Source organism: Streptomyces sp. IMTB 2501 (assembly GCF_001953885.1).
In the GTDB taxonomy this organism is placed as follows: domain Bacteria; phylum Actinomycetota; class Actinomycetes; order Streptomycetales; family Streptomycetaceae; genus Streptomyces.
The window spans coordinates 56341-284748 of the sequence record NZ_MQUS01000009.1; the positions used below are offsets into that span (position 1 = coordinate 56341).

Annotated in this window: 209 protein-coding genes, 1 tRNA gene, 1 other RNA gene, 4 pseudogenes and 1 riboswitch (2 of these 216 cut by a window edge); of the genes and pseudogenes, 114 read left to right on the plus strand and 101 right to left on the minus strand. The window is 71.0% G+C overall.

All coding sequences use genetic code 11. From position 1 onward, the window contains the following. Positions 1 to 197, minus strand: the 5' portion of a protein-coding gene (locus tag AV521_RS17310) for a hypothetical protein (RefSeq protein ID WP_076089326.1). It extends 118 nt beyond the left edge of the window; the window shows 197 of its 315 coding nt (coding positions 1-197); it begins with the start codon at positions 195 to 197; its stop codon lies beyond the left edge, outside the window. 481 nt (positions 198 to 678) lie between these two features. Here AV521_RS17310 and AV521_RS17315 point away from each other — a divergent pair, with 481 nt between their 5' ends. Then, the gene (locus AV521_RS17315; protein ID WP_076089328.1) at positions 679 to 1047 is read left to right on the plus strand and encodes an arsenate reductase family protein; all 369 of its coding nucleotides are present in this window, start codon (positions 679 to 681) and stop codon (positions 1045 to 1047) included. Positions 1048 to 1166: 119 nt separating this feature from the next. Then, the gene (locus AV521_RS17320; RefSeq protein WP_076089330.1) at positions 1167 to 1877 is read left to right on the plus strand and encodes a hypothetical protein; all 711 of its coding nucleotides are present in this window, start codon (positions 1167 to 1169) and stop codon (positions 1875 to 1877) included. 3 nt (positions 1878 to 1880) lie between these two features. Here AV521_RS17320 and AV521_RS17325 read toward each other — a convergent pair whose 3' ends face one another. Continuing rightward, positions 1881 to 2774, minus strand: coding sequence for an alpha/beta fold hydrolase (locus AV521_RS17325; RefSeq protein ID WP_076089332.1), 894 nt, complete (start codon positions 2772 to 2774; stop codon positions 1881 to 1883). A 79-nt stretch (positions 2775 to 2853) separates the two neighbouring features. Between AV521_RS17325 and AV521_RS17330 the strand changes: the two genes are divergently transcribed. The 7 genes from AV521_RS17330 to AV521_RS17360 all read left to right on the plus strand — a co-directional run bounded on the left by AV521_RS17330 (position 2854) and on the right by AV521_RS17360 (position 10322). Continuing rightward, a complete protein-coding gene (locus AV521_RS17330) occupies positions 2854 to 3318 on the plus strand; it encodes a MarR family winged helix-turn-helix transcriptional regulator (protein WP_256725577.1) in 465 nt (154 codons plus the stop codon). 167 nt (positions 3319 to 3485) lie between these two features. Continuing rightward, on the plus strand, positions 3486 to 4517 hold the full coding sequence (glnII, locus tag AV521_RS17335) for a glutamine synthetase (RefSeq protein WP_076089336.1): 1032 nt from the start codon (positions 3486 to 3488) through the stop codon (positions 4515 to 4517). Positions 4518 to 4996: 479 nt separating this feature from the next. Further along, the gene (locus AV521_RS17340) at positions 4997 to 5575 is read left to right on the plus strand and encodes a winged helix-turn-helix domain-containing protein (RefSeq protein WP_076089338.1); all 579 of its coding nucleotides are present in this window, start codon (positions 4997 to 4999) and stop codon (positions 5573 to 5575) included. A 65-nt stretch (positions 5576 to 5640) separates the two neighbouring features. Further along, positions 5641 to 6693, plus strand: coding sequence for an NAD-dependent epimerase/dehydratase family protein (locus AV521_RS17345; RefSeq protein WP_179023168.1), 1053 nt, complete (start codon positions 5641 to 5643; stop codon positions 6691 to 6693). A gap of 31 nt (positions 6694 to 6724) precedes the next feature. Further along, positions 6725 to 7999 (plus strand): sensor histidine kinase, encoded by a 1275-nt coding sequence (locus AV521_RS17350; RefSeq protein ID WP_076089342.1) that lies wholly within the window; start codon positions 6725 to 6727, stop codon positions 7997 to 7999. Beyond that, the gene (locus tag AV521_RS17355; protein ID WP_076089344.1) at positions 7984 to 8637 is read left to right on the plus strand and encodes a response regulator transcription factor; all 654 of its coding nucleotides are present in this window, start codon (positions 7984 to 7986) and stop codon (positions 8635 to 8637) included. The genes AV521_RS17350 and AV521_RS17355 overlap by 16 nt, the downstream gene beginning before the upstream one ends. Positions 8638 to 8792: 155 nt before the next feature. Beyond that, positions 8793 to 10322 carry a DUF1996 domain-containing protein gene (locus tag AV521_RS17360; protein WP_076089346.1) on the plus strand — a complete coding sequence of 510 codons (1530 nt, stop codon included), beginning with the start codon at positions 8793 to 8795 and terminating at the stop codon, positions 10320 to 10322. A gap of 70 nt (positions 10323 to 10392) precedes the next feature. Here the strand turns inward: AV521_RS17360 and AV521_RS17365 are convergent, their stop codons facing one another. After that, positions 10393 to 10794, minus strand: coding sequence for a hypothetical protein (locus AV521_RS17365; RefSeq protein ID WP_179023170.1), 402 nt, complete (start codon positions 10792 to 10794; stop codon positions 10393 to 10395). A gap of 143 nt (positions 10795 to 10937) precedes the next feature. Between AV521_RS17365 and AV521_RS17370 the strand changes: the two genes are divergently transcribed. The 4 genes from AV521_RS17370 (at position 10938) to AV521_RS17385 (ending at position 15560) form a co-directional block, all read left to right on the plus strand. Further along, positions 10938 to 12857: a hypothetical protein gene (locus tag AV521_RS17370; RefSeq protein ID WP_076089350.1), complete on the plus strand. Its 1920-nt coding sequence runs from the start codon at positions 10938 to 10940 to the stop codon at positions 12855 to 12857. A gap of 76 nt (positions 12858 to 12933) precedes the next feature. Then, positions 12934 to 13812, plus strand: a complete 879-nt coding sequence (locus AV521_RS17375; protein ID WP_076089352.1) for a metal-dependent hydrolase — start codon at positions 12934 to 12936, stop codon at positions 13810 to 13812. Continuing rightward, the gene (locus tag AV521_RS17380) at positions 13812 to 14834 is read left to right on the plus strand and encodes a PDR/VanB family oxidoreductase (protein ID WP_076089354.1); all 1023 of its coding nucleotides are present in this window, start codon (positions 13812 to 13814) and stop codon (positions 14832 to 14834) included. Before AV521_RS17375 ends, AV521_RS17380 begins: the two co-directional genes overlap by 1 nt. Positions 14835 to 14870: 36 nt before the next feature. Next, positions 14871 to 15560: a TetR/AcrR family transcriptional regulator gene (locus AV521_RS17385; protein ID WP_107480939.1), complete on the plus strand. Its 690-nt coding sequence runs from the start codon at positions 14871 to 14873 to the stop codon at positions 15558 to 15560. Positions 15561 to 15566: 6 nt separating this feature from the next. On the opposite strand, the gene pulA is transcribed toward AV521_RS17385, so the two are convergent. After that, positions 15567 to 20942 (minus strand): pullulanase-type alpha-1,6-glucosidase, encoded by a 5376-nt coding sequence (gene pulA / locus AV521_RS17390; RefSeq protein WP_076089358.1) that lies wholly within the window; start codon positions 20940 to 20942, stop codon positions 15567 to 15569. Between the two features lie 197 nt (positions 20943 to 21139). On the opposite strand from pulA, the gene AV521_RS17395 reads away from it, so the two are divergent. Beyond that, positions 21140 to 23209 carry a carbohydrate-binding module family 20 domain-containing protein gene (locus tag AV521_RS17395; RefSeq protein ID WP_076089360.1) on the plus strand — a complete coding sequence of 690 codons (2070 nt, stop codon included), beginning with the start codon at positions 21140 to 21142 and terminating at the stop codon, positions 23207 to 23209. 10 nt (positions 23210 to 23219) lie between these two features. On the opposite strand, the gene AV521_RS17400 is transcribed toward AV521_RS17395, so the two are convergent. The 5 genes from AV521_RS17400 to AV521_RS17420 all read right to left on the minus strand — a co-directional run bounded on the left by AV521_RS17400 (position 23220) and on the right by AV521_RS17420 (position 29949). Then, positions 23220 to 24593, minus strand: a complete 1374-nt coding sequence (locus AV521_RS17400) for an alpha-amylase family protein (RefSeq protein WP_179023172.1) — start codon at positions 24591 to 24593, stop codon at positions 23220 to 23222. 156 nt (positions 24594 to 24749) lie between these two features. Next, positions 24750 to 26435 (minus strand): alpha-amylase family glycosyl hydrolase, encoded by a 1686-nt coding sequence (locus AV521_RS17405; protein ID WP_076089362.1) that lies wholly within the window; start codon positions 26433 to 26435, stop codon positions 24750 to 24752. A 203-nt stretch (positions 26436 to 26638) separates the two neighbouring features. Then, on the minus strand, positions 26639 to 27544 hold the full coding sequence (locus AV521_RS17410) for a sugar ABC transporter permease (RefSeq protein ID WP_076089364.1): 906 nt from the start codon (positions 27542 to 27544) through the stop codon (positions 26639 to 26641). Between the two features lie 19 nt (positions 27545 to 27563). Continuing rightward, positions 27564 to 28568: a carbohydrate ABC transporter permease gene (locus AV521_RS17415; protein ID WP_076089366.1), complete on the minus strand. Its 1005-nt coding sequence runs from the start codon at positions 28566 to 28568 to the stop codon at positions 27564 to 27566. Positions 28569 to 28674: 106 nt separating this feature from the next. After that, on the minus strand, positions 28675 to 29949 hold the full coding sequence (locus AV521_RS17420) for an extracellular solute-binding protein (RefSeq protein ID WP_076089368.1): 1275 nt from the start codon (positions 29947 to 29949) through the stop codon (positions 28675 to 28677). Positions 29950 to 30260: 311 nt separating this feature from the next. Between AV521_RS17420 and AV521_RS17425 the strand changes: the two genes are divergently transcribed. Beyond that, positions 30261 to 31295 (plus strand): LacI family DNA-binding transcriptional regulator, encoded by a 1035-nt coding sequence (locus AV521_RS17425; RefSeq protein WP_076089370.1) that lies wholly within the window; start codon positions 30261 to 30263, stop codon positions 31293 to 31295. Positions 31296 to 31363: 68 nt separating this feature from the next. Further along, positions 31364 to 32242, plus strand: a complete 879-nt coding sequence (locus tag AV521_RS17430) for a phosphatase PAP2 family protein (RefSeq protein ID WP_179023176.1) — start codon at positions 31364 to 31366, stop codon at positions 32240 to 32242. Between the two features lie 106 nt (positions 32243 to 32348). Here the strand turns inward: AV521_RS17430 and AV521_RS17435 are convergent, their stop codons facing one another. Further along, positions 32349 to 35348, minus strand: coding sequence for a bifunctional [glutamine synthetase] adenylyltransferase/[glutamine synthetase]-adenylyl-L-tyrosine phosphorylase (locus tag AV521_RS17435; RefSeq protein ID WP_076089372.1), 3000 nt, complete (start codon positions 35346 to 35348; stop codon positions 32349 to 32351). Positions 35349 to 35615: 267 nt separating this feature from the next. Here AV521_RS17435 and AV521_RS17440 point away from each other — a divergent pair, with 267 nt between their 5' ends. From AV521_RS17440 to AV521_RS17460, 5 genes are all read left to right on the plus strand, one after another. Next, positions 35616 to 36503: an alkaline phosphatase family protein gene (locus tag AV521_RS17440; protein ID WP_076089374.1), complete on the plus strand. Its 888-nt coding sequence runs from the start codon at positions 35616 to 35618 to the stop codon at positions 36501 to 36503. 1 nt (position 36504) lies between these two features. Beyond that, on the plus strand, positions 36505 to 37764 hold the full coding sequence (locus tag AV521_RS17445; RefSeq protein ID WP_179023178.1) for an MFS transporter: 1260 nt from the start codon (positions 36505 to 36507) through the stop codon (positions 37762 to 37764). Beyond that, the gene (locus AV521_RS17450) at positions 37761 to 38780 is read left to right on the plus strand and encodes a TolB-like translocation protein (RefSeq protein WP_076089376.1); all 1020 of its coding nucleotides are present in this window, start codon (positions 37761 to 37763) and stop codon (positions 38778 to 38780) included. The genes AV521_RS17445 and AV521_RS17450 overlap by 4 nt, the downstream gene beginning before the upstream one ends. A gap of 54 nt (positions 38781 to 38834) precedes the next feature. Further along, positions 38835 to 39134: a hypothetical protein gene (locus tag AV521_RS17455; protein ID WP_076089378.1), complete on the plus strand. Its 300-nt coding sequence runs from the start codon at positions 38835 to 38837 to the stop codon at positions 39132 to 39134. A gap of 180 nt (positions 39135 to 39314) precedes the next feature. Next, complete coding sequence (locus AV521_RS17460; protein WP_079249284.1) at positions 39315 to 40769, plus strand: MFS transporter; 1455 nt, start codon at positions 39315 to 39317, stop codon at positions 40767 to 40769. A gap of 379 nt (positions 40770 to 41148) precedes the next feature. On the opposite strand, the gene glnA is transcribed toward AV521_RS17460, so the two are convergent. Then, on the minus strand, positions 41149 to 42510 hold the full coding sequence (gene glnA, locus AV521_RS17465; RefSeq protein WP_023551265.1) for a type I glutamate--ammonia ligase: 1362 nt from the start codon (positions 42508 to 42510) through the stop codon (positions 41149 to 41151). A gap of 307 nt (positions 42511 to 42817) precedes the next feature. Here glnA and AV521_RS17470 point away from each other — a divergent pair, with 307 nt between their 5' ends. Beyond that, complete coding sequence (locus tag AV521_RS17470; protein WP_076089380.1) at positions 42818 to 44008, plus strand: globin domain-containing protein; 1191 nt, start codon at positions 42818 to 42820, stop codon at positions 44006 to 44008. Between the two features lie 93 nt (positions 44009 to 44101). Here the strand turns inward: AV521_RS17470 and AV521_RS17475 are convergent, their stop codons facing one another. Then, the gene (locus tag AV521_RS17475) at positions 44102 to 44545 is read right to left on the minus strand and encodes an Rrf2 family transcriptional regulator (protein WP_076089382.1); all 444 of its coding nucleotides are present in this window, start codon (positions 44543 to 44545) and stop codon (positions 44102 to 44104) included. Between the two features lie 195 nt (positions 44546 to 44740). On the opposite strand from AV521_RS17475, the gene AV521_RS17480 reads away from it, so the two are divergent. The 5 genes from AV521_RS17480 (at position 44741) to AV521_RS17500 (ending at position 50035) form a co-directional block, all read left to right on the plus strand. Further along, positions 44741 to 45415, plus strand: a complete 675-nt coding sequence (locus AV521_RS17480; RefSeq protein WP_076089384.1) for a DUF3105 domain-containing protein — start codon at positions 44741 to 44743, stop codon at positions 45413 to 45415. Then, positions 45415 to 46047, plus strand: a complete 633-nt coding sequence (locus AV521_RS17485; RefSeq protein ID WP_076089386.1) for a DUF305 domain-containing protein — start codon at positions 45415 to 45417, stop codon at positions 46045 to 46047. The genes AV521_RS17480 and AV521_RS17485 overlap by 1 nt, the downstream gene beginning before the upstream one ends. Before the next feature lie 233 nt (positions 46048 to 46280). After that, entirely contained in the window at positions 46281 to 48227 is a 1947-nt protein-coding gene (locus AV521_RS17490; RefSeq protein WP_076089388.1) for a protease pro-enzyme activation domain-containing protein, read from the plus strand. Positions 48228 to 48692: 465 nt separating this feature from the next. Beyond that, entirely contained in the window at positions 48693 to 49184 is a 492-nt protein-coding gene (locus AV521_RS17495) for a hypothetical protein (protein WP_076089390.1), read from the plus strand. A 383-nt stretch (positions 49185 to 49567) separates the two neighbouring features. Further along, entirely contained in the window at positions 49568 to 50035 is a 468-nt protein-coding gene (locus AV521_RS17500) for a hypothetical protein (RefSeq protein ID WP_256725596.1), read from the plus strand. A 2-nt stretch (positions 50036 to 50037) separates the two neighbouring features. Here AV521_RS17500 and AV521_RS17505 read toward each other — a convergent pair whose 3' ends face one another. The 4 genes from AV521_RS17505 to AV521_RS17520 form a co-directional block, all read right to left on the minus strand. Continuing rightward, entirely contained in the window at positions 50038 to 51258 is a 1221-nt protein-coding gene (locus tag AV521_RS17505) for an MFS transporter (protein WP_076089392.1), read from the minus strand. Between the two features lie 95 nt (positions 51259 to 51353). Continuing rightward, positions 51354 to 52322 carry an endonuclease/exonuclease/phosphatase family protein gene (locus AV521_RS17510; protein WP_371917045.1) on the minus strand — a complete coding sequence of 323 codons (969 nt, stop codon included), beginning with the start codon at positions 52320 to 52322 and terminating at the stop codon, positions 51354 to 51356. A gap of 270 nt (positions 52323 to 52592) precedes the next feature. Beyond that, positions 52593 to 53222: a TetR/AcrR family transcriptional regulator gene (locus tag AV521_RS17515; protein ID WP_076089394.1), complete on the minus strand. Its 630-nt coding sequence runs from the start codon at positions 53220 to 53222 to the stop codon at positions 52593 to 52595. A 77-nt stretch (positions 53223 to 53299) separates the two neighbouring features. Next, positions 53300 to 54892: an MFS transporter gene (locus tag AV521_RS17520; RefSeq protein WP_179023180.1), complete on the minus strand. Its 1593-nt coding sequence runs from the start codon at positions 54890 to 54892 to the stop codon at positions 53300 to 53302. Between the two features lie 214 nt (positions 54893 to 55106). On the opposite strand from AV521_RS17520, the gene panB reads away from it, so the two are divergent. The 3 genes from panB to AV521_RS17535 all read left to right on the plus strand — a co-directional run bounded on the left by panB (position 55107) and on the right by AV521_RS17535 (position 57969). Beyond that, the gene (panB, locus tag AV521_RS17525; protein WP_076089396.1) at positions 55107 to 55991 is read left to right on the plus strand and encodes a 3-methyl-2-oxobutanoate hydroxymethyltransferase; all 885 of its coding nucleotides are present in this window, start codon (positions 55107 to 55109) and stop codon (positions 55989 to 55991) included. Positions 55992 to 56128: 137 nt separating this feature from the next. After that, positions 56129 to 57154: an ATP-binding cassette domain-containing protein gene (locus tag AV521_RS17530; RefSeq protein ID WP_076089397.1), complete on the plus strand. Its 1026-nt coding sequence runs from the start codon at positions 56129 to 56131 to the stop codon at positions 57152 to 57154. After that, the gene (locus tag AV521_RS17535; RefSeq protein WP_076089398.1) at positions 57151 to 57969 is read left to right on the plus strand and encodes an ABC transporter permease; all 819 of its coding nucleotides are present in this window, start codon (positions 57151 to 57153) and stop codon (positions 57967 to 57969) included. Before AV521_RS17530 ends, AV521_RS17535 begins: the two co-directional genes overlap by 4 nt. Before the next feature lie 26 nt (positions 57970 to 57995). Here the strand turns inward: AV521_RS17535 and AV521_RS17540 are convergent, their stop codons facing one another. Continuing rightward, on the minus strand, positions 57996 to 61250 hold the full coding sequence (locus AV521_RS17540) for a BTAD domain-containing putative transcriptional regulator (protein WP_076089399.1): 3255 nt from the start codon (positions 61248 to 61250) through the stop codon (positions 57996 to 57998). 35 nt (positions 61251 to 61285) lie between these two features. Beyond that, positions 61286 to 61621 carry a Uma2 family endonuclease gene (locus AV521_RS17545; protein ID WP_076089400.1) on the minus strand — a complete coding sequence of 112 codons (336 nt, stop codon included), beginning with the start codon at positions 61619 to 61621 and terminating at the stop codon, positions 61286 to 61288. Between the two features lie 131 nt (positions 61622 to 61752). Between AV521_RS17545 and AV521_RS17550 the strand changes: the two genes are divergently transcribed. Beyond that, on the plus strand, positions 61753 to 62553 hold the full coding sequence (locus AV521_RS17550) for a site-2 protease family protein (protein WP_076089401.1): 801 nt from the start codon (positions 61753 to 61755) through the stop codon (positions 62551 to 62553). Here AV521_RS17550 and AV521_RS17555 read toward each other — a convergent pair. From AV521_RS17555 to AV521_RS17565, 3 genes are read right to left on the minus strand one after another with little or no spacing between them, the layout of a single operon-like run. After that, on the minus strand, positions 62543 to 62761 hold the full coding sequence (locus tag AV521_RS17555) for a hypothetical protein (RefSeq protein ID WP_107480940.1): 219 nt from the start codon (positions 62759 to 62761) through the stop codon (positions 62543 to 62545). The genes AV521_RS17550 and AV521_RS17555 overlap by 11 nt on opposite strands. A gap of 55 nt (positions 62762 to 62816) precedes the next feature. Further along, positions 62817 to 63539 carry an NADPH-dependent F420 reductase gene (gene npdG, locus AV521_RS17560; protein ID WP_076089403.1) on the minus strand — a complete coding sequence of 241 codons (723 nt, stop codon included), beginning with the start codon at positions 63537 to 63539 and terminating at the stop codon, positions 62817 to 62819. A 38-nt stretch (positions 63540 to 63577) separates the two neighbouring features. After that, positions 63578 to 64651: an exo-alpha-sialidase gene (locus tag AV521_RS17565; RefSeq protein WP_076089404.1), complete on the minus strand. Its 1074-nt coding sequence runs from the start codon at positions 64649 to 64651 to the stop codon at positions 63578 to 63580. Between the two features lie 120 nt (positions 64652 to 64771). Here AV521_RS17565 and AV521_RS17570 point away from each other — a divergent pair, with 120 nt between their 5' ends. Together AV521_RS17570 and AV521_RS17575 are read left to right on the plus strand one after the other, a co-directional pair. After that, entirely contained in the window at positions 64772 to 65368 is a 597-nt protein-coding gene (locus tag AV521_RS17570; RefSeq protein ID WP_076089405.1) for a hypothetical protein, read from the plus strand. 45 nt (positions 65369 to 65413) lie between these two features. Further along, positions 65414 to 66688, plus strand: coding sequence for an MFS transporter (locus AV521_RS17575; protein WP_076089580.1), 1275 nt, complete (start codon positions 65414 to 65416; stop codon positions 66686 to 66688). Here AV521_RS17575 and AV521_RS17580 read toward each other — a convergent pair whose 3' ends face one another. Beyond that, positions 66689 to 66922 (minus strand): hypothetical protein, encoded by a 234-nt coding sequence (locus AV521_RS17580; protein WP_023551242.1) that lies wholly within the window; start codon positions 66920 to 66922, stop codon positions 66689 to 66691. Positions 66923 to 66980: 58 nt separating this feature from the next. On the opposite strand from AV521_RS17580, the gene map reads away from it, so the two are divergent. Both map and AV521_RS17590 read left to right on the plus strand, forming a co-directional pair. Then, positions 66981 to 67838, plus strand: a complete 858-nt coding sequence (gene map / locus AV521_RS17585; protein ID WP_076089406.1) for a type I methionyl aminopeptidase — start codon at positions 66981 to 66983, stop codon at positions 67836 to 67838. A 110-nt stretch (positions 67839 to 67948) separates the two neighbouring features. After that, positions 67949 to 68596: a heme oxygenase (biliverdin-producing) gene (locus AV521_RS17590; RefSeq protein WP_076089407.1), complete on the plus strand. Its 648-nt coding sequence runs from the start codon at positions 67949 to 67951 to the stop codon at positions 68594 to 68596. A gap of 10 nt (positions 68597 to 68606) precedes the next feature. Here AV521_RS17590 and AV521_RS17595 read toward each other — a convergent pair whose 3' ends face one another. Next, the gene (locus AV521_RS17595) at positions 68607 to 69251 is read right to left on the minus strand and encodes a PhzF family phenazine biosynthesis protein (RefSeq protein ID WP_076089408.1); all 645 of its coding nucleotides are present in this window, start codon (positions 69249 to 69251) and stop codon (positions 68607 to 68609) included. Further along, positions 69244 to 70140, minus strand: a complete 897-nt coding sequence (locus AV521_RS17600) for a hypothetical protein (protein ID WP_076089581.1) — start codon at positions 70138 to 70140, stop codon at positions 69244 to 69246. Before AV521_RS17600 ends, AV521_RS17595 begins: the two co-directional genes overlap by 8 nt. A gap of 29 nt (positions 70141 to 70169) precedes the next feature. Between AV521_RS17600 and AV521_RS50850 the strand changes: the two are divergent. After that, positions 70170 to 70340, plus strand: a pseudogene (locus AV521_RS50850) (iron transporter); the annotation flags it as partial. Next, the gene (locus tag AV521_RS17610) at positions 70300 to 71319 is read left to right on the plus strand and encodes a hypothetical protein (protein WP_076089409.1); all 1020 of its coding nucleotides are present in this window, start codon (positions 70300 to 70302) and stop codon (positions 71317 to 71319) included. The pseudogene AV521_RS50850 and the gene AV521_RS17610, both read left to right, overlap by 41 nt. A gap of 12 nt (positions 71320 to 71331) precedes the next feature. On the opposite strand, the gene AV521_RS17615 is transcribed toward AV521_RS17610, so the two are convergent. From AV521_RS17615 to AV521_RS17635, 5 genes are all read right to left on the minus strand, one after another. Beyond that, positions 71332 to 72066, minus strand: a complete 735-nt coding sequence (locus tag AV521_RS17615) for a bifunctional DNA primase/polymerase (RefSeq protein ID WP_076089410.1) — start codon at positions 72064 to 72066, stop codon at positions 71332 to 71334. 127 nt (positions 72067 to 72193) lie between these two features. After that, the gene (locus AV521_RS17620) at positions 72194 to 72808 is read right to left on the minus strand and encodes a TetR/AcrR family transcriptional regulator (RefSeq protein ID WP_076089411.1); all 615 of its coding nucleotides are present in this window, start codon (positions 72806 to 72808) and stop codon (positions 72194 to 72196) included. A 26-nt stretch (positions 72809 to 72834) separates the two neighbouring features. Further along, positions 72835 to 73830 (minus strand): small ribosomal subunit Rsm22 family protein, encoded by a 996-nt coding sequence (locus AV521_RS17625; protein WP_076089412.1) that lies wholly within the window; start codon positions 73828 to 73830, stop codon positions 72835 to 72837. Positions 73831 to 73868: 38 nt separating this feature from the next. After that, positions 73869 to 75050 (minus strand): serine hydrolase, encoded by a 1182-nt coding sequence (locus AV521_RS17630; RefSeq protein ID WP_179023182.1) that lies wholly within the window; start codon positions 75048 to 75050, stop codon positions 73869 to 73871. Further along, complete coding sequence (locus AV521_RS17635) at positions 74990 to 76255, minus strand: multidrug effflux MFS transporter (protein WP_256725597.1); 1266 nt, start codon at positions 76253 to 76255, stop codon at positions 74990 to 74992. Before AV521_RS17635 ends, AV521_RS17630 begins: the two co-directional genes overlap by 61 nt. A 377-nt stretch (positions 76256 to 76632) precedes the next feature. Between AV521_RS17635 and AV521_RS17645 the strand changes: the two genes are divergently transcribed. Further along, positions 76633 to 77391: an SDR family oxidoreductase gene (locus AV521_RS17645; protein WP_076089415.1), complete on the plus strand. Its 759-nt coding sequence runs from the start codon at positions 76633 to 76635 to the stop codon at positions 77389 to 77391. Between the two features lie 301 nt (positions 77392 to 77692). Here AV521_RS17645 and AV521_RS17650 read toward each other — a convergent pair whose 3' ends face one another. Continuing rightward, a complete protein-coding gene (locus tag AV521_RS17650; protein ID WP_179023184.1) occupies positions 77693 to 78907 on the minus strand; it encodes a D-alanyl-D-alanine carboxypeptidase family protein in 1215 nt (404 codons plus the stop codon). 320 nt (positions 78908 to 79227) lie between these two features. On the opposite strand from AV521_RS17650, the pseudogene AV521_RS50855 reads away from it, so the two are divergent. Then, positions 79228 to 79341, plus strand: a pseudogene (locus AV521_RS50855) (ABC transporter ATP-binding protein); the annotation flags it as partial. A 152-nt stretch (positions 79342 to 79493) separates the two neighbouring features. On the opposite strand, the gene AV521_RS17655 reads toward AV521_RS50855, so the two are convergent. Both AV521_RS17655 and AV521_RS17660 read right to left on the minus strand, forming a co-directional pair. Next, positions 79494 to 80489 (minus strand): aldo/keto reductase, encoded by a 996-nt coding sequence (locus AV521_RS17655; RefSeq protein ID WP_256725578.1) that lies wholly within the window; start codon positions 80487 to 80489, stop codon positions 79494 to 79496. A gap of 72 nt (positions 80490 to 80561) precedes the next feature. Further along, positions 80562 to 80888 (minus strand): hypothetical protein, encoded by a 327-nt coding sequence (locus AV521_RS17660; RefSeq protein ID WP_076089418.1) that lies wholly within the window; start codon positions 80886 to 80888, stop codon positions 80562 to 80564. Between the two features lie 131 nt (positions 80889 to 81019). On the opposite strand from AV521_RS17660, the gene AV521_RS17665 reads away from it, so the two are divergent. After that, entirely contained in the window at positions 81020 to 81574 is a 555-nt protein-coding gene (locus AV521_RS17665) for a DoxX family protein (protein WP_076089583.1), read from the plus strand. 328 nt (positions 81575 to 81902) lie between these two features. Here the strand turns inward: AV521_RS17665 and AV521_RS17670 are convergent, their stop codons facing one another. The 6 genes from AV521_RS17670 to AV521_RS17695 form a co-directional block, all read right to left on the minus strand. After that, positions 81903 to 82466 (minus strand): hypothetical protein, encoded by a 564-nt coding sequence (locus AV521_RS17670; protein ID WP_256725579.1) that lies wholly within the window; start codon positions 82464 to 82466, stop codon positions 81903 to 81905. 469 nt (positions 82467 to 82935) lie between these two features. Continuing rightward, entirely contained in the window at positions 82936 to 83586 is a 651-nt protein-coding gene (locus AV521_RS17675; RefSeq protein WP_076089420.1) for a VWA domain-containing protein, read from the minus strand. Positions 83587 to 83600: 14 nt separating this feature from the next. After that, entirely contained in the window at positions 83601 to 84749 is a 1149-nt protein-coding gene (locus AV521_RS17680; protein ID WP_076089421.1) for a hypothetical protein, read from the minus strand. After that, positions 84746 to 85948 (minus strand): protein phosphatase 2C domain-containing protein, encoded by a 1203-nt coding sequence (locus AV521_RS17685; RefSeq protein ID WP_076089422.1) that lies wholly within the window; start codon positions 85946 to 85948, stop codon positions 84746 to 84748. Before AV521_RS17685 ends, AV521_RS17680 begins: the two co-directional genes overlap by 4 nt. Beyond that, on the minus strand, positions 85945 to 86361 hold the full coding sequence (locus tag AV521_RS17690) for a hypothetical protein (protein WP_076089423.1): 417 nt from the start codon (positions 86359 to 86361) through the stop codon (positions 85945 to 85947). The genes AV521_RS17685 and AV521_RS17690 overlap by 4 nt, the downstream gene beginning before the upstream one ends. Before the next feature lie 9 nt (positions 86362 to 86370). After that, positions 86371 to 87114: a hypothetical protein gene (locus tag AV521_RS17695; RefSeq protein WP_076089424.1), complete on the minus strand. Its 744-nt coding sequence runs from the start codon at positions 87112 to 87114 to the stop codon at positions 86371 to 86373. 173 nt (positions 87115 to 87287) lie between these two features. Here AV521_RS17695 and AV521_RS17700 point away from each other — a divergent pair, with 173 nt between their 5' ends. From AV521_RS17700 to AV521_RS17710, 3 genes are all read left to right on the plus strand, one after another. Continuing rightward, on the plus strand, positions 87288 to 88046 hold the full coding sequence (locus AV521_RS17700; RefSeq protein ID WP_256725580.1) for a Crp/Fnr family transcriptional regulator: 759 nt from the start codon (positions 87288 to 87290) through the stop codon (positions 88044 to 88046). Positions 88047 to 88144: 98 nt separating this feature from the next. Beyond that, the gene (locus AV521_RS17705) at positions 88145 to 90682 is read left to right on the plus strand and encodes an AAA family ATPase (protein ID WP_076089426.1); all 2538 of its coding nucleotides are present in this window, start codon (positions 88145 to 88147) and stop codon (positions 90680 to 90682) included. A 32-nt stretch (positions 90683 to 90714) separates the two neighbouring features. Then, the gene (locus AV521_RS17710; RefSeq protein WP_076089427.1) at positions 90715 to 90936 is read left to right on the plus strand and encodes a hypothetical protein; all 222 of its coding nucleotides are present in this window, start codon (positions 90715 to 90717) and stop codon (positions 90934 to 90936) included. Positions 90937 to 90991: 55 nt separating this feature from the next. Here the strand turns inward: AV521_RS17710 and AV521_RS17715 are convergent, their stop codons facing one another. After that, positions 90992 to 91786 carry an FHA domain-containing protein gene (locus AV521_RS17715; RefSeq protein WP_256725581.1) on the minus strand — a complete coding sequence of 265 codons (795 nt, stop codon included), beginning with the start codon at positions 91784 to 91786 and terminating at the stop codon, positions 90992 to 90994. A 205-nt stretch (positions 91787 to 91991) separates the two neighbouring features. Between AV521_RS17715 and AV521_RS17720 the strand changes: the two genes are divergently transcribed. Together AV521_RS17720 and AV521_RS17725 are read left to right on the plus strand one after the other, a co-directional pair. After that, positions 91992 to 93611: a serine/threonine-protein kinase gene (locus AV521_RS17720; RefSeq protein ID WP_076089429.1), complete on the plus strand. Its 1620-nt coding sequence runs from the start codon at positions 91992 to 91994 to the stop codon at positions 93609 to 93611. A 324-nt stretch (positions 93612 to 93935) separates the two neighbouring features. Then, the gene (locus AV521_RS17725; RefSeq protein ID WP_143658617.1) at positions 93936 to 94157 is read left to right on the plus strand and encodes a hypothetical protein; all 222 of its coding nucleotides are present in this window, start codon (positions 93936 to 93938) and stop codon (positions 94155 to 94157) included. On the opposite strand, the gene AV521_RS17730 is transcribed toward AV521_RS17725, so the two are convergent. From AV521_RS17730 to AV521_RS17760, 6 genes and pseudogenes are all read right to left on the minus strand, one after another. Further along, positions 94147 to 95901: a hypothetical protein gene (locus tag AV521_RS17730; protein WP_143658618.1), complete on the minus strand. Its 1755-nt coding sequence runs from the start codon at positions 95899 to 95901 to the stop codon at positions 94147 to 94149. The genes AV521_RS17725 and AV521_RS17730 overlap by 11 nt on opposite strands. A gap of 744 nt (positions 95902 to 96645) precedes the next feature. Then, the gene (locus AV521_RS17735; RefSeq protein WP_076089432.1) at positions 96646 to 96918 is read right to left on the minus strand and encodes a hypothetical protein; all 273 of its coding nucleotides are present in this window, start codon (positions 96916 to 96918) and stop codon (positions 96646 to 96648) included. A 164-nt stretch (positions 96919 to 97082) separates the two neighbouring features. Then, positions 97083 to 97486: RNase P RNA component class A (gene rnpB / locus AV521_RS17740), an RNA gene on the minus strand. A gap of 118 nt (positions 97487 to 97604) precedes the next feature. Further along, a pseudogene (locus AV521_RS52700) lies at positions 97605 to 98384 on the minus strand (DMT family transporter); the annotation flags it as partial. Between the two features lie 22 nt (positions 98385 to 98406). Next, on the minus strand, positions 98407 to 99228 hold the full coding sequence (locus AV521_RS17755) for an AraC family transcriptional regulator (protein WP_076089433.1): 822 nt from the start codon (positions 99226 to 99228) through the stop codon (positions 98407 to 98409). A 287-nt stretch (positions 99229 to 99515) separates the two neighbouring features. After that, a complete protein-coding gene (locus AV521_RS17760; RefSeq protein ID WP_076089434.1) occupies positions 99516 to 100130 on the minus strand; it encodes a TetR/AcrR family transcriptional regulator in 615 nt (204 codons plus the stop codon). Between the two features lie 47 nt (positions 100131 to 100177). Here AV521_RS17760 and AV521_RS17765 point away from each other — a divergent pair, with 47 nt between their 5' ends. Genes AV521_RS17765 through AV521_RS17775 form a run of 3 tightly spaced genes read left to right on the plus strand, consistent with a single transcriptional unit; the run spans position 100178 to position 103110 of the window. Further along, entirely contained in the window at positions 100178 to 101758 is a 1581-nt protein-coding gene (locus tag AV521_RS17765; protein ID WP_256725583.1) for an FAD-dependent monooxygenase, read from the plus strand. Positions 101759 to 101791: 33 nt separating this feature from the next. After that, positions 101792 to 102538 carry a MerR family transcriptional regulator gene (locus AV521_RS17770; RefSeq protein ID WP_076089435.1) on the plus strand — a complete coding sequence of 249 codons (747 nt, stop codon included), beginning with the start codon at positions 101792 to 101794 and terminating at the stop codon, positions 102536 to 102538. 5 nt (positions 102539 to 102543) lie between these two features. Further along, positions 102544 to 103110, plus strand: coding sequence for a hypothetical protein (locus tag AV521_RS17775; RefSeq protein ID WP_076089436.1), 567 nt, complete (start codon positions 102544 to 102546; stop codon positions 103108 to 103110). Here the strand turns inward: AV521_RS17775 and AV521_RS17780 are convergent. After that, on the minus strand, positions 103097 to 104530 hold the full coding sequence (locus tag AV521_RS17780) for an RNB domain-containing ribonuclease (RefSeq protein WP_076089437.1): 1434 nt from the start codon (positions 104528 to 104530) through the stop codon (positions 103097 to 103099). The genes AV521_RS17775 and AV521_RS17780 overlap by 14 nt on opposite strands. Before the next feature lie 203 nt (positions 104531 to 104733). On the opposite strand from AV521_RS17780, the gene yaaA reads away from it, so the two are divergent. After that, entirely contained in the window at positions 104734 to 105516 is a 783-nt protein-coding gene (gene yaaA / locus AV521_RS17785) for a peroxide stress protein YaaA (protein WP_076089438.1), read from the plus strand. A gap of 75 nt (positions 105517 to 105591) precedes the next feature. Further along, positions 105592 to 106260: a bifunctional 4-hydroxy-2-oxoglutarate aldolase/2-dehydro-3-deoxy-phosphogluconate aldolase gene (gene eda / locus AV521_RS17790; protein WP_076089439.1), complete on the plus strand. Its 669-nt coding sequence runs from the start codon at positions 105592 to 105594 to the stop codon at positions 106258 to 106260. A gap of 19 nt (positions 106261 to 106279) precedes the next feature. On the opposite strand, the gene AV521_RS17795 is transcribed toward eda, so the two are convergent. From AV521_RS17795 to AV521_RS17805, 3 genes are read right to left on the minus strand one after another with little or no spacing between them, the layout of a single operon-like run. Next, entirely contained in the window at positions 106280 to 107476 is a 1197-nt protein-coding gene (locus tag AV521_RS17795; protein WP_076089440.1) for a bifunctional RNase H/acid phosphatase, read from the minus strand. A 16-nt stretch (positions 107477 to 107492) separates the two neighbouring features. Beyond that, a complete protein-coding gene (locus AV521_RS17800; protein WP_076089586.1) occupies positions 107493 to 108236 on the minus strand; it encodes a zinc ribbon domain-containing protein in 744 nt (247 codons plus the stop codon). Further along, positions 108233 to 109084 carry a Nif3-like dinuclear metal center hexameric protein gene (locus AV521_RS17805; RefSeq protein ID WP_076089585.1) on the minus strand — a complete coding sequence of 284 codons (852 nt, stop codon included), beginning with the start codon at positions 109082 to 109084 and terminating at the stop codon, positions 108233 to 108235. Before AV521_RS17805 ends, AV521_RS17800 begins: the two co-directional genes overlap by 4 nt. Before the next feature lie 189 nt (positions 109085 to 109273). On the opposite strand from AV521_RS17805, the gene AV521_RS17810 reads away from it, so the two are divergent. Then, positions 109274 to 110632, plus strand: coding sequence for a hypothetical protein (locus tag AV521_RS17810; RefSeq protein ID WP_076089441.1), 1359 nt, complete (start codon positions 109274 to 109276; stop codon positions 110630 to 110632). 308 nt (positions 110633 to 110940) lie between these two features. On the opposite strand, the gene AV521_RS17815 is transcribed toward AV521_RS17810, so the two are convergent. The 3 genes from AV521_RS17815 to AV521_RS17825 are packed head-to-tail and all read right to left on the minus strand — an operon-like array spanning position 110941 to position 113874. Next, the gene (locus AV521_RS17815; protein WP_076089442.1) at positions 110941 to 111882 is read right to left on the minus strand and encodes a 3-oxoacyl-ACP reductase; all 942 of its coding nucleotides are present in this window, start codon (positions 111880 to 111882) and stop codon (positions 110941 to 110943) included. A gap of 10 nt (positions 111883 to 111892) precedes the next feature. Then, positions 111893 to 112969, minus strand: coding sequence for a Zn-dependent alcohol dehydrogenase (locus AV521_RS17820; RefSeq protein WP_076089443.1), 1077 nt, complete (start codon positions 112967 to 112969; stop codon positions 111893 to 111895). Between the two features lie 29 nt (positions 112970 to 112998). Further along, a complete protein-coding gene (locus AV521_RS17825; RefSeq protein ID WP_076089444.1) occupies positions 112999 to 113874 on the minus strand; it encodes a MaoC/PaaZ C-terminal domain-containing protein in 876 nt (291 codons plus the stop codon). Between the two features lie 325 nt (positions 113875 to 114199). On the opposite strand from AV521_RS17825, the gene AV521_RS17830 reads away from it, so the two are divergent. Then, the gene (locus tag AV521_RS17830; protein WP_076089445.1) at positions 114200 to 115471 is read left to right on the plus strand and encodes a sensor histidine kinase; all 1272 of its coding nucleotides are present in this window, start codon (positions 114200 to 114202) and stop codon (positions 115469 to 115471) included. Here the strand turns inward: AV521_RS17830 and AV521_RS17835 are convergent. Next, on the minus strand, positions 115449 to 117047 hold the full coding sequence (locus AV521_RS17835; RefSeq protein WP_076089446.1) for an alpha-L-arabinofuranosidase B: 1599 nt from the start codon (positions 117045 to 117047) through the stop codon (positions 115449 to 115451). The two genes, AV521_RS17830 and AV521_RS17835, sit on opposite strands and share 23 nt — an antisense overlap. Positions 117048 to 117350: 303 nt before the next feature. On the opposite strand from AV521_RS17835, the gene AV521_RS17840 reads away from it, so the two are divergent. After that, entirely contained in the window at positions 117351 to 117992 is a 642-nt protein-coding gene (locus AV521_RS17840; protein WP_107480942.1) for a response regulator transcription factor, read from the plus strand. A gap of 224 nt (positions 117993 to 118216) precedes the next feature. On the opposite strand, the pseudogene AV521_RS50865 reads toward AV521_RS17840, so the two are convergent. The 3 genes and pseudogenes from AV521_RS50865 to AV521_RS17855 form a co-directional block, all read right to left on the minus strand. Further along, positions 118217 to 118444, minus strand: a pseudogene (locus AV521_RS50865) (SigE family RNA polymerase sigma factor); the annotation flags it as partial. A 52-nt stretch (positions 118445 to 118496) separates the two neighbouring features. Next, positions 118497 to 119978: an MFS transporter gene (locus AV521_RS17850; RefSeq protein WP_076089447.1), complete on the minus strand. Its 1482-nt coding sequence runs from the start codon at positions 119976 to 119978 to the stop codon at positions 118497 to 118499. A gap of 63 nt (positions 119979 to 120041) precedes the next feature. Continuing rightward, on the minus strand, positions 120042 to 121229 hold the full coding sequence (locus AV521_RS17855) for a lipid-transfer protein (protein WP_076089448.1): 1188 nt from the start codon (positions 121227 to 121229) through the stop codon (positions 120042 to 120044). Positions 121230 to 121392: 163 nt separating this feature from the next. Here AV521_RS17855 and AV521_RS17860 point away from each other — a divergent pair, with 163 nt between their 5' ends. The 5 genes from AV521_RS17860 to AV521_RS17880 all read left to right on the plus strand — a co-directional run bounded on the left by AV521_RS17860 (position 121393) and on the right by AV521_RS17880 (position 126911). Further along, on the plus strand, positions 121393 to 123144 hold the full coding sequence (locus tag AV521_RS17860; RefSeq protein WP_076089449.1) for an MFS transporter: 1752 nt from the start codon (positions 121393 to 121395) through the stop codon (positions 123142 to 123144). 155 nt (positions 123145 to 123299) lie between these two features. Further along, positions 123300 to 123953, plus strand: coding sequence for a class I SAM-dependent methyltransferase (locus AV521_RS17865; protein ID WP_076089450.1), 654 nt, complete (start codon positions 123300 to 123302; stop codon positions 123951 to 123953). Between the two features lie 22 nt (positions 123954 to 123975). Beyond that, complete coding sequence (locus tag AV521_RS17870) at positions 123976 to 124911, plus strand: N-acetylmuramoyl-L-alanine amidase (RefSeq protein WP_179023186.1); 936 nt, start codon at positions 123976 to 123978, stop codon at positions 124909 to 124911. Between the two features lie 116 nt (positions 124912 to 125027). Continuing rightward, positions 125028 to 125795, plus strand: coding sequence for a hypothetical protein (locus AV521_RS17875; protein WP_076089451.1), 768 nt, complete (start codon positions 125028 to 125030; stop codon positions 125793 to 125795). A gap of 105 nt (positions 125796 to 125900) precedes the next feature. Then, on the plus strand, positions 125901 to 126911 hold the full coding sequence (locus AV521_RS17880) for an LLM class F420-dependent oxidoreductase (RefSeq protein ID WP_076089452.1): 1011 nt from the start codon (positions 125901 to 125903) through the stop codon (positions 126909 to 126911). Here the strand turns inward: AV521_RS17880 and AV521_RS17885 are convergent. Continuing rightward, positions 126908 to 127480 carry a hypothetical protein gene (locus AV521_RS17885; RefSeq protein WP_076089453.1) on the minus strand — a complete coding sequence of 191 codons (573 nt, stop codon included), beginning with the start codon at positions 127478 to 127480 and terminating at the stop codon, positions 126908 to 126910. The two genes, AV521_RS17880 and AV521_RS17885, sit on opposite strands and share 4 nt — an antisense overlap. Before the next feature lie 142 nt (positions 127481 to 127622). Between AV521_RS17885 and AV521_RS17890 the strand changes: the two genes are divergently transcribed. After that, positions 127623 to 127919: a hypothetical protein gene (locus AV521_RS17890; protein ID WP_076089454.1), complete on the plus strand. Its 297-nt coding sequence runs from the start codon at positions 127623 to 127625 to the stop codon at positions 127917 to 127919. Between the two features lie 12 nt (positions 127920 to 127931). On the opposite strand, the gene AV521_RS17895 is transcribed toward AV521_RS17890, so the two are convergent. From AV521_RS17895 to AV521_RS17905, 3 genes are read right to left on the minus strand one after another with little or no spacing between them, the layout of a single operon-like run. Then, a complete protein-coding gene (locus tag AV521_RS17895) occupies positions 127932 to 129002 on the minus strand; it encodes a prenyltransferase (RefSeq protein ID WP_076089455.1) in 1071 nt (356 codons plus the stop codon). Continuing rightward, positions 128999 to 129745, minus strand: coding sequence for a class I SAM-dependent methyltransferase (locus tag AV521_RS17900; protein WP_076089456.1), 747 nt, complete (start codon positions 129743 to 129745; stop codon positions 128999 to 129001). Before AV521_RS17900 ends, AV521_RS17895 begins: the two co-directional genes overlap by 4 nt. After that, positions 129739 to 131199: a glycosyltransferase family 4 protein gene (locus tag AV521_RS17905; RefSeq protein WP_076089457.1), complete on the minus strand. Its 1461-nt coding sequence runs from the start codon at positions 131197 to 131199 to the stop codon at positions 129739 to 129741. The genes AV521_RS17900 and AV521_RS17905 overlap by 7 nt, the downstream gene beginning before the upstream one ends. A gap of 220 nt (positions 131200 to 131419) precedes the next feature. Here AV521_RS17905 and AV521_RS17910 point away from each other — a divergent pair, with 220 nt between their 5' ends. After that, positions 131420 to 132055, plus strand: coding sequence for a TetR family transcriptional regulator (locus AV521_RS17910; protein ID WP_076089458.1), 636 nt, complete (start codon positions 131420 to 131422; stop codon positions 132053 to 132055). An 11-nt stretch (positions 132056 to 132066) separates the two neighbouring features. Here the strand turns inward: AV521_RS17910 and AV521_RS50870 are convergent, their stop codons facing one another. Further along, positions 132067 to 132483, minus strand: a complete 417-nt coding sequence (locus AV521_RS50870) for a helix-turn-helix domain-containing protein (protein ID WP_256725585.1) — start codon at positions 132481 to 132483, stop codon at positions 132067 to 132069. A 166-nt stretch (positions 132484 to 132649) separates the two neighbouring features. Here AV521_RS50870 and AV521_RS50875 point away from each other — a divergent pair, with 166 nt between their 5' ends. The 4 genes from AV521_RS50875 to AV521_RS50885 all read left to right on the plus strand — a co-directional run bounded on the left by AV521_RS50875 (position 132650) and on the right by AV521_RS50885 (position 134468). Then, complete coding sequence (locus tag AV521_RS50875) at positions 132650 to 132970, plus strand: hypothetical protein (protein ID WP_256725586.1); 321 nt, start codon at positions 132650 to 132652, stop codon at positions 132968 to 132970. Between the two features lie 186 nt (positions 132971 to 133156). After that, entirely contained in the window at positions 133157 to 133540 is a 384-nt protein-coding gene (locus AV521_RS17920; protein ID WP_076089459.1) for a peptidase inhibitor family I36 protein, read from the plus strand. A gap of 1 nt (position 133541) precedes the next feature. Next, the gene (locus tag AV521_RS50880) at positions 133542 to 133802 is read left to right on the plus strand and encodes a hypothetical protein (RefSeq protein ID WP_256725587.1); all 261 of its coding nucleotides are present in this window, start codon (positions 133542 to 133544) and stop codon (positions 133800 to 133802) included. 291 nt (positions 133803 to 134093) lie between these two features. Beyond that, positions 134094 to 134468: a hypothetical protein gene (locus tag AV521_RS50885; protein WP_256725588.1), complete on the plus strand. Its 375-nt coding sequence runs from the start codon at positions 134094 to 134096 to the stop codon at positions 134466 to 134468. 31 nt (positions 134469 to 134499) lie between these two features. Here AV521_RS50885 and AV521_RS17930 read toward each other — a convergent pair whose 3' ends face one another. Then, the gene (locus AV521_RS17930; RefSeq protein WP_076089460.1) at positions 134500 to 134733 is read right to left on the minus strand and encodes a ferredoxin; all 234 of its coding nucleotides are present in this window, start codon (positions 134731 to 134733) and stop codon (positions 134500 to 134502) included. 3 nt (positions 134734 to 134736) lie between these two features. Next, positions 134737 to 136188 (minus strand): aldehyde dehydrogenase, encoded by a 1452-nt coding sequence (locus AV521_RS17935; protein WP_076089461.1) that lies wholly within the window; start codon positions 136186 to 136188, stop codon positions 134737 to 134739. A 138-nt stretch (positions 136189 to 136326) separates the two neighbouring features. On the opposite strand from AV521_RS17935, the gene AV521_RS17940 reads away from it, so the two are divergent. Further along, positions 136327 to 137352, plus strand: a complete 1026-nt coding sequence (locus AV521_RS17940; protein ID WP_076089462.1) for an MBL fold metallo-hydrolase — start codon at positions 136327 to 136329, stop codon at positions 137350 to 137352. Positions 137353 to 137407: 55 nt separating this feature from the next. Then, positions 137408 to 137860, plus strand: coding sequence for a nuclear transport factor 2 family protein (locus tag AV521_RS17945; protein WP_076089463.1), 453 nt, complete (start codon positions 137408 to 137410; stop codon positions 137858 to 137860). Positions 137861 to 137904: 44 nt separating this feature from the next. Here the strand turns inward: AV521_RS17945 and AV521_RS17950 are convergent, their stop codons facing one another. Continuing rightward, positions 137905 to 138489 (minus strand): helix-turn-helix transcriptional regulator, encoded by a 585-nt coding sequence (locus AV521_RS17950; RefSeq protein WP_076089464.1) that lies wholly within the window; start codon positions 138487 to 138489, stop codon positions 137905 to 137907. Between the two features lie 252 nt (positions 138490 to 138741). On the opposite strand from AV521_RS17950, the gene AV521_RS17955 reads away from it, so the two are divergent. From AV521_RS17955 to AV521_RS17990, 8 genes are all read left to right on the plus strand, one after another. After that, a complete protein-coding gene (locus tag AV521_RS17955) occupies positions 138742 to 139590 on the plus strand; it encodes a hypothetical protein (RefSeq protein WP_076089465.1) in 849 nt (282 codons plus the stop codon). A 71-nt stretch (positions 139591 to 139661) separates the two neighbouring features. Beyond that, positions 139662 to 139789, plus strand: a riboswitch (cobalamin riboswitch). 116 nt (positions 139790 to 139905) lie between these two features. Beyond that, positions 139906 to 141123 (plus strand): prenyltransferase/squalene oxidase repeat-containing protein, encoded by a 1218-nt coding sequence (locus tag AV521_RS17960; protein ID WP_076089466.1) that lies wholly within the window; start codon positions 139906 to 139908, stop codon positions 141121 to 141123. Then, complete coding sequence (locus tag AV521_RS17965; RefSeq protein WP_076089467.1) at positions 141120 to 141779, plus strand: SCO2322 family protein; 660 nt, start codon at positions 141120 to 141122, stop codon at positions 141777 to 141779. The genes AV521_RS17960 and AV521_RS17965 overlap by 4 nt, the downstream gene beginning before the upstream one ends. A gap of 106 nt (positions 141780 to 141885) precedes the next feature. Further along, complete coding sequence (locus tag AV521_RS17970; RefSeq protein WP_256725589.1) at positions 141886 to 142986, plus strand: energy-coupling factor transporter transmembrane protein EcfT; 1101 nt, start codon at positions 141886 to 141888, stop codon at positions 142984 to 142986. Then, a complete protein-coding gene (locus AV521_RS17975) occupies positions 142983 to 144740 on the plus strand; it encodes an ABC transporter ATP-binding protein (protein WP_076089469.1) in 1758 nt (585 codons plus the stop codon). Before AV521_RS17970 ends, AV521_RS17975 begins: the two co-directional genes overlap by 4 nt. Continuing rightward, the gene (locus AV521_RS17980) at positions 144737 to 145642 is read left to right on the plus strand and encodes an ECF transporter S component (RefSeq protein ID WP_076089470.1); all 906 of its coding nucleotides are present in this window, start codon (positions 144737 to 144739) and stop codon (positions 145640 to 145642) included. The genes AV521_RS17975 and AV521_RS17980 overlap by 4 nt, the downstream gene beginning before the upstream one ends. Positions 145643 to 145926: 284 nt before the next feature. Next, complete coding sequence (locus AV521_RS17985) at positions 145927 to 146340, plus strand: transglycosylase SLT domain-containing protein (protein WP_076089471.1); 414 nt, start codon at positions 145927 to 145929, stop codon at positions 146338 to 146340. A 278-nt stretch (positions 146341 to 146618) separates the two neighbouring features. Then, positions 146619 to 147314: a YoaK family protein gene (locus AV521_RS17990; RefSeq protein WP_076089472.1), complete on the plus strand. Its 696-nt coding sequence runs from the start codon at positions 146619 to 146621 to the stop codon at positions 147312 to 147314. A 92-nt stretch (positions 147315 to 147406) separates the two neighbouring features. Here the strand turns inward: AV521_RS17990 and AV521_RS17995 are convergent, their stop codons facing one another. Continuing rightward, the gene (locus AV521_RS17995; protein ID WP_076089473.1) at positions 147407 to 148642 is read right to left on the minus strand and encodes a cytochrome P450; all 1236 of its coding nucleotides are present in this window, start codon (positions 148640 to 148642) and stop codon (positions 147407 to 147409) included. Between the two features lie 235 nt (positions 148643 to 148877). Between AV521_RS17995 and AV521_RS18000 the strand changes: the two genes are divergently transcribed. After that, entirely contained in the window at positions 148878 to 150047 is a 1170-nt protein-coding gene (locus tag AV521_RS18000; RefSeq protein ID WP_076089474.1) for a steroid 3-ketoacyl-CoA thiolase, read from the plus strand. Here AV521_RS18000 and AV521_RS18005 read toward each other — a convergent pair. Then, positions 150031 to 152088: a bifunctional glycosyltransferase 87/phosphatase PAP2 family protein gene (locus AV521_RS18005; protein ID WP_076089475.1), complete on the minus strand. Its 2058-nt coding sequence runs from the start codon at positions 152086 to 152088 to the stop codon at positions 150031 to 150033. The genes AV521_RS18000 and AV521_RS18005 overlap by 17 nt on opposite strands. A 390-nt stretch (positions 152089 to 152478) precedes the next feature. Between AV521_RS18005 and proP the strand changes: the two genes are divergently transcribed. The 3 genes from proP to AV521_RS18020 all read left to right on the plus strand — a co-directional run bounded on the left by proP (position 152479) and on the right by AV521_RS18020 (position 155758). Continuing rightward, positions 152479 to 153864 (plus strand): glycine betaine/L-proline transporter ProP, encoded by a 1386-nt coding sequence (proP, locus tag AV521_RS18010; protein ID WP_076089476.1) that lies wholly within the window; start codon positions 152479 to 152481, stop codon positions 153862 to 153864. Between the two features lie 104 nt (positions 153865 to 153968). Beyond that, entirely contained in the window at positions 153969 to 155039 is a 1071-nt protein-coding gene (locus tag AV521_RS18015) for a DUF2330 domain-containing protein (protein ID WP_371917046.1), read from the plus strand. A 47-nt stretch (positions 155040 to 155086) separates the two neighbouring features. Then, positions 155087 to 155758, plus strand: a complete 672-nt coding sequence (locus AV521_RS18020; protein ID WP_076089478.1) for an O-methyltransferase — start codon at positions 155087 to 155089, stop codon at positions 155756 to 155758. A gap of 40 nt (positions 155759 to 155798) precedes the next feature. On the opposite strand, the gene AV521_RS18025 is transcribed toward AV521_RS18020, so the two are convergent. Next, a complete protein-coding gene (locus AV521_RS18025) occupies positions 155799 to 156191 on the minus strand; it encodes an FHA domain-containing protein (RefSeq protein WP_076089479.1) in 393 nt (130 codons plus the stop codon). 94 nt (positions 156192 to 156285) lie between these two features. Between AV521_RS18025 and AV521_RS18030 the strand changes: the two genes are divergently transcribed. After that, entirely contained in the window at positions 156286 to 156702 is a 417-nt protein-coding gene (locus tag AV521_RS18030) for a DUF1992 domain-containing protein (RefSeq protein ID WP_076089480.1), read from the plus strand. Positions 156703 to 156716: 14 nt separating this feature from the next. Here the strand turns inward: AV521_RS18030 and AV521_RS18035 are convergent, their stop codons facing one another. The 3 genes from AV521_RS18035 to AV521_RS18045 form a co-directional block, all read right to left on the minus strand. Then, a complete protein-coding gene (locus AV521_RS18035; RefSeq protein ID WP_076089481.1) occupies positions 156717 to 157139 on the minus strand; it encodes a nuclear transport factor 2 family protein in 423 nt (140 codons plus the stop codon). A gap of 50 nt (positions 157140 to 157189) precedes the next feature. Beyond that, on the minus strand, positions 157190 to 157912 hold the full coding sequence (locus tag AV521_RS18040; RefSeq protein WP_076089482.1) for a YafY family protein: 723 nt from the start codon (positions 157910 to 157912) through the stop codon (positions 157190 to 157192). A gap of 114 nt (positions 157913 to 158026) precedes the next feature. Beyond that, positions 158027 to 160093 carry an MDR family MFS transporter gene (locus AV521_RS18045; protein ID WP_076089483.1) on the minus strand — a complete coding sequence of 689 codons (2067 nt, stop codon included), beginning with the start codon at positions 160091 to 160093 and terminating at the stop codon, positions 158027 to 158029. A gap of 106 nt (positions 160094 to 160199) precedes the next feature. On the opposite strand from AV521_RS18045, the gene AV521_RS18050 reads away from it, so the two are divergent. Then, the gene (locus AV521_RS18050) at positions 160200 to 161213 is read left to right on the plus strand and encodes a peptidoglycan-binding protein (RefSeq protein WP_076089484.1); all 1014 of its coding nucleotides are present in this window, start codon (positions 160200 to 160202) and stop codon (positions 161211 to 161213) included. Positions 161214 to 161264: 51 nt separating this feature from the next. Here AV521_RS18050 and AV521_RS18055 read toward each other — a convergent pair whose 3' ends face one another. From AV521_RS18055 to AV521_RS18065, 3 genes are all read right to left on the minus strand, one after another. Then, on the minus strand, positions 161265 to 161933 hold the full coding sequence (locus tag AV521_RS18055; protein ID WP_076089485.1) for an HAD family hydrolase: 669 nt from the start codon (positions 161931 to 161933) through the stop codon (positions 161265 to 161267). Between the two features lie 216 nt (positions 161934 to 162149). Beyond that, the gene (locus AV521_RS18060; protein ID WP_076089486.1) at positions 162150 to 162731 is read right to left on the minus strand and encodes a TMEM165/GDT1 family protein; all 582 of its coding nucleotides are present in this window, start codon (positions 162729 to 162731) and stop codon (positions 162150 to 162152) included. Positions 162732 to 163065: 334 nt separating this feature from the next. Beyond that, the gene (locus AV521_RS18065; protein WP_076089487.1) at positions 163066 to 163677 is read right to left on the minus strand and encodes a DedA family protein; all 612 of its coding nucleotides are present in this window, start codon (positions 163675 to 163677) and stop codon (positions 163066 to 163068) included. Between the two features lie 272 nt (positions 163678 to 163949). Here AV521_RS18065 and AV521_RS18070 point away from each other — a divergent pair, with 272 nt between their 5' ends. Further along, positions 163950 to 164480 (plus strand): superoxide dismutase family protein, encoded by a 531-nt coding sequence (locus AV521_RS18070; protein WP_076089589.1) that lies wholly within the window; start codon positions 163950 to 163952, stop codon positions 164478 to 164480. Between the two features lie 89 nt (positions 164481 to 164569). Here the strand turns inward: AV521_RS18070 and AV521_RS18075 are convergent, their stop codons facing one another. The 3 genes from AV521_RS18075 to AV521_RS18085 form a co-directional block, all read right to left on the minus strand. After that, positions 164570 to 165025: a DoxX family protein gene (locus tag AV521_RS18075; RefSeq protein WP_076089488.1), complete on the minus strand. Its 456-nt coding sequence runs from the start codon at positions 165023 to 165025 to the stop codon at positions 164570 to 164572. 126 nt (positions 165026 to 165151) lie between these two features. After that, the gene (locus AV521_RS18080; protein WP_076089489.1) at positions 165152 to 167098 is read right to left on the minus strand and encodes an FAD/NAD(P)-binding domain-containing protein; all 1947 of its coding nucleotides are present in this window, start codon (positions 167096 to 167098) and stop codon (positions 165152 to 165154) included. 216 nt (positions 167099 to 167314) lie between these two features. Beyond that, positions 167315 to 167545, minus strand: a complete 231-nt coding sequence (locus tag AV521_RS18085; RefSeq protein ID WP_076089590.1) for a DUF2277 domain-containing protein — start codon at positions 167543 to 167545, stop codon at positions 167315 to 167317. 93 nt (positions 167546 to 167638) lie between these two features. Here AV521_RS18085 and AV521_RS18090 point away from each other — a divergent pair, with 93 nt between their 5' ends. Next, positions 167639 to 168538, plus strand: coding sequence for a ketopantoate reductase family protein (locus AV521_RS18090; RefSeq protein WP_076089490.1), 900 nt, complete (start codon positions 167639 to 167641; stop codon positions 168536 to 168538). Between the two features lie 190 nt (positions 168539 to 168728). Further along, the gene (locus AV521_RS18095) at positions 168729 to 169085 is read left to right on the plus strand and encodes a hypothetical protein (RefSeq protein ID WP_076089491.1); all 357 of its coding nucleotides are present in this window, start codon (positions 168729 to 168731) and stop codon (positions 169083 to 169085) included. A gap of 37 nt (positions 169086 to 169122) precedes the next feature. Here AV521_RS18095 and AV521_RS18100 read toward each other — a convergent pair. Next, positions 169123 to 169194 (minus strand) — tRNA-Val (locus tag AV521_RS18100). A gap of 228 nt (positions 169195 to 169422) precedes the next feature. Here AV521_RS18100 and AV521_RS18105 point away from each other — a divergent pair. The 4 genes from AV521_RS18105 to AV521_RS18120 all read left to right on the plus strand — a co-directional run bounded on the left by AV521_RS18105 (position 169423) and on the right by AV521_RS18120 (position 172537). Further along, entirely contained in the window at positions 169423 to 170193 is a 771-nt protein-coding gene (locus tag AV521_RS18105; protein WP_076089591.1) for a DUF4097 family beta strand repeat-containing protein, read from the plus strand. Between the two features lie 94 nt (positions 170194 to 170287). Further along, entirely contained in the window at positions 170288 to 171685 is a 1398-nt protein-coding gene (locus AV521_RS18110) for a hypothetical protein (protein ID WP_076089492.1), read from the plus strand. Between the two features lie 96 nt (positions 171686 to 171781). After that, entirely contained in the window at positions 171782 to 172312 is a 531-nt protein-coding gene (locus tag AV521_RS18115; protein WP_076089493.1) for a DUF4383 domain-containing protein, read from the plus strand. Between the two features lie 9 nt (positions 172313 to 172321). Beyond that, a complete protein-coding gene (locus AV521_RS18120) occupies positions 172322 to 172537 on the plus strand; it encodes a zinc ribbon domain-containing protein (protein WP_076089494.1) in 216 nt (71 codons plus the stop codon). 377 nt (positions 172538 to 172914) lie between these two features. Here the strand turns inward: AV521_RS18120 and AV521_RS18125 are convergent, their stop codons facing one another. Genes AV521_RS18125 through AV521_RS18135 form a run of 3 tightly spaced genes read right to left on the minus strand, consistent with a single transcriptional unit; the run spans position 172915 to position 177349 of the window. Then, positions 172915 to 173727, minus strand: coding sequence for an HAD family hydrolase (locus AV521_RS18125; protein ID WP_076089495.1), 813 nt, complete (start codon positions 173725 to 173727; stop codon positions 172915 to 172917). Beyond that, positions 173727 to 176183: a phosphoribosyltransferase gene (locus AV521_RS18130; RefSeq protein ID WP_076089496.1), complete on the minus strand. Its 2457-nt coding sequence runs from the start codon at positions 176181 to 176183 to the stop codon at positions 173727 to 173729. The genes AV521_RS18125 and AV521_RS18130 overlap by 1 nt, the downstream gene beginning before the upstream one ends. Next, the gene (locus AV521_RS18135) at positions 176180 to 177349 is read right to left on the minus strand and encodes an HpcH/HpaI aldolase/citrate lyase family protein (RefSeq protein ID WP_076089497.1); all 1170 of its coding nucleotides are present in this window, start codon (positions 177347 to 177349) and stop codon (positions 176180 to 176182) included. Before AV521_RS18135 ends, AV521_RS18130 begins: the two co-directional genes overlap by 4 nt. Positions 177350 to 177534: 185 nt before the next feature. On the opposite strand from AV521_RS18135, the gene AV521_RS18140 reads away from it, so the two are divergent. Next, entirely contained in the window at positions 177535 to 178254 is a 720-nt protein-coding gene (locus AV521_RS18140; protein ID WP_076089498.1) for a TerD family protein, read from the plus strand. A gap of 81 nt (positions 178255 to 178335) precedes the next feature. Here the strand turns inward: AV521_RS18140 and AV521_RS18145 are convergent, their stop codons facing one another. The 6 genes from AV521_RS18145 to AV521_RS18170 all read right to left on the minus strand — a co-directional run bounded on the left by AV521_RS18145 (position 178336) and on the right by AV521_RS18170 (position 182847). Beyond that, complete coding sequence (locus tag AV521_RS18145; RefSeq protein WP_076089499.1) at positions 178336 to 179073, minus strand: Tellurium resistance; 738 nt, start codon at positions 179071 to 179073, stop codon at positions 178336 to 178338. A gap of 89 nt (positions 179074 to 179162) precedes the next feature. Then, the gene (locus AV521_RS18150) at positions 179163 to 180302 is read right to left on the minus strand and encodes a DUF475 domain-containing protein (protein WP_076089500.1); all 1140 of its coding nucleotides are present in this window, start codon (positions 180300 to 180302) and stop codon (positions 179163 to 179165) included. A 154-nt stretch (positions 180303 to 180456) separates the two neighbouring features. Continuing rightward, entirely contained in the window at positions 180457 to 181035 is a 579-nt protein-coding gene (locus AV521_RS18155) for a TerD family protein (RefSeq protein ID WP_076089501.1), read from the minus strand. Positions 181036 to 181137: 102 nt separating this feature from the next. Then, a complete protein-coding gene (locus AV521_RS18160; RefSeq protein ID WP_023551098.1) occupies positions 181138 to 181713 on the minus strand; it encodes a TerD family protein in 576 nt (191 codons plus the stop codon). Between the two features lie 138 nt (positions 181714 to 181851). Continuing rightward, positions 181852 to 182310 (minus strand): peroxiredoxin, encoded by a 459-nt coding sequence (locus AV521_RS18165; RefSeq protein WP_076089502.1) that lies wholly within the window; start codon positions 182308 to 182310, stop codon positions 181852 to 181854. 111 nt (positions 182311 to 182421) lie between these two features. Beyond that, the gene (locus tag AV521_RS18170; protein WP_076089503.1) at positions 182422 to 182847 is read right to left on the minus strand and encodes a DUF3052 domain-containing protein; all 426 of its coding nucleotides are present in this window, start codon (positions 182845 to 182847) and stop codon (positions 182422 to 182424) included. A gap of 378 nt (positions 182848 to 183225) precedes the next feature. On the opposite strand from AV521_RS18170, the gene aceE reads away from it, so the two are divergent. Beyond that, positions 183226 to 185973: a pyruvate dehydrogenase (acetyl-transferring), homodimeric type gene (gene aceE, locus AV521_RS18180; RefSeq protein WP_076089504.1), complete on the plus strand. Its 2748-nt coding sequence runs from the start codon at positions 183226 to 183228 to the stop codon at positions 185971 to 185973. 303 nt (positions 185974 to 186276) lie between these two features. On the opposite strand, the gene AV521_RS18185 is transcribed toward aceE, so the two are convergent. Next, entirely contained in the window at positions 186277 to 187896 is a 1620-nt protein-coding gene (locus tag AV521_RS18185; RefSeq protein WP_076089505.1) for an MFS transporter, read from the minus strand. Positions 187897 to 187962: 66 nt separating this feature from the next. Here AV521_RS18185 and AV521_RS18190 point away from each other — a divergent pair, with 66 nt between their 5' ends. The 3 genes from AV521_RS18190 to AV521_RS18200 all read left to right on the plus strand — a co-directional run bounded on the left by AV521_RS18190 (position 187963) and on the right by AV521_RS18200 (position 190814). Beyond that, the gene (locus tag AV521_RS18190) at positions 187963 to 188598 is read left to right on the plus strand and encodes a TetR family transcriptional regulator (protein WP_076089506.1); all 636 of its coding nucleotides are present in this window, start codon (positions 187963 to 187965) and stop codon (positions 188596 to 188598) included. An 83-nt stretch (positions 188599 to 188681) separates the two neighbouring features. Beyond that, positions 188682 to 189899 carry an alpha/beta hydrolase gene (locus tag AV521_RS18195; protein WP_076089507.1) on the plus strand — a complete coding sequence of 406 codons (1218 nt, stop codon included), beginning with the start codon at positions 188682 to 188684 and terminating at the stop codon, positions 189897 to 189899. A 66-nt stretch (positions 189900 to 189965) separates the two neighbouring features. Further along, positions 189966 to 190814 (plus strand): DUF4429 domain-containing protein, encoded by an 849-nt coding sequence (locus AV521_RS18200; RefSeq protein ID WP_076089592.1) that lies wholly within the window; start codon positions 189966 to 189968, stop codon positions 190812 to 190814. Here AV521_RS18200 and AV521_RS18205 read toward each other — a convergent pair whose 3' ends face one another. Together AV521_RS18205 and AV521_RS18210 are read right to left on the minus strand one after the other, a co-directional pair. Further along, positions 190815 to 191831 (minus strand): aldo/keto reductase, encoded by a 1017-nt coding sequence (locus AV521_RS18205; protein WP_076089508.1) that lies wholly within the window; start codon positions 191829 to 191831, stop codon positions 190815 to 190817. Further along, a complete protein-coding gene (locus tag AV521_RS18210; RefSeq protein WP_076089593.1) occupies positions 191828 to 192292 on the minus strand; it encodes a MerR family transcriptional regulator in 465 nt (154 codons plus the stop codon). The genes AV521_RS18205 and AV521_RS18210 overlap by 4 nt, the downstream gene beginning before the upstream one ends. 97 nt (positions 192293 to 192389) lie before the next feature. Here AV521_RS18210 and AV521_RS18215 point away from each other — a divergent pair, with 97 nt between their 5' ends. Next, positions 192390 to 192866, plus strand: a complete 477-nt coding sequence (locus AV521_RS18215; protein WP_076089509.1) for a GNAT family N-acetyltransferase — start codon at positions 192390 to 192392, stop codon at positions 192864 to 192866. 19 nt (positions 192867 to 192885) lie between these two features. Next, complete coding sequence (locus AV521_RS18220; protein WP_076089510.1) at positions 192886 to 193716, plus strand: serine hydrolase; 831 nt, start codon at positions 192886 to 192888, stop codon at positions 193714 to 193716. A gap of 27 nt (positions 193717 to 193743) precedes the next feature. On the opposite strand, the gene AV521_RS18225 is transcribed toward AV521_RS18220, so the two are convergent. Beyond that, the gene (locus AV521_RS18225) at positions 193744 to 194397 is read right to left on the minus strand and encodes a pirin family protein (RefSeq protein ID WP_076089594.1); all 654 of its coding nucleotides are present in this window, start codon (positions 194395 to 194397) and stop codon (positions 193744 to 193746) included. A 96-nt stretch (positions 194398 to 194493) separates the two neighbouring features. Here AV521_RS18225 and AV521_RS18230 point away from each other — a divergent pair, with 96 nt between their 5' ends. The 5 genes from AV521_RS18230 to AV521_RS18250 all read left to right on the plus strand — a co-directional run bounded on the left by AV521_RS18230 (position 194494) and on the right by AV521_RS18250 (position 199472). Next, a complete protein-coding gene (locus tag AV521_RS18230; RefSeq protein WP_076089511.1) occupies positions 194494 to 195711 on the plus strand; it encodes a CdaR family transcriptional regulator in 1218 nt (405 codons plus the stop codon). 89 nt (positions 195712 to 195800) lie between these two features. Beyond that, positions 195801 to 196727 (plus strand): ACP S-malonyltransferase, encoded by a 927-nt coding sequence (locus AV521_RS18235; RefSeq protein WP_076089512.1) that lies wholly within the window; start codon positions 195801 to 195803, stop codon positions 196725 to 196727. A gap of 10 nt (positions 196728 to 196737) precedes the next feature. Further along, positions 196738 to 197769, plus strand: a complete 1032-nt coding sequence (locus AV521_RS18240; protein WP_076089513.1) for a ketoacyl-ACP synthase III — start codon at positions 196738 to 196740, stop codon at positions 197767 to 197769. Positions 197770 to 197866: 97 nt separating this feature from the next. Further along, entirely contained in the window at positions 197867 to 198115 is a 249-nt protein-coding gene (locus AV521_RS18245; protein ID WP_076089514.1) for an acyl carrier protein, read from the plus strand. 85 nt (positions 198116 to 198200) lie between these two features. Continuing rightward, entirely contained in the window at positions 198201 to 199472 is a 1272-nt protein-coding gene (locus AV521_RS18250) for a beta-ketoacyl synthase (RefSeq protein WP_076089515.1), read from the plus strand. 73 nt (positions 199473 to 199545) lie between these two features. On the opposite strand, the gene AV521_RS18255 is transcribed toward AV521_RS18250, so the two are convergent. Continuing rightward, positions 199546 to 200040 (minus strand): DUF3145 domain-containing protein, encoded by a 495-nt coding sequence (locus AV521_RS18255; protein ID WP_076089516.1) that lies wholly within the window; start codon positions 200038 to 200040, stop codon positions 199546 to 199548. A 265-nt stretch (positions 200041 to 200305) separates the two neighbouring features. On the opposite strand from AV521_RS18255, the gene AV521_RS18260 reads away from it, so the two are divergent. Together AV521_RS18260 and AV521_RS18265 are read left to right on the plus strand one after the other, a co-directional pair. Next, complete coding sequence (locus AV521_RS18260) at positions 200306 to 201199, plus strand: SGNH/GDSL hydrolase family protein (RefSeq protein WP_076089517.1); 894 nt, start codon at positions 200306 to 200308, stop codon at positions 201197 to 201199. Between the two features lie 26 nt (positions 201200 to 201225). Beyond that, complete coding sequence (locus AV521_RS18265) at positions 201226 to 202200, plus strand: aldose epimerase family protein (protein WP_076089518.1); 975 nt, start codon at positions 201226 to 201228, stop codon at positions 202198 to 202200. A 72-nt stretch (positions 202201 to 202272) separates the two neighbouring features. Here AV521_RS18265 and AV521_RS18270 read toward each other — a convergent pair whose 3' ends face one another. Further along, positions 202273 to 202527: a hypothetical protein gene (locus AV521_RS18270; protein WP_076089519.1), complete on the minus strand. Its 255-nt coding sequence runs from the start codon at positions 202525 to 202527 to the stop codon at positions 202273 to 202275. Between the two features lie 4 nt (positions 202528 to 202531). On the opposite strand from AV521_RS18270, the gene AV521_RS18275 reads away from it, so the two are divergent. Continuing rightward, positions 202532 to 202840, plus strand: coding sequence for a hypothetical protein (locus tag AV521_RS18275; protein ID WP_076089520.1), 309 nt, complete (start codon positions 202532 to 202534; stop codon positions 202838 to 202840). A 259-nt stretch (positions 202841 to 203099) separates the two neighbouring features. Here AV521_RS18275 and AV521_RS18280 read toward each other — a convergent pair whose 3' ends face one another. Then, entirely contained in the window at positions 203100 to 205553 is a 2454-nt protein-coding gene (locus AV521_RS18280) for a glycoside hydrolase family 3 protein (RefSeq protein ID WP_076089521.1), read from the minus strand. A 104-nt stretch (positions 205554 to 205657) separates the two neighbouring features. On the opposite strand from AV521_RS18280, the gene AV521_RS18285 reads away from it, so the two are divergent. After that, positions 205658 to 206257, plus strand: a complete 600-nt coding sequence (locus AV521_RS18285) for a TetR/AcrR family transcriptional regulator (RefSeq protein WP_076089522.1) — start codon at positions 205658 to 205660, stop codon at positions 206255 to 206257. 36 nt (positions 206258 to 206293) lie between these two features. Here AV521_RS18285 and AV521_RS18290 read toward each other — a convergent pair whose 3' ends face one another. Next, positions 206294 to 207046 carry an EI24 domain-containing protein gene (locus AV521_RS18290; protein WP_076089523.1) on the minus strand — a complete coding sequence of 251 codons (753 nt, stop codon included), beginning with the start codon at positions 207044 to 207046 and terminating at the stop codon, positions 206294 to 206296. Positions 207047 to 207066: 20 nt separating this feature from the next. Continuing rightward, positions 207067 to 207504 carry a MarR family winged helix-turn-helix transcriptional regulator gene (locus AV521_RS18295; RefSeq protein WP_076089524.1) on the minus strand — a complete coding sequence of 146 codons (438 nt, stop codon included), beginning with the start codon at positions 207502 to 207504 and terminating at the stop codon, positions 207067 to 207069. A gap of 88 nt (positions 207505 to 207592) precedes the next feature. Here AV521_RS18295 and AV521_RS18300 point away from each other — a divergent pair, with 88 nt between their 5' ends. Both AV521_RS18300 and AV521_RS18305 read left to right on the plus strand, forming a co-directional pair. Next, positions 207593 to 208621: an NADP-dependent oxidoreductase gene (locus tag AV521_RS18300; protein ID WP_076089525.1), complete on the plus strand. Its 1029-nt coding sequence runs from the start codon at positions 207593 to 207595 to the stop codon at positions 208619 to 208621. Positions 208622 to 208728: 107 nt separating this feature from the next. Further along, positions 208729 to 209148, plus strand: a complete 420-nt coding sequence (locus AV521_RS18305; protein ID WP_076089526.1) for an organic hydroperoxide resistance protein — start codon at positions 208729 to 208731, stop codon at positions 209146 to 209148. Positions 209149 to 209312: 164 nt separating this feature from the next. Here the strand turns inward: AV521_RS18305 and AV521_RS18310 are convergent, their stop codons facing one another. Both AV521_RS18310 and AV521_RS18315 read right to left on the minus strand, forming a co-directional pair. Continuing rightward, positions 209313 to 210464 (minus strand): serine hydrolase domain-containing protein, encoded by a 1152-nt coding sequence (locus AV521_RS18310; RefSeq protein ID WP_076089527.1) that lies wholly within the window; start codon positions 210462 to 210464, stop codon positions 209313 to 209315. Positions 210465 to 210655: 191 nt separating this feature from the next. Next, entirely contained in the window at positions 210656 to 211945 is a 1290-nt protein-coding gene (locus tag AV521_RS18315) for a hypothetical protein (RefSeq protein ID WP_256725591.1), read from the minus strand. Between the two features lie 339 nt (positions 211946 to 212284). Here AV521_RS18315 and AV521_RS18320 point away from each other — a divergent pair, with 339 nt between their 5' ends. The 9 genes from AV521_RS18320 (at position 212285) to AV521_RS49305 (ending at position 222962) form a co-directional block, all read left to right on the plus strand. Then, the gene (locus AV521_RS18320; RefSeq protein ID WP_076089528.1) at positions 212285 to 213448 is read left to right on the plus strand and encodes a mandelate racemase/muconate lactonizing enzyme family protein; all 1164 of its coding nucleotides are present in this window, start codon (positions 212285 to 212287) and stop codon (positions 213446 to 213448) included. Then, positions 213445 to 214449 (plus strand): zinc-binding dehydrogenase, encoded by a 1005-nt coding sequence (locus AV521_RS18325; RefSeq protein ID WP_076089529.1) that lies wholly within the window; start codon positions 213445 to 213447, stop codon positions 214447 to 214449. The genes AV521_RS18320 and AV521_RS18325 overlap by 4 nt, the downstream gene beginning before the upstream one ends. A gap of 133 nt (positions 214450 to 214582) precedes the next feature. Continuing rightward, entirely contained in the window at positions 214583 to 215551 is a 969-nt protein-coding gene (locus AV521_RS18330) for a hypothetical protein (RefSeq protein ID WP_076089530.1), read from the plus strand. Between the two features lie 35 nt (positions 215552 to 215586). Continuing rightward, positions 215587 to 216696 carry a multiple monosaccharide ABC transporter substrate-binding protein gene (gene chvE / locus AV521_RS18335; protein WP_076089531.1) on the plus strand — a complete coding sequence of 370 codons (1110 nt, stop codon included), beginning with the start codon at positions 215587 to 215589 and terminating at the stop codon, positions 216694 to 216696. Between the two features lie 55 nt (positions 216697 to 216751). After that, complete coding sequence (mmsA, locus tag AV521_RS18340; RefSeq protein WP_076089532.1) at positions 216752 to 218329, plus strand: multiple monosaccharide ABC transporter ATP-binding protein; 1578 nt, start codon at positions 216752 to 216754, stop codon at positions 218327 to 218329. Beyond that, complete coding sequence (gene mmsB, locus AV521_RS18345) at positions 218326 to 219570, plus strand: multiple monosaccharide ABC transporter permease (protein WP_076089533.1); 1245 nt, start codon at positions 218326 to 218328, stop codon at positions 219568 to 219570. The genes mmsA and mmsB overlap by 4 nt, the downstream gene beginning before the upstream one ends. A gap of 25 nt (positions 219571 to 219595) precedes the next feature. Next, complete coding sequence (locus AV521_RS18350; protein WP_076089534.1) at positions 219596 to 220768, plus strand: aldose epimerase family protein; 1173 nt, start codon at positions 219596 to 219598, stop codon at positions 220766 to 220768. 102 nt (positions 220769 to 220870) lie between these two features. Further along, positions 220871 to 222550, plus strand: coding sequence for a histidinol-phosphate transaminase (locus AV521_RS18355; protein WP_076089535.1), 1680 nt, complete (start codon positions 220871 to 220873; stop codon positions 222548 to 222550). Between the two features lie 121 nt (positions 222551 to 222671). After that, the gene (locus tag AV521_RS49305; protein ID WP_076089536.1) at positions 222672 to 222962 is read left to right on the plus strand and encodes a hypothetical protein; all 291 of its coding nucleotides are present in this window, start codon (positions 222672 to 222674) and stop codon (positions 222960 to 222962) included. On the opposite strand, the gene AV521_RS18365 is transcribed toward AV521_RS49305, so the two are convergent. The 4 genes from AV521_RS18365 to AV521_RS18380 form a co-directional block, all read right to left on the minus strand. Then, a complete protein-coding gene (locus tag AV521_RS18365; protein ID WP_179023193.1) occupies positions 222943 to 224313 on the minus strand; it encodes an NAD(P)/FAD-dependent oxidoreductase in 1371 nt (456 codons plus the stop codon). The genes AV521_RS49305 and AV521_RS18365 overlap by 20 nt on opposite strands. A gap of 121 nt (positions 224314 to 224434) precedes the next feature. Continuing rightward, positions 224435 to 225310 carry a geranyl diphosphate 2-C-methyltransferase gene (locus AV521_RS18370; RefSeq protein ID WP_256725592.1) on the minus strand — a complete coding sequence of 292 codons (876 nt, stop codon included), beginning with the start codon at positions 225308 to 225310 and terminating at the stop codon, positions 224435 to 224437. 52 nt (positions 225311 to 225362) lie between these two features. Beyond that, complete coding sequence (locus tag AV521_RS18375; RefSeq protein WP_218639354.1) at positions 225363 to 226463, minus strand: family 2 encapsulin nanocompartment cargo protein terpene cyclase; 1101 nt, start codon at positions 226461 to 226463, stop codon at positions 225363 to 225365. A gap of 908 nt (positions 226464 to 227371) precedes the next feature. Further along, on the minus strand, positions 227372 to 228408 hold the 3' portion of the coding sequence (locus tag AV521_RS18380; RefSeq protein ID WP_076089538.1) for a family 2B encapsulin nanocompartment shell protein. It continues 397 nt past the right edge of the window; only the last 1037 of its 1434 coding nucleotides appear in the window; its start codon lies off the right edge, out of view; it ends in the stop codon at positions 227372 to 227374.

The following is a 228408-nucleotide window of genomic DNA, read 5'->3' on the forward strand; positions in this document are numbered from 1 at the left end:
TAGATCCCCGAGTCGAGCAGGGCTATGGCGAGGCGCATGGCCTTCAGACGGCGGTTGTGGGTGACGTACCACTCGCGCGGGCGTCCGGCCGGCAGCGGGCGCTTTGTCACGGGCTCATAGGGCGAGTCGAACAGCACGGGGCGCTGGACGGTGGACTGGGTGGGCAGCGGTTTCGGCTTCAAGACGGCAGCGGGCACAGGCATCCTCCTGTCGTGGTCAGGGCACCGGCCGGACGGCCCGGCGATACCCTCGAACACTGCCTCCAGTCTACTGCCCCGCACTGACATCGAGGGAGTCCGCAGCGTCCGGCAAACGTCCAGGTGGAAAGGGTAATTGACGGCCTGTCACAGCAGGTTTGCATGATGCCCGTGGGGTGGCTTCGAATTCGAACAAATGGTGTCGGCAAGGGGGGTCGGCCGGGGTCTGCGTCCGTCTCCGCGGCCATGGCCCGCAACGCGCCTTTGTCCACTTTGCCGTTGCCGGTGAGAGGCAGGCGCTCCGTCCACCAGACCGTGGTCGGCCGGTGCGCCGGGGCGAGCTTCTCCGCCACGAGCGCGCATGCCTCGGCGGCGGACCGGCTTGCCGTGCCGGGCATGACCGCGGTGCAACACGGACCCGCGCACAGTGACACCCGACTCCCCCACCGGTGGGAACCGGTTCTCGCATACCGTGTGCGGCATGGAAATCTGGATCAATCCGGCCTGCTCCAAGTGCCGCAGTGCCATCAGCCTGCTCGACGCCGAGGGGGCCGAGTACACCGTCCGCCGCTATCTGGACGACGTGCCGAGCGAGGACGAGATCAGGGCCGTACTCGACCGGCTGCACCTCGAACCGTGGGACATCACCCGCACCCAGGAGACCGCGGCCAAGGAGCTGGGGCTCAAGGACTGGCCGCGGGAGGAGGGTTCCCGGGAGCGGTGGATCGCCGCGCTCGCCGAGTACCCCAAGCTCATCCAGCGGCCGATCATCACCGCCGACGACGGGACGGCCCTGGTGGCCCGCTCCGAGGAAGCGGTACGCGAGGCCCTCGCGCACAACAAGGGCTGAGCTTCGCTCAACTCTCCTGTGACGCAGGCCACTTCATCGACTCCCGCGAGCACTGAGCAACCCCGTTCGGTATCTCGTACATAGCGGCGTACGCTCCCCTACCTCTTCAGGAGGCGCGCATGTCGCGCAGGCGCACCCTCAGTACGAAGAAGAAGCTCGCGCTTCTCGTCAGTGCCGCGGCGGTGGCGGGCGGCGGGGCCTTCGCGCTGGCCACGACGTCCAACGCCGCCCAGCCGGCGAACAACGCGAAGACCCTGTCCGCCGCGGACTCGTCGACCGCCTGCCAGGGGCTCGCCACCGCCCTGGGCAACAACGAGCGGTTCATCGCCGGGCAGCAGGCGAACCCGGACGCCCAGTCGGCGGCCCGGATCGCCAACCGGCAGGCGGTCATCAAACAGATCGAGGTCCAGCAGAAGGCGGCAGGTTGCACGGTTGGGGAGTCGGCTCAGGGCTCCCAGGCCGGGCAGCAGGCGCAGGGCGGTCAGCAGGGCTCCGGTCAGCAAGGCGCCGGTCAGCAGAGCGCGCAGCCCTCGCAGTCCGCCGCCGCAGGGAACAGCGGCGGTGGCGCCGCCGCGGCCTCCGGTCAGCAGGTGTGCAAGGGCTCGACCGTCACGCTCTCCGGCGAGGCCGGCGCACCGGCCGCGTCCAGCGACCAGTTCCCGGCGGGTACGACCCTGAAGGTCACCAACCTGGACAACAACAAGTCCACGACGGTGAAGGTCACCTCGGTCTCCGGCAGCTGTGTACTCCTCAACAACGCGGCCTTCGAGCAAGTCCGGCAGCCCGGAAAGTTCCTCATCCGCCGCGCCCTGATCGAGAAGGTGGGGTGAGGCTCAGCGGCCCGACAGGAAGCTGGTGAGGCGGCCGGCCAGGGCCGCCGGTGCCGCGTGCGGCAGCGCGTGATGGGACACGTCCGGCAGTACGGCGGTCTCCACGTGCGGCAGCAGCACCGCCGCCTTGGCCACCACCTCGCGGGGGTCATGGGTCCTGCTGTTCGCCGCCACGAGCAGCAGGACCCGTGTGTCCAGGGCCCGCAGCGCGTCCGGCGCGGGGCGCGGGCCCGTCACCGGCTTCGCGGCCGGGTAACCGGCGGCCGCCTCCTGGAGGGCGAGCCAGTCGGGATCCAGGTCCTCCCCCACTCTCGGCTGCGCTCTGGCGGGAGGGACCACCATCCCGGTCTCCCACTCCAGGAAGGCGCGGATGCGGCGGGGCGTGGGCCGCAGCAGCACCGGCAGGGCACGGAGCAGATACGCCGCCTTGAACCCGGCGAAGCACTGGGTCGGGTCCAGGAGGAACAGGCGGCGCATCCGGGCCGGGGCGTGCAGGGCGTAGTGCAGGGCGATCCAGCCGCCGTACGAGTGGCCGCCCAGGTCGGCCGATGCGGCGCCCAGGCCGTCCAGAAGCACGTCCAGCCAGCGTGTCAGGTCGGCGACCGTACGGGGGTGGCGGTCGCCGGCCGGGCCGCTCAGTCCCGGGGCGCCGATCACATCGACCGCGTAGACCCGGCGGATCCGGGCCAGTTCCGCGATCTGGGCGTACCAGGAGACGGAGGTGGCTCCGCCGCCGCCCGGCAGCAGGAGCAGCGGTGGCGCGTCGCGGGGGCCGCAGGCGTTGACGCGGGTGGCGCCGAAGGGCGTGGCAACCGTCAGCGCCTCCCGCTCGGCGGGCCACTTCGCCAGGACCTTGTCGTACGCAACCCGGAAGACCTCGCCGTCGTACCCGGCCATGGGACCGCCCCCTATTATCTCGCTCAGCAAGATATTCGCTGAGCGAGATAATAGCGCCGGAGGCCCTGTGCAGCCCGAAATGGAGATCGTTCACCTGCTGCGTGCCGTCGCCGTCGAACTCGGCCTGCACAGCGCCAGGTTCGCGCAGCGGAACGGCATGCACCCGACGGACGTACGCGCGCTGATCGCGCTCATGGACGCGCGGCGGGCGGGTGAGGAGATGAGCGCCGGGCGGCTCGGGGCCGGGCTCGGACTCAACTCGGCGGGCACCACGGCCCTGCTGGACCGGCTGGAGCGTGCGGGGCATGTGCGACGGGTGCGCGGGGGGAGCGACCGGCGGAAAGTCGTCGTGGAGGTGACGGACGACGCCGTGGACCTCGGCACGTCCTTCTTCGGGCCGCTGATCGAGCGGTCGGCGGAACTGCTGCGCGGCTACGACGACCACCAGCGAGCCGCCGTCCGGGACTTCCTCGACGGGGTGCGGCAGGCCGCGGCGGAGGGCACCCATACCCCGCCCCCCGGAACCTCACAACATGAGCCGTGACACAGAACCACCAGGTAACACGGGGTTCACATACGGGCAACGGTCGAGAAATCGCCTGTTGACAGGCTGCCGGGCAGATCGACGCGGCGCCCCGGTGCCGTAGCGCCGCAGCATCCGCAGCACCCGCACCGACGTGCGCCCGACACACCCCCGAAGGAAGTGGCCCCGTGACCTTCAAGGCCGAGTACATCTGGATCGACGGCACCGCGCCGACGGCCAAGCTCCGTTCGAAGACGAAGATCATCACGGGCGCCCCGGCCGGTCTCGACGCGCTGCCGATCTGGGGCTTCGACGGCTCCTCCACCAACCAGGCCGAGGGCCATGCCTCCGACCGTGTGCTCAAGCCGGTCTTCACCTGCCCGGACCCGATCCGCGGCGGCGACGACATCCTGGTGCTGTGCGAGGTCCTCAACACGGACATGACCCCGCACACCTCCAACACCCGTGCCGCGCTGGCCGAGGTCGCCGAGCGGTTCGCCGCGCAGGAGCCGGTCTTCGGCATCGAGCAGGAGTACACCTTCTTCGACGGCGCCCGTCCGCTCGGCTTCCCCGAGGGCGGCTTCCCGGCCCCGCAGGGCGGCTACTACTGCGGTGTCGGCGCCGACGAGATCTTCGGCCGTGACATCGTCGAGGCCCACCTGGAGAACTGCCTCAAGGCGGGTCTCGGCCTCTCCGGCATCAACGCCGAGGTCATGCCCGGCCAGTGGGAGTTCCAGGTCGGCCCGCTCGCCCCGCTGGAGGTCTCCGACCAGATGTGGGTGGCCCGCTGGCTGCTGTACCGCACCGCCGAGGACTTCGGCGTCTCCGCGACCCTCGACCCGAAGCCGGTCAAGGGCGACTGGAACGGCGCGGGCGCGCACACCAACTTCTCCACCAAGGCGATGCGTGAGGGCTACGACGCGATCATCACCGCCTGCGAGTCGCTGGGCGAGGGCTCCAAGCCGCTGGACCACGTCAAGCACTACGGCGCCGGCATCGACGAGCGTCTGACGGGCCTGCACGAGACCGCCCCGTGGGACAAGTTCTCCTACGGCGTCTCCGACCGCGGTGCCTCGGTCCGTATCCCGTGGCAGGTCGAGAAGGACGGCAAGGGCTACATCGAGGACCGCCGTCCGAACGCCAACGTCGACCCGTACGTGGTGACCCGCCTGCTGGTCGACACCTGCTGCTCCGCCCTGGAGAAGGCCGGCCAGGTCTGACCCGCCTCCCGGAAGGGGGCGTCCACCGCGATGGTGGGCGCCCCCTTCCGCGTGTCGTACGGCCCGCCCGTCCGGATGCCGAGACAGGGTTCCGGACCGGTCGGCGGGCGGGAAGCCACTGATCAGGGCCTGGTGCGCGCCCGCGACGGACTCGCCACGTCAACTTCACGCCAAGGAAGCGTCCAAGCAGTGAGAGGAGGGTCCTGCCCGGCGCCGGTGTCTGCTTCAATGGGCGCATGGCCAGCTTCCAGAAGATCACCGCGACGGGTCGCCATGACCTTGAGCCCTTCTGGCCTTCCCGTCAGCACCACGACTTCGACCGGGTGTGTTGCCGCGCGACGAACGCGCGGGCCCTCTAAAGCCGTAACCCCCGGCCTTCGGCCAGCGCGAAGCGACGTACGTCCTCCGGCGCGCCCCGACCACGAATCGCGGCCGTCGCCCCGTCCGACGAACTTCTCGCGCGAAAGAGCTGACCTCTCATGGCGACCTCTCGTTCTCTCTCCTCCGCCTCCACTCTGACCACCCCCGCCCGGCACCGGCTGCGCGCCGTGGACCGGGACGAGGTGGTCGACGTCGCGGACTTCCTGCCGCCGGGCGCCACCTGGCTGCCCGCCCCGCAGCACACCCTGCCCACCCTCCCCGGACAGCCGCCGATGGTCGGCTATCTGGTGCTGGTCCCGGCCGACCAGCGGCCGCCGTTCCTGCCGGTCGCGGTACCGGACCAGCCGGAGACGGCCCCCGGCGCGGGCGCCGGCACGGGCGCCGAACCGCTGGTGCGGATCGACACCGTACGGCGCACCGCCGGCATCGACGGCCGTGAACTCGACCTCACCTACCTGGAGTTCGAGCTGCTCGCCCACCTGGTGGCGCATCCGCACCGGGTGCACACCCGCGACCAGCTGGTCACCACGGTGTGGGGCTACGGCCATGTCGGCGACGGCCGCACCGTCGACGTGCACATCGCCCGGCTGCGCCGCAAGCTGGGCGCCGAGTACCGCCACGCGATCCAGACGGTGCGCCGGGTCGGTTACAAGTACACTCCGCCGACCGGCCGCTGACCTCCCGTTCTGCCCTCGGCAGAGTCCCGTACCGCCGCGCGCCCCGAGCGGGCACGATCGCCGGCATGAGACTTCTGGTGCTGGGCGGTACGGAGTTCGTGGGACGGGCGGTCGCCGAGGCCGCGGTGGCGCGCGGCTGGGAGGTGACCGTCTTCCACCGGGGACGGCACCAACCCCCGTCCGGGGTGCGGTCGTTGCACGGTGACCGCACCGCTCCGGACGGCCTGGCCGCCCTCGCCGCCGACCCGGGCGGCTGGGACGCCGTGATCGACACCTGGTCGGCCGAGCCGCGCGCGGTGCTCGCCGCGGCACGGCTGCTGCGGGGCCGTGCCGGGCGGTACGTGTACGTCTCCAGCCGGTCGGTGTACGCCTGGCCCTGGCCCAGCGAGGGCGGGCCCGCCGAGGCCGGGGCGGTGGTGGAGGGCGCCGCCGCCGACGCGGGGCCGACGGACTACGCCCGCGACAAGCGGGGCGGCGAGCTGGCCGCCGTCGAGGCCTTCGGCGAGCGGAACTCGCTGCTGGTGCGGGCCGGGCTGATCCTCGGCCCGTACGAGAACGTGGGCCGGCTGCCCTGGTGGCTGAACCGGATCGCCCGGGGCGGCCCGGTCCTCGCCCCGGGCCCGCGTGAGCTGCCGGTGCAGTTCATCGACGCCCGCGACCTGGCCGGCTGGCTGCTCGGGGCGGTCGAGCGGTCGCTGAGCGGGCCGTACGACCTGGTCGGCCCGCCGGGGCACACCACCATGGGTGAGCTGCTCGACACCTGTGTCCGGGTCACTGGCGCCGGCGCCGAACTGCGCTGGACCGGCCCGGAGATGATACTGGCCGCCGGGATCCAGCCCTGGACCCAGCTGCCGGTGTGGGTACCGCCGGACGACGAGCTGTACGCCGCCGCCCACCGCACGGACGTCTCCCGGGCGCTGGCCACCGGCCTGGTGTGCCGGCCCGCCGCGGAGACCGTCGCCGACACCTGGCACTGGCTGACCGGGATCGGCGGCGAGCCGCCCCGACGCCCGGACCGCCCGCCCGTCGGCCTCGACCCCGAGACGGAAACGGAGGTGCTGGCCGGGGCCGGGGGTGTACCTGGCACCACCCCGGAAGAGGCGACTTCGGACGACTGACGCGTACAGGGCCGTCGGCAAGACTGGCCGCATGAACATCGACACGAAGAGAGACGGCTTCCGCACCCTGGCCGGGGAGACGCTGCTGGCCGCCGTGCGGGGACTGGTGCTGGCACTCGTGGTGCTGCCGTGCGGTGTGGCGTTTCTCGTCCTGACCCTCGTCTCCGTCGCGCTCGTCCCGCTCGGCATCGGGCTCGTCACCACTCCGGCGGTCCTCACTGGTGTACGGGCTCTCGCGGACGCCCGCAGGAGGCTCGCGGCGGAGTGGTGCGGGATCCGGATACCGGCGGTGTACCAGCCGCTCCCGAAGACCGCCGGCCCGTGGACGCGCACGGTCGCCCTGCTCCGGGACCCGCAGGTGCGGCGGGACCTGCTCTGGCTGCCGGCGGACATGACCGCGGGCTTCGTCACCGCGCTGCTGCCCGCCGTGCTGGTGTTCTTCCCGGTCGAGGGGTTCCTGCTGGCAGCCGGGCTGTGGCGGGCGTACGTGCACGGTCCGCACGACACCTACTGGTACGCCTTCGTGCCGGTGACCGGCCAGGCGAGCGCCTTCGGCGCGGCCGCGCTCGGCGCCGTGATCCTGGCCGCCGGCCGGCGCCTCACCCCGCGGCTGCTGACCACGCACTTCCAGCTCACCCGCGCCGTGCTCGGCGGCGACGCGGAACTCGCCGAGCGGGTCCGGGTGCTGACCGAGACCCGGCGGGACGCCGTGGACACCTCCGCCGCCGAACTGCGCCGCATCGAGCGGGACCTGCACGACGGGGCGCAGGCCCGGCTGGTCGCCATGGGCATGGACCTGGGCACCATCGAGATGCTGGTGGAACACGACCCGGCGCAGGCCAAGCGGCTGCTCGCCCAGGCCCGCCGGAACTCCGCCGAGGCCCTGGAGGAGCTGCGCGACCTGGTGCGCGGCATCCATCCGCCGGTCCTCGCCGAACGGGGGCTTGGCGACGCCGTACGGGCGCTGGCACTGCGGCTGCCGCTGCCGGCCGAGGTGAGCGTGGAGCTGGCGGGCCGCGCGGACGCGCCGGTCGAGTCGGCGGCCTACTTCGCGGTCAGCGAGGTGCTCACCAACGCCGTCAAGCACTCCGGCGCCGACCGGATCTGGGTCGACGTGCACCACACCGACGGGCGGCTGCGGATCACGGTCACCGACAACGGCAAGGGCGGCGCGGCGATCGGCGCCGGGTCGGGGCTCGCCGGGGTCGAGCGCCGGCTCGGTACATTCGACGGCGTCCTGGCCGTCAGCAGCCCCACCGGCGGTCCCACCCTGGTGACGATGGAGATCCCGTGCGCGTTGTCCTAGCCGAAGACCTCTTCCTGCTGCGCGACGGGCTGGTCCGGATGCTTCAGGCCTTCGGCTTCGAGATCGCCGCCGCCGTCGAGTCCGGCCCCGAACTCACCCGGGCACTGGCCGAGTCGGAGCCGGACGTGGCCGTGGTCGACGTGCGGCTACCGCCCACGCACACCGACGAGGGCCTGCAGTGCGCGCTCGCGGCCCGCAAGGCGCGGCCGGGGCTGCCGGTGCTGGTGCTCTCCCAGCACGTGGAGCAGCTGTACGCGCGCGAGCTGCTCGCGGACGGCACCGGCGGGATCGGCTATCTGCTGAAGGACCGGGTCTTCGACGCCGAGCAGTTCATCGACGCCGTACGGCGGGTCGCGGCCGGTGGTACGGCGATGGACCCGCAGGTCATCCAGCAGCTGCTTGCCCGGCGCGCGGCCGACGACCGGCCGCTCGCGGGCCTGACCCCGCGCGAGCTGGAGGTACTGGAGCTGATGGCGCAGGGCCGGTCGAACGCGGGCATCGCGGCCCAGCTGGTGGTGACGGAGCGGGCCATCGCCAAGCACACCTCCAACATCTTCGCCAAGCTGGGCCTGGAGGTGTCGGACGACGACAACCGGCGTGTCCTGGCGGTCCTCGCCCACCTCGACCGGGACCGGTGACCGGAATCGGCGTGACCTGCCAACTCCCCTGTTTCTGCGAGTAATTTGTGAGACCGGTGAACAACTCTGAGGCGGTGTCCGTATGGAAGGGCGCCGCTTCACTCCTGTCGGGCGCCCCGATGCTGCCCCGCTCGCAAGGAAGTCAGAGGAGTTCCATGGGACGCAACACACGAAAACGCCGTACGCCGCTGGCCACCAAGGCCATAGCCGCATCGGCGGCCCTAGCGCTCGGTGGGGGCGGGCTGATCTGGGCGAACTTCTATGCCTCCGCGCACGAGTCGAACAACCAGACGTGGGGAGGCAACCAGACGAAGGCCGCGACGGCGCAGGTCGCGACGATCTCATGCCCGGACGTCCAGCAGAAGCTGACCAACGTGCCCTGGCGGGCCCGCCAGGGCGTGGCGACCGAGCTGGCCAACCTCGACAAGCAGATCACCGAGGCCTACACCCGGCTCGCCTCCACCCGGGACGCGCAGTCCAAGGACCCGAGCTTCGTGCAGAACGCGATCGTCGGCCCTCTCAAGGACAAGCGGGCCGCGACGATCGACCGGATTCGCATCGACATCCAGCGGGTCGGCGGGTCGGTCAACGGCTGGCTGTCCCAGCTCGCCGCCTGTACGACCCAGACCGCCAACCAGACCACCGCCGGGGGGCAGCAGCAGAACAACGGTGGTCAACAGCAGAACAACGGCGGACAGCAGCAGAACAACGGCGGTCAGCAGCAGGGTGGCCAGCAGCAGGGCAACAACGGTGGCCAGGGCGGTGACGGCCCGGCCGCGGCGGACTTCGTGGACATCACGAAGGTCGCCCCGAACGTCCAGGGCAAGCCGCAGAATCAGCAGAACGCCTCGACCGGCACGTTCATCACGCGCTGCGGCGTGAACGCGAACCAGAACCACAACAGCGACAACGTGATCGTCGCCCCCGGTGTGACCAACGGTGCCCACCACGTGCACGACTACGTCGGCAACCAGAAGGTCAACGCGTTCTCCAGCAACCAGACGTTCCTGCAGGGCGGCACCAGCTGCCAGAACCGCAACGACCTGTCGGCGTACTACTGGCCGGTCATCCGCGAGCAGGACGGCACCCAGGAGAAGGACGCGAACGCGGACGGCGGTGGCAAGGACCTCAACGTCGGCAAGATCCTGGTCGCCCAGCAGGCGCAGATCAAGTACGTCGGCAGCCCGGCGAGCAAGGTCGTCGCGATGCCGCAGTTCCTGCGGATCATCACCGGTGACGCCAAGGCCTTCGTCAACGGCCCGGGCAACGCCAACGCGCACTGGAGCTGCACCGGCTTCGAGAACAAGGTGCAGCTGACGGACAAGTACCCGATCTGTCCGCAGGGCAGCCAGGTGGTGCGCTCGTTCGCCTTCCAGAGCTGCTGGGACGGCGTGAACATCGACAGCGCCAACCACCGCACGCACGTGGCCTTCGCCGACCCCGCGAGCGGGGTCTGCCCGAACGGCTTCAAGGCGATCCCGCAGCTGACGATGCGCCTCGTGTACAACGTGCCGCAGCCCGTCGTCCAGGCGGACGGCACGGTGAAGAACGCCTACGCGGTGGACGGCTTCCCGGAGGAGCTGCACAAGCCGATCACCGATCACGACGACTTCATCAGCGTCACGACCGGCGGTCTGGCCAACAAGATCGCGAACTGCATCAACAGCGGTCGCAGGTGCGCCTGATCACCTGACGCGGGCCACGAGACGAGGCCGGTGACGGACCCCCCTCCCGTCACCGGCCTTTCCGTGTGTTTCAGCCGCCGTGCATGGAATGGGAGGAGTGATTGGTACCCATCTCCACGTCCCCGCCCAGCGTGCCGCGCAGCGCCTTGACGACGCCGTCGTCGCCGACCGCGACCCACTTGCGGCCGACGAGGTAGTAACCGCCGTAGTCCTTCGCATCGTTGATCCACTCGCGCTGGCCGCGGTCGGTGGCGAAGGTGGCGAGGATGAACCTGCCGTCGCTGTTCGTGCAGATGGCCTGCCGGAGTTCATCGGCGTCGGTCTGCATGTTCGGCCGGCACTTCACCTCGGCGGCCAGGCTCTCCAGGCTGCCGGTCGCGGTGGCCGGGACCGCCTTGGTCTCTCCACCCGCACCGCAGCCCGCCAGCGCCAGTACGGCCGCGGTGGCCGGCAGCAGTCGTGTCACCCTCATCTGTTCCTCCGGTCCTGTGGGCCCAGCATGCCTCAGCTCCTTCGGATACGGCTCCCGGCCACCGCCTGCTCAAAGGTGACGGCCGAAAGGGCGGAATCACCCGTCCGGGGTGACCAACGTCCGGCTCGCTCGTTTTCCCGGACGTGCAGTCACAGGATGTAGCCCAGCGTCACGCCCCCGCCTCCGCCGGACAGCCCGGACCGGTCGACGTCGAGCAGGCCGAGGCCGCGCTCGTCGAGCACTATCCACGGCTGGTCCGGATCGCCTACCTGGTGCTGCCACCCGGACTCGGCCGCAGCCGCCGGGTGCTGACCGCGCACTCCCTCGCCCAGCGCTCCCTGCCCAGCGGCCGGGGGCAGCAGCCCGTGATCCCGGCGCAGGCCTCGGGCGAGGACGGCGACCCCGGGTACGCCTTCCTGCGCGAGCGCGTCCTGACCACGGCCCTGGAGGCGGCCCGGCCCCGCAAGGGCCTGCCCCGGCTCTCCCAGCTGCCGCCGCTGCTGCCCCAGGTGTGGGGCCTCAAGCTGTTCCCGCGCTCCGGCGGCGCCGACGAACTCGCCCTGGACCAGCGGCTGTCCGCCCTGTCCGGCCCGGCCCGCGCCGCCTATGTGCTGCGCGGCCTGGAGCAGCTGTCGGACGCCGAGATCCGGGACCTGCTGACGGCCGCCGGGGTCGACGACCCGGGCGGCGCGCTGGCGCAGGCCAACGGCGTGCCCACCCAGCCCGCGCTGCTGGCCTCCGCCGAGTTCGACCCCTGTCTACTGCAGGCCCGGCCCACGGATCTGATGCGCCGCCGCCAGCACTCCAAGGCCGCGCTCGCCGCCGCCGCGGCGCTCGCGGTGTGCGGGGCGCTGATCTCCCTGCCCGGCGACGGCTGGGGCCCCGACGGCGCCGCCGCGCCCGTCTACGCCGGGAACCCGGCCGCCGAGGCCGCCCTCGACCCGGCCCGGCTGATCCGGGTCACCCCCACCGCCTGGGAGTCCGCCGCCCGCACCGACTTCTCGGTGTGGCCCGCGCGCGGCCAGCTCACCGGAGACTCCGGGCTGCTGCGCCGCGCCCTCGCCGTATGGGCCCGCCCCGGCGCGACGGTCCATGTCTCGGCGACGGTCGGCACCGAGCCCGGCGGCCCGGCCGGCCCGCCCCAGCTGCTGTACGCGGGCCAGGTGGACAACGCCCGCGTGGTCGTGTTCTACGACGGTCTGCGCATCGCCCGGTACGCCGAGCCGGTCGACGGCACCCAGGGCGCGGCCCTCGACTTCGCCCGTGCCGACGGCGCGACCGGCGCCGAGGCGAGCGCGCTGGTGCTGGGCCGTTCCGACGGCAACGTGCAGTATCTGACCGCGCCCTGGGTGCAGAAGGCGGCCTCCCGGAACCTGATGAAGCCGGACTCGTCCGCAACCTCGCTGAAGGTCACCAACGGTGTCACGGCACCGCTGGCCAGCCCCGCGCTGCGCCCCGGCAACTGCACCTCCTGGACGGTGCTCCAGCTGACCGACGCCTCCGGCACCGCTGTCACCACCGACCTGGGCGAGCTGGTGCCCGCCCACCTCACCGTCGGCAGGCCCGGCTCACCCGGCGAGGTGTCCGACGCCGCAGGGCGCGCCGCCTGGGCACCGTTCGCCTGCTCGCTGGCGGCGGAGCGCTCGGTCGGGGTGCGCAGCGTCAACGCCTGGTCGTACGCCGACCAGCCGCTGCCCGACGGCAGCGGGGCGGCCGAGTGGATGTGCACCAGGGCCGAGACCTGGCGCGGCGACGGTACGGGCGCGCTCGCCCAGTTCCGCACGCCGGGCGGACGGTCGGCGGCGGTGGTCGCCAAGGGCACGGATGCGCTGTCCTGCGGGCCGCGTGATCCCCATGTGCTCGCCGGCGTGAAGTGGAAGTCCGCGTCCGGGCACTGGTACCTGCTGGCGGCGGGCGACAAGGACACGGCGTCGATCCATGCGGGGGGCGGGGTCACCGCCGCCGGACAGGGCCAGTTCCTGGTTGCCCGGGCCAAGCAGGGGGCCCGGGCCACGCTGAAGGGCACACTGGAGAACGGTCAGGCGATCAACGGGTTGCAGTAGGACGTTGCTGACATCCGTGTAAACAAGCTCTGCCACGGGGGTTCTCAGCAGGCCTACCCGCCAGTACATTGACGCCATGTCTAACACGCAGGCCCGGGTGCCGCTCAAGGCACGCAAGGTGTCCTTCTCCTGGGACGGCACGCCGCTGCACTGGGTGCCGGGGGATCCGTTCACCACGCACACCATCAACGTGCTGCACCTGCTGCTGCCCGCCGGTGAGCGATGGTTCGTGCACGTGTACAAGCAGGTGCTGCCGTACATACGCGACGAACGGCTCCGCGAGGACGTCATCGGGTTCATCGGCCAGGAGGCGATGCACTCCCAGGCCCATGACGAGGTGCTGCCACACCTGCGCGAGCAGGGCCTCGACCCGACGCCGTACACCGCGCAGGTCGACTGGTTCTTCGAGAAGCTGCTCGGTGACCGGACACTGCCGCCGGGCCGGCCGCGCCGGTGGTGGCTGATGGAGCGGGTCGCGCTCATCGCCGCGATCGAGCACTACACCGCGTTCCTCGGCAACTGGGTGCTCAACGCCGAGGAACTCGACCGGCGCGGCGCCGACCCGACCATGCTGGACCTGCTGCGCTGGCACGGCGCGGAGGAGGTCGAGCACCGCTCCGTCGCCTTCGAGCTGTTCACGCACGTCGACGGCAGCTACAGCCGACGGGTACGGACCTGGGCGACGGCCTTCTCGGCGCTGGTGTTCCTGTGGCAGCGCGGGGCGCGCTTCTTCATGGAGAACGACCCGACCCTCATCGACGGCAGGGCGAGCTTCAAGGACTTCTACGTCCGCGGCAGGCGCGGTCTGCTCCCCGGCACCGGGGACATGGTCCGGTCCATCCCCCGCTATCTGAGCCGCGGTTACCACCCCTCGCAGGAGGGCGACACCGAGCAGGCCGTCGCCTATCTGGCCTCCTCCCCCGCGGCCACGGCGGCGGAGAAGAGGGCCGCCTGATGCCCAGGCTGCGTACTGTCGCGCTCCTCGCGGGCGCCGCCCTGCTGACCCGGCAGGCCCTGCGCCGCCGTATCCAGGTCTCGCCGCTGTGGCCGATGCCCGCGCTGGAGGAGCCCATTTCGGGCCGTCCGCGCTCGCGGGCGCTGCGGCTGCTGGTGACCTCGCACGAGACCGTGGCCGACGGGGTCGTTCAGCTCCGTCTCGAAGGGCCGGACCTGCCCCGCTGGGAGCCCGGCGCGCATCTCGACCTCGTCCTGCCGTCGGGGCTCGTCCGGCAGTACTCGCTGTGCGGTGACCCCGAGGACACCTCCTCGTACACCGTCGCGACCCGGCTGGTCGAGAACGGGCGGGGCGGCTCGCGCGAGGTCCACGAGCAGGTGACGGAGGGCATGGAACTGGAGGTGCGGGGGCCCCGGAACCGTTTTCCGCTGGTCGAGGCCGAGTCGTACGTCTTCGTCGCCGGCGGGATCGGGATCACCCCACTGCTGCCGATGCTGCGGGCACTCCCGGAGAACGCCGAGTGGCGGCTGCTGTACGCGGGGCGCGACAGGGCCTCGATGCCCTTCCTGGAGGAGGTCGAGAAGCTGGGCCGCGACCAGGTGACCGTCGTGGAGGGGCGGCCGGACCTCGACGCGCTGGAGGTGAGCGAAGGGGCCACCGTCTACGCCTGCGGTCCCGAGGGGCTCATGGCGGCCGCCACGGCACGCTTCCCGGACGTCCGTCTCGAACGCTTCACGCCCCGTACGTCGTCCGAGGGCAACACGGAGTTCGAGGTCGAACTCCGGCGCAGCGGGCGGACCTTGACCGTACCGGCCGACTCCACCGTGCTGGCCGCCGTACGCCGGGAACTGCCGGACACCGCCTACTCCTGTGAGCAGGGGTTCTGCGGGACCTGTCAACAGCGGGTGCTGGAAGGGGAGATCGACCACCGGGACGAGCTGCTGACGGACGAGGAGCGCGCCGACTCGATGCTGATCTGTGTGTCGCGGTCCCGGAGCGATCGTTTGGCGCTCGACATGTGAACACCTGCGGCCGGAACCGATCGGTAAGGTGTTCGCATGAGTACCGAGGTTCGCCGCAGGATGGGCGTCGAGGAGCGGCGGCAGCAGCTGATCGGCGTCGCTCTCGACCTGTTCAGCCAGCGCTCGCCCGACGAGGTCTCCATCGATGAGATAGCGACGGCGGCAGGCATCTCACGCCCGCTGGTGTACCACTACTTCCCCGGCAAACTCAGCCTGTACGAAGCCGCGTTGAAGCGTGCCGCGCAGGATCTCGCGGACCGCTTCGCCGAGCCGCGCCAGGGCCCGCTCGGCGCCCGGCTGCTGCGCGTGATGCGCCGCTACTTCGACTTCGTGGAGGAGCACGGCCCCGGTTTCTCGGCGCTGATGCGCGGCGGACCGGCCGTGGGCTCCTCCGCGACCAACGCCCTCATCGACTCCGTGCGCCAGGCCGCCTACGAGCACATGCTGGCGCACCTCGACATCACCGCGGTCCCCCCGCGCCTGGAACTGGTCGTGCGCTCCTGGATCTCCCTCGCCGAGTCCACGGCGCTGATCTGGCTGGACGGCAGGCGTATTCCGCGCAGGGAGCTGGAGATCCAGCTGGTGCACGACTTCGCCGCGCTGGCCGCCGTCAGCGCCGCCTACGACGAGGACATGGCGGGCCTGCTGAAGAAGATGGTCAAGGACGAGCCGGCCGACGGCCACTTGGCGGACCTCGTCGGCCGGCTCATCTCCCTGGGTTTCTAGGGACGGTTACCGGTCGGACTTCTTGAACACCGCCACGGTCCGCGCCGGGACGGTGAACGTGCCGGAGTCGGAGGCGTATGCGGCGGTCCTCACCACCGGGTCGGCGCCTGCGGCCTGCACCGGATGCAGCCGGTACGGGGTCCCGGCCAGGCTGCCGATCTTCTGCTCCTGCCGCTCCGGTGTCGCGTTGAAGACGACGACCAGGTCACCGAGCCGCATGGTGATCACACCAGGCGTCTCACCCTTTCCCGAGAGCGGGAAGGACAGCTCGTCCCGCACCTGCGCGGCCGTCGAGAGCGAGAACGCCTTCTCCGTCGTACGGATCCTCAGCAGGTCCTGGTAGGCGGCCGAGGCGCCGGTGATCTGGTCGCAGCCCACCTTGACCGTGCTCAGCAGCGGCTTGGCGAACGGCCACTTGGACTGGTTGTCGGCCGCCATCGGCAGCCCACGTCCGAAGCCGTTGCCGTCGGCGCAGTTCCAGTGGATGGCGTTGAACCAGTCACCGCTGTCGAAGGAGTTGCGGTCCAGCGACTTCGAGCGCAGCAGGTCGGTGCCCGCCTGGGACAGGGCCGGCCCCTGCGAGAGCCCGGCCGTGGCCATCGCCAGGACCTGCATCCGGGCCCGGTCGGCCGCGCTGGTCCTCGCGGGCAGCTTGTAGGCCAGCGCGTCGAACAGCGACTCGTTGTCGTGCGCGTCCGCATAGGCGACGGCGTCGCCGGGCGCGTCCGCGTAACCGGCGGGCGAGCCGTTGTAGTCGATCTCGGAGCCCTTGGCCTCCTTGCCGTCGGTGTCGGTGAAGGTGAATGACTTCAGATTGCCGCTCAGACCGACCTTGATCAGGTCCTGGTAGTGCAGCAGCCGGGCCTTCTGCTCGGCCGAAGTGCCGTTGGCAGACGAGGAGTTGGGGTCGGTGTAGAGACCGGAGGCGAAACCCTGGACGCCGGGGTCGGAGTCGAAGGGACTGCCGCCGCGCACCGCGTCCCGGGCCCGGTCGGAGAAGGTGGCGATGCCGGTGCCGGCCATGTTCGCCTGCGTGGCCTGCACGAACCGGGCGTCGTTCGCGACCTCGCCGAAGTTCCAGCCCTCGCCGTACAGGATGATCTTCTTGCCGTCGACACCGTCCTTGGCGGCGGTCAGCGCGTCCAGCGCCTTCCTGACCGCCAGGATGTTGGCCTTCGGGTGATGGCCCATGAGGTCGAAGCGGAACCCGTCGACCTTGTACTCCTTCGCCCAGGTGACGATCGAGTCCACGACCAGCTTGCCCATCATGGCGTTCTCGGGCGCGGTGTTGGCACAGCAGGTGCTGTTGGCCACGCTTCCGTCGGCGAGGAGCCGCTGGTAGTAGCCGGGCACGACCTTGTCGAGCACGGAGGTGTCCGCCTGGCCGCTCGCGGCGGTGTGGTTGTAGACGACGTCCATGACGACCCGCAGGCCGTCCTGGTTGAGGGACTGGACCATCCTGCGGAACTGGACCGTACGGGCGGTGCCGTCCGGGTCGGTGGCGTACGAGCCCTCGGGGACCGTGTAGTGGTACGGGTCGTAGCCCCAGTTGTAGGCGTCCTTCGCGGCGGTCTTCGCCACGCACGCCTGCTGCTGGTCGGAGTCGGCCGGGTAGGAGGCCAGGCCGCAGTCGGGCTTCGCCTGGTCGGCCTTCTTCTCGGGGACGGTGGCGAAGTCGAAGGCGGGCAGCAGATGCACATACGACGTGCCGGCCTTGGCCAGCGCGCGCAGGTGCCTGGACCCGTCGCTGTTCTTGTCGGTGAAGGCCAGGTAGGTGCCCTGGTGATCAGCCGGGACGGTCTGGTCGGCGACCGAGAAGTCCCGGATGTGCAGCTCCTGGATCTGCGCGTCCTTCAGCGGTACGGCCCGGGGCTTGTGCAGGCCCGACCAGCCGCTCGGGGCAAGGGACCTGTCGTCCAGGTCGACGACGAGACTGCGCTCGGAGTCGGCGGCGAGGGCGACCGAGTAGGGGTCGGTGACCTTGTTGACGACCAGCTTGCGGACGCTGGGCGCCCAGACCTTCACGACGTACCGGTAGGGCTTGCCCTTCCAGGACGCGGGTCCGGTGACGGACCAGACACCCGTGGTGTCGTCGCGGTGCATGGTCTTGACAGAGCCGTCCAGCTCCAGTGAGACGCTCTGTGCCGTGGGCGCCCACACCGAGAGGGTCGGCTTGCCGTCACGGAAGACCGGCCCGAGCGCGGCCTTCGTGGCACCGGGGTAGAGGTCGTCAAGCACCCCTGCGATCTGAACCCCGGTCGCGGCCAGGACGGCGCCGTTCGCGGCCCGCTGGGAAGCGACCAGCTGGCCCGTCAGCGCGTCGCGCACCCGGTCCCGGTCGCGCGGGTCCACGGACCAGGCCGCGTAGTCCTTCAGATACGGGAACCTCGCCTTCTGGGCATCGGTGAGGGTGGTCTTCTCCAGCCGGATCCAGCGCTCGTCGTCGCTGGTCAGCGTCCCGTCCTTGACGGTGATCGAGCCGCCCGGGGAGGAGAGCAGCTGAGTGGAGGCGGCGCCGTCCACACCGTTCCAGGCGAGGGTGTTCCGGTCGATCCAGACCGCCTTGGAGGTGCTCAGATCGAGGGCGGCCGCGCTGCCCGCCGGCTGGGGCAGCAGATGCTTCTCCTGCCCGTTCAACAGCCACACCTCGTAGCCGTCGGCCTTGAGGTCCAGGGACTGGTCGGCCGGCAGATCCTTGTCGTCGCCCTTGTGGACGATGTAGCTGAGACTGGTGGCACCCGCGGTGAGCGGCACCTCGAAGACCGCGCCATACGCATCAGTCTTCACCGGCCGCAGCGGCTTCGACCAGTCGGTGGGGTTCGCGGCACCCGTCCAGACGTGCAGGCCCCAGCCGTCGTAGTTCCCGTCGGCGCGGTGGTAGTGGATGACCGCCTTGGCCGTGTCCTGCGCGGGATAGGCGGGCTTCTCCGTCAGTACGTCCGGCTTCCCCTGCTCGACCCAGACCTCCCCCGTCCTGGTGACGTCGATGCTCCGGTCGGCGGAGACGTCCTTGGTGCCGTTCTTGTCGACGACCAGGAAACCGACGTTCGAGGCACCCGGCTTGAGCTTGACGTACGCGAAGGCACCCCAGGCGTCCCGGCCGACGAAGGGATGGCCGGCCGGCCAGGTGGTCGCCTCGCCGTCGGCGAGGTCGCCCCAGGCGTACAGGCCCCAGTTGTCGTAGTCGCCGTCGGTGCGCTTGTAGTGGACGACCGCGTAGTCCCGGGAGGAGGCCGTGGGGACCTCGGGCGCGGGCGGGGTGCCACTGGTGCTGCTCGCCACGGCGCTCGCGGTGTGCCCGGCCGAGTCGACGACGACGGCCTTGTAGCGCAGGGCGGTCCCGGCGGGCACGGCCTTGCCGAGGGTCTGGGTGACCTTGTAGGGGGCGTGGTCGGCGGTGCCGAGCACCTGCCACTTGGCGTTGCCGACCTGCGCGGCGAAGACGACCCGGTCGAGCTGTCCGCCCCCGTCGGCGGCGGTGAGCTCGACCGTGCCGGTGGCTCCGGCGGCCGGGGCCTTCAGGGTGATCGCCGGCTCGGCGGCGGGCGGGGCGAGGGCGCCGGCCGCCTTGTAGACGACGGCGGATTCGGCCGGGACGGTGACGGTGACCTTGCGGTCGGCGTCGGTCTTCACCGCGTCCGTGGCGCCGTAGACGCCCCGGTACGCCATGTCGGCGGAGCCGGTCGCGAAGGTCGCCGTCCTCGCCGTGCCGGCGTTGTTGAGGGCGACGACGTACTCCTGCCCGGTCTTGGCGTCGGTGCGGGTGAACGCGTAGATCCCGGCGCCGTCGGCCGCGTACCGCTCGGTCTGGACACCGTCGGTCAGGGCCGGGTCGGCCTTGCGGAGCCTGGAGAGGCCGGCGATGTCCCGGTACAACGGGGCGCCGGTGTCGTAGGAGTCGCTGGCGTGGGTGCGGTCGGTGCCGATCTCGTCGTCTTTGAGGTAGTCGGGGACCTTGGAGGCGAACATGGTCTGGCGGGCGTCCTTGTCGCCGCCGGAGCCGGTGAAGCCCTGCTCGTCGCCGTAGTAGACGACCGGGTTGCCCCGGCTGAGGAACATCAGCTCGTTGGCGAGCTTGTCCTTCCGCAGGATCTCGGCGTCCGTCGCCCTCGGGTTGTCCTGCTGCAGGAAGTACCCGATCCGGCCCATGTCGTGGTTGCCGAGGAACGTGACCTGCTCGTACGCGTTGGCCTTGTCGGTCGTGTACTTCCAGTCGTCGCCGAAGACGCTCGCGAGCCGCTGGGCGCTGCCGCCCTGGGAGGCATAGGCGCGGGCCGCGTCCTGGAACGGGAAGTCGAGGGTGGCGTCGAGGCGGCCCTGGGTGACGTACGGGGAGGTGATGGAGGTGTCGGCGGAGTAGACCTCGCCGAACATGAAGAAGTTCTTACGGCCGTGCTGGGCGGCGTAGGTGTCGAGCGCGGTCGCCCACTGCGTCCAGAACGGCAGGTCGACGTGCTTGACGGTGTCGATCCGGAAGCCGTCGATGGCGAAGTCCTTCACCCAGCGCTCGTAGATCTGTTCCATGCCGTGGACGACCTCGGGACGCTCGGTCCACAGGTCGTCCAGGCCGGAGAAGTCGCCGTAGGTGGTGGACTCACCGGCGAACGTCGAGTCGCCCCGGTTGTGGTACATCGTCGGGTCGTTGAGCCAGGCCGGGACCTTGCTGTCGCTGGTGACCACCGGGGTGTAGGGGAAGGAGGCGCGGGAGACGGCCGGGAACTTCCTGCCGCCGTCGGCGTAGTCGGCGTCGTCGAAGGGCCTGCCGTCCTTGGTCAGGTAGGGGAAGGCGCCCTTGGAGAGGTAGCCGGAGGACTTCTCCTCGTAGTTGACCAGGTCCGCTGTGTGGTTGGTGATGACGTCGAAGAAGACCTTCATGCCCTTGGCGTGGGCCTTGGAGATGAGGGTCTTGAGGTCCTGGTTCGTCCCGAAGTGCGGGTCGACCTGAGTGAAGTCGGTGATCCAGTAGCCGTGATAGCCGGCGGACGCGTTGGCGCCCGTACCCTGCACGGGCTTGTTCTTGAAGATCGGGGCCATCCAGATGGCGGTGGTCCCCAGCCCCTTGATGTAGTCGAGCCGATTCGTCAGGCCCTTGAGGTCGCCGCCCTGGTAGAAGCCCTTGTCGGTGGGGTCGTAGCCGGTGGAGAGGCGGGAGCCGGTGAGGCCGCCCTTGTCATTGCCGGTGTCCCCGTTGGCGAAACGGTCCGGCATGACGAAGTAGAACTGCTCGCGGGTGTCGTCGTGCCGGGTGGGCTGGGCTGCGAGGGCCGCGTCCGAGGGGGGCGCGGGCGGCGCGGGTGCGGCGTGTGCCGCCAGTGGCTGGATCAGTGCGGCGGCGAGGGCTGCGGCGGTGACGGCCGCGGCCCGTCTCGCTCTGCGTATCACGCGGTAACTCCTAGCGAATGCGGCTCTCTTGGGTCCGACCCCGCGTGACCGTATCCCCAACGAAAGCTTTACAGCAAGAGTCTTGAAACTCATAGCAAGAAGTTTCAACGTCAACCTTGACGTGCCCTTCTCAACTGCCGCACGCTCACCGGTTGTTGAAATCCGATCATTCTGCAACCTCTCTTTCGGAGCCGCACATGAGCAGACACCGACCCCCGGGTGTCCTCCGCCGCACCGCGACCGCCGCGGCCGCAGGCGCCCTCGCACTGGCCGGAGCCATCGCGCTTCCCGCTCCGGCCGCACAGGCGGACACCACCGCCAAGGGCGATGTGATCGCCAACCTCTGGGAGTGGAACTGGGACTCGGTCGCCGCCGAGTGCACCAGCGTCCTCGGACCGGCCGGATACGGCGCGGTCCAGGTGGCACCGCCGGAGGAGTCTCTGAAGCAGTCGTCGTACTACTGGTGGGACGTCTACCAGCCGTACTCGTACAGCCTGAACAGCCGCTTCGGCAGCCAGGCGAAGTTCAGCGCCATGATCACCGCGTGCCACAAGGCGGGCGTGAAGGTCTACACGGACGCGGTGATCAACCACACCGCCGCGCAGACCGGCACGGGCTACGACGGCACGACGATCACCAGCAAGTACTCCACCCCCGACTGGAGCCGGACCGACTATCACGACTCCAGCGAGTGCCCGACCTCGGACCTGACCATCCAGGACTACTCGAACCTGACCCAGGTCCAGAACTGCGAACTGCTCGGCCTGCCCGACCTCAAGACCGAGTCGGACACCGTCCGCGCCGGCCTCGCGAACTACCTCAACTCCCAGCTGGCGCTGGGTGTGGACGGCTTCCGGATCGACGCGGCCAAGCACATCCCCGAGACCGACATCGCGGCGATCGAGGGCAAGCTGACGAACACCACGGCAGGCTCGGCGCCGTACGTCTTCCAGGAGATCTACCCCGGCGCGACCCCCCAGCCGAGCGACTACTACGGCACCGGTGACGTCCTGGACTTCAGCTACGCCGGCAAGATGAAGTCGGCGTTCCAGGGGAACGTGAGTGATCTGGCCTCGCTGTCGTCGTCCGGCATCCTCCCCGCCGCCGACTCGGTGTCCTTCGTGACCAACCACGACACCGAGCGCAACGGCACGGACATGTCGTACAAGGACGGCGACACCTACAAGCTCGCCAACCTCTTCCAGCTCGCCTACAAGTGGTCCACACCCACGGTGTACGCCAGCTGGGAATGGACGCAGAGCGACCAGGCCCCGCCGAACTCCTCGGGCTTCGTCACCAACACGGACTGCGCCGGCGGCGCCTGGTACTGCCTGGACCGCGACACGGCCGTGGTCGGCATGGTGGCCTGGCACAACGCGACCGACACCGCCGCGGTCTCCGACTGGCAGACCATGTCGTCCAGCGTGATCGGCTTCGGCCGCAGCGGCAAGGGCTTCTTCGCGCTGAACAACGGCACGAGCAGCGCGACCTACACGTTCACGACGGGCATGGCCGACGGCACGTACGCGAACGTCATCGACGGCGGCAGGACGACGGTGACCGTGTCGGGCGGCAGCGCGTCGATCACCGTCCCGGCGAAGAGCGCGGTCGCCTTCTACAACTCGTCCTACACCTGCACGGTCGGCTGCTCCGACGCGGGCGGCGGCTCGGGCGACACGGTGAACGCAACCTTCAACGAGTACGCGTCGACCACGTCCGGCACCAACGTGTACGTGGTCGGGTCCATCGCGGCTCTGGGCGGCTGGGACACGTCGAAGGCGATCCAGCTGTCCTCGTCCGGCTACCCGATCTGGTCGGGTGAGGTGAGCGTGCCGGTGAACACGTCGTTCACCTACAAGTTCATCAAGAAGGACAGCTCGGGCAATGTGACGTGGGAGTCGAACGCCAACAGATCAACGGCCACCACCACATCGGCCCTGTCCCTGAACAACTCCTGGAACGTGGCGGACGCGGACGCCACCGACGTCACCTTCAACGAGAACGCGACGACCGACTGGGGCACCAACGTCTACGTCACGGGCTCCGTCCCGTCCCTGGGCTCCTGGAACACGGCCGACGCCATCCCGCTCTCCTCGGCTTCGTACCCGAACTGGAGCAGGCTGGTCATCGTCCCCAAGAGCACGTCCTTCACGTACAAGTATCTGAAGAAGGACGGCTCCGGGAACGTGACCTGGGAGTCCGGGACGAACCGCTCGTACACGACGGGCAGTTCGTCGGGCTACACGACGAGCGACACCTGGAAGTAGTGCTCCCGGCTCAGCAGCTCGACTTCCCGGCGTAGATCGCGAGCGCCGTGTTCGAGCCCAAGGTGGCGGTGAACTGCCCACTGGAGTTCACCGTCACCGTCGTGTTGTTCTGGACGTTGCAGTAGGTCCCGGCGGGCAGGGACGTCTGGAAGGTCCTGTCGAGGCTGCCGGCCTCGTGGTTGATCGCCACGTAGCCCTTGCTCCCCCGCCCGAACCCGATCGCGTTGTTGCCGTCGTCCCACCAGCCGGAGACGGCCTGGCCCGTCGTCGCATTGCGGAACGCGACCATGGACTTGATCTCCGGCCAGGCGTGCTGGCACTTCCAGCCGTCCTGCCAGCAGGCGTTGACCTGGCCGTTGTTGGGCGGGCCGGCGTCCGCGTCGGACCATTCGTAGCCGGAGTTGATGTCGGGGGCGCCGTACGGCCAGGCGAGCATGAAGACATTCGCCAGGGTGTAGTTGGCGCCGTCCTTGTAGTTGAGGGTGCTGCCGTTGCGCTCGGTGTCGTGGTTGTCGACGAACACGCCGGCCACGGAGCTGCCGAGGTAGCCCCAGCCCTCGCCGAAGTTGTTCAGGTACGCCAGCTTCTCGGAGTTGAAGACGCGCTTGAGGTCGAAGGCGTAGCGGAACTCCTGGACGTCTCCGTTGCCGGTGTACTCGGAGGGCTGGACGGCCTCGTTCGCGCCGTAGATGACCTCCTGCTTCCAGTAGGCGGAAGGATTCGTCAGGCGGGACTTGATGTTCGCCAGGTCCTCCGCCGGGATGTGCTTGGCCGCGTCGATGCGGAAGCCGTCGGCGCCCAGGGAGAGCAGGTCGTTCATATAGCCGGCGATCGTCTTGCGGACGTACTCCTCGCCGGTGTCCAGGTCGGCCAGGCCGACGAGTTCGCAGTGCTGGACGTTCCAGCGGTCCTGGTAGTTGGTGACCGGCGAGGTGCAGTCGTCGAGGTCGGCGTACGAGTACAGGCCCGGGTAGTTGTACTTCGTATACGTCGAGCCGCCGGTTCCGGTGCCGCTGCCCGCCGACATGTGGTTGATGACGGTGTCGACGACGACCTTCAGACCGGCCGCGTGACAGGTGTCGATCATGTTCTTGAAGGCGGTACGGTCACCCAGCCGGCCCGCGATCTTGTACGACACCGGCTGGTACGAGGTCCACCACTGCGAGCCCTGTATGTGCTCGGCGGGCGGGGAGACCTGGACATAGCCGTAGCCGGCCGGGCCGAGGGTGCTGGTGCACTCACGGGCCACCGAGGCGTAATTCCACTCGAAGAGGACGGCGGTGACGTCCTTGGTGCCGGGCGGAGAGGCATCGGCGGTGGATGGGGTCATGACAAGGGCGGCCGCCGTGAGGGCGACCGCCCCGGAGAGGGTTCTGCGTGCCATGTGGGGGTTCCTTCGACGTTGAAGGCTTGGGGAGCCCGCTGAAGACGCTTGCTGCAATCTTTCAGCAAACTTGCGGTGACGCAGATGTTAAAGGCCCGCTGCCCTGAAAGGCAGCGGGCCGTTGTGAAGTTGATGCAAAAACTTCTCGACGGGTCGTCAGGCCGCCGTGAACCACACCGTCGTGTCGGCGGGCACCTCCGTCGCGCCGTCCCCCTCGGTCACCTCACCGCTCGCCAGCAGGACGCGGCCGTACGCCGGGGTCGTCACCGGCTCCCCCGTGGTGTTCGCCACGCACACGAACTCACCGCGGCGGAAGGTCAGGACGCCCTCGGGGGCGCGCAGCCACTGCACGGTGTCGCCCGCGCCGAGGTCGGGCTCGGCGCGGCGGGCGGCAAGGGCCGCGCGGTACAGCTCCAGGGTCGAGCCGGGGGCGCCCGTCTGCGCCTCCACGCTCAGGTCGGCCCAGGTCTCCGGCTGCGGGAGCCAGCTGCCGCCGGTGCCGAAGCCGTACGAGGAGCCCGCACGGGTCCACGGGATCGGGACGCGGCAGCCGTCGCGGAAGCCGTCCTGGCCCGCGCCGCGGAAGTACGCCGGGTCCTGGCGCACCTCGTCGGGAAGGTCCACGACGTCCGGGAGGCCCAGTTCCTCGCCCTGGTAGATGTAGGCCGAGCCGGGCAGGGCCAGCATGAGGAGGGTGGCGGCGCGGGCGCGGCGCAGGCCCAGTGCACGGTCGCCCGCCGTGCGGATCTGGGTGCCCAGGCCGGGCGGGTTGGCGAAGCGGGTGGCGTGCCGGGTGACGTCGTGGTTGGACAGGACCCAGGTGGCGGGGGCGCCGACCGGGCGCATCGCCTCCAGGGTGCAGTCGATGACCGTACGGAGTTCCTTCGCGTCCCACTCGGTGCTCAGGTACTGGAAGTTGAAGGCCTGGTGGAGTTCGTCCGGGCGGACGTAGTTGGCGGTGCGCTCGACGGTCGGGGTCCAGGCCTCGGCGACGAAAATGCGCTCGCCCGCGTACTCGTCCAGGATGTGGCGCCACTGGCGGTAGATCGCGTGGACACCGTCCTGGTCGAAGAACGGCATGGCATCGTTGCCCAGCAGTTTGAGCTGGTCGTGCGAGCCGAGGTCGGGCAGGCCGTCGGCCTTCACCAGGCCGTGGGCCACGTCGATGCGGAAACCGTCCACGCCCATGTCCAGCCAGAAGCGCAGGATCGAGCGGAACTCGTCGCCCACGGCCGGGTGTTCCCAGTTGAAGTCGGGCTGCTCGGGCGCGAAGAGGTGCAGATACCACTCGCCGGCCGTGCCGTCGGGTTCGGTGACCCGCGTCCACGCCGGGCCGCCGAAGATGGACTCCCAGTCGTTGGGCGGGAGTTCGCCGTTCTTCCCCTTACCGGGGCGGAAGTGGTAGCGCTCCCGCAGCGGGGAGCCGGGGCCCTCGGCGAGGGCGCGCTTGAACCACTCGTGCTGGTCGGAGGAGTGGTTGGGCACCAGGTCCACGATGATGCGCAGGCCGTGGTCATGGGCGTCGCGGATCAGCGCGTCGGCGTCCAGCAGGTTGCCGAACATCGGGTCGACGGCGCGGTAGTCGGCGACGTCGTAGCCGGCGTCGGCCTGCGGCGAGGCGTAGAAGGGGCTGAGCCACACGGCGTCCACGCCGAGGTCGCGCAGATACGGCAGGCGGGAGCGAACGCCTTCCAGATCACCCATGCCGTCGCCGTTGCTGTCGGCGAAGCTGCGTGGATAGACCTGGTAGATGACCGCGTCCCGCCACCAGTCGCGGCGACGGTCGGCTACGGCGGCTGCGGCGGAGTGGGGGGCCGGTGCGGCAGGGTGCTGCTGGCTCATGGCGTCCTTGATCGTTAAGGGAGTTCTGGCTGGGGCACCTCCCGGCTCGAGCGCAGCCGAGAGCTGGGGGAGGGCGCGTGGGTGGGGCGGCGGAGGCGGATCGGGGGTGTGCGAGGCGGCCGCGGTGACAGCGGGGTCGGATGGGTACCGCGGCCGCCCACCCGCGCCGGCTGAAGGGCGCGGGAGTCTCTTTTCGGGGGCCGTCAGCCCTTCGTGCCGCCCGCGGTCAGGCCGGTGACGAGGTTCTTCTGGACGAGGTAGAAGAACACCGACACGGGTATCGCGATCAGCACCGCGGTGGCGGCCATGTAGTTCCACTGGGCGTCGTGCTCGCTGACGAAGGTCTGCAGACCGACGGCGAAGGTGTACTTCGAGTCGTCCAGCATGAAGGTCGTCGCGAAGGCGACCTCGCCGACGGCGGTGATGAAGTTGTAGAAGGCGGCCACGGCCAGGCCCGGGCGGGCCAGCGGCAGGATCAGCCGGAAGAAGGTGCCGAAGGGGGTCAGTCCGTCCACGCGCCCCGCCTCGTCTATCTCGAAGGGGATGGTGTCGAAGTATCCCTTGAGCAGCCAGGCGCTGTACGGCACGGCCGTGGTGCAGTTGATGACGATCAGCGCCCAGTAGGTGTCGATGAGATCCAGTTCGCTGAAGATCTCGTACATCGGCACGATCAGGATGGCGATCGGGAAGGCCTGGGTCAGCAGCAGGACCCACATCAGCTGCTTGTAGCCGGGAAAGCGCATCCGGGAGACCGCGTAGCCGGTGGTGGCGGCGACGAAGACACCGATCAGGGTGGTGCCGCACGCCACGATCATCGTCGACTTGAACCAGTCGAAGAAGCCGGTGTGCTGCAGCACGAAGCTGTAGTTGGAGAAGGTGAGCTTGCCCAGGATCTTGCCCGGGTGCAGATAGTCGTCCTTCTCGGGGCCGAGGGACAGGAAGACCAGCCAGGCCACCGGGGCGAGCGCGATCAGGCTCGCCACGACGAGGCCGCCGTGCAGCAGGGCGGTGCCGGCCGGGCCGCGCCCGTCGCGCCGGCGGGTCCGGCGCGAGGGCTGGGTGGCGGGGGCCGCTGCGGCCGCTGTCTTCTCAAGGGTCGGGGTGCTCATGGCGGCGGCTCCTGCGGCGTCAGACGGCGAGCTGGTCATTGCGCTTCAGCCAGCGGAAGTAGAAGGAGGTGAAGACGGTGACGATCGACAGCAGCAGAACGCCGTACGCGGCGGACTGGGCGAAGTCGCGCGGCTGCTGGCCGAAGCCCAGGTAGTAGGCCCAGGTGACGAGGATCTGGGCGTCCGGGGCGCTGGTCGGGCCGAACAGCAGGAAGATGATGGCGAACTGGTTGAAGGTCCAGATGATGCCGAGGAGTACGACGGTGGAGCTGACGGACCGCAGCCCCGGCAGGGTGACGTGCCGGAAGCGCTGCCAGGCGTTCGCGCCGTCCATCTCGGCGGCCTCGTAGAGCGAGGAGTCGATGGACTGCAGGCCGCCGAGCAGCGAGAGCATCATGAACGGCACACCGCACCAGGTGTTGACCATGATGGCGGCGAACCGCTGCCAGAAGGTGTCCTCCAGCCACTGCGGCTGGGGCAGATGCAGCGTGTGCAGGACCTGGTTCATCACTCCCGAGTCGGAGAGCATGATCCGCCAGGAGAAGACGGTGACGAACGTCGGCACGGCCCAGGGCACGACCAGCAGCAGCCGGTAGAGGGTGCGTCCGCGCAGCTTCTCGTTGAGCATCAGCGCGAGGCCCAGGCCGAGCGTGTAGTGCAGGGCCACGCACGCGACCGTCCAGACGACGGTCCACAGGAAGTGCGACCAGAACCGGTCGTACGACAGCGGGCCGAACAGGATGTCCTTGTAGTTGCCGAGCCCGATGAACCTGTACGTGGCCGCGATGTGGTTGACGCCGATCGTGCGCGCCGAGTTGAGGCTGTTGGCATCCGTCAGCGTCAGGTAGACACCGCGGATCAGCGGATAGGCCACGATGACGGCGAGCACGAGGACCACCGGGGCGATCATCGCGTAGGCGTACCAGTACTTCTGGTAGCCGTTTCTGATGCGCTGCCGCAGCCCGGGCCGAGGTGCGCGGTCACCGCGGCGCTTGCCGGTCGCGCGGTCGATGGCGACTGTCATGGTTCGACACCTTCAAAACGATCAGGGGTTGGGCCGGGCACAGGGCGGTGACCGCCGGATCCTTCCCCCCCGTTGTGCACCGGGAGGATCCGACGGCCACGCGGGCTCACTTGCTGAAGTCGGGCACCAGCTTGGCGATGGCGACCTCGGCGTTGCTCAGGCCCTGGTCCAGCGGCTCCTTGCCACCGGCGATCTTCGACAGCTCGGTGTCGAGCGGAACCCACAGGGAGCTGTACTCGGGCAGTTCAGGGCGGGGCTGCGCGGCGGTCAGGACGCTCTGGAAGCCGGCGATGCCGGGGTCGGCCTTGACCTGCGCGGTGTAGGCGTCGGAGCGGGTGGGCAGGGTGGAGTTCTTCAGGGCGATGGTCTCCTGGGAGGTCGCCGAGGTCATGAACTTCACGAACTTCAGGGCCGCGTCCTGGTGGGCCTTGTCGGAGCCGGCGTAGACGGAGAGGTTGTGGCCGCCGGTCGGGGCGCCCGCCTTCCCGCCGGAGCCGGCCGGGACCACGGCGATACCGAGGTTGGACTTGTCCTTGAAGGCGCTGCCCTTGTAGATGTTCGTGATCTCCCAGGGTCCCTGGACGATCGCGGCGACCTTGCCGTTGACGAACGCGTCCTGGATGTGGGCGTAGGCGTCGGCGGTGGTGTCGGCCTTGTGCAGGCCCTGCCCGGAGAACAGGCTCAGCCAGGTGCCGTAGGCCTTCTTCGCGGCGGCCGAGTCGACGGTGATCTTCTTGGCGGTGGCGTCGACGGTGTCGGTGCCCTCGCCGTAGAGGAAGGTCTGGGCGTAGTAGGCCTGGGTGGAGCCCCAGTAGCCGTACACCTTGTCCTTGGAGTCGATCTTGGCGGCGTCGGACTTCAGCTCGTCCCAGGTCTTGGGGGCGTCGGTGATGCCGGCCTTCTTGAACAGGGCCTTGTTGTAGACGAGGGCGAGGGTGTCGGTGACCAGCGGGGCGCCGTAGGTCTTGCCCTGGTACTGGGCCTGCTTGATCAGGCTGGGCTGGAACTTGGCCTGGTCGGCGAGGGCCTCGGTGCCGTCCAGCGGCAGGAAGTAGCCCTTCTTGGCGAAGGCCGGGGTCCAGCCGACCTCGGAGCGCAGGATGTCCGGCGCGCCCTTGGAGCCGGCCGCGGTGTCGAACTTGTTCTGCGCCTGGTCGAAGGGCACGTTGACGTAGTTGACCTTGATGTTCTTGTTGGCCGCCTCGAACTGCTTGACCAGGGCCTGGTACGTCGGCGCCTCATTCGTGGCGTTGGAGGTGTCCCACCAGGTGATGGTGACCGGGCCGCCGGCCTTGCCGCTGTCACTGCTCCCGCCGCCGCAGGCCGTCGCCGCGAGGGCGAGGGACGCCACCAGCGCGGAGGCCGCTATGCCACGCCGCATGAGTTCTCCTTGAGGGTGAAAGCCCGTGTGATGCCGACTGCGCCGTCGCGGCCGCCGGGCGACCAGGAACGTAACAGCGTTGTAAGCGTTGCGAAAGACCTTGCAGAAAAAAAGTGCAAGGGAACACGATGGTTACCCTGTCGTTACCGCTCAGCGGACAGAAGACACTTGTGCAAGACTCTGCAAGCTCTTGCCGCCATCAATTTCGAGGGAGCCCGATGAGGCAGCAACCCAGGGCGGGCCGTCCGGCCGCTCGTGCACGGCGTCCCATCGGTGTGCAAGGCGGCATACGACCGGTACAGTCCAGTGCCGTGACCACACGGCTTGCCGACATCGCTGCGCAGGCGGGGGTGAGCGAAGCGACCGTCAGCCGGGTCCTCAACGGGAAGCCGGGCGTCGCCGCCACCACCCGCCAGTCCGTGCTCGCCGCGCTGGACGTCCTCGGCTACGAGCGCCCGGTGCGGCTGCGGCAGCGCAGCGAGGGCCTGGTCGGGCTGATCACGCCGGAGCTGGAGAACCCGATATTCCCGGCACTGGCCCAGGTCATCGGCCAGGCGCTCACCCGCCAGGGCTATACGCCGGTGCTCGCCACACAGACGCCGGGCGGGTCGACCGAGGACGAGCTGACCGAGATGCTCGTGGACCGCGGGGTCGCGGGGATCATCTATGTCTCCGGGCTGCACGCGGACACCACCGCCGACATGCAGCGCTATGAGCGGCTGCGGGCGCAGGGCGTGCCGTTCGTGCTGGTGGACGGGTTCTCGCCGAAGGTGCAGGCGCCGTTCATCTCCCCCGACGACCGGGCCGCGATGACGCTCGCGGTGACCCACCTGGCGTCGCTGGGGCACACCCGGATCGGGCTCGCGCTCGGGCCGAAGCGTTTCGTGCCGGTGCAGCGCAAGATCGAGGGCTTCGTGCGGGCCATGCAGGACCAGTTGGGGCTCGCCGCCGAGACGATCGAGACCGAGCTGATCCAGCACTCGCTGTACACGCTGGAGGGCGGCCAGGCAGCGGCCACGGCGCTGATCGAGCGGCGCTGTACGGCCGTGGTGTGTGCCAGCGACATGATGGCGCTCGGTGCGATAAGGGCGGCCCGGCAGCGGGGGCTGGAGGTGCCCCGGGACGTGTCGGTGGTCGGCTTCGACGACTCCCCGCTGATCGCCTTCACCGATCCGCCGCTGACCACGGTCCGCAAGCCGGTGCCGGCGATGGGGCAGGCCGCGGTGCGTACGTTGCTGGAGGAGATCGGCGGGACGCCCGCGCCGCACAGTGAGTTCGTGTTCATGCCGGAGTTGGTGGTGCGCGGTTCGACCGCTTCGGCCCCGAATGTCGTCCGTACGTCGTAGAACGTGCGGGGCGGACCCGACCTTGGGATGATCTGGCGAGGAAGGCTTTTCTGGCAGACTCTGTGCCTATGAGTGACTCGTCCGTGACAGAGCAGGAAGGTCGCGAGGAGGTGGCCGTTCCGCGGCCCGTCACGGGTGAGCACGACCGCGGTGCGCTGCCGGGTGTGCTGAGCCGGCTGCGCTCTCCGCGGCGGCCCAGGTTCTGGTTCGAGATCCTTCTGATCGCGGTGAGTTACTGGACGTACTCGCTGATCCGCAACGCGGTCCCGGAACAGAAGGCCGAGGCGCTGCGCAACGCGGACTTGATCTGGTGGATCGAGCACCATCTGGGCATCGACGTCGAGCAGTCGATCAACCACGCCCTGAACTCGGTGACTTGGTTGATCATCGGGATGAACTACTACTACGCCACACTGCACTTCATCATCACGATCGGTGTCCTGGTGTGGCTGTACCGGTGGCATCCCGGCCGCTATGCGGCGGGCCGGCTGGTGCTGTTCGCGACGACGGGTGTGGCCCTGCTCGGTTACTACCTGTTTCCGCTCGCCCCGCCCCGGCTGATGAGCGACGGGAACTTCGTGGACACGGTCATGGTGCACCACACCTGGGGCTCGATGGCCTCCGGCGACCTCAAGCACATGTCGAACCAGTACGCCGCGATGCCGTCGATGCACATCGGCTGGTCGCTGTGGTGCGGGCTGACGATCTTCGCGCTGGCGTCGGTGCCGTGGGCGCGGGTGCTGGGCCTGTTGTACCCGGCGACCACCCTGCTGGTCATCGTTGCCACCGCCAACCACTTCTGGCTGGACGCGGTGGGCGGTGTGCTGTGCCTGGCGTTCGGTTTCACGGTGGCCCGGGCGTGGTACGGCGCGCTGCCGTACCGGCTGCCGCGGGTCGTACCGGCCCGGGCGCCCGAGCCCGAGCCGGCCGCGGCGTCCTGCGTCTGAGAGGCTGCGTCACACCCCCGGCCGGGCGCCGGACGCCTGGCACGCGGGCCCCTGGACGCCGCGCGCTGATCCGGCCGGGGATGTGACACCGGCTCCAAGGGTTACGTCACGCTCCGTCACCGTAGAACAGTTCCTCCACCACCGTGCGCGCCCTACGCGTGGTGCGGCGGTACGCGTCCAGCATGTCTCCCGCGTGACCTGCGCCATAGCCCAGGTAGCGGCCCACGGCGGCCAGCTCGCGGGGCTCGGTGGGGAAGGTGTCCCCGGCCCGGCCGCGTACCAGCATCACCGCGTTGCGCACCCGGGTGGCCAGTACCCAGGCCTCGTCCAGGATCTCCGCCTCCTCGGCCGACAGCAGCCCGGCCTCGCGGGCGGCGGCCAGCGCCTCGCGGGTGCGCGTGGTGCGCAGGCCGGGGTGGTCCCAGCCGTGCCGGAGCTGGAAGAGCTGGACGGTCCACTCGACGTCGGACAGGCCGCCCGGACCCAGCTTGGTGTGCAGCTTGGGATCGGCGCCGCGCGGAAGGCGCTCGGACTCCATACGGGCCTTCAGCCGGCGGATCTCACGGACGGCGTCCTCCGTCAGGCCGTGCCGCGGATAGCGCAGCGGGTCGATCAGTGCCGTGAAGCGGCGGCCCAGGTCCTCGTCCCCGGCCACCGGTTCCGCCCGCAGCAGCGCCTGGGACTCCCAGATCAGGGACCAGCGGCGGTAGTACGCCTCGTACGCCTTCAGGGTCCGCACCAGCGGGCCCGACTTGCCCTCCGGGCGCAGGTCGGCGTCGATGAGCAGCGGCGGATCTGCGCTGGGCAACTGGAGCAGGCGGCGCATCTCGGCGACGACCTTGTTCGCGGCGGCGGCAGCCTCGTGCTCGTCCACGCCGTCCTGCGGTTCGTGTACGAAGACGACGTCCGCGTCGGAGCCGTAGCCCAGCTCGTGGCCGCCGAACCGGCCCATCCCTATCATCGCGAAGCGGGTGGGGAGCGTGTCGCCCCAGCCCTCCCGGACCACCGCGCGCAGCGTGCCCGCCAGGGTGGCGGCGGTGAGGTCGGAGACCGCCGCGCCGACCCGGTCCACCAGGGCGCCCTGGTCGGCCTCGGCGGGGTTGTTCTCCGTGCCGTAGGAGTCGACGATGTCACCGGCGGCGGTGCGGAACAGTTCGCGGCGGCGTACGCCGCGAGCCGCCGTGACCCCCTGCTCGGCGTTCTCCGCCCGGCCCACCGCGGCCAGGATCTCCTGCTCCAGCGGCGTGCGCTCGCGGGGCTCCAGACCGCCGCCGTCGCCGTCGCCCAGCAGGGCCACCGCCTCGGGGGCGCGCATGAGGAGGTCGGGGGCGAGTCGGCCCGCCGAGAGGACGCGGGCCAGGTTCTCCGCCGCGGCGCCCTCGTCGCGGAGCAGGCGCAGGTACCAGGGGGTCTTGCCGAGCGCGTCCGAGACCTTGCGGAAGTTCAGCAGGCCCGCGTCCGGGTCCGCCGAGTCGGCGAACCAGCCGAGGAGGACGGGGAGGAGGGTGCGCTGGATGGCCGCCTTGCGGGTCACGCCGGCGGCCAGGGCCTCCAGGTGGCGCAGGGCCGCTGCCGGGTCGGCGTAGCCGAGGGCGATCAGGCGTGTGCGGGCCGCTTCCAGGCTCAGGCGGGCCTCGCCGGGGGCGAGTTGGGCGACGGCGTCCAGGAGCGGGCGGTAGAAGAGCTTTTCGTGGAGTCTGCGTACGACGCCCGTGTGCCGCTTCCATTCTCGGATCAGCTCCGCCGCCGGGTCCGTGCGCAGGCCCAGGGAGCGGCCCAGGCGCCGCTGGTCCTCCTCGGCCACGGGGACCAGGTGGGTGCGGCGCAGCCGGTAGAGCTGGATGCGGTGCTCCATGCAGCGCAGGAAGCGGTACGCCTCGTCGAGGCGGGCGGCGTCCTCGCGGCCCACGTAGCCTCCGGCGGCCAGGGCCTGGAGGGCGTCCAGGGTGGTGCCGCTGCGCAGGGCGGGGTCGGTGCGGCCGTGGACCAACTGGAGGAGCTGGACGGCGAATTCGACGTCGCGGAGGCCGCCGGGGCCCAGTTTGAGTTCTCTTTCGATCTCGGACGCAGGGATGTTCTCCACGACCCTGCGGCGCATTTTCTGGACGTCCGGTACGAAGTTCTCGCGTTCCGCCGCCGTCCAGACCATGGGTTCCAGTGCGTCGACGTACGCCTGGCCCAGGTCCGCGTCGCCGGCCACCGGGCGGGCCTTGAGCAGGGCTTGGAACTCCCAGGTCTTCGCCCAGCGCTGGTAGTAGGCGAGGTGGGAGGAGAGGGTACGGACGAGGGGGCCGTTGCGGCCCTCGGGGCGGAGGTTGGCGTCCACCGGCCAGATGGAGCCCTCGACGGTCGTCTCCGAGCAGATCCGCATCAGGTGTGAGGCGAGGCGGGTGGCGGAGGTGAGTGCCTTGGCCTCGGTGATGGTGCCGGTCGCCTCCGCCACGAAGATCACGTCCACGTCGGAGACGTAGTTCAGTTCGTGGCCGCCGCACTTGCCCATCGCGATCACCGCGAGGCGGCAGGCGGCGGCGTCCTCGGGGGCGTGCGCCTGCGCTATGGCCAGGGCCGTGCGGAGGGTGGCGGTGGCGAGGTCCGCCAGTTCGGCGGCTGTCTCGGCGACGTCGGTCGTGCCGCAGACGTCCCTGGCGGCGATGGAGAGGAGGCAGCGGCGGTAGGCCACCCGCAGGGACACGGGGTCGGTGGCGCCGGCCAGGCCGCGCTCGAACTCCATGAGGCCCGGGTGCAGGTCCTGCGGCTCGTACATGACCAGGGCCTGCCAGTCCGCCGGGTGGCGGGCCAGGTGGTCGGTGAGGGCGGCGGAGGCGCCGAGGACACCCAGGAGCCGGTCACGCAGGGGTTTGGCCGCGATGAGGGTGTCCAGCAGTTCGCGGTGGGCGGTGGGGCCGTCCTGGGCCTCCAGGAGGCGGACGAGGCCGTGCAGGGCCAGGTCGGGGTCGGCGGTGGCGCCGAGGGCTTCCAGGAGGACCGGGTCGTCACGGACGGGGGCGAGTTCCGGGCCGTCCAGGAGGCGCTCAGCGGCGGAGGGGTCGGTGAAGCCGTGTCGGAGCAGACGGGTGAAGGTGCTGCTTCTGCGGCCCGGCGTCATCTCCGTGGCCTCCCCTCGGGTGTGGTCGTCCTGGCCAGAGCCTATCCGGCAGGGGGACGGGGGCTGGGGCTCCGGGGCCGGGCGCGGGTGCGTCGTGGCTTGTGACGCGCCTGCGGTGGGTGAGGGGCGGTGCCGCGGCTGGAGGCCGCCGACGGCAGCAGTTCATCCGCTCTTCACCAATTCGGTTGGGTGCCGTGAGGCGAGGGAATATTGGCGTGTGCATGCTCTGTCCGCACCGCCAGCCCCGTCCCCTACCCGGAGGTTGATGTGTCCGGCAGTTCCGTGTACCGCCGTGCCCGTACCGTCGTGGCGTCCTCAACGGCCCTCGCCGCGGCCGCGATCGGGCTGTGGACCGGGATCGGAGAAGGGTCCGCGCACGCCGCGGGCGCCGTGCCGACTCCGGATCACGTGGTCGTCGTGGTCTTCGAGAACCACGCGTACAGCCAGGTCATCGGCTCCTCCAACGCCCCGTACATCAACTCGCTGAAGTCGGGAGGTGCCAACCTGACGCAGTCGTACGCCGAGACCCACCCGAGCCAGCCGAACTACTACGCGATGTTCTCCGGCGACACCCAGGGCATCACGGACGACAGTTGTGTCACGCCCGGTTTCTCCTCGGCGCCCAACCTGGCGTCCGAGGTGACCGACGCCGGCCGCACCTGGGCCAGCTACAACGAGGACCTGCCCGGTCAGGGCGACACCTCGTGCAGCAGCGGCGACTACGCCCAGAAGCACAACCCGTGGTTCGGGTTCAGCAACGTGCCGACGTCGAGCGCCATGACGTTCGACCAGTTCCCGACGGACTACTCGACGCTGCCCCAGATGTCGTACGTGGTCCCCAACCTGTGCAGCGACATGCACGACTGCTCGGTGTCCACCGGTGACACCTGGCTGAAGAACAACCTGGGCGGCTATGCGAGTTGGGCCAAGACCCACAACAGCCTGCTCGTCGTCACCTTCGACGAGGACAACCGGCTGAGCGGGAACCGGATCCCGACCGTGCTGTACGGGCAGCCGGTCACTGCCGGGTCGTCCAGCTCGACCACGTACAACCACTACGACCTGCTGCGCACCCTGGAGGACACGCAGGGTCTGACCACGCACGCGGGCAACGCGGCCTCCGCGCAGGACATCACCGGTATCTGGGCGTCCTGACGTGTACGTAGCGGACAGCCGCGCGGGCACGCCGGCGTCCGCGGACGGTGCCGTCCGGCCAGTGGCCGGGCGGCGCCGTGCCGCGATCGCCCCGACCGTGTTCGCGCTCGGAACGGTCAGTCTGGTGACGGACGTGTCGAGCGAGATGGTCACCGCCGTGCTGCCGTTGTACCTGGTCACCGGGCTCGGCCTGTCGCCGTTGGGGTTCGGTCTGCTCGACGGGGTCTACAACGGGTTCTCGGCCCTTGTCCGGCTCGTGGGCGGGCATCTCGCCGATCGGGGCGGTGGGCGGCACAAGTGGGTCGCCGGGTTCGGGTACGGCATCTCCGCCGTGTGCAAGCCGTTGCTGCTGGTCGCTCATTCGCTGACTCCGATCGGGCTGGTTCTTGCCGCCGACCGTACGGGGAAAGGGCTGCGGACCGCTCCGCGCGATGCCCTCATCTCGTTGTCGAGTACGGCCGAGTCCCGGGGGCGTGCCTTCGGGGTGCACCGGGCCATGGACACGGCCGGGGCGCTGCTCGGGCCGCTGGTCGCCTTTCTGATCCTGCGGGCGACGGTCGACGGGTACGACGCCGTGTTCACCGTCAGCTTCTGTGTCGCGGTGGCCGGTGTCCTCGTGCTGGTGCTCTTCGTGCCGGGCGGGCGGGGTGGTGCGGTCGCGGTCGAGCGGCCCACCCTGCGGGGTGCGGTGGGCCTGTTGCGGCGGCGGGGGCTGCGGCGGATCGCCGTGTGCGCGCTGTTGCTGGGGCTTGCCACGGTGAGTGACTCGTTCGTCTATCTGCTGCTTCAGCGTCGGCTGGGTGTGCCGGACCGGTGGTTCGCCTTGCTGCCGCTCGGTACGGCCGCCTCGTTCCTGCTGCTCGCGGTGCCGCTCGGGCGGCTCGCGGACCGGGTGGGCCGGTGGGCCGTGTTCGTGGCCGGGCACGGTGCCCTGCTCGTCGCGTACACGCTGCTGCTCACGGCGTGGCGCGGATCCGCTCTGCCGTACGTCGTCCTGACCCTGCACGGCGCCTTCTACGCGGCCACCGACGGGGTGCTGATGGCGGCGGCCTCGGACGGGGTGCCGGAGGCGCTGCGCTCGTCCGGGCTGGCCCTCGTGCAGACCGGCCAGGCGCTCGCCCGGTTCGCCTGCTCACTGCTGTTCGGCGCGGCCTGGACGGTGTGGGGCGACCGGGCGGCGCTGGCGGGGGCGGCCGTGGCACTGGCCGCGTGTGCCCTGTTCTCCCTCACCCTGCGCCCGAAGGCGGCGGTGCCCGCATGACCGTACGCAACCGCATCCTGATCCTGGTCTCGGCCGTCGCCGTGCTGGCGGCGGTCGGGGTCGCGGCTGTGCTGCATGCCTCGGCCCGGGCCGACCGGCGCAACCACACCCAGGCGGGCGGTCCGCGGGTCACGCCGGGCCCGGTGACGCTGACGGGGCAGGGGTCGATGGTCTTCCGGAACATGGCGTGGGGGCCGCATCGGGACGAGGTCGTCAGCGTTCCGGCCGGCGATCCGTCGGGGCCGCGTACCGCCTCCGGCGTCAAGTGCCTGCGGTTCTACGCCGCTTCGGGGACGGGTGTGTGTCTGCAAGCGGTGCACGGGCCGGTTTCGGACACGTATCGGGCGCTGATTCTGGATGACCGGTTGCGGACCGTGCACAAGTACGACGTGCCGGGCATCCCCTCCCGCGCCCGGGTCTCCCCCACCGGGCACTTCGCCGCCTGGACGGCGTTCGTGGGCGGTGACAGCTACGCCGGTACGAACTTCTCGACGCGCGCGGCGATCGTGGACACCCGCAGTGGTGAGCTGATCCCGACGCTGGAGGACTTCAAGATCGTCAAGGACGGGCATCCGTACCGGGCTGCGGACACCAACTTCTGGGGCGTGACGTTCGCCCGCGACGACCGCACCTTCTACGCGACGCTCGCCACCCAGGGCAGCACCTATCTGGTGCGGGGCGATCTGCGGGCCCGTACCGTCACGACCCTGCACGCCGACGTCGAGTGTCCCTCGCTCTCGCCCGACGGCACGCGGATCGCCTACAAGAAGCGGGTCAAGGGCCTGCCGAAGGACGCCCCTTGGCATCTGTACGTCCTCGACCTGCGCACCCTGCGGGAGACCCCGCTGGCCGAGCGGAGGAGCGTGGACGACCAGGCGGTGTGGCGGGACGCGCGTACGGTCGTGTACGCGCTGCCGGGGAACTACGGCGCCGATCTGTACCAGGTTCCGGCCGATGGGTCGGGGGCTCCTCGGCGGATCAGTACGGCCGCCGTGTCACCGGCGTACATCGGATAGCCACACCGGTCCCGGCCGCGTGACCTGCTCCGATCCGAAGTCGTTGACCAGGCTATGAAGAAGATCACCGCTCTCGCCGCGCTCACCGCTGCCGGTCTCGGGCTCGCCGCTCCGGCCCACGCCCACGACGGCGACCACGGCCGCATCAACATCGCCGGCCGGACCCTGTCCGGCAACAAGATCTGCCAGCAGGCCCTCGGGCTGGTTCCCTTCGTCGTGCCGGGGACCAGCCAGCCGGTGTACGACGCCTGCAACAACCGCGACCACGACGGTCGTGTACAGCCCCAGCCCCAGCCCCAGCGTGGTCACGTACAGCAGTTCCAGGAGACCAACTCCGAAGCCGACGCGGGGTGACGGCCCACCGGGCCGAGGAAGGGCCGGTCTGAGGAAGGGCCGGTCTGAGGAAGGGCCGGTCTGAGGAAGGCGGGATTCCGTCCGTGCGGTGAGCTGCGGTGCCGGGACAATGGGACGCCATCCGCATCTCCGGAGCCGCACAGGACGGGCGGGCGGTGCTTCACTCGACCAGGAGAAGCCGTGCCGAACACTGCCGGGGACGAGACAGGGTCGTCGAGCCGCTCCCCCGTCCCGACCGCCGGACTCCTGGTCGCCCTGCTGGTGTACGTGGAGATCAGCAGCGGTGTCGTCCAGGGCTCCATCTCGCCGATGCTGCCCGTGCTGGGCGAGCGGCTCGGAGTCGATCCGGCCGGTCTGAACTGGGTGAACATCTGCCAGCTGCTGTCCTCGGCGGTATGCGTCCCGGCGCTGGCGCGACTCGGTGACATGTACGGACACCGGCGGCTGCTGTGGGTGACCCTGGTCTGCGTCGCCGTCGGCACCGTGCTGGTCGCCCTCGCCCCCGACTACCCCGTCCTGCTGGCCGGCCGGGCCCTCGAAGGGCTGCTGGCGGTGTGGCTGCCGCTGGAGTTCGCCATCGTCCGGGACCGGCTGCCCCGCGAGCGCGTCGCCGCCGCGATCGCCAGGCTCACCGGAGGACTGACCCTCGGTGTCTCCCTGGGCACGCTCCTCGCCGGGCTGGTGGCCCGGATCAACCCGGATCCGCGGATCGTCCTGGCGGTGCCGGCCGTGCTCACCCTGGTCTGTCTGCCGGTCGTGGGGTTCCTGGTGCCCGAATCCGTCAACCGCGCTCGGGAGCACGCGGACGTCCGGGGCGCGGTGCTGCTCACCCTCGGTCTCGGCGCACTGCTCGTCGGGCTCTCCCAGGGCGGGCGGCTGGGGTGGACGTCCCCGGCGTTCGCCGCGCTGATGACGGGGGCGGTCGTACTTCTCGGGCTGTGGGCGGTGGCGGAACTGCGGTGCGCACGGCCGATGGTGGATCTGCGGTTCACCGTGCGCCGGGACGTGCTCCCGCTCTACGCGGCGGCGGTCACGGTCGGCGCGGCTCTGTTCGGCACCCAGTCCGCGCTCGCCACGTTCACCGCCGCCGACCCGCACCTCGGATACGGCTTCGGGTACGCCACTCTCGGCGTGGCGCTGGTGACGCTGCCGGTGGGTGTCTCCCAGTTCGCCGGGGCCAACGTCTACACCTCGGCCGCCCGCCGCGCCGGCGGGCCCCGCGCGATCGCCGCGGGCTTCGGTCTCGCCGCCGTCGGCTATCTCCTGCTGACCTGGGCGCATGCCGAGGTGTGGGAGGTGGTGGCCGCCAACGTCGTCACGGGCGTCGGTGTCGGCGCCGTCATCGCGGGGCTGCCGGCGGTGCTCGTCCGCGCGGCGCCGAAGGACGACACCGGTATCGCCGGCGGGATCTACCAGGTCTCCCGCAACATCGGCGGCAGCATCGCCGGTGCCGTCTTCGCCGCGGTGCTCGCGGCGCGGACGACGGCGGGCGGGGCGGCTCCCTCGGAAGGGGCCTATCAGACGGTGTGGCTGATCTGCGGTGTCCTGCTGGTACTCGGCGGCGTTGTCGTCTTCCGGGTCCCGCGACCCGGCGCCGACGACACCGCTGGCGCCGTGGCCCGGGCCGAGGCCTGAGGCCGCAGGGTCGGCCCTGCTGGACGCCGCGACCGCGCCGGCGTGGACGGCCACCGAACTCGCCGCCGACGACGAGCAGGGGGCGCGCGTCTTGCACGCCCACAACGAACGGACGACGGCGACCGCCGCCCAGCCGGCCCCCGGGAAGGACCGGAACGACCGGTAGCGGGAGCGATCAGCCGGCGGAGGGCCGGCCGTCAGGCGCGGCAGCGCAGCATCTCCAGCCGGGGTTGGCGAAGGCGGCGAGCCGGTTCGCCTGCGTCTCCGGCAGGCCGCCGATCAGCACGGACGGCCGGATTCGCCGAGCCGGGAGCACGACCGGCCCGTTGTCCACGGGCCGGTCCGGTCCTCCTCACGGACCGAGCAGCTCCCGCCCCGCCTACAGCACCGGCAGGTTCTTCCGCAGCTCGAACGCCGTGACCTCCGAGCGGTACTCGTGCCACTCCGCCTGCTTGTTGCGCAGGAAGAAGTCGAAGACGTGCTCGCCGAGGGTCTCGGCGACCAGGTCGCTGCGTTCCATCAGGGCGAGGGCCTCGCCGAGGTTCTGCGGGAGGGGTTCGATGCCCATCGCGCGGCGCTCGGCGTCGGAGAGGGCCCAGACGTCGTCCTCGGCGCCCGGCGGGAGCTCGTAGCCCTCCTCGATGCCCTTCAGGCCGGCGGCCAGCAGGAGGGCGTAGGCCAGGTACGGGTTGGCTCCGGAGTCGATGGAGCGGACCTCGACGCGCGCGGAGCCGGTCTTGCCGGGCTTGTACATCGGGACGCGGACCAGGGCGCTGCGGTTGTTGTGGCCCCAGCAGATGTACGACGGGGCCTCGCCGCCGGCGCCCGCGGTGCGCTCGGAGCCGCCCCAGATGCGCTTGTAGGAGTTCACCCACTGGTTGGTGACCGCCGAGATCTCCGCCGCGTGCTTGAGCAGGCCCGCGATGAAGGAGCGGCCGACCTTGGAGAGCTGGTATTCCGCGCCCGACTCGTAGAACGCGTTGCGGTCGCCCTCGAAGAGGGAGAGGTGGGTGTGCATGCCGCTGCCGGGGTGCTCCGAGAAGGGCTTCGGCATGAAGGTCGCCTGGACGCCCTGCTCCAGCGCGACCTGCTTCATGACCAGGCGGAACGTCATGATGTTGTCGGCCGTCGACAGCGCGTCGGCGTAGCGGAGGTCGATCTCCTGCTGGCCCGGGGCGCCCTCGTGGTGGGAGAACTCCACCGAGATGCCCATCGACTCCAGCATGGTGATCGCCTGGCGGCGGAAGTCCATGCCGACGTTGGTGGGCGTGTGGTCGAAGTAGCCCGAGTTGTCGGCCGGGGTGGGACGGGAGCCGTCCAGCGGGCGGTCCTTCAGCAGGAAGAACTCGATCTCGGGGTGGGTGTAGAAGGTGAAGCCCAGGTCGGAGGTGCGGGCCAGGGCACGCTTCAGGACGTAGCGCGGGTCCGCGAAGGACGGGGAGCCGTCCGGCATGAGGATGTCGCAGAACATCCGGGCCGTGCCCGGGGTCTCCGCGCGCCACGGCAGGACCTGGAAGGTGGAGGGGTCCGGCTTGGCGATCATGTCGGACTCGTACACCCGGGCGAAGCCCTCGATGGCGGAGCCGTCGAAGCCGATGCCCTCGTCGAAGGCCTGCTCCAGTTCGGCGGGGGCCACGGCGACGGACTTGAGGAAGCCCAGCACGTCCGTGAACCACAGGCGTACGAACCGGATGTCGCGCTCCTCCAAGGTCCGGAGCACGAACTCCTGCTGCTTGTCCATCTTCCGCTTCCCCATCCTTGCTGGTCAGGCCGCCTTTCCCGGGTACCACCGGACGGCGGTCGGGCACCTGAGCATCACACCACAACACCATTTCGTGCGCGTTGCGGACCTTGATCGCCCGAGCGTCCTCGGCCTGAACGCCTCTCATACGGCAGGTGTACTGCTCTGTCGCCCATCTTGCCTGCTCGGACTGACATCCGTAATGGCCGAACCCATGCGACGAGTGAGCGAAACCACGTTCCTTTAATTTGCATCTCAGATGCAAGTTTTCATAGCGTGCCGCTCAGTCGAGTCGTGAGGAGTCCCGATGCTGTCCGAGCCGTCCGCAGCCACCGTCCGCGCCACCCTTCCCGCCGTCGGCGCGGCCATCGGCGAGATCACCGAGCGCTTCTACGCGCGTCTCTTCGCCGCCCACCCCGAACTGCTGCGGGACCTGTTCAACCGCGGCAACCAGGCCTCCGGCGCCCAGAAGCAGGCCCTCGCGGGCTCCATCGCCGCCTTCGCCACGCATCTGCTGGACCACCCGGACACCCGGCCCGACGCCCTCCTCGGCCGTATCGCCCACAAGCACGCCTCGCTCGGCGTCGCGCCCGGGCAGTACGCCGTCGTCCACGAGCACCTCTTCGCCGCCATCGCCGAGGTTCTCGGCGACGCCGTCACGCCCGAGGTCGCCGCCGCCTGGGACGAGGTCTACTGGCTGATGGCGAACGCGCTCATCGCCATCGAGAAGCGGCTCCACGAGGAGAGCGGCGGCCGGGGCCTGCGGGAGTGGGAGGTCGTCGAACGGGTCACGGAGACCGCGGACGTCGTCTCCCTCCGGCTGCGCCCGGCCGACGGCGGGGCGGTGCGGGACTTCCGGGCCGGCCAGTACGTCTCCGTGCGCGTGCCCCTGCCCGACGGAGCCCGGCAGATACGCCAGTACAGCCTGTCCGGGGCGCCGGGCGAGGCGGTACGGCAGTTCAGCGTCAAGCGGGTGCGGGGCGACGCCGTGACGCCCGACGGCGAGGTCTCGAACCACCTCCACGCGCGCGTGCGCGTCGGCGACCGCCTCGAACTGTCCGAACCGTACGGCGACCTGGTCCTGGACTCCGCCGGCCCGGACACGCCCCTGCTGCTCGCCTCCGCGGGCATCGGCGTGACCCCGGTGATCGCGATGTTGGCCGACCTCGCGGCGACCGGCCACCGCGGCCCGGTCACCGTCCTCCACGGCGACCGCTCCCCCGCCGACCACGCCCTGCGCACCGACCACGAGACGTACGCCGAAAAGCTCCCGGACACATCCGTCCACTTCTTCTACGAGCGAGACGCCGCCCCGGGCACCCACACCGGCCTGGTCGATCTCTCCGACGTCCCGGTACGCCCCGGCACGCACGCGTACCTGTGCGGCCCGCTCCCCTTCATGCGCGCCCTGCGCACCCGGCTGATCGAGAAGGGCACGCTCCCGGCCGACATCCACTACGAGGTCTTCGGCCCCGACCTCTGGCTGGCACAAGGCTGAGCGCCGGCACCCTGAGGGGCGAGAACCCGGGGAAACGACCAGCCCCGACGGCGCGGCAGCCGCAGGACGACAGGTCCCGGCACCCCTGGGCGCCTATACCGCCCCCGGCCCCCGAGAGATACCCAAGAGCAAAGGCCCCGTGGGCTCGGCCACGATCTCCGCGACCGTGACCGGATCCAGCGAAGCGAAGAACGCCTCCTGAGCCCGCCGCAGGGCGCCCCGCAGGCGACAGCCGGAGTTCAGGGGGCACGGGGTCGCCCCCTCGCACTCGACCACGTCACCGTCGCCCTCGAAAACCCGCACCAGCGCGCCCACCGACGCCGTACGGCCCTTCTCGGTCAGGGTGAGGCCGCCGCCGCGGCCGCGCCGGGCGTCGACGAGCCCGAGGTGCTGGAGTTCGGCGACGACCTTCGCGGCATGGGTGTAGGGCACGTCCATGTCCACCGCGACCTGGCGGGTCGTGGGCGTGGCGTCGGTGGCCACGGCCAGTCGCATCAGGACGCGCAGGGCCAGGTCGGTGGAGCGCAGGAGCCGCATACCGCGAGCGTAGGTAATACGCATCCCGGGTTCAAATTATCCCGCCGCCGTACGCCGTCACCCGCCTTCACCCTTTTTGCGCACCACCCCGGTCGTTCCTTTGCGGTGCCCTCCCTACGGAAGGCGGCCCCTCCCCTACTACGATCAGCGGGCCCCACTTCCTGTTGCCGTCTCTTTCACCCAGAAGGACACCTCATGGGTTCCGCCAAGAACAGCAGCGCGGCGCGCAAGGCGCGCATAGAGGAGATGCGCCGCGCCGAGCGGGCGCGCGAGCGCCGCAACCGCATACTCACGATCGCCGCGAGCGTGGTGGTCGTCGCCGGCCTCGTCGTCGGCGGTGTGGTCCTCGTGAACTCCCGGTCCGACGCCAAGAAGGACACCGCGAGCGACACCAAGGGCGGCTCCTCCGGTGACTCCGGGCACTGGGTCGCCGGCAAGGACGGCGTGCAGACCTGGTCCGGCAAGCTGGCGCGGACGCATGTGACGGCCAAGGTGTCGTACCCGATGCACCCGCCGGTCGGCGGCAACCACAACCCGGTCTGGGCGACCTGCAACGGCACCGTCTACACCAAGCCCCTGCAGGACGAGAACGCGGTGCACTCGCTGGAGCACGGCGCGGTCTGGGTGACGTACTCCGACAAGGCGAACAAGGCCGACATCGACGCGCTCGCGGCGAAGGTGAAGAAGACGCCGTACTCGCTGATGAGCCCGTACGCGAACCAGACGGCGCCGCTGATCCTGTCGGCGTGGGGCCACCAGGTGACGGTGAAGAGCGCGAGCGATCCGGAAGTGGACAAGTTCTTCGCGGCCTATGTGCAGGGGCAGCAGACACCCGAGCCGGGCGCCGCCTGCACCAACGGGGCGATGTAGTGAGGCGGCGGCACATCGGCTGGATCGCGGGGGCCGCGGCGGCGGTACTCGTCGCGGCCGGCGCGGTCACCTATGCGGTCGCCGAGGACTCCGGGGACGCGGGCCCGAGGACGCCGGGCGCGGAGTCGGCGGACGCCGGATTCGCGCGGGACATGGCCGTGCACCACCAGCAGGCCGTCGAGATGTCGTACATCGTGCGGGACCACACGAAGAACGAGGAAGTGCGGCGCCTCGCCTACGACATCGCGCAGACGCAGGCCAACCAGCGCGGCATGCTGCTGGGCTGGCTGGATCTGTGGGGGCTGCCGAAGGTGTCGGCGAAGCCGCCGATGGCCTGGATGGGCATGGGCGACATGCCCGAGCGCGGGGACGGCTCGCTGATGCCGGGTATGGCGACGAACACCGAGCTGAACAAGCTCCGGTCGCTGGACGGCAAGCAGGCCGAGGTCCTCTATCTGCAGCTGATGACGGACCATCACAAGGGCGGCATCCACATGGCCGAGGGCTGTGTGGCCAAGTGCACCGTCGATGTGGAGAAGCGGCTCGCGCAGGGCATGGTCGACGCGCAGCAGTCGGAGCTTCAGATGATGGCCCAGATGCTCAAGGAGCGGGGAGCGAAACCGCGTTCTTGAACAGGGGGCAACCTCATCCGTAACACAGCCGTAAGGATAAACGGCCCAAATCGCCCCAGCTGACGGTTGCTTGAGTCTCTCTTGACCTTTCCATTCCCCTGGCATGAACGGTTCATCGAAAGAGTGACCCCCATCATGTGATCCACCCGACCGGCCGAACCGCCGCGGGCCGTCGCATGGACGCATGACGTACCGACCACTACATGCATGCGAACCGCATCGCAGGGGGTTCTATGAGATCCAACCGCGCCAAACTGCGCGCCGTGAGCCTGGCAGCGACACTGCCCATGGTCGCAGGCGCGCTGGCGCTGGGCATACCCGCGGCGCACGCCGCGGACAGCCCCGCTCGTGACGCACTGAAGGGCACCAAGCCTCTCTGGGCCACGGCCAAGGCGGACAAGGGCGCGACCTCGAACAGCGCCCAGGTCAACGCCCGGGTCTACCTGGCCGGCAAGGACGCGGCCGGACTCGCCGCCTACGCCAAGGCCGTGTCCGACCCCAGCTCGCCGCTGTACGGCAAGTACCTGAGCGCCAAGAAGGCGCAGGCCCGCTTCGGGGCCACCAAGGCCCAGGTGACCGCCGTCAAGTCCTGGCTGACGTCGGCCGGTCTGAAGGTCACCGAGGTCACCCAGCACTACGTCGCCGTCTCCGGTGACGTGGCCGCCGCCGAGAAGGCGTTCGGCACCCAGCTGCACAACTACGCCAAGGGATCGGCCACTTACCGCGCCCCCGCGCAGACGGCCTCCGTGCCGGCCGGCCTGAAGGACGCCGTCCTGACCGTCACCGGCCTGGACAACGCCCCGCACATGGCGAACCACGACGACACGCTGCCGCCGCCGGACGCCGTGTTCAAGAACGCCGGGCCGTTCTCCTCGTACTACGGTTCGAAGATCGCGAGCACGCTGCCGGACGCGTACGGCCAGAAGGTCCCGTACGCGATCAAGGGCTACACCGGCAAGCAGCTGCGCGCCGCCTACGGCGCCGGCAAGTACACCGGCAAGGGCGTCCGCATCGCCATCACCGACGCCTACGCCTCGCCGACCCTCGCCTTCGACGCCGGCACGTACGCGGTGAAGAACGGCGACCAGGCCTGGAGGACCAGCCAGCTGCACCAGTCGCTGCCGGCCGCCTACACCAGGATCAGCGAGTGCAAGGCGGCCGGCTGGTACGGCGAGGAGACCCTGGACGTCGAGGCCGTGCACGCCGTCGCGCCCAACGCCGACGTCACCTACGTCGGCGCGGCCTCCTGCTACGACGACGACCTGCTGGCCTCCCTCAGCAAGGTCGTCGACAACCACCTGGCCGACATCGTCTCCAACTCCTGGGGCGACGTCGAGGCCAGCCAGACCCCGGACCTCGCGGCCGCCTACGACCAGGTCTTCCAGCTGGGCGCGGTGCAGGGCATCGGCTTCTACTTCTCCTCCGGTGACAACGGCGACGAGGTCGCCCACACCAAGACCAAGCAGGTCGACACCCCGGCCAACTCGGCATGGGTGACCGCGGTCGGCGGTACGTCGCTGGCGGTCGGCAAGGGCGACACGTACCAGTGGGAGACCGGCTGGGGCACCGAGAAGGCGACCCTGTCGGCCGACGGCAAGAGCTGGACGAACTTCCCCGGCGCCTTCACCTCGGGCGCGGGCGGCGGCACCAGCAAGACGGTCGCCGAGCCGTACTACCAGAAGGGCGTGGTCCCGGACGCGCTGGCGCAGGCCAACAGCGCCTCCGGCAACCGCGTCGTCCCGGACATCGCGGCCATCGCCGACCCGAACACCGGCTTCCTGGTCGGCCAGACCCAGACCTTCCCGGACGGATCGCAGCAGTACAGCGAGTACCGCATCGGCGGCACCTCGCTCGCCGCTCCGGTGATCGCGGCGGTCCAGGCGCTGGCCCAGGAGGCGGGCGGCGGAAACGCGATCGGCTTCGCCAACCCGACGATCTACGCCAAGTACGGCAAGAAGGGCGTCTTCCACGACGTCACGGACAACCCGACGGGCTCCGGCCTGGCGGTCGCCCGCGTGGACTTCGCCAACGGCCTGGACGCCAAGGGCGGCCTGCTGTACTCGGTCCGCAGCCTCGGCAAGGACAGCTCGCTGTCCGCGACGAAGGGCTACGACGACGTGACGGGCGTGGGCTCGCCCGCGGACGGTTACGTCCAGTCGTACGCGGCGAAGAAGCACTGAGCCGCTGACACAACTGACGCGCTGACGCGCTGAGCGGAGGGGCGTGGGGTCTTGCCGACCTCACGCCCCTTTCGCGTTCTGCGGCTTCGAAGTCCGGCCCCGCACAACGGAGTTACCGGCGGACGTCATCGACCACGTCGGCGGCTCACGGCCGCACCTGCATCGAGGTGACCGACCCCGGTCCGCGCGCCATTTAGCACGCCTCACCTCGCCACGCGTGCACCGACACGCCAGCACGAGTGGGTGAGCGGGAGTCAGGAGATCACCCTAAAGGCCTAATAGTATGTCAATCCCACATTTTCTATGGTGACTTGACCTTCTGTCGACGCGCCGATCCGGGCCAGAGATACCCCAAACGGCACCATGTCAGCAATCTTCCGATATTGCCGATATGACATCTCTAAGTACTTTTGATCTCGAGCCGGCTGACGAGCTGGCATCTGAGACACAAGACAGGAGAAAGACATGAATCTCGCCCGTACGAACATGGTGGCGGCTGCCGTAGGCGCAGCCGCAGCTCTTGTCGCGACAGGCATCACCTACGCTTCTGCCGCCTCCGACCCGGCGCCTGCCGCAGCTCCGATGGCTGCCGCCAGCGCGCCCCGGGACGGCGGCACGCAGAGCAAGGGCAACGAGGGTGGCCGCGAGGAGGAAGGCCGGGGCGGCCGGGAAGGCCGGGAAGGCCGCATCCAGATCAACGAGCGCTCCTACTCCTCCCACCCTGGCGACTGCATCACCGTCGTCAGCGGCCTGGGCGCCAAGACCCTCAACATCCGCAACGACAGCCACAAGACCGTCGAGGTGTTCCGCGGCGCGGTCTGCGACAACGGCGGTCCCATCGCCACCGTCGGACCCCACAGCGACAGCTTCGGCGTGCGCGCCTGCCCGCCCGAGGGCATCGAGGTCGAAAACGGAGTGATCGCCAGCTTCCGCGTGGTTCGCCACCACGAGGACTGATCCTGAGTCGGCTGCACGATGTGGAGCCCCGGCCCGCCGGAATCGGGCCGGGGCTCCGGTCCCGACCATTGTCCGACACCCTCGCGCCGTGCACACCCTGCCCGACCCGGACGCCAGGCACCGCAGCCCGGTGTCCCGGCAGCCGTCCTTGCCTTCACCGGCCGATCCGCCCGGTGATGTCCGCCCGAACACCTCCCGTTGGCGTATGCCCCCCGTGGCATGGCCGCCGGCCTTCTGCCGGCGTTTCCCCACGCCCGAGCGGGTGACGAAGGGCGCGAGCGGCAGTCCGGCGGCGTGCATGGCGTGATGGTCGCCGCCGGGCCGTGCACGTGCCCCGGTGGCAACATCCGTATCCGCGACACCGCGGGGTGAGCGAGGTGAGTATGCGCCTGGTGGAGGACGCGAGCGACGACACCTATGTCCTGGACATCTTCGACATCACATTGACTCCCGCATTGCCGTGGCTCGGGCACCAGGTCCGCTGGGAGATGGGCGGCCTCCTCAAGGAAGCCGTCGATCTGACCCGGGTCACCTGCAATGTGATCATGAAGTTCGGTCCGGTGAAGATGCTGGACAGGAGCTACCGGCTGCCCGATCTGCTGGCGCGCATGGGCGCGAGACTGCAGGGTGACCCGAGGCTGCCCGCCGGGCCGTGGAAGCAGGTGTGGCACCTCCGGCTTCCCGAGACGGTGCCCGTGGCCCAGCACCGGATCCGGCTGCGCGCACGGACAGGGAACGGAAAGAACTTCCTGGCCCTGGACATCCCCCTGGACTTCAGCCGCAGATTCCGCCCAACACCCGGCGGCAACGGCTCACGCGTGCTACCCGCAGGCTGGGCCCACAGCAGCTGACATCAGTGGCGCAGCGCCGCCGGCTCCTCGGGCAGGTGGGAGGCGACCAACCTCTCCCGCCCCACCGACGGGGTCCGACGCCGGTCGACGGCGTACGCCACCGCCGCCACACCAAGCCCCAGCACGGCGAGCATCGCACCCGCCAGCGCGGGCGAGGTCGTACCGAAGTGCGCCGCGAGGGCCAGTCCGCCGATCCAGGCGCCGCCGGCATTCGCCAGATTGAAGGCGGCCTGGTTGGCGGAGGAGGCCAGGGAGGGGGCTCCGGCTGCCTTCTCCATCACCATCAACTGGAGCGGCGTACCCGTGACGAACGCAGCCATACCCAGCAGGGTCACGCCCACCGCCGCACTCCACTCCGCCCGCATCAGCAGCGGGAACAGCAGCAGCACCGTACCGAGGGAGGCCAGCCCGCCGAACAGCGTCCCCCGCAGTGAGTGGTCCGCCAGGCGGCCGCCCAGCAGGTTGCCCGCCGTCGCACCGACGCCGAAGAGCGCCAGCAGCAGAGTGACGCTGCCCTCGGCGTACCCGGCGGTGCCCGTCAGCATCGGGGTCACATAGCTGTACGCCGCGAACAGCGCCCCGAAGCCCGCCACCGTCGTACCGAGGGCCAGCCACACCGGCAGGGACTTCAGCGCGGCCAGTTCGTCGCGCAGCCCTGCCGGCGCGGCGGCATGCCCCCTGTCCTGCGGGATCAGCAGGGCCAGCGAGGCGATCGCGGCCAGGCCGATCGCGCTCACGGCCAGGAACGTCGACCGCCAGCCCAGGTGCTGGCCCATCAGCGTCGCCACCGGCACGCCCGCGATGTTGGCGACGGTCAGGCCGAGGAACATCAGCGACACCGAGCGGGCCTTGCGCTCCGGCGGGACCAGCGACGTCGCCACGACCGCGCCCACGCCGAAGAAGGCGCCGTGCGGCAGGCCGCTGAGGAAGCGGGCGGCGAGCAGGGAGCCATTGCCGGGGGCGAACGCCGACAGGGCGTTGCCCGCGACGAACAGTGCCATCAGGGCGATCAGGACCGTGCGGCGGGACATACGGGCCGTGAGCGCGGCGAGCAGCGGGGCGCCGATGACGACGCCCAGCGCGTACGCCGAGACCAGGTGTCCTGCGGTGGGGATCGAGATGCGCAGGTCGTCCGCGACGTCGGGCAGCAGGCCCATCATCACGAACTCGGTCGTACCTATTCCGAAAGCGCCGACGGCCAGAGCGAGCAGGGCCAGGGGCATGAAGGGCCTGTGCCTTTCGAAGTCAGGGAGCGGAGTTCCGTGCGTTTTAAGTTCAGCAGCGGAACAAAGTCTCTCAGGCCCAGTATTCCCACCGGTTACGAGGACGTGTCCAGCTTCACACGGGCGGCCACCGGAAGGTGATCGCTGCCGGTGCGCGGCAGCGTCCAGGAGCTCTCCGGCTCCACTCCCCTGACCATGATCTGGTCGATCCGCGCCATCGGGAACGACGCCGGCCAGCTGAACCCGAAGCCACTGCCCGCCGCACCCTGCGTGGAGCGCATCTGCGAGGTGACCCCGTTGAGCGAGCGGTCGTTCATCGTGCCGTTCAGATCGCCGAGCAGGACCACCCGCTTCAGCGGCTCCTCGGCGATGGCCTCGCCGAGCGCGTCGGCGCTGGTGTCGCGCTGCCGGGCGGTGAAGCCGGCCTCCACCTTCACCCGGACCGAGGGCATGTGGGCGACGTACACCGCGACCTGCCCCTTGGGCGTCGACACGGTGGCACGCATCGCACGCTCCCAGCCCAGCTTGATGTCGACGGCCTGCACGTCGGTCATCGGGTACTTGCTCCACAGGCCGACCGTGCCGACGACCGCGTGGTGCTGGTACGTCGGCGCGAGCGCCTTCTCGTACACGGGCACCTCGCTGCCGGGGACCTCCTCCAGGGCCAGGATCTCGGCACCGGAGGAGGCCACGGAGCGGGCGGTCGCCGGGGGGTCGGGGTTCTCCGCGTTGACGTTGTGCGTCGCCACCATCAGGTCGCCGCCCGAGCCCGACTTGTCGGTGAGCAGCCCGCCGAAGAGGTTCAGCCACACGATCGCCGGGAGGAGTACGGCGATCAGCGCGGTCGCCGACTTCCGGATCAGGCCGAGCAGCAGCAGCACCGGGACGGCGAGGCCCAGCCAGGGCAGAAACGTCTCCGTCAGGCTGCCGAGGTTGCCCACCTTGTTCGAGATGTGCGAGTGCAGCAGCATCACCAGGGCGAGGAGCAGGGCCAGCACCGCGAGGACGATGCCGCGGCGCCAGATGCGTGGATCGCCACGCCATCCTGAGAAGAGCCGACGCATCAGGCGCCGAAGCCGGGATCCCGGTCGCTCGGGCCCCGAGCCGCCGTCCGCCGTCTCCGTCATGTACGCCTGCTGCGCCATACCGTCTGCCTCACTGCCTGCCGTGCACACCGTCGTTCCCCCGTGTGTTCTTCCGACCCTAGGGGATGATCGGCTCCGGACCCGCCGTCCCATGACGGCCGTACGGAAGACGAGGACGAACGGGGCGAGGCGGCGAGTTCCAGCTGCCCCAGAAACGCGGGGGGCTGTGACAAAACGCGCACATGAGTGCTACGAGGCTGTCGAGCTGACAGGCCGTAGGCCGTCCAGGACCCGGTCGACGATCTCCTCCGCCAGCCCCTCGGGCAGCTCGGCGTCGGGGCGCATGATGGCGCGCACCAGCATGGGGCCGACGAACATGTCGTTGGCCAGTTCCAGGTCGACGTCCGGCCGCAGTTCGCCGTTCTCGCGCGCCCGGCGCAGCACCTCCATGGCGAGGGCGCGACGGGGTGCGACGACGGTGGCGTGGTACTCCGACCAGATCCTGGGGCTGGACTTCATCTGCGCGTACACGTTGTGCAGGATCGCCGAGGAGCGGCTGGCGAGGCCGCGGCGGCGCAGGGACTCCAGCAGCACGACGAGGTCGTCGCGCAGACAGGTGCCGGGAAGTTCGGGGTCGGGGGGCTCCGCGGCGCGTACGACGTCGACGAACAGCTCTTCCTTGCCGCGCCAGCGGCGGTAGATGGTGGCCTTGCCGACGCCGGCCGTGCGCGCCACGCGCTCCATGGAGAGTTCGGCGAGTGGTACGCCGTCCTCCAGGAGCTTCATCACGCCTTCCAGGATGGCCCGTTCCGCGGCCTCGCTGCGGGGGCGTCCCCGCACGGGCCCGTCCGGTCGCGGCCGGCTGCCGGCAAGGCTCACGTCGATCCGTCCTCTCCCTGTGCTGCGGGCATTGTCCCGCAGCCGCCTCCTTCCCCCGTGAAAGCCCGTGCCCCGCGTCACTCCGCGGCCGAGACCAACTCCGTTTCCTGCTCGCCCTGCTGAGCGGCCGGCGCCTTGCCCGGCAGGAACAGGGCCGTCACCACGGCGCCGATCAGCGCGACGCCCACCCCGCACAGGGCGGTGACGTGCATGGCGTGCAGGAACGCGTCGTCGGCGGGGGTGACCAGGGCCTTGCCCTGCGGGCCGAGCTTGCCGGCGATGCCGAGGGTGGCCTCGATGGACTCGGCGGCCTTGTCGCGCAGGGCCGGCGGCAGCATGCCCAGCTTGCCCTCGATGCCGTTGCGGTACGAGGTGGCGAGCACCGAGCCGAGCACGGCGATGCCGAGCGCGCCGCCGACCTGGCGGAAGGTGTTGCTGAGCGCGGAGGCCGAGCCGGCCTTCTCGCGCGGCAGGGCCTGCATGATGACGACCGAGGTCGGCGTCATGATGTGCGCCATGCCGGTGCCCATCAGGAAGAAGACGACCTCAAGCAGCCAGATCGGTGTGTCGGCCTCGAAGGTGGCGAACATGGCCAGCGTCGCCGCGATCAGCACCAGGCCGGCGGTGGTGGTGGCCCGGTTGCCGAACCGGTCGACCAGCAGCCGGGCGCGCGGCGCGAAGATCAGCTGGGCGAGGGCGAGCGGCAGCATCAGCACGCCGGACTCCAGCGGCGAGTAGCCGCGCACGCTCTGGGTGTAGAAGACACCGAAGAACGTGACGCCCATCAGCGCGAAGAAGACCAGCGCGATGGCGCTCATGGCGGCCGAGAAGACCTTGTTCTTGAAGTAGGTGACGTCGAGCGACGGGTGGTCGCTGCGCCGCTCGAAGACGACGAAGCCGGTGAGGACGAGGAGACCGGCGATGATGGTCGCCAGCACCTTCGCGTCGGTGAAGTCGGCCAGCTCGCCGCCCTTGATGATGCCGTAGACCAGCAGGACGAGGCCGACGACGGACAGGACGACGCCGACGGGGTCGAGGCGGCCGGGCCTCGGGTCACGGGAGTCGGGCACCAGCACGGTCATGAGGACCAGCGCGACGATCACGATCGGCACGTTGACGAAGAAGACCGAACCCCACCAGAAGTGGTCGAGAAGGGCACCGCCGGTGATCGGCCCGATGGCGATCGCGAGGCCCACACCGCCCGCCCAGATACCGATGGCCTTCGGCTGCTCCTCGCGCTCGAAGACGTTCATCAGGACGGCGAGGGTGGCCGGCATGACAAAGGCGGCACCGAGGGCCATCAGCGCGCGGTAGGCGATCAGCTGGCCGGGCGAGCCGGACTCTGCGGCGAGGGCGGAACCGATGCCGAACACGGCGATGCCGCCGAGCAGCACCTTCTTGCGGCCGAGGCGGTCGCCGACGAGGCCGGCGGTGAACAGCAGGCCGGCGAAGACGAGGGTATAGGCGTTGATCGCCCACTCGATCTGGCCCTGGGAGGCGCCGAGGCCGGTCGGCGCGGGGCTGGAGATGGTCTTGATGGCGACGTTCAGGATCGAGTTGTCGAGCACCACGATGAGCAGGCTCAGCATCAGCACGCCGAGGATGGCCCATCGGCGCCGGTGCACCGCTTCCGGTATCCGGGAGGCAGGGGCAGGGACGGGACTTGTCATGCGTTCGAGCCTACGACCATTTCGATACGGAACGGTCTCGTATCTTACTTCTTTACCAAGGACTTACACCGCTCGCTTCCGGCCACCGCTCGCTTCCGGCCACGGACAGGGATCACAGGGGGCGCCCCTGGTCCTGACTGGCACGAGGTGCCACCATGGAACCGATCCGGGGACGCCGTCAGGGCGCCTCGAGATGACTGAAGGAGCCGTTGCCATGACGCAGCTTTCGGCTGCCCAGAACGCGCAGAGCGCGCATTCCGCATCCTCCGACGGCAGCAAGGCGCTGTACGGAGGGAAGAGCACCCGACGCATCACCGTCCGCGACATCACCCTCGCCAAGGAACGCGGCGAGAAGTGGCCCATGCTCACCGCCTACGACGCGATGACCGCGTCCGTCTTCGACGAGTCCGGGATCCCGGTGATGCTGGTCGGCGACTCGGCGGGCAACTGTCACCTCGGGTACGAGACGACCGTACCCGTCACCCTCGACGAGATGACGATGCTGTCGGCGGCCGTGGTCCGCGGCACGCGGCGCGCCCTGATCGTCGGCGACCTCCCGTTCGGCTCCTACCAGGAGGGTCCGGTGCAGGCGCTGCGCTCGGCGACCCGGCTGGTGAAGGAGGCCGGGGTCGGGGCGGTCAAGCTGGAGGGCGGCGAGCGGTCGCACGAGCAGATCCGGCTGCTGGTCGAGTCCGGCATCCCGGTCATGGCCCACATCGGGCTGACCCCGCAGTCCGTCAACGCGATGGGCTATCGCGTGCAGGGGCGCGGCGAGGAGGCGGCGCAGCAGTTGCTGCGGGACGCGAAGGCGGTCCAGGACGCGGGCGCGTTCGCGGTCGTCCTGGAACTCGTCCCGGCGGAGCTGGCGGCCGAGGTGACGCGGGTGCTGCACATCCCGACGGTCGGCATCGGTGCCGGCCCCGAGACGGACGCGCAGGTCCTGGTCTGGACGGACATGCTCGGCCTGACCTCCGGCCGGGTCCCGAAGTTCGTCAAGAAGTACGCCGACCTGCGTGAGGTCATGGGCAACGCGGCGAAGTCGTTCGCGGAGGACGTCGTCACCGGAACGTTCCCCCTGGAGGAACACTCCGTCCACTGAGCCACTGCGGCAACACCCCGGCAGCCCCGCTGATCTTCCCCCGTCAGCGGGGCTGCCCCCTTTTGCGTCCGGACGTTGTCGGTGGCTGTAGGCGGCCTGTCGGTGGTTTGTCGGTGGGCGCTGGCACTGTCTGACGCATGACGCGAATCGAACACAACCCCGTCGGCGCGAGCCACGCAGTGACGGTACGGGGACTGGTCAAGCACTACGGCGAGACCAAGGCGCTGGACGGTGTCGACCTGGACGTGCGCGAGGGCACCGTGATGGGTGTGCTCGGGCCGAACGGCGCCGGCAAGACCACCCTCGTACGGATCCTGTCCACCCTGATCACCCCGGACGCCGGACAGGCCACCGTGGCCGGCTACGACGTCGTACGGCAGCCGCGGCAGCTGCGCCGGGTGATCGGACTGACCGGACAGTACGCCTCGGTGGACGAGAAGCTGCCCGGCTGGGAGAACCTGTACATGATCGGCCGGCTGCTGGACCTGTCCCGCAAGGACGCCCGCGCCCGCGCCGACGAGCTGCTGGAGCGGTTCTCCCTCACGGACGCGGCCAAGCGGCCTGCCAGTACGTACTCCGGCGGTATGCGGCGGCGGCTGGATCTCGCCGCCTCTATGATCGGCCGCCCGGCCGTCCTCTACCTCGACGAGCCCACCACCGGGCTCGACCCCCGTACCCGTAACGAGGTCTGGGACGAGGTCAAGGCGATGGTCGGCGACGGCGTCACGGTGCTGCTGACCACCCAGTACATGGAGGAGGCCGAACAGCTCGCCTCCGAGCTGACCGTGGTCGACCGCGGCAAGGTCATCGCGAACGGCAGGATCGAGGAGCTGAAGGCCAAGGTCGGCGGCCGTACCCTCCGCGTGCGGCCCGTCGACCCGCTGCAGCTGCGCCCGCTCGCCGCCATGCTGGACGAGCTGGGCATCACCGGGCTCGCGAGCAGCACCGTGGACCCCGAGTCCGGGACGCTGCTGGTGCCGGTCCTCAGCGACGAGCAGCTGACCGCCGTGGTCGGCGCGGTCACCGCGCGCGGCATCACGATGTCCTCCATCACCACCGAACTGCCCAGCCTGGACGAGGTGTTCCTGTCCCTCACCGGCCACCGTGCCGGTGCCCCGCAGGACGCCACGCCCGCCGACGACCGCCAGGAGGTCGCCGTATGACCGCCACCGCAGCCACTCCCGTCGCCGACGTCGACGTCCGTATCCCGCTGCGCGGGCATCTGCGGCACACCGGCGCGCTCATCCGGCGCAATCTGCTGTGGATACGCCAGGACCCGGAGTCGATGTTCGACGCGCTGCTGATGCCCGTCGTCTTCACGCTGCTGTTCGTGTACGTCTTCGGCGGCTCGATCGGCCAGGCGCTGGGCGGCGGCCAGGGCCAGTACGTGCAGTACGTCATCCCCGGCATGATCGCGATGATGAGCATGACGCTCTCGCAGGGTGTCGGCACCGGATTCAGCCAGGACTTCAACAGCGGGGTCATGGACCGGTTCCGCACGCTGCCGATCGGCCGCGGATCCGTGCTGTTCGCGAAGATCGCCGTCGAGCTGGGGAGGATGCTGTTCGCGACGGTCATCCTGATGGTCGTGGCCGTCCTGGTCGGTTTCCACATCACGCACTGGACGGGCCTGTTCGCCACCGTCGGTCTGTCCGCGCTGTTCGCCTCGTCGATCATGTGGGTGTTCCTCACCCTCGGCGTGATGCTGAAGAGCGCGCAGTCCGTGCAGGGGGTGGGCTTCCTGGTCCTGTTCCCGCTGCAGTTCGGGTCCTCGATCTTCGCGCCGACCAGGTCGATGCCGGGCTGGCTGCGGCACTTCACCGACTACAACCCGCTGTCCACGCTCGCGGACGCGGCCCGCGGGCTGATGGTGGGCGGCCCGGTGGCGCACGACGTGTGGGTGACCGTGGCCTGGTCGGTGGCGATCACGGCCGTCATGGGACCGGTCGCGATCCACAAGTTCCGCACGAAGAACTGACGTTCGCCCGCCAGGAAGAGTGCGGCTCAGAGCAGGGCGGTGGCCTCCACGAGGGAGAGGCCACCGCCCTCGGCGTACGCGGCCCGGTAGACCGGCTCGTCCAGGGCCTCCCGGATCCGGGCCTCGGTCAGGTTCCGGACCTGGAGCTCGGTCCCGGAGGCGACGTGCCCGGGCGGCATCATGGCGTCGGCGGCACCCAGGCAGCGGGCGGCGTCGGCGGCGCGGCCGCCGCCGTCGACGCGGGCGAGGGCCATCGCCGCGGTGGTGAGGCAGACGGAGTACAGGTGCGGGGTGATGACCTGGGCCAGGGGGTCACCGGCGAGCCCCAGCGCCTGCGAGGTCCGGTCCAGGGCGTCCTCGGCACGGCCCTCAAGGGCGTCCAGCCAGGCCTCCTGGGTGAGGATGACCGAGTCGAAGACGACGAAGTGCGCGATGCTGAACTCCTCGCGCAGCAGCAGCAGTTGCTCACGGGCCTCCGCGATGCGCCCGGTCAGGCCGAGCTGGGCCGCGAGGAACAGCCGGGCGGCGGGCATCGCCTCGTTGTGGACGCCGTCCTGGCTCGCGATGACGTCCCGGAGCAGTCGCTCGCCGCGCTCGGCGTCGCCGCTCTCCATGAGCACGCTGCCGAGGCGGGCGCGGAGGATGGCCATCTGCCCGCGGGCACCGAGGCGTTCGGCGTGTTCGACGGCCGCCTCGTAGTCGGCCGCGGCCTCCCGGTAGGCGCCCTGGCGTTCATGGGCCTCGCCGCGGGCCGACAGTGCCTCGGCGGTGCCCCAGGCGTCACCCAGGCGGCGGAAGATCTCCAGCGCCTCATCGGCGTCGCGGGTGGCGTCGCCCGCCCAGGCGGAGCGGTTGGCGAGGGTGTTGGCGCGCATCTGCAGGGTCGCGGCCAGTTCCCACTCGAAGCCGGGGGTCTCCCGGCAGGTCCGGACACAGGCGTCCGTGACGGTCCGCAGCGCGTCCAGACCGCCGGTCAGCATCACCGCGTAGAACCACAGGATGCCGGGCGCGCGGCAGGTCTGCGGCAGCCCGGGCTGGTAGACCCGGGTGATGGCGCGCAGCTTGGCCTGCGCCTGAGCGGTCTGCCAGGAGTCCAGCTCGGTGTCCATGCAGGCGAGATGGGCCAGATGGACGCCGCGGCGGGCCTCCAGGAGGACCTCGCCGGTGTACGGGGGCGGGGTGTCGGTGCACGGCCGCCACACCGGGTGGGCGGGGCGGACCGGTTCGGCGAACGGGTCGGGGCCGAGCGCCATGACCTCCTGGCACCTGGTGCGGGTCTCGATGCGCTGGTCGCGCATCTGCCAGAACCACACCAGGGACAGCGTCAGGCACAGCGCCTCCTGCTCGTCCCCGGCGGCGACGGCGTGCCGCAGGGCGGTGCGCAGGTTCTCGTACTCCAGCTGGAACCGGTCGATGGCGGTGCGCTGTTCGGGGCCGCGCAGCAACGAGTCGGTGGTGCGGCCGAGTTCTCGGTAGTACGCGAGGTGCGCGCGCTCGGCGCCGGCGCGCCGGCCTGCCTCGTCCAGCCGTTCGCCGGCGTACTCGGCCACGGTCTCCAGCAGCCGGTAGCGCATGGCCGCATCGGCCGAAGGAGCGGCCACCACAAGGGACTTGTCCACCAGCGAGCCGAGCGCGTCCAGGGCGGCCGGGCCGCACACGGCCTCGGCGGCGGCCAGGTCGCAGCCGCCCGCGAAGACGGACAGCCGGGCGAGGACGTCCCGTTCGTCCGCGTCCAGCAGATCCCAGGACCAGTCCACGACGGCCCGCAGCGTCTGCTGGCGGGGCAGCACGGTGCGGCTGCCGGAGGTGAGCAGCCGGAAGCGGTCGTCGAGCCGGTCGGCTATCTGCCGCGGGGTCAGCATCCGCAGGCGCGCCGCGGCCAGCTCGATGGCGAGCGGCAGGCCGTCGAGTCGCCGGCAGATCTCGGCGCAGGCCCCGGGATCGTCCTCGACACGGAATCCGGGCCGGGCGGCCGCGCCGCGGTCGGCGAGCAGCCGCAGTGCGACCGGCTCGGGCAGCGGCTCCACAGGCCGCACCAACTCCCCCGGCACGCCGAGGGGTTCGCGGCTGGTGGCGAGGACGGTCAGCTCCGGGCAGCGGGCCAGCAGGCGCTCGGTGAGGTGGGCGGCCGCCTCGATGACGTGCTCGCAGTTGTCCAGGACGATCAGCATCCGGCGCCGGGCGCAGTGCTCCACGATCCGTTCGAGGGGGTCGTCGTAGCGGTCGGCGACCGCGCGTATGCTCTCGGCCCCCGCGCCGTGCAGCACGGTCTCGCGGGCGCCGATCGCGGTGAGCACGGCCTGCGGTACGGCCTCGGGGTCGTCCACGGGCGCGAGTTCGGCCAGCCACACCCCGTCCCGGGCGGTGTGCCGTACCGCGTCGGCGGCCTCCTGGGACAGCCGGGTCTTGCCGGCGCCGCCGGGCCCGAGCAGCGTGACCAGGCGGGCGGTGGTGAGATCGGCGCCGATGGCCTCGATGTCGGACTCCCGGCCGACGAAGGAGGTGAGCCGGGCGGGCAGGTTGCCGAGGACCCGGCGCTCCGGCTCCCCAGGAGCTTCTGTCAGCAACTCGGTGTGCAGGGCGCGCAGTTCGGGGCCGGGGTCGGAGCCGAGCCGGTCCGCGAGCAGCCGTCGTACGTCCTCGTAGGCGGCGAGGGCCTGGGCCGGGCGGCCGGCGCCGCGCAGGGAGCGCAGCCGCAGCGCCTGCAGCGGCTCGTCCAGCGGGTGGTCGTCGCACAGCGCGGTCAGCTCGGGCAGGGACTGCACGGCGTGGCCGAGGGCGAGGGCGGCGGTGTGCCGGGCACGCAGGGCGTCGAGCCGACGGGTCTCCCAGCGGGCCGCCTCGGCGGTGTGGTCGGGCAGGTCGGCGAGCGCGGGGCCGCGCCACAGGGCGAGCGCGTCGTCCAGGACGGCGGCGGCCTTGGCCGGGTCGCCGTCGGCGAGGGCCGCGAGGCCGTCGCCGGTCAGCCGCTCGAAACGGGTGAGGTCGACGTCGTCGGGGGCGGCGGTGAGCCGGTAGCCGCCCTCGGCGGAGGCGACGGCGTCCGCGCCGAGCGTACGGCGCAGCCGGCCGACCAGCGCCTGCAGCGCCCCGGCGGCGTCGGCGGGCGGGTCGGCGCCCCACACCTCGTCGACCAGCACGGCGGCGGGCACGGTCCGTCCGGCGCGCAGCGCGAGGACGCCCAGCAGGGCACGCAGCCGCGCCCCGCCGACCGGGACGGCCGTACCGTCGGGGCGGAGTACCTGGGTGGTGCCGAGCAGGCGATAGCGCACGGGGTCCATTGTCTCCGGGGACGGCCGTACGCCGCTTGCGGGTTTCAGATGCGCATGAACTGGTAGGCACCGTTCTCCGGCTGGGTCAGGAGCGTCCAGGTGGCTGTGCGGACGTCGACGATCAGATACGCCGGGATTCCTCGCAGCGCGTAGTGCTCAGGCTTGGTTTTGTAGTCGCGGTTCTTGTTCTCGGGCGAGACGACCTCGACGACGCCTGGCAGCCGTTCCTCGATCTGGTTGGCGATACGCCGAGCAGTCGTCGTGTGCGCGTGGGTGACCGGTACCGAAGTGAGCCCGTTCCTGGTCAGCCGGAGGCGGGCACTCCTGGGCACCTCGATCCGGCCCTGAACCAACTCGACCCAGCCCTCGGCAACCGTCATGGCCACCTCCTCAGTCGACTCGAAATCAGCGTAGGGCTCAGCAGGAACCTCTGGCCGTCCGCGGGACGTTCCCCCCACATCACCGGTACGGTCGACCCCGCCCCGCCCGACCCATGACCAGGAGCCCGCCCATGACCACCGCCACCACCCGCCGCGGCGACCGCCGGGTCAGTCCCGTGTTCCTCGGGATCCTGGCCGTGACGGCGGTGACCGGATGGGCCACCTGGACCGGGTATGCCGCCCAGCCGGGCGTGGCGATCTTCCTGTTCGTGACGGCGGCCTGGATCGTCTCCCTGTGCCTGCACGAGTACGCGCACGCGCGCACGGCCCTGCACGGCGGGGACATCACGGTGGGCGCGAAGGGCTACCTCACGCTGAACCCGCTGAAGTACACACACGCGCTGCTGAGCATCGTGCTCCCGGTGATATTCCTGATCATGGGCGGGATCGGGCTGCCCGGCGGCGCGGTGTTCATCGAGCGCGGACGGATCCGGGGCCGCTGGAAGCACAGCCTGGTCTCGGCGGCGGGGCCGCTGACGAACGTCCTGTTCGCGGCCGTGTGCACGGCGCCGTTCTGGCTGCACGCCCTTGACGGCGTGCCCGCCGACTTCCAGTACGCGCTGGCGTTCCTCGCCCTGCTGCAGGTGACGGCGTCGATCCTGAACTTCCTGCCGGTGCCCGGCCTCGACGGCTACGGCGTCATCGAGCCCTGGCTGTCGTACAAGGTGAAGCGCCAGGTGGAGCCGTTCGCGCAGTTCGGTCTGCTGTTCGTGTTCGCGCTGCTGTGGGTGCCGTCGATCAACAGCGTGTTCTTCGACCTGATCGACGCCATCCTGCGCGGCCTCGGCGTAGGAGACTTCCCGCGTTACTGCGGCCAGGAGCTGTACCGCTGGTGGCAGGGCAACCCCGAGATCTGCCGGATCAACCCGTGACGGACTTGCCCTGCGCCGCGGCGGCCCGGCCGCGCTTGACGTAGTACCAGGTCATGTTGGACGTCAGACCCGCCAGCAGCACCCAGACGATCCCCAGCCAGCTGCCCCGGGTGAAGGAGACGACGGCGGCGGCCACGGAAAGGACGCAGACGACGAGGGCGTAGAGGGCGAGTCGCCGGGTCTGGGCGGGCGGGGGAACAGGGGGCATGGGGCTCGGCTCCTTGCGGGGGACACTGCTTCGCCGACCAGTGTCCCCCATGGGGTCATACGTCCGTGACGCGGAGGCCGGCGTGTGCCTTGTAGCGGCGGTTGACCGAGATCAGGTTCGCGACCAGCGACTCCACCTGGTGGGCGTTGCGCAGCCGGCCGGCGAAGACGCCGCGCATACCGGGGATGCGCCCGGCCAGCGCCTGCACGATCTCCACGTCGGCCCGCTCCTCGCCGAGCACCATCACATCGGTGTCGATCTGCTCGGTCTCCGGGTCCTGGAGCAGGACGGCCGACAGATGGTGGAAGGCCGCGGTGACACGGGAGTCCGGCAGCAGGGCGGCGGCCTGCTCGGCGGCGCTGCCCTCCTCGGGCCTGAGGGCGTAGGCGCCCTTCTTGTCGAAGCCGAGCGGGTTGACGCAGTCCACGACGAGCTTGCCGGCCAGTGCGTCGCGCAGCGCCTTCAGGGTGTCGCCGTGGCCCTCCCAGGGTACGGCGACGATCACGATGTCGCTGCGGCGCGCGGTCTCGGCGTTGTCGGCGCCCTCGACGCCGTGACCCAGCTCCTGGGCGGCGGCCTGGGCGCGCTCGGCGGCGCGGGAGCCGATGATCACCTTCTGGCCGGCCTGGGCGAGCCGGTAGGCGAGGCCCTTGCCCTGCGGTCCGGTGCCGCCGAGCACGCCGACGACGTACCCGGAGACGTCGGGCAGGTCCCAGGGGTCCTTGGCAGGGGCCTTGCCAGGGGTCTGTGCGCTGTCGGAAGAGGTCGTAGAGGTCATGGGGGCGACTCTACGTCCGTGCCGGGCACGGCACCGGTTCAGGTGAGCCGGTGCACCGGTACCCGGCGGAAGGTGAGGGTCTCGTAGGCGCTGAAGTCGCCGGTCTCGTAGAGGAGTCCGACCGTGTCCGTATCGACGCGGACCAGGTCCGAGTAGGCGGCCGGCAGCCCGTCGACGGTGTACGCGGTGCGCCAGGTGGTGCCGCCGTCGGTGGAGGCGCGGAGCGTCATCAGGGCGCGGAAGGCGGGGTCGGCCGGGCCGGAGTAGAGGAGCAGATCGGGGTCGCGGAGTTGCAGGACGGAGGCCTGGCAGACGGGGGCGGTCAGCCCTGCCTGCGGCCTGAACGGCCTGACCAGGGTCTGCCCGCCGTCCGTCGAGTGGGCGTCGGCGCGGTTGCCGGGCGAGCGCGAGTCGTTGCGGGTGTTGAAGTAGACGCGTCCGTCGGGGAGTGCGGCGGCGGTGGTCTCGTTGACGTTGATGTAGCCGCCGGTGTTCTCGTCGACGTATCCGAGGTGCCAGCTCTCGCCCCGGTCGTCGCTGAGCAGGCAGTGGCCGCTGTGGTACTTCGCCTCGGTGCCGATGTCGCCGCCGGTGGGCGGCAGGGTGTGGTTGGCCGGGACGAGTACGCGCCCGCCGGTGAGCTGGAGGGCGTGCCCGGGGGTGGTGGCGTACCAGCGCCAGCCGGGCCGCTTCACCTGCGCGGTGATCTCCTTCGGCGCGGACCAGGACATCCCGTCGTCATCACTGTGCCGCACCCACACCCGGCGCCCGTCGGCGTCCTCGACCCGGCCGCGCAGGATGGCGTCCTCGGTGGCGGAGGCGGCGGCCCGGATGTGCACGAGCAGGATCCGGCCGGTGTCGAGGACGACGGGGGCGGGGTTGCCGGCGAGGTGGTCGCCGTTGCTCGCGGCGACCTGGAGCGGCCCCCAGCTACGGCCGCCGTCCGCGGACCGCCTGAGCACGATGTCGATCTGCCCGTGGTCGGCGGCGGAGCCGGACCGGCCCTCGCAGAAGGCGAGGAGGGTCCCGGCGCCGGTGACCACGACCGCCGGGATCCGGAAGCTGGCGTAGCCCTCCTGTCCGGCGCGGAAGGGGACGGTGACCTCGGTCATCGGGCGGCTCCTCGGGTCGTACGGGACCGGATCGTACGGGACCGGTGCTTGTCCCCGGGGCGGGCGAATTCCGGGTGAACTCCGTGTCACGAGTGACCGGTTGCGGCAGGATGCGGGCGCATGGACGCCGTACGGGTCGCGCTGCTGCGCGAAGTGCTCGCCGGGACCGAGTGGCTGGGGGCCACCCGGAGATTCGCGGGGGTGCTGCGCGGGTCGGTGGTGGCCCACGGGGGCGGGCTGCTGCTGGTGGGCACGCCGGAGTACGAACCCTGGCATCTGGCCGCGCACCTGGTGGACGAGGCGGCCTGGTCCGGCACCCCCGAGCTGGCGCCGACGCTCGTACGACATGACGCGCGCCCCTTCGACCCGCCCCACCTCGCCGTCGGACCCGGGCGGATCGCGGCGGCGCGACGCGGGGAGACCCTGCTCGTCGTGGCGCCCGAGGAGCCGGCGCCGCTGCTGGAACGTGTGCACTCGGCCCGGCGGGCCGGGGTGACGGTACTGGCCCTGGGCGCCGGCGGAGGCGAGCTGGCCGCGATGGCCCACGAGTCGCTGGCGGCGCCGGAGGGCTCGGAACTGGACCTGGACACGGTGCAGCACCTGGTCAGCGCGGGTGCGGGCGAAAACGGAAGCTCCCCGAGGGTTCGGCGGGGTTTCCGCGACCGCCTGTCGAGGCTGGCGGAAATTCTGACGGCACCGCCCCCTGCCCCCTGGTGAAAACCGGTTGCCCAGAGGTCCGGACCGGTCGAGCATTTCCCGGTGATCCGCGCTCTGCTCCCCGACCTCTCCCCCTGGCAGACCTCCGTAGATTTCCGTCGGCTCTGGAAGTCCGGGCTGATCAGCAACTTCGGCAGCTTCCTCACCCTCGTCGCGCTGCCCGTCCAGCTGAAGGACCTGACGGAGTCCACCGCGGCGGTCGGCGCGATCGGCGCCGTGGAGCTGCTCCCCCTCATCGTCTGCGGACTGTACGGCGGTGCCCTCGCCGACGCGCTGGACAAGCGGAAGCTCATCGGGTGGACGGAAGCGGGTCAGGGCCTGCTCAGCGCGGCGCTGCTGCTCAACGCCCTGCTCCCGCGGCCCACGGTCTGGCCCCTGTACGCCGTCGCCGCCCTCTCCTCCGCCCTGGGCTCGCTGCAGCGCCCGGCACTCGACTCCCTGTGGCCCCGGATCGTCGCCCACGCCGACATCCCCGCCGCGGCCTCGCTGAACTCGCTGCGCTGGACCGTCGGCGGAGTCGCCGGCCCGGCGCTCGCCGGCGTGGTCGTCGCCTACGCGGGCCTCGGCTGGGCCTACGCCGCCGACCTGCTGACCTTCGCGGTCTCCGTGGCGTACATCGTCCGGATCGCTCCCTCCCCCGCCTCCCACGAGGCCGCGAAGCCGTCGCTCGGGGCCATCGCGGAAGGCGCCCGGTACGCCTTGAGCCGCAAGGAACTCCTCGGCACCTACGTCGTCGACCTCGCGGCGATGTCCCTGGCCATGCCCCTCGCCGTACTGCCGTTCCTCGCCGACGAACTGCACGCAGACTGGTCGCTCGGGCTGATGTACGCCGCCCTCCCGGCCGGCTCCCTGCTGGTGAGCCTGACCAGCGGCTGGGCCTCCCGGATCCACCGGCACGGGCTGATGGTGGTGCTGGCGGCCACCGGATGGGGCCTCGCGGTGGCGGCGGCCGGCCTGTGCGGGAACGTGTGGCTGGTCCTGGTCCTCCTGACCGTCGGTGGCGGCTTCGACATGGTCAGCGGGATCTTCCGGGCCGCCATGTGGAACCAGACCATCCCCGACGAGCTGCGCGGCCGGCTCGCCGGGATCGAGCTGCTGTCCTACTCGGTCGGCCCGCAGCTCGGCCAGGTCCGGGCGGGTGGCCTCGCCGCCTGGGCGGGCGTGCGGACCTCCGTCGTCTCCGGCGGGCTGGCGTGCGCGGGCGCCATGGGCCTGCTCGCGCTCTGCCTGCCGCGCCTCATGACGTACGACGCCCGGACGAACGAACACGCCGTACGGATGAGGGAGCAGCGCGCCGCCACCACCCCGGCTGCCGGCTGATCACCCCTCGTCGGCGTCCCCCTGCTGAGCCTTGTCGTGCCAGCGCGGGTCGGTCTCCCATTCGAGGTTGCGCTCGCGGGCCGTCTCCATCGCGTGCTCGGCCTCCGCACGGCTGGCGTACGGCCCGAAACGGTCCTTGGCCGGGCACTCCGGCCCCTCCTCGACCTTGCCGTGCACCAGGCAGTAGTACCACTCGCCCGGCTTGCCGACGGTGCGCTTCTTGAACAGGGCCATGAACAGCTCCTCTCGCCACCGACATGTTCCCCCATGCCGGCTCGATAGACTCGCTGGCATGTCTGGCCAGTCACTGCTCGTACCGGGGGAGCTGTCCCCCACCCGTTCGGTCCCCGGAAACATCCGCCGCCCCGAGTACGTCGGCAAGCCCGCGCCGACGCCGTACACCGGGCCGGAGGTGCAGACCCCGGAGACCATCGAGGCGATGCGGACCGCCGGCCGTATCGCCGCGCAGGCGATGGCGGAGGCCGCGCGGATCATCGCGCCCGGGGTCACCACGGACCAGCTGGACAAGGTCGCCCACGCGTACATGTGCGACCACGGCGCCTACCCGTCCACGCTCGGCTACCGCGGCTTCCCCAAGTCCCTGTGCACCTCGGTCAACGAAGTCATCTGCCACGGCATCCCGGACTCGACGGTCCTCAGGGACGGCGACATCGTCAATCTGGACGTGACCGCGTACATCGGCGGGGTGCACGGCGACAACAACGCCACATACCTGGTCGGGGACGTGGACGAGGAGTCGCGGCTGCTGGTGGAGCGGACCCGTGAGTCCCTGGACCGCGCGATCAAGGCGGTCAGGCCGGGCCGGCAGATCAACGTCATCGGCCGGGTCATCGAGTCGTACGCCAAGCGCTTCGGGTACGGCGTGGTGCGTGACTTCACCGGGCACGGCATCAACTCGTCGTTCCACTCCGGCCTGATCATCCCGCACTACGACAGCCCGCACGCGACGACGGTCATGCAGCCCGGCATGACGTTCACGATCGAGCCGATGCTGACGCTGGGCACCCACGAGTACGACATGTGGGACGACGGCTGGACGGTCGTGACGAAGGACCGCAGGCGGACGGCCCAGTTCGAGCACACGCTGGTGGTGACGGAGACCGGCGCGGACATCCTGACCCTGCCGTAGCGCCGCGCTCGCCCCGGCCACGGCCGCACAGCCCGCCCTGAGCGAGGGCGGGCTTTCTCTTGTAGACTTTTACCGACATGATGTCGGCAAGATGGGCAGGAGACAGCCGCATGGACTCCTTCTCGACCCTCATCCGCACCGCGTCCCACGAGCAGCATGTGGAGGCGGAGACATCGACGTTCATGAGCGACCTGCTCGGCGGCCGGCTGGGCGTGGCCGCGTACGCGCGCTACACCGAGCAACTGTGGTTCGTGTACGAGGCCCTGGAGAGCGACACCGGGCCGCTGGCGGCGGACCCGGTGGCGGGGCCGTTCATCCGGCCCGAGCTGCTCCGGCTGACCGCGCTGGAGCGGGACCTGGCGCATCTGCGGGGTCCCGGCTGGCGGGCGGGGCTGAGCGCCCTGCCCGCGACCCGGGAGTACGCGGACCGGGTCCGCGCGTGCGCCGAGCGCTGGCCCGGCGGTTACGTCGCCCACCACTACACCCGCTACCTGGGCGATCTGTCCGGCGGCCAGATCATCCGCGACCGGGCGGAGAAGACGTGGGGCTTCGCGAGGAAGGGCGACGGCGTCCGCTTCTACGTCTTCGAGGGCGTCGCCAACCCGGCCGAGTTCAAGCGGAGTTACCGGAAGCTGCTGGACGCGATAGGCGTGGACGACCTGGAGAAGCAGCGGATCATGTCCGAGTGCAAGCGCGCGTTCGCCCTGAACACGGCCGTCTTCCGGTCCCTGGGCGAGGAGTTCCCACTGACCGCGTGATGGGTGGGTACTAGGGCTCCAGAAACACCCTCCCCCCGATCTCCACCCACCCGTGCGGTTGCGGGGCGGTCAGGATCTGGGAGCCCTTGCCCTGGGTTATGTTCAGGGCTCGGCCCAGCCGGTCGGTGAGGAGAAGGGCGGCGGCGCCGGTGGCCTCGTCCTCGTCGATGCCGTCGTTGCGGCCGGGGAAGGCGCGGGCACGGATCCGGCCGGCCGCCTCGTCCTGCCAGGCCCAGGCGTAGACCCACTCCCCCGGCGGCGGCACGTCCAGGGCGTCGACCTCGGCGGGGGTGCCGTACCGGCGCAGGGTGCGCGGCGGGGCCCACTCCGCCCGGGCCTCGATCCAGCTGAACTCGCCGTCCAGCCGGGCGCCCACCGCCCCGGCGGGCGTGACCAGTTCGGGCACGTCGAGCAGCCAGGCCGTGCCGACGCAGGGGTGTCCGGCGAAGGGCAGGCGCAGGGTGGGGGTGTAGATGTCGATCACGCCGCGCTCGGGGTCGTCCACGAACACGGTCTCGCTGAAGCCGAGTTTGGCCGCCAGCGTCTGCCGGTCGCTCCGCTCGGGCAGCACCGATCCGTCGCGGACGACACCGAGTTCGTTGCCGTAGCCGCCGTCCGGTCCGCAGAAGACGCGCAGTACGTCGTAGTCAGTCACCGGGGAATTGAAACATCGCGGCACGGGCGAGTGCGCGCCAGGCGGGGGCGCCGCCATGGAGGGGGTGGGTGGCGGTGGGCACCGCGGCGTACGGCAGTTCGGCGAGCGTGTCACCGTAGGCCCGCTGCACGGCGTCCCGTTGGCGTTCCGCTCCCGGCCCCGGGGGAAGCGCGGCGAGCCGTTCCATGTGGTACTCGTGGGCCTGGTGGATCTTTTCGGCGCCGTGCCACCGCTGGTCGGGCGCGGGCAGCCGGGTCAGCTCGACACAGTGCGGGGTCCGCCCCTCGGCCAGCGCCGCCACCGCCCGGTCGTGGCCGTCGAGGAGCAGCCACCCGTCGAGGAAGGTCACCCACCACAGCAGGACGGGTGCCAGTGTGCCCTCACGGACGAGTTTGCGGTACGCCTTGACGCGGCCGGAGTCGGGGGGCGAGAGCGGGCGCAGCGGTACGACCCCGTGCCAGCCGCCACCGCAGTACAGCCCGAGGCTGCCGCCGGGCCACTCCCGCACCAGGTCCTCCTCCCAGATGCCGGGCGGGAATCCGGTGCGCAGGGCCAGCTCCCAGCGGCCGTCGCTCAGCGGTGTCCCGGTCGTCTCCTCCAGCCGGCGTGCGTACTCGTGCGGCCAGTTGACGGACGACCGCTGCCGCGCCGTACGCAGGGGTGGCAGCGGTGAGCGGTAGCCGTCGAGGCGGTGCAGACGGAGTTCGGGACAGCAGGGCGCGCCGTCGATGACCGAGCGGCCGAGCAGCAGGGGACGCCCGGCCTGCCGCAGGAGCAGCATCCTGCCGTCGTCCGCCGTCTCGAAGCGGAGTGACGGCGGGCCAGGCCGGTCCCTGATGTCCAGCACCAGCCGGGCGGCCCCCAGCAGTTCCCTGCGCGCGTTCCCCATGCCGGTCACCCTCCCACCGCCGGGCATGCGTGTTCGACTTCCGGCCCGACCCGGCCGTCCTCCAGGTCACGGTGTGGCTGCTGTACCTGATCCCGGCACTCGCGGTGTTCTTCGCCCCGGTAGGGTTCGCCTCCGGGAAGGGGAAGGTGAAGGGACCCGATGAGCAGGTATCGCAGCCCGCGCAGGCTCCGCAGGCGTGACCGGAAGGCGCTGCTCCGCAGGCGCGGCCGGAACGCGTTCGCGGCGGCCTCGCTGACCGCGCTGTCGCTGACGGCGAGTGGGTGCGTGGTGGTGCACGGGGAGCGGGAGATGCTCCCCTCCGCCACCCGCGCCGAGGCCGCGCAGGCGGTCACCGCGTTCACGACCGCGTACAACAAGGCCGACAAGGCCTACGACAACTCCCTGGACGCGCCTTATCTCACCGGCCCGTTCGGCGACATCACCGCCGCCCGGCTGAAGGCCGGGCACACCAACAGCCCGTCCGGCAACGCGAACCACGTGCCGCTGAAGCTGTCGGACCTGAAGATCACGATCCCCAGGAAGCCCGGCTGGCCGCGCTGGTTCGTGGCCGACGCCAAGGGCAACAAGACGGGTGCCGCGCGCTGGCTGATGGTGTTCACCCGGGGCGACCTCGGTGCGCGCTGGCGGGTGGCGTATGTGACGCTCGTGGCGCCCGGCGCCGTACCGCAGTTCCGGACGGACAACGACGGCTGGGCCGAGGCGGTGCCGGCCGACTCCACCCAAGTCGCCGTCGCTCCGGGGAAGTTGAGCGAGGACTACGCGACGTACCTGAAGAAGGGCGGACCGGGTTTCGCCGACGGCCAGTACACCAGCGTCGAGCGCGCCGACCGGGCCAAGCGGGCCCGCAAGCCCGGCCTGGTCACGCAGTTCATCGACCGGCCGCTGACGAGCGGCGGCTACGCACCGCTGGCGCTGCGCACCGCGGACGGCGGCGCGCTGGTGTTCTTCACCACACACCACTACGAGAAGCAGACCGCAGCCACCGGAACCACCGTCCCGATCCCCAACAAGGACGTCCAGGCCCTGACACAGGGTGAGGTGAAACAGTCCCTGACCCTGGAACTCATGTCCGCGGAGGTCGCCCTGGACCCGGCGGGCAACGGCAGGGTGTCGGTACTGGGCCGGGTACCGGGCCTGACATCGGCGCAGGGCGAGTAGAACGCTGAGCGTCTAGTGGCGCAAGGGCCAGACCGCGCCCTCGGCGGTCGTACCGGCATACCGCCCACACGCGTCCGTGAGCACCTCCAGCAGGCTCAACGGATCCGGCAGCGCAAGCTCCGGGCCACGGCCGCTCACCCAGCGCACCCGCCGCCCGTCGTCGCCGGGCAGCCGGGCCGGCGGTACGAGCACGTACGACCCGCGGCAGTGCCAGCGCAGCCCAGGGTGCTCGTCCATGGTCTCGGGGTGGCAGTCCAGCTCACACGGCCACCACTCGTCCTCGTCCTCGGGGGTACCGCGGGTGAGGGTGAAGAACAGCATGCGGCCGTCGTCGCTCTCGGCGACCGGACCGACCTCGACCCCGCTGCCGAGCAGCCGCTCCAGCGCCTCCCGCCCGGCCTCCAGGGGCACGTCCAGGACGTCATGGGTCATACCGGTGGCGGTGATGAAGTTGGCCTGCGGCTGGTGCCGGGCCCAGCGCTCGATCTGGGCGCGGTCGGTGGTCGACTGGGTCTGCCAGGCGAACGACACCGGGTGCCGGGCCGGGGTGGGACAGCCGACGCGGTCGCAGGAACAGCGGTAGCCGGGGGCGGGGTGCGCGGCGGGGGCGAGCGGCAGGCCGGCGGCGGCAGCGGCGAGCAGCTCGGCCTCACGGCCGTCGTCGGCGGCTTCCTTCGGACGGCGTCCGAGCAGCCACTGGGAGAGTTTGCCCTGCCGGCCGGACCGGCCGCCGAACGTCGCGCTCATCTATCGCCTCGCCTCGGTGGTTGCCTCGCTGGTGTGCGGACAGCATGCCTTATCGTCCCATCTTCCTGCGCTTCGGGGGGCCGCGGGGCGGATCCGGAGGAACCGGACGAGACCCGCCTCACATGGATCAGCGGGGGATCAGGCCGTACAGGGCGTAGTCGACCAGGGTGTCCGTGTAGGCGTATGTGATCGGGGCCGTGTGCTGGAGCCAGCGCTGGGCGAGGGGTGAGACGAACAGCTCCAGGGCGATACGGGGATCGACGTCGGCCCGTACCGCCCCGGCGTCCTGCGCGGCCCGCAGCCGGTCGACGTACAGCTGGAGCTGAGGCTCCAGGAGCTTGCCGACGAACTCGCGGCCGAGCGGCTCGTTGACCACGCCCTCGGCGGCCAGGGACCGGGCGGGCACCTCGAAGCGCGGGTCGAGGAGCTGGTCCACCGTGATCCGCAGCACCGCCTTGAGGTCGGCGGCGAGGTCGCCGGTGTCCGGGATGGTGTACGGCGCCTGCCCCGCTTCCTGTGCCGCCTGCGTGGAGAGGTCGAGGAACGCCTCCAGCAGGACGTCCGCCTTGGAGGACCACCAGCGGTAGATCGTCTGCTTGCCGACCCCGGCCCGTGCGGCGATCCCCTCGACGGTGGTCTTCGGGTAACCGATCTCGCCGACCAGGGCGAGGGCGGCGGCGTAGATCGCTCTGCGGGACTTCTCGCTGCGGCGGGCGGCGTCGGGGGCCGGCTTCTTGACCATGGGGGGACGTTAACAAGCCACCGTGACTACGCGGGCGGCTCCCGCGGCGGCCACCGGTCGCCCCACTCGGCGTCCCGGGCCGCCTTGTACAGGTCGCCGTGGCGTTTGGTGACCGTCCTACGGGCCAGCCGTTCGTCGGCCTCGCACAGGTCCAGCAGCACCTGGCCCTTGCGGATCTGCGGGCGCCGGACGATGCGGGCGGGGGCCGGTTCGGCGGGCAGGCGGGTGGCGACGACGTACGAGAACTTCTCGTCCTCGTACGGCAGGGTGCCGCCCTTGACCTGGCGGTGCAGGGAGGAGCGGCTCACCCGGGCGGAGAAGTGGCACCAGTCCTTGCCGGGCTCGATGGGGCAGGCGGCGCTGTGCGGGCAGGGGGCGACGACGTGCAGGCCGGCGCGGACGAGGCGGTCGCGGGCCTCGATCACCCGGGCGTAGCCGGCCGGGGTGCCGGCCTCCACGATCACCACGGCCTGCGCGGCGGCGGCAGCGGCGTCGACGAGGGCGGCGCGGTCGGGCTCGGCGAGTTCGTTGAGGACGTACGACACCGTGACGAGATCGGCGTCGTCCAGGGTGAGGTCGGCGCCGATCCGGGCGCGCTGCCAGCGGGCGCCCCGCAGGTCCGGGTTGGCGCCGGCGATCTCCCGGCCGAGGGCGAGGGCGGGCTCGGCCCAGTCCAGCACGGTGACGCCGCGCTCGCCGGGCCAGGTCGCGGTGACGGCCCAGGTGGCGGCGCCGGTGCCACCGCCGACGTCGGTGTGGCTGCGGGGCGTCCAGTCGGGCATGGCCGCGGCGAACGCCTCCAGCGCCGCGTGGACCGCCTCGAAGGTGGCCGGCATGCGGTAGGCGGCGTAGGCGGCCACGTCGGCACGGTCGCGGAGGATCGGCGCGGCGGTGGGGGTCTGCCCGCGGTAGTTGGCGATCAGTCTTTCGACCGCTCCGGCTGCTTGCCTGGGCGGGAGTCCGGCGAGGACGTCGTCCAGGGCCGCGCGCAGGTGCTCCGCTGGGCGTACGGGGTCGTTCACCCGGTGATTCTACGGCGCAGCCCGGAGCACCGGTGAGGTCAGATCACCGCCCTGGCCAGATGCGTCGCCAGAGCCGCCCTCGGCCCGTTGTCCGGTGCCCCGCGCCGTGGATGCACCGTGTTCGCCAGCAGGATCAGGAACGTGTCCGTCCTCGGATCGAGGACGAGTGACGTGCCGGTGAAGCCCGTGTGGCCCGCCGCGCCGCTGCCCGCGAGTTCGCCCATGAACCATGGCTGGTCGACGGTGAAGCCCAGGCCGGGCGGGGTGAGGAGCAGCTCGACGAAGTCGGGGCCGAGGATGCGGGCGGGGCCGTAGGAGCCGCCGGCGAGCAGGGCGCGGCAGAAGACGGCCAGGTCGGGGGCGGTGGAGAAGAGGCCCGCATGGCCGGCCACGCCGCCCAGCGCCCAGGCGTTCTCGTCGTGGACGACGCCCCGCAGCAACCCGCGGTCCGCCTTGGCCCACGGCCGCCGCTGGTCCTCGGTGGCGGCCGCGCCGGGGCAGGGGCCGAAGGTGGTGGCCGTCATGCCGAGCGGGCGGGTGATGCCGTCCTGGACGAGGACGTCGAGGCTACGGCCGGTGAGGCGCTCCAGCACGGACTGGAGCAGGAGCATGTTCAGGTCGGAGTAGAGATACCGGCCGGGCTCGCTCGTCGGGGCCTCGGCGCGCAGCAGGGACAGGCGGGTGGCGTCGTCCGGGCAGTCGTACAGCGGGAGTTCGGGGCGCAGCCCGGAGGTGTGGGTGAGCAGCTGCCGCACGGTGATGCCGTGGGCGGCCGCGGCGTGGAAGTCGGGCAGGTAGTCGCCGACCCGGGCGTGCATGCCGAGGGTGCCGCGCTCGATCTGCTGCACGGCGGCGACGGAGGTGAACAGCTTGGTGAGGGAGGCCAGGTCGAAGGGCGTGTCGACGGTGGCCGGGACCCGGGCGGCGGGCGGCAGTTCGACACCGGTGTCGGTCTCGGGGTCGTAGCCGCAGTAGCGGACGGCGAAGCCCGCCGCCTCGGCGACGGCGATCACAGGTCCGCGGCCGGCCAGCACGACGGCGCCGGGCGCCCAGGGGCGGTCTCCGGCGGTGAGGGCGTGCACCTCGCCGACCAGGTGCCCGAGTTCCACCGGATCGAGCCCGGCCCGTTCCGGTGTGTCGGCGCGCAGTTTCGGTGCGCTCAGTTCTCGTCTCCCTCCGACCCCGCACGGGTGTTCCCCCGTGTCTTCCAGGGACGGCACATTCCCACGAAGCAGGCCGCCGCGACCAGTGCTCCCGCCAGTTGGACCACCGCCATCGGTACGGCGGTGTGCTCTCCGGCGACGCCGACGAGCGGTGAGGCGACCGCGCCGACGAGGAAGGAGGTGGTGCCGAGCAGCGCGGAGGCGGAACCGGCGGCGTGCCGGGTACGCAGCAGGGCGAGGGACTGGGCGTTGGGCAGCGTGATGCCCATGGCGGACATCAGGACGAAGAGCGCGGCGGCGACGGGGGCGAGGCCGGTCTCGCCGAGGGCGCCGGTGGACATCAGCAGCAGGGCCGTCGCGGCGAGCACGATCACCGAGAGGCCGCAGGCCAGCACCTTGTCCAGGGCGACCCGGCCGACCAGGAGCTTGCCGTTGACCTGTCCGGCGACCACCAGGCCGACCGAGTTGAGGCCGAACAGCAGGCTGAAGGTCTGCGGGGAGGCGCCGTAGATCTCCTGGATCACGAACGGGGACGCGGATATGTACGCGAACAGCGCGGCGAAGGCGAAGCCGCCGGCCAGCATGTAGCCGGTGAAGGGCAGGTCGGCGAGCAGCCCCCGCATCGCGCGCAGGGCCGTACCGGCTCCCCCGGCGTGGCGATCTGCGGGCGGCAGCGTCTCGGGCAGCCGTAGCCAGACGAGGGCGGCCAGCAGCACGCCGATCACGGTGAGGACCACGAACACGCCCCGCCAGTCCGTGACCCGCAGGATCTGCCCGCCGATCAGCGGCGCGACGATCGGCGCGACCCCGGAGATCAGCATCAGGGTGGAGAAGAAGCGGGCCATGGCCACGCCGTCGTACAGGTCGCGTACGACGGCCCGGGCGATGACGATCCCGGCCGAGCCCGCGAGACCCTGCGCCAGCCGGAAGGCGACCAGTGTCTCGACGTTCGGTGCGAGGGCGCACAGGGCGGTCGCGAGGAGGTAGACGGCGAGGCCGGCGAGGAGTGGCCGGCGGCGGCCCCAGCGGTCACTCATCGGGCCGACGACCAGCTGGCCGAGGGCCATGCCCAGCAGACACGCGGTGAGGGTGAGCTGGACGGTGGCGGCGGGCGCGTGCAGGGACCTGGTGACCTCCGGCAGGGACGGGAGATACATGTCCATGGCGAGCGGGGGTGTCGCGGTGAGGCCGCCGAGGACCAGGGTGACGAGCAGGCCGGTGCGGCGCGCCGCACCAACCTGCGCCGCGGCAGGGGTGGACATGAGCTGTGTCTTCGGTGTCGGTACCGCCGCACGCTCGTGCATGCGCCCCTCCCCTGTTCAGAAGCCCCTGTCAGGACACGACCGGCACCTATGCTCTCAGCTCGCACACACTGCCTGGGCACACATGAGCGAGGGCGGAGCAGAGGGTGCCCTGGGGGATCCTGGCGACGGGCGTCGTGCCGGCGGGCACCGCGGGCGCGCGAGAAGGAGTCGCCACCGGTGCCGCTGGAGGAGTCGCCGTCGGTGCCGCTGGAGGAGTCGCCGTCGGTGCCGCTGGAGGAGTCGCCGTCGGTGCCGCTGGAGGGCTCGCCCCCCCGTTAACCGTATGGCGGACATGGCATTCCGCATGGCGGACTCGCCGCCTACGCTGCGGTGCCATGACTGACAGGCAATCGAAGATCGCGGTGGTGACCGGCGCCGGTTCCGGTATCGGGCGGGCGGTCGCCGTGGAGCTGTTGCGGGCCGGCTGGTCGGTGGCGCTGGCCGGCCGGCGCATCGAGACGCTGGAGGCGACGGCGGCCCTGGTCCCGGAGGGCGCCGCGCTCGCCGTGCGCACGGACGTCTCCGACCCCGAGGACGTGGCGGCGCTGTTCGCGGCCACGGTGGACCGGTTCGGCCGGGTGGACCTGCTGTTCAACAACGCGGGGACCTTCGGGCCCGGCGGGGTCCCGGTCGAGGAACTGTCCTACGACGCGTGGCGGCACGTGGTGGACACCAACCTCAACGGGGCGTTCCTGTGCGCGCAGGCCGCGTACCGGCGGATGAAGGAGCAGGATCCGCAGGGCGGCCGGATCATCAACAACGGCTCCATCTCGGCGCACACACCTCGCCCGCTCTCGGTCGCCTACACCGCGACCAAGCACGCGCTGACCGGCCTCACCAAGTCGCTGTCCCTGGACGGACGGCCGTACAACATCGCGGTCGGGCAGATCGACATCGGCAACGCGGCGACCGACATGACGGCCCGGATGCAGACCGGCGCCCTACAGGCGAACGGCGAGGTGGCTCCCGAGCCGGTGATGGACGCGGCGGATGTGGCACGCACCGTGCGGCACATGGCCGAGCTGCCACTGGAGGCGAACGTGCAGTTCGCGACGGTGCTGGCGACGGCGATGCCGTACATCGGGCGGGGCTGAATCCATTTGCACAAACGGAATTTGGGCATCCGCAGCATTGCGGCCGGTCGAGCGCATATGCTCAACTCTCCTCCACAAGAGCTTCACAGTTGGAGCCTGTGGATTCCGTAGCCATACCGAGGGGGGAGGCGGCGGCCGTTCCACCGGGCCGGAGTTGGGGGTGGACCTCGCGCGGGACGCGGGGTACGCACCGGTCGGTGGAACGGCCGCCGCGCATTTCGGCCTTTTCAGGCGTGCGCTTCAGCCTTCTCAGGCGGGCGTCGCATCCGCTCGGGGCATACATTCCAGTCTTCTCAGCATCTCAGCGCCGGTGCCGTCCCCCGGGCTCCCTCGTCCCCGCCGCCTCCGCGTGCACCGTCTCCGTGTCGGCCGGCGCGGTCGCAGCGACCGCCCTGCGGCGCCGCTTCACCATCATCGCCACCCCCGCCGCCAGCAGCAGCGCCGTGACCCCCGCGCCTTCCACCACGCGTCCGGTGGACGACCCGCCGGCCGAACCGGGCGCGCCGGCCGCCGCCTGCGCCTCCTTCCCCGGCGCCCGACCCGCGCTCGCGCCGCCCTCGCTGAGCGGATCGACGAGCGTGCCCACGGCCTGCGCGGTACGCCCGTCCCCGAAGCCCCAGTCGAGCAGCGCGGCGGTCTGCTCATAGACGGCATTGCTGCCCTCGGCGGGGTGCATGACCGTCACCAGCAGGGTGCGTCCGCCCCGGGTGGCCGCGCCGGTGAAGGTGTTGCCGGCATTGCTGGTGTAGCCGTTCTTGACGCCGATCAGGCCGTCGTACGACTTCAGGCCCCACGCCCCGGTCAGCAGACGGTCGGTGTTCTGGATCTGGAAGGTCTTCTTGCCGCCGGCCGGGAAGTCGGCGGTCCGCGTGCCGCAGTAGCCACGGAAGTCGGCGTCCTTCAGGCCGTGACGGGCGAAGAGCGAGAGGTCGTACGCCGAGGAGATCTGGCCCGGGTGGTCGAAGCCGTCGGGGCTGACCACATGGGTGTCCAGGGCCTGCAGGTCCTGGGCCTTCGCCTGCATCTCGGCGACGGTCTTGGCGATGCCGCCGTTCATGTGGGAGAGGACGTGCACGGCGTCGTTGCCCGAGCGCAGGAACACGCCCTGCCACAACTGCTCGACGGTGTAGGAGAGGCCGGGCTTGATACCGACCAGGCTGGAGCCGAGCGGGATGTCGGAGACGTCGGAGTCCTTCACCGTGTACCGCTCGGTGCGGTCGAACTTCTTCAGCACCGTGTCCGCGAACAGCATCTTCAGGGTGGACGCGGGCGGAAGCCGCCGGTGCGCGTTGAACGCGGCGAGCACCTCGCCGCTCTCGCAGTCGGCGATCAGCCAGGAGCGGGCGGTGATCTTGGCGGGCAGCCCGGAGGCTCCACGCACCTGGACACCGGTACGGGCCAGCTGCTCGCCGCCGACGACCGTGGTCGCGGCGGCCTCGGTGGCCGTGGACAAGGGAAGGGCGGCGGCCGTCAGTCCGAGGACGGCACGTCGGCTGAGCCGGGAACATTCGCGCACCCGGGGACCGTACACCGCGCCCAGCAGGGGATTCCTCGAAGGAGGGCCGTACGACGCGGAATTTGCCGCGTTATGAAAATACTATGAGTTCCCCTGGTTTCCCAGGCCTCACACATCCTTTACCGAGGGCAACTGCGGGGCGGCGGCGCGGATTTCAAGGCCGCTTCGGCCTGCCAGAACTCCGGCTCCCTGCCCACCGCCTCCGACCTGGTCACGAGGGTCGGCAAGCGGCTGTCCGGCGCGGTGCTCGCCGCCGCGTTCAGCTCGGCAGCACGGGCGGGGCGGCGGACCCCGCCGACAGCCGGCGTCGAACCTCCTGTCTCACCGGCGTCACCAAGCGCTGTACGCCGGGCAAGGAGACGGTGGTGGCGCTGCGCGGCATCGACCTCACCATCGCCGACGGCGACCAGCCGGCCGTACAGGGCCTCACGGGCAACCTCGACGACATCATGGCCCCTACCAGAGGGCCTGCGGCGGGGGCACGGCCTGACGTTCGTCATGGTCACCCACGACGAGCCCTGCACCCAGCAGCAGTACGGCGGCCGACGCCACTGGTCCGCTGTGCCGATCGGGTCCTGGGTGCCGCTCACCTCCCGAGGATGTGGTCGATCTCGGCCAGCTGTCCCGGGGTGAGCGGCCCTTTCGCCATCGCTCCCGCGTTCTGCTCGGCCTGCGCGACGGACCGGAAGCCCGGGATCGGCACGGTGCGCGGGCTGCGGGCCCAGAGCCAGGCGAGGGCGCCCTGGGCGAGGGTGCGGCCACCGCTGGTGAGGACGTCGCGCAGGGCGTCGACCCGGGCCACCCACCGCGGATCGGCCCCTGAGCCGTCCCCGAACCCCTGCAGCCAGGCGGGCGGCCGGCTGCGGATGTCCCCGGCCGCCGGCGCGCCGTGCCGCTTCCCGGTGAGCAATCCCATGGCCAGCGGACTGCGATTGACGCTCGCGAGCTCCAACCGCTCGCACAGACCGAGGAGTTCGGGAGCGTCGTCCAGCACATTGAGCGCGTGCTGTACGGCCGTACAGTGCGGCCCCTGGGCGAAGACGGCGGCGCGCCCAGAGTCGTCGGTACTCCAGCCGTACGCGCGGATGAGCCCCTCCTTCACGAACTCCTCGCACAGATCGCGGAGTTCCGCGGCCCGCGCCGGATCCGCATCGGACAGATGGAACTGGTACAGATCGATGTGATCGGTGCCGAGGCGGCGCAGGGAGGCGGTGAGGGCGCGGCGGGCGTACTCCGGGGTGTCGTCGTTTCCGGTGAGGGTGCGGGTGTCCGGGTCGAAGACATTGCCCCATTTGGTGGCGAGCACGACGTCGTCCCGCCGTGTGCCTAGGGCGCGGCCGAGGACGGTCTCGCTGTGCCCGGTGCCGTAGACGTCGGCGGTGTCGAAAAAGCTGACACCGAGGTCGAGCGCACGGTGTATCGCCCGTACGGACTCCTCGTCGTCCACCTTCCCCCAGCCGAGCGGCTGCCCGTCGGCGGACTGCCACTCCCCGCCGATGGCCCAGCAGCCGAAACCGAGCGCGCTGACGCCGATGCCGCTGCGTCCCAGAGTTCTCTTCGTCGTACCCATGGACGTCGTCATGCCCATGGACGGTAGGAGTTGAAGCGCACACGAGGACAAGCCCCGCGGAGGGGAACGGGTGCCTGATCGGTGTTAAGCCTGCCCGGTCTCGAAGCGGGAGATCCGCCCGTCGTCCTCGACGGTGAAGGTCCACCGGGTGCGCATCTCGCCCCAGGTGTCGTTGCGGTAGCGGGCGAGAAGTGCCCGCCCGCCGGAGGACTCGTTGTCGACCTCCAGGTGCCCGTTGGAGGAGAAGATCTCCCGGTCGATCCAGTCGGCGAGGTCCCGGTCGGAGCCGTCGTCGGCCATGGTCGCGCCGGGCGCGAGCAGGGACATGAACCTGTCCCGGTCATGAGAGTTGACGGCGCTCACGAACGCCCGGACGGCCGGGTCGCTGAGATTGGCTGGCTTAATCGTCATGGCGCCAGGCTCACACCGCTGAGCCGGGCCCGCCACCCGAACGCTCTCCCCGACGGGCCCACGGGTGCCGAACCTGCGACGGTGGGAACACGAGCCTCGCCCCCTCTCCGCCTCTCCGTTTGGGAGTCACCGTGAGCTGCTACGACCGACGTGATCTGGGCCAGCTGCTGCTCCGGCTGGGGACCGGCGGGGTGCTGGCCGCACACGGCGCGCAGAAGCTGTTCGGCTGGTTCGGCGGGCACGGCCTGGAGGGCACGGGCCAGTTCATGGAGTCCGTCGGCTACGCGCCGGGCAAGGCGAGCGCCACTGCGGCGGGCCTCGCGGAGGCCGGCGGCGGCACGCTCCTGGCCCTGGGCCTGGCGACCCCGGCGGCGGGCGCGGCGGCGGCCGGCGCGATGGCGGGAGCGGCGGCGGTCCATCTGCCCAACGGCTTCTTCGCCCAGGCGGGCGGCTACGAGTACGCGACAACCCTGGGCCTCGCAGCCGCAGGCCTGGCCATCACCGGCCCCGGCCGCCTCTCCCTCGACCACGCCCTGGGCCATGTCTTCGACCGCGGCTGGATGGTCCCGGCGGCCCTGGGGGTGACGGCGGCGGCCACGGCCGCGGTGATCGGAGCGCGGAACTGCCGGGTACGGGCGAAGACCGAGGGAAAACAGGAGGCACTGTTCGAGGAATTCGAGGAGTAGCCACGCTGCGCTCGACACGAGGACAGCACGGAACGGGGTGGCGAGGGCGGAGCTGGTTGGCCACTTCTCTGGCGAACAGGCCCGTCCCGCTTCACCTCTTCCCTCAAGTAACGGGTGAATCCGATCGGTTCGCATATGCGTTCTGCCCCTACGATGATCGGCTGCTGATGTTCTGACGTGCTCACAGAATTGGGGGGAAGGGTGTTCCGCGAGCGAGCTCCTAGGATGTCCCTGCGACGGACCTGCGCGGCGGCCGTCGTACTTTGCACGCTGTCGGGTTGCGGAGGCAACGGCAACAGCGGGGAACACGCGAAGGCGACATGCCCTCTCACCCCACTGCGGGCTCACCTGCCGCAACCGCGACCTCGTCGCCGAACCGCGCACCCAACTCCTGCTTGGCACGAGGCAGATCACCGCTGACGCCGACCTCCACCACGCCGGCGGTGTAGCTCGCCACCGATCCGTCGCCCACGGAGACGATGGTGTACCCGGTGGTGTGCCCCAGCAACGCCGTCACACGGTTCCGGGTCGTCGCCAGTTCACTGATCGACCGCGGCGCATCTCGCTCAACGATGCGCACACCCGTGTGGAGTCGAGCGAGTGCGGCGTCGAAGGCGGGGCGCGGCTTACGGTAGACGATGACGCGATCGCCCGGATTGTCAACCACAAGTCCGGTGAAGGAATCAGGTTGAGAGGCGCCCAGACGCTGGACGGCGTCCGCCGCCGCGTCCAGCCTCTGCTGGTCGGGCGGCCCGGAGCTGTTGGACGGCGACGGAGCCGGCGGGCTCGTTCTCCTGGGCGTCGCCGGGGCCACGGCGGACTGTCGGCCACACGCCGTGGCGAGCAGAAGCGCGGTTGCGGCCAAGCCGATGGCAATCACACGTATGGGCACGTGAGCACGTGGCATCGATGTCGCCTCGCTTCATCAACAGGTGCCTTGATCGTACGCCCGCCGATAGCGACGGGGGCAGTGTCCGAGCGTTGACGAGTGAGATCAGGAACCGAACGGCCAGCAGCCCTGCCACGCTACGAGCCCATCTACAACACCAAGTTCCTCTACCTTCCGTTTGACGAACTACGGGTAGCGGTGGCCGTGGTCGTGGGCCTGGGCAGATAGGCGGGTGAGGTCGGCGATGGGCGGTCTGGCGACGGCGCCCCTGGGAGGCGGGGGCGGGCGTGGGTCGGCTCGGCGGTCGCCGCCGGGTGCGAGCCGCTTCTGCTCCCGTTCGCCGAGGGGCCGAGAAGATTGCCCGCCGTCTCGACCGCGGCGCCGCAGGTGAGCAGCGCTGCGGCCAGCGCGGTCAGTCCGACGGAGGCGCGCAGTGCCCGCGACGCCGTGGAACGTGGGTCGGCGTCCCTCATCAGTCCACGTATTCCTGGGCGACCTGGACGTACTCGAAGCCCTTGACGTCGGTGGCGATCTGCATCTGGCCGGTCTTCGACGAGGCGATCAGGGTGTTGAGCAGACCGGAGATCGCCGCGCTCAGCGCCGACTCGGTGTCCGAACCGTCGGCGATGAACAGCGCCTTGGTCGCCACCTGTTCCAGCACGTCACGCTTGGCGCCGCCGAAGCCATAGGCGATCACGTGCGGGTGACGCGGCCAGCTCCTGTCCACCAGCGTGCGGAAGGAGTTCTGCCAGTGCGCGTCGGTCGGACCGCCATCGGTCAGGAAGAAGACCGTCGGCCGCAGCACGCTGAAGTTCTGCATCCTCAGGTCGCTGACATCCTGTTCGATGCACTGCCGCACCCGGTCGAAGGTCTTGCCGTACTCCGTGCGCCCGCCGCAGATCACCTCGGGCATGGTCGGCACCTGCTCCATGTCCGACATCGGGATCACCACGTGCACGTCGGTGGAGAAGGCGATCACGCAGACTCGGGCGAACTCCGAGACGCGGGGATTTGTCGCCAGGTTGTAGTGCAGACGGGAGAGGGTCGCGTTGAGCACTGTCTCGTGCGGCTTCATCGACGAAGACGCGTCGATCACCACGTAGGTGGGCAGGCAGAGTGACATGGTGCACCTCTGAGCTAGTGGTTGGAGGCGATGACGAAGAGCAGGATCACGGCTATGACGAGCACGAGAACCCACCCGCTGTGCGGGGCGGTCGGAGGCGTCCGTGCTGCCTCGGTGGGCGTCGACCCGGAGTCCTTCACGGCCGTATCGGGGCCGGGGTGGGGCCGCGGGTTCGTGCGCGGCAGCGGAGGCAGCGCGGCGTACGTCGGACGTGGCACGGTCCTGAGATAGGGCCCGCCGTTCAGCGCCAGATGCAGCTGAGCGGCCGAGGGCCGTCGCTCGCGGTCGGTCGCGAGCAGCATGTCCAGCAGTACGTCGGAGACGGCGGGCTGGTTCTGCCAGTGAGACGCGGCGACGGTGTGGAAGGCGTGCGCGTCACGCTGGCCCGTCATGCATTTGGCGACGAGCAGTCCGAGCCGGTAGCGGTCGGTGTACTCGTCCGCGTCGGTGCCCTGCGGAGTGAGCGGGTCGGCCCAGTTCGGCTGGTGGATGTCAGGCATCCTGTTCGGCTGACAGCCGTCGACGTCGATGAGATAGACGGAACGCTGATCCGGGCTCCAGAAGGCGTTGGAGAACGACCAGTCCGAGTAGACCAGGCCCAGGCTCTCCAGGATCCCGGCGAGCTCTGTCAGTTGGCGGCAGGCGGCCAGTCTGCCCTCGAAGCCGGGGCGCGACAGTCCGATCCGCCCGATCGACTCGTCGGACTTCGCCAGCCAGTCGATCTCCACGAAACGGCGCTCGCTGAACCCTCCGCGCCGCAGCTCTGAGCGGTACTGCTCGGGCGCCATCGGGATCACGCAGCCGACGGCCGGGTTGCCGGGTTCGTGGATCCGGGCTGCGGGCCAGCACGTCCCGGCGTACAGGGCCGCACGATCCGCCTCCGGCAGCGTGCCCGGAGCCGAGATCAGCAGGTCGAGCCGATCGGCGTCCTCCGGGTGCTGGTCCTGCCGGTAGAGCTTGGCCAGCCAGCCCGGATGGTTCGTCAGCGGCTTCACGGCGACGGCCTGGCCGTTGTGTTCGGAGATCGGCTCGGCGAGTGGTCCGAGATCGCTGACGCTCACGGTCCGCGGCAACGCCCAGCCCCGCGGATCGGCCACCGGGCCGCCGTCGCTCGCACCGTCATCGGCGCCATCGGCGCCATCGATGAGATGGGGTTCCGTCATGCCCGGCCACCGTTCCACGCCACGACAGCGGTGCGGTCGTCAAGGCACTGCGGTGCGTCGAAACCGACGTCGGCGATGAACCGCGTGGCCGGCACCGGCGAGCGCCAGGCGTTCGCGAAGTACTCGTTGACGTTGCCCGCCCGGTCCGCCCACGCGTCGCCGATCCCGTCCGTGACCAGGGCGAGGGCGGCGCCGGGAGCGAGGGAGACGTAGTGGCCCCTGGCCAGTTGTGGCGTGTCGGGCAGTCGCCCGGCGACCTCGTTCGAGACGACCGCGGCCGTGCGGTCCTTGGCATCGCCGCACGAGAACAGCCACAGCGGGCCGCGCGGGTCGAGCGTCCAGGCCGAACTGTCGCCGAGCCACGCGACCCAGGCCTGCGCGACGCCGTTCGCGTCCGGTTCGGCGAGCACCGCGGTGATCAGCACGGTGGCCACGTGTGAGGTGCCGACGCCGCGTCCGGCCGCGTGCGCGGCGACCGATTCCGCGATCCGCGCATACAGCTCCTTGACATCGAGCCTGTCGAAGCCCACTGCCTCGATCTGTTCGCGCAGCAGGGTGACAGCCTGGCTGGCGGCCGTGGTGGCCCCGGCGTCGGACCAGGCCGCGCTGGACAGGCCGTCGGCCACGGCCACGATCGCGTACCGGCTGTCCCGGCTTCGCCCGATCCGGTAGGAGTCCTGCCGCGGCTCGGCGGGCCGGCCACAGCGGTGGCCGGGCCCGATGACGGAGGCCGCGCGGATGGTGAAGGCACCGACCGTGGCCTCGTCGGCAGCGATTCCGTTCTGCACCGTGCGCTCCGGCAGCAGCCAGGGGTAGCCCTGGGCACGGGCGCCGTCGCCGAAGCGGGGAACGCTCAGGTCGGTCGGCCGCTCGCGCAGGAACGGCTGAGGCCTCGCGGGCTGGGCCTGCGGAGCCGCAGGTCCGGTGACGTAGCGACAGATCGGAACCGCTGTGGCGGGCTTGGGCACCTGTTCGAGCCGGTCGCGCTGCCGGGCGAGCGTCGCGGCGGCCTCGGACCCCAGCGCGGCCGCCGTGCCGGCGACACCAACTGCCGCGAGGGCGAACACGTCCACCAGCCGGCCGTACTGCCGATGCGGCGTGCTGACCTCGATGAAGGCCCCGATGACGACGGCCACGAGCAGCATCGCCCGCCCCCGTCCGTCCATGAGGCCACCCCGCCGGCTGTTGTCCCGGCTCACGGCCGTTCCTCGGAATCGCGGGAATTCGGTCCGGAGGAAAAATGCTGAGTGCCGTGCTGCACCGCGAATACTCCACCTGAATTGGTGGCGGAATTGACCTGGATCACGATGTCCGGCATTTCCGGGGTTCGCAGCGACGCCAGGGCCATGACGTCCTGGGCGAGAGCCGGGTTCCGGTCGAGCAGCTGAGACAGAGCCTCGGTCCAGTAGCCCACGGCCACGGCGTCGACCGCCCCCCTGTCGGCGGTCGCCTGCCGGTCCAGCGCGGCGGACAGCTCCGTGCGGCGGCTACCGCGAGCCTGCGCGAGGACGCCGCTCATCAGCCTCTTCGCCTCCTGCCAGAGATCGGTGCCCATCGCGGAGACCAGAGCGGTGGCGCCGCTCGCGGCCAGCTCGGCGAGTTCCTCGTTCATCAGCGCGTATCAACCTCGGTCGTTGTGGCGGATGTACTGGTCGCCTCGGTGGACGGCGAAGACCGTGCCGTTTCCCGTGGCCTGGACGAGCTGCTCCACGGTCCGCGGCGTGGGTTCCGCAGGCGGCTCGCCGGAGCCGGAATCCCGGCCGGTCTCGACGCGGGGCCCGACGGGGCTGCCCGGATACCAGAGCCAGGCCCGCGCGGCGTACTCCTTGACCCGGACGTCGGCCGCGGTGAAGGCATCGGCTTCGAGCCCCTCGTAACCGTGCCCGACCGTCTCCTCGTAGAAGTGGTGCGAAAGGATGGCGGCCACCGGGGTGCCACTGGTACCGGCCAGGGCCGCGTGCCGCAGCGGGGCCGAGTCGAGCAGCCGGGCCAGCGCCTCGAAGGGGGCGCCGGAGACGGTGCCCTCCGGATCGAACCGGATCTCCCCCGCGTGCACCGCGGCCCGCACCCGCAGCCGGGTGTCCGGGCCGGCGTGCCGGTTGTGCTCGCGGATCCGTGAGCCCAGCTCCGGCAGCAGTGGGAACAACAGTCTGGCCTTGGGCAACGCGGCCGGGGCGACGAGCTGACAGCCGTCGCCGGTGTCGACGTACGCGAAGTCCCTTGCGTCCAGATCCGCGATGTCGAGGGCGTCGAACAGCGCGGAACGCAGAACTCTGCGGATCTCTTGCAGCCGCTGCTCGCCGCGGCCCGCGGAACCCGCGATGTCGCACGCCAGCAGGGCTCGGTATTCGTACCTCGGATTCACAATCCCTCCGCGATCACGACGGGGCCGGCAATTCGAAGATCGATTGGCCGTCTTCCCTGTTATCCGATGCCGACAGAATGATTTCCGAGATCGTAGAGGAGGGGTCCTCGGGTAGAACGGCTACTAATACGGCTTGTGCGGCTTCGGCCGAACGAGGAAGAGAGGTGTGGCCGATGAGCAACACACGGGTTCGGGGGGCCGCGGCCTACTGGCCGGCGGCCGGGCTGCTCGGCCGGGTGGACGAGGCCGACCGCGAAATCCTGCTGGGACTCGGCCACGGCGTGGTCTACCCGGCTGGTCAGATCGCCATCCGCGAGGCCGACACCTCGGACTACGCGCTGCTCCTGCTCGGTGGCACGGTGAAGGTGACCGCGCACGCGCAGGACGGCCGCGAGGCGCTGCTGGCCGTGCGGATGGCCGGGGACCTGGTCGGGGAACTCGCCGGGATCGACGGTCAGCCGCGCATCGGCACCGTGACCGCCTGTGGCAGGGTGCTGGCGCGCTACATCCTGCGCTCGGAACTGCTGGAGTGCACGAAACAGCACCCCGCCATCGGTCTTGCGCTCAGCGCGAGCGTGGTGGCCAAGCTGCGCACGGCGACCGGCCGGATCGTCGACTTCACCGGTTGCGACGTGCTCGGGCGGCTGGCCAGGATCCTGCACCACCTGGCCGTCATCTACGGTCGTCCCGGCCGGAACGAAGCCCAACTCCCGCTGTCGCAGCCGGAGATGGCCACCCTGGTCGGCGCGGCGGAGTCGTCGATCCACAAGGCCCTGCGGGCGCTGCGGGAGTCGGGCGCGGTCGTGACCGGCTACCGCAGGATCACGATCCTCGATCTGGACCACCTCGCCCGGATCGCCGTCGAGGCCGCCCCGCCGGAGGGCGTCGCGGCCGGGCCCGCCGGATCGCCGGCGATCTCGCCAAACACGTAAAAGCGCCGGGTTCGCACGACGGGGCGGCGCCAGCATGACCGAGTGCCGGGACCCGAGCGTCGGACGGGACCCGAGCGTTGGAGAGAACGGGGAAGCAGATGCCAGAGAACAACGGCGCTCCGGACGCTTCCGAGCGGATCGGGGTCGGCAACGTGTCCGGAACGGTGGTCGTAGGCAGCCACAACACCGTGACCAACCTGGGGATCACCGCCGAGTACGGTTCGAACGTCACCGTGCACGCGGGGCCGCTGCCGGATCCAGTCAGGCGCCGGCCGATCTCCCAGCTGCCGCGGTCCGCCGCCGATCCGCTGATCGGCCGCGAGCGGGATGTGCGGGCACTGCAAGAGACGATCGAGAGACGTCAGTTGGTGCAGGTCTGGGGCGCGTCCGGGGTCGGCAAGAGTGCACTGCTGCGCCACCTCGCGCGTACGATGCCGCGCGGGCCCGAGGGTGTCGCCTATATCGAAGCCGGCGGACGTACGCCTGATGACATCGCACAGGCGATATTCGACATCAGCTTCGACGCGCCGAACTACAAGCCGTCGCTGGAGGCGCTGAAGGAGCATCTGAAGACACTGCGGCTGCGGATCTACCTGGACGATGCGGGACTCGGCGAGAAGGACCTGCGCCGGCTCTTCGACATGGCCGAGCAGTCCACGTTCGTCTTCACCTCGCAGCAGTGGTCCGCGGTCGACGGCGTGCACGCGTTCCAACTCCAGGGGCTGACCACCTCGGCGGCGACGGAACTGGTGACGGCGCTGCTGAACCGCGAGCTGCGGCCCGACGAGGCGCGGACCGTGGAGGCGCTGTGCGACGCGGTGGACGGCAACCCGCTCCGGTTGCGGCGCATCGCCTTGTCGGCCGCGACCGGCCAGGGTCTGCCGGGCATCGCCGATCTCCCCGAACTGCTTCCCGCGCTGCTGAACAGGCTCCGGCCGCAGGAGCGCGACCTGCTGCATCTGCTCGGCTCACTGTCCGGCGCCGAGTTGGCCGCCCGGCATCTCAATGATCTGCTCGCTCGACCGGACACCGACGCGCTCGCCGACGGCCTGGTACGACACGGCCTGCTGCTCGCCTCGGAGACCGGCTACAGCTGTCCGCCGGACGTCGCCGAGTACGCGCTGAAGAGCCGGGCGACGGAGTTTCCCGCCGATCGGCTCTGCCAGGCGCTCACCGCGTGGGTTGAGGAGAGGGACACCGCCCCGGACGACGTCGCGGCACACTTTCAGGCCCTGGATGTCGCGGTGCTGCGAGCGGAGAGGAGCGGACACGCGCAGCTCGGCGCGGCGCTGGCCCGTGCCGCCTCACCGAAGCTGGCGCTGTCCCGGCAGTTCGACGCGTGGGGCAGCCTGCTCGGAGTCGGTTGGGCAGCGGCGAAGAGCGCGGGAGACAAGGAGGGTGAGGAGTTCTTCCTGCGCGAGGCGCGCACCCGCCGGAGGGTGATCGGCCGGGCTGCGCAGACGACGGCCCTTGTGCTTGAGGCGGACGTGCTGTGGCGGGAACTCACCGCTCTGCGAGCGCATTCGGCAGCCCATCACGTCGCCAACACCGCGACGACCACCCCGCAGCCGGTCCACGCGTTCACCCCGCCGCACGTCGCGGGCAACACCCCGGCCTTCGCGCACCCGCACGTCGCGGGCAACACGCCGGCCCTCACGCACCCGCACGTCGCGGGCAACACGCCAACCCTCACGCACCCGCACGTCGCGGGCAACACGCCGGCCCTCACGCACGCGCCCGCCCCCACGCCCGCCACTGCGGCTCCCGTGCACGTTCCCCCGCACGCTCCCGTGGCGAGGCCGGTGGTCGACTTCTCCCGTCCCGCCGGACAGCCGCACGTCGCCGCCCACGTGACCGGCGCACATTCCGCCGCACCGATACCGAAGCGGATCGACCTCTCGCAGGCGCACACCTCCGCCGCCCAGCCGGCGCACGCTGCGAGCACAACGACGACCGCGACGAGCGCAGGCTCCCACACGGCGGTCACCGCCGCCGGCGCAGCGGGTGCCAAGGGCGGAATTTCAGCACTCGCCATCGCCTGCACGATGGGCCTCGTGACCGTGCTGGGCCTCGGTGCCGCGGTCTACGCGAACGACCAGCCTGACACGTCTTCAGTCGTCGCGCCGAGCCCCGTCGGTACGCCGAGCCTGAGCGACGACACCTCGCCCACCGTCGACACCCCACCCACCGACGACACCTCGCCCACCGACGACACCTCGCCCACGGTCGATCCCGTGTGCGCGACTGTGATCCCAGCCCTGTCGCCGATGATCCCGCAGTTCAATACCGACGTCTCCGCCGTGTCCGACGCGATCGACTCGTACAACAGCGCCATGGACTCCTACAACGCGGGCGAGACATCCGCCCCTCCCGACGACAGCACGGTGGTCGCCGACGACAACACTGTCATCAGCGACCTGAACTCCATCGAGTCCACGTTGCGGCAGGCCATATCGGAAGCTCAGGACAGCTCCGTGGAAACAGACCTCAACGACATGCTGACCGCTGCTCAGCAGACAGCGAGCCAGTATCAGTCGTTCGACCCCAGTGTGGGAGGCAGCGTGCTCGACACATCGAGTCAGGTCGCGGCGATGAACTCGGCCGCACACAGTCTGCAGACCGACTGCGGCGGCTGACCTGCCCCGACATCCCTCAAGAAAGGCCGATCATGCCCACGGAATCCACACACGGGGACATCCACGCCGGGGACGTCTCCGGCACGTTCATCGTAGGCGACAACAACCGCGTGACGAGCACGACGCATGGCCCTGAGCAGCCGCAACCGCACCAGCAGAACTCCGCGGAGGACCAAGCAGCAGTCTTCGCAGTCGAACACGGCACCATGCACGTCACGTACAACGCCGAAGCCCAGCATGAGGCAGACCGCTGAGAAACACCGCGTGCCCCGGCCGACGATCGACCGGGGCACGCACCCTGCGATCCGCTCAGTCCTGGCCGGCCAGCAACTCCAGGTCCTGAGCGTTCAGTGTCGCCGTCTTCAGCAGTTCCCTGATGAGGTTGACGCTGAGCATCGAGCCGACCGGCTCGCCGACCTCTTCGCGCAGCAGTCCGCGTACGCCCCGCCGGTGCAGCCGTTCGCGCACGTCCTCGACCGCGTTCGCGACCGACTTGTAGGTCCAGGACTTGGTCGCGTAAGGCGAGGCGTTGACCAGACGGGCGGTGTCCTCCCAGGCCAGCGGGAGCGGGAAGGCGTCGTGGCCCTCCAGGTAGCGCCGGGCGAGCGCGGTGAGCACCAGCCGCTCCTGCGGGGAGAGTTCGTAGACCGTCTCGGGATCCACGGTCTCCGCACCGCTCGTGGCGCGGGGGTGCCGGTCGTCCTCGCCCACGACGCGGACCTCCACCAGGTGGGAACGCTGCTTGGACGAGTTGATCACCAGTGGGGTGTACCCGGACTCGACGATCCGCTTGTGGCCGGTGAGCATCAGCGCGCCGTCGGGCAGTTCGATCGGCAGATTGCCGGTGTTGAGCAGCCACCAGTCGCCGTCCGTGCCCGTGCAGGTGAACACGCCATGCCGACGGCTGACGGTCGGGTCGTCGACGCCGACCGGCACATGCACGTCCTCACGGTCACGTCCGAACAGCAGTGTGTACCGGCGCGGCGGCACGGCGTACCCGCCCTCCGGACCCAGTACGAAGATCGTCCCGGGCGGCGCCGAGGGCACCCTGTCGGAGGGACTGCCCGGCGGCAGCATCTGAGGTGGGAAATTTCCGTACTCCATATCACATACCTCCGGCTCGGCTCGCGCCAGTGTAGGAGCGCATTGCGAGGACCGGTCCTCCCTCCAGCTTGCGGTGCGCTGACATCAGAGATGTGCGACCTCCCGTACGGCAGGGAGGCGCGCGTCCGCTGTCAACTCGTGTTGCATGGCGTGGACTTGGTCGATAGCCTCCCCGCCGTGAACGCGAGCAGCGGGGGCACGGCCGATGATCGATAGCACGACCGCCGAACCGCTCGGCCCGGACGATCCGCAGGAGATCGGCAGCTTCAACATCATCGGCGTGCTCGGCACCGGCGGCATGGGCGAGGTCTACCTAGGGGCGTCGGACAAGGGCTACGCCGCCGTCAAGCGCGTCCGGCCGCGGCTGGTCTCCAGCGAGCGCTTCGAACGCGAGGTCGGCATCCTCTACCGTGTGCCGGTCGGAGTCGGGCCGCGGGTGCTGGCCAGCGACGGCACCGCGGAACGCCCCTGGTTCGCCACCGAGTACATCCCCGGACTCACCGTGGACGAGGCGGTCCGGCTGCGCGGCCCGCTGCCCACCGAGGCGCTGTGGCTGCTGCTGGCCGAGGCAGCCGCTCAACTGCGGGCCGTGCACGCGCTCGAGATCGTGCACCGCGATGTGAAGCCCGGCAACGTGATGCTGGTGCGCGACGGCGTGAAGCTGATCGACTTCGGCATCGCGCGCGCCGCAGACCAGGCGAGGCTCACCAGGAGCGGTGGCAGCTTCGGAACGCAGGGATTCTCGGCACCGGAACAGCAGGCCGGCGACGAAGACGTGCACGCGCCCGCGGACGTCTACGCACTCGGTGCGCTCCTGCTCTACGCGGCCTCGGGCCGCACACCCGGTGTCGTCCCTGACGTCGAGCCGCTGCGTGCCGTGGATGCCGGCCTCGCCGCCGTCATCGAGTCCTGTCTGGCCACCGCCCCCGAAGCCCGCCCCACCGCCGGCGAGATGGTAGAGGCGGCCCGCGCGCACCTGGCCGTCCCGCCCCCGACATGGCCCTCTGAGGTCATGTCACGCATCGCCTCGCGACGTGCCTTCGCCGCGACGCCGGTCGGCAAACTGGAGACCGTCCCACCGCCGGACCTGGACGCGGATCCGAAGCCGGAGACCGTACCCACGTCCCCCGCATTACCTCGCCGCCCGCGCAAACGTCTGGTCCTGCTCCCGGCCGCCGCAGTGATCGCCGTCGGCGCCGTCGCAGCGTTCCTGCTCGTCCCGTCCGCATCCCCGCAGCACCGCGCCTCGCAGTCGTCCGACAGCGCGTCGGTCCCCACCAGGCCTGTGGCCGGGACGACGCAGGCGCCCTCCGCGAGCCCAAGCCGTTCGGCCTCGTCCACCGCCAAGTCCGCTCCCTCGCCCTCGGTCCGCACGGACACGACCGTCCCGCCGCGCGCGTCCAGCCCGAGTTCGGCCTCGGGCACCGTCGCGACCGCCGCGTCCTCAGCAGCTGCCGTCAGGCCCACCTCATCGTCGATCAGCGGCATCAACGGCAGCGACGACTCGACTCAGGTCAAGGGCTCCGAGGCGGACACCGACTGGTTCGGCAACGACGCCGCCTGCTCCGCCTGGCTGGACGACAACGGCTCCGGCGAACTCGCGGGCGTGCTCAACACCTCCCTGAACCAAACCTGCGACGCCACGCTGTACCGCAGCGACGGCATCGCGTACACCTTCCATGCCTCCTGGGGCGCCGCGAAGACGAGCTTCCTCTCAGACGTCGGCGACACGATGTGGATCTGCGTCTGGAACGCGAGCAACCGATCCGACGAGCAGTGTTCCGCCCGCTTCGCCATGAACGGCCACACCCCGGTCAAGCAGTGAAGCAAACGGCACAACCGCCGCGGGAACGCCAGCGTTTGTTCGTGGAACGCGGCCGCCCTGCTCCCGCGCCTGGTGCCACCGCTGTACAGACCGCACGCGTCGCCCCGCGGTCAGCCCGCCCCCTTGCGGATACCTCATGTGCCCGGCCTACTGCGCCAACCACAACTTGTCGACCCATGACATCACGCCAGAACGGCGCCGACGGGTGGGTGAGCCGCCTCGGCGGTCGCACGGTAGGTGATCAGGAATCCGCGTGTATCGGCCGGCTGGAAGGACAAGGTCTCCGCCTCCTCCGCGGTCACCGTTCCTGTGACGGTGCTGGTGATGGATGACGCTGAAGCTGTATCCGGGGTCCGGCGGGCGGCCGTCGGGCCCGGCGTTCGTGGTGCCGGTGCAGGCGGTGGCACCCGGCGGCGACGCGGCGGTGTGTTCCACTGGTCCACCGTGGTGGCCCGGTCGCTGGGAGGGCTCGATTCCCCTGCGGTCGTCGCCCTCGCCCTGGACAACCGCGCTGTCGACGACCTGCGGCAGCCCCTCACTGCCTGACCGTGAAGTACTGCCATGCGCCCCAAGTGCTGAGGTTTCCGGTGTCCTTGCCGCTGTGGACGTACTCGGCACGCATCCGGAACCTGCTGTTGACCGCCTTGGTCAGGCTCAGCGTCGCGGAGCCGGTGCTCGTCGTGCTGAGCGTGCGGCATGAGGAGATGCTCTGTGCGTGCCAGGCGCCGCCGTAGTACCGCTGGGCCTGGAATCGCACGCACTGGCCGACCTTGTCGGGCGTGACCGTGGCGTTCAACTTGGCCGTGGCGGTGTGGTGGTAGACCCGGTAGAGGGTGCTGCCGTAGTGAGTGCTTCCGTAGTAGCCGCTCAGCGACTCGGACACCTTGGCGTGGGCCGACACGGTGCGGACGGCGGTAGCCGCGGCGTAGCGGTAGTCACCGGCGAAAGACGCGGTGAAGATCGTGCTGCCGGTGACCCTGTAGGTCGCGGTCAGGTTGCCGTGGCTGTCCACCGTGCCCGCCCTGACCAGCGTCTTCTTACCGTGGTAAGGCTCGGCGTAGATCGAGAGTGTGCGCCCGTTGTAGGTCCTGCCGAGGTGGGCCGTGACCTTTGCGGTCGCGCCGTAGGCGTATGACGACGCGTTGGTGCTGATGGACAGGGCGGTCGCGCTGCGGGAGACCTGGACCGTTGCGGAGGCTTTGGTCGCCTGGTGGGCGGAGTCACCGGCGTAGGTCACGGTGTAGGTGTTGGCTCCCCCGACCTGCGGGACGTCGGCTATGTGGAATGTGCCGTCGGCGGACAGGGGCGCATCCGGCAGCGCTACGCCGGCGGGATGGGCAAGGTCGCTCCTGACCACCTTGACGGCCTCACCGGAGGGGTAGGGAGCCGCCGACATCTGACCGGGCACGGTCAGCCGGGACGCGCGGCCGCTCTTCGCCGGGGCGGTGAGGTTGATGGTGGTCGGGGCCGGCGTCGGGAGCTGCCATGGCACGTAGAACGTGTATCCAGTCGGCTGCGTCTGGTTCCCGGCCGCGTCGACTCCGACGACGTAGAGGGTGTGGGTCCCCCAGGTCAGGGAGGCTGTCAGGGTTCCCTTGCCCTGGGCGTCGGCCGGGGCCCGGGCGGCGCCGATGCCGGGCTCCTGGTCGAAGGCGTACTCGAAGTGGTCCAAACCGCTGGCCCAGCAGTCCGGAGCCCCCGCTTCCGTGCATCCGCCGGGCAGGGGGTCACGGGAACTGAAGCTGAACGTGGTGGGCTGCCCGGCTGCCTTCGTGGGCGTTCCCGGGCTTCCTGCCGGCGGGAAGTCCGGGTTCGTGACGACCGGGGCGAGGGGCGCGCTCCCGTCAACCCGGAAGTAGCAGGGCGCGGTCGGGTTCGAGTACGCCGTCCCGTCGTACGTCGACGCGTGCCAGCCGTAGGTGTGCCCATCCGTCAGGGGCAGCGGGACATACACGGATTCGTAGGGAACCGGCACCCCGGAGACGGACCCGTCGGCCGCCTGCGAGCCGTCCACGTCCCACGCATGAACGACCCCCTGGTACGTCACCCCGTCCACCGTGGGCCGCGGTACGCCGATGGAGACGGTCATCCCCGTGGGAGGCGGATTGGTCACGGTCCGCCAGGTCGGGGTGCTGTCGCTGCCGCAGGCCGGACTGGCCGGCAATGCGGGCGTCGGCAGTGCCGGGTTGACGGGGGTCTCGTCGGCGGCCGCTGCCGCCGGAAGCGCTGCCACGATCGTGCCGGCCAGCAGAAGAGCGAGCCAGCCGCGCTGATGCACGGTTCGATTCACAGGTGTCTTCCTTCTGGGCCGTGCCCGTACGTCGGTGTCAAGTCCCTGTGCTCGTGCGGGGCAGCGCTCGGGGACCTGATCGCGCGTACGACGATTGCCAGGACGGCATGCGTCTCCCCACGCACGTGGCCGTCCGCCCCCTCGCTGCGGTACGGGACCGCAGAGCATACCGGACGCTAGCACCACCTCGGACGACTTCAGCGGCCCTTGATCAACTGTTTACCGCGTGCGGCAGCCGACTGCCGGGGTCCAGGGGGATCACATACGGTGAGGGTGCTTCCTCGACCCCAGGTGCGGCCAGTACGGCCCGCCGATTCCCGCGGGCAGCCATCGGCACGACGCGAAGACGGTGACCCCCGTTGTGGTCGTCCTTGCCCGGGGTCACCGCGCGGATGCCGACCACGGCGTCCGCGGCACCGGCTACGGCGCTGAGCCGGTCTCCCGTGTGGAGATCGGAGGCCACGACACATGACGCCGCCCATAACCCGCGACCGACCGGAAAGTGACCATGCATTACGTCACAGCTACGTCGCCGCTCCATCCATGTCTTTGATGCCCCCGGAAACAGGGCAGGGGCGCTGTCCGCCGTCGGACACAGGAACGTGTCGCGAATGGCTGGTACGGAAGGAGCCGCTGCCTCGGCCTTGGCAGGAGCTCTGCTACTCCGCCGTTCGCGTAGCCCGGCCGGCGCATCACGGGCGTAGCCATCCGCTCAAGGGATCACCTCACCACCCGCTCGGACCTTCACGGCCCTGGCGAATCCACCGACTCCGGCGGAGTTGGCCCCGGTGGATCCTCTGCTGGTGGCGCCCGCCCTGACATGTCCGGCGCCGGACTCCACGACGTGTCCGGCGGCGCAAATGGCCCTGCGTGGTTGTGCATCAGCAGCAGCATCACAGCGAAGCCGATGGCCACCACGATCAAGGCGAAGCCTACGGGGTTCCGCGGGTTGTACTCGTAGCGGTTCGTCCCCCACTCGCACCGCTTGAAGACGGGCTCATTGTCGTCGAAGCGCACGGCTACGACCGTATTGCGAGCGCTCGAAGCACCCGAACCATCAGCGCTGTCCGAGGGACTTCCGAGGGACTTTCCGACGCCTGACGCGGCAAATCACCGAAAGATCAGAAAGGGCCTCCGACGCAGGTCGGAGGCCCTCTCCCAGGCAAAGCCGCAGGTGGCGGCAGACGAGTCGGGCTGTACGCCGGGTTCTGTTCCGAGGGTCCTCGCGGAGTCCTCGGCGACGGCCATCCATCTAGGACCGGTGTTGCCACCGGCCTCGTGCGGTCTACCCGCGGACTCGGGCGGGCAGCCCTCGTGCGTCCGCGCAGGGCGCTTTTCACGGCGCCCCTTTTGACCTTGCTCCGGGTGGGGTTTACCTAGCTGCCCAGGTCACCCTGGGCACTGGTGGTCTCTTACACCACCGTTTCACCCTTACCAGGGGCCGAAGCCCCGGGCGGTTTGCTTTCTGTGGCACTGTCCCGCGGGTCACCCCGGGTGGCCGTTAGCCACCACCCTGCCCTGTGGAGCCCGGACGTTCCTCGGGAAGCCCCCTAGGGGGACTCCACGCGGCCGTCCGCCCGGCTCGTCTGCCGTGTCGACCATGGTACCGGGCGCCTGGAGCGGCGAGGACCGGCGGCCGCCGTCGCCAGGACCGAGCCCGCCAGGATCAGGGCGAATGCCGCCAGGACCGTGGGAGTCAGCCGCTCGTTCAGGAAGAGCGCGCCCGCCGCCACCGCCACCGCCGGGTTGACGTACGTGATCACCGTCGCCCGTGTCGGACCCGCCTCCTTGATCAGCTCCAGGAACGCCACGAAGGCCACCGCCGTGCAGAGCACGCCCAGGCCGGTCAGGGCCGCCAAGGCGGAGGGCGAGGGGAGGGAGGAGGGGTGGGCCAGAGCGGCCAGCGGAGCGTAGACCAGCGCCGCCAGGGTCAGGCACGCCGCCGTCAGGTGCAGGGACGGGACATCCTTGAGGCGGCGGGCGGCGATGACCGGGGCCGTCGCATAGCCCAGCACCGTCACGAACACCTCGGCCAGGGAGCGGGCGTCACCGCCGGTCAGGTGGGGGAGGGTCAGGACCGTCACACCACCCAGGCCGAGCGCGAGGCCGGTCAGACGGCGGGCTCCGAGGTGTTCCGTGTCGCCGAGGAGGCGGGCGACGATCACTCCCACGATCGGTACGCCCGCGATCAGCAGACCCGCCGTCGAGCTGGACAGGTGTCGTTCGGCGTCGGTCAGCGTCATCCAGGGGATCAGGATCTCCAGGCATGCGAAGGCCAGCATGGGGCGCCAGTGGGTGCGTATCGTCCGGGGCAGTCCGCCCTGGCGCAGAGCGAAGGGGAGCAGCAGGATCGCGCCCAGCGCGCAGCGTGTGAACACGACCACCGGCGGGGACACCTCGTCCACCGCCACTTTGATCATCAGATAGGGGACGCCCCAGATCACTCCCATGAGGGAGAACAGGAACCAGCCGCGTGCAGTCATGCGGTGAGTTTCGGCCAAGACCTCACCGGGAGTCTTGAACGCTGTTGCGGTACGCCGCCGGCGTCACGCCCAGCACCCGGCGGAACCAGCGGGTCAGGTGCGCCTGGTCGGCGAAGCCCACCAGCGTCGCCACCTCCGCCGGGCGCAGGCCCGCCTCCAGCAGTCCCCGCGCCCTGCTCACCCGGTACTGGGCGAGCCAGGCGTACGGGGGTATGCCCATGGTCGTACGGAAGGCCCGTAGGAGCTGGTAGCGGGACAGGCCCAGGTCGGCGGCGAGGCCGGCCAGCGGGGGCGGTGCCGTGAGGTCGTCGGCCAGGCGGTCGCGGACCAGCCGGGCGATCGCGCCGGCGCCGGGGATCACGTCGGACCCGGGGCGGGCCGTGGAGTGGCGGCGGGCCAGGGCCGTCAGCAGCCAGGGGAGGCGGGATTCGGCTTCGAGGGGGTCGGGGCAGGCGCTGAGTTCCGTGTGGGTGAGACGCAGGGCGGCGGCCAGCTCGGGGTCGTCGAGGAGGGGCTCACGGAAGTGCGGCAGGCCGCCGAGGGTGCCGTCGGCCAGCAGCGACGGCTCGGCGTACAGGGCGCGGTAGGCGTAGCCGTCGGTGGCGTTGCCGGGGCCGCCGGTGTGCATCTCGCCGGGGTCGAGGACGACGATGGTGCCGGGGCCGGTGCGGATGTGGCCGCCCCGGTAGTCGATGACCTCGCTGCCGCCGACGCAGACGCCGATCGTGTACTCGTCGTGGGCGTGCGGGGCGTAGGTGTGCCGGCGGAAGTTCGCCGTCAGGAGGTCCAGCGGGGGGCCTTCGTGGCCCAGCCGGGCGCGCGTCCACAGCGCCTTTTCCGCCATCCGCCCCCACCCCTTCCGGTTCCCGCTGTGGATGCAACGTCTCCAGGCCCCGCTTCCATGCCGCTTCCAGGTCGGCGTCGCCGGGAAAGTCGCCGGAAAGGTCACCGGGGAAGTCGCCGGGGAAGTCGCCGTGGATCTTCAGGATGACCGTGCCGTGGGCGAAGCCCAGACCGCGCGGGCCGGATCGGCATCCCCGGCGCACCGGCGCATCAGCGGCATCGCCGCCCGGTCGTCCGGGCCTTCGGGCCGCTCGGCGTGCCGGAGGGGCTGTCCGGTGGCGAGGAGCGTCAGCCGTCGAGGCCCGTTCGCTCCAGCGCCGCGAAGACCGCCTCCACGCGCAGCCGGTGCTCGTGCGCCACCTCGTCCACCGGGGTGCCCGCCATCAGCCGGCGTACGGAGGCGACGAAGACCGTGCGACAGGCCGCTACGACCAGTGCCGCCAGGAGGTGCGGGTCCGGCGCGGCGGTCCCGGTGAGGGCCGCGGCCAGCGCGCGCTCCACCTCCTCGGCGCCCTCGCGGGCGCGGGCGCGCAGGGCCGGTGAGTCGACGACGACCCGCCAGAAGGGGGCGAAGGTGTCCCCCACTCCGCCCAACGGGTGCCGCTCGTCCAGCAGTTGAAGGGCGAGGCGGCGCACGGCGGCGAGCGGAGACTCGCCGGCGGCCCGGTCGCGCACCGCTGCGGCGAGCAGTTCGGCGGCCTGCGGGATGCGGTCGAGGAACAGATCCTCCTTGCGCGGGAAGTAGTTGAAGACCGTCATCGCGGAGACGTCTGCCTGCCGCGCGACCTCGGCGACCGTCACCGCGTCGAAGCCGCGCTCGATGAACAGGCCCGTCGCGATGTCCGAGATCCGCTGCCGCGTGGCCAGTCTCTTGCGCTCCCTCAGCGAAGGTTCCTCATTCATGGAAAAACTATAGCCACTCAAAATTTTTAGTGACTACAGTCAGAGTTGTGACGACGACGATCGATTACGACGTGGTGGTGGCGGGCGCCGGTCCCGCAGGCCTCTTCCTCGGCTGCGAGCTGGCGCTCGGCGGAGCGCGGGTGCTGGTCGTGGAGCGGCTGACCGAGGTGGACGAGACGATCAAGGCGGGCTCGGTCAACATCCCGAGCGCCGTCGCCCTGTACCGGCGCGGACTGCTGCCCGAGCTGGCGGCGGTGTGGGAGGCGGCGCTGGAACGGATACGCGCTTTCCGGGGTGAGGACGTCGAGTCCAGGCTCCCGCCCAAGTTCGCCGGGCACTTCGCCGGGATCACGATGACCGTGGACCTGTTCGACGGCTCCGACCCGGCCTGGGCCGAGGCCGGCCCCGCCGCCGACAGCGGACTCGGCGTGCCGCAGGCCGCGCTGGAGCGGATCCTGGCCCGGCGGGCCGAGCAGCTCGGGGTGGAGGTGCGCCGGGGTGTGGAGCTGACCGGCTTCGACGCGGACGCGGACGGGGTCGCCGTACACACCGGCGGAGGAACGATTCGCGCCGGCTGGCTCGTCGGCTGCGACGGCGGCCGTAGCACCGTCCGCAAGCTCGCCGGGTTCGAATTCCCCGGCACGGACCCGGAGATCACGAGTTATCAGGCGATCGTGGAGCTGACCGGCGGCGAGCGGCTGGGCGCGGGCTGGAACACCACCGACACGGGGACGTACGTCAACGGTCCGTTCCCCGGGCGGATCCTCAGCGTGGAGTTCGACGGGCCCCCCGCCGACCTCCCCCACGCTCGGCTTCGCTCGCGCGGGGGGACCCCCATGGCGCCCATCACCGCCGAGGAACTGCAGGCCAGCCTCCGCCGGGTGTCGGGCGTGCCCGAGGTCACCATCACCAAGGTGCTCAGCGCCACCCGGTTCACCGACAACGCCCGCCAGGCCACGGACTATCGCAAGGGCCGGGTGCTGCTCGCGGGCGACGCGGCGCATGTGCACTCGCCGTTCGGCGGGCAGGGGCTCAACCTCGGTCTCGGGGACGCGATGAACCTGGGATGGAAGCTGGCCGCCGTCGTACGCGGCACGGCACCGGTGTCCCTGCTCGACACGTACACCGCCGAGCGGCATCCGATCGGTGCCTGGGTGCTCGACTGGACCCGGGCCCAGATCGCGGTGATGCGCCCGGACCGGCACGCCCGCGCCCTGCGCCGGGTGGTGACCGATCTGGCGCTGACCACGACCGGGACGACGTACCTCGTCACCAAGATCTCCGGCATCTGGCAGCGCTACGACCTGCCCGGCGACCACCCGCTGACCGGCGCGAGCGCCCCCGACCTGGCGCTGTCCGACGGTTCCCGGCTCGGCGACCGTCTGCACTCCGGCCGCGCCCTGCTGCTCGACCTCGCCGACGACCCCGAGCTGCGCCCCCGCGCCGAGGGGTACGGCGACCGGCTGGACGTCCGTACCCTCGCCTGCCCGGACCGGCCCGGCCTCAGGGCGCTGTTCGCGCGGCCGGACGGGTTCGTGGCCTGGGCGGCCGACACGGAGGACACGGACACCAAGGGGTTGCCGGAGGCCCTGGAACGCTGGCTCGGCGCGGCCGGGGCGACCGCTTGACCCTGCCGCGACGTCAACGTCTGTACTGGACCCATGCGGATCGGAGAACTCGCCGCCGCCGTCGGCGTCACGACGCGCACCGTGCGGCACTACCACCACCTGGGCCTGCTGCCCGAACCGGAGCGCCGCGCCAACGGCTACCGGCACTACACCCTCCGGCACGCCGTCGCCCTCGCCCGGATACGGCGGCTGACCGAGCTGGGGCTGGGGCTCGCCGAGGTGCGGGACATGCTCGCGGACGACGCGGGGAAGGACCTGGTCGAGGTGCTCGCCGAACTGGACGAGGACCTGGCCCGGCAGGAGGCGGAGATCCGGGAGCGGCGGCAGCGGCTGCGCGGGCTGCTGGCCGCCGGGGAGCTGCCCGCCGACGGCCCGCTGTCACCCGAACTGGCGGACCTGCTCGGCTCGTTGCCCGGCAGCGACTCCCCCATGGCGGCCAAGGACCGCGAGATCCTCGCGCTGATCGACACCGGCGCCGCCCCCGAGGACCGGGAGCGGCTGCTGGCAGCGCTGCGTGGGGCCCTGGGCGACCCGGACGTCCTGGCCCGGACCCGGGAGGCGTACGCCCTGCTCGATGTGCTGGAGAACGCCGAGCCGGACGACCCTCGTGTGGAGCGGGCCGCGCGGACGCTGGCCGGCTGCATCCCCCGGGGGCTGCCGCCCGCGTCGGACATCGGCCAGGACAACGCCGTCCTGCGCGCCCTCTACGCCGACTTCGCCCCCGCGCAGGCCGAGGTGATCCGTCGTGCGCTGGAGATCCTTGAGCGGGAGGGGAGTTGAGGAGCGTGCGGGTGTTGGGGCGGGTGGCGCGGCACGAGGGGCGGGTCTGTGTCAGTCTCGCGCTGTGGCTGGCCCGGCGCGCCCAAGGGACCGCCGGCGGGCGGGCGTTCGGCTATGCGCGCGGGCAGGGTGCGACGATGGTGGCGCTGGTCTTCGTGTGTGTGGTCGAGACGGTCGGCGTGTCCGTGCTGCTGCGCGACATGCCCACCGCGGACGATGTGCTGCTGGTGCTGGACGTCTACACCGTGCTGCTGGTCATCGGCCTGCACGCGGCCTGTGTGGTCCGCCCGCACGTGCTGACCGGGGACGCGCTGCGGGTGCGCTACGGCGCCCATGTGGACCTGCGGATCCCGCTGGACGCGATCAGCGCCGTACGCCGGGAGACCCGCAGCACGCACGAGCCCGCGCCGGGCGCACTCGATCTCGCCGTCGGCTCACAGACCTCGCTCACACTCGAACTCGCCGAGCCCGTCGTCCACTTGACGCTGCTGGGCCGCCGCAAGGACGTCAGCGTGGTGCGGCTGCACGCCGATGACCCCGGCGGTCTCGTCCAGGCACTCACGCGACCGTGAAAAGAACCTTCGACGTCCCCGGATCGGCCTGAGCGAGCCGGACCCGGAGCCGTTCACCGAGCGGGAGACGGTCGCCCTCGATGCGGCCGATGACGGCCGGGGAGATCAACTGCACGGTGCCGACGGTCGGCCGGTGTTCGTCGACATCCACCACACAGCCGTCGAAGACATCCCCTACCCGGTCCTTGAGCAGGGCCGCCTCCACGATGTCCACGCACTCGCGCTCGACCGTGCCGGCGACACGGGCGCCGTCGGCCATCCGCCGGGGCAGCGCGTCGAGCGCGTCGAGCACCCAGTCGGGCGGGGACTGGCCCGCGACAGCGGCGAGGCAGATCTCGGCGGCGTAGCGGTCGGCGAGGCGGCGCAGCGGGGCGGTGCAGTGGGTGTAGGGGGCGGCGACGGCGGCGTGCGTGGTGATCGCGGGCAGGACGCCGTCCCGGAAGACGGTGTAGCCGGCGCCGCGCAGCAGGGCGGTGCACTCCTGGAGGAAGGCCGCATGGTGGGTGTCGTGCGGGTCGAGGGTGCGGATCAGGGCCGCGTACGACATGTGGTGCGGCCAGTCGATGTGCAGGGCGACGGCGGTACGGCGCAGGCGGGCCACGGCGCCGTCGGGGGCGGCCGGGAGGGTGCGCAGGACGCCGGTGCCGTGGGCGATCATCAGGTCGGCTGCGGCCATGCCGGTGAGCAGGGACAGCTGGGCGTTCCAGCCCTCGGCGGGCAAGGGGGCCCGGTAGCCGAGGACGTAGGTGTGGTCCCGCTCGGTGATCTCCTGCTCGGGCACGTTCAGGGAGATGCCGCCGCGCTCGGCCTCCTGCCGTTCCCTGGCCTCGCCGATCTCCTTGAGCAGCGCGACCGGCTCCTCGGCGGTTCCGGCGTCGATCTGCCGCTGCACACGCGCGTAGTCGAGTTTGGCGCGGCTGCGGACCAGGGCGCGGCGCACGTCGACGGCGCCGGTCCGGCCGTCCGCGTCCAGGTCGATCGTCCACAGCGCGGCCGGGCGGACCTGGTCCGGCAGCAGGCTGGCCGCGCCCTCGCTGAGCACGGTGGGGTGCAGCGGGATCTTCTCGTCGGGGAAGTACAGGGTGTTCACCCGGCGGAGCGCCTCCGCGTCCAGGGCTCCGCCGGGTACGACGAAGGCGGCGACGTCGGCGATGGCGTACCGGACCCGGTAGCCGGTGCCCTGCCGGGACAGGTGCGTCGCCTGGTCGAGGTCGGTGGAGGCGGGAGGGTCGAGGGTGAAGAAGGGGATGTCGGTGGCGTCGTACGCCGGCAGGGCGGGGGCCTTCGCCGCGCGCTCGGCCGCCTCCTGGACCTCCGGCGGGAAGGCCCCCCGGACACCGAGCTCGGTGCGCAGCGCGGCGAGCGCGGACCGGAGCGGAGCCTCGGGGGCACCGGTCACGCGGATCTTGCGGCGGGGCATACAGCGAGCGTAGGGCCTGTCCGGCGGATCAGGCCGGAGGAAGCCGGCGGAATCTGATCAGAAGAGGTGAGCGGGGTCTGGTGCGTGCGGCTGAACGTGCCGGACCCCGTGTCTCCGGCAGGATCCGGCGGGCAGGCCCTGCGGTCGCGGCCGTGGCGGCGGCACGCCGTACGCTGTCGCGGAGGTCTACGTAAGGAGTACGTGTGCTGGTCCTGCTGCCGCCCTCGGAAGGCAAGGCGAACTCGGGCGAGGGTGCCCCGCTGAAGCTGGGGTCGCTGTCCCTGCCGGGGCTCACCGGCGCACGCGAGGCCGTCCTCACCGAGCTGGTCGAGCTGTGCTCCGGTGACGAGGAGAAGGCACGCGAGGTGCTCGGGCTGAGCGAGGGGCTGCGCGGCGAGGTCGCGAAGAACGCCGGCCTGCCGACGGCCGGCACCCGCCCCGCCGGGGAGATCTACACCGGTGTCCTCTACGACGCCCTCGGCCTGGCCACCCTGGACGCGGCGGCGCGGCGGCGCGCGGCCGGCTCGCTGCTGGTGTTCTCCGGGCTGTGGGGAGCGGTACGCGTGACGGACCGGATTCCCTCCTACCGCTGCTCGATGGGCGTGAAGCTGCCGGGGCTCGGCGCGCTGGCCGGGCACTGGCGGGCACCGATGGCCGAGGTGCTGCCCGAGGCGGCCGGGGACGGCCTGGTGCTGGATCTGCGTTCCTCGGCGTACGCGACGGCCTGGAAGCCGAAGGGCGAGGTCGCGGGGCGGACGGCGACCGTGCGGGTGCTGCACGCGCCGACGCGGAAGGTGGTCAGCCACTTCAACAAGGCGACGAAGGGGCGGATCGTACGGAGCCTGCTGTCGGAGGGTGCCGGGCCGAAGGACCCGGTCGAGCTGGTGGAGACGCTGCGGGACCTCGGATACGAGGTGGAGGCGGAGGCGCCGGGGAAGGCGGGCAAGGCGTGGTCGCTGGATGTGCTGGTGGAGGAGATTCACTGACCACGAGGACGCCACTGCGTTGCACTGTGCGCAACGGTCGTTGCGGGTAGTGCGGTAGCTGGGCACGATGAGGGCATGACCTCGCCGCTGCCCTCGTCCTCGCCTGCCTCGGTACTGGATCTCGTGGATCACGCGCCCGTCGTGCCCGTCGTGGTCGTCTCCGACGCCGCCGATGCCGTACCGCTGGCGCGGGCGCTGGTGGCGGGCGGGCTGCCGGCGATCGAGGTGACGCTCAGGACGCCTGCGGCGCTGGACGCGATCCGGGCGATCGCCGCCGAGGTGCCGCGGGCCGTGGTCGGCGCGGGCACGGTGATCACGCCGGAACAGGTCGGCGGGTGTGTGGCGGTGGGGGCGCGGTTCCTGGTCAGCCCCGGGTGGACGGACGCCCTGCTGGAGGCGATGCGCGGGTCCGGGGTGCCGTTCCTGCCCGGGGTGTCGACCACGTCGGAGGTCGTGGCGCTGCTGGAGCGCGGGCTGCGGGAGATGAAGTTCTTCCCGGCGCAGGCGGCGGGCGGTACGGCGTATCTGCGGTCGCTGGCCGGGCCGTTGCCGCAGGCTCGTTTCTGCCCCACGGGCGGGATCGTTCCGGCGAACGCGCCGGAGTATCTTTCGCTGCCCAACGTCGGCTGTGTGGGCGGCAGTTGGATGGTCCCGGCGGGCGCGGTGGCCGCCGGGGACTGGGCGCGGATCGAGGAGCTGGCGCGGGGCGCCGCGCGGCTCGGCGGGGCCCCGGAGAACGTCTGAAGAGCCGGGGCGCCGGGGTTCAGGGACGCAGGTGGGACGTGTCGTTGAAGAGCCGGACGCTCGCGTTGCCGTCCGCGTAGTACGCCACCGCCGACAGGGAGGCCGCCGAGAGTTCCATGCGGAACAGGGACTCGGGTGGGGCGCCCAGGGCGAGGCGGACGAAGGTCTTGATCGGGGTGACGTGCGTGACCAGCAGCACCGTGCGGCCCGCGTGGGCGGCGACCAGCTTGTCACGGGTGGCGGCGATCCGGGTGGCCGTCTCTGCGAAGCTCTCGCCGCCACCGGTGGGGTGGGCCTCCGGGTCGGCCAGCCAGGCGTTCAGGTCCTCGGGGTGACGGTCGCGGACCTCGCCGAAGGTGAGGCCCTCCCAGGCGCCGAAGTCCGTCTCGCGCAGGCCGTCTTCGATCGTCACGTCGAGACCGAGGCGGGTGGCGACGACGGCGGCGGTTTCGCGGGTCCGGGTGAGAGGGGAGGCGAGGATCGCCTGGATGGTGCCGCGCCTGGCGAGCGCCTCCGCGACTCGGTGGGCCTGGTCGCGGCCGGCGGTGGAGAGGGAGGGGTCGGTGCCGCCGCTGCCGGAGAAGCGCTTCTGGGGAGTGAGCGGGGTTTCGCCGTGGCGGAGGAGGACGAAGGTGGCGGGTGCGCCGAGGTCGGGGGCGGAGCTCCAGCCCGGCGTCGCACGCCGCTCCTCCTCGGGGGTGGCAGGGCGCCGCTCGCCTTGGGGTGCCGCTTTCTGTGGGACGGGCGCCGCCCCAGCGGCACGACCGCCCGCTGCCACGGCCGATTCGGACGGCGACCACTGCTCGCCCTTCGTGCCCGCGTCCATCGCCTCGTTCGCCAAGCGGTCAGCGTGTTTGTTCTGTTCGCGGGGGATCCACTCGTATGTGACCTGGTCGGGCGGGAAGACCGACCTCGACTCCGTCGCCAGGGGCTTCATGTCGGGGTGTTTGATCTTCCAGCGGCCCGACATCTGCTCGATGACCAGCTTGGAGTCCATGCGGACGTGGACCATGGCGGCCGGGTCCAGGGCGTGGGCGGCGCGCAGGCCCGCCAGCAGACCCCGGTACTCGGCCACGTTGTTGGTGGCGACGCCGATGTACTCGGCCAGCTCGGTCAGCGTCTCCCCCGTCGCCGCGTCGCTGACCACCGCGCCGTAGCCGGCCGGCCCGGGGTTGCCCCGCGAGCCGCCGTCCGCCTCGACGATGAACTCCCGCACCCCACAAGCCCCTTGTCTACAGACCCGACTCGGACGTACGCACCAGGATGCGGCGGCAGTTCTCGCAGCGGACCACGGTGTCCGGGGCCGCCGAGCGGATCTCGTTCAGCTCGGTGATGGCCAGCTCCTGCCGGCAGCCCTGGCAGGTGCGGGCGTACAGCTTGGCCGCGCCGATGCCGCCCTGCTGCTCGCGCAGCTTGTCGTAGAGCTTGAGCAGGTCGGCGGGGACCGAGGCGGCCACGACCTCGCGCTCCTTCGTCACCGTCGCCGCCTCACCGTCGATCTCCTCGAAGGCCGAGTTCCGGCGGGCGTTCGCTTCGTCGATCTTCGACTGGACCGAGGCGACCCGCTCGGTCAGTTCGTTGACCCGCTCCTGCACGGCCTCGCGGCGCTCCATGACCTCCAGGACGACGTCCTCCAGGTCGCCCTGGCGCTTGGCGAGGGAGGCGATCTCGTGCTGGAGGTTGGCCAGGTCCTTCGGCGAGGTGACCGCGCCGGAGTCCAGACGCTGCTGGTCGCGGCCGGCGCGCTGGCGCACCTGGTCCACGTCCTGCTCGGCCTTGGTCTGCTCGCGGGCGGTGTCGCTCTCCTCGGTCTGCGCGGCCACGAGCAGGTCCCGCAGCTGCGTGAGGTCCTTGTTCAGCGAGTCGACCTCGGCGTGCTCCGGCAGTGACTTCCGCTTGTGCGCGAGCTGCTGCAGGCGGACGTCGAGGGCCTGGACGTCGAGGAGTCGGATCTGGTCGGCGGGCGCGGCGTTCAGTTGGGGGCTCCTGCATGTGTCGTACTGGACGCCGCGTGGGCGGTCCAGGGGTCGGTGACCGTCTTGGAGACATGGACCCTGAGGTCCCAGCCGTGGCGGTCGGAGATCTCGTCGAGCTGGGCTGCGGCCAGCTCGCACCAGGGCCACTCGGTGGCCCAGTGCGCCGCGTCGAGCAGCGCGAGGGGGCTGTGGGCGACCGCCTCACTGGCCGGGTGGTGGCGCAGGTCGGCGGTGAGGAAGGCGTCGACACCGGCTGCCCGGACCTGGTCGAAGAGGCTGTCGCCGGAGCCGCCGCTGACCGCGACCGTGTGGACGACGGCCTCGGGGTCGCCGGCCACCCGGATGCCCTGGGCGGTGGCGGGCAGCCGCTCGGCGGCGCGCGCGGCCAGCTCGCGGACGGTCACCGGGTGGTCCAGCTCGCACACCCTGCCCAGGCCCCGGCGGCCCGCCGGGTCGGTGGGGTCCGGGACCAGGGGGCGTACGACCCTGAGGTCGAGCGCGCCCGCGAGGGCGTCGGAGACACCCGGGTCCGCGGTGTCCGCGTTGGTGTGGGCGACGTGCAGGGCGATGTCGTTCTTGATCAGGGTGTGCACGACACGGCCCTTGAAGTGGGTCGCCGCGACCGTGGTCGTGCCCCGCAGATAGAGCGGGTGGTGGGTGACCAGCAGGTCGGCGCCGAGCTTCACCGCCTCGTCGACGATGTCCTGCACGGGGTCGACGGCGAACAGGACCCGGGTGACCGCCTGGTCGGGGTCGCCCACGACCGTGCCGACCGCGTCCCAGGACTCGGCCCGCTCGGCGGGCCACAGGTCCTCCAGCGCGGCGATGACTTCAGACAGACGGGGCACGAGGGAAAGGCTACCTGGCTGGTCCGTGCGGCCGTACCGCATCCGGCCTCCCCCGGTCCCGCTCAGCACAAAGGTCCCGGTCTCCTCAGGTGAATCGCTTCTGCGCCACCCGTATGTGTGAAGCCGCCGTCGGCCGATCCCACGCCTGTGCGTGCGAAAACTAGCTTCGTCGCCGGAGGTGACCGAACGATGACGGCCTGTGCGATCGAACCCCCCTCCACCGGCGAGGACGACGGCGCGCCGGGGACGGGGTGCGCCATCACGGCAGACGGGGCCTACGCCGCCCGGCTGGTGCCGGCCGGTGACCGCTGGTTCCCGGAGCGCTGGACGCTGGACGGCCCGGAGCCGTACGCGGTGCCGCTGCCCGGCAACCAGCCGGAGGAGCCCGGTACCGAGGTGCAGCCGCTGTCCGACGGCCGGGTGCTGATCCACCGGCGGGTGGAGCGGCGGCACCTCTTCGCCCTGCTGTACCCGACCGGGCCCGGCACCGGCGAGCTGCCGCTGGGCACGGTGGAGTGCCCCGAGCCCGGCACCCGGCTCACGCTGCTGCCGCCCGCGCCGGGTGGCTCACGGGCCTATGCCCTCGCCGTCGGGCCGCGCTCCAGTGCGGTCTGGCTGGTGGCGGGCGGGCCGTTCGGGCCGGAGCGGCTCGCGGAGGTGCCGGGGCGCTGTTCGGGCGGGGTCTGGCTGGATCGCGCGGGGCGGATGCTGGCACTGGACCGGGAGCCGGCCGGCGGGCCGGTCAAGACGGTCGTGGTGGACCTGGAGCGCGCGGAGGTCTCGCCGTTGCTGCAGATCGCGGCCGGGAGCGCCGACCGGCTGCTGCTCGCAGACCCCGACAGCGGACTGCTGCTCATCTCCTCCGACGCGCCTTCGCCGGGGCAGGAACGATTGGGCTGGGGCGTGCTCGGCAGCACCCTGCCGGTGCGCTTCCCGGAGAGTCTGCGGGTGCCGGACTGCGCGGTGACGCCGTTCGCGATCCAGCCCGAGCAGGTGCTGACGCCGGAGAACTGCGCGGTGGCGCTGCGCGTCGAGGGGCCGTTCGGCAGCTGGGTGGGCATCTGGCGGCCGGCCGGCAGGCAGGTGAACTACCTTCCGGCGCCCGAGGGGTGGCTGGCCGGAGCCGGGCTGTGGACACGGGACGGGGTGCTGCGGCTGCCGTACGCCACGCAGGAGACTCCCTGCGGCGTGACGGAGCTGACGGTGCCCTCGGAGACGGGGGGGCCGGGGGCCGCGGAGAACAGGACCGCCGCGGCTCCGGGGGAAATCGGGGGGTCGGGGGGACCGGGGGAGGCGGGTCTGGAGGGTCCGGTCCGGGACGGCACGGCTGCCGGGGCGCCCGAGGCATCGTGGCAGCCGACGGAACCGGACCCTCCGGGTCCCGGGGAGCCCGTGGAGGGGACGGCCCCGGAGCATGGGGGCCTGGAAGCCCCGGATAGGGTGGAGCGGGGGACTCCGGATGGGCTGGAACCGGAGGCTCCGGAGCCGGTCGTGGCGCGTCCGGTGCCGTTGCAGCAGGCGCCTCTGGGACGTCTTGTAACGAACTAGTGCCGGTTGGCGTGTGCGCCTGGATTCGGCCGGTGGTGCGCCGGTTACACTCGCCCGGCTGTACGAAAGATCATGTGACGGGGTGAATACGTCCGATGAGCGACACCAGCACGACGGAGCAGCTGTCTGCCGACTCTTCCGAGGCTGCCGGCCACGGCCGGCACAGGGGGCCTATCGCGGCTCAGGAGAGTGAGACATCTGCGCACGGCCGGCACCGCAAGCCCGCGGCGGAGACCGCGGAGGCGGCCGCCTGACGGTCGTGACGGAAGAGGGGGCGTCCCGCGCGGGCGCCCCCTCTTCCCTTTTCCTCAGCCGCGTTTGAGCCCCAGCACCTCCGCCGCCGCGAAGGTCTCCCCCGGCGGCAGGCCCGCGTAGTGCGGGGTGAGCAGCGCGTCGAGTTCGTCGTATGTGAACGTCTCCTGCTTGCTGTCGAACTTGGCCTGCACCCGCGGCCGTTCCACGATCGCGACCATGCCGCCGTGTACGACGAGCAGCTGGCCGTTGATCCGGGCGGCGGCCGGTGCGGCCAGATAGCCGACGAGCGGGGCGACATGCTCGGGGGCCAGCGGGTCCAGGCCCTCGTCCGGCAGCTGGAAGCCGGCGAACACGTCCTCGGTCATCCGGGTCCGGGCGCGCGGGCAGATCGCGTTGGCCGTGACGCCGTACTTGGCGAGGGCGAGGGCCGTGGAGGTGGTCAGCCCGACGATGCCGCCTTTCGCGGCAGCGTAGTTGGGCTGGCCCGCGGAACCGGCGAGGAACGCCTCCGAGGAGGTGTTCACGATCCGCCCGTAGACCTTCTCCCCGCCGGCCGCCTTGGACCGCTCCCGCCAGTGTGCGGCGGCGAAGTGGGTGGTGTTGAAGTGGCCCTTGAGGTGGACGCGAATCACCGAGTCCCACTCGTCCTCGGTCATCGAGAAGACCATGCGGTCACGCAGGATGCCCGCGTTGTTGACGAGGATGTCCAGCTTGCCGAACTCGGCGATCGCCAACTGCACCAGTTCGCGGGCCTGTTGGAAGTCGGCGACGTCTCCGGTGTGGGCGACGGCTCGGCCGCCCTGGGCGCGTATCCCGGCGGCGACCTCCTCGGCGGGTGCCGCCGAGGCCTCGCCGGAGCCGTCCCGGCCAGGCTGCCCGTAGTCGTTGACGACGACGGCCGCGCCGAGCCGGGCGAGTTCCAGGGCCTCGGCCCGGCCGAGCCCGCGTCCGGCACCGGTGACGACGGCGGACAGCCCTTCAAGTGGCAGTGACATCGGCGAGACCTCAGATCTCGATGCACGTACGCAGGGCGGTCCCGGTACGCATCTGGTCCAGTGCCTCGTTGATCTCGGCCAGTTGGACCCGGTGGGTGATCAGGCCCCCCAGGTCGATGCGACCGGCCCGCCACAGGGCGATCGCGCGCTCGTAGGAGCGCAGCACATCGCCGCCGCCGTACATGGACGGCAGGATGCGCTTCTCGTCGAAGAACAGCTCGAACATGTTGAGCTGCAGGAAGTCGTCCATGGCGCCGGCGCCGACCACGACGAGGGTGCCGCCGCGCCGGGTGTTCTCGTAGGCGGTGCGGGCGGTGGCCGACCTGCCGACGACCTCGAAGACGTAGTCGAATCCCTCGCCGCCGGTGACCTGCTGCTTGGCCTCGGCCAGCTCGTCCGGTGACACCGCCTTCGTGGCACCGAACCTGAGGGCGGACTCGCGCCGGGAGGCGACCGGGTCCACGGCGACGATCTCGGCGGCGCCCTTGAGCCGCGCCCCCTGCACCGCCGAGATGCCGACGCCTCCGCAGCCGATGACGGCGACGGACGAACCGGCCTGCACATCAGCGGTGTTCAGGGCGGCGCCGAGTCCGGTGGTGACCCCGCAGCCGATCAGCGCGGCTATGTCGAAGGGCACGTCCTGCGGGATGGGCACCGCGCAGCCCGCGTCGACCACGACCTCCTCGGCGAAGGTGCCGGTGCCGGCGAAGCCGAAGACGTCACCGCCGGGGCGCCTGAAGTTCGGGGTGCCGGCGTTCATGAACCCGGCCAGGCACAGCTGGGTCTGGCCGCGTTTGCAGGCCGGACACGCGCCGCAGGCGGGCAGCCAGCAGAGGACGACCCGGTCACCCGGCTTCAACCCCCCTACGCCGTCGCCGACTTCGAGGATCTCCCCCGCGCCTTCATGCCCGGGCACGAACGGGGCGGGCTGCGGCAGCACGCCGCTCATCGCGGACAGGTCCGAGTGGCACAGCCCGGTGGCCCGCACCCGGACCCTGACCTTGCCGGGCCCGAAGCCCACCGCCTCGACGTCGTCGAGGACCTCCAGCTTTTCCTGGCCGATCTCGTGCAGTACGGCTGCGCGCATGGTGCGGCTCCCCTCAACTGCCTACTGGATCAAGAGTGTTCGACGATCGTGTCGGCGAGAACGGGCGCGTCACCGCGCTCCACCGCGCTCACGGCCACCCGGACGCTCCCCTCGCCCTGCCACATGCGGATGCGCAGGGTCTCCCCGGGGAACACGACCCCGGCGAACCGGGTGGTGTACGACCGGACCCGGTTCACGTCCCCGCCGAGCAGGGTGTCCACGACCGCCTTGAGCGTGATGCCGTAGGTGCACAGCCCGTGCAGGATCGGCCTGTCGAAGCCGGCGCGCCTCGCGAACTCGGGATCGGCGTGCAGCGGGTTCCAGTCGCCGGAGAGGCGGTAGAGGAGGGCCTGGTCCTCGCGGATCGGGCGTTCGACGGTCCGGCCGGGCTCGCCGACGGGCGGTTCGATGGGGGTGGAAGGACCACGGTCGCCGCCCCATCCGCCTTCCCCTCGTACGAAGATCTGGGCGTCGCTGGTCCACAGCGGGCCGTCGGCGTCGGCGACCTCGGTGCGCAGGACCAGGATGGCGGCCTTGCCCTTGTCGTAGACGGCGGCGAGCCGGTTGGTCGCGGTCGCCGTGCCCTCGGCCGGGATGGGGCGGTGGATCTCCAGTGTCTGCCCGCCGTGCAGGACCTTGGCGAGTTCGACCTCCACACCGGGCAGGGAGAGCCCGCTGATCACGCCCGGCGCGCCGGAGCCCGCGACGGTGGCGAAGCTCGGCAGGACATGCAGCCGGGACTCAAGGGTGTAGCGCAGTTCGTCGGGGTCCGTGGCGGGGCTGCGCCTGTCGGGATTCGTGGCCGCGCCGATGCCGAGGTGGTAGAGCTGGACGTCCTTCGTGGTCCAGGAGATGTCCCCGGTACGGGGCTCGGCCGCGAGGGCTTTGGCTGCGTCGATGGGCATAGGGCTCCTGTGGCGGTTCAAGACCCCGGCGCGGCCGTCCGCACCGTCGGCCGCACCGAGGTCGTCCTTGGGGCGGATCTAGAACGCGTTCCAGTCCAGCGCCCTAGGTATAGCCCAGCGCTCCTCAGTTGTGAAGGCTCCTGACGGGGTGTCAGGAGTGGCGGTCGGTGACATTTGTACTGCCCGAGTCCGTACATGCGCATCTGCCCGGAGCCGGGCGCGGGTGCCATCATCGTGCTGATGGCATGGCCAAAACCGTTCGGTTCGTACGCTGTGCTGTCGTACCGCCGTACGGCGGGGACCGGCTGATCGGGGGAACACGGATATGACGGCGTGGCGCAGAGTACGGAGCCAGGCACAGGTCTGGCAGGCCGAGCGGCTCGAGTGGAAGGCGGAGCACGAGCGCTTCAAGGCCGCGCGGCGGGCCGCCGGGAAGCGGGGCGAGCACCCGGACGTCGACCATCCGGGCCCGCCGCCCACCGGCTTCGCGCTGCTGCCCTGGCTGCTGATGGGGATGGGGGCCTTCTCCAACCTGCTCCAGGGCAAGACCCCGAACCCGCTGATCGGCGGCCTGGGCCTGCTGGCCTTCAACTCTCTGTACGTCTACGTCACGTTCCGCGCCTTCCACCGGGAGACGCGTGAGGCGGTCTCGACCCGGGTCGCGCTGGGTCTGATGGGCCTGGTGACCACGGGCCTGGCCCTCGGTTACGGCGGCACCTGGCTGTTCTTCTTCCCGCTGCTGGGGCTCGCGACGGGCGCGGTGCTGCGCGGCCCGTGGCTGGGCCGTACGGGTCTGCTGCTGGCCGCGTACGCGGGTGCGATCTCCGGCGTCCGCGACGGCGCAGACGCGGTGAACATCGCCTATGGCACCTTCCTCTCCAGCATGGTGACCGCCGCGATCCTCGGTCTGTCCGAGGCCGTACGGGAGCTGCGCGCCGCCCGCGAGGAGCTGGCCCGGCGTGCGGTGGAGAAGGAGCGGCTGCGTTTCTCGCGGGATCTGCACGACCTGCTGGGGCACACGCTGTCGGTGATCGTGGTGAAGTCGGAGGCGGCCCGGCGGCTGGCCGGGCGCGACATGGACGCGGCGCTGAGCCAGATCACGGACATCGAGTCGGTGGGCCGGCAGGCGCTCACCGAGATCCGGGAGGCGGTGACCGGCTACCGGGAGGGCAGCCTCGCCACCGAGCTGACCCGGGCCCGCTCGGCGCTGTCCGCGGCGAGCGTGGAGCCGGTGGTACGGCAGTCCGGTACGCCGCTGGAACCGCAGACCGAGGCACTGCTCGGCTGGGTGGTGCGCGAGGCGGTCACCAACGTGGTCCGGCACAGCGACGCGAGCCGCTGTGAGATCACCGTGGACAGCGGCACCGAGCAGGTCCGGCTGACCGTCACCGACAACGGCAGCGGCACGCCCGCGAGCCGGCCGCAGCCGGGCATCGGCGGCACGGGTCTGAAGGGGCTGACCGAACGCCTCGCGGCGGCGGGCGGCTCGCTGACGGCCGGCCCGTCGCCACGCGGCGGTTTCACGGTGACCGCCGAACTCCCGTTGCAGTCAGCGGAGTTCGCGGACGCGGTGGCTACGGCGCCCAGGGCGAGCTGACCGCCCAGCTGACGTCGTTCGTCCAGGACGTACTGCTGTCGAAGTCGTTGGACCCGCCGTCGCTCGCTATGTACAGGTTGTAGTTGTAGTGGCGCAGATATCTGGTCGGGTAGTTGTACGAGGCGAACGAGGTGCCGCTGCCGCTCTTGCCGGTCTGCGGACAGAAGGTGGCGTCGGACCGGAACTGGGTGGTGCCGTCCATGGGCTGCCGGTAGAGCTTGAAGTTGTAGTGGCGCAGGAAGTCGCCGGGGTAGTTGCGCGATTCGAAGGAGACACAGGAGCCGTCGGCGAGCCCCTTGCGGACGATCCAGGTGGCATCGTTCTTGTCCAGGCTGGAGCTGCTGGACGTGATGGCGGAGAGGACGCCGGCGCTGTTCTGGTGACGGACGTAGTCGCTGGTGCAGCAGGACGTGGTCGCGCGCAGTGAGATCTCCGAGCCGGCGCCCAGCGTGCCGGTGCTGCCGGTCGCGCCGCCGTAGCCGGCGGAGACGATGTCCGACTGGACGGCGTTGTCGGCGGCGTCGGTCGGGATGCCGGAGGTCATGACTCCCTCGAAGAAGGAGCCGATGGAGCCGTTGCTGTTGTCGCCGCCGGTGCCGAGGACGATCGCGCCCTCCTGGTGCATCGGTGAGTACCCGCTGGTGGTCGGCTCACCCCCGGAATAGGTGGTCGTGAGCCCGCCCGATTGCGCATTCCCGTATTTCAGCGCGAAATGGTTCTGGCCGTTGTTCTTGAGCAGCGCGGTCACGAAAGGCAGGGGGCCGGTTCCGGTGTTGGAGGTGTTCTTGCTGTATCCGGCATCCGACTGGAACAGCCCGTTCTCCAGGTCGGCCTGCACCCAGGGGCCCTGTCCGTAGCAGGGCGAGAACCAGCATTCGGTGCCGAAGTTGATGGCGTCCATGTGCCCGTTGCCGGTGTCCTTGTTGTTGGTCTCGGCGTTGCCGTAGTCGAAGCAGCAGGAGCCGTTGACATGGGTGCCGGACGTCACCATGTACATCCCCTCGGCGCCGCCGTTGGTGGCGACACCGGAGGTGGAGTCGTTCCGGTAGCCCATGCCGGCTGAGATCTCCAGGCCGTAGACCTGGTGGCCGCCGACGGTCACCGGGAGCGCGTCGGCGGGCGCCCCGACATCGGCCTTGCCGGCGCCGCCCGCGCCCTCGACGGTGAGGTCGTTGTGGCGCGCGGACTGGTCGTAGATCTTGGTGATGATGCAGGTCGTGCCGGAACAGAAGGAGTCCTGGGCGGCCGCGTTGGCGTATCCGCCGGCGGACAGCACACCGATGTTCGCGGTGGCCCCGTCGGAGGCTCGCTGCACCTGGTAGAGCGAGCCGCTGTACGAGGAGTACAGCGCCCGGACCAGGCTGTGCGCGGCGACGCAGGGGGTGCCCGCGGCGGCGTAGACGTCACAGGGCAGCGAACTCGCGGCGGCGGCCTGGGGCGCACCGACACCGAGGAGCAGCCCGGCGAGGGTCGCACAGACGGCGAGCACGGACAGGGCGGCGCCTCTCAGCCGCCGGGGGCGAGGGAGCCGCGGAAGCCGCAGCAGGCGTGGGAGGCGGGGAGTTTCGGGGAGCAAGGTGCACCTCGGTTCGTCTCGGGGCAGCTCACGTTCGGTATTTCGGACAGTGTTCGATCGAAATACCGAACCCATTCGACTGCAAAATTGCGGGGGGATTCCGGAAATGCAGAGGCGATTGTTTGCACGCCGCTCGCGGCCGTCAACCCCCGCTGCACCGAATCAAGCGGATTCTTTGCTGGCGGCCGGTGAACACCGGTCAACTACCGTAAGAAACCCGTCCCTTCGGGCACCAGTCAGACGATGATCACAAAACCCTCGGCGTGACCGGGCGGATCGGCCCGATGGCCGTAACCTGAGCCCATGAACGAGATGCCCCGGGACCATCGGCCCGCCAAGTCCATTCGGGTGCTGCTCGCCGAGGACCAGGGGATGATGCGCGGGGCCCTCGCGCTGCTGCTCGGCATGGAGGACGACATCGAGGTCGTCGCCCAGCTCTCCCGCGGCGACGAGATCGTCGAGGCGGCGCTGCTGCACCGGCCGGACGTGGCCCTGCTGGACATCGAACTGCCCGGCACCAGCGGCCTGGACGCGGCGGCCGAGCTGCGGGAGCAGGCGCCCGACTGCCGGGTGCTGATCCTCACCACCTTCGGCCGGCCCGGCTATCTGCGCCGGGCCATGGAGGCCGGGGCCGCCGGGTTCCTCGTCAAGGACGGGCCCGTGGAGGAACTGGCCGCGGCGATCCGGCGCGTGCTCACCGGGGAGACCGTCGTCGACCCGGCACTGGCCGCCGCCGCGCTCAGCGCCGGACCGAGCCCGCTGACGGCCCGCGAGTGCGATGTACTGAAGGCGTCCGTGGACGGCGCGACGGTCGCCGACATCGCCGGCCGGCTGCATCTGTCCGAGTCGACCGTCCGCAACTACCTCTCCTCGGCCATCGGCAAGACCGGTACCCGGAACCGGGCGGAGGCCGTACGGGAGGCGCGGCAGCAGGGGTGGCTGTGAGTCGCGTGCGCTCCTACCGGCTCACCTCCGCGTTCTGGTAAGCCGTCCCCTCCGGGGCCGTGCAGGCAAACCATTCCACCGGCGAGCCGGCCACCGCCTGGGGCCCGGCCATGGTGCTCGTGCGTCCTTCCAGCCGCACTTGACGTGCCGGGCCGTGCTGGCGACCGTACCCACCACGAGCGGCTCGGGGCCGTCGCTGTTCGGCTTGGCCAGGGGGAGAGCCCCCTGCGCGCATGCAGGTTGATCATCACGCGCCGCACATACGCCTCCGGCTCGTCGGCCGCGCCGACCTTCCGCCAGGACACATGGACCCGCTCCAGCGTCGACCGGACCAGGTCCTCGGCGGCGTGCCGCTCCCCCGTGAGGAGAAATGGCGTACGCATCAGCCGTGGCCAGCGGCCGACCATGAAGCTCTGGAACTCCTCGCTCCGAGCCTGCTTGCCATCCCCCATGGGCACCTCCCTTGCTGTCAGAAGGAGTCCATGAGCCGCCCGGACCGTTGCCTCATCCGCGCGAAGTCGCGGAATCTCTTCCTGCGGCCCGCGCCGCGGCCGTCGCCGTCGCCGCCTTCTGCCGCGGCAGCCACAGCAGCATCACCACCGCCCCGCCCAGCAGCACCGCCGTACTGGCCCGGAAGGCCAGCGCGTAGCCGTCCGTCAGTGCCTCGGGGCCGTGGCCGCTGCCCGTCCCGGCCGCCGCGACGGTCGACATCACGGCGAGGCCGAGCGAACCGCCCATCGTGCGCGAGGTGTTGACCAGCCCCGACACCACACCGGCCTCGCCCGGCGCCGCCCCCGACGTGGCCAGGGCGGCGAGCGGGGTCGCCGCCAGACCCGCGCCGAGCATCATCAGCATCCCCGGGATCATGATCGCGGTGAGATACGCCTCGTGCGCGCTCATCGTCGACTGCCAGCCGAATCCGGCCGCGGCCACCAACGTGCCCAGCGCCGCCACGGTCCGCGCGCCCGCCGTCCGCATCAGGTGCGGCGCCGCCTTGGAGCCGACGACCACGGACAGCGAGCTGGGCACCAGGGCGAGACCGGCTTCCAGGGGCGAGTAGCCGAGGACGTTCTGGGCGTAGAGCGTCATGAAGTACCACATGCAGAACATGGCCGAGCCGGACAGGAACATCGCCGCGTTCGCCGACGCGACCGAGCGCAGCCGGAGCAGGCCGAGCGGCATCAGCGGGGCCGCCGTACGCGCCTCGACCAGCAGGAACAGACCGATCAGCAGCAGACCGGCGAGCAGCGGCAGCAGCGTGGCCGGGGCCGTCCAGCCCGCCGCCTCCGTCTGCGAGATGCCGTAGGCCAGGGTCGCGAGGCCCGCCGTGACCAGCAGCGCGCCCGGCAGGTCCAGGCGCCGCCCGTCCCCGGCCCGGCTCTCGCTGAGCCACACCACCGAGCCGGCCAGCACCAGCGCGCCCACCGGCACGTTGATCAGCAGCACCCAGCGCCAGTCCAGCACGTCCACGAGGACTCCGCCGACCAGTCCGCCCGCGGCTCCGCCACCGGCGCCGACCGCGGTCCAGGTCGCTATCGCCCGCGCCCGCGCCGCCCCCTCCGGCACCGCGGACGTCAGCAGGGTCAGCGTCGAGGGCGCCAGCACGGCCGCGCCGAGCCCCTGCACGGCCCGCGCCAGCAGCAGCTGCCAGCCCTCCTGGGCGAGGCCGCCGCCCAGCGAGGCCAGTGTGAACAGGCCGAGGCCGACCAGGAACATCCGCTTGCGCCCGTACAGGTCGCCGGCCCGGCCGCCGAGCAGCATGAACCCGGCGAAGGCGATGGCGTACGCGTTCACCACCCACTGCAGACCGGACGGGGTGAGGCCGAGGCCGGTCCGCATGGACGGCAGGGCGACGTTCACCACCGACACATCGAGGACGACCAGGAACTGTCCGGCGCAGGCGAGCGCCACGACCAGCCAGGTGGGCGCGGCCGTACGGCGGGATATGTGCGGTGTGGTGTCGGCGGCTTCGAGCATGGATGTCATGCTCTCAACCCGGTTACGGTCCTTGCATCGGCATTTCGGACCAGCGGGTCTAGGCCGTACGGCCTAGACCACGCGCAGCACCGTCACCACCGCCGCCCCGCCCAGCCCGATGTTGTGCGCGAGTCCCACCCGCGCTCCCGGAACCTGCCGCTCCCCCGCCGTGCCCCGCAGCTGCCACACCAGCTCGGCCGCCTGGGCCAGCCCGGTCGCGCCCAGCGGATGCCCCTTGGAGATCAGCCCGCCCGACGGGTTCACCACCCAGCGGCCGCCGTACGTGGTCGCGCCCGACTCGACCAGCTTCCCGGACTCCCCCGTCGCGCACATGCCGAGCGCCTCGTACGTCAGCAGTTCGTTGACCGAGAAGCAGTCGTGCAGCTCGATCACGTCCACGTCCTCGATGCCGAGCCCGGCGCGCTCGTACGCCTGCCGGGCCGCCTCCCGGGACATGGGCTGCCCGACGACGTCGATGCAGGAGCCGGACGCGAAGGACTCCTCGGTGTCCGTGGTCATGGCCTGCCCGGCGATCTCGACGAGCCCGGTGAGCCCGCGCCGCGCGGCGAACCGCTGCGACACCACCACGGCCGCCGCCGCGCCGTCCGAGGTCGGCGAGCACTGCAGCTTGGTCAGCGGCCGGTGGACCGTGCGGGAGGCGAGGACGCCGGCGATGTCATACACGTCGCGGAACTGGGCGTGGGGGTTGTGCGCGGAGTGCCGGTGGTTCTTGGCGGCGACGGCGGCGAGCTGGGCCTCGGTCGTGCCGTACTTCTCCATGTGCTCGCGGGCCGCGTCGCCGAAGATCTGCGCGGTGGGCGGGGTCATCTCGAAGCCGTGCCGGGCGGCCATGACGCCGTAGTGCCGGGCGACGGGAGACGTCGAGAGGTCCCCGCCGTCCGCTCCCCCGCCCAGCGCGCCCTTCTTCATCTTCTCGAAGCCCAGCGCCAGGACGCAGTCGGCGGCGCCTCCTTCGACGAGTTGCCGGGCGAGCATCAACGCGGTCGAGCCGGTCGCGCAGTTGTTGTTGACGTTGTAGACGGGGATGCCGGTGAGGCCGAGTTCATAGGCGGCGCGCTGGCCGGCGGTGGAGGGCTGGAAGCAGTAGCCGACGGGAACCTGTTCCACGTCTGTGTAGCCGACCCCGGCGTCCGCCAGGGCCGCCTCGCCCGCTTCCCGCGCCATGTCCCAGTACTGCCATGAACGGGTCTCGGGCTTCTCGAACCTCGTCATCCCGACCCCGGCGACATAGGCCTTCATGGCGCGCAGACTAGAACGTGTTCCATCAACCCACCAGACCCTGACGGCAGATCAGAAACCCATGAGCTGGTCAAGGATTCGTTAGGGGCCCGAAGCAACGGAATAGTTGCCTGTGCATACGAGGTTTACCCAGCACTTATCACTACGGGGAGGCCTCGACTCCATGTCCCACACGACGACCGACCAGCCGCGCCGGAGGCCCGGCGGCGCCGTGGTCCCGGTGCTCGCCTTCGCCGGCATCGTGGTCGCGGTGATGCAGACACTGCTCGTGCCGGTCATCAAGGACCTGCCGCAGCTGCTGAGCACCGCCCCCAGCAACGCCACCTGGGTACTCACCTCGACCCTGCTGTCCGGCGCCGTGGCCACCCCCATCATGGGCCGCCTCGGCGACCTCTACGGCAAGCGCAGGATGCTGATCATCAGCCTCGCCGTCATGGTGGTCGGCGCCCTGGTCAGCGCACTCACCAGCCAGCTGCTCACCATGATCGTCGGCCGTACGCTGCAGGGCTTCGCCATGGGCGCGATCCCGCTCGGCATCGGCCTGATGCGCGACATGCTGCCGCGCGAGAAGCTCGGCTCGGCCATGGCTCTGATGAGCTCCTCCATAGGCGTGGGCGGCGGCCTCGCACTGCCCGCCGCCGCCCTGGTCGCGCAGCACACGAACTGGCACGCCCTCTTCTACGGCGCCGCCGGCCTCGGCGCACTCTCCATCGCCCTGACCCTCCTCGTCGTGCCCGAGTCCCCGATGCGCGCGGAGGGCTCCTTCGACCTGCTGGGCGCGATCGGCCTGTCCGGCGGTCTGGTACTGCTTCTGCTGCCCATCACCAAGGGCAGCGACTGGGGCTGGTCCTCCGGCACCACGCTCGGCCTGTTCGGCGCATCCGTCGTCGTACTCGTCCTGTGGGGCCTGTTCGAGCTGCGCGTCAAGGCGCCCCTGGTCGACCTGCGCACGACCGCCCGCCCGGCCGTCCTCTTCACCAACCTCGCGTCGATCATGGTCGGCGTCGCGTTCTACGTCGTCTCGCTCGTCCTGCCCCAGCTGCTCCAGCTGCCGAAGGCCACCGGCTACGGACTCGGCCAGTCCATGGTCGTCGCGGGTCTGTGCGTGGCCCCGCTGGGCCTCACGATGATGTTCACGGCGCCGGTGTACGCCCGGCTGTCCGCCAGGTACGGCCCGAAGGTCACCCTCATCATGGGCCTGCTGATCATCGCGCTCGGCTACGGCGGCGGCCTCGGCCTGATGCACGCGGCCTGGCAGACGATCGTCACCTCCGTGATCCTCGGCGCCGGCATCGGCCTCGCCTACTCCTCGCTGCCCGCGCTGATCGTCGGCGCGGTGCCGGCGTCGGAGACGGGCGCGGCGAACGGGCTCAACACGCTGATGCGGTCCATCGGTACGTCGGTGTCGAGCGCCGTCATCGGGATGGTGCTGGCCAACACGGCGCACAACGTGGGCGGCCTCGCGATCCCGACCATGCACGGCTTCCGGGTGTCCTTCCTGATCGCCACGGCCGCGGTCGCCGTGGGCCTGCTGCTGGCACTGTTCCTGCCGAAGGCCGGCCGCCCGGCTCAGCAGAGTCAGCACACGCAGCTCCGGGCGAGCAGCGAGGAGGATGCCGCGCTGGAGCGGGCGGAAGAGGTGCTGCGGGGGTTCCGGGGGCGGGTTCTGGGTGCCGATGGTGTTCCCGTCGCCCGGGCCAAGGTCACGCTGATCGACCGGCGGGGCCGGCAGGCGGGGGCCACCGTCTCCGGCGAGGACGGCACGTATGAACTCGCCGTTCCGGCTCAGGGGGCGTATGTGCTCGCCGCGAAGGCCTCCGGCCACGGGCCGCTTGCTTCTTCCGCGACGCATTCCGGTGAGGAGAGGGCTGTCTCTCTGGATCTTTCGTTGCCCGGGGAGATTGTGAGCGCCTAGCGCCTGGGGGGTTCTGTCCGGCTTGCGGCTTACCCGCCGTCGTGGCTGGTCGCGCAGTTCCCCGCGCCCCTTCGGATACGCACCCCCTGTCGCACAAGTGACCGGGGGTGCGGCAGCATGGGCGGCCGGACTGTTGTACGACCGGAAGGCCCTCCATGCCCGCGCACGCCCCCAAGCCCGAGATTCTGGACGCGTTCGAGGGGGCCAAGGGGTTCATGCCCTTGGCCGAGGGGCTGGCGTTGTACGGGGCCGCGGTGGAGGCCGGGCGCCTCGGGTTGCCCTTGCTGGAGGTCGGGACGTACTGCGGGCGGTCCACCGTGCTGCTCGCCGATGCCGCCCGGGCCGCCGGGGTCAGCGTGCTGACCGTGGATCATCACCGGGGGAGCGAGGAGCAGCAGCCCGGGTGGGACTACCACGATCCGGAGACCGTGGACCCTGAGATCGGGCTGATGGACACGTTGCCGGCCTTCCGCCGGACCCTGTTCAAGGCGGGCCTGGAGGAGCACGTGGTCGCGCTCGTGGGCCGTTCCCCGCAGATCGCGGCGATCTGGAACTCCCCGCTCGGTCTCGTCTTCGTCGACGGCGGCCACACCGACGAGCACGCCACCGCCGACTACGAGGGCTGGGCCCCCCATGTGGCCGAGGGCGGCCTGCTCGTCATCCATGACGTCTTCCCGGAGCCCGAGGACGAGTTCACCGGGCAGGCGCCGTACCGCGTGTACCTGCGGGCCCTTGAGTCCGGAGCGTTCACGGAGGTCTCGGTGACCGGCTCACTGCGTGTCCTCGTGCGAACGGGGGCAGGGATCTGAGGGCCCGGTTAGAGTCGCAGACGTGTCGTACGTAGGCCCGGAGTTCGAACCCGCACAGCCCCGCCGGCCCCGGCGCGGGCCGCTGACCGTGGCGCTCGCCGCGCTGGTGCCCGGCGCGCTGCTCGGCTGGATGGTGTACGAGGCGGTGGGTGGCGGTACCGGAGGCGGCTCGGATCGCACGGCCGCCACCGCCTCGCCCTCCCGCAGCGCCGCAGTGTCCTCCTCCCCCTCCCCCACGGACGACGGCAAGGCGGCGTCCGGAGCCGCGGCCGGATCCGGGTCGCTGAAGGGGAAGGTCGTCCTCATCGACCCCGGGCACAACCCGGGCAACTTCCAGCACACGGCCGAGATCAATCGCAAGGTCGACATCGGGACGAACGAGAAGGAGTGCGACACCACCGGGACGTCCACGAACGACGGTTACACCGAGGCCCGGTTCACCCTCGACGTCGCCCAGCGGCTCAGTACGCTGCTGCAGGAGCAGGGCGCCACGGTGAAGCTGACCCATGACGGCGACCGCCCGGCCTGGGGGCCGTGTGTGGACGAGCGGGCACGGATCGGGAACGACGCGCACGCGGACGCGGCGATCTCCATCCACGCCGACGGCTCCGCGGCCGGCCACCGCGGCTTCCACGTCATCCTTCCCGGATCCGTGCACGCCGGTGCCGCCGACACCCGTAAGGTCGTGGGCCCTTCGCACGACCTCGGTACACGCGTCGCGGGCACCTTCCTGCGCGACACCGGTGAGCCGCCGTCCAACTACGTCGGCGAAGGTACCGGTCTCGTCACACGTACGGACCTGGGCGGTCTCAATCTGTCAACAGTTCCCAAGGTGTTCATCGAGTGCGGCAACATGCGCGATAGCAAGGACGCGGCACTGCTGACCAACGGCGCCTGGCGGCAGAAGGCAGCGCAAGGGATCTCTGACGGAATCGTGAGTTTCCTGAGCGGGTCGTGACCGCGGGGTGGAACCGGCCGGACAGCCGGATCTTGCGGACGGTAGTGTCTACCGACGACGAGACGACTTACGAAGGACCTGAAGTGAATATCCGCTCCCTCACTCGAGGCGACGGCGTGGTGATCGGAGCAGCGGTGGTGCTGTTCATCGCGTCGTTCCTCACCTTCCAGAGCTACTCCGCCTTCGGCGCCTCCGCCAGCCGGAAAGCGTGGGACGACCTGGGCATGGGCATGGGCATCTACATGGGTGCGGTGATCGGTGCCGGCCTCATCGTCGTCAACCGCTGCCTGCCGCAGCCGCGCAAGGTGCTGGGGCTCGACCTGGGCCAGGCCGGCACCGGGTTCGGGATCCTGGCGGCCTGGTCGCTGCTGTGGTCGCTGATCGACGTCCCCGACGGGGTGAGCGCCGGCGCCGGTCTCATCCTCGGCTTCATCGCCGCCGCCGTTCTCGCGGGCGGCGCCATCGCCACCCCCCTCGTTCCGGCGCTGCAGGCCGCCCTCCTCCCGGCTCCCAAGCCCGTCGCCCCGCAGCCCTACGGCGCGCAGCCGCCCGGGAGTTACGGCTACCCGGGCGCCCAGCCGCAGCCGGGCCAGCCGTACGGTGCGCAGCCGCAGCCGGGCCAGCCGTTCGGGCAGCAGCCCGCCCCGCAGGGTGCCGCGCCGACGGCGGCGCAGCCGGCCCCGGCGGACTTCTCGCCGTTCTGGTTCGCCGTGCCGGTGACCCGCCCGCTGTTCCCGGAGGACGGCTCGCAGGCCCCGATCGCCGAACTGGCGCCGGGCACCTGGTACTTGGCCGTCGAGCAGCGCGGTGCCCAGCTCATCGCGCAGACCCAGGACGGCCGCCGGGGCGTGCTCCAGGACACCTCCGGCATCCAGCGCGGCTGAGTCCCGCACACCGCCGCACACGGCCCCTCGCCCTTCCGGGCGGGGGGCCGTTGTCGTACAGTCGCCTCCGGTCAGTGAACTGACGGAGCGTCAGGAGGCAAGGGCATGCGGCTCGGTCTGGCACTCGGGTACTGGGGACGCGGTCCGGACGCCGGTCATGTGCCGCTCGCCCAGGAGGCGGAGCGGCTCGGCTACCACTCGGTGTGGACGGCGGAGTCCTGGGGCTCGGACGCCTTCACCCCGCTGACCTGGATCGCGGCGCGGACGTCGACGATCAGACTGGGGACGGCCGTTGCCCAGATGGCCGCCCGCTCACCGGCCACCACCGCGATGCACGCGCTCACCCTGGACCACCTCTCCGGCGGGCGGATGCTGCTCGGGCTCGGCCTGTCCGGGCCGCAGGTGGTGGAGGGCTGGTACGGCCGCCCGTTCCCGAAGTCACCGCTGACCGCGACCCGGGAGTACGTGGACGTCGTACGGCAGGTGCTGCGGCGAGAGGCGCCGGTGGCGGTGGACGGGCGGTTCCATCCCCTCCCCTACCGGGGACCGGACGGCACGGGGCTCGGCAAGCCGCTGAAGTCCATCACCCATCCACTGCGGGGCGACCTGCCCGTGCTGCTCGGCGCCGAGGGGCCGAAGAACGTGGCGCAGACCGCGCGGATCGCCGACGGCTGGCTGCCGCTGTACTGGGCGCCGAGCCGGCCCGAGGTGTACGGGGAGGTGGTGCGCGAGCTGCCCGAGGGGTTCCTGGTGGCCCCGATGGCCCGGGTCAAGGTGTGCGACGACATCGCCGAGGGGCTGCTGCCGGTCAAGGCCATGCTCGGCTTCTACATCGGCGGGATGGGGCACGCGGCCCGCAACTTCCACGCCGACCTCATGGCGCGCATGGGGTACGAGAAGGCGGCCCGGCGCATCCAGGAGCTGTTCCTCGCCGGGCGGCGGGAGGAAGCCGTGCTGGCCGTGCCGGACGCCTTCGCCGACGAGATCTCACTGGTCGGCCCACGCGAACGCATCGCCGAGCGGCTGGAGTTGTGGCGCGCGGGCCCGGTGACGGACCTGCTGGCCCTGTCCCCGGACCCGCACAGCCTCAGGGTGCTGGCGGAGCTGAACTCCTAGCTGCCCTTGGCGAGTTGGGATGCGGACGGCACCTGGTCCTTGACCGGGGCGCCGGCGCTCGCGCCCGCCCCCTTGACCTTGTTGATGGCGTCGTTGAAGGAGTTGACCGCGCTGCCGTCACCCTTGCGGAGCCTGGAGGGCAGGTCCTTGAGGGCCTCGATGCCCGAACTGAGCGGCGCGAGCGCCTTGGCCAGCGTCGGGTCGCCCTTGGCGTTCCGCTCGGCCGCCTTGAGGCGGTTGTAGGTGAACGCACCGGCCAGACCGGCCTTCGCGAGGGCCGTCTTGCGACCCTTGGCGCCCTTCTTGAACGTGCCGGCCTTCCAGGGCTTCACGATCCACTGGTAGGTCGCGCCGGCCGCGAGGCCCGCGTTCGCCACGAACCGGGTCTTGGCGAACTTCTGCCGTTCGGCGGACGTGGTCGGACTGGGGGTGTCGGCGGCGGGGACGACCTGGACCGCCACGGTGTCCTTCGTACTCGGGTTCTCACTGCTGCCGCAGGCGGTGGAACCCGCGAGCAGGGCACAGGACAGTGTGAGCGCCACGCAGAGGCGCCGTATGGGTACGGCCACGGGGTCCTCCGGACGTGTCCTCCCCGAGCGGTTTGCTTCCTCCGGCAGCCTCACCCCGGGCGGCGGTGTCCGCCACTCGGGGGACGCCGTTCGGGGGACGCCGTTCGGGTTTCATCGTCCGTTTCACGGCAATCCGGCAGGTATGACCCCTCGATATCTCTCCTACGGCGCGAATCCGGCCGGGAGGGTGATCGCAGCCGCCGCCGACGTCATGGCGCTGATCATCGGCCTGTGGATCCTGCTGTTCCTGCTGGACGCGAACCGGTCCAACGCGGCGGTCCGGTTCGTCCACGACGCGGCGACCTGGCTGGCGGGCTGGGCCCAGGGCATCTTCACCTTCGACCAGGACTGGGCACGGGTGGTCGCCGACTACGGCCTGGCGGCGGTCGTGTACCTGTTCATCGGCCACGCCATCGCCAACCGCATGCACCGGTACTGAAGGCAGTGGGCCCTAGTCGCAGCAGTCGGGGTCCAGCCCCACCGGCAGGTGGTCGCCTCCGAAGACCGCGCACGTCGCCTCGTGGCCGCCCAGAGCCGCTACCGCCAGCAGCAGGGAGCCTGCCGTCCAGGTGGTGAGTTCGCGGGGCCAGACCGCGTCGTCGTCGAAGACGTAGCCCGTCCAGTACAGGCCGCTCTCCGGGTCGCGCAGGTGCTGGATGGACTGGAGGATGTCCAGGGCGCGGTCGGACTCGCCGACCGCCCACAGGGCCAGGGCCAGTTCGCTGGACTCGCCGCCGGTGACCCAGGGGTTCGGGACGACGCAGCGCACACCGACGCCGGGCACGACGAACCGGTCCCAGGACTCCTCGATGCGGGCCTTGGCCTCCTCACCGGTCAGCGCGCCGCCGAGGACCGGGTAGTACCAGTCCATCGAGTAGCGGTCCTTGTCCAGGAAGCGCTCGGGGTGCCGGCGGATCGCATGGCGCAGTCCTCCCGCCGCCAACTCCCAGTCCGGCTGCGGCTCTTCGCGCTGCTCGGCGATGGCGAGCGCACAGCGCAGCGCGTGGTGGATCGAGGAGCTGCCGGTGAGCAGGGCGTCCGCGGCGGGTGTGCCGTCGTCCTCGCGGCGCCAGCCGATCTGGCCGCCGGGCTGCTGGAGTCCGAGCACCCATTCCATGGCCGCGTAGACCGTCGGCCACATGCGGTCCAGGAAGGTGTCGTCACCGGTGGACAGATAGTGGTGCCACACGCCCACGGCTATGTAGGCGACGAAGTTGGACTCGCGGGCGCGGTCGGTGACATCGTCGTGGGCGCCGTCGGCGTAGGCGGCGTACCAGGAGCCGTCCTCGTTCTGGTGCCGGGCCAGCCAGTCGTACGCCCGCTCGGCGGCCGCGTGCTCGCCCGCCGCGTCCAGGGCCATCGCGGCCTCGGTGTGGTCCCACGGGTCCAGGTGGTGCCCGCGGAACCACGCGATCGCGCCGTCCTCCCGCTGTACGGCGAGGATGCCGTGGACGGTCGCGACGGCCTGCTCGGCGGTGAGGACCCCGGGCAGCACGAGGTGTTCCGTCCGGGGGGTGGTCACTCGGCGGCCGCCCCTTCGGTGAGGCGCGGGAGGTGCGGCTTGGTCGCGTAGACCACGAAGCTCTTGCCGATCAGCGGGTTCAGCGCCTGCTCGGCGACCCGGGTGGCGAGCGGCTTCTTCATGATGTCCCAGACCAGCAGCTTGTGGTACGCCCGCACCGGCAGCGCCTTGTCGTTGTCGACGCCGAACGCGCACTTCAGCCACCAGTACGGTGAGTGCAGCGCGTGCGCATGATGGCTGCCGTACGGTTTCAGGCCCGCCTCGCGGACCCTGGCGACCAGTTCGTCGGCCTTGTAGATGCGGATGTGGCCGCCCTCGACCTCGTGGTAGGCGTCGGACAGCGCCCAGCAGACCTTCTCCGGGCCGTAGCGCGGCACGGTGATCGCGATACGGCCGCCCGGCTTGAGCACCCGGACCATCTCGGCGAGCACGCCCTTGTCGTCGGGGATGTGCTCCATGACCTCGGAGATGATGACCACGTCGAAGGACTCGTCCGGGAAGGGGAGCGCGAGGGCGTCTCCTTCCATGGCCGTGGCGGTGGCGCCCTCCGGGGCCTCCCCGGCCTCCTTCATCGCCGCGAACCACTTGGCGACCTCGCGGATCTCCTCGCCGTTCTGGTCCAGGGCCACGACCTGGGCGCCGCGCCGGTAGCACTCGAAGGCGTGCCGGCCGGCCCCGCAGCCGAGGTCCAGGACTCGGTCGCCGGGGGCGAGCGGGAACCGGGAGAAGTCGACGGTCAGCACGTGGCCCTGCTTTCGGAAGAGACGCCTGCAACACTTGCCGGGGCCGCGGAGCGACCGGGAATCCGGGCCGCGGCGGGGGTCCCCCCGCGCGAGCCTGTTCGAGCGTGGGAGAGGCTGCTGTCCACCGCGGCGCGGCCTGGGCCCGTGGAACGGGCATCGCGGGCGATGGCCTCGCGGTACCGGGCCACCGTGCCCTCCGCGGCGCGCGCCCAGGTGAACTTCGACAGCACCCGCTCACGGCCGGCGCGGCCGAGCCGCACCCGAAGCTCCGGGTCACCGAGAAGCCGGCCGAGCCCCGCGGCCAGCGCCCCCGCGTCGCCGGGCGGTACGGCCAGGCAGGTCTCTCCGTCGCGGCCGGCGACCTCGGGGATGGCGCCGCCGGTCGTGGCGAGCAGCGGGGTGCCGGTGGCCATGGCCTCGGCGGCGGGCAGCGAGAAGCCCTCGTACAGCGAGGGCACGCAGGCGACCTCGGCCGAGCGGATGAGGTCGACCAGTTCGGCGTCGGAGATGCCCTTGACGAAGTCGACGGCGCCGGCGAGGCCGTAGCGCTCGACGGCCGCCGCGACCGGCCCCTCCTCGGGGCGCTTGCCGACGACGACGAGATGGGCGGCCGGGTGCTCGGTGCGCACCTTGGCCAGCGCCTCCACCAGGAACACCAGCCCCTTCAGCGGCACATCGGCGCTGGAGGTGGTGACGATCCGGCCCGGCACCTCGGCCACGGCCGGATTCGGCGCGAACAGATCGGTGTCGGCGCCGATGTGGACGACGTGGATACGGTCGTCGCGCACGCCGAGATGGTCGACGATCTCCTGGCGGGAGGTACCGGAGACGGTGAGCACGGAGGGCAGCCGGCGCGCGACGCGCTTCTGCATCCGAGTGAAGGCGTACCAGCGGCGCACCGAATACCGCCGCTGCCAGCCCTCGGCCGCGTCCAGCTCCAACTGCCGGTCGACGGTGATGGGATGATGGACGGTGGTGACCAGGGGGGCGCCGATGTCGCCCAACAGACCGTACCCGAGGGTCTGGTTGTCGTGCACGACGTCGAACTCGCCGCGCCTTGCGCGCAGATGACGGCGGGCGCGCAGCGAGAAGGTCAGCGGCTCCGGGAACCCGCCGGTCCACATCGTCGCGACTTCCAGGGCGTCGACCCAGTCCCGGTACTCGTCCCGTTTCGGGGTCCGGAAGGGATCGGGCTGGCGGTAGAGGTCGAGGCTGGGCAGCTCGGTGAGGGTGAGCCCGGGGTAGCCCTCGTCGAGGACGGGGTACGGCTGCGAGCCGATGACCTCGACCCGGTGTCCGAGCCGGGCCAGCTCACGCGAGAGATGCCGTACGTAGACACCCTGCCCGCCGCAGAACGGGTTCCCTTTATAGGTGAGGAGCGCGATGTCGAGCGGTCGCTCGCCGTCGGCAGCGGGGTCCTCCTGGGCACCCGCGTCCCGGGCCTCAGCGGTCACTCCGTGCCCCCTTCTGCCTGCACTGTCCCGCGAGACTACGACGGGACGCTAATCTAGAACAAGTTTCAGACTTGATCGTTCAAGAGGCTCTGAATCTACCGGCAGGTAGGGGCACTGTGAGCAGTGGATCAGGTGATTCGCGCCACGGCGCGCCGCCCTGTCATGCTGTCTGATCACGTGCCCCACAGACGCCTTCACCGACTGTCACGGAGCGGGACCCATGCCTGCGGAATCCAAGGTGGAAACCAGTACGTCCCGGCCCTCGCCGTCTCCATCGTCTCCGCTCACCGAGCGCCAGGAGGCCCGCCGCCGCCGGATCCTGCACGCGAGCGCCCAGCTGGCCAGCCGGGGCGGTTTCGACGCCGTACAGATGCGCGAGGTGGCGGAGTCCTCCCAGGTGGCCCTGGGCACCCTCTACCGCTACTTCCCCTCCAAGATCCATCTGCTGGTGGCGACGATGCAGGACCAGCTGGAACACATGCACGGCACCCTGCGCAAGAAGCCGCCCGCGGGCGAGACGGCGGCCGAGCGCGTCGCCGAGACCCTGATGCGCGCCTTCCGCGCCCTCCAGCGCGAGCCGCACCTGGCCGACGCGATGGTCCGCGCGCTGACCTTCGCCGACCGCAGTGTCTCGCCGGAGGTCGACCAGGTCTCCCGTCAGACGACCCTGATCATCCTGGACGCGATGGGCCTGGAGAACCCCACCCCCGAGCAGCTCTCGGCGGTCCGCGTCATCGAGCACACCTGGCACTCGGCCCTGATCACCTGGCTCTCCGGCCGCGCCTCCATCGCCCAGGTGAAGATCGACATCGAGACGGTGTGCAGGCTGATCGACCTGACGGAGCCCACCGCATAGCCCGGAGCCACTCAGCACCGGGGCAGGATGGCGCTGGTGATCTGACCGGGCACGAAGTCCGGGGCGTCCTGGGCCGATGCGGCCGTACGGTCGGCGCGGAAGCGGGTCGGGGTGCGGCCGGTCATCGCCTTGAACGTGCGGTCGAAGTGCGGCTGGTCGTGATAGCCGGCCTGTGCCGCCGCGTCGGCCCAGGAGGCGCCGGACTCCTTCAGCCGCAGGGCCGACTGCAGACGCAGTACCTGCGCCGCGCCCTTCGGGGTCGGCCCGGTCTGCAGCCGGAAGCGGCGTTCGAGGTGGCGGCGGCTCCAGCCGGTGCCGGCCGCGAGCGCCTCCACTCTCACCCGGCCCGCCGAGTCCCGCAGCGCACTCCAGGCCCAGTCCACCTCGGGGCTGTATGCGGGGCCCGCCGCCAACAGGGCGCGCAGCAACCGGTCGATGAGGGCGAAACTCCGGTACGGCGGCCAGGCGCTCGGCCAGCAGGGCCAGGTCGGTGCGGCCGAACGCGGACGGGCACGCCGACAGGTTCGCCCACTCGGACAGCGGCGTGCCGAACACGCGATAGGCGGCCGGCGGGGTCAGCAGCACGGTGACGCCGTGGATGCGACCGGTGTGCTCGCCGATGGCGGCCGTCGTACGCACCCCGTTGACCAGGGAGACCGCGCTGGCGGAGCGCGCGGGCTCGAACGGGTCCACGACGCGCAGCGGATCGCCGAAGCCCAGCATCACCTTCACCACCGCGTCCGGGATCATCAGGCGCCGGCGCACCCCGATCGCCCCGAAGCGGAATCCGCGGTAGCCGAGGACATGCCCGCGCAGATCCGGCGCGGCCGGGCGGACGAGCAGCTCGTGACCGGCGCAGAGAGCGCCTATGAGGTGCCTGGACATGGACCGATCCCCCGTTCGGCCGACGTGTGACACGGCAGCGATCGTAGGGCCCGGACCGTGCGGATGCGGGCCGGAACGGCCGAGTTGGCCGATATCCCGCGCTCCGGGCGCGCGAGTCGCATTCGTACAAGAATCCGGCTCGGTGCCCCCACGAGACTGGCCGCGCCGTCCACAGCCGGACGTGCTCGACCCTCCACGGAAACGGGGACAACTCGCATGGCCAGACGACTCTTCGCCGCCCTCGCCGTCGCCGCCGGCCTGGCAGCCACCACCGCGGTCGCGGCCCCGGCCGCCCAGGCCTCGGCACCCTCGGACTGTCCGTCCACCGCGCTCTGCGCCTACTGGGGAGCGAACTACACCAGCATCTCGGGCCACCCGATGGAGAAGGTCTTCCAGGACAACGACGACCTCACCATGTACCCCAACTTCTACTACTCCCAGGGTGGTTCGCTGTACAACCACGGCGCGAGCTGCAACGTGACCGTGTACACCGCCAAGTACGGCGGCGGCACCCCCTACAACCTCAACCGCGGCACCGGCTGGGCCAGCATCGGCTCCAACCTGCCGCACATCGAGTCCAACAGGTGGTGTCAGTACTGACGTGGCCGGCACCCGCCGTCTGACGAGCGCGGTGCTGCTCCTGGCGCTGGGCGTGGCCGGCTGCACCTCGGCCGGCCGCTCCCCGCCCGAGCCCACCGCTCCCCGCCCGTTCCAGGGCGTCACCTACTACGGCCCCGGCAGCCGGGCCGCGCTGCACACCACGGAGGAACACCTGGTCGCGGCCTGCATGCGCGGCAAGGGCTTCACCTACCAGCCGCAGCCGCGGCCCACCGGCCCCAACCGGCTCGACACCGACCCCTAGCTCCTGCTGACCGAAACGCAGGCCCGGCAGGACGGCTACGGCGAGACCGACGCGGTCCTGCACCCACCGCACCCGGCCGCCGCCACCGGCACCAACGCCCGCGAGGAGAACGATCCGCGGTGGAAGGCCGCCCTGCTCGGCACCGACCGGCACCGGGTCTACGTCCGTCTGCCGGGCACACTGGAGTTCTTCTACAACACCGACTCCTGCGTCTCCGCCGCCGACACCCAGCTCTATGGCCGCGACTACCAGCGGCTCTACAACACCTTCCAGGTCCTCACCGGCCGGGTCGTGAACCGGGTGACGGGCGACGCCCGGTACCGTGCCGCGATACGGCGCTGGCAGGGCTGTATGCGCGACGCCGGACAGCGGGCGCACACACTCGACGAGCCGCCCGCCGCGATCCGGAAGCAACTTCAGCGGGCCGGGACCGATCCGACCGCCCTGCACGCGGTCGCAGGCCGGGAGCTGAAGCTGGCCGGGACCGACGCCGGGTGCCAGCGCCGGGCGGGTCTGTTCGACGCGGTGGCCCAGGCCCAGCGCGACGCGGAGCGAGCGGTGCTGCGCGCGGCGGGAGCGGGGGCGGACGCGGACCTGGCGCGGCTGCGCGAGGCGCGGCAGCGGGCCATCGCCCGCGCCACCGGGTCCGCCACCCCTCCCCCGTGAACCCCACCCGCTCCTCCGGCACGAACACCGCCTACTCCTCGGGCGGGAACACCGCCTCCCCGCTCTCCAGCAGCGTGATCAGGATCGCCTCCACCGGGCAGCTCTCGGCCGCTTCCAGGACGGGTTCGGCGGCGTCGGTGTCCGGGTTCACGGGATGGGACTGGCGGGCGGAGTCGAGACGGAAGTGGTCCGGGGCGTGATGGACGCACTGGGCCGAGCCGATGCACAGTGACCGGTCCACCTCGACGTGCCAGCGGTCGCCCATGGCCTACGCTCCCGCCGGCAGGTGGATCATCTTGTGCTCCAGATACTCGCCGTATCCCTCCGGGCCGAACTCCCGCCCCAGACCGGAGTTCTTGTAGCCGCCGAACGGGCCGAGCATGTCCAGGCTGAAGGTGTTGACCGAGTAGGTGCCGGTGCGGACCTGCCGGGCGATCTCGATGCCGTGCTCGACGTCGGCCGTCCACACGCTGCCGGACAGGCCGTAGTCGGAGTCGTTGGCGATCTTCACCGCCTCGGTCTCGTCGCCGTACGGGAGCAGGCAGATGACCGGGCCGAAGATCTCCTCGCGGGCGATGCGCATGGCGTTGCCGACGTCGCCGAAGAGGGTCGGTTCGACGTACCAGCCCTGTTCCAGGCCCGCCGGACGGCCGCCGCCGGTGAGGACCTTGGCGCCCTCCTCCTGGCCGATCCGGATGTAGTCGAGGTTGCGCTGCTGCTGGCGGCGGGCGACCAGCGGGCCGACCTGGGTCGCCGGGTCCAGCGGGTCGCCGACCTTCAGCGCGCTCGCGGCCGCCGCGAAGGCGTCGGCGAACTCGTCGTAACGGGCGCGTGGGACGAGGATGCGGGTCTGGGCCACACACGCCTGCCCGTTGTTCATCCAGGCGGCCGGGACGATGCCCGACACGGCCGCCCGGAGATCCGCGTCCGGCAGCACCAGCGCCGCCGACTTGCCGCCCAGCTCCAGCGTCACGCGCGTGAGATTGCGGGCGGCGACCTCCATCACGCGCTTGCCGGCCGCGACCGAACCGGTGAAGGAGACCTTGTCGATGCCGGGGTGCCCGACCAGGTACTCGCTGACCTCGCGGTCGGCGGGGAGGACGGAGAGCACGCCCTCGGGCAGGCCCGCGTCCCGCGCGATCTCCGCCAGCAGATACGCGTCCAGCGGGGACTCCGGGGACGGCTTCAGTACGATCGTGCAGCCGGCCAGCAGCGCGGGCGCGAGCTTGGCGGCGGCGACGAACTGCGGGACGTTCCAGGGGACCACGGCCGCGACCACCCCGACCGGCTCCCGTCGGACGAGGATCGGGCCGAGGACACCGTCCCGGTGCTCCTCGTGCGTGAAGTCCCGCGCGACCCTGATCGCCGCGTCCCACACCATCATCGCGCCGAGCGCCTGGGCGAGGACGCTCCAGGAGTACGGCGAGCCGTTCTGCGAGGAGATCACCCGGGCGATCTCCTCGTGCCGCGCGGCGATGCCGTCCTTGATCCGGGTGACGACCTCGATCCGCTCCTCCAGGGTGGCCCGCGGCCACGGCCCCTCGTCGAAGGCGCGGCGCGCGACGGCCACGGCCCGGTCCACGTCCTGCCGACAGGCGTGCGGCACCCGGCCGATGACCTCCTCGGTGTGCGGGGAGATCACCTCGATGACGTCCTTGCCCAGGGAATCGGTCAACTCCCCGCCGATGAACAGCTGTCCGTGTTCCACGAGCCCGGTCATGGCCGTCCGCCTCCCACCGCACCGCAAGTGTTTCTGACGCTGTTTCAGAACTGATATCAGTTCTAGTTATCATGGGCAATGGCCGTGAGGCGGCCCGGCGGAGCCGCTGGGCGGAGGGGCGGAGGGGCGGAGGACCTGATGGTGACGACGTTCGATCACGGCGGGGGCGTACGGTCCGTGGCGGTCCCCATACCGGACAACCCACTCGGCCACACACTGGTGTACGTCGTGGACACCGACCGCGGCCCGGTGCTGGTGGACACCGGGTGGGACGATCCCGCGTCCTGGGACACGCTCGTGGCGGGGCTGACGGCCTGCGGTACGGCGGTGCCGGAGGTGTACGGCGTCGTCATCACGCACCATCACCCCGACCACCACGGCCTGTCGGCCAGGGTGCGCGAGGCCTCCGGCGCCTGGGTGGCGATGCACGCGGCCGACGCGGCGATCGTGCGCAGGGCGCGCGGGACACGGCCCGAGCGGTGGTTCACGTACATGGCCGCCAAGCTGACGGCCGCCGGAGCGCCCGAGCAGCATGTGGCACCGCTGCGCACCGCCCGTGGCCGGAGACTGCCCGGCCTCTCCCCCGCCCTCCCCGACCGGGAGATCGTCCCCGGCGAACTCCTCGACCTGCCCGGCCGCCGGCTGCGTGCGATCTGGACCCCGGGCCACACCCCCGGCCATGTCTGCCTGCACCTGGAGGAGGAGCACCCCGCCCAACTCCCCGGTCACGGCCGCCTGTTCAGCGGAGATCATCTGCTGCCTCGCATCACTCCGCACATCGGTCTGTACGAGGACCCCGACGACGCGACCGTGACCGACCCCCTCGGTGACTACCTCGACTCCCTGGAGCGGATCGGCCGGCTCGCCCCCGCCGAAGTCCTCCCCGCCCACCAGCACACCTTCACCGACGCGTCCGGCCGGGTACGGGAGCTGCTCGACCACCACGAGGAGCGGCTGGCCGGTCTGCTCGCCCTGCTCGCCGAGCCGCTCACCCCGTGGCAGCTCGCCGAGCGCATGGAGTGGAACCGCCCCTGGGCCGAGATCCCCTACGGCTCCCGGAACATCGCCGTCTCGGAGGCCGAGTCCCATCTGCGCCGCCTGGTGAAACAGGGCCTGGCGGAACCGGTGACAGGCAGCGAGCCGGTGGCGTACGTGGCGGTGTAAATCGTTCGCCTGCCGCCGGACCGCACTGCTGCACAGCCCTGTGGAACCCTTGACCATGGATCCTTTGGAGCTGCTTCTCGTCGAGCGCGCCTGTGAGCGTCTGATCGTCGGCTTCGTCCACCGGCTCGACCTCGGTGAACCGGCCTCCGTGGCCGAGCTGTTCACCGAGGACGGCCTGTGGGAATGGCCGCCACCGGGGGACGGGCGGCGGATCCAGGGCCGGGAGGCGCTGCGCACGTACTTCGGCTCCCGCCCCGCCGACCGGCTCTCCCGCCGGCTGATGTCCAACGTGCTGGTCGCGGTGGCCGGCCCGGACACGGCGAGCGCCACCTGGTACTTCTCAACGTATCGCGTCGACGGATACGAAGGGGGCGCCCCCGTCCCCGCCGGGCCGCCCGTCCAGGTCGGGCACTACGCCGACACCTTCCGCAGGGTCGACGGTACGTGGCTGATCGTCTCCCGCACCCTGCACCTGCCCTTCGGCGACGACACCCCGAAGGCCGGCTGAGTCCGCCGGCCGGCCAGGCCCCGCCGGCCGGCCGGGCCCGCCGCTCAGCAGATCTCGGTCCGTTCCGCGGAGATGATCATCTCGGCGAGGTCGGCGAGGGTGGCGAGCTGACGGGCGTTCATGTGCGGGGCGCGGGCGGCGAGCCGGACGAGGCCACTCTCGCGCAGCCGTACCAGCGGGTCGGCCTCGGCCTCCAGTTCCTGCAGCACCGGACCCAACGCCTCGTGCAGCGCCTCCGGTTCGTCGGCCGTGAAGAAGCCCGCGGGCAGCCCGAAGAAGCGGCGCAGCCGGTCGGCGTGCTCCAGGCTCGGCATGCCGCTCTTGCGCCATACACTCAGCCACTGCCGGCTGGTTCCGGCGATCCTCGCCAGCTCGTCCAGCGAGTACCGCTTGCCGTCCGGGCGGCGCCGGGTCTCCCGGATGAAGTCCAGCCGCTGGCGCACCCGCCCGGCCAGACAGGTCTCGGGTGCCCGGCCGCCGGAGAGCAGCTCGACGACGATACCGACGGGGATGCCGGTGCGATGGGACAGGTCGGCCACGTCGAGGGCCTCCGGCAGCCGGCCGGGGCGGCCGGTCAACTCGCCCAGCCTGTCCAGGACATCGGTCAGCGGGGCATAGGCGTCACTCACCGAGGTCCCCCCTGGGCGTGTCGTCCGTTCGGTGGCTGAGCTGTCGGCGAGGCTACCGGGTCATACGTCCCCCGACCAGAGTTGGCAAGGGTCCCTGCCCAAGAAGGCAGGAATCGTTGACAGTTGAAGGTGCGACGGGTCAGGATCACGACACAGAGAGCAAGATTTTCGACCCGCCCCGGGTGCCGTCTATGGGGGAGCGGCATCCGGGGCGATTCTCTGTCCCGCTTCTCCCGCGAAGGTGATGCGCCGATGCCGCAGCCCGTCCTTCTGATCGGGGCCGGCCGGGCCGCGCACGGCGGGTACCCGCTGGCCCGGATCGCCGCCGTGCGTCCGGTGGTGCTGGTCGACGCCTCGGCGCCCGGCTGGGCACGGCCGTATCTGTCCGGCCATCTCGCGGCCGACCCCGCGCGGGAGTCGGAGACGGCCGAGGCGGTGGCACGGTACGCGGCCCGGCACCCGGTCGCGGGCGTGCTCAGCTGGAGCCGGGAGCACCTGGCCGTGACGGCGCGGATCACAGGGCGGCTGGGGCTGCCGGGCCTGCCGTACGAGACGGCCGCCGCCTGCGCCGACCCGGCGGCGGCACGGGCACTGCTGGTACGGCACCGGGTGCCGCAGGCGAAACCGGACGACCCGGAGGGGCCGCTGGTGTCGGCCGAGACCGTCGTCCTGGACGACGAGGTCCGCATCGCCGCGCTCACCCGTACGACCTCGCTGCGGCACTCCGTCCACGCCCATGACGGCCTGCTGCACAACCCGTTTCTCCGGCAGACCGTGGAGCGGACGGTACGGGCGCTCGGTCTCACGCACACCGTCGCGCACGTGGGTCTCCGGCTGACCGAGCGGGGGCCCAGCGTCACCGGGGTCGCGCCGCATCTGCCGGGTGAGCTGATCCCCTGGCTGGTGGAGCGGGCGACGGGGGTGGATCTGGTCGGGGCCGCGGTGGCACTCGCGTGCGGGGCAGTGGTGGAAGTGACGCCTACGCGGCAGCGGGCTGCCGCGATCCGGTTCGCGCATGCCTCCCGGCGGGTTTCCCGGATGTACTGGGTCGTTGAGGGTGAGGATGCGTTGGAGTGCGAACGGGCGTTGGACGCGGCGTAGCGGTTTCGCCGGACACGGCCCCGCGCCCCTTCAGGCGGCTGCCGCACAGCCACTCCTCAGGGCTCTCGGGTCTGCCGGTAAAGTGGCGGGGTCGTCATCACACCCGTACGGGGAAAAGCCGGTGCAATTCCGGCGCTGACCCGCAACCGTCAACCGCCGCACGGCGGTGAGCCGGACCGCCCCGGGCGGGACGTTGACCGGCTCGTGTGCGTCGGCGGTCCGCCGTGCACGGCACCGTCGAGGTTTACGGAGCCGAGCCGCCCGGGGGGTTTCCCGTGCGCTGCCGGTTCCCCGCAGGAGAGGCAGTCGCCGACCATGAACGTCCGCCGCAGTGCCGCGGCTCTCGCCGCCGTAGGCGTGCTGGCCGCCGCCGCGCCCGCCACGGCCACCGGCCCGTCCCCGTCTCCGAAGGCCGCGCTCCCGTCGGGTCTGTACGGCACGTCCGACCCGGCCTACGACGGCGTGTGGCGGCAGTCGTTGACGCTGGTCGCCCAGCGGACCCTCGGTTACCGGCCGGCCGCGCAGGCCGTGGACTGGCTCGCCGGCCAGCAGTGCGCGAGCGGCGCTTTCGCCGCCTTCCGTGCCGACCCTGCCAAGGCCTGCGACGGCAAGGTCATGGTGGACACCAACAGCACCGCCGCCGCGGTCCAGGCCCTGCGGGCCGCCGGCGGGCACGGCGACGCCGTCGGCAAGGCGGTGACCTGGCTGAAGTCCGTGCAGAACAAGGACGGCGGCTGGGGCTACTCGCCGGGCGGGCCCAGCGACACCAACTCCACCTCCGTGGTCGTGGGCGCGCTGGCCGCGACCGGCGCCGACCCGGCGTCCGTCCGCAAGTCCGGCAGGTCCCCCTACGACCTGCTGGCCACCTGGTCCATCCCCTGCGACCAGGACGGCGGCGGCGCCCTCGCCTACCAGCCCGGCAAGAAGGGCGAGCTGGCCGCCAACGCGGACGCCACGGCGGCCGGGGTGCTCGGCGCGCTCGGCAGGGGGTTCGTCGCCGAGGCCGGGAAGGCGCCCGCGCAGGAGGCGTGTGCCAAGGCCGGTCGTCCCACTCCGGCGCAGGTGGCCGACAACGCCGGCGCCTATCTGGCGGCCGCCGTCGCCAAGAGCGGGCACCTGCGGTCCGCGCTGCCCGGCGCCAAGGACCAGCCGGACTACGGCAACACGGCGGACACGGTCGTCGCGCTCGCCGCGGACGGCCGGACCGAGCAGGCGAAGAAGGCGTACGACTGGCTGGAGAAGAACGCCGGGAACTGGGCGGCGCAGAGCGGTCCGGCGGCCTACGCACAGCTGATCCTCGCCGCCCACGCGATCGGCGCGCAGCCGGGTGACTTCGGCGGCACCAGCCTGGTCCGGTCCCTCAACGAGCTGGGCCCGGCCCCGCACATGGACTCCGCCGCGCACGGGACCGAGAAGGCCGGCACGTCCGACGGCGGCTCGAACTTCGGCATCTGGTGGTTCGTCGGCGTCTGCCTCGTCGCGGGCATCGGCGTCGGCTTCCTGCTCAGCGGCCGGAAGAAGCGGCAGCCGTGACCGCCGTCCGCCGCGCCGCGGGTGTCCTGTGCGCCGCACTGGTCCTGCTGGCCGGTGCCGGGCAGGCGCGGGCCACCGGCTACCGGTACTGGTCCTTCTGGGAGCGGACCGGCGGGCACTGGGCGTACGCCACCACGGGCCCGTCGAGCGCCCGTCCCGACGACGGCGCCGTGGAGGGTTTCCGCTTCGCGGTGAGCGCGGACTCGGCGGACGCGAGCCGGCCGCGCGGGGCGGCGGACTTCGGCACGATCTGCTCGTCCACACCGGCCAGGTCCGGTATGAAACGGGTGGCCCTGGTCCTCGACTTCGGCACACCGGCGGACGCGCCGTCCGGCGAGACACCGCCGGGCCGTCGTACGGCCTGCGCGCGCGTGTCCGACGACGCGACGACGGCCGACGCCGTGGCGGCCGTGGCCAAGCCCCTGCGCTACGACACCAACGCCCTGCTGTGTGCGATCTCCGGGTATCCGAAGGAGGGATGCGGGGAGCAGGTGGCCTCCGGCCGGAAGACCGGCTCGGACCAGAGGGGCGGCTCGGGCCAGAAGGGCGGCTCGGACAGCGGGCCTTCCCTGGGTCTGCCGATCGGCGTGGGAGTGGTCGTTCTGCTGGCGGGGGCAGCGGTGTGGCAGGCACGGCGGCGGAATGTCTCCGGTTGACCGCGGGCCGTCCGTGGCCGGTCGCTCCCCCAGGGGGTGCCTCAAGGGCCTGGGAGACTCCTCGGGAAGCGCCCGTCCCGCAGACAGCGGCACCGGGCAAGCGCCGGTGAGCGACCCCGCCCCCGTCCGGCTCCGGCGCCGCTCCACCGTTCACCCCGGTGCCTGGTGGCTCTGGGCGTTGGGTCTGGGTACGGCCGCCACCCGCACCACCAACCCCCTCCTCCTCGCCCTGCTCATATCCGCCTCCGCCTACGTCGTGGCAACGCACCGCACCCCCACCCCCACCTCCCGCGCCTACACCGCCTTCGCCAAGCTCGCCCTCGCCGTCCTCCTCATCCGCCTCCTCTTCGCGGTGGCGCTGGGCTCCCCCATCCCCGGCACCCACACCCTCCTCACCCTCCCCGAAGCCCCGCTCCCCCACTGGGCACAGGGCATCCGCCTGGGCGGAAGGATCACGGCGGAGGCGCTCGTCTTCGCCGGCTACGACGGGCTCAAGCTCGCCACCCTGCTGATCTGCGTCGGCGCGGCGAACGCGCTCGCCGGCCCCGCCCGCCTCCTGAAATCCCTGCCCGGCGCCCTGTACGAGACCGGCGTCGCCGTGGTCGTCGCGCTCACCTTCGCACCGCACCTGATCGCCGATGTCCAGCGGCTGCGGGCCGCCCGACGGCTGCGCGGCCGCCCCGACCGGGGCCTGCGCGGTCTGCTGCAGGTCGGACTGCCGGTCCTGGAGGGCGCGTTGGAGCGCTCGGTCGCCCTGGCCGCCGCGATGGAGGCCCGCGGCTACGGCCGCAGTGCGAAGGTCCCGGCCCGCGTCCGCCGTACGACGGCCGCGCTCACCCTCGGCGGTCTGCTCGGCGTGTGCGCGGGCACATACGGGCTGCTCACCGCGGAGGGCGGCACCTACGGCATCCCGCTGCTGCTGGCCGGTGTCGCCGCCGCGCTCGCGGGGCTCCGGCTCGGCGGCCGGCGTTCGCTGCGCACCCGGTACCGCCCCGACCCCTGGGACGCGCGGGCCTGGCTGGTCGCCGGTGCCGGCGTCGCCGTCGCCGCGCTGCTCACCCTGGCCGCCGCCCGCGATCCGGAAGCCCTGCATCCCGGGGTCGTCCCCCTCGTCGCCCCCACCCTCCCCCTGTGGCCCGCCGCGGCGATCCTCCTCGCCCTGCTCCCCGCCCTCGTCGTCCCCCAGGACCCCAAGGAGCCGTCGTGATCCGCTTCGAGGATGTCAGCGTGACGTACGACGGTGCGGCCGAACCCACCGTCCGGGGCATCGACTTCGAGGTGCCGGAAGGTGAACTGGTGCTGCTCGTCGGCTCGTCCGGGGTCGGCAAGTCGACCGTGCTCGGCGCGGTGAGCGGGCTGGTGCCGCACTTCACCGGCGGCACCCTGCGCGGCCGCGTCACGGTGGCCGGCCGCGACACCCGTACCCACAAACCGCGCGAACTCGCCGACGTGGTCGGCACGGTGGGGCAGGATCCGCTCGCCCACTTCGTGACGGACACGGTCGAGGACGAACTCGCCTACGGAATGGAGTCGTTGGGCCTGGCTCCGGAGGTGATGCGCCGCCGGGTCGAGGAAACCCTGGACCTGCTGGGCCTGGCGGGACTCCGGAACCGCCCGATCGCCACCCTCTCCGGCGGACAGCGGCAGCGGGTCGCGATCGGCTCGGTCCTCACCCCGCACCCTCAGGTGCTGGTCCTGGACGAGCCGACCTCGGCGCTGGACCCGGCCGCCGCGGAAGAGGTCCTGGCCGTGCTCCAGCGTCTCGTGCACGACCTCGGTACGACGGTCCTGCTGGCCGAGCACCGCCTGGAACGCGTGATCCACTACGCCGACCGGGTCGTCCTCCTCCCCGCCCCCGGCGAACCCCCGATCGTCGGCACCCCGGCCGAGGTGATGGCCGTGTCCCCGGTCTACCCCCCGGTGGTCGCCCTGGGCCGCCTGGCCGACTGGTCCCCGCCCCCCCTGACCGTCCGAGACGCCCGCCGCCAAGCCGCTGATCTGCGCAAACGCCTGGCAGCTTCGGCGCCGGCCGAGACCAGCCGCACCGCATCGGCCGCAGCCGCAGCCAGTACCGCCGGGGCGGCGCCCGTCCCGCAGCCGGCGGCACCCCGTCAGAGCGGGCAAGCGGACCCGCCCCCGCCCAGCACCCGCACACCGCACCGTTCCCTCTTCCGCCGCCGCCCCTCCCCCGCACCGAACACCCCGCAGACCCACATCGCCGAAACAGCAACCCTCTCCGTCCGCCGAGCCCGCACAGACGCCCTGCGCCACGTGGACCTGTCGGTCGCCCCCGGCGAAACCATCGCCCTCATGGGCCGCAACGGCGCAGGCAAGTCCACCCTCCTCTCCTGCCTCGTCGGACTCCTCGCCCCCACCACCGGCAGCGTCCGCGTCGGCGGAGTCGACCCCCATCGCACCGCACCCCCCGATCTCGTCCGCCGTGTCGGCCTCGTTCCGCAGGAGCCACGTGACCTGCTGTACGCCGACACGGTGGCCGACGAGTGCGCGGCGGCCGACCGGGACGCCGGTGCCGGGCCGGGCACCTGCCGGGCGCTGGTGTCGGAGCTGCTGCCGGGGATCACGGACGACACGCACCCCCGCGACCTCTCCGAGGGCCAGTGCCTGGCGCTCGCCCTGGCCGTCGTACTGACCGCTCGCCCGCCCCTCCTCCTGCTCGACGAGCCGACGCGCGGCCTGGACTACGCGGCGAAGGCCCGCCTGGTGGCCGTGTTGCGCGGGCTCGCCGCCGAGGGGCACGCGATCGTGCTGGCCACGCATGACGTGGAGCTGGCGGCGGAGATCGCGCACCGGGTCGTGCTGCTCGCCGAGGGAGAAGTGATCGCCGACGGGCCGACCGCGCAGATCGTCGTCTCCTCGCCGTCCTTCGCACCGCAGGTGACGAAGATCCTCGCCCCGCAGCAGTGGCTGACCGTGACCGAGGTCCGCGAGGCCCTCATATGAGTGCTCGGCGCCCGAGCGCCCCGCGCCCGAAAGCCCGGCTGCACGTCGTCCGGCTCGGACCCCGCTCGATCGCCGCACTCGCGCTGGTCAGCGCGGTCGGTGTGATCGCCTTCGGCTGGCCCTTCCTCGCCCCGCCCACCTCGCAGCTGAACGCGCACGCCCAGGACGCGCCCTGGCTCTTCGCCGGCCTGCTCGTCCTCCTGGTCGCGGTCGTGGCGGCGACGATCTCCGAATCGGATCTCGGCCCGAAGGCCGTGGCCATGCTGGGTGTGCTGGCCGCGACGGGGGCCGCGCTGCGGCCGGTCGGCGCGGGGACGGCCGGTATCGAGCCGATGTTCTTTCTGCTGGTGCTCAGCGGGCGGGTGCTGGGCCCCGGCTTCGGCTTCACGCTGGGCTCGGTGACGATGTTCGCGTCCGCGCTGCTCACGGGCGGCGTCGGGCCGTGGCTGCCGTTCCAGATGCTGTCGATGGGCTGGTTCACGATGGGGGCCGGGCTGCTGCCGGGCCCGGTCCGGCTGCGGGGCCGTCTCGAACTGCTCCTGCTCGCGGGCTACGGCTTCCTGGCCGCCTTCGCCTACGGCACGGTCATGAATCTGGCCGGCTGGCCCTTCATGGGCGCCGCGGCCTCGAACATCTCCTTCGACGCCCACGCCTCCGTCCCCGCCAACCTGGCCCGTTTCGTCGCCTACTGCCTGGCCACCTCGCTCGGCTGGGACCTCGGCCGGGCCGTCTGCACGGTGGTGCTGACCCTCGTCCTCGGCCCGGCAGTGCTGCGCGCGCTGCGCCGGGCCACACGGCGGGCGGCGTTCGAGACCGCGGTCACATTCGACGCCCGAGAACCCTCACCGGACGGATACGGCACCTCACCCAGCGGCACCGCGCCGGTGAAGCACCCCACATGACCCAGATCACCTACGATCCGGGGCAGTAGTAACAAATGTCCGATACGTCCATCGGTGCACCCTTGCTGACCTGCGCATTGAGACCCACGCCACAGAGGCGACCTTTCCAGGCGATCCGGCCACAACTAGTAAAAGGGGTCATTGCGGACCTACTTCGAGCCTGCTTGTCTGGACGACGTCGCCAGGCGCCACGAGCCCTCACGGGCCGCGGCGCCGACGTATACGGCCACCGCGTGTGACCCGGTCGTACGGCGACCCCCTGTCCCCGACGCAAGAGGTTCTCCGTGTCCGTCTCCTTCATCCGCCGCATCGCTTCCCCGAAGAAGGCCCTCACCGTCGCCGCCGTGGCCGCCGCCACCGCCGGTATGGCGCTCTCCGCGGCGCCCGCCCAGGCCGCCCCGGCCTCGGCCTCCTCCGCTCAGGCGATCGCGAAGAAGATGATCCCGGACGCCGCGCAGTTCAACGCGTTCAACAAGATCGTCACGCACGAGAGCGGCTGGAACCCGTCCGCCACCAACAGCTCCTCCGGCGCCTACGGCCTGGTCCAGGCCCTGCCCGCCTCGAAGATGGCCTCCGCCGGCGCCGACTGGAAGACCAACCCGGCCACCCAGATCAAGTGGGGCCTGGACTACATGAACTCCCGCTACGGCAGCCCGGTCAAGGCGTGGAGCTTCTGGCAGGCGAACGGCTGGTACTGAGCCGGCGGCTTCCCGCCATCGAGGCTCCCGCCGCTGAACCAGCGCGCGATCCGGGCCGGCGCCGCCCGGTACGGCCCACCGCGGTCGACGGCGCCCATATCGAGCAAGCGCACCCTCGCCCCCGCCGGGCGAGGGTGCGCTCGTATGTCCGGACGTGGCGCTGGGCAAGCGGCCGGCCCCCACCGGCCCGCAGCCGAACGGATTCACCGCACCGCCGTCGGGACGACCACGTGGTGGAGTTGTCCCCACCCCGTCCGTCCCGGCCCAGCGGAGGAACCATGACGACGGCACCGTCAGCGCGGGCGTCCGCCCCCGACCCGGAGACGCGCGGGCTGCGGCTGGTGCTGGTGCTGCTGATCCTGACCGTGGTGAGCGGGCTGATCGACGCCGTCAGCTATCTGGGCCTCGGCCGGGTCTTCACGGCCAACATGACCGGCAACGTGGTCGTGCTGGGCTTCGCGGCGGCCGGCGCGCCCGGCTTCTCCGTCCCGCACACAGCCACCTCGCTGGTCTGCTTCCTGCTCGGCGCGGTGGCAGGCGGCCGGGTGGCGGCCCACGCCGGATCCGGATCCCGGCGCCGGTGGACCCGGCTGACGCTCACCGCCGAGGCGGTCCTCGTCGGCGTCTCGGCGGCGGTCGCCTTCGCCTGGCCGGACACCTCCGGCACCCGCTACGCCCTGATCGCCCTGACCGCCTTCGCGATGGGCCTGCGCAACGCGACCGTCCGCAAGCTCGGCATCGCCGACCTCACCACGACCGTCCTGACCATGACCCTGACCGGCCTGGCCGCCGAGTCCCGCCTCGGCGACGCCACCGGCCACCGCTCACCGCGCCGTACGGCCTCGGTGATCGCGATGTCCGTGGGCGCCTGCCTGGGCGCGCTGCTCGTCCTCCGTCACGGCCTGGGCATCCCGCTGCTGATCGCGGCGGTGGCGTCGGGCGTACTGGCGGTGGTGGCGTCCGGCCGGGAATGAACCGTACGGCTCTCGGACCTCGGGGGAGGCAGGAACGGGGCGTTGGGGTAGGGGTGCTCCTGCCTCCCTCGGGGTGGGCCGACCCCCCGGGGTCAGCCGGTGGTGACCTGGAGTTCCTTGACGCCGTTGATCCAGGCCGAGCGGAGCCGGCGCGGGGCGTCGGCCAGCCGTAGGCCGGGCATGGCGTCGGCGATGGCGCCGAAGATCAGGTCGATCTCCAGGATCGCCAGGGACTTGCCCAGGCAGTAGTGCGGGCCGCCACCACCGAAGCCCAGGTGGGGGTTGGGGTCGCGGGTGATGTCGAAGGTGTCGGGGTCGGTGAAGACCTCGGGGTCGTGGTTGGCGGAGGCGTAGAACAGCCCGACGCGGTCGCCCTTCCTGATCGGGACGCCGGCCAGTTCGGTGTCCTGGGTGGCGGTCCGCTGGAAGGCGTTGACCGGGGTCGCCCAGCGCACGATCTCCTCGGCCGTGGTGGCCGGCCGCTCCCGCTTGAAGAGGTCCCACTGCTCGGAGTGGGTCAGGAACGCGTGCATTCCGTGGGTGATGGCGTTACGGGTCGTCTCGTTCCCGGCGACCGCAAGCATCAGTACGAAGAAGCCGAACTCGTCGGAGTTGAGGTTGCCCTCGTCCTCCGCCGCGACCAGCGTCGTCACGATGTCGTGGGCCGGGCACCGCTTGCGCTCGGCGGCCATGTTCATCGCGTAGGCGATGATCTCGGTGGCCGACTCCGCGCCGACCTCCTCGGTGATGGCGTACTCGGGATCGTCGTAGGCGATCATCTTGTTGGACCAGTCGAAGATCTTGGACCGGTCCTCCTGGGGGACGCCGATCAGCTCGGCGATGGCCTGCAACGGCAGTTCGCAGGCGACCTCGGCGACGAAGTCGAAGGCTCCGGAGCGGGTGCGGGCGGCGGAGACGATCGCCGCGGCGCGGGCCCGGAGCCGTTCCTCCAAGGCGCGGATGGAACGTGGCGTGAAGCCCCGCTGCACGATCTGCCGCACCCGCGTATGTTCCGGGGGATCCATGTTGAGCAGGATCAGGCGCTGTGCGTCGATCGCGTCGCGCTCGATGTGCTCGTTGAAGCGGATGATCGCGGTGTTGAGGGCGGAGGAGAAGAGTTCCGGGTGCGTGGAGACGTGCTTGACGTCCGCGTGCCGGGTCACGGCCCAGTAGCCGGCGTCGGCGAAGCCCGCGAGGCCGTGCGGCTGGGCGATCCAGCGGACCGGCTCGGCCCGGCGCAGCTCGGCGAACTCGGGCAAAGGCACACGGTGGTGCAGCAGGTCGGGGTCGGTGAGGTCGAACCCGTCGGGCAGCGCGGGGCAGTGCATCGGCGGCTCCCGTCGTCCATTCTGACGGTCCATCAGCGGGTGCCGTGAACGTAGTAACGGGTTCTACAAGTGGCAAGGGGTACGACGCCCCCGATCCGTGCGGAATTCGTGCAGATCGAAACTTCGGCACCTGCACGACCCTTGCGGTGATGGACATCACGTCAGCAGACTGCTGAACAGAACTAGAACGCGTACTAGTTCTGGAGGAGAGCCCTCTCGGAGAGGACCCGCACCCATGGCCGCCGAACCCGTGATCGTCGAAGCCGTCCGCACCCCGATCGGCAAGCGCGGCGGCGCGCTCGCCAATCTGCACCCCGCCTATCTTCTGGGCGAGACCTACCGTGAACTCCTCGGCCGCACCGGCATTCCCGCCGACGCGGTCGAGCAGATCGTCGGCGGCACGGTCACCCACGCCGGCGAACAGTCCATGAACCCCGCGCGCACCGCCTGGCTGACCATGGGCCTCCCTTACGAGACGGCCGCCACGACCGTCGACTGCCAGTGCGGCTCCTCCCAGCAGGCCTCGCACATGGTGGCCAACATGGTCGCGGGCGGCGTCATCGACGTCGGCATCAGCTGCGGCGTCGAGGCGATGTCCCGCGTACCGCTGGGGTCAGGGTCGAAGCACGGTCCGGGCAAGCCGTTCCCCGACGAGTGGAACGTCGACCTCCCCAACCAGTTCGAGGCGGCCGAACGCATCGCCCGGCACCGCGGGTTGACGAGGGAGGACGTCGACGCACTGGGCCTGCGCTCCCAGGAGCGGGCGGCGCTCGCCTGGGCGGAGGAGCGCTTCAAGCGCGAGACGTTCGCCGTGCAGGTGCCGACGACCGAGGAGGAGCAGTACGCCGGTCAGGGCATGTGGCGTCTGGTCGACAAGGACGAGGGCCTGCGCGACACGTCGATGGAGGCGCTGGCGGGGCTGAAACCGGTGATGCCGACGGCCGTCCATACGGCGGGCAACTCCTCACAGATCTCCGACGGCGCGTCAGCCATCATGTGGGCGTCGAAGCGGATGGCCCGCGCCCTGAAGCTGAGGCCGAGGGCAAGGATCGTCGCTCAGGCCCTGGTCGGCGCCGACCCGCACTTCCACCTCGACGGCCCGATCGACGCGACGCGCGCGGTGCTGGGCAAGGCGGGCATGTCCCTGAAGGACATCGACCTGGTCGAGATCAACGAGGCTTTCGCGTCCGTGGTGTTGAGCTGGGCCCAGGTCTTCGGACAGGACCTGGACAAGGTCAACGTGAACGGCGGTGGGATCGCCCTCGGCCACCCGGTCGGCGCGACGGGCGCCCGCCTGATCACCACCGCCCTGCACGAACTGGAGCGCGCGGACAAGGAGTTCGCCCTCATCACCATGTGCGCGGGCGGCGCGCTGGCGACCGGGACGATCATTCAGCGGCTGTAGCCCGGTTCCGGGCCGGAATCCTCGCGGGGACGGGCTCCGTGCGGTCCTGGGCCACCAGCCGCACCACCCGCGCCCGGGGGCCCTGGAACAGGTACGACAGCCCGAAGCCGGCGCTCACCACCGCCGCGCCGCCGACCGCGTCGAGCACCCAGTGGTTGCCGGTGGCGATGATGGCCGAGACGGTGAAGAGGGGGTGCAGCAGGCCGAGGGCCTTCATCCACCACTTCGGGGCGATGATCGCGATGACCACGCCGCACCACAGGGCCCAGCCGAAGTGCAGCGACGGCATCGCCGCGTACTGGTTGGTGAGCGCGGTCAGGGTGCCGTAGTCCGGCTTGGCGAAGTCCTGGACGCCGTGGACGGTGTCGATCACGCCGAGGTGGGGCATCAGCCGCGGCGGGGCCAGCGGGAAGAGCCAGAAGCCGATCAGGGCGAGGAAGGTGGCGAAGCCGAGGGAGGCACGGGCCCAGCGGTAGTCGACCGGGCGGCGCCAGCACAGGACGGCGAGGACCGTCAACGGGGCCACGAAGTGGAAGGACTCGTAGTAGAAGTCGAAGAAGCCCCGCAGCCAGCCGATCCTGATGACGGTGTGGTTGACCCAGTGCTCGATGTCGATGTGCAGGAACCGCTCGATGTCCAGCACGATGTGCCCGTGGTGCTCGGCCCGCCCACGGCCGCCGGAGACGCTGCCGCCGGTCGCGGCGAGCCGCACCTGCGAGTAGGCGGCGTAGACGACCCGGATGAGCAGCAGTTCCAGCAGCGGGTTCGGGCGGGTGAGGGTGCGGCGCAGGAAGGGAAGGACGGGGACGCACCGGAAGCGGGACGGGACCTGCGGCGCGTACTCCGCCGGAATCGGGGTCCGGTAGTAGGGGGACGTCCGGGACAGGAAGGGGACGGCCGTGGCGGCGGCCACCGCCGCCAGCAGGACAAGGTTGTCGCGCAGCGGGTACAGGGCTGGCGTGTTCGGCAGCATCATCTTCGCCGGCAGGGTGGTGACGAGGACGACGGCCACCGGCCAGACGTAGCGGTCGGAGGCCCGCCTGCCGACCCGGCCGACCAGCGCGAGGAGCACCCACAGCACCTGGTGCTGCCAGGCCGTCGGTGACACGGCGATGGCGGCACAGCCGGTGACCGCGACGGCGAGGAGCAGCTGGCCGTCGTGTGCGTAGTGGACGGCACGGCGCAGGGCGAGGGCCGCGACGGCGGCGCCGAGCACCAGGAAGAGCGCGATCTCCGGCGGACCGGTCAGGCCGAGGCGGAGCAGGGCGCCGTGCAGCGACTGGTTGCCGAGACCGTCGGCCTTGCCGCCGAGGCCCGTCCCGGCCATGTGGTGCACCCAGTACGTGTACGAGTCGTGCGGCAGCGCCGCCCAGGCGAGCGCTGTGCAGACGGCGAAGGTGCCGGCCATGCCGGCCGTGGCCCGGCGCCGGCCGGTGAACCACAGCAGCGGGGCGAAGAGCAGCATGGTCGGCTGCAGAGCCGCGGCCAGGCCTATGCACAGGCCGCTCCCACGTTCCCCGCGTACGGTGAAGCAGCCGAGCAGGACGAGCAGGACCGGGATGATGCTGGTCTGGCCGAGCCACAGGGCGTTGCGGACCGGCAGCGACAGCATCAGCAGGCTGATCGCGACCGGCGCGGCCAGCAGGGAGGTACGGCGGCCGATCGGCTGGGGCAGCGCGCGGGCGACGACGAGGCCGAGGGCGACGACCAGCAGCAGGGTGCCGAAGGTCCAGCCCCAGCCGAGGGCGGCCTGCGCGGAGCGGGTGAGGGGCTTGAGGACGAAGCCGCCGAAGGGGGTGCCGGTGAACCGGGTCGAGTCGTAGATCGAGCCGTTCACATGCAGGACACCGTGCGGGCCGACCCAGGTCTCCAGGTCGGTCAGCCGCTCGGTGCTCGGCGTGGTGAGGACGACGGTCAGCTGCCGTACCGCGAGGATCGTCGCCACGGCCCACAGGCCCAGCCGGGCGGCGCGGAGCCCTGTCTCGGTCGAGGCTCCGGGGAAGGTGTCCGCCGATCGCCCGCTGTGCTCCACGTTCGCCACGCCCCGTCGGCCTCCCGCCCCGTATGCCCCGGCGTTGTTCACGCCGAGTTCCTCTGCGAACCCTATGAGGCTCGCCCACCCCCTGGAGAGAGGACGTGGGAAACCCCCGCTTCACCTGACGTCCGTCCGTCTTTTGTCCGGAAGACGATAGTCGGCGGTGTGTGTGGTTGTGTGCCCGGGGCGCGAGAAGGATCACAGCGCGGGACCGGCTTGTCGCGCCCCGAGCGGGCAGACGTACCTGCATATGCGCCGTTTAGCTGCACTGTGCAGTTGAGTGCGCACACTCCGTAAGGGGGCGAAGTCCCCCTATGGTCGGTTTCGGCCCGTTTCCCGGCAGCGCCGCCGTACGGACCGCGCCCTGTCCCCGTCGAAAGGTAGGCGAGCCCCGTTTTGGCGACCGCCACAGCCGTCTCCCCCCGTCTGAAGACCCCGCGGACCGTACCGGCCCGCGGCGACGTCACCGTCACCGACCCCGCGCTGGTCAGGCGCGCCGTGAAGGCGGCCGCGCTCGGCAACGCGATGGAGTGGTTCGACTTCGGTGTCTACAGCTACATCGCGGTCACCCTGGGCAAGGTCTTCTTCCCGTCCGGCAACCCGACCGCGCAGCTGCTGTCGACGTTCGGAGCCTTCGCGGCGGCTTTCCTGGTCCGGCCGCTCGGTGGCATGGTCTTCGGCCCCCTGGGCGACCGCGTGGGGCGTCAGAAGGTGCTCGCCCTCACGATGATCATGATGGCGGCGGGCACGTTCGCGATCGGCCTGATCCCGTCGTACGCGTCGATCGGCGTGGGCGCGCCGCTGCTTCTGCTGGCCGCGCGGCTGGTGCAGGGCTTCTCGACCGGTGGTGAGTACGCGGGCGCGTCGACCTTCATCGCGGAGTACGCGCCGGACAAGCGCCGTGGCTTCTTCGGCAGCTGGCTGGAATTCGGCACGCTGGCGGGCTACATCGGCGGTGCGGGTCTGGTCACCCTGATGACCGCGCTGCTGTCCTCGCACGATCTGGTGGCGTGGGGCTGGCGCATCCCGTTCCTGATCGCGGGCCCCATGGGCATCATCGGCCTGTACCTGCGGATGCGGCTTGAGGAGACCCCGGCGTTCGCCGCGGAGGTGGAGAAGGCGGAGGCGTCCCGGCCGAAGGTGCGGCTGCGCGAGCTGGTGGCGGGCCAGTGGAAGGCGCTGCTGCTCTGCATGGCCCTGGTGCTGGTCTTCAACGTCACCGACTACATGCTGCTCTCGTACATGCCGAGCTATCTGACCAGTGAGCTGAAGTACGACGAGACGCACGGTCTGCTGGTCGTACTGGGCGTGATGACGCTGATGATGATCGTGCAGCCGTTCGCGGGCGCCCTGACGGACCGGATCGGCCGGCGGCCGGTGATCGCGGCGGGCTGCGCGGGCTTCCTCTTCCTGTCCGTCCCGGCGCTGCTGCTGATCCGGCAGGGCAGCCTGCTCGCCGTCGCGCTGGGCATGGGCGCGCTGGGTCTGCTGCTGGTGTGCTTCACCGCGGCGATGCCGGCCGCGCTTCCCGCGCTCTTCCCGACGCGTGTGCGTTACGGCTCTCTGTCCATCGGCTTCAACGTCTCCGTCTCCCTCTTCGGCGGCACGACTCCGCTGGTCGTCACGGCGCTGATCGGGGCTACGGGGAACATGATGATGCCCGCGTACTACATGATGGCGGCGGCTGTTGTGGGCGGGTTCGCGGTGTGGCGGATGTCCGAGTCCGCGGGGCGGCCGTTGCCGGGTTCCGCCCCGGCAGTGGAGAGCCGCCAAGCGCCGTAGGGGCGACTGTTCTCCGCCGGAACCATTGATCATGGTGGTGCCGTCTGCAGGGCTGTGAAAATGCCCGCGCCCGCATACTCACCCTGGTCCTCACCGTCCTCGGCATCCAGCTCACCTGGCTCGTCGCCCCCGCCTACGGCTGTGGATGCGGAGCGATGGTGCCGGACCCGGCGACGCGGATTTCCGTGGCCGGCGAGCAGTCCGTACTGCGCTGGGACGGGCGCCGGGAGCAGATCGTCATGCGGCTCACGGTGAACGGCGACGCGCGGCACGCCGCCTGGATCATGCCCGTCCCGGACCGCGCCACCGTCACCCTCGGCGACCCCGCGCTCTTCGACCAGCCGGCCCAAGCCGTCCAGCCCGTCCAGCCCGTCCACCGCACCCGGTATCACTTCTGGCCGAAGAACGGCGACTGGCCCTTCGACGACCACGACACGGCCGCCGGCGCCCCCGCACCCGCCGCCGGCGTCGGGGTGGTCGACCGCCGGCGGCTCGGCCCCTTCGACGTGGCCCGGCTGACCGCCACCGACCCGGCCGCCCTCGGCGACTGGCTGCACACCCACGGCTTCTCCCTGCCGGCCCGCCTGAAGACGGCCCTGCAGCCGTACGTCGACCGGCACTGGGAGTACGTGGCCGTCCGCCTCGCCCCGGACACGACCGGCACGACACTGCACGGCGCGCTGGACCCCCTCCACCTCACCTTCGCCGCCGACAGCCCCGTGTATCCGATGCGGCTGTCCCGCCTGGCGAGCACCCCGCAGTCGCTCGCCCTGTACGTCCTCGCCGCGCACCGTATGGCGACGCGCACCGCGATCGGCGGCCTCCGGCCCAGCGTGGTCTTCGCGGGCCGCGTCCACCCGCATGACGGCGCGCTCGGCAGGCTGGCCGCCGGCACGCCGTACCTGACCGCGCTCACCCAGCGGTTCCCCGAGCCGGCCCGTATCACCGGCGACCACGAGCTGGTCCGGGCCGCCGCCGACACCCCGGTCCAGCAGGTGATCTACGCGGACCGGCTGCGTGAGGTCGCCGGGATCCCGGCCTGGCTGCTCACCGTGGGCGGTGCGCTGGTGGCCGCCGTCGCCGTGATCGTCGTACGGCGACGGCGGCGGCCGGTGATTCCGCCGCCGCCCGTGCGGCCCCCGCCCCCTGTCGCCCCGTCCGCGCCCGTCGGCTGAGACGATGTCGGCGGCAAGGGCAGACACTCGGGAAAGGCAGCAGGTTCATGAACGACTCCCGGCTCTGGGACGACGTCGACGACTACTTCATCAACCAACTCGCGCCGGACGACGAGGCATTGCAGGCGGCCCTGCGGGAGAACGACGCCGCCGGGCTGCCGCACATCGCCGTCACGGCGGCACAGGGCAAGTTCCTCCAGTTGCTCGCCCAGGTGCAGGGTGCGCGGCACATCCTGGAGATCGGCACGCTCGGCGGGTACAGCACGATCTGGCTGGCCCGCGCCCTGCCCGAGGACGGCAGACTGGTGTCGCTGGAGTACGACGCCAAGCACGCCGAGGTGGCGGCCCGGAACATCGCGCGGGCCGGCCTGGACCGGATCGCGGAGGTGCGGGTGGGCCCAGCCCTGGAGTCGCTGCCCAAGCTCGCCGACGAGAACCCGGCCCCCTTCGACCTGGTGTTCATCGACGCCGACAAGGCCAACAACGCGCACTACGTGGAGTGGGCGCTGCGGCTCACCCGCACCGGCAGCGTGATCGTCCTGGACAACGTGGTACGCGGCGGCCGGGTCGCCGACGCGAGCAGCACGGAGCCCGACATCGTGGGCACGCGTGCCGCGATCGAGCTGATCGCGTCCCATCCCCGGCTGACCGGCACGGCGATCCAGACGGTCGGCAGCAAGGGCTACGACGGCTTCGCTCTGGCCCGCGTACTGGCGTGACCGGGGGCACCCGGGCCCCGGGCCCGGAGCCCGGGTGCGCTCACACCTCGTGATAGAAGCCGACGTTGACGCTGCGCGGCTCGGTGCGGTCCTGGACGACGATCTCGCCGGACCCACCGTGCGGCAGCCGTACGGTCGCGCCGTAGCCGAGGAGCTGCGCGTACTCCCCGACGACCAGCCGCACTTCGGACGACGGCTCGGGCTGGGAACCGCGCAGCCAGGTCAACTGCCAGCCGCCGTCCGGGCCGCAGAGGAACTCCAGGTGCACACGGGAGACGAACAGCCAGTCCTCCGGGGTGACCAGCCGGCACGTGGACGCGTCCCGGCCGACCCGGAGCACGGCCCCCGGCTCGCTCGGCGCATCGGCCATCGACATGCCGGCCGTGGCACCCGAGTCCGCACCCGAGACGGTGGCCATGGTGAGTTCGAGCACGCGCGTTCCCCCTGAATCATCCGGCTGTGCCGCCGGTCGGTCTGCCGCCGCATGATAAAACGCCCGGCCGGGCGCCGTCCGGCACAATGGAGTCATGACCGAGCGAAAGCCACCGGGTGTGCCGTTCGACTCGTTCGTCGACAAGCAGATCCGTGACGCGCAGAGGCGCGGTGAATTCGAGCGACTGCAGGGGGCGGGCAAGCCGCTGCCCACCGAGGTCGAATCGACCTACGACGAACTGTGGTGGATCAAACGGAAGTTGACGCGCGAGGGCCTGTCCGTCCTGCCGCCCGCCCTCGCCCTGCGCAAGGAGGCCGAGGACGCGCTGGAGGCGGCGTACGCGGCGCCCTCGGAGCGGATCGCCCGGAAGATCATCGAGGACGTCAACGTCAGGATCAAGGACATGATGTTCAAGCCGCCGCCCGGTCCCCCGCTGGGCAGGAAGCCGTACGACGTCGAGGAGGTCGTACGGGAGTGGCGGCAGCGCAGGGCCGCCGCCACCACGGAGTAGCAGGGGGTTTCCGGTCAGTCGGCGAAGCGGCGCAGGCCGGTCACCGACCAGACCGTCGCGATCCGCCCGTCCACCACCTCCAGCAGATCGATGCCGCTCTTCTGCACACCGTCCGTCCCGGTCACATACCAGCAGCAGGCGGCCCGGCCGAGGCCGGCGTCCGCCAGCGGTGTGCCGTCCACGGAGAACACCAGTCCGGGCTTCTCCTCACGGAAGTCGGAGATCATGCCGACGATCCCGGCCGGGCCGTGCACCGCGTCGGTGGCGGCCCCTCGCCCGGGCTCATTGGCGAACCGGATGCGGAAACCGGGCGCGAGGAAGGCCTCCGGGTCGCTGAAGTCGCCGTTCCACAGGGCGGTCCAGCGGTCGAAGAGGGCGATGCCGGCGGTGGTGGTGAGGGTGTGGGCGGCGGTTGCCTGCCGAGTCGTTGTCGTCATGGGGACAAGCCTCTTCCCCGTCCGCGACAACCCCCTGTCGGTGATTGCCGTCACATCACCGTGGCCGCGTCCAGGGGTACGACGTCCGAGCCGAGCGTGTCGAGGGCGGCGAGGTCGACCTCCCGTCGCGGGGCCCGCTCGTCCAGGGCCGTCGCGGCGCGGACCCGGTCCAGCCGGAACCCGCGCGGCGCGTCCCGCAGCCGGCACCAGCCGGCCAGGTACCAGTGCTCCTCACCGCCGAGAAAGCCGAGGGGTTCGACGTCCCGCGCGGTGCGCCGGCCCTCGGCGTCGGTGTACTCCAGCCGCAGCAGCCGGCCCGCCGTCAGCGCCTCCCGCAGCGCGGCGGGCACCACCGGCCCGGCGGGCCGTGCGGGGCGGGTGGCAGGCACCAACAGCCGTACCCGGTCGGCCAGTTCGCCCGCCGCCCGGCGCTCCCGCTCCGGCATGACGGCCAGCACCTTGTGCAGCGCGCTGCGCGCGTCCACCGCGAACGGCGTCCCGGCCAGGGCCTGCAGTCCGACGGCCAGCGCGGTCGCCTCGGCGGGGGTGATGGTCAGCGGCGGCAGCGTCCGCTCCCTGTCCAGCACATACCCGCCGCCGCGCCCCGGCTCGGCATGGATCGGCAGCCCGGACTGCTGCAAGGCGGCCAGGTCCCGCTCGATCGTGCGGACACTGACCTCGAAGCGCCGGGCCAGCGCACGGGCGCTGCGGGGCCGGGGCGCGGCGGCACGCAGTTCCTCGACGAGGGCGTAGAGACGGTCGGTGCGGTTCACGGACACAGTCTGCGCGAAAAACCCACGGCGGGCCGGGCCGGAACCCCCGGAGCCGAACTCACGCCTCCCGCAGGGCAGTTGCCCGTCGGGCGCCAGGGGCACGATCAGCGGCGCTTACCGCTGCACTGCCCTGTCGTGCGGGCGTTCGCGTTCGGTGCCGCAGAGTTCGCCGGTGAGGTCCTTGACGAGCCGGCTCAGGTCGGTGCAGCGGCCGGGCTGCCACCAGTCGCCGAGGAGTTCGGCGAGGGACTCCTCGCGGGCCTGGGCGAGCCGTTCGGCGACCTCGCGGCCGGAGTCGGTCAAGTACAGGTCCAGGCCCCGGCGTTCGGCGAGGCGCCGTTCCTCGACCTGGCGGGCGGCGGCGAGGACGACGTCGAGCGGGACGGGGCTGCGCTCGGCGAGCACGGCCGGCTCGACGGAGCCGTACTTGCGGATGCGCAGCAGCACCCAGCTGGCGGCGGGCAGCAGGTCGTACCCGGCCCGCTCGGTGATCTTCCGGTAGACCTCGCGGCGGCCCTCGCGGGTGCCGAGCAGGGACAGGGCCCGGCTGCACTCGTCGTAGGAGGACCTCTGGACCGGGTTGGGCGGAATGGTCTCGGAGACGTCCGGCGCGGTCACCGAGCCGCGCAGCCGGTCCTCCTTCAGGAACCAGGCCAGCAGGAAGCCGAGGAGGGCGACCGGGGCGGCGTAGAGGAAGACGTCCGTGATGGAGGACGCGTACGCGTGCAGCGCCGCGGGACGCAGCGCGGGCGGCAGGGCGGCGATGCCGCGCGGGTCGGACTTCAGGGTGTTCGCGGAGATCCCCGGAGGCAGGCTCACCCCCTTGAACGCGGCGGCCAGCTTGTCGCCGAGGCGGCCGGCGAAGACCGTACCGAAGATCGCCACGCCGAAGGAGGCGCCGATGGAGCGGAAGAAGGTCGCGCCGGAGGTGGCGACGCCCAGGTCCTCGTACGACACCGCGTTCTGCACGATGAGTATCAGGACCTGCATGACCAGGCCGAGTCCCAGGCCGAACACGAAGAAGCAGGCGCTCATCTCGGCGGTCGGGCTGTGCTCGTCGAGCCGGTGCAGCAGAAGCAGGCCGAAAGCGGTGACGGCGGTGCCGGTCACCGGGAAGACCTTCCAGCGGCCGGTGCGGCTGACGATCTGCCCGGAGGCCGTGGACGACAGCAGCAGCCCGACGACCATGGGCAGCATGTGCACGCCGGACAGGGTCGGCGAGATGCCGTGCACGACCTGCAGGAAGGTCGGCAGATAGGTCATCGCGCCGAACATGGCGAAGCCGACGATGAAGCTGATGACGGCGGCGAGGGTGAAGGTGCGGATGCCGAACAGCTTGAGCGGCAGCACCGGTTCGGCGGCGCGCCGCTCGACGGCGACGAACGCCACGGCGAGCAGCACACCCAGCACGGCCAGCCCGATGATCTGCGGCGAGCCCCAGGCCCAGGTCGTACCGCCGAGGGAGGCGACCAGGACCAGGCAGGTCGCGACGGCGGCGATCAGCAGGGTGCCGAGATAGTCGATGACATGGTGGGCGCTGCGGCGCGGGATGTGCAGGGCGGTGGCGATGACGGCGAGCGCGACGACACCGACCGGCAGGTTGATGTAGAACACCCAGCGCCAGCTCAGCTGCTCGGTGAACACCCCGCCGAGCAGCGGACCCAGCACACTGGTCGCGCCGAACACGGCCCCGAACAGCCCCTGATAGCGCCCGCGTTCGCGTGGCGGCACGATGTCGCCGACGATCGCCATGGACAGCACCAACAGCCCGCCGCCGCCCAGCCCCTGCAACGCCCGGAACCCGATCAGCTCGCCCATGTTCTGTGCCATGCCGCACAGCGCGGAACCGACGAGAAAGATCACGATCGCCGTCTGGAACAGCCTTTTCCGCCCGTACTGGTCGCCGAGCTTGCCCCACAGCGGGGTCGCGGCGGTCGAGGCCAGCAGATAGGCGGTGACCACCCAGGACAGATGCTCAAGACCGCCGAGGTCGCTCACTATCGTCGGCAGGGCGGTCGACACGATCGTCTGGTCGAGCGCGGCGAGCAGCAGCCCGAGGAGCAGGGCGCCGATCGAGACGAACACATTGCCGGAGACCTGCTCGGCGGCCTGCGCCTGCTTGTCCGCGCCGTGCGTGTCCAGGGCCATGGAGACCTCCCGGAGCTCGGGTGCACCTTCCATCGTGGTCGGTGTCACCGTTTATGGCCTGTTGAGTCCGGCGTTTCCGGGGGCGGATGCGAAGAAGTTGCGCATAGTCTCGGAAGTTCGTGAGGGGAGGGACGAACAGGTGAGTGATTCGGGAGGCCATACCTGCCCGGAGTGCGGCGCGCCGAGGGGGCCGGACCGCAGCCCGTCCTGCGACTGCGCCGAACGCGCCGCCGAGGCGCTCCGCGAGACGCGTACGGCCGAGGCGGCAGCGGCGGAGGATTTCAATCCTCTGCGGATACGACCGTATGTCGAGGTCGACGGGCCCCACCCGGACCGGCCGCCAGAGGCCCACCCGACACCGGGCATCCCCGGCACCGGCACACGGCCCGTGAGCGGAGTGTCACCCGACGCGGCGACAGGCCCGGTACCGGCGGCCGAGACCACGCTGCCGTTGCGGCTGACGGCGGGGCCGAGCACGGCCGACCTGCGGATGTTCGAGGGAGGCGGGGCGGACGGGCCCGGAGCTCGCCCCGGCCCGGTCGGTGAGCCGCCCCGCCGTCGAGCGCGTCGTACCGTCCTGCTCTCGGTCGCCGGCGCCGGTGCGGCGGTCGTGGCGGCCGCCGGGTTCGCGAGCGGGCTGTTCTCGTATCACACGCCGTCCCGGGAGCCGGCGGCCCAGGAGGTCAGGGAGAGCGTTCCGGACGTGAGCACACCGGGCTCGGCGTCGCCGACGGCCTCTCCCTCCCCCACCGTGTCCCGCCCGCCGGTACCGCCGTCGCGCTTCACGTCGACGCCCCGTCCGAGCCCCCCGTCCACGACGCCGACGGCGACGCCGACTTCACCGACCCCGACCCCGACCCCGACGCCGACCGCTTCCGCCGACACGCCCCACCCGGTCTCCCCCACGCCGGCGACGACCTCCGCCGCCGCCCCGGTGCTCCAACGCGGCGACCAAGGCCCGGAGGTGGCCGAACTCCAGTATCGGCTGTGGCAGTTGAACCTCTACGACGACCAGATCGACGGTGTCTACACCCGCTCGGTGGAGGAGGCGGTACGCACCTACCAACTGGCCCGCGGCATCCAGGGCGACACTCCGGGCGTCTACGGACGGGCGACGCGGAAGAGCCTGGAGGCGGAGACGACGAAGCCGTGAAAACAGGCGGACCGTTTCAGCCCGTCGGGGGCGGAGCCCCTACGAGGCCGGTCAGCCGATGTACAGCCGGATCGTCCCGTCCCCCGCCGCTTCGACCCGCACCTGCGTGAGGTCGGACACGGCCACATCAGGACCGTGAACCCCGGCACGAGGACCGACCCCCACCACGGCCATACCCGCGGAGCGCCCCGCCGCGATTCCGGCCCCGGAGTCCTCGAAGACCACACAGTCGGCCGGATCCACCCCCAGCTCGGCCGCGCCCTTCAGGAAGCCCTCGGGATCGGGCTTGCTCGCGCCGACCGACTCGGCGGTGATGCGCACCTGGGGCAGCGGCAGCCCGGCGGCGTTCATGCGGGCGGTGGACAGTGCGACGTCGGCGGAGGTCACCAGTGCGTGCGGCAGACCGCGCAGCGAGGCGAGGAAGGCGCTCGCCCCGGGGATCTCGACCACGCCGTCGGTGTCGGAGGTCTCCTCGGCGAGCATGCGGGCGTTGTCGGCGAGGTTCTGCTCAACCGGCCGGCCCGGGAGCAGTACGGCCATGGAGGCGTGGCCCTGCCGGCCGTGGACGACCTTCATCACCTCGTCGCCGTCCAGCCCGTGCTGCCCGGCCCAGCGGCGCCAGATGCGCTCGACGACGGCGTCCGAGTTGACGAGCGTGCCGTCCATGTCGAGAAGGAGGGCACGGGCGGTCAGGACGGTGGGCGCGGCGGTGGCCGTCATCGGCAGCTCCAGGAACGAAAAGACCCCAGGTCGGGAGGGACAAGGCGGCCCCGCCCGCCGGTCAGGGAAAACGAGCGGGAGCCACTTTGTTCCTCCACGGTACAAAACCGGGCCGCTTCCCGCCACCGTCTCCCGAAAGGGTTCACCGACCGTTCAGCTCGCCCGGCCGCAGCCGGCCACGGCCCGCCGGACCCGGCCGCCCACCGTCGGTCCGGCTCAGCCCGCCACCGCCTCGTAGAGGCTCCACACGCCCAGGCCGAGCATCAGCAGGGCCGCGACCTGGGTGATCAGCCGCAGCGGCACCCTCTTCATCAGGGCCTTTCCGCCGACGATGCCCAGGCCGGCGACGGCCCACAGGCCGAGCACCGCGCCGAGGCCGACGGAGATCGGGTCGTCATAGCGGGCGGCGAGGTTGGCGGTCATGATCTGGGTGAGATCGCCGAACTCGGCGACGAGGATGAGCATGAAGCCCGTACCGGCGACCTTCCAGAAGGACTGGTCGGCGGGCTTCTTGACGTCCTCCTCGTCCTCGTCCTTCTTCATCAGGAGCACGGCGGCGCCACCGAGGAAGAGGACACCGGTGACCGCGGAGACGATCTGCCGCGGCAGCAGGGTCAGCACGCTGCCGGCCGCGACAGCCAGCACGACATGCAGCAGGAAGGCGGCGGCGACACCCACGAAGACGTAGCTCGCGCGGTAACGGGTGCCGAGGACGAGACCGGCGAGCGCGGTCTTGTCCGGCAGTTCGGCGAGGAAGATGACGCCGAAGACGAGCGCCGTCACGGTGATGCTGATCAAGATTCCTCAATCGGTCGGGGCTGCCCCACCGAGAGTGCGTTGCGTCACGCGATGACACCTCGGCATGGCAGCACACTCGGCGTCCATGCCACGGGACATGGACGTGCACTGCTTGCCGAAGGTCTCGCTGGCGGACCTCGATGCGACTCGTGGTCCGCCTCCGGGCGCCGGCTCAGGCTGGCTGAGCAGTATGTCGACGGTCCGGCGAAGAGCTACTCCCCTTCTGCGCTCCCCATCGTAAGGGATGCCAAGGTTCAGCCGTGCTACGACCTCGTGGCCGACTCCACCGGGAAGACGGCCCCGACCGAACCACCTGGCGAACCGCTGACGGACCTCAGGAGACCGGTCGCCGCACCAGATACCCCGCCACCGCACCAGCGCCGAACAACGCGGCCAGGGAGACGGCCGTGGCGATCCATGTCGCACCGAGCCACTGCGCACCGTAGTACCCGAGGGCGACGCTGTAGGCGGCCCAGGACAGGCCCGCCAGGGCGGACCAGGGGACGAAGTCTCGGGCGCGGCGATGCGCGGCACCCGCGCAGAAGGAGACGACCGAGCGCCCGGCGGGGGCGAAGCGGGCGAGCACGACCAGCGCACCACCACCCCGGGCCAGCGCATCGCCGAGACGTTCCTGCGCGGTGGTCAGCCGCCGGGACCGGGCTATCGCCCGGTCCAGCCGCTCACCGCCCCGCCAGGCCAGCCGGTAGGCCACGAGATCACCCAGGACCGAGGCGGTCGCCGCCGAGCCGACCAGCGCCAGCAGATCCGGCACCGCGTGCGCGACCCGGCCGCCCGCCGCGCCCGTCCCCGCCGCCGCTGCCGTGCCCGCCATGATGACCAGCACGCCGCTCGGCAGCACCGGCACGAACACGTCGAGCAGAACGGACACGGCCACCGCGGCATAGATCCACGGTCCGGCGGCCAGTGACCCCAGACTCTCGAACACGACGACTCCCGTTACTCCCCCGTTGACAGCCATACAGCGTACGCCGGGGGTGTGACAGGAGAGCCCCGGGGGGCTCATTGGATTCATGGGGCTCACGACACGCATGACACTTACGGCACCCATGGGACATTACGGAGCGTTTTCACCCGAGCAGCCCATCGTGACCGGCGGAGCCGTCCCGCGTCCCGTAGCAAGGGAGAGGCAGCCTGTCCATGGACAGGAGGCCGACATCGGAACAAAACGGCGCATAAGCGCAGAAGGTGGTGCACATCATGGTCGCAGCTGTATACGCGGGCGCGCTCGCCGCAGCCCTGTTCGCGACCGGGAGCGCAAGCGCTCCCGGCGTCTCGCTGGAGACCGTCGGCGAGTTCGCCCCACCGGCCGCATCCGCGACGTCGAAGGCGGTGACGTACGACCAGAACCTGGTCCCGAAGGGCGCGTGGATCCGGGTGCGGCAGCACACCCAGAAGAACGGCGTCACCACCGTCCAGCTGCGGGTGACCGGCGTCAAGCCCGGCCATGTCTTCGGGGTCCACGTCCACCAGAAGGCCTGCGGCGCCGACCCCGCCGCCGCCGGCTCGCACTACCAGGACAAGGCCGGCATGGGTGCCGACCATGTGAACGCCTCGAACGAGGTCTGGCTGGACTTCACGTCCAACAGCCACGGCTCGGGCATGGCCACCGCCCAGCACAGCTGGGCCATCCGGAAGGGCCAGGCCGCCTCGGTGGTGATCCACAGCGAGCCCGGCACCAAGGGCAGCCGGGCGGCCTGCTTCACGGTCCCGTTCGGCGAGAACTCGTAGGCAGGACGCGCAAGCGGGAGCCGGCCGAAGGCAGGGCGAACGCAGGGCGGCGCCCTTCCCCCTTGTGACGGGGAAGGGCGCCGCACATGTCAGGCCGCTATCGGGGCCTGCCCGGTGGCCGCCTTGTCGTCCGTGGCGGTGCGGCGGACGACGAGGCGGTCGAGGCCGAAGGCGCCGGAGCCGGTGAAGACCAGCAGGAAGAACGCCCAGCAGAACAGGACCGCCGGCTCGCCACCGTTCTGGATGGGCCAGAGCGCGGCCTGCTGGTGGATGTCGAAGTAGGCGTACGCCATCGAGCCGGAGGCGATCAGCGCGGCCCCGCGGGTACCGAGGCCGAGGAGCACCAGGGCGCCTGCGACCAGCTGGATCACGGCCGCGTACCAGCCGGGCCAGGTGCCCGTCGGGATGGTGCCGCCCTGGGTGCCGGCGGCGCCGCCGAGGACGCCGAAGAGGGACGCGGCGCCGTGCACGGCGAAGAGCAGGCCTACGACGATGCGGAAGAGCCCGAGGACATAGGGCTGAGCGGAGTTGAGACGAGCGGTCATGAAGGGGTTCTCCTCTTCGGTGTCGGTCGGGCCGGCCGGGGACGTGTGATGTGCGTGGCCGGTCGTGGGGGCGGCGGTACCGAACGAGAGACCCAGGTTAGGGCTACCTAATCAGTGCTTGCAAGTTCAACATTTGGCCATACCGTCCGCTTCCGCCCGCGACTCCGCTTCGCAGACGGCCACGCGCAGGACGGCCCGCGCGACCGCGTCGGCGTCCGACAGCGTGACCGAGTCCACGCCCGGCCGGGCCCCGGCCGCCGTCACCCAGTGCACGCCCTCCGTGGGCACACCGAAGGCGAACCGCCTTGTGTGGACTGCTCCTTGACGATCTATCAGGTGATACGGCCGACGTGTCACGTCCAGCCCCCCGGTTTCGTAACCGTCCACCGTGTGCGGCCGACAGCCTCCGTCCACGAGCAGCCCGGCGAGCAACTCGTCGGCCGTACGCCGCAGATCCGGCTCCGGAAGACGTGCCTCTATGAGAGTCGTCACACGGGCGCCGGAGCCCGGCACGTCCGGCGAGGAGGCCAGCCATGCCTCCCGCTCGGCCCGCACCTGGAGGCGCGGGCCGAGTACCTCCACCACCCCCGCCTCCAGCAGAGCCGCCAGTTCCTCGATACGGCGCCGGGGCGGGCCGATGGACAGAAAGGCGTTGAGCGGTGTGTACCAGCGGTCCAGATGCGTGCGCCGGGAGGCGCCGCTCAGCCCGCCGTGGTCGACCACCAGCCGTATCTCGTTGCGCAGGTCGCGCAGCACGTCGAGGGCCGCCTTGAGCGGGCCGCGCACATTGCCCAGCGCGGCCTGCGCGGCGTCCTCGCGCAAATACCCCAGCAGCCACGCCCGCCACTCCCCCGGATCCGCGAACCCCCGCTCCCCGTACGGCCGCGACACCCGCTCCCAGCACCACCGCTCCTGAGCCCCGACCCCGAACTCGTCCAGCAGCAGCGCCTCTCGGGGATCGCCGTGGGGTACGGCGAGAAAGCCCTCGGCGAAGGCGGAGCGCCCGGCGCGGTCCATGCTCTCGGTACGCCCCGTATGCCCCGCGCTCTCGATCAGCGCGCAGTAGTAGACCGTCTCCACCTCCTTCGCGACCAACGGCCATATCTCCGCGCGGAAGTCGGGCGCGTCGCCGGAGTCGGCGCGTTTACGGAAGCCCGCGATCACCTCCGGGGTGAGCAGCAGCGGGGCGTGCCGGCCGTACGGGCCCTTGGCGTTGTCGCCACGTGCCTGGTAGGGCACCCCGCGCCGGGAGCCGGCGTACAGGCGCGGTTCCCGTCCGGAGGGCAGATAGCGCAGGGTGCCGTCCGGCCCGTCCCGGACGAACCGGCCGCCCCGGCCGCTGGTGAACAGCGCCAGGTAGTCGAAGAAGTTCAGCCCCAGCCCGCGCAGCAGCACGGCCTCGCCCGGCCGTACGGCGCCGAGCTCGACGTCGGCCGGATTGGCGGGCGGGACGTGGGTGAGGCCCGGCCGGGCGGCGTACGCGGCTTCGCGCCGCCGCTCCTCGCCCTCGGCGGTGGGCAGATGCCCCTGGACCAGCACCACCGCGGCCAGCCCGGACAGCACCCGGCCGTCGTCGAGGGTGAGCACCTGCCGGCCGTCGGCAGCGGCATCGTCGTCCAGCCGTGTCGCACGGGCCCGGTGGGTCTCGACGCGAATCTCCTCCGGCGCCTCGCGGAGGGTGCGGGCGAAGACCCACTCCAGGTAGTGGCCGTAGTGCGCACGGGTCGGATAGTCGTCCGGGCCCAGCTCGCCGTCCGCCCACTCGTACAGACTGGGTCCGGGGCGGACGGGGCCCGCGCAGTCCACGCTGTCGTCGGTGAACAGCGTCACCTGGCTCGCCACGGTGTTCATCAGCAGCTCGGCCGACTGCGTGGTCCGCCAGACCCGCCCGGGGCCGGGCGGGGCCGGGTCGATCACATGGACCGTCAGCCGGACACCGGGCGCGAGCAGCGCCGGCGCGGAGGCGCAGAGGCGTTCCAGGACGCTGGTTCCGCGCGGCCCGGCCCCGACCAGGGCGACCGAGACCGTGGGGGATGCGGAGACCGTGGGGGATTCCTGGCTCGGTGCAGACAAAGGAGGGACTCCCGGGCGTGGGGGGGGCGGGACGGCCTCCGCCGGCGTGAGCCGTAAGCGGACGGCGCGCTTCATCATGCCCCGTGCGCCCTGAGTACCTTGTTCGAGACCCGAGTTGTCCGTCATGCCGGATTGTGGGGAGTGGTGCGGGAATCGTCGGAGTGCGGGGGTGTGGCGGGGAGCCGCACATCGATACAGGCCCGCGCCCCGGGTCGGCTATCCCTCGCCCCGCACCGGGTGGCCCCGCACCTCCAGGCCCCCGAGAAGTTCGGCCGTGGCCTCGGCCACCGCGGCCACCGCACGGTCGAAGACCTCGCGGTTGTGGGCGGCGGGGGCCCGGAAGCCCGACACCTTCCGCACGTACTGCAGCGCGGCGGCGTGGATGTCCTCGTCCGTGGCCTCGTCGGGCAGCACGGGCGGACGCAGCGTCTTGATGCTCCGGCACATGCCCCCAGTCTCACGCACACCACGTCCCGGTGCGACGATCACTTCGAAGGCGGCCACCGATCCCCGGGGCCGACCGACGAAGGGAACAGCCTCATGGCGACCAAGAACACCGTGGCCGTGCTCGGCCCCGGCGGCACCGGCGGCCTCCTCGCCGCCCTGCTCTCCCGCTCCGGCCACCGTGTCATCTGCCTGGCCCGGGAAGAGACGGCCGACACCCTGCGCGGCACCGGGATCCAGGTCCGCAGCGGCCAGTTCGGCGACTTCACGGCCCCCGTCGAGGCGGCCACGGAACTGCGCGAGCCCGTGGACGCCTGCCTGATCGCCGTCAAGCACACCACCCTGGACGCCGCCCTCACCCGCGTCCCGCCCACCGCTCTCGGCGACGCCCTCGTCGTACCGCTCCTGAACGGCGTCGAACACCCCGCGGCCCTGCGCGACCGCTACCGCCCCGACCGCGTGGCGCCCGCCGTGATCCGCGTGGAGTCCACCCGTCTCGCCCCGGGCGTGATCGAGCACGGCAGCCCGTTCACGGAGATCGACCTCGCCGGCGACACCGTCTCCCGTCCCCGCCTCGATCAGCTGGCCGCACTCCTCACGTCCGCCGGCGTGACGGCCCGGATACGGGAGGACGAAACCGCGTCCCTGTGGGCCAAGATGGCGTTCCTCGCCCCCTTCGCCCTGCTCACCACCCGGTACGGCCTCCCCCTCGGCGAGGTCCGCACCCGGCACCGTACGGAACTGGAGTCCCTGGTCGCCGAGACCGCCGCCGTCAGCCGCGCCTGCGGCGCCCCCGCCGACCCGGCCCAGGCCCTAGCCCGGTACGACACCTTCCCGCCCGGGGCCAAGTCCTCCATGCAGCGCGACGCCGAGGCGGGCCGCCCGCTCGAACTCGACGCCATCGGCGGGGCGCTGCTGCGCGCGGCCGGCCGGCACGGCGTGCCGGTGCCGGTGACGGCCCGCCTGCTGGACGAACTGCGGGCCGCCGGCCACTGAGAACCCCGTCGGCCCGGTGGCCCAACAGCCACTGGGCCGGCACCGGATGCACCGCGGCGGGCCCGCCCGCGGTGATCGGCACACCGGGCGCAGTGATCGGCGACCCGTTCGACCACCCGTTTGGCTGAACCTCCCGTCAGTCCCACGAACGCGCTCGCCACCCAAAATCGAACAGGCGTAGCATTGCCGCGTGGCGACGACCTATGAATTCCCCAGTGACCTCCTCGCCGGTCAGGAGGAGCTGCATCAGGTCCGGGCCGAGCTGTCGGCTCTGCTCAAGCGACTGCCCTGGTCGGTGCAGCCGATGGACGGCTTCAGCGACGACACCGGCTGGCGCAGGGTGGAGCGGCCCGCGTCCCCGGGCTGGACGGCGGACGAACAGGCCGAGGTGGAGAAGCTGCGCCGCCGCGAGCACGAGCTGGCGGTGTTCGTCAGCACGCACCGCTTCTGGGCCGAGGTCGCGGCGGCGGACCGCATGGAGGCCCGCACCCGGCTGAAGCACGCCCAGGAGCGGCGGACCGAGGAGGAACAGCCCGGGGAGGAATGAGAAGAGCCCCCGGCCATACGGCCGGAGGCTCCATCGGTGGGCGCGGACGGTTTCGAACCGCCGACATCCTGCTTGTAAGGCAGGCGCTCTACCCCTGAGCTACGCACCCGGCATCCGGGCAGTGCGCCCAGGACGAGTCGACAGCCTACCTTGCCGGGACCGGTGCACCGCAAACCTGTAACGCCGGGCCGAGGCGTACGGGGGTTAACCCCACCCCAGGTCCGGGAGGCTGCCGGATCGGGGCGCGGATGATGATCATCTAGGGTCGGCGGAGACCGAGTTGGTCCGGCCGCCGTGACCCGGCGGACCGGTGCAGGGGGAGATCCGTATGGCCCGTATGGCCCGTTCCGTTCCAGTCCGCGCCGCCGCCATGGCCGCGGTCACCGGGGTGCTCGTCGCGGGGGTCAGCGCCTGCGGCGCCTCCGCCAGTGACGACAAGCACCCCGACCACCGGTCCTTCGCGCTGCACGGCCGCACTCTGACCGTCGACTCCGACGACTCCGCCCTGGAGGTCGTCGCCGACGGCTCCGCGAAGTCCGGCACGGTCGAGGTGACCCGGTGGTTCCAGGGGTCCGTCGTGGTCGGCGGCAGTCCGGCGGTGCGGTGGTCCTTCAAGGACGACCGGCTGGTGCTGCGCGTGCACTGCTCGGGGTTCATCGCGGACTGCTCGGCCCGGCACCGGATCGTGGTGCCGCGCGGGATCAGTGTGAAGGTCGACGACGCGGACGGCGGCGTACGGGCGCAGGGGTTCCGGGATCCGCTGAGCGTCGACACCGCGGACGGCTCCGTGCACGTCACCGACTCCAGCGGGCCGCTCGACCTGAGGTCCGCGGACGGTTCGGTGCGTGCCGACGTCTCCTCCCGCCGGGTGAAGGCGGCCACCAGCGACGGTTCCGTGGATGTGCGGCTGTCCGCGGTACCCGACCAGGTGGACGCCTCCAGCACCGACGGCGCCGTCACGGTCGCCCTGCCCGAGGGCGCGTACCGGCTGTCGGCCGGCTCCGACGACGGCGGGGTGTCGGTGTCCGTGCCCCGCGACGACAGCAGCCCGCACCGGGTCTCGGCCCATTCCGCGGACGGGAAAGTGACCGTCAGGACGGGAAAGTGACCGTGCGCAGCGCGAACTGACCGGCCCGTGTGTTCGTCTACAACGGGTGGGAGAATGACACCACCCACGGCGAACCACACCACGGGAGCGGGATGTGACGGCGACACCGGGCACGCCAGCGAAGCGGTCGTACCCGCATCCGCCGTCGACCGTGCGGCTCCGCGGCGGGTCCTCGGCTCTGCGCGACACCCTCACCCTGATGAGCCTGCCGGTACTGGCCGCGCTCGCGCTGCCCGCCGCGTTCGCCGGCGGGGGCACCCGGCGCTGGTTCGGCGGCCGGGCGGAGAGCCAGCGGGCCGAGGCACAGGCCGCGAAGGACGCCGCGGCGGCCGCGTTCTACGAACTGGACACCGCCCAGCGGGACCTCAGGATCTCCATCGAGACCATCACGGCCGTGGACGACTCCCCCGCCGCCCGGCGTGCCGCCACCGACTTCGAGGCGCTCGGCCGGCGCATCGACGAGGTCAGCCAGCGCTACATCCAGGCCGTCGACGCCCATGATCTCGACCGGGACGACCTGGAGGCCGCGGCGGCCTCCCGGGCGCGCTCGGAGCTGACATCCGCCAAGGACGAGCTGATCCGGGTCAAGCAGGACCTGGACCGGTTCGGCGGTTCACTCGGGCCGTTGCTCGGCAAGGCCGAGACCCAGCTGGCCCGGCTGGCACCCGCCGTGGAGCGGGCCCGGCAGGCGCTGCTGGGCGCCAGCAACGCCCTGGACGCCGTACGGGAGAAGGGGCTGCGGGCCGATGACCTGGCCGGCCGGCTCGCCGCGCTGTCCCCCGAGCTGACCAGGCTGAACCAGGGCGCCGGGCAGCACGGGGTGCAGCAGACGGTGGAGCGGGCCGAGCGGGTGCAGCGGGAGGCCGGGGCGATCCGGGCCGAGGCCGAGCGGCTGCCGGAGAAGGCCGCCGAGATCGATCACCGGCTGGTCAGCCTGCGCACCCGGGCCCAGGCGCTGACCACCCGGGCCGGGCAGGTGGACCCGGTGCTGAGCGAGCTGCGACGCCGGTTCGCGGCCGCCTGCTGGCAGGACCTGCAGCAGGTGCCCGAGCAGGCCGCGGAGAACGTACGACAGGCCGAGCTGAAGCTCCGCGATGCGCAGGCGGCCCGGGACGCCCAGCGCTGGCCGGACGCGACGTCACTGCTGTCGACGGTGCGGGCCCTGCTGAACACCACCGACGAGGCCGTGTCGGCCGCCGGCGACCGGCTGGCCCGGCTGAACGCCGTACAGAAGGATCCGCAGGCCGAGATCGAGCGCACCCGGTTCGCGATCCGGGACGCCCAGCGGCTTGCCATGACGGGCCGTACGACGCCGGATCCCCGGCATGCGCGGCCGCTGGACGACGCGGTGGCCCGCTTGGAGCGGGCGATCGGGGCATTGGAGGTCGGGCGGCATCCCGACTATTGGCATTTCCTGACCGAGACGGAGGCCGTCCGGCAGGTGGCGGGGCGTGTGGTGGCCCAGATTCGTGAGGAGCGCGGGGGGCACTGAGGGGGTGTCGCCGTAGCGGTGTGTGTTGCCGCGTGAGTCGGGCAGGCGGATATTGGGTGGACGGATGGCCTCCGCTAGCGCCCGAGGGAGGCGGCCATGGCCACACACGCAGCGCACACGCCGCGACGGCGGATCGAGTTCGACAGGCACCTGCCCGTCGACCACCGGCTGAACACGGTCTACCGGATCGGCGCGGGTCTGATCGGCGCGTTCCTCGTCGCCTTCGGCGTCCTGGGTCTGCTCAACCACATCGGCTTCTTCAGCACCGGTGGTGCGACGGCCGCGGGGCTGAACACCAACGGCGCGCTCAGCGTGCTCTCGATCTGCATCGGGGCGATCCTGCTGATCGGCATGGTGATCGGCGGGAACGTCGCTTCGACGCTGAACATGGTGCTCGGCGTGCTGTTCCTGCTGAACGGCTTCCTGTTCCTCGGTCTGCTCGACACCGCGCACAATTTCCTGGCGTTCAAGATCCAGAACGTGCTGTTCAGCTTTGTCGTGGGCCTGCTGCTGATGACCTTCGGCATGTACGGCCGGGTCGGCTCGACCCTGCCGCACGACAACCCGTACTGGCGGGCCCGCCATCCCGATGCGGTCGAGCGGGAGCGTCCTGCGGACGGCGGCTAGTCTGTGCCCATGCCTCGCTACGAGTACCGCTGCCGGACCTGCGGCGACACGTTCGAACTGAGCCGGCCGATGGCGGAGTCCGCCGCCCCTGCGGATTGCCCTGCCGGGCATGGCGACACGGTGAAGCTGTTGTCCACCGTCGCGGTGGGCGGTTCGGCCGCCAAGCCGTCCACCCCCGCGGGTGGCGGCGGGGGCGGTTGTTGCGGTGGAGGGTGTTGCGGCTGAGCCGGGCGGTACGTTGCCGACCGCGGCCCGTCGCAGCTGGACACACAGTTCCCCGCGCCCCCACTCCCTGTCGTCAAACTCCCGCCGTCCGCCCGAAGGACGGGCCCAGCGGGGGTGCCCCGCGCGAGCGGGGGTGTCGCCGCTGAGCCGCGCGGTACGTTGCCGGCCGCGGCCCGTCGCAGCTGGACACACAGTTCCCCGCGCCCCCAGGCCCAGACGTCGAACTCCCGTCGTCCGCCCGGAGGGCAGGCCCGGCGGGGGCGAAGCCCGGCGTCGGTGATCGACGGCAACGCGGCAGATCTGCGTGCCGGACGCCGCCGGGCTGGGGGTGCCTCCCCGCCCTCAAAGCAGTGGGGCAGGGAGTTGGACGACAGGGCCTAGGCCTGCTGCCGTGCCGCCCGTAGAAACTCCCGTACGATCCGCTCCCCCGCCAGTACCCCCCGCTCCGGAAGCGCGTTGATCTCCGGTGCGGTCCAGCCCGTGTCGGCCAGTTCGCCATGTCCCGGGCGCCAGCCCCGGTCGGCGGCGAGGAGCAGGTCGGCGTCGAGCAGGGAATCCCCGGCGGCCAGCGTCAGCTCGGCGCCGGTACGGCGGGCGACCTCCCGTACCGCCGCGCTCTTGGTGAGCGGCTGCGGGACGGCGTAGATCTTGCGGCCCTGGAGCGAGACGGTCCAGCCGCGGTTCTCCGCCCACACCGCCAGCTCCTTCACCCAGTCCTCGGGCAGCAGCTCGCGCTCGACCACGAGATAGGCGAACAGGTCCTCGGCGACCCGGTGCTTGCGCACCCAGACGGGGTCGGCGGAGCGCTGCAGATGGTCGCGGACCTCCGCCAGCGGCGCGCACTCGTCGGCGAGCCGCGCCTGCACACCCGCGTGCCAGTCGGCGTCGGTGACCCCGTCGACCAGCAGATGGCCGCCGTTGGCGCAGATCGCGTACTTCGGGGGCGGTCCGGGCAGGTTGATCCGCTGGTACTGCTTGCGCGTCCGGGTCGTCGTCGGCACGAAGACGGCCGTGTCACCGAGGTCGGTCAGCAGCTGGGCCGCCGTCTCGGTCATGTAGGAGAGCGGCTTGGCCTCGTGCACCTCCACGCACAGCAGCCGGGGCGCCCGAGCGTCCGGCATGGTCAGCGCGAGGGCCGCCGAGGAGTAGATGAGCGTACGGTCGAGGTCGCTCGCCACCAGCACCGGCATCAGACGTTCACCGCCCTGCCGTCCGCGCCCGTGGCACCCCGCGTGTACTGGGGGTGGATCAACCCGACGCAGCTGTACGGCAGTTCGCCGACCTCCTCGACCGGGACCCCACGCTGTTCGGCGAGCAGGCGGACGTGGTCCAGATCGGCCCCGGCCCCCTTTCGGGCCAGGATCTTCCAGGGCACCCGGCGCAGCAGCACCCGGGTGGTCTCGCCGACGCCGGGCTTGACGAGGTTCACGTCATGGATGCCGTACTCCTCGCTGATCCGCTCGACGGCTCGCCAGCCTGCCCAGGTCGGGGTGCGGTCCTCGGCCATCAGCTCCTTCACCGCCTCGTCGACGGTGCCGGCGACCTCGGAGAAGCACGCGGAGACGGCGTCGAGGAAGGCCACGGAGACATCGGCGCCGGCGAGTTCCCGGTAGAACTTCGCGCCGTGGAAGTCGTCCGGGCCGACCAGGTCGGCGCGCAGGACCGTACGCGAAATCAGGCCGGAGACGGTCGAGTTGAGGCAGGCGGAGGGGATGAGGAAGTCCTCGCGGGTGCCGTAGGTGCGCACGCAGGAGCCCGGGTCGGCGAGTACGGCGATCTCCGGGTCGAAGCCGCTGATGCCCTCTGCCTTCTCGAACTCCTCGACGGCCTGGGCGAGTTCGCGGGTGATGGCACCCTTGCCGGTCCAGCCGTCGACGAAGACCACGTCCTGGGGGTCGTGATGGGCGGCGAGCCAGCGCAGCGCGCCCGCATCGATACCGCGGCCGCGCACGATCGACACGGCGTAGTGCGGCAGGTCGAGGCCGTGCCGGAACCGGGCCCAGCGGCGCATCAGGATGCCGACCGGGGTGCCCGCGCGGGCGAGCGAGACCAGCACCGGGCGCGGTGACCGCTCGGCGATGACGGCCTCGGTCACCACGCCGACCGCCTGGGCGAGCCGCGCGGTGGAGGCGTCGAGGGCCGTGTGGAACAGCTCCTGGTACTGCTCGCTCGGCTGGTACTCCACCGGCAGCGACTCGGCGTAGTGCGCACCGCCGCTCTGGATGGCCTCCTCCCGCTCCTCGGTCGGCGCCTCCAGCGTGACGTCGGAGAGGTCCTGGAGCAGCCAGCCGACCTCCTCGGGCGCGTACGAGGAGAATGCGGGGCCACGGAGGGGCTCGGGCAGCATGGCCGGCCTTTCGGGAGCGTGCGGAACGTACGACGGGACGACCGCGAGCAGGACGTGCGGGGTGTGGGCGGCGAGGCGGGCCAGCAGGCCGTCGGGGGCGTGCAGGGCCGGGGTGTCGGCGACGGAGTCGACCACCGCCACGACGGCGTCGAAGCCACCGCCCGCCACGTTGTAGGCGTAGCGCTCGCCGGGGCCGTCCGCCGGGTCGTCATGGGCGGGGAAGACCATACGGGTGCGGATCGCGTAGCCGGGGTCGTCCACCGCGAGGACGGGCGAACGGGTGGTGGTGGAGAACCGCACCTCGGCGTCGGCGACCTGCTCCAGCTCGTGTGCGAGCCGCAGCGGGGCGTACATCAGCTCCTCGAAGCCGAGGACGAGCACGCGCCGGGCGCCGGGGGGCAGCGCGTCGCGTATCCGGCCGGCCATGGCGGGCAGCGCGGCTTCGAGACGGGCGCGGTGAGCGGGCGTGAAGCCGTGGCGCCCGCCGTCGGGAAGGCCGACCGGCCAGTGCAGGTCGAGCGACGGCACCCCAGTGGCGCGGGGAACTGCGCGAGCGACCACGACGGACCCGCACCCGGCGGACTCATGGTGCGCCACCAGTTGCTGCCCCTTCTCCAGCACATCCGACGGAAGCCGTACGACTCCGGACGCGGCAGCGATCAGATCCACCCGCGCCCCGATCTCCGTGGCGAACCGTTCCATCCGAGCCGCGTCCTCGGGCGAGCGCATGTCGACCAGGGCGACCACCACATATCGCCCCCGCGGATACCGCTCGTGCAGGGCACGAATGGTGTTGAGCACGGTGTTGCCGGTGGAGAACTCATCGTCGACCAGGACCAGCGGCCCCTGGCCTGACAACAGCTCTGGATCCTCCGGCAGCAGCAAGTGAGACGTGGCGTGGGAATGCGACTCCTCGAAGCCGCCTGCACGGGCCACCCCGGCCACCGGCCGCCGCGTGGAGTGCAGATACGGCGCTGTACCGACGCCGTCGGCCACCGCGTGGCCCAGTCCGGTCGCGGTCTCCGCATAGCCCAGGACCACGGCGCCGGCGGCCTCCGCCTCGCCGAGCAGCGCAAAGACCCGTCGGCCCAGGCGGTAGCCGTAGTCGTAGACGACCGCCGGCGACTGCGGCACATGCTTGCCGAGGACGTTCGACACCAGCAGATGGGCCCGCTTGGGATTGCGCCGCAGGGCGAGCCCCAGCAGGGCCGGCAGGCCGTCGTCTCCCATGAGTTCGACGCCGAGCCGCTCGGCGACCCAACTGCCGGACCAGACCTCGTCGTTCACCGCGTTCTTCATACGTTCCTTATTCCGGCAGCGAGCAGTTCCACGAAGCCCACGTCCTCGTGGGCGACGCCGAAGACCTCGGCGCGCAGCAGAGTGCGCTCGGCCCAGGCGCGGTGCGGCTTCACCTCGTTCATCTTGTTCGTGTAGGCCGACCGGAGTACGCCCCCGCCGCCGCGTTCGGGCCGCAGGATGTCCTGGGCGTCGCTGTACTCCTCGTGGCTGACCACGGACAGTGCGTGGACGGGCAGCGCGTGGGAGGGGTGGATGCAGGTCTTGCCGAGCAGGCCGTTGGCCTGGTCGAGGGAGATCTCCCGCAGCAGTCCGTCCATGGCGTGCTCGATCAGCTTCTCGCGCAGCTCCACGGCCTGTACCTCCAGGAACGGGCTCTGCCTCAGCTGCGGCTTGAACATGCGCTCGGAGACCCGGAAGTACTCCCACACCGGGCCGGTCACGGTGAATCCGGTGCCGTCGGCCCGGCCCAGCATGTTCACGACGTCGGCGATCACGGAGGCGACGATCTGGACGTCGTAGGCGGTCATGTCCGGGGCGCGGCGCAGGCCGTAGGAGGAGCAGAAATCGGTCACGCCCAGGCGGAGCGCCAGCACCCGGTCGCGGTATTTGTCGACGGCGCGGGCGATGCCTTCCAGGGTGTCCACGCGGGACTCGCGATACAGCAGCTCCGGGGACTCCAGGACGGGCATGGCGAACAGCCGGCGGCCGCTCTCGGCCTCGGCTGCCGTCAGGGCCTCCAGGAAGGGGATGCCGCGTTCCTCGGTGAACTTCGGCAGTACGAATCCGGACAGCAGCCGTATGGACGGGCCGAGGCGGCGGGCGAGGTCGGGGATCTGCTCGGGGGCGCGGACACGGATGAACAGCAGCGGCGGCTCGGCTCCGGGCCGGGCGGCCAGATCGGCGAAGTGCCGGACGAGGTTCTCCTCGCCGGCCACGACGTCCGCGTCGTCGATCGAGTCCTCCAGGCACAGCACCATCGAGACCACGCCGTTCCCGGCCTGTTTGACGATGTCGTCGGCAAGCCGCGGCCGGGTGGCCGGGCTGTACAGGGTGGCGCCGAGGGCGGCGGCGAGCAGCCGGGCCGGAGAGTCGGCGCTGAACGCGCCGGGCTCCCGGTGGAAGAGGCGCTGCCGCACCTCGGGGGCGATGTGCCCGAAATGACGCATAGGACTCCCTCAAGAGTGCGAGCCGAGTCTGTGTTCGGTAAAAGGTGGCCGGTAATAGTACGTAGGGACCCATGTCGGGGGTTCCCTGGGGGCATGAATTTCTGGTAACTCGCCCGTGCAGGCAGCGCCGTGGGACACCACCCCCCGCATTGTCGTGGCCAAGACCGAGCAGGCAGGATGACCGCATGACGCACGCGATGCTGAAGGGGTCGAACGTCCCGCTGGAGGCCGAAACGGTCCGCGCCGAGCTGCGCTGGACGCCCGGACAGGGCGTCCCGGACGTGGATGTCTCGGCGCTGCTGCTGGGCCCCGACGGCCGTGTGCGCTCCGACGAGGACTTCGTCTTCTACAACCAGCCCCGGCACCCCACCGGCAAGGTGTGGCGGCTCGGCAAGAAGCGCATCACCGAGGGGCTGACCGACACGATCCAGTCGGATCTGCCGGGTGTCGAGCCGGACGTCGGCCGGATCCTGCTGGTCGCGTCGGCGGACGGGGTCACCTTCGACCAGGTGCCGGCGCTGTGCCTCCGGCTGTACGACGCCTCGGTCGCCGACGGGGAGCCGCTGGCCCGGTTCGAGATCAAGCCGGAGACGGGCGCGGAGACCGCGCTGATCTGCGGTGAGCTGTACCGGCGCGGAGAGGTCTGGAAGTTCCGGGCACTCGGCGAGGGCTACTCCAACGGGCTGAAGGGCCTCGCGACGGACTTCGGTATCTCGGTGGACGAGTCGGATGTGGAGGAGTCGCTGCCTGCGACCGTGCCTCAGCAGCCGCCGGCCTACGGCTATCCGCAGCCGACGTCGGCTCCGCCGGCGTACGGGTATCCGCAGCCTCAGCCGGTCCCGGTGGGGCCGGCGGATCCGAACTTCCGGCTGCCTCCGCAGGGGCCACAGTTCATCGGGCGGTGAGCGGAGCTACCCGGGGACGCGGGGCTGCGTCGATATGCGGCTCCGCCGCGTGGGCGCGGGAAACCGCGGCGCACCCGCGGCTCAGCGCTCCGCCTTCGTCTTGTAGCCCCTGCCCCACTGCAGCCCCCACCCGTACAACCGGTCCAGCTCCCCCTGGAACCCGTACACGAACTTCACCTCGCGGCGGACGACCAGCTCGCCCTTCACGTTCTCGATCATGACGACCGCGCAGGAGCGGGCCTGGGGGTGGCGTTCGTCGAGGCCTATCTCGATGCGGGGGCCGTTGCTGGGGTACAGCGTGACGATGGCGTGGGTACGGTCGAAGGCCGGGGTCTGGTCGTAGATGTAGACGAAGACCAGCAGACGTTTGATGGCGTCGAGGTGGTCGAGGTTGACGTACATCGTCTCGCCGGACGCCGAGCCGAACCGGTCGTCGCCGCTGAGTTTGATGTACGGCGGGGCGTTGACGTCGCCGAGGAGGTTGCCGAGCGGCTGGACGACGCCCTTCGTGCCGTCGGTCAGTTCGTACAGGCAGCCGAGGTCGAGGTCGACGTTGACCATGCTCTGGCCGTGGCCGAGCACCTCCGGCGGCTTGAGGGCCCTGAAGGGGTGCCGGAAGAGGCTGGTGCGCTGGTTCGCGTCGAAGTCGGAGGTGCGCATCCGCCAGGTCAGATTGACGCGCAGATGGCCGGTGGCCGCGCCCTGTTTGGTGAGCGACACCGTGTGGTGCCGCCCGTTGAGCTGGATGGAGCCGGTCGCGGCCTCGCCCGAGTCGAAGTCGGAGAGCCGCGCGCCCAGCAGTCCGTCGAAGAAACCCATTCCCGCCCCCTGGTCACTCTGGTGAACGCCGTTCGGGCGGCCGACCGTGTCGGCCGCCCCGCTCAGAGCGTTCCTCACCGGCCGGGGCGTCACACCCCGGAGGACACCTCGGCCTTCTCGTCGCTGCCCTCGCCGGCGGCCGCCAGTACGCGGTTGCGGCGGACGGAGGACCAGAAGGACCAGGCGATCAGGACGACGCCGACGAGGCCGGTGATGACCTCGTTGATCTCGTACTGGATGGTGACCATGAGGATCACGGCCAGGGCGCCGATGGCGTAGTGGGCGCCGTGCTCCAGGAAGACGTAGTCGTCGAGGGTGCCCTGGCGGACCAGGTAGACCGTGAGGGAGCGGACGTACATCGCGCCGATGCCGAGGCCGAGGGCCATCATCACGATGTCGTTGGTGATGGCGAAGGCGCCGATCACGCCGTCGAAGGAGAAGGACGCGTCCAGGACCTCCAGGTAGAGGAACATGAAGAACGCGGCCTGGCCGGCCAGCAGCACCGCCGACTTCTTCTTGCCGGTGCGGGCGGCCTCTTCCTCCTCCTCGTGCTCGCGCTCCTCCTCTTCCTCCAGCCGGTCCTCGAAGTAGCCGGACAGACCGCCGACGATCATGTATGTGATCAGGCCTGCGATGCCGGCGATCAGGACCGTCTGCGCCTTGTCGGCGTGGGCGCCGCCGTGCTGGTGGGCCTGGGTGGCGAAGGTGAAGGAGGTGATCAGCAGGACGATCAGGGACACACAGACCGACAGCATGTCGATCTTGCCGAGCTTGGCCAGCGGCCGCTCCAGCCACTGCAGCCACTGGATGTCCCGGTCCTCGAAGATGAAGTCCAGGAAGATCATCAGCAGGAACATGCCGCCGAAGGCGGCGATCGCCGGGTGGGCGTCGGTGACCAGCTGCTGGTAACGGTCCTTGTCGGCGAGGGCCAGGTGGACCGCGTCGTACGGGCTCAGCTTGGCGGTGATGGCCACGATGACGACCGGGAACACCAGCCGCATACCGAAGACCGCGATGAGGACGCCGACCGTGAGGAAGATCTTCTGCCAGAAGGCGTTCATCTTCTTCAGGATCCCGGCGTTGACCACCGCGTTGTCGAACGACAGCGAGATTTCGAGGACGGCGAGGATCGCCACGACGCCGAAGGCCTCCCACCCCCCGTAGAAGACCGCGGCGACCAGGCCGAGCGCGGTCACCGCGAACGACCAGCCGAAGGTTTTCAGAAGCACTGGCTACCCAATCTTGAAGGTACGGGTTTCCCCCGCGCCGTACTCGGCTTTGCTAAACGTTGACCCCGAGTCTAGAGGGGCGCCGCACCGGCCGTACCGTCCAGGGCAACTCTCACCGAAAAGCCACAGCACAGGCCCTGGGAGACGCCTTCGGCTACGAGACGTTCACCCCGAAGTCCAGGGCGATGCCGCGCAGACCCGAGGCGTACCCCTGGCCCACGGCCCGGAACTTCCACTCTCCCTGGTAGCGGTAGAGCTCACCGAAGATCATGGCGGTCTCGGTGGAGGCGTCCTCGCTCAGGTCGTAGCGGGCCAGTTCCTGGCCGTCGGCCTGGTTCACGACCCGGATGAAGGCGTTGGAGACCTGGCCGAAAGTCTGGCCTCGCTCGTCCGCCATATGGATCGAGACCGGGAAGACGACCTTCTCGCACTGCGCCGGCACCTTGGTGAGGTCCACCAGAATCGATTCGTCGTCGCCCTCGCCCTCACCGGTGAGGTTGTCACCGGTGTGCTCGACCGAGCCGTCGGGGCTCTTGAGCTGGTTGTAGAAGACGAACCACTCGTCGCCCATGACGCGGTTGCCCGCGCCGCACAGCAGCGCGCTGGCGTCGAGGTCGAAGGGGGCACCGGTCGTGGAACGCGCGTCCCAGCCGAGCCCGATCATGACGTTCGTGAGGTTCGGTGCGGCCTTGGAGAGGGAGACATTGCCTCCCTTGGCGAGCGTGACGCCCATGATGCTGGTCCTCCCCTAGTGGTGCTTTCCCTGGTTTTCCTGCACGTCCGGCGCCGCCCGTAAACGGTGCGGCGCCGGACGAGATGTGCGGAGTGTCGTACGTCAGACGTTGACGCCGAAGTCCTGCGCGATGCCGCGCAGACCGGAGGCGTAGCCCTGGCCGATGGCGCGGAACTTCCACTCCGCCCCGTGCCGGTACAGCTCGCCGAAGACCATGGCGGTCTCGGTGGAGGCGTCCTCGCTCAGGTCGTAGCGGGCGATCTCCTGGCCGCCGGCCTGGTTCACCACGCGGATGTAGGCGTTGCGGACCTGGCCGAAGGACTGCTGGCGGTTCTCGGCGTCGTAGATCGACACCGGGAAGACGATCTTCTCGATGTCGGCCGGGACACCGGCGAGGTTGACCTTGATCACCTCGTCGTCTCCCTCGCCCTCACCGGTGAGGTTGTCACCGGTGTGCTCGACCGAGCCCTCGGGGCTCTTGAGGTTGTTGAAGAAGACGAAGTGCTGGTCGCTCGCGACCTTGCCGGAGTTGTTCAGCAGCAGCGCGCTGGCGTCGAGGTCGAAGTCACTGCCGGTCGTGGTGCGGGCGTCCCAGCCCAGACCGACGAGGACCGCGGTCAGACCCGGGGCCTCCTTCGTCAGCGATACGTTGCCGCCCTTGCTGAGGCTGACTCCCACGAGTCCTCCATGTGGTGTCCAGGGGCGGGGAGCCCCGTCGTGCTTCGGATATGGGATCAACGTGCCGATCCTAGTGACGGGTTCCCGCCCCCCGCAGACCCTGGACTCGATGGACCACAGGTGTCGGCCACGGTCGGCCTACAGGGTGTCGAGCGCCTTCACGTACTCGCTCAGGTCGCGCGCGTCCGGCAGGCCGTTGACCACGGTCCACCGCACGACGCCTTCCCTGTCGATGATGAAGGTGCCCCGGACGGCGCATCCCTTGTCCTCGTCGAAGACGCCGTACGCGCGCGAGACGTTGCCATGCGGCCAGAAGTCGCTGAGCAGCGGGTACTCCAGAGCCTCCTGCTCGGCGAAGACACGCAGGGTGTGGATGGAGTCGTTGGAGACGGCGAGCAGCTGGGTGTCGTCGTTGACGAACTTCGGCAGGTTGTCGCGCAGCTCGCACAGCTCGCCGGTGCACACACCGGTGAAGGCGAACGGATAGAAGAGGAGGACCACGTTCTTGTCGCCGTGGAGGTCCGAGAGCTTCACGGTGCGGCCGTGGTTGTCCTTGAGCTCGAAGTCAGGGGCCTTGTCGCCGACCTGGATCGCCATCGGGATGTCTCCCTTTCGGTGGGCTGTTCGGAGGAGAACAGCCTACGGCGACGGGGGCGGCGGTCACCCGGAGGGACCGCCGCCCCCGCTCCGCTCACCTGTGGGAGACAGTCAGCGCTTGCCGGCCTTCGGGGTCGACAGCCGGCTGCCGTTCCAGTCCTTGCCCACGTTGACGCTCTTGGTCTGCGACAGACCGGCCGTCTGCGCCGCGTCACTGATGTCGCTGGGCTCGATGTAGCCGTCCCGGCCGGTCTTCGGCGTCAGGAGGAGGATCTGGCCGCCCTCTTCGAGGTAGCCGATGGCGTCGACCAGCGCATCGGTCAGGTCGCCGTCGTCGTCGCGGAACCACAGCAACACGGCGTCGGCCACGTCGTCGTAGTCCTCGTCCACCAGCTCCTGGCCGATGGTCTCCTCGATGGACTCGCGGAGATCCTGGTCCACGTCGTCGTCGTAGCCGATCTCCTGGACCACCTGGCTGGGCTGGAACCCCAGCCTGACGGCCAGGTTCGTCTCCGCGTGGTCCGCGGTCGCGCTCACGGTCTGCCTCCTGATCATGTCTTTGGGTAAAACTCAGCCACGCGCGTGCGCGCGTTGCTTGGCCGTAGTCCACACGGGCGGGACGGATCGCGCAAGTACCCGGCCGTTCGGACCGCCGAAACGGTGACGATCCCGGCCTTGTCACCGCAACTCCTGGCACCGTATCCCGATTCAGCGTGACCCACATTGCACACATCTGCCTGTTTTGATCCACCTCTCGAACACCTTTGCCAAACGCGTCACACCCCGGGCGTATCGTTGCGTTTTGACCGACAGAGATGACGTACGCCGCCCCGAGGTAGACGATGGGGAGCGGTGTAGGCAGGTGCGGGAAAGAAGAAACAGCAGAAAACGGCCCTCTGACAGGTAAGGAACAGCGTGGCTTCCGGATCCGATCGCAATCCGATCATCATTGGCGGCCTTCCGAGTCAGGTTCCTGACTTCGACCCCGAAGAGACCCAGGAGTGGCTCGACTCACTCGACGCCGCCGTGGACGAGCGCGGCCGGGAACGGGCCCGCTACCTCATGCTCCGACTGATCGAGCGGGCCCGCGAGCGGCGCGTGTCCGTGCCCGAGATGCGCAGCACGGACTACGTCAACACGATCGCCACCAAGGACGAGCCGTTCTTCCCGGGCAACGAGGAGATCGAGCGCAAGATCCTCAACGCGACCCGCTGGAACGCGGCCGTGATGGTCTCGCGCGCCCAGCGTCCCGGCATCGGCGTCGGCGGCCACATCGCCACCTTCGCCTCCTCGGCCTCCCTGTACGACGTCGGCTTCAACCACTTCTTCCGCGGCAAGGACGAGGGCGACGGCGGCGACCAGGTCTTCTTCCAGGGCCACGCCTCGCCGGGCATCTACGCACGCGCGTACCTGCTCGACCGGCTCACCGAGAACCAGCTCGACGGCTTCCGCCAGGAGAAGTCGAAGTACCCCGACGGCCTGTCCAGCTACCCGCACCCGCGCTCCATGCCGGACTTCTGGGAGTTCCCGACGGTCTCCATGGGCCTCGGCCCGCTCGGCGCGATCTTCCAGGCGCGGATGAACCGCTACATGGCGGCGCGCGACATCGCCGACACCTCCAAGTCGCACGTATGGGCGTTCCTCGGCGACGGCGAGATGGACGAGCCGGAGTCGCTCGGCCAGCTGTCCATCGCGGCCCGGGAGGGCCTGGACAACCTGACCTTCGTGGTCAACTGCAACCTGCAGCGCCTGGACGGCCCGGTGCGCGGCAACGGGAAGATCATCCAGGAGCTGGAGTCGGTCTTCCGGGGCGCCGGCTGGAACGTGATCAAGCTGGTCTGGGACCGCACCTGGGACCCGCTGCTCGCGCAGGACCGCGACGGCGTGCTGGTCAACAAGATGAACACGACTCCGGACGGCCAGTTCCAGACGTACGCCACGGAGTCCGGCGCGTACATCCGCGAGCACTTCTTCGGTGACGACCACCGGCTGCGCGCGATGGTCGAGAACATGACCGACGACCAGATCCTGCACCTGGGCCGCGGCGGTCACGACCACCGCAAGATCTACGCGGCGTTCAAGGCGGCCAAGGAGCACAAGGGCCAGCCGACGGTCATCCTGGCCAAGACGATCAAGGGCTGGACGCTGGGCCCCAACTTCGAGGGCCGCAACGCCACGCACCAGATGAAGAAGCTGACGGTCGACGACCTCAAGCGCTTCCGGGACCGCCTGCACCTGCCGATCACGGACCGGCAGCTGGAGTCCGGCCCGCCGCCGTACTACCACCCGGGCCGGGACACCGACGAGATCCAGTACATGCACGACATGCGCAAGCAGTGCGGCGGGTACGTCCCGACGCGCGTCGTGCGCTCCAAGCCGCTCGCACTGCCCGACGACAAGACGTACGCGAGCGTGAAGAAGGGCTCGGGCCAGCAGTCCATCGCCACGACGATGGCGTTCGTCCGGCTGCTGAAGGACCTCATGCGGGACAAGGAGATCGGCCGGCGGTTCGTACTGATCGCGCCGGACGAGTACCGCACGTTCGGCATGGACTCCTTCTTCCCGAGCGCGAAGATCTACAACCCGCTCGGCCAGCAGTACGAGGCGGTGGACCGGGACCTGCTCCTCGCCTACAAGGAGTCGCCGACCGGCCAGATGCTGCACGACGGCATCTCCGAGGCGGGCTGCACGGCCTCCCTGATCGCGGCGGGCTCCGCCTACGCCACGCACGGCGAGCCGCTGATCCCGGTGTACGTCTTCTACTCGATGTTCGGATTCCAGCGCACCGGTGACCAGTTCTGGCAGATGGCCGACCAGCTGGCGCGCGGTTTCGTCCTGGGCGCGACCGCCGGCCGCACCACCCTGACCGGTGAGGGGCTGCAGCACGCGGACGGCCACTCGCAGCTGCTCGCCTCGACCAACCCGGCGTGCGTGGCCTACGACCCGGCGTACTCGTACGAGATCGCGCACATCGTGCAGGACGGCCTGCGCCGCATGTACGGCGCCGACGCGGACCATCCCCATGGCGAGGACGTCTTCTACTACCTGACCGTCTACAACGAGCCCATCCAGCATCCGGCCGAGCCGGAGAACGTGGACGTCGAGGGCATCCTCAAGGGCGTCCACAAGCTGAGCGAGGGCCAGGCGGGCTCGATCCCGGCGCAGATCATGGCGTCGGGTGTGGCGGTCCCATGGGCGCTGGAGGCGCAGCGGATCCTCGCCGAGGACTGGAACGTGCGCGCCGGCGTCTGGTCGGCCACCTCCTGGAACGAGCTGCGCCGCGAGGCGGTCGCGTGCGAGGAGCACAACCTGCTGCATCCGGAGGAGGAGCAGCGGGTGCCGTATGTGACGCGGAAGCTCAGCGGTTCCGAGGGTCCGTTCGTGGCCGTGTCCGACTGGATGCGGTCGGTTCCGGACCAGATCGCGCGGTGGGTGCCGGGGACGTACCAGTCACTCGGCGCGGACGGCTTCGGCTTCGCCGACACGCGGGGGGCGGCGCGCCGCTTCTTCCACATCGACGCGCAGTCGATCGTCGTCGCGGTGCTGACCGAACTGGCCCGGGAGGGCAAGATCGACCGGTCCGCGCTGAAGCAGGCCATCGACCGGTACCAGCTGCTGGACGTCTCGGCGGCGCATCCGGGAGCGGCGGGCGGAGACGCCTAGGCGGCAACCGGGGTGGTGGTACGGGCCCATCGCCGAGTGCGGGTGAGCGGGCGGCTTGTCGCCACGACGGATCCGCACCCGGCAACGGCGAGCAACCCCCCACCCCCGTTGCCGAAACCGCCAAAGCGCCGCAGGCCGGCGCGCACAGCCCCCTCCGCTGCGCGCGCCGCGGCCCGGCCGTCCTCCCATGCCCTGCGGAGGAGTTGACCCACTGTGACCTGCGGCGCGCGCCCGGTGCGAGGGATCTTTAGCGAAGTCACCCTGATAGGCGAAATCCGCCGAAGAACCCGGGCGGAGCCGGACTCACATATGGCCCACGCCCGCACCCTGCTCCGCGTTCGCGCCCCGCTTGGTGAGCAGTGCGACGAGGACGGCGACCGCCGCCACGCCCGCCGCGACCAGGGAGGCGAGGCTCATGCCGGAGACGAAGGTGTGATGGGCGACCTCGGTGATCTTCGCGGCGACCTGCTGCGACACCCCCTTCGGCACCGGCGCCACACCGACCTGCACCGCCTCGGACGCCTTGTGCAGCTGATCCGGGGTCAGCTGTGGCAGCCCGGCGCCCCTCCAGTTGCCCGCCAGATCGCTGTCGACCTTGGAAGCCATCACGGCACCCAGCACCGCCGTACCGAGGCTGCCGCCGATCTGCATGGCCGCCTGCTGGAGACCGCCGGCCACACCGGACAGCTCCATGGGGGCGTTGCCGACGATGACCTCGGTGGCGCCGACCATGACCGGCGCCAGGCCGAGGCCGAGCAGGGCGAACCAGATGGACATGGCACCGCTGCCGGTGTCGGCCTTGAGCGTCGACATGCCGTACATGGCGACGGCGGTCGCGGCCATGCCGCCGGCCAGCGGGATGCGCGGGCCGAGCTTGGTGATCGCGGCGCCGGCGAGCGGCGAGCCGACGATCATCATGCCGGTGAGCGGCAGCAGGTGCAGGCCCGCGTCGATCGGGCTCATGCCGTGCACGTTCTGCAGGTAGAACGTCACGAAGAACAGTCCGCCCATGAACGCGATGGCCATGAGGACCATCAGTACGACGCCGGCGGAGAGGGGTATCGAGCGGAAGAGGCCGAGCGGGATCAGCGGCTCCTTCACCCTCGTCTCCCAGAACGAGAACACCGCGAAGAGCACCACGGACGCGGCGATGAAGAGCCACGTCCTGCCGTCGCCCCAGCCCCACGTCGGGGCCTTGATGAGCGCCCACACCAGGCAGAACATCGCGCCCGAGAGCAGCGCGATGCCGAGGATGTCGAAGGAGCGCGGCGCGTTCTCCGCACGGTGGTCGAGCAGGATCAGCACACCCAGGACCAGGGCGAGCGCGCCGACCGGCACGTTGATGAAGAACACCGACTGCCAGTTGACGTGCTCGACGAGGACACCGCCGAGGATCGGGCCGCCCGCGGTGGACGCGCCGATCACCATGCCCCAGATGCCGATGGCCATGTTGAGCTTCTCGGCCGGGAAGGTGGCCCGCAGCAGACCGAGCGCGGCCGGCATCAGGAGCGCGCCGAACAGTCCCTGGCACACGCGGAAGGTGACGACCGCGGCGATGCTGTGCGACAGGCCGATGGCGCCCGAGGCGGCGGCGAAGCCGGTGACGCCGATGAGGAAGGTCTGCCGGTGGCCGAAGCGGTCACCGAGCTTGCCCGCGGTGATCAGGGAGACCGCGAGGGCGAGGAAGTAGCCGTTGGTGATCCACTGCACCTGGGCGAAGGTGGCCCCCAGGTCCTTCTGGATGGCCGGGTTGGCGATGGCCACGATGGTGCCGTCGAGGGCCACCATCATGACGCCCACGGCCACGGTGATGAGCGTGAGCCAGGGATGGCCGCGCAGCCCCGCGGCCGGAGGCGACCCGAGCGAGGCTTCCGGTACTGCGTCCCCCGGCCCCGTCGCGTCGATCGTGGTCTGACTAGTCATACGTTCGAGGCTAGTGACAGCCTCTGACAATTGACAAAGGATTTCATCAGTCAGTTACTGACACATATGGAAACACTGCGCGAACGCAAGAAGCAGCGCACTCGGGAGGGACTGCTACGGGCCGCTCTGGAGCTGTTCACGACCCGGGGATACGAGCACACCACCGTCGACGAGATCGCCGAGGCCGTCGACATCTCACAGCGCACCTTCTTCCGTTACTTCGCCGGCAAGGAGGACGTGGCCTTCGCGGTGCAGGCCATGGCGGAGGAGCACTTCGTGGCCGCCGTACGGGCGCGGCCCGCGCACGAGGCGCCGATGGAGGCGCTGCGGCAGGCGGTCCTGGAGGGCTGGGACGCGATCCGCGGGACCGTGGAGTCGGCCGTCCCGGTCGAGCTGTATCTGCGCATGTACCGGACGATCGAGTCGACGCCCGCGCTGCTCGCCGCCCATCTGCGCCGCTCGGCGGCCACGGAGGAGACGATCGCCCGTCTGCTGGCCGAGCGCGAGGGCGTGGACGTGGACGCCGACCCGCGGCCGCGACTCGCCGTGGCCGTGTTCGGCGGGGTGATAAGGGTCACTGAACGACAGTGGTGCACGGGCGACGACTTCAGCCTGGAGGCCATCCGTCAACTCACCGCGTCCCACCTCGATCAGGTGGGTTCGGCACTCACCGGGAACTGGCGCTGCGACCGAGATCGTTGACGGTGCGTTCGAAGATCCACGAAACGTGATCCCCATCACTCGGTTACCCCGAGACCCTCTCGTTCTCCTAGTGTGTCCTCCCAGTGACTTCCTTCGACACCTCCCCGCAACTGAACGTCTGGCGCGCACTGCTGGCGCTGGCCGTGGTGTTCGTGATGCTCGCGACCACCGGCTGGACCGCCCTGCGCATCCACCGGGAGTCGACCGCCCTGCAGGCCTCGCTCGCCAAGTGGCGGCACGGCAGCATCCACGGCCTCCATCTGCCGGACCCCGAGGCCGCACCGGCCCGGCTCAGCCGTTTCTTCGCCACCCTCGGCCCCGAGGACCAGAGCCGTCTCGCCCACCGCTACCCGCTCGCGGTGGGCAACATGAACGGGGCGCCCGTCGACCTGCGCTACCGCGCCAACCACATCGCGCTGGACCAGGCCCGCAAGGTCGAGAAGAAACGCATGCACGACACCCGCCTCAGCACGGCCGGGCACCAGGACGCGGGCCGTCTCATGCACCGCTACGAGTCCCTGCTGACCCCCGACCGGCAGATCCTGGCCTTCGACCCCGAGGGCTCGGGCCGTATCGCGGAGGTGTTCGGGGACCTGAACAAGGCCGAGCGGATCTCGGTCGTCGTCCCCGGCGTCGACACCGATCTGCTCACCTTCCAGAAGACCTACCGCCCGTACACCGCCCCGGTCGGCATGGCCAAGGCGCTGTACGCGGCGGAGCGCGCGCAGAGCCCCTCGACCCGGACGGCCGTGATCGCCTGGGCCGACTACACCGCCCCCGACGGCCTCGGCGTGGACGCGGCCACCGGACTGCGCGCCGAGGAGGGCGCCGTACGGCTGAACGCCCTGCTGGGCGGCCTGCCCGGCCGGGCCCCGGTGGCGATGGTCTGCCACAGCTACGGCTCGGTGGTCTGCGGAGTAGCCGCGCACACCCTGCCCCGCCGTGTGACCGACATAGCGGTGGCCGCGAGCCCCGGCATGCGGGTCTCCAACGCCTCCCACCTGGACACCAGGGCCCGGGTGTGGGCCATGCGGGACGCGACCGACTGGATCCAGGACGTGCCGTATCTGGAGCTCGGCGGGCTCGGGCACGGCGCCGATCCGGTGTCCTCGGGGTACGGCGCGCGCGTGCTGTCCGCCCGGGACGCTCAGGGCCACGCCGGCTACTTCCAGCCGGGCACGGACAGTCTGCGCAACCTCGCCGACATCGGCATCGGGGCGTACGACGCGGTGACGTGCGCGCATGAGAACAACGCGTGCCGGACCGGTCTGTCTGACGCGTCTATGGCCGGACGCGCGTAGAAACAGCAGGAAGTGCGGTCTGCGCGGGTGGCGACGGAGGAGGACGTGCCGCATACGATGAGCCGCATGGGTGACGTACTGGCGGGTTTTCATGCCGTCTGGGAGTTCGAGTCCGACTCCGTGCTCATCCGTTACGAACGGGGGATTCGAACACCGAAGTTGTTCCAGGCGCTGGGGGAGAGGCGCGTCCCGCTGTCCGCGGTCGAGGGCGTGACGCTCGAACCGGGCAAGCGCGGCACCGTCGTCCTGCGGTTGCTGCCGCGCGCCGGCGCCGATCCGCTGATGGAGGCGGCGGACGGGCAGCTGAAGGAGGGCTCCGATCCGTACCGTCTGGTGCTGCCTGCCGAGCGGGAGTCGCTCGCCGAGTACTACGCGGACGAGCTGAAGGGGCTGTTGACCGAGTCGGGGCCCGCCGACCGCCATCTGGTGGCCGCGCCCGAGGCGCCGCTGCACTTCAAGGCGTACGACGGCAAGGCGAGCTTCGACGGTACGGCCGTGCAGTTCCGCTGGTCCTGGACGGGCGCGTCCTCGGCCAAGTGGAAAGCCGGTGACCAGAGCTTCTCCGTCGCCGATCTCAGCGGGGTGCAGTGGCGGTCGCCGGAGGTGTTCGAGGGGCATCTGCGGCTGATCAGGCGCTCGGCCGACTCGACGGCGGCCGTGCAGGCCGACCAGGATCCGGCGGCGGTGGTGTTCGGGCTGGGGTACGGGCCGGTGCACGAGTCGTTGCCGTTCGCCGCGGCGGTTCTTGCGACCGTACGCACTCGGGGGCCGGTACCCGCGGTACCGGCCCCGTCACGGAGGGACCCCGCCGACATCGCCGAACGGATCCGGCATCTCGGGGAGTTGCATCAGGCCGGGCTGGTCACCGACGAGGAGTTCTCCTCCAAGAAGGCCGAGCTGCTGGCGGAGCTGTAGTCACTCCCTGCCCGCAGAGGTGAAGGCCATGTCCGCGTAGCGCTCGCCTGCCACCTTGGCCGCGATGGGCTCCAGTTGGGCGAGTTCCTCGGCGGTGAGGGTGAGGGCGGTCGCCGCCACGTTCTCCGCCACGCGGCCCGGCTTGCGGGTGCCCGGGATCGGGACGACCGGGAGGGTGTCGGTCGTGGCGCGCTGGTGCACCCAGGCCAGGGCGATCTGGCCGGGGGTGGCGTCGTGGGCCGCGGCGATCGTGCGCAGGGGCGCCAGGAGGGCCGCGTTGGCGTCCGCGTTGGCACCGGTGAAGCGGGGCTGACCGCGGCGGAAGTCGTCGGCGGTGAGCTCCTGTTCGGCGTGGGTGAAGGAGCCGGTGAGGAAGCCGCGGCCGAGCGGCGAGTACGGCACCAGGGCGACGCCCAGGTCACGCGCGGCCGGTACGACCTTCGCCTCGATGTCCCGGCTGAACAGGGACCACTCCGACTGCACGGCCGCGATCGGGTGCACGGCGTGCGCGGCGCGCAGCTCGCCGGCGGTGACCTCGCTCAGCCCGAGGTGCTTGACCTTGCCCTCGCGGACCAGCTCCGCCATCGTGCCGACGGTGTCCTCGACGGGGACGCGCACATCGCGGCGGTGCATGTAGTAGAGGTCGATCACCTCGACGTCGAGCCGGCGCAGGCTGGCCTCCACGGCCTCGCGGATGTACGGCGCGTCGTTGCGGATGATCCGCCGGGTCGGGTCGTCCTTCGGGATCGACAGGGCGAACTTGGTGGCGATGACCACCTCGTCCCGGTGGGCCTTGAAGAAGGGGGACAGGAACCGCTCGTTGTCCCCGTCGCCGTAGGCGTCCGCCGTGTCGTACAGCGTCACGCCCAGTTCCAGCGCCCGCTCCAGCGCGGCGCGCGCCTGGCCGGCGTCCGTGGGGCCGTACGCGAAGCTCATGCCCATGCAGCCGAGGCCCTGTACGCCGACCTCCGGTCCGCCCTCGCCGAGCCGTACCGTCGGAATCCTGGCGTCGGTCATCGCGTGGTCCCCTCCATCGCGTAGTAACTGATCTTCCGGTCGAGCACGGCCAGCGTGTCCCGCAGTTCGGCGATCCTGTTCAGGACGTCCCGGCGGGTCGACTCCAGCAGGGCCTGCCGCTCCGAGTAGGTGCTCTCGCCCTCCCGGACCAGCTCCGCGTACCGGACCATGTCCGCCACCGGCATGCCGGTCAGCCGCAGCTTGGTCACGAAGTCCAGCCAGTCCAGGTCCTGGTTGCTGTAGCGCCGCTGACCGGTGTGCGAGCGGTCGACGTGCGGCATCAGGCCGATCCGCTCGTACCAGCGCAGGGTGTGCGCGGTCAGACCGGTGAACGCGACGACCTCGCTGATCGTGTAGCGGTCCTGGCCCTCGGGTCGTGGATGGCGCCTGGGCGGGGCGGAGCAGATGTCGGCGGGGGCCGTTCGTTCGGTGTCCGCTGGCGTGGTCTGCATCACCGTCATGACCTCCACGCTATGACCTTGGAGTGCACTCCAAGCAAGCGGATCCGGTAAGAAATCCGCAGGACGCGGGCCCGGGGGCGGGGTTAGCGTGCCGGGCATGAGTCTTGCGCGGCGGGCCCTGCCCGAGGATGCCGGTGAAGTGCTGCGTCTGCGGCAGATCATGATCGACGCGCTGTGGGGCGCGGGCGATGGCGGTCCGACCGACTGGCATTCCGAGTCCCTGCCGACACTGCGTGAGCGGCTCGGCGCGGCCGACGGGGGCTTCGCGGCCTTCGTCGTGGACCATCCGGACCGGCCGGGGGCACTGGCCGCGCTGGCGGTCGGGACGCTGGAGTACCGGATCGGGAAGGCCGGCAATCCGCACGGGCGGGTCGGGCATGTGTTCAGCGTGGCGACCGACCCGGACGCCCGGCGGCGCGGGTACGCGCGCGCGTGCATGGAGGAGCTGCTGGGCTGGTTCCGGGAGCGGGGCGCGGGGCACGTGCTGCTCAACGCCTCCCCGGAGGCCGAACCGCTGTACGCCTCGCTCGGCTTCACGCGCGATCCCGACCCGTCGATGCGGTTGCCGCTGTGAGCCGCATAGGCTCGGCACCATGTCGTTGAACAGCCTGACGAGCTTGGCGTCGATCGAGAACTGGCCCGTCCCCACCGCCGCGGCGGGCGTCGTACGTGCGGACGGGACCGTCCTCGGGACGCACGGACCCGTCGGGCACCGTTTTCCGCTCGCCTCGGTCACCAAGCCGCTGGCGGCCTACGCGGCACTCGTCGCGTACGAGGAGGGCGCGATCGAGCTGGACGAGCCGGCCGGGCCGCCCGGGGCGACCGTCCGCCACCTCCTCGCGCACACCTCCGGGCTGGCCTTCGACGAACACCGGGTGACGGCTCCGCCCGGGGAGCGGCGGCTGTACTCCAACGCCGGGTTCGAGCAGCTCGGCGACCACATCGCCAAGGCCACGGACATTCCCTTCGCGGAGTATCTGCGGCAGGCGGTGCTGGAGCCGCTGGGGATGACGTCCACGTCGCTGGCGGGCTCCCCGGCGAAGGACGGCGTGTCCACGGTGACCGATCTGCTGCGGTTCGCGGCGGAGGTGCAGATGCCGCGGCTGCTGGATCCGCGGACGGTCGCGGAGGCGATGAGCGTGCAGTACCCGGGGACGAAGGGGGTGCTGCCGGGGTACGGGCACCAGAGCCCCAACGACTGGGGGCTGGGGTTCGAGATCCGCGACTCCAAGTCACCGCACTGGACGGGTGGTTCGTCTTCCCCTCGTACCTTCGGTCACTTCGGGCAGTCCGGTACGTTCCTGTGGATCGATCCGGAGGCGGGGGTGGCCGGGGTCGCGCTGACGGACCGGGCGTTCGGACCCTGGGCGATCGAGGCGTGGCCGGTCTTCACGGACGCGGTGCTGGCGGAGCTGCGCGGCTGAGGCCGGCCGCGGCCGGGCGGGGGCGGGTTACGCCCCCATCTCCCACATGAGCAGTTCCGCCGGCGTCTCCCCCACCGCCTCCCACCCCTGCGGGTCCGTAAGACGGGCCGCATCACCTGGTCCGAGGGTCTCCCCCGCCAGCGCGACCTCGCCCCGGACCACGTGGACGTACACGTGCGCCGCGTCCGGTACCGCCGTGCGCTCCCCGGCCACCAGGCGGCGAACGTGGAGCATCGCGCCCGCTGCCGGTACCGCGTACGGCGTGGAGTCGGCGATGCCGGGAACGATCTCGTACGACGGCACCCCGCCGGGGTCCCGTGGGGCCAGCCACATCTGGACGAAGGTGAGCGGCGACGACCCGTCGTTGCGTTCCACGTGGCGGACGCCCGCCGCCGAACTGAGGCGCTGGACGTCGCCGGGGCGCACTCTTGTCTCATGGCCGGTGGAGTCTCGGTGGGTCAGCTCGCCCTCGACCACCCATGTGACGATCTCGGTGTGGCTGTGCGGGTGTTCGCCGAAACCGGCGCCGGGCGCGAGCCGCTCCTCGTTGCAGGCGATCACCGCGCCGAAGCGCAGGTTGTCGGGGTCGTAGTGCGGGCCGAAGGAGAAGGCATGCCAGGACTCGATTCCGGCCTCGGGGTCGCCCCCGGGGTAGCGCTCACCGGCGCGCCGTACGTCCATCACGCGCACCACGGTAGACCCGTGGAACACCGCGCGGTCCCCTCACCCCTGACCCGGCGGCGCACGTCGGCGTCCGGATAAGGCAGTCTTGTCCCCGTGCCCGAACCCGAATCCCGCAGCAGCGAGCCGCACGCCGTTCACCACGCACACGACGTCCACCCGCACTCCGCGACCCTGAAGCGGCTGGAGAAGTCCTCCGGGTCCCTCGCCGCGCAGGCCATCGCGCGCATGGACGAGACGCTGTCGTGGTACCGGGCCATGCCCCCGGAGAACCGGTCCTGGATCGGGCTCGTGGCCCAGGCGGGCATCGCGGCCTTCACCGAGTGGTTCCGGCACCCGGACGCCCCGCAGGCGATCTCCACCGACGTGTTCGGGACCGCGCCGCGCGAGCTGACCCGGGCCATCACGCTGCGGCAGACCGTGGAGATGGTGCGGACCACCATCGAGGTCATGGAGTCCGCCATCGACGAGGTGGCGGCGCCGGGGGACGAGGGCGTGCTGCGTGAGGCGCTGCTCGTCTACGCCCGGGAGATCGCCTTCGCCACCGCGCAGGTGTATGCCCAGGCCGCCGAGGCACGCGGTGCCTGGGACGCCCGGCTGGAGTCGCTCGTCGTGAACGCCGTACTGAGCGGGGAGGCGGACGAAGGGGCCGTCAGCCGGGCCGCGGCGCTCGGCTGGAATTCGCCCGAGCATGTGTGTGTCGTGCTCGGGACCGCGCCCGACGGGGACAGTGAGCTGACCGTCGAGGCCATCCGGCGGGCCTCCCGGCATGCCAAGCTGCAGGTGCTCACCGGTGTGCTCGGGGACCGGCTCGTCGTCATCGCGGGGGGCAGTTCCAATCCGCTCGCCGTCGCCAAGTCGCTGATCGGGCCCTTTGCCGCCGGGCCGGTGGTCGCGGGGCCCGTCGTACCGGATCTGCTGGCCGCCACGCGGTCCGCGCAGGCCGCCGCCGCGGGTCTGAAGGCGTGTTCCGCCTGGCAGGACGCGCCGCGGCCGGTGCTGGCGGACGATCTGCTGCCGGAGCGCGCGATCGCGGGCGATCCGAGCGCCCGCGAGCAACTGGTGGAGGAGATCTACAGACCACTGGAGGAGGCGGGCTCGGCGCTCCTGGAGACCCTGAGTGTCTACCTTGAGCAGGCGAGCAGCCTGGAAGGCGCCGCCCGGATGCTCTTCGTTCACCCGAACACCGTGCGCTACCGGCTCCGACGTGTGACTGACGTCACCGGCTGGTCGCCATCGGATGTACGATCCGCGTTCACACTGCGGATCGCGCTCATCCTGGGGCGTCTGGCCGACGGCGAGGCCCCGGCATAGGGTTTTGTCGGGGGCCTACAAAAGCCCTTCGTGTTCTTCGTCCCTGTCCTCACGGGCGGCCGTGGCCGTCCCCAAGAGAGAGTGTGAGAGTGCTCGTACTCGTCGCTCCCGGCCAGGGCGCCCAGACGCCCGGCTTCCTGACCCCCTGGCTGGATCTGCCCGGTGTCCAGGACCGTCTGCGTGACTGGTCCGCCGCCCTCGATCTGGACCTGCTGCACTACGGCACGAACGCCGACGCGGACGAGATCCGTGACACCGCGATCGCCCAGCCGCTGCTGGTCGCCGCCGGTCTTCTGTCCGGCGCGGCACTCGGTGACATCTCCGGGATCGCGCCGGCCGCGGTCGCCGGTCACAGCGTCGGCGAGATCACCGCCGCCGCCTTCGCGGGCGTCCTGGACGACGAGGACGCCCTCCGCCTGGTCCGCAGGCGCGGGCTGGCGATGGCCGACGCCGCCGCGATCACCGAGACGGGCATGTCGGCGCTGCTGGGCGGCGACCGCGAGACCTCCGTGGCGCATCTGGAGAAGCTGGGCCTGACCCCGGCGAACATCAACGGCGCGGGCCAGATCGTCGCCGCGGGCACGCTGGAGCAGCTCGCCGCGCTGAACGAGGACAAACCCGAGGGCGTCCGCAAGGTCGTCGCGCTGAAGGTCGCCGGCGCCTTCCACACCCGCCACATGGCTCCCGCCGTCGAGACGCTGGCCAAGGCCGCCGCGGAGCTGACGCCCGCCGACCCCACGGTCCGTTACATCTCCAACCGGGACGGCCAGGCCGTCGCGACCGGCGCCGAGGTCCTGGAGCGGCTGGTCGGCCAGGTCGCCAACCCGGTGCGCTGGGACCTGTGCATGGAGACGTTCAAGGAGCTGGGCGTCACCGCGCTCATCGAGGTGTGCCCGGGCGGCACGCTGACCGGCCTGGCCAAGCGGGCGCTGCCCGGCGTCAAGACGCTGGCCCTGAAGACCCCCGACGATCTCGACGCGGCCCGTGAGCTCATCTCCGAGCACGCAGGTTCCTAAGGAGCCGTACATGGCGAAGATCAAGCCCAGCAAGGGCGCCCCGTATGCGCGCCTCCTCGGCGTCGGCGGCTACCGGCCGACCCGGGTGGTGCCCAACGAGGTGATCCTCGAGAAGATCGACTCGTCCGACGAGTGGATCCGCTCGCGCTCCGGCATCGAGACCCGGCACTGGGCCGGTCCCGAGGAGACCGTGGCCGCGATGGCGATCGAGGCCTCCGGCAAGGCGATCGCCGACGCCGGCATCGACGCCGAGCAGATCGGCGCGGTCGTCGTCTCGACCGTCTCGCACTTCAGCCAGACCCCGGCCATCGCCACCGAGATCGCCGACAAGCTGGGCACCGACAAGGCCGCCGCCTTCGACATCTCGGCCGGCTGCGCGGGCTTCGGCTACGGCCTCACCCTCGCCAAGGGCATGGTGGTGGAAGGTTCCGCCGAGTACGTGCTCGTGATCGGCGTGGAGCGGCTCAGCGACCTGACCGACCTGGAGGACCGGGCCACGGCCTTCCTGTTCGGCGACGGCGCCGGCGCGGTCATCGTCGGTCCCTCGCAGGAGCCGGCCATCGGCCCGACCGTGTGGGGCTCCGAGGGCGACAAGGCCGAGACGATCAAGCAGACCGTCCCCTGGGACCGGTTCCGGATCGGCGACCTCGGCGCGCTGCCCGTGGACAGCGAGGGCAACATCAAGTTCCCCGCCATCACGCAGGAAGGCCAGGCGGTGTTCCGCTGGGCCGTGTACGAGATGGCGAAGGTCGCCCAGCAGGCGCTGGACGCGGCCGGGATCAGCCCGGAGGAGCTCGACGTCTTCATCCCGCACCAGGCCAATGCGCGGATCATCGACTCGATGGTGAAGACTCTCAAACTGCCGGAGCATGTCACGGTCGCCCGGGACATCCGCACCACCGGCAACACCTCGGCCGCCTCGATTCCGCTCGCGATGGAGCGGCTCCTGGCGACCGGGGAGGCGAAGAGCGGTGACACCGCTCTTCTCATCGGGTTCGGGGCGGGTCTCGTCTTCGCCGCCACGGTCGTTACCCTCCCCTAGGCACTCCGTGCCGGATCTTGTGATCGGGCACGGCAGCAATCGCCACAAACCGTTTGAACATCGAGTACATCGAAGAAATCGAAGAAGGAGCGCCAACATGGCCGCCACTCAGGAAGAGATCGTCAAGGGTCTCGCCGAGATCGTGAACGAGATCGCTGGCATCCCGGTTGAGGACGTCCAGTTGGACAAGTCCTTCACCGACGACCTGGACGTCGACTCGCTGTCCATGGTCGAGGTCGTCGTCGCCGCCGAGGAGCGCTTCGACGTGAAGATCCCGGACGAGGACGTCAAGAACCTCAAGACCGTGGGCGACGCGACCAAGTACATCCTCGACCACCAGGCCTGAGCCATCCCTTAGGCCCCAGGCTGCAAGGCCCCGCCACCCGGCGGTGGCGCCGTAGAATCCCGTATCCGTTGGAGAAAGAATTCCCGTGAGCCCGACCAATCGCACCGTGGTCGTCACCGGTATCGGCGCAACCACACCGCTGGGTGGCGACGCAGCCTCGACCTGGGAGGCTCTGATCGCCGGCAAGTCCGGTGTCAAGCCTCTGGAGCAGGAGTGGGCGGCCGATCAGGCCGTCCGTATCGCGGCCCCGATCGCCGTGGAGCCCACCGAGGTCATCCCGCGGCCGCAGGCTCGCAGGCTGGACCGTTCGGCGCAGTTCGCGCTGATCGCCGCTCAGGAGGCCTGGAAGGACGCGGGCTTCACCGACAAGGCCGGAGAGGACGGCAACGTCGACCCGGACCGGCTCGGCGCCGTCATCGCCTCCGGCATCGGCGGTGTGACGACCCTGCTCGACCAGTACGACGTGCTCAAGGAGAAGGGCGTCCGCCGCGTCTCCCCGCACACCGTCCCCATGCTGATGCCGAACGGCCCCTCGGCCAACGTGGGCCTGCTCGTGGGCGCCCGCGCGGGCGTGCACACGCCGGTCTCCGCGTGCGCCTCCGGTGCCGAGGCCATCGGCTACGCCATCGAGATGATCCGCACCGGCCGCGCCGACGTCGTCGTCGCCGGCGGTACGGAGGCCGCCATCCACCCGCTGCCGATCGCCGCGTTCGGCAACATGATGGCGATGTCCAAGAACAACGAGAACCCGCAGGGTGCCTCGCGTCCCTACGACGTCGACCGCGACGGCTTCGTCCTCGGCGAGGGTGCGGGCGTGATCGTCCTGGAGTCCGCCGAGCACGCGGCCGGGCGCGGTGCGCGCGTCTACGCCGAGGCGGTCGGGCAGGGCGTCTCCGCCGACAGCCACGACATCGTGCAGCCGGAGCCCGAGGGCCGCGGCATCTCGCACGCGCTGCAGAACCTGATGGACAACAACGACCTGGACCCGGCCGAGATCGTGCACGTCAACGCGCACGCCACGTCGACGCCGGCCGGTGACATCGCCGAGCTGAAGGCGCTGCGGAAGGTGTTCGGCGACGACGCGGACCACATGGCGGTCTCCGCGACCAAGTCGATGACCGGTCACCTCCTCGGTGGCGCCGGCGGCGTGGAGTCGGTCGCGACCGTACTCGCGCTGTACCACCGGGTGGCGCCGCCGACGATCAACCTCGACAACATCGACCCCGAGGCGGAGGCCAACGCCGACGTCGTCCGGGGCGAGGCCCGGAAGCTGCCCGTCGAGGGCCGCATCGCCGCGCTGAACGACTCGTTCGGGTTCGGCGGGCACAACGTGGTGCTGGCGTTCCGCACCGTCTGAGAACGTGCATGAGGGCCCCTGCCGACCGGCGGGGGCCCTTTCTCGTACCCGGACGCGCAAAGGCTACGGAACCTCACACCACCTGGTGCAGCCAGCGGACCGGCGCGCCCTCGCCCGCGTACCTGAAGGGCTCCAGTTCGTCGTCCCACGGCTTGCCCAGGAGCTTGGCGATCTCCGCTTCCAGGTCGGTCTCCTCGCGCTGAGCGCGGGTCAGGGCCGCGCGCAGGCGGTCCTCGGGGATCAGGATGTCGCCGTGGATGCCAGTGACGGCGTGGAAGATGCCGAGGTCGGGGGTGCAGCTGTAGCGCTCGCCCTCGGCGGTCGGGCAGGGCTCGGCGGTGACCTCGAAGCGCAGGAGATGCCAACCGCGCAGCGCGGAGGCCAGCTTGGAAGCCGTGCCGACCTGGCCCTGCCAGGAGAACTCGGAGCGCCAGGTGCCGGGGGCCGCGGGCTGCCGGATCCAGTCGAGGCTGACGCGCGTGCCGAGCACCCCGGCGACGGCCCACTCGACGTGCGGGCACAGCGCGCGCGGCGCGGAGTGCACGTACAGAACTCCACGTGTCGTCACCGGAACCTCCGGGCAGAGCGGGACATCTTGCGGACGGGCTGGCGGCTGTGGCGCGACGGCCGCGTTGATGGCGAGGCTACCCTGCGGCGGTGCAAGGAGTGTGACGTACCGTCGGTCCCGCTGCCAGGAAACCTTCGCCATTCACCCAGGGGGACGCTTGTACGGGGGTGGTCCGTTCCAAGGCGCCCGGTCGGGAACCCTCGCACGTTGTTATGGGAGGAAGCACCCGGAACACCGGATTCGACGACGAGGGGATCACCAGGGGATGCGGAAGCGAAGCAGCCGTGGGCGAGCCGCTCTCGCCGTCGTGGCGGCCGCGGTGCTGGGCGTGGCCGGCTGCGACGCCGGGGACGGGGGCTCTCCCGCGTCCAAGGGCGCCAAGGATCGCGCCTCCAGACCCGTGCCGCTGTGGAACCGCAGCCCGGCCTCGATCGCCGCGGTCGGCGACTCCATCACGCGCGGCTTCGACGCGTGCACGGTGCTGTCGGACTGCCCCGAGGTGTCATGGGCGACGGGCAGTGACGCGAAGGTCGACAGCCTGGCGGTGCGGCTGCTCGGGGTGGCGGGCGCGGCGGAGCGCAGCTGGAACTACGCGGAGACCGGCGCCCGGGTGGCGGACCTGCCGGAGCAGATGTCCCAGGCGGCGGCCCGCGACCCGGAGTTGGTGACGGTGATGGTGGGCGCGAACGACGCCTGCCGGTCCTCGGCGCGGGCGATGACCTCGGTGGCCGACTTCCGAGCGGACTTCGAGGAGGCGCTGCGCACCCTGCGTGCGGCCCGGCCGAAGACGCAGGTGTACGTGGCGAGCGTGCCGAACCTGAAGCGGCTGTGGTCCGAGGGGCGGACCAATCCGCTGGGCAAGCAGGTGTGGAAGCTCGGCATCTGCCCGTCGATGCTGTCCGACGCGGACGATCTGACCAGCGCGGCCGTGGTGCGCCGGGACCGGGTGCAGCAGCGGGTGATGGAGTACAACAAGGTGCTGAAGGAGGTCTGCGCCAAGGACCGCCGCTGCCGCTTCGACGGAGGCGCGGTCTACGACTACAGCTTCGGCACGGACCAGCTCAGCCACTGGGACTGGTTCCATCCCAGCAAGGACGGCCAGGCCCGGCTCGCGGCCATCGCATACCGGACGATCACCGCGGCCAATCCGGTTGCCTAGGACACCGGTCGCCTACTGTTTTCCACATGAGCGAACTTTTCGGCACACTATCCGACGGCACCGAGGTTCATCGCTGGACGCTGCAGCGCGCCGGGACGCGGGTGGAGGTCCTGACGTACGGCGGGATCGTGCGGTCGGTGCGGGTGCCGGACCGGGAGGGCCGGACGGCCGACGTGGTGCTGGGCTTCGCCGGCCTGGACGGCTATCTCGCGCACCCGGAGCCGTACTTCGGCGCCCTGGTCGGCCGGTACGCCAACCGGATCGCGCACGCCCGCTTCCCGCTGGACGGCGCGGTCTACGCCCTGGAGCCGAACAGCGGCCCGAACTCCCTGCACGGCGGCGGGCGCGGTTTCGACAAGCGGGTGTGGGCGGCGCAGCCCGCCGGGCAGTACGGGGTGCGGCTGCGCCGGGTGAGCCCGCACGGGGAGGAGGGCTTCCCGGGCCGGGTCGAGGTGTCGGCGACGTACTCGCTGGATGCGTCCGGAGCGCTGCGGATCGCGTACGAGGCGGTCACGGACGCGCCGACGGTGATCAGCCTCACCAACCACAGCTACTTCAACCTGGCCGGCTCGGGCCATGCGGGCGGGCACGAACTGCGGCTCGCCGCCTCCCGTTTCACCCCGGTCGACGCGGATCTGATTCCGACGGGGGTCCTGGCGGACGTGAGCGGCTCCCGGTTCGACTTCCGCACCTCGCGCAAGGTCGGCTCGGGCTACGACCACAACTTCGTCCTGGACAAGGGCGTCACCGCCGCCCCGCAGGAGGTCGCCGAACTGCACGACCCGGCCTGCGGACGAACCCTGACGGTGTCGACGACCGAGCCGGGCCTCCAGCTCTACACGGCCGAGCATCTCGGCGAGCCGTTCGCGCCGGGCGACGGCATCGCCCTGGAGACCCAGCACTTCCCGGACTCACCGAACCGGCCCGAGTTCCCGGGCACGGTGCTGCGTCCGAGCGCGGTGTTCCGATCGGAGACGGTGTACGCCTTCTCGACGCGCTGAGCTGCGGCACCCCAAGGGCCGTGGGGAACCGCGCGACCAGCCACGACGGCGCCGCAGACGAACGACGGCCTGTCACGGCCCAAGCTGAGCACCGCGCATCCGCTTGGCCGCCTTGCCCGGCAGAGACCGGCTCCGGCCGACCTTGGCGCCGGCCGGGATCACCTGGAGCAGCTGCGGGATGGTGGTCGCGGCGGCCAGGGCCATGCCGAAGGGCAGCGCCGCGGCGGTCATCAGCGCACCGAAGCCGAAGGAGTCGCCGTACGCGCCCCAGCCGGTGCCCTTGTGGAGCAGATGACCGGTGGCGGCGAGGGACAGCAGGACCAGCACGCCGTTGAGACAGGCGGCCTGCGTGGCCGCCTTGCGGGCACCGGGCAGATGGGCGGCCGGGGAGCGCCGCGACGAATCCGAGGGGCTTCTGCGTGATGCCGTAGTGGACGCCGCCGAAGGTGAGCGGGATGCCGAGGACCATGCCGTAGGCCATGGGCTTGGACTTGGCCTGGATCTTCAGCACCAGATCGCGCTGGTCCGGCGTGAGCCGGGGGTCCAGCCGCATCCGGCCCTCCCCGACGTGCTGGGCGGACTGCTGCGGAGGACAGGGCTGTTGCGGCGGATACGGCTGCTGAGGGGCGTGGGCTGCTGAGGGGCGTGGGCTGTTGCGGAGCATACGGCTGCTGCCCGTACGGTCCCGCGGGCGGCTGCTGGGACCCGTAAGGGCCCGGCCGTGGCGGCCCGTACGGACCCGGCTGTCGCGGCCGGCCTGGATACACGCTGTCTCTCCCCCGTACCCGGTCTCTCCGGTAGCCGCGGGCCGGGAGTCCGCCATACGGCTCGGTGGCCATGAGCCCCGGTCCAGGGGTCAGGTCCCGGACCGGGGCTGCTCGTGGGGGACTTGTCCCGGATCAGACGTTAATAGGCGCGCTGAGCCTGCGGTCCGCGATCGAGCGTCCGGCGGCGATCTCGTACGAACCCTTCACAAACGCCCACGCCTTCGCCTTCTCGTCCCAGATCTCGAAGGCCCGGCGCGGCAGGGCGACGGTCACCTCGGCACTCTCGCCGGGAGCGGCCTCGGCGGAGGCGAAGCCGGCCAGCAGCCGGGCCGGGCGCTCGGGGTCGGGCTCGGCCGGGGAGACATAGACCTGGACGACCTCGCGGCCCGGCCGCGCACCGGTGTTGCGCAGGCGGATCCGCGCGGTGGTGCCGTCGGCCTGCAGTGCCTCGTAGGTCCAGTCGGTGTAGCCGAGGCCGTGGCCGAAGGGGTACGCCGGGGTGCGGCCGGCCTTCTCCCAAGCGCGGTAACCGATGAACACACCCTCGGTGTACGGCAGTTCACCGTCCGTCGGGGTGACCTTGGTGACCGGCGCGTCGGCGAGGGAGCCCCAGGTGGTGGGGAGCCGGCCGCCGGGCTCGTGGGCGCCGGTGAGGACGTCGGCGAGGGCGGCGCCGCCCTCCTGACCGGGGAACCAGCCGAGCAGGACGGCGGCCACGTCCTCGCGCCAGGGCAGTTCCACCGGAGAGCCGGAGTTGACGACCACGACCGTGTTGCGGTTGGCGGCTGCGACCGCGCGGACCAGGTCGTCCTGGCGGCCGGGGAGCCTCAGGTCCGTACGGTCGAAGCCCTCGGACTCGACGCGGTCGGTGGTGGCGACCATCACGACGGCCGTGTCGGCGTTGCGCGCCGCCTCGACGGCCTCGGCGATCAGCTCGTCGGGGTCGCGCCGCGGGGCGGAGTGGGCGAGCGCGAAGGTGATGACCTTCATGGGGATGCCCTCGGGGAGCCGGACGACATGGGTGAGGGAGACGTCGACCGGTTCGCCCGCGGTGAGTTCGGTCTGGGCGCGGGGTACGGGGGCGCCGAAGAACGCCTCGAAGGGGTCGTCCTTGTCGGAGCGCTGGACGTCGTCGTAGTACGTCGCCCCGTCGACGGTGAGGGTGAAGGCGCCCATGCCCTTGATGCCGAAGGTGTGCGGGCCGGACTCGCGGGGGGTGAAGGTGCCGGTCAGCTCGACGGTGTGGAGGGTGTGGTGTGCGACGCCGTCGGGAAGGTCCGAACCCATCCACTGGATCAGGCCGCCCGGGGCGGACCGGGTGCCGATGACGGTGCCGTGGGCGTCCCGGCAGACCGCCTTGAGCGTGAACCCCCGGTCGGCGACGGCGAGTTCGGTGGCCGGGTCGGCGCCGACGGCGTAGGTGAGAGTGCCTTCGGGGAGGGCGGCGGTGAGGCCGTCCAGTGGGGAGACGACGCGGGCCGGGAAGACGGTGGCGGAGCCGCCGCCGAGGACGCGGGCGTCGCGGGCGGCGGCGCCGATCAGCGCCACCGTGCCGTTCGGCCGCAGCGGCAGGACGGCATGCCCGTTGACGCTCTCGTTGCGGACGAGGACGAAGGAGCGGCGGGCGATCTCACGGGCGAGGGCCTCGCCGTCGACGGGCGCGGGCGGTTCGGCTACGACGGGTTCGGCGCCGTCGAGGATCCCGACGCGGGCGGCGAGCCGCAGCACACGTCGTACGGCGGCGTCGACGGTGGCCTCGGCGACCTCGCCGTCCCGGACGGCCTGTGCGAGGGCTTCGCCGTAGACGGTCCGCGGGCCGGGCATGGCCACGTCCAGGCCGCCGTTTGCGGCACCGACCGTGTCCCGGGCGGCCATCCAGTCGGAGACGTTGAAGCCGTCGAAGCCCCATTCGCCGCGCAGGACTTCGTTGACGAGGTGGTGGTGCTCGGTCATCGTCGTGCCGTTGACCGTGTTGTAGGCGGTCATGATGCCCCAGGGGCGGGCGTTCTCGACGATGGCCTCGAAGGGGGCCAGATACAGCTCGCGCAGGGCGCGTTCGGAGACCAGGTTGTTCACGGTGAAGCGGTCGGTCTCGGCGTCGTTGGCGACGAAGTGCTTGACGGTGGTGCCGACTCCGCCGGACTGGACGCCACTGACATAGCCGCTGCCGATCGCCCCGGTCAGATACGGGTCCTCGCTGTAGCACTCGAAGTGCCGGCCGCCGAGCGGGGAGCGGTGCAGGTTGACCGTCGGCGCGAGCAGCACGTGGACGCCCTTGCGCCGGGCCTCCTGGGCGAGCAGCACGCCTGCCCGGCGGGCGAGTTCGGGGTCCCAGGTGGCGGCGAGCGCGGTGGGCGAGGGCAGGGCGACGGAGGGGTCGTCCGCGGTCCAGCGCACGCCGCGGACGCCGATCGGGCCGTCGGACATCACGAGCGGCTTGAGGCCGATCTCGGGCAGGGCGGGCAGGATCCACATGTCGTGCCCGGCCAGCAGCCGCGCCTTGGTGTCCAGGTCGAGCGTGCCGAGAGCGGCCTCGACGGCCGCCTCGCGGGCCGTGTCGGCCGGGGTGGGCCGGGATCCCGCCATCGCAGTGCCTCCTCGTTGCAGTCCGTGCAGGTGCCTCCATCGTGCAACGGTCGCCTGTAGAGCGGTAGGTTTCGTTAGCTTGTCGTTATATTTCACCGATCTGCATGCCGTACGGTGGCGCCATGAACGCGAGGGTCAGGAGCGGGGAGCGGCGGGCGGAGATCGTCGGGGCCGCACTCGAGGTGATCGCCGAGCGTGGTTACCGGGGGGCGAGCCTGGCCGCGGTCGCCGAGCGCGTCGGTCTCACCCAGCAGGGGCTGCTGCACTACTTCCCCACCAAGGACGCGCTGCTGGTGGCCGTGTTGCAGGAGCGGGACCGGTGGGACGCGGTGCCGGACACGCGGTGGCGGATGGATCTGCTGGCCTCGCTGGTGGAGTACAACGCGATGCGGCCGGCGATCATCCAGACCTTCTCGGCGCTGCTCGGGGAGAGCGTGACGGAGGATCATCCGGCGCGGAACTACTTCACCGAACGGTACGCCCGCGTCCGCGAGTCCATGGCGACGGTGCTGCGCGCCGAGTACGGCGACCGCCTGCCGAACGGCCTGACACCGGAGCGGACAGCTCCGCTGCTTGTGGCTGTCATGGACGGCTTGCAGTACCAGTGGCTCCTGGATCCCGAGGCCGTCGACATGCCTGGTGCGTTCCGGGACTTCCTACGGCTGCTGGGCGAGCCGGTGGCCGACGGCACCGCGGCTCCCTGACCCGCGGCCGGCGAACCGCCCGCACCCGGGCGCCGCCTACTCGCGCTCCTCTCCCAGCAGTTCGCGAGTGAGCAGCGTCGCGCCCGCCACCGCGCCCGGCATCAAGAACACCGCCACGAACGGGATCAGGAAGGCCAGGCCGAGGGGGGTGCCGAAGCCCCAGATCAGGCGTTTGCGGGTGCGGAGGAGGGTGAGGCGGGCGTGCAGTTCGACGCCGCGGCGCTGGAGGGCGACGGCCGTCAGTTCCTCGGCGAGGAAGAAGCCGGTGACGAAGAACCCGAGCACGGGGACGACGGTCTGGCCGACGAAGGGCAGGAAGCCGAGGGCGAAGAGCAGCACGCCCCACAACATGGCCCGCACCAGGACGCGCAGACTGTCCCGGGCCGAGATCCACAGGTCGCGCCAGAGCGGCAACGAGGACTGCGGGGCGGTGCCGTCGGGCGAGACGTCGGCGTCGACCTTCTCCGACAGGTGCTCGTAGAAGAGCTGGCCGACCAGCAGGGTGACCGCCGTGAACGTCAGGACCGACAGCAGCAGGCCCAGGACGAAGAGGACAGCCGTCAGAAAGCCGCGGAACAGGCCCTGCCAGGGGCTGGACCAGTCGTCCGCGAACGGTGTCGCCCAGGTGACCGCGTCTTCGCCCCACACCGCGAGCACGACCAGCGCCGCCGTGTAGAGGACCAGGGTGATCAGCCCGGGCAGCAGCCCGAAGCCGTACTGACGGCCGTGCCGGGCCATCCAGCGCTGGCCCTCCAGCAGACAGCGGAATCCCACCCCAAGATCACCCATGGGGAAAAATTTACCGATGCTCAGCCGGCCAGCATACGGCGCAGCAGATCACGCAGGGAACTGCGCTCCTCCGCCGAGAGGCCGGCGAGCGGCTCGCGGGCGAAATGGAGGCCTTCGCGCAGGTCACGGGCGACGCTCAGGCCCTCCTCGGTGGCGGCGGCCACCTTCACCCGGCGGTCCGCCGGATCGGGACGGCGCTCGACCAGCCCTCGGGACTCCAGCCGGTCCACTATCCCGGTGACGTTCGACGGCTCGCACTTCAGCTTCTGCGCCAGCTTCCGCATCGGCAGCGGCTCCACCGAGAGCAGGCTGAGCAGCCGGGCCTGCGGTCCGGTCAGCGCGTGCTCGCCCGCCGCCTCCTCGTAGTCCGCGTAGAAGCGGGCCACTACGTCCCCGATGAGTTCGACGACCTCCATGGTGAGGGCGTCGGGACGGTGGGTCTTCGGTGGTGTGGCCATACCCGCCAGGATACCCGCTTACTTGACATCATGAAATATTGAAGCGCATGGTTGTTTCAGGTTCTGAAGTAATAGGAAAGGCGTCGCCATGATCAACCGCGAGTGGCACCTGCTCAGCCGCCCCGTCGGCTGGCCCAAGCCCGAGGACTTCGCCCTCGTCGAGACCCCGGTCCCGACCCCCGGTGAGGGCCAGGTGCTGGTGCGCAACAAGTACCTCTCCGTCGACCCGTACATGCGCGGCCGCATGAGCGCCGCGAAGTCGTACACCGCCCCCTTCGAACTGGGCAAGGTCATGCAGGGCGGCGCGGTCGGCGAGGTGATCGAGTCCAACGCCGAGGGCATCGAGGTCGGCGACCACGTCCTGCACTTCTTCGGCTGGCGCGAGTACGCGGCCATGGACGCGAAGCACGCCGTCAAGGTGGGCCCGACGGCCGGACCGGCCGTGAAGGCGGAGACGCAGGACGTGCCGCTGTCGGCATTCCTCGGCGTCCTCGGCATGACCGGCCTGACCGCCTACGCCGGCCTGCTGCGCACCGCCTCCTTCAAGGAGGGCGACATCGTGTTCGTCTCCGGCGCCGCGGGCGCCGTGGGCAGCGAGGTCGGCCAGCTCGCCAAGCTGCTGGGCGCCTCGCGGGTCATCGGCTCGGCCGGCTCCGACGAGAAGGTCAAGCTGCTCGTCGAGGAGTACGGCTTCGACGCCGCGTTCAACTACAAGAACGGCCCGGTCGCCGAGCAGCTGCGCGCCGCCGCGCCCGACGGCATCGACGTCTACTTCGACAACGTCGGCGGGGACCATCTGGAGGCGGCCATCGGGTCGCTCCGCGAGGGTGGCCGTATCGCCGTCTGCGGCATGATCTCGGTCTACAACAACACCGAGCCCGCACCCGGCCCGAGGAACCTCGCCCGGCTGATCCAGACCCGGGGCCGCATCGAGGGCTTCCTGGTCGGTGACCACTACGACCTGCAGCCGGAGTTCGTCCAGAAGGTCGCGCCCTGGGTCGCCTCGGGCGAGCTGAAGTACCGCGAGACCGTCGTCGAGGGCATCGAGAACAACCTGGAGGCGTTCCTCGGGGTCCTGCGCGGCGACAACATCGGGAAGATGATCGTCAAGCTCTGAGGCCCCGGCCGGTCTTCCCCGTTGTTTCCGGCATGCGGTAACTTCTTTCCGAAATCCGTCGTCGATCGTGGGCGCGAGTCGCGGCGGACCGAGGAGGAAGAAACCGCATGCCCATCACGCAGTCCGATGTCCTGTACACCGCCGTCGCCACCGCCGAGAACGGCCGTGACGGCCGGGTCGCCACGGATGACGGCCGACTCGACGTCGTAGTCAACCCGCCGAAGGAGATGGGCGGCAGCGGGGCCGGGACCAACCCGGAGCAGCTGTTCGCCGCCGGGTACTCCGCCTGCTTCCAGGGGGCGCTGGGGGTCGTCGCCCGGCAGGAGGGAGCCGACATCTCCGGCTCCACCGTTACCGCGAAGGTCGGTATCGGCAAGAACGAGGACGGGTTCGGGATCATCGTGGAGATCTCGGCGAGCATTCCGAACGTTTCCGCCGAGCTGGCTCGGGAGCTGGTCGAGAAGGCGCACCAGGTGTGCCCGTACTCGAAGGCGACGCGTGGAAACATCACCGTGACGCTGGTCTGACGAGCCTCGTTTCTGACTACGGAGGCCGCACCCTTGGACGTGGGGTGCGGTCTCTTTTCAGCGGGGTGCGTGTGCCGGGTGCGGTGTGTTTTCGGGCGCGGGTTGTGGTGGGTTGCCCGCGCTCACGCGGCGGTAGGCGCATATCAAACACAGCCCCGCGCCCCTCAGGCTGTCATCGCCGCCCGGTGTACCACGCGCACGAACCCGTCGTTCTCCGGTGCCGCTCCACCCGGGAAGGCCATCCGGCGGCGGGTGTAGCCGTAGGCCAGGCCGCTGCGGGGGTCGGCGAAGGCCTGGGAGCCGCCTGCGCCGCTGTGGCCGAAGGCGCCGGCACCCAGGACCGGGTGCCACATGTCCGCGGTCGCCTGGAAGCCCAGGCCGTACGACTTGTGGGCGCGGGCCACCAGGTCGTAGCCCACGGAGTGGATCTGGCCCACCTCGGCCACCGTGTCCGGCTTCAGCAGGGGCGGCCGCTCGTCCAGTTCGCTGATCGCCGCCGCGTACATCGTCGCGAGCCCCCGTGCGGAGGCGACGCCGCCCGCCGATGCCGGGCCCTTGGCGCGTACGAGGCGGGAGTTGACGTAGTCCGCCAACGTGCCCGGCTCCGGGACGTGGGTGTTGAAGGCGATCGAGCCCAGGGTGTGCGGGCCGGTCGGCTGGGCGGCCAGCAGGGCCTGCTGCTCCGGGGTCGGGAGCATCGGCTGCACCGAGCGGAAGCGGGAGTCCTCGGACTCGGGCAGCCCGAGGAAGAAGTCCGTCCCGTACGGCGCGCGCACCCGCTCCTCGTAGACCTCCTGGAGCGTGTGGCCCGTGGCCCGGCGCACCACCTCGCCGGTGAGCGCGCCGATGACCAGCGCGTGGTAGCCGAAGGCCGTTCCCGGGCGCCAGAACGGCTTCTGGTCGGCGAGCCGTTCGGCCATCGCGCGGTCGTCGGCCATCTCCTCGGCGGAGAACCCGGCGTCGATCCCGACGAGGCCCGCCCGGTGTGCCAGCAGATCCCGGAGGGTCACCGCGCCCTTGCCCTCGGTGGCGAACTCGGGCCAGTAGTACGTCACTTTGCGGTCCAGCTCCAGCGTGCCGTCCTGCACCAGGAGCGCGACCACCAGGTGCGCGGCTCCCTTGGTGGACGAGAACACGCCGTACAGCGAGTCCGCCTCCGTGCCAGCCCACAGGTCGACGACCCGCCGCCCGCGCACATAGGCGCACAACTGGCCCTCGTAGTCGTCGCGTTCCCCGGCCACGAAGGCGGCGAACTCCTCGCGCACCGTCTCGAAGCCCTCGGCGACCGTGCCGTGGACGGTGATCTGCTGCGTCATCCGCTCTCCTCAACTGAGCCGCTGCTCGCTGCTCCCCCTCAGCACAACGCCCGTTCCCGCTTCGGACGTTCCCGAGACCGGTACGGCGCGATGTACCTGTTCGACTCAACCACCGCGAGGGCTCCGGGGTGTCATCGCTGCCCCGGATGGCGGATGGCGCGGGGTGGCGCGCGGACGGCGCACGGCAGGGCTCAGGCGCACCACCAGAGGAACCGGGTGCAGGTCTTCGTGGGAGAGGGCGTCGGGGCCGGAGCGGATGTCGTCGGGGCGCTGGACGGGGTGGGGGCCGGACGGGACGTGGGCGGGGTCACCGGGGCCTTGGAGGCGGTGCCGGAGCCCGTCGTTGCGGCCTGCCGCGTGGTGCCGGTGTCCTTGGCGGCGGGCGACTTGGCGTGCTTGTCCTTCGGGGACTTGGCGGCGGAGGCCGAGGCGTCCGGGGAGACGGAGGCGCCCAGGTTCGCGCCGGAGGCGTCGGAGGCCGGGTCGGCCGTCGCACCGGGAGACGCGGAGGACGCGGCGCCGTCGGCCGCGGTGCCCCCCGATGTGCCCGGCTGTCCGCTGGAGAAGGGCGAGAAGGGTGCGTCCGTGCCGAGTTCGGCGAGGCTGAGGCCGCTCGCGGCCAGTATGAAGCCCGCGGTGAGCACGACGGTACGACGGCGCCTGCGCCGGTGCGCGGCGGCCTTGCGGTCGCGGCGGCTGGCGTCGGCGTCGGCGGGGCCGACGGTGACGGCGCCACGCCCCCTGCGCCGGGCCGCGCGGCCACCCGGCTCGGGATCACCCGCGGACCCAGCCGCGGATTCCGGGTCACCGTGCGGCTCCGCTTCCTCCCCCGCGGCCCCGGCCGACGCGTACCGCTCTCCCGCGGCCTCGGCCGACCCGTACTGCGCTCCCCCGCTCCCGACCGACCCGTACTGCTCTTCCCCGGTCCCGGCGGACCCGTACCGCCCTCCCGCGGCCCCGGCCGACGCGTACTGATCGTCCGCGGCCTCGACCGGCGCGTAGTGCTTTCCCGCGGCCTCGGCCGACCCGTACTGTGCTCCCGCGGCCTCGGCCGACCCGTACTGTGCTCCCCCGGCCCCGGCCGACCCGTACCGCTCTCCCGCGCTCCCGGCGGACCCGTACTGTGCTCCTGCGGCGTCGGCCGACCCGTACTGTGCTCCTGCGGCCCCGGTGGACCCGTACCGCTCTCCCGCGCTCCCGGCCGACCCGTACTGCTCTTCCCCGGCCCCGGCGGACCCGTACCGCTCTCCCTCGGCCCCGGCCGACCCGTACTGATCGTCCACGCTCCCGGCCGACCCGTACCGCTCTTCCCCGGCCCCGGCCGACCCGTACCGCTCTCCCTCGGCCCCGGCCGACCCGTACTGATCGTCCGCGGTCTCGGTGGGCTCGTAGCGCTCTTCCGTGGTCTCGCTGCGCGCGTGCTGCTGGGGAATGCGATAGCCGTGGGTGTCGTACGCCTGAGGCGGGTACCCCTGGGGCATGCCGTGGCCCGGTGCCTCACCCGTGCCCGCGTAGGCGTGCGCGACCGGCGCTTCCGCGGCGGAGCGCGCCGGAGTCCCGCACCCGGGGCAGGTCAGGGCGCCATTGAGGTGCCGTTGGCACGGGTGACAGTAGTCCATGACGCCGGAAGACTAGATTCCCCATGGGTCAGGTTCCTAGGCACCTCTGTGAAGGTTTCGTAGAGCAGCGAAATTATTCTCGAAAGGCTTGTCGAAACCGTTACCTGTTCGACCCATTGACACCCCGACCGCCCCGTCCTTACTGTCACGCCAGCATTTCGAACGTGTGACGAAATCTCGAACAGCTGAGGGGCAACCACCGTGCGCATCACCGGAATCAGCACACACGTGGTCGGCACACCGTGGCGCAACCTGACCTATGTCCAGGTGCACACCGACGAGGGGCTCACGGGAGTCGGCGAGACCCGGATGCTCGGTCACACCGACGCGCTGATCGGGTATTTGCGGGAGGCCGAGCCCCATCACATTCTGGGTTCCGACCCGTTCGCCGTCGAGGATCTCGTCCGCCGGATGAAGTACGGCGACTACGGCCGGGCCGGTGAGATCGTCATGTCCGGTATCGCGGTCGTCGAGATGGCCTGCTGGGACATCAAGGGCAAGGCGCTGGGCGTGCCGGTGTGGCAGTTGCTCGGCGGCAAGGTGACGGACAGGGTCAAGGCGTACGCCAACGGGTGGTACACGACCGAGCGAACGCCGGAGGCCTATCACAAGGCCGCGCAGGGGGTTGTGGAGCGCGGATACCGGGCGCTGAAGATCGACCCGTTCGGCACCGGGCACTTCGAACTCGACCACAAGGAGACCCTGTACGCCGTCTCGCTCATCGAGGCCGTACGGGACGCGATCGGCCCGGACGCCGAGCTGATGCTGGAGATGCACGGCCGCTTCTCCCCCGCCACCGCCGTCCGGCTGGCGAAGGAGATGGCGCCCTTCAAGCCCGCCTGGCTGGAGGAGCCGGTCCCGCCGGAGAACCTGAAGGCGCTGGAGAAGGTGGCCGCCAAGGTGGACATCCCGGTGGCCACGGGTGAGCGGATCCACGACCGGATCGAGTTCCGCGAGCTGTTCGACAGCCAGGCCGCGGACATCCTCCAGCCCGATGTCGGGCACATCGGCGGCATCTGGGAGACCCGGAAGCTCGCCGCCACCGCCGAGACGCACTACATGCTGGTCGCCCCGCACAACGTCGGCGGGCCCGTGCTCACCGCAGCCTCCCTCCAAGTCGGCTTCACCACACCGAACTTCAAGATCCTGGAGCACTTCAACGACTTCGCGGACGCGGAGATCAAGAAGGTGGTGAAGGGCGCGCCGCAGGTCGACCCGGAGGACGGGTGCTTCCATCTGTCCCACGCGCCCGGACTCGGGGTCGAGCTGGACGTCGACGCGGCCGCCGAGTTCCCGCAGCAGCAGGCCCGGTTCGACCTGTGGGCCGAGGGCTGGGAGCAGCGCAAGCCCAAGGAGACCAAGTGAGCGGCGCCGTCGTCGTCGAGGCCCCGGGCCGGCACCGGCTCGCCGGGCACACGCCCCGCGAGCCCGGCCCGGGCGAGGCGCTGGTGGCCGTGCACGCGGTCGGCATCTGCGGCAGCGACCGCGAGGTGTACCAGGGCAACCGGCCCGAGGGGTACGTCCGTTATCCGCTGACGCCGGGCCACGAGTGGTCGGGAACGGTCGCACAGGTGGGCCCGGGTGTCCCGGCGTCCCTCGTCGGCCGCAAGGTGGTCGGCGAGGGCTTCCGCAACTGCCAGGTGTGCGACCGCTGTCACGCGGGCGAGACCACGCTGTGCACGGCCGGGTACGAGGAGACCGGGTTCACCCAGCCGGGTGCCATGGCCGGCACGCTCACGCTGCCGGCCCGGCTGCTGCACGTCCTGCCGGACGACGCCGACCTCACCGCCGCCGCCCTGCTGGAGCCGGCCGCCTGTATCGCGGCCGCGGCGCTCAAGGCGAACGCCCTGCCGGGCGAGCGGGTCGCGGTGGTCGGCACGGGCACACTCGGGATGTTCGCCGCGCAGTTCCTGAAGGCCGTCTCACCGGCGGAGCTGCTCGTCGTGGGCACCCGGGGCGACCGGGAGGCGCTGTCCCGGCGGTTCGGGGCGAGCGACTTCCGGCTCAAGGACCAGACCCTCCCGGACGACTTCGACGTCGTGATCGAGACCGCCGGGTCCGCGTCCGCCGCGCGCACCGCCGCCTCCCTGCTCAGGCGCGGCGGACGCCTGGTCCTCACCGGTATCCCGGCGCCGGGCGCGGACGGGCTCGACCCGACCGATCTCGTCGTACGACAGCTGGAGGTGCACACCGTCTTCGGGGCTCCGCCGGCCGCCTGGGCGCACACCGTGCGGGTGTTCGGCGCCGGGCTGCTGGACCCGCTGCCGCTGGTCACGCACGAGCTGCCGCTGACCGAGTTCCCGCAGGCCATCGAGCTGGTGGGGGCCGGTGATCCGAAGGTGGGCAAGGTGCTGCTCCGCCCGTAGCCGTACGCCGGCCGGGGCGTGACCTGACGGCGCCCCGGCCGGCGTACCCCAGAGCTCTCCGGCGCACCTCCCGCGCTTTTTCGCACCCAGAGCCGCGAACCTTGTCCGAAATACCGAACACGAAGGACAGCTTGTGACCGACGCTTCCGCTCCGGCAGCCCGCAGGCCCGGCGAGCAGGCGCTCGCCGCTCTCGGCCTGGCCGCGCCCGCCCTCGACCCCGTCGACGCCTCCCCGCACGGCTTCCCGGGCGGCGGACGCTGGCGCACCGAGATCCCCTCGTGCGAGGGTCCCGAAGCGCTGGCGGTCGTCCTGAAGGAGGCCTCGCGCCTCGATGTGCCGATCCACCGGATCAGCCAGGGCAGCGGCGTGTGGATGCTCACCGACGCCGAGATCACCGAGATGGTAGAGGCGACGGGCGCACGCGACATCGAACTCTGCCTGTTCACCGGCCCGCGCGGCACCTGGGACATCGGCGGCTCGGTGCGCTCCGACTCGCGGGGGGCCGGACTGCGCGCACGGGGCCACGACGCCGTCGCCGGGTGCGTCGAAGACGCCGTACGGGCCACCGAGTTGGGCGTCAGGTGTCTGCTGGTCGCCGACGAGGGCGTGCTGTGGACGCTGCACCGGGCGCGGGAGAACGGCATCATCCCGGCCGACACCACACTGAAGGTCTCGGCGCTCATCGGCCCCGTCAACCCGGCGTCGTACGCCGTCTTCGAACGGCTCGGCGCCGACTCGGTCAACGTGCCCAGCGATCTGACGCTGGATCACCTCACCGAGATCCGCCGGGTTTCGGCGGCTCCCATGGACATGTACATCGAGGCCCCCGACGATCTCGGCGGCTATGTGCGGATGTACGAGGTCGCCGAGCTGATCCGGCGCGGCGCCCCGCTGTATCTGAAGTTCGGTCTGTCCAAGGCGCCCGGTATCTACCCGTGGGGCACCCATCTGCGGGACGTGACCCTGGACACCGCCCGGGAGCGGGTGCGGCGCGGCCGGCTCGCCCTGGACCTGCTCGCCCGGCACGGCGCGGACGGCGACATGGCGCCGCTCGGCTCGCGGCTGCCCGGACCGCTGAACCGCTTCCCCATCACCGAGTGACCTCTCAACGCCGAGAAGAACAAGGACGTATCACCATGCGCAACCGCAGAGCCGCACTCGCCGCGATAGCCGGAGCCGCCTCGCTCGCCCTCACCCTGACCGCCTGCGGTCAGAGCGGCTCGGGCGGCAGCAAGGAGAAGACCGGCGACGTCAAGGGCGCCACCATCGGCATCGCGATGCCGACCAAGTCCTCCGAGCGCTGGATCAACGACGGCAACAACGTCGTCAAGGACCTCCAGGCGCAGGGCTACAAGACCAAGCTGGTCTACGGCGAGGACGACCCGAGCACCCAGGTCTCGCAGATCGAGAACCTGATCACCCAGGGCGTCAAGGGCCTGATCGTCGCGGCCATCGACAACAAGTCCCTGAACAACGTCCTCCAGGAGGCCCACCAGGCCAACATCCCGGTCATCGCCTACGACCGGCTGATCCTCGGGACGAAGAACGTCGACTACTACGCCTCGTTCGACAACGAGAAGGTCGGCACCCTCCAGGGCACCTACATCGTGCACAAGCTCGGTCTGGACAGCGGCAAGAAGGGCCCGTTCAACATCGAGCTGTTCGCCGGGTCGAACGACGACAACAACACCCAGTACTTCTTCGACGGCGCCATGAAGGTGCTCCAGCCGTACATCGACAAGAAGCAGCTGGTGGTCAGGTCCGGCCAGACCAAGCTCAACCAGGTCACCACCCTGCGCTGGGACGGCACCACCGCCCAGCACCGCATGGAGGACATCCTCACCTCCGCCTACAAGAGCGGCCGGGTCGACGCGGTGCTCTCGCCGTACGACGGCATCTCCATCGGCATCCTGTCCGCGCTGAAGTCGGACGGCTACGGCTCGGGCAGCAACCCGCTGCCCGTCATCACCGGCCAGGACGCCGAACTCGCCTCGGTGAAGTCGATCATCGCCGGCCAGCAGACGCAGACCGTCTACAAGGACACCCGCAAGCTGGCCACGGTCGCCTCGACCATGGTCGACGACGCCCTCCACGGCAAGCAGCCGCAGGTCAACGACACCAAGACCTACACCAACGGCGCCAAGGTCGTCCCCGCCTACCTGCTCCAGCCGGTGAGCGTGGACAAGACCAACTACGAGGACGTCCTGGTCAAGGGCGGTTACTACACCGAGTCCCAGCTCAAGTGATCCCGCCCATCTGCCCTGGGCCGAACTGACCCCACATTGATTGGAAGGCACGACCATGGCGGGACCCGTCCTGGAAATGCGCTCGATCGTCAAGACCTTTCCCGGTGTCAAAGCGCTGTCGGACGTCACACTGACCGTCCGCCAGGGCGAGGTCCACGCCATCTGCGGGGAGAACGGCGCCGGAAAGTCCACGCTGATGAAGGTGCTCTCCGGCGTCCATCCGCACGGCAGTTACGAAGGCGAGATCCTCTTCGAGGGAGAGGTCTGCCAGTTCAAGGACATCCGGGCGAGCGAGCAGCGCGGCATCGTCATCATCCACCAGGAGCTGGCGCTGGTGCCGTTCCTCTCCATCGCGGAGAACATCTTCCTCGGCAACGAACACGCCACGCGCGGCTTCATCAACTGGAACGACACCCTCAGGCACGGCACCGAACTGCTGCGCCGGGTAGGCCTCGACGAGCACCCGGAAACCCGCGTCGCCGACATCGGCGTGGGCAAGCAGCAGCTCGTGGAGATCGCCAAGGCCCTGTCGAAGAGGGTGAAGCTGCTCATCCTCGACGAGCCGACGGCGGCCCTGAACGACGAGGACAGCGGCAAACTCCTCGACCTGATCCTGGAGCTGAAGAACCAGGGCATCACCTCGATCATCATCTCGCACAAACTCAACGAGATCCGCCGGGTCGCCGACTCGGTGACGATCATCCGCGACGGGCAGTCGATCGAGACGCTCGACGTGAAGGCGCCGGAGACCACCGAGGACCGGATCATCAGCGGCATGGTGGGCCGCGACCTCGACCACCGCTTCCCCGAGCGCACCCCGCACGAGCCGGAGGCGGGCACGGCCCCCGCGCTGGAGATCCGCAACTGGACCGTCCACCACCCCATCGACCAGCAGCGCAAGGTAGTTGACGATGTGTCGATCAGCGTCCGCCGGGGCGAGATCGTCGGCATCGCGGGCCTGATGGGCGCCGGCCGCACCGAACTCGCGATGAGCGTCTTCGGCCGCACCTATGGCAAGTACGCGGGCGGCACGGTCCTCAAGGACGGCACGGAGATCCGTACGAAGTCCGTCGCCGAGGCGGTGGAGCACGGCATCGCGTACGTCACCGAGGACCGCAAGCACTACGGCCTGAACCTCATCGACACCATCAACCGGAACATCTCGCTGACCGCGCTGAAGAAGGTCGCGAGGCGGGGCGTGGTGGACGAGCAGGCGGAGCGGCAGGTCTCCGAGGGCTTCCGTACGTCGATGAACATCAAGGCGCCGACGGTCTTCGAGCCGGTGGGCAAGCTGTCCGGCGGCAACCAGCAGAAGGTCGTCCTCAGCAAGTGGATCTTCGCTGGTCCGGACGTGCTGATCCTGGACGAGCCCACGCGCGGCATCGACGTGGGCGCCAAGTACGAGATCTACACGGTCATCGACCAGCTGGCCGCCCAGGGCAAGGCGGTCGTCTTCATCTCCTCCGAGCTGCCGGAGCTGCTCGGCATGTGCGACCGCATCTACACGATGGCCGCCGGACGGCTGACCGGTGAGGTGTCGCGGGCCGAGGCCACGCAGGAAGTGCTGATGCGCCATATGACGAAAGACAAGGCGCCGACGGACAACGCAAAGGACGAAGAGGTAACGCGATGAGCACGGACGTCACCGACAAGAGCCCGGCGGCCGCGCCCCCGGGCAAGGGCGGATCGGCCGCCGGCGAGGGCCTGTTGCAGCTGGTGCTCGGCGGCCTGCGCCGCAACATGCGCCAGTACGGCATGCTGATCGCGCTCGGGCTGATCGTCGTCCTCTTCCAGTTCTGGACCAGTGGCGATCTGCTGCTGCCGCGCAACGTCTCCAACCTGGTGCTGCAGAACAGCTACATCCTGATCCTCGCGATCGGCATGATGCTGGTGATCATCGCCGGGCACATCGACCTGTCGGTCGGCTCGATCACGGCGTTCGTGGGCGCGTTCGCGGCCGTGCTGACGGTGCAGCACGGCATGGCGTGGCCCGTCGCCCTGGTGCTGTGCCTGCTGGTGGGTGCGGTGGCGGGCGCCGTGCAGGGCTTCCTGATCGCGTATCTCGGGATACCGTCGTTCATCGTCACCCTGGCGGGCATGCTGCTCTTCCGCGGCCTCACCGAGATCCTGCTCAAGGGCCAGACCCTGGGCCCGTTCCCGGACGGCCTGCAGAAGCTGGGCAACGGCTTCCTGCCCGAGGTCGGCCCGAACACCAACTACCACAACCTCACCCTGGTCCTCGGCATCGTGCTGATCGCCGCCGTGGTGTGGCAGGAGGTACGCGACCGGCGCCGTCAGCGGGAGTTCTCCCTCGACGTGGTGCCCGTGAAGCTGTTCCTGCTCAAGCTCGTCGCCCTGGTCGCCGCGATCCTCGTCCTCACGATGCTGCTGGCCAGCTACGACGGCGCGCCGATCGTCCTGATCATCCTCGGCGTCCTGGTGTACGGCTACGGCTACGTCATGCGCAACTCGGTCTTCGGCCGTCACATCTACGCCATCGGCGGCAATCTGCCGGCGGCCAAGCTGTCCGGGGTCAAGGACAGGCGCATCACCTTCCAGGTGTTCCTGAACATGGGCGTGCTCGCGGCCCTGGCGGGTCTGGTGGTCGCCGCCCGCCTGAACGCGGCATCGCCGAAGGCGGGCGACGGATTCGAACTGGAGGCCATCGCCTCCTCGTTCATCGGTGGTGCCTCCATGAGCGGCGGTGTCGGCACCGTCCTCGGCGCCATCATCGGCGGTCTCGTCCTCGGCGTGCTCAACAACGGCATGAACCTCCTCAGCGTCGGCACCGACTGGCAGCAGGTCATCAAGGGCCTCGCCCTGTTGGCGGCGGTCGGGTTCGACGTGTGGAACAAGCGCAAGTCCGGTTCGTGAGGGTCCAGACAAGGGAGCCGTACGCATGGAACTGAACAGACGCACGGTCATCGCGGGAGCCGCGGCCGCCGGCCTGGCCGCCACCACGCTCGGCACGGCGACATCGGCCGCCGCCGCGCCGGGCGCCCGGGCCGCCTCGGGAAGGAAGCCGGTGAAGGAGTACTTCGGCACGCTCGCCGACGGCACGAAGGTGTACCGCTGGTCGCTGGAGAACGGCGGCACGCGGATGAAAGTCCTCTCCTACGGCGGCATCATCCAGTCCCTGGAGATACCGGACCGGCACGGCCGGTACGCGAACGTCTCGCTGGGCTACGACAACCTCGCCGCGTATGTCGCAGGGACCACGTTCTTCGGCGCCACCATCGGCCGATACGGAAACCGCATCGCCAAGGGGCAGTTCACACTCGACGGCAAGAAGTACCAGCTGTCCGTCAACGACGGCGTGAACAGCCTGCACGGCGGCAAGCAGGGCTTCAACACCAAGGTGTGGGACATCGAGCCGTTCACCTCCGGCTCCGACGTCGGACTGCACCTGTACTACACGAGCGTCGACGGCGAGATGGGCTACCCCGGCACGCTGCGGACGAAGGTGACCTTCACCCTCACCCGGCACGGCGACTGGCGCATCGACTACGAGGCCACCACCGACAAGCCGACGGTCGTCAATCTCACCAACCACACGTACTACAACCTCGCGGGCGAGGGCAGCGGCAGCATCTACGACCACGAACTCTGGCTGGCCGCAGGGCGGTTCACCCCGACCGACTCGGGTCTGATCCCCACGGGTGAGCTGGCGAAGGTCAAGGGCACCCCCTTCGACTTCACCCACCGCAAGCCGATCGGCCGGGACATCCGCACCGGACACCCGCAGCTGGTCACGGCCAAGGGCTACGACCACAACTTCGTGCTCGACAAGGGCGTGACCGCGGGGCCCGAGCACGTGGTGACGCTGCGCGACCCCGGCTCCTGCCGCACCCTGAAGATCTTCACCGACCAGCCGGGGGTGCAGTTCTACTCGGGCAACTTCCTCGACGGCACCCTCGTCGGGCCGTCCGGCCACACCTACCGGCAGGGCGACGGACTGGCTCTGGAGACCCAGCACTTCCCGGACTCGCCGAACGAGCCGTCGTTCCCCTCCACCGTGCTGCGGCCGGGCCAGACATACCGGACGACCACGATCCACCGGTTCGAGGCGTGAACCCACTTCTGTTTCTCCTGAGTTGAACGGGACCACTCGCGTCTCCGTACTGAAGGGCGGCCCGTGCTCCCCCGCACGGGCCACCCTGAACGGAGGTCCCCTTTGGCCGGCAACGTCACCTCGTTGTTCCGCGGCACCGACGCGCACAGCCCCTCGATGGCGGCGCTGGCGCGAGAGGGCGGAGACGGGGCCGGCCCGGTGGACTTCTGCGTCCCGTGCAATCCGTACTTCCCCACCCCGGCCATGTACGACGAACTGTCGGCCCGGCTGTGCGAGATCCTCACGTACTACCCGAGCAGCGCCGACACCGTCACCGGTGAGCTGTGCTCCCTGCTCCAGCTGCCGCCGCAGTGCGTGGCGATGGGCAACGGGTCCACCGAACTGATCACCTGGATCGACCACCTGCTGGTCCGCGAGTCCCTGGCGGTGCCGGTCCCCACCTTCGGCCGCTGGACCGACCAGCCGATGGAGACGGGCAAGCGGGTCGACATGTTCCCGCTCCAGGAGGCGAGCGGATTCGCCCTGGACCTCGCCCAGTACGCCGAGTTCATCCGGCGGCGCGGCACCCGCGTGGCGGTGCTCTGCAACCCGAACAATCCCGACGGCGGCTATCTGCGCAAGCAGTCGGTGGTGCAGTTCATGGACGCGATGGCGGACCTGGACCTGGTGATCGTGGACGAGTCCTTCCTGGAGTTCGCCGACGCGGAGGTCGACCCGAGCGTCGTCCAGGAGGCCATGCTCCGCCCGAACGTCATCGTCCTGCGCAGCCTCGGCAAGAACTTCGGCCTGCACGGCATCCGCTTCGGCTACCTGGTGGCGAACCCGGCGCTCGCGGGCAGGGTCCGCTCGATGCTCCCGAAGTGGAACCTCAACTCCTTCGCCGAACACGTGGTGTTCATGCTGCGCGACCACGGCGCGGAGTACGCACAGAGCCTCCAGCAGATCCGCCGTGACCGCCTGGAGATGACCAGCCACCTCTCCGCACTCCCCGGGCTCACCGTCTACCCCTCCCAGGGGAACTTCCTCTTCGTACGGCTGCCCGTCGGGGCCGAGGGCACGGTGGTCCGGGACCGGATGCTCACCGAGCACCGGATCCTGGTCCGCGAGTGCGGCAACAAGATCGGTTCCTCCAGCCGCTTCCTGAGACTCGTGGTGCGCCCCCAGGTCGACGTGCGTCGCCTGGTGTCCGGCCTGGAACAGGTGCTCTACGGGTCCAGGAGGGGAGCCGCCGTACCCGAGCTGGGCACCGGGACCAGCTACAGCTCGGGTACGGCGGCGGTGGACCGGCTGATGAGCCAGACCAACGGAGGCGGCGTACCGGGCCTGGCCGCACAGGCCGAGGCCATGACCGCCGCTCCCGCTCCGGCCGCCGGCACCGGCATGCCGCTCCCCGCCGCCGTACCCCCACCCGGCGCCGGGATGCCGATGCCGGCGGCAGCCCAGCCCCTGCCTGCGGCGCCCCAGCCGGCCCCGGTACAGCAGCCGATGGCGCCGGTGCCGGTCCCCCAGCCGGTCCCGGCTCCCCTGCCGACGCCCACGCCCCTGCCCGCACCCACCCCCGTACCCGCCCCGATGCCGGTACCGGTGCCGGCCCCGGCCGCCGCGTTCGCCCCCACTCCCCCCGGCGTCCCGGCACGCGGCGGCATGACGGCGGCCCAGGTGCGCGGTATGACCGCGCCCGCGACCCCGGTCCCCGCCACAGGCCTGTCCCCGGCCCCGGCCACGGGCTGGCCGAACGCCCAGAGCTGGCCGAACGCGGCGGGGATGGACCAGGCGGGCTAGCGGGTCTCGCCGCTGGTACGCCACCGGCCAACCCGTCGACCGGTTCAGCAGGTTGACGCCCGGCTCCGGGGTGCCGTTGTCGTTGGCGTCGTAGTAGTGGTGGACGATCAGGTCGCCGTCGGTGTCGTTCATCAGGTACTTGCCGCCGTGGTACGAGATGTCCGGCGCCCAGGCCTCGGTCGCGTACGACGCCCACCAGCCCGGCTTGACGGTGAAGGCGTCGGATCCGGCGGTGAAGGCGATACGGTCGGTGGACGTGCCCGGGTTGGGGTACGCGGACGCGCCGCTCGGGGCGAGGGCGAGCAGGAGCGCGGCGGGGACGAGTCAACAGCCCTCGCAACAACTCGCCTGTCTCACAGGCGAGTTGTGCGAGTCCGCTGCCCGGCCCCACGTCACGTACGCGGGCGTGTGACCGTCAGGACCTTCAGGGCCACCAAGGGGTGGAACAGGGCGGCCGGTGAGGTCACCATGTTGACCACGCGTACGAACCTCGCCCAGACCCCGGCGTCCTTCACCGCCACGTGGAACAGACGCGTGTTGTACCAGTGGGCGAAGCGCGCGGCGATCGGCTGGCCGTCCGGGGTCCACATCAGGTCCGAGTTGGTGGACAGCGTCCATGGGCTCAGTACCAGACGGCCCACCTTCTTCTGGAAACCCCTGGCGAGGCCGTCCAGCCGCCCGGAAGCGCTGTGCCGCTTCAGCATGCCCTGCAGCAGCTCCGCCTCCATCGCCGCCACCGTCAGACCCTGGCCGTAGACGGGATTGAAGACGCAGACGGCGTCGCCGACGGCGATCAGGCGGTCCGGCCAGTCCTTGACGGTGTGGTAGAGCCGCCACTGGTTGTCGGCGTTGGTGTAGCGCCGGGTGGGCTCCTGGGCGGTGCGCCGGCCGATCTGCTCGGCGAGGCGCGGGTTCTGCAGGCTCTCGGCGAACGCCAGATATCCCTCGTCGTCGGTCGGCGGCTGGTCCTGGAACCCGAACAGCGAGCAGGTCCAGCGGTTGCGCTCCACGGCGAGCAGGACTCCGGCCCGGGGCACGCTGGGGGCGAACAGCATCTGGTAGGCGACGTAGTAGTCCGGGTGGCCGGGCTGACTCGCGTGCGGCCGGTCGAAGTTCATCGACGTGTAGGTGACCTTCGCCTTCACGGTCCGTTTGGGCGGCACCGTGATCCCCGTCGCGCCCAGCCAGTCGGTCAGGGAGCTGGTCCGTCCGGAGGCGTCGACGACCAGATCGGCGACCAGCTCGAAGGGCTCCGCGGCCACGGGGTCAGAGGCGTCCGTGTGCTGCGACCGGCATGTCACGCCGGTCACCCGGCCCGAGGAGTCCCGGGTCAGGCCCATGCACTGGGTGGACGGCACCAGTGTGACCTGGGGAAGCGCGAGCACCTTGCGGCGCAGGCGGCGTTCCAGTTCGTCACGCGTGAAGGTCTGGATGCGCACGCCCGTGCGCCGCCGTGGCGCGAGTCCGACGGGCAGCAGGAAGTCGATGCCCTCTCCGTAGTCGAACACCGGCGCTCCCGCCGCGCGCAACTCGTCGCGCAGTCCAGGGAACAGCCGCTCCAGGATCTGCCCGCCCCTGGCGAGCATCGCGTGCGCGTGGTAGCCCTGCGGGGCGCCCGGATGGACTCCGGTGTCCTCGTCCACGGCATCCCGTTCCACCAGGATGACCTCGCGGAAGAAGTCGGCCAGTACGCGTGCGGTCACCAGGCCCGCATAGCTGCCGCCGACGACAACGGCCTTGGCCCAAGGGCGATCTGTTCTCATGTCGTCTCCCATCCAACAAAGTCAACGGCACCACCGAGAGCCCCGGTACGGGGCTCGGGAAGCACCCGGGGAGCGCGTGCAGGCCCACGATCATGTGTCCATGGGCCCGCACGCCGTAACGTCAGATCCGGTCGGCCGCGATGAGCAGGTAGTGGAAGCTGCCCTCCTTGTAGGCGGTGAGGAACGGGTCCTCGATGCCGGTGGCCACCGAGGACTTGGCGCGCAGCTCCCAGTAGGGGATCGTGTCCGGGGTCAGGTCCACCACCTGCATCGGCACGAGGTTGTTCGCGGCGAGAGCCCTGAAGTACTCGCTGCGCGGGTGGATGTTGCAGGTGTAGTGCTCGTCGATCCGGCTGACGGCCTTGGAGCGCATACCGGTGACGTCGTTGGAGCAGCCGGTGATGCAGACATAGCGTCCGCCGTACTCCAGCAGGCGCGAGAACTCGGCGAATAGTTCGAACAGGTCGACGTACATCGTGGTCTCGTTGGTCCAGATCGCCCGGCGGGATCCGGTCTCCAGACGGGTGTCGAGCATGTTGCGGAAGTGGAAGCGGACCTTGTCGGTCACGCCGCGCTGCCGTGCCTGCTCGTTGGCGAAGTCGATCTGCTGCTCGGAGATGCTGACGCCGTCCACGTGGCAGCCGAAGCGGGCGTTGGCCATGAAGCTGGTGCCACCGCGACCGGAACCGGCGTCCAGCAGCCGGTCGTCCGGGGTGATGTCGCCGAGGTGGTCGAGGAGCACCTCGGCCTGTGCCGACTCCAGGCGGTGCATCTCCTCGATGATGCGCTGGTCGCGGGTCTCGGGCGGGCCGGCGAGGACCGAGGGGTCCCATTCGCCGAGGCCGTAGTGGTGGTGGTAGAGGCCGTCGACCTCGCCGAGCTTGATGTTGACCGGGTCCTTCTCCTTGTTCCAGTACTCCGCGACCGACTTCTGGTAGTCGGTGCGCAGGACATCGCGCATGGCGATGCTTTCCATCTGGGTGGAGATCTTGGACATGGGGGTGGTTCCTTACTCAGGGGTGGGGGATGCGCGGGGGACGCGCGCGGGGTCAGGCGGCGTTCGCGGCGGTGTGGTAACGGCCGCTGGTGGCGTGCCATTCGCGGCTGCCGCCGACCCAGGCCCAGGTACTGGCCAGGAAGCGGCGTAGTTCCGGGGAGCCGGTCTGGGCGAGCGCGGCCGCCTCGGCCTCGAAGGTGAGCATCAGCTCGTTGTGGATGTCGACGGTGCGGTCGACGGCCTCTTCCGGCGAGCAGCCGTCCTCGGTGGCGATCAGCCGGGGCAGGCTGAAGTCCGCCGGGTCCTCCTTGGCCATGGAGTAGAGGTCGTTGACGATCACGCTGGCGGTGCCCGCCAGGGTGAACGCGCGCCGTACGCGCAGATCGGAGAACTCGCCGTACGGGATCTCGTAACCGGCGATCGCGTCGACGAGCACCATGCACGGGATGAAGCTGTTCTCGTGCCGGTGCATCAGGTACTCCCACACCGGCGGGCGGTGGCCGGCGGCTTGCCAGTAGCCCTCCTGGCCGTAGGCGACGAACATGATGCCCAGCTCGTGGCGGAGCCGACGCACCTGTGAGGTGGTCGCGTACGAGTGCAGATTGCGCAGGCTGTCCCGAAGGGCCCGCGCGACCGGGTCCGCCCGGACGACCTCCTCCAGCTGGGAGGCGTAGCCGAGCGGGAGGTTCGCCTGGTCGATCACCGAGTGGGCGATGGCAAGCCGCTGGCCGAGTTGCTCGGGCCGGGCCTCCTCGGTCTCGCCGTCCACGTAGTGGTCGTCCACGGCCCATTCCGACAGCGCACACTTGGCCGCCGCCAGCAGCCGGTCCGGATCGTCGGACTCGGGGTGGGCCAGCATCATCAGCCGGCCGAAGTCGGCCCGGCGGATCTTGTCCAGCTGGCCCGGGTAGATCCCCATCTCCTCGGCCCACTCCACAAGACGCTCGGTGACGACCTGACCGAGGGCGGGGTCGTCCCGCACGGCGGGCGGGCAGTACAGCCGGGGCCCGGGATCGAACACCGCCGACGCCGACGCCGACGCCTGCCGGCGGGGCTCGGCGACGGTGGTGCGCAGGGGCGCCGCCGATGCGCCACGGCCGGTGCGGCCGAGAGCTACCGCCGAGCTGCCCGGCCCGGTGGGCCCTGACGGCAACCTGACCGGGGACGGAGCCGCAGCCGCCGACGGATCCACAACCTCCCCGGCCACCGACACACCCGGCCCAGTAGGCCCTGACCACAGCCCGACCCGAGACAGAGCCACGTCCGCCGCCGACTGCCCCGCCTCCAACGGATCCACAACCTCCCCGGCCACCGACGCACCCAGCCCGGTGCGGCCGAGAGCTGCCGCCGAGTTGCCCGGCCCGGTGGGTCCCGACGGCAGCCCGACCGGGGGCGGAGCCGCAGCCGCCGGTGACCGCGGCTCCGCCAACTGCCCCACCTCCGGCGGAAGCACAGCCGCATCGGCCACCGACGCACCCAGCCCAGCGGGACCCGACCGCAGCCCGACCAGAGGCGGAACCCCGGCCGCCAACTGCCCCACCTCCGGCGGATTCACAGCCGCATCGGCCACCGACGCACCCAGCCCAGCGGGACCCGACCGCAGCCCGACCAGACGCGGAACCCCGGCCGCCAACTGCCCCACCTCCGGCGGATTCACAGCCGCGTCGGCCGTCGGCGTGCCCAGCACGGTGGGGCCGGTGCCCGTGCTGGACGCGTCCCCCGGTGGATGCACGGACGCCGGCGGATTCCCTGTGGACGCTGCCCCGTGACCGACCCCCGCCGGACGCACCACCGTCGGCAGTGGCAGCCGGAGTCCACCGGTGTGGGTCCTGCCGTGCCCCGTTGGTGCGCGGTGTGGGGTGGCCGTCGCTCCGAGGGGGACGTGGGCCGCCGACGTGCCCGGCCCGGTGGGGCCCGATGGCAGGCATGGGTCGCCGGACCCGGGCCCGGTCGGCGGGCGGGCCGGCGGTGACGACCCGGCTGACAGCAGGGCCCGTACCAGGCCCGCCGTGTCGTGGGCCGCGGCGGGTGCCGCGACCCGGGAGATCAACGACACCGCCGTCAGCTCCCGTTCGTGCGGGCGATCTCGACGTTCTCCAGGACGCCGAGGGCGTCGGGCACCAGGACGGCCGCCGAGTAGTAGGTGCTGACCAGGTAGGAGATGACCGCCTGCTCGTTGATGCCCATGAAGCGGACGTTCAGGCCGGGCTCGACCTCGTCCGGGATGCCGGTCTGGTAGAGGCCGATGACGCCCTGGTCCTCCTCGCCGGTACGCATGGCGATGATCGAGGACGTGCCCTGCTCGGTGATCGGGATCTTGCTGCACGGCAGCAGCGGCACCCCGCGCCAGGCGGGCAGGTGGTTGCCGTTCATTTCGATGCCGCCGAAGTAGAGGCCCCGCTTGTTGCACTGCCGGCCGAACGCGGCGATCGCCTTGGGGTGGGCGAGGAAACACCGGGTCTTGCGCCGCATGCTGAGCAGCTCGTCCATGTCGTCCGGGGTCGGCGGGCCCGAGAAGGTGGAGATCCGCTGGTCGAAGTCGGCGTTGTTCAGCAGGCCGAACTCCTCGTTGTTGATCAGCTCGAACTCCTGCCGCTCACGCAGCGCCTCGATGGTCAGCCGCAACTGCTGCTGCGTCTGGTTCATCGGCTCGTTGAAGAGGTCGGCGACCCGGCTGTGCACCCGCAGCACCGTCTGCGCCACGCTCAACTCGTATTCGCGTGGCTTGAGTTCGTAGTCGGCGAAGGTTTGCGACAGTGTTTCCTCGCCCACGTGTCCCGAACTGAGCGCGATCTCCGCCTCGCCCGACTTGCTCAGCTTGCGGTGCCCGTTGGAGGTGAGCAGCTGCACATGCCTGCGCAGCGCCTCGTACCGGTCGGCGACCGTCTTGTACGCGCTCATGGGCAGCGCGAGAACCGTGGTGGCGGTCGCCGCGCGGGCCGTGAAGTCCCACTTCTTGGTCTGCCCGGACATCACCCGGCCGCCGAAGGTGTCCCCGTCGGCCAGCAGTCCGATCACGGCCTCGTCGCCGTAGGGGCCCTCGCCGATCTTCTCGACCTTGCCGTGCGCGATCAGGTACACGTGGTCGGCCTTGCGGC

Coding starts and splice junctions, on each gene's coding strand:
- AV521_RS17330 (WP_256725577.1), top strand. CDS start 2,854: ATGGAGATCGTTCACCTGCTGCGTGCCGTCGCCGTCGAACTCGGCCTG.
- AV521_RS17675 (WP_076089420.1), bottom strand. CDS start 83,586: ATGTCACTCTGCCTGCCCACCTACGTGGTGATCGACGCGTCTTCGTCG.
- AV521_RS17780 (WP_076089437.1), bottom strand. CDS start 104,530: ATGCCCCGCCGCAAGATCCGCGTGACCGGTGCCCCCGAGGCTCCGCTC.
- AV521_RS17590 (WP_076089407.1), top strand. CDS start 67,949: ATGGACTCCTTCTCGACCCTCATCCGCACCGCGTCCCACGAGCAGCAT.
- AV521_RS17475 (WP_076089382.1), bottom strand. CDS start 44,545: ATGCGGCTCCTGCGCTCCACCGACCTGGCCCTGCGCGTCCTGATGCGA.
- mmsA (WP_076089532.1), top strand. CDS start 216,752: ATGGCGGGACCCGTCCTGGAAATGCGCTCGATCGTCAAGACCTTTCCC.
- glnA (WP_023551265.1), bottom strand. CDS start 42,510: ATGGACAAGCAGCAGGAGTTCGTGCTCCGGACCTTGGAGGAGCGCGAC.
- AV521_RS18070 (WP_076089589.1), top strand. CDS start 163,950: ATGGTCGCAGCTGTATACGCGGGCGCGCTCGCCGCAGCCCTGTTCGCG.
- AV521_RS17380 (WP_076089354.1), top strand. CDS start 13,812: ATGCCCAGGCTGCGTACTGTCGCGCTCCTCGCGGGCGCCGCCCTGCTG.
- AV521_RS17935 (WP_076089461.1), bottom strand. CDS start 136,188: ATGACCGGGCTCGTGGAACACGGACAGCTGTTCATCGGCGGGGAGTTG.
- AV521_RS18055 (WP_076089485.1), bottom strand. CDS start 161,933: ATGACGGCCACCGCCGCGCCCACCGTCCTGACCGCCCGTGCCCTCCTT.
- AV521_RS18000 (WP_076089474.1), top strand. CDS start 148,878: ATGGCCGCCGAACCCGTGATCGTCGAAGCCGTCCGCACCCCGATCGGC.
- AV521_RS17940 (WP_076089462.1), top strand. CDS start 136,327: ATGGTGACGACGTTCGATCACGGCGGGGGCGTACGGTCCGTGGCGGTC.
- AV521_RS17615 (WP_076089410.1), bottom strand. CDS start 72,066: ATGAGCGCGACGTTCGGCGGCCGGTCCGGCCGGCAGGGCAAACTCTCC.
- AV521_RS18365 (WP_179023193.1), bottom strand. CDS start 224,313: ATGAGAACAGATCGCCCTTGGGCCAAGGCCGTTGTCGTCGGCGGCAGC.
- AV521_RS17810 (WP_076089441.1), top strand. CDS start 109,274: ATGACGGCCTGTGCGATCGAACCCCCCTCCACCGGCGAGGACGACGGC.
- mmsB (WP_076089533.1), top strand. CDS start 218,326: ATGAGCACGGACGTCACCGACAAGAGCCCGGCGGCCGCGCCCCCGGGC.
- AV521_RS17495 (WP_076089390.1), top strand. CDS start 48,693: ATGAATCTCGCCCGTACGAACATGGTGGCGGCTGCCGTAGGCGCAGCC.
- AV521_RS17700 (WP_256725580.1), top strand. CDS start 87,288: ATGAGCAACACACGGGTTCGGGGGGCCGCGGCCTACTGGCCGGCGGCC.
- AV521_RS17490 (WP_076089388.1), top strand. CDS start 46,281: ATGAGATCCAACCGCGCCAAACTGCGCGCCGTGAGCCTGGCAGCGACA.
- AV521_RS17555 (WP_107480940.1), bottom strand. CDS start 62,761: ATGCCCCCTGTTCCCCCGCCCGCCCAGACCCGGCGACTCGCCCTCTAC.
- AV521_RS17530 (WP_076089397.1), top strand. CDS start 56,129: ATGACGCGAATCGAACACAACCCCGTCGGCGCGAGCCACGCAGTGACG.
- AV521_RS17345 (WP_179023168.1), top strand. CDS start 5,641: ATGAGACTTCTGGTGCTGGGCGGTACGGAGTTCGTGGGACGGGCGGTC.
- AV521_RS17680 (WP_076089421.1), bottom strand. CDS start 84,749: ATGACGGAACCCCATCTCATCGATGGCGCCGATGGCGCCGATGACGGT.
- AV521_RS17395 (WP_076089360.1), top strand. CDS start 21,140: ATGAGCAGACACCGACCCCCGGGTGTCCTCCGCCGCACCGCGACCGCC.
- AV521_RS17570 (WP_076089405.1), top strand. CDS start 64,772: ATGGACGCCGTACGGGTCGCGCTGCTGCGCGAAGTGCTCGCCGGGACC.
- AV521_RS17420 (WP_076089368.1), bottom strand. CDS start 29,949: ATGCGGCGTGGCATAGCGGCCTCCGCGCTGGTGGCGTCCCTCGCCCTC.
- AV521_RS18290 (WP_076089523.1), bottom strand. CDS start 207,046: ATGGGTGATCTTGGGGTGGGATTCCGCTGTCTGCTGGAGGGCCAGCGC.
- AV521_RS17610 (WP_076089409.1), top strand. CDS start 70,300: ATGAGCAGGTATCGCAGCCCGCGCAGGCTCCGCAGGCGTGACCGGAAG.
- AV521_RS17825 (WP_076089444.1), bottom strand. CDS start 113,874: ATGCCCATCGACGCAGCCAAAGCCCTCGCGGCCGAGCCCCGTACCGGG.
- AV521_RS17720 (WP_076089429.1), top strand. CDS start 91,992: ATGATCGATAGCACGACCGCCGAACCGCTCGGCCCGGACGATCCGCAG.
- AV521_RS17450 (WP_076089376.1), top strand. CDS start 37,761: ATGACCGTACGCAACCGCATCCTGATCCTGGTCTCGGCCGTCGCCGTG.
- AV521_RS17415 (WP_076089366.1), bottom strand. CDS start 28,568: ATGACAGTCGCCATCGACCGCGCGACCGGCAAGCGCCGCGGTGACCGC.
- AV521_RS18045 (WP_076089483.1), bottom strand. CDS start 160,093: ATGGAAGGTGCACCCGAGCTCCGGGAGGTCTCCATGGCCCTGGACACG.
- AV521_RS17990 (WP_076089472.1), top strand. CDS start 146,619: ATGACGACGGCACCGTCAGCGCGGGCGTCCGCCCCCGACCCGGAGACG.
- AV521_RS17880 (WP_076089452.1), top strand. CDS start 125,901: ATGCGGCTCGGTCTGGCACTCGGGTACTGGGGACGCGGTCCGGACGCC.
- AV521_RS18035 (WP_076089481.1), bottom strand. CDS start 157,139: ATGACGACAACGACTCGGCAGGCAACCGCCGCCCACACCCTCACCACC.
- AV521_RS17540 (WP_076089399.1), bottom strand. CDS start 61,250: ATGGACCCCGTGCGCTATCGCCTGCTCGGCACCACCCAGGTACTCCGC.
- AV521_RS17710 (WP_076089427.1), top strand. CDS start 90,715: ATGCCCACGGAATCCACACACGGGGACATCCACGCCGGGGACGTCTCC.
- AV521_RS17660 (WP_076089418.1), bottom strand. CDS start 80,888: ATGACGATTAAGCCAGCCAATCTCAGCGACCCGGCCGTCCGGGCGTTC.
- AV521_RS17995 (WP_076089473.1), bottom strand. CDS start 148,642: ATGCACTGCCCCGCGCTGCCCGACGGGTTCGACCTCACCGACCCCGAC.
- AV521_RS17705 (WP_076089426.1), top strand. CDS start 88,145: ATGCCAGAGAACAACGGCGCTCCGGACGCTTCCGAGCGGATCGGGGTC.
- AV521_RS17715 (WP_256725581.1), bottom strand. CDS start 91,786: ATGGAGTACGGAAATTTCCCACCTCAGATGCTGCCGCCGGGCAGTCCC.
- AV521_RS17690 (WP_076089423.1), bottom strand. CDS start 86,361: ATGAACGAGGAACTCGCCGAGCTGGCCGCGAGCGGCGCCACCGCTCTG.
- AV521_RS18190 (WP_076089506.1), top strand. CDS start 187,963: ATGGAAACACTGCGCGAACGCAAGAAGCAGCGCACTCGGGAGGGACTG.
- AV521_RS17550 (WP_076089401.1), top strand. CDS start 61,753: ATGACCACCGCCACCACCCGCCGCGGCGACCGCCGGGTCAGTCCCGTG.
- AV521_RS18215 (WP_076089509.1), top strand. CDS start 192,390: ATGAGTCTTGCGCGGCGGGCCCTGCCCGAGGATGCCGGTGAAGTGCTG.
- AV521_RS17960 (WP_076089466.1), top strand. CDS start 139,906: ATGAACGTCCGCCGCAGTGCCGCGGCTCTCGCCGCCGTAGGCGTGCTG.
- AV521_RS17435 (WP_076089372.1), bottom strand. CDS start 35,348: ATGACGCCGGGCCGCAGAAGCAGCACCTTCACCCGTCTGCTCCGACAC.
- AV521_RS18115 (WP_076089493.1), top strand. CDS start 171,782: ATGGCCACACACGCAGCGCACACGCCGCGACGGCGGATCGAGTTCGAC.
- AV521_RS18090 (WP_076089490.1), top strand. CDS start 167,639: ATGGCGACCAAGAACACCGTGGCCGTGCTCGGCCCCGGCGGCACCGGC.
- AV521_RS18315 (WP_256725591.1), bottom strand. CDS start 211,945: ATGCCCCAGGGGTACCCGCCTCAGGCGTACGACACCCACGGCTATCGC.
- AV521_RS18285 (WP_076089522.1), top strand. CDS start 205,658: ATGCCGTACGGTGGCGCCATGAACGCGAGGGTCAGGAGCGGGGAGCGG.
- AV521_RS17860 (WP_076089449.1), top strand. CDS start 121,393: ATGTCCCACACGACGACCGACCAGCCGCGCCGGAGGCCCGGCGGCGCC.
- chvE (WP_076089531.1), top strand. CDS start 215,587: ATGCGCAACCGCAGAGCCGCACTCGCCGCGATAGCCGGAGCCGCCTCG.
- map (WP_076089406.1), top strand. CDS start 66,981: ATGTCTGGCCAGTCACTGCTCGTACCGGGGGAGCTGTCCCCCACCCGT.
- AV521_RS17910 (WP_076089458.1), top strand. CDS start 131,420: ATGCCTGCGGAATCCAAGGTGGAAACCAGTACGTCCCGGCCCTCGCCG.
- AV521_RS17510 (WP_371917045.1), bottom strand. CDS start 52,322: ATGCGTCGGCTCTTCTCAGGATGGCGTGGCGATCCACGCATCTGGCGC.
- AV521_RS17325 (WP_076089332.1), bottom strand. CDS start 2,774: ATGGCCGGGTACGACGGCGAGGTCTTCCGGGTTGCGTACGACAAGGTC.
- AV521_RS17865 (WP_076089450.1), top strand. CDS start 123,300: ATGCCCGCGCACGCCCCCAAGCCCGAGATTCTGGACGCGTTCGAGGGG.
- AV521_RS18245 (WP_076089514.1), top strand. CDS start 197,867: ATGGCCGCCACTCAGGAAGAGATCGTCAAGGGTCTCGCCGAGATCGTG.
- AV521_RS17375 (WP_076089352.1), top strand. CDS start 12,934: ATGTCTAACACGCAGGCCCGGGTGCCGCTCAAGGCACGCAAGGTGTCC.
- AV521_RS18295 (WP_076089524.1), bottom strand. CDS start 207,504: ATGGCCACACCACCGAAGACCCACCGTCCCGACGCCCTCACCATGGAG.
- AV521_RS17350 (WP_076089342.1), top strand. CDS start 6,725: ATGAACATCGACACGAAGAGAGACGGCTTCCGCACCCTGGCCGGGGAG.
- AV521_RS18350 (WP_076089534.1), top strand. CDS start 219,596: ATGGAACTGAACAGACGCACGGTCATCGCGGGAGCCGCGGCCGCCGGC.
- AV521_RS18145 (WP_076089499.1), bottom strand. CDS start 179,073: ATGGGTTTCTTCGACGGACTGCTGGGCGCGCGGCTCTCCGACTTCGAC.
- AV521_RS18020 (WP_076089478.1), top strand. CDS start 155,087: ATGAACGACTCCCGGCTCTGGGACGACGTCGACGACTACTTCATCAAC.
- AV521_RS18310 (WP_076089527.1), bottom strand. CDS start 210,464: ATGACGCAGCAGATCACCGTCCACGGCACGGTCGCCGAGGGCTTCGAG.
- AV521_RS18140 (WP_076089498.1), top strand. CDS start 177,535: ATGACGCACGCGATGCTGAAGGGGTCGAACGTCCCGCTGGAGGCCGAA.
- AV521_RS18205 (WP_076089508.1), bottom strand. CDS start 191,831: ATGACCGACGCCAGGATTCCGACGGTACGGCTCGGCGAGGGCGGACCG.
- AV521_RS18305 (WP_076089526.1), top strand. CDS start 208,729: ATGCCCATCACGCAGTCCGATGTCCTGTACACCGCCGTCGCCACCGCC.
- AV521_RS17565 (WP_076089404.1), bottom strand. CDS start 64,651: ATGACCGAGGTCACCGTCCCCTTCCGCGCCGGACAGGAGGGCTACGCC.
- AV521_RS17505 (WP_076089392.1), bottom strand. CDS start 51,258: ATGCCCCTGGCCCTGCTCGCTCTGGCCGTCGGCGCTTTCGGAATAGGT.
- AV521_RS17635 (WP_256725597.1), bottom strand. CDS start 76,255: ATGTCCACCCCTGCCGCGGCGCAGGTTGGTGCGGCGCGCCGCACCGGC.
- AV521_RS18370 (WP_256725592.1), bottom strand. CDS start 225,310: ATGTCCAAGATCTCCACCCAGATGGAAAGCATCGCCATGCGCGATGTC.
- AV521_RS17410 (WP_076089364.1), bottom strand. CDS start 27,544: ATGAGCACCCCGACCCTTGAGAAGACAGCGGCCGCAGCGGCCCCCGCC.
- AV521_RS17850 (WP_076089447.1), bottom strand. CDS start 119,978: ATGACATCCATGCTCGAAGCCGCCGACACCACACCGCACATATCCCGC.
- AV521_RS18155 (WP_076089501.1), bottom strand. CDS start 181,035: ATGGGCGTCACGCTCGCCAAGGGAGGCAATGTCTCCCTCTCCAAGGCC.
- AV521_RS18075 (WP_076089488.1), bottom strand. CDS start 165,025: ATGACCGCTCGTCTCAACTCCGCTCAGCCCTATGTCCTCGGGCTCTTC.
- AV521_RS17600 (WP_076089581.1), bottom strand. CDS start 70,140: ATGGGGAACGCGCGCAGGGAACTGCTGGGGGCCGCCCGGCTGGTGCTG.
- panB (WP_076089396.1), top strand. CDS start 55,107: ATGACGCAGCTTTCGGCTGCCCAGAACGCGCAGAGCGCGCATTCCGCA.
- AV521_RS17520 (WP_179023180.1), bottom strand. CDS start 54,892: ATGACAAGTCCCGTCCCTGCCCCTGCCTCCCGGATACCGGAAGCGGTG.
- AV521_RS17430 (WP_179023176.1), top strand. CDS start 31,364: ATGAGTGACTCGTCCGTGACAGAGCAGGAAGGTCGCGAGGAGGTGGCC.
- AV521_RS17980 (WP_076089470.1), top strand. CDS start 144,737: ATGAGTGCTCGGCGCCCGAGCGCCCCGCGCCCGAAAGCCCGGCTGCAC.
- AV521_RS18085 (WP_076089590.1), bottom strand. CDS start 167,545: ATGTGCCGGAGCATCAAGACGCTGCGTCCGCCCGTGCTGCCCGACGAG.
- AV521_RS17855 (WP_076089448.1), bottom strand. CDS start 121,229: ATGAAGGCCTATGTCGCCGGGGTCGGGATGACGAGGTTCGAGAAGCCC.
- AV521_RS17545 (WP_076089400.1), bottom strand. CDS start 61,621: ATGACGGTTGCCGAGGGCTGGGTCGAGTTGGTTCAGGGCCGGATCGAG.
- AV521_RS17340 (WP_076089338.1), top strand. CDS start 4,997: ATGGCGACCTCTCGTTCTCTCTCCTCCGCCTCCACTCTGACCACCCCC.
- AV521_RS17480 (WP_076089384.1), top strand. CDS start 44,741: ATGGGTTCCGCCAAGAACAGCAGCGCGGCGCGCAAGGCGCGCATAGAG.
- AV521_RS17580 (WP_023551242.1), bottom strand. CDS start 66,922: ATGGCCCTGTTCAAGAAGCGCACCGTCGGCAAGCCGGGCGAGTGGTAC.
- AV521_RS18260 (WP_076089517.1), top strand. CDS start 200,306: ATGCGGAAGCGAAGCAGCCGTGGGCGAGCCGCTCTCGCCGTCGTGGCG.
- AV521_RS18240 (WP_076089513.1), top strand. CDS start 196,738: ATGGCGAAGATCAAGCCCAGCAAGGGCGCCCCGTATGCGCGCCTCCTC.
- AV521_RS17955 (WP_076089465.1), top strand. CDS start 138,742: ATGCCGCAGCCCGTCCTTCTGATCGGGGCCGGCCGGGCCGCGCACGGC.
- AV521_RS17360 (WP_076089346.1), top strand. CDS start 8,793: ATGGGACGCAACACACGAAAACGCCGTACGCCGCTGGCCACCAAGGCC.
- AV521_RS18125 (WP_076089495.1), bottom strand. CDS start 173,727: ATGCCGGTGCTGGTGGCGAGCGACCTCGACCGTACGCTCATCTACTCC.
- AV521_RS17945 (WP_076089463.1), top strand. CDS start 137,408: ATGGATCCTTTGGAGCTGCTTCTCGTCGAGCGCGCCTGTGAGCGTCTG.
- AV521_RS17655 (WP_256725578.1), bottom strand. CDS start 80,489: ATGACGACGTCCATGGGTACGACGAAGAGAACTCTGGGACGCAGCGGC.
- AV521_RS17470 (WP_076089380.1), top strand. CDS start 42,818: ATGCTGTCCGAGCCGTCCGCAGCCACCGTCCGCGCCACCCTTCCCGCC.
- AV521_RS17830 (WP_076089445.1), top strand. CDS start 114,200: ATGACGGCGTGGCGCAGAGTACGGAGCCAGGCACAGGTCTGGCAGGCC.
- AV521_RS17725 (WP_143658617.1), top strand. CDS start 93,936: ATGGATGACGCTGAAGCTGTATCCGGGGTCCGGCGGGCGGCCGTCGGG.
- AV521_RS18220 (WP_076089510.1), top strand. CDS start 192,886: ATGTCGTTGAACAGCCTGACGAGCTTGGCGTCGATCGAGAACTGGCCC.
- eda (WP_076089439.1), top strand. CDS start 105,592: ATGACCTCGCCGCTGCCCTCGTCCTCGCCTGCCTCGGTACTGGATCTC.
- AV521_RS17365 (WP_179023170.1), bottom strand. CDS start 10,794: ATGAGGGTGACACGACTGCTGCCGGCCACCGCGGCCGTACTGGCGCTG.
- AV521_RS17385 (WP_107480939.1), top strand. CDS start 14,871: ATGAGTACCGAGGTTCGCCGCAGGATGGGCGTCGAGGAGCGGCGGCAG.
- AV521_RS17815 (WP_076089442.1), bottom strand. CDS start 111,882: ATGTCACTGCCACTTGAAGGGCTGTCCGCCGTCGTCACCGGTGCCGGA.
- AV521_RS18030 (WP_076089480.1), top strand. CDS start 156,286: ATGACCGAGCGAAAGCCACCGGGTGTGCCGTTCGACTCGTTCGTCGAC.
- AV521_RS17840 (WP_107480942.1), top strand. CDS start 117,351: ATGAACGAGATGCCCCGGGACCATCGGCCCGCCAAGTCCATTCGGGTG.
- AV521_RS18210 (WP_076089593.1), bottom strand. CDS start 192,292: ATGACGGTGATGCAGACCACGCCAGCGGACACCGAACGAACGGCCCCC.
- AV521_RS17320 (WP_076089330.1), top strand. CDS start 1,167: ATGTCGCGCAGGCGCACCCTCAGTACGAAGAAGAAGCTCGCGCTTCTC.
- AV521_RS17760 (WP_076089434.1), bottom strand. CDS start 100,130: ATGAATGAGGAACCTTCGCTGAGGGAGCGCAAGAGACTGGCCACGCGG.
- AV521_RS17535 (WP_076089398.1), top strand. CDS start 57,151: ATGACCGCCACCGCAGCCACTCCCGTCGCCGACGTCGACGTCCGTATC.
- AV521_RS17770 (WP_076089435.1), top strand. CDS start 101,792: ATGCGGATCGGAGAACTCGCCGCCGCCGTCGGCGTCACGACGCGCACC.
- AV521_RS18135 (WP_076089497.1), bottom strand. CDS start 177,349: ATGCGTCATTTCGGGCACATCGCCCCCGAGGTGCGGCAGCGCCTCTTC.
- AV521_RS17930 (WP_076089460.1), bottom strand. CDS start 134,733: ATGGGCGACCGCTGGCACGTCGAGGTGGACCGGTCACTGTGCATCGGC.
- AV521_RS17820 (WP_076089443.1), bottom strand. CDS start 112,969: ATGCGCGCAGCCGTACTGCACGAGATCGGCCAGGAAAAGCTGGAGGTC.
- AV521_RS17315 (WP_076089328.1), top strand. CDS start 679: ATGGAAATCTGGATCAATCCGGCCTGCTCCAAGTGCCGCAGTGCCATC.
- AV521_RS18165 (WP_076089502.1), bottom strand. CDS start 182,310: ATGGCGATCCAGGTCGGCGACAAGGCCCCTGACTTCGAGCTCAAGGAC.
- npdG (WP_076089403.1), bottom strand. CDS start 63,539: ATGACCTCTACGACCTCTTCCGACAGCGCACAGACCCCTGGCAAGGCC.
- AV521_RS17620 (WP_076089411.1), bottom strand. CDS start 72,808: ATGGTCAAGAAGCCGGCCCCCGACGCCGCCCGCCGCAGCGAGAAGTCC.
- AV521_RS18105 (WP_076089591.1), top strand. CDS start 169,423: ATGGCCCGTTCCGTTCCAGTCCGCGCCGCCGCCATGGCCGCGGTCACC.
- AV521_RS17645 (WP_076089415.1), top strand. CDS start 76,633: ATGACTGACAGGCAATCGAAGATCGCGGTGGTGACCGGCGCCGGTTCC.
- AV521_RS17400 (WP_179023172.1), bottom strand. CDS start 24,593: ATGGCACGCAGAACCCTCTCCGGGGCGGTCGCCCTCACGGCGGCCGCC.
- AV521_RS17890 (WP_076089454.1), top strand. CDS start 127,623: ATGACCCCTCGATATCTCTCCTACGGCGCGAATCCGGCCGGGAGGGTG.
- AV521_RS18130 (WP_076089496.1), bottom strand. CDS start 176,183: ATGAAGAACGCGGTGAACGACGAGGTCTGGTCCGGCAGTTGGGTCGCC.
- AV521_RS18185 (WP_076089505.1), bottom strand. CDS start 187,896: ATGACTAGTCAGACCACGATCGACGCGACGGGGCCGGGGGACGCAGTA.
- AV521_RS17755 (WP_076089433.1), bottom strand. CDS start 99,228: ATGGCGGAAAAGGCGCTGTGGACGCGCGCCCGGCTGGGCCACGAAGGC.
- AV521_RS18200 (WP_076089592.1), top strand. CDS start 189,966: ATGGGTGACGTACTGGCGGGTTTTCATGCCGTCTGGGAGTTCGAGTCC.
- AV521_RS18225 (WP_076089594.1), bottom strand. CDS start 194,397: ATGGACGTACGGCGCGCCGGTGAGCGCTACCCCGGGGGCGACCCCGAG.
- AV521_RS17405 (WP_076089362.1), bottom strand. CDS start 26,435: ATGAGCCAGCAGCACCCTGCCGCACCGGCCCCCCACTCCGCCGCAGCC.
- AV521_RS18300 (WP_076089525.1), top strand. CDS start 207,593: ATGATCAACCGCGAGTGGCACCTGCTCAGCCGCCCCGTCGGCTGGCCC.
- AV521_RS18280 (WP_076089521.1), bottom strand. CDS start 205,553: ATGGCGGGATCCCGGCCCACCCCGGCCGACACGGCCCGCGAGGCGGCC.
- AV521_RS17500 (WP_256725596.1), top strand. CDS start 49,568: ATGCGCCTGGTGGAGGACGCGAGCGACGACACCTATGTCCTGGACATC.
- AV521_RS18265 (WP_076089518.1), top strand. CDS start 201,226: ATGAGCGAACTTTTCGGCACACTATCCGACGGCACCGAGGTTCATCGC.
- AV521_RS18120 (WP_076089494.1), top strand. CDS start 172,322: ATGCCTCGCTACGAGTACCGCTGCCGGACCTGCGGCGACACGTTCGAA.
- AV521_RS17455 (WP_076089378.1), top strand. CDS start 38,835: ATGAAGAAGATCACCGCTCTCGCCGCGCTCACCGCTGCCGGTCTCGGG.
- AV521_RS17920 (WP_076089459.1), top strand. CDS start 133,157: ATGGCCAGACGACTCTTCGCCGCCCTCGCCGTCGCCGCCGGCCTGGCA.